The following is a 230,686-nucleotide window of genomic DNA, read 5'->3' as shown; positions in this document are numbered from 1 at the left end:
CGGAAAATCAATTACAGTTCCTATTGCCACAACTGAATTTGCCTCTAGTATCATTTTTTTTGCCAAAGAAACCATATTAGGACGAATCATAATAAGCTTAAAATGCTCCTCGATTGCTTCTTGGATAAATCCTTTGACAACCAAAGTATTTTCTTTTTCGCTGAGTCCCGCTTGTTCTGCCGTTTTTAAATAGGTAGAATCTAAATATTGCTTGATATTCATGCGCTTTGATTTCTTAATTAGAGTAGATTATCACGCACAAAAATACATTTTATATGCACATAAGTTTACTATAAAATTTCACTATTTTGTATTTTTAACGCTAGAACTGAAGTTTTTACATGCTTTTTAAAAAAAGACAAACTAAACTAAATAAACATTCGTGTTTCTGAATGCTATAAAATAAAAAAGTCCCACCAAAGTGGGACTCTATTTAAATTGAATTTTATGTGAATTTTGTTTTCAAATCAAATAAAATAATAACTGCTACTCCTAAAATTGCACCAGATAAATTTGCTAAAACATCAAATACATCTGCATGCCTGGTAGTGGTAAATAATTCTTGAGCTATTTCAATACCTATTCCAAAAAAAACAGAAAACAGCAAAGAAATTAGTATGGGTTTTAAACTGTTTATCGCATTTGTATATTTTTGAACAAACAAAAAACAAAGTATCGTTAAAACAAAATGAAAAAAGACATGCACTAATTTATCCAGATTTGAAACCTCTCCCAGCGGAACATTATTCAGCTGAATCAAACAAAAAAAAGCAATAACTCCAGCCCATAATAAAGCGGCCAAAAAATATATTTGTTTAGGCACCAATAAGTTCTTTGTAAGAATCACTAGATAATAAATCATCTACTTCTGCCATATTTGCAATTTTTATCTTGATCATCCATCCAGCTCCATAAGGATCAGAATTAACACTTTCAGGAGTACTTTCAAGAGCATCATTGAATGCAATAATTTCACCTGTTAATGGCAGGAACAAATCAGAAACAGTTTTAACTGCTTCCACTGTACCAAAAACCTCATCTTTGTCTAAAGTCTGGTCTAAAGTTTCAACTTCAACATATACGATATCTCCTAATTCTTTTTGTGCAAAATCAGTGATTCCTACAGTTGCAGTATCGCCATCAATACTAACCCATTCGTGATCTTTAGTGTACTTTAAATTTACTGGTATGTTCATATAAATTGTAATTGATAATTATTTATTGATAATTTAAATTTTATGCCACAAATGTAATAATCTTCTATTCAAAATTGTTCCCTTTTAGAAAAATTAATTCCCAAAATTATAACGAAGTGTGATTCCGGAACGAACATTTGTCAACGGAAAAGAAGTAGATATTACTGCTTTTGAAAAAGAGTGATCATAATAGAAAATAGCCGTTAGGTTTTTACTAAAAGCATAATCTGCTTTAACTGTCAAAGACCATATATTTTGTCCTCCAGCCAATTGATTGTTGTCATAATCTAAATATCTAACAATCGTTTGATTGTTTCTATAAGTCACATCTGCTTTTAAATTGATGTCACTTTTTATTATTCCTGTTGGATTATCTGCCAGTCTGGAAGAGAAAATTACGTCTTTGAAACGATAACCCAATCCTACCACATATTCTATTCCTTTAACTTCTGTCAACAAATTATTATCAAAACTCATGGATAATGCTCTGTCTTTTTTAATTTCGGCCAATACTTTTAAGGAACTTTTCAATTCAAAATCCATTCGCAACAACGGATTAAATTGTTCAACCAAGTTTATATTTGACATTATCGTTTGATTGAAAAAATTACCACTCGCATCCTTTCCTTCTGGATCTTTGTCGTATTCAAAATTTGATCTAAACGCATTTATCGTATAAGAAGCCCTGTAATTATGCTGCAAAGAGAAACGTTTGAAATTCTTTTTAAATAGTCCATAACGCATCAAACCATTGTATTTTATCGACCAGTTTGGAATTGGGAAACTTCTAAAAATCCCAAGAGAAACATCTGAAGCATTTCCGCCTGAGTAAGCTGCTAAAAACGCAGGCAACAATACTGCCTGATTGTTTTTTCCATAACCTATCGGAAATCCATCTGGGTCCAAATTACCCGGATTAGTAATGTCAATTCCTCGTTGTGTAGCTAATCGATTGGCTACCGTAAGTCTGTTCATTCTAAAATCATCAAATGCAACCGATGAATTTTCATCACTAGTCGAAAACGACGTTTTTATCAACACCGTAGAAATTGAAAAAATACCTGTATCATATGGAGATCTAGGGTTATAAACCCCGTCAATAACATCATACTGTTCCGAAGAATTTTCAGAATAAGCACGATCTAATGACAAATCAATTTTTAAATCCGGCAGCAAATCTACATTTGCGGTCGCTTTAAATAATTTATTGGTTACCTGAGAAAAATTTTGGTTAAAATCAGGATAGTTCGTTAACCAACCATTTTTGGCAGCTTCATATCTCACATCGTCTTGTGCTCCAAAAATAAATCCTAACGACGGTCTTGACGAACCTAGAAACCCTACACTTGGCGTATATCCAGGTAAAACCGTACCGCTGTTATAGGTATAATTCATTTGGATGTTTTTAATACTGGTTAAAACTCCAATAAAACCATCTACAAATTCATTATTTTTTGGTACTTGATTAGCATTTGTATTTACTATTTTTTCACCTGGTTTTGGAGCGGTTGTTTTAGGTTTTGGAACTGTTTTATTTGCATTTTTTGTTAGCCCTAAATATTTATACAACATATCCATATTTAAAGTTGCATTCAAATTATTTGAACTCGCATTTTGAACCGTATTCCCTAAATTATAACTGTTTCCATCAATTTCTATTTGAGACAATGCATTAGAAGTACGTTGCCAGCTATAGTCTCCAGTATAAGAATAATTAGCTTTGACAAAACTAAATAATGGAATTTTATTGATTGGAATTTCATAATTCACAACCAATTGCTGCATGTGCTGATTTGGATCTCCAATATCCCAATAACTATCCCAGATTGTAAAAGTTTCGATAGGTTCATTGTCTTCATTCAAATAATTTTTTACAATATTACTGGAAGAAGCCGTATAGTTTAATTTTAAAGATTTAGTCAAATTAAAATTAAATCCATATTGATAATTGAACGCAAAATTTCTTCGATACAAAGGATCTAACCCAATTCCTTCCACATCTACCTGTCTAAATTGCTGACGGTTGTATTGTCTGATGATATTGGTATTAAACGATATATTAGAAGGCAAATAATTAAAATTGAAATCGCTTAACAATTTCCAATAATTACTTTTTTTCATGAATTTTGTCTTCTTGAAAGGCTCTACTGATTTTGGTTTAAAAGTATAGGCATAGTCCACCGATGTATTTACCTGCTGGTCTACATAATCTTCAATTTCAAAATCATGTCTTTCCACTTCATTAAATGACTGAGAAAAAGTAAAATTCTCCGGGTCGTACACATGCTGTTTTTGTTCTGGGCTTCGGTCTTTTCTAACCCCAATGAAGTTTATACTTTTACGTTTTGTATAATCAATAGCTCTTTTTTCGATGTTGTCTTTTTCGTTCTGATCAGCTGTATTAGCAAGCAATTGTTTTAGCTTGATATCTTGATTAAAAGGATCATATTCCGGAGTTATGGTTTCTTCGCCAATAGCATAATTGAAAGGCAGATTAATTTGCCATTTTGGAGGCAATAATTTACCAAGATTCACATTAGTCACAATACTATATTGTTCTGTATCCTCACGGTTTCTTTCATTTGGTCCTTGTTCTAAAGTTCCAAAACCAATAGTACTCTTTTTACCTGAAGCAGAAACTGTAGCAAAATCAGCTAAATTTGTATCAACATTCAGTACAGCTGCCATCCCGCCTTGATTATCCATATCCGCTAAGCGCAGTTCATTAAACCAAACTTCTCCTTTGATATCATTTCGGGATTCGTTGTTTTTTAGACCAACCATCAGCGTTCGCACTAATCCAAAATTAGGATTCCCTTTTATACCCAATCGTAATCTATCACTTCCGTCACCTTCCGTATTTGCCGGATCATTATCCGGATAATAAATACCATCCAATGGCAATGTACTAGGATTAATACTCATTGCGAGAATTTTCAATTTTGTCAATAAAGCCAATGACAAATCAATCTCATTTTCTTCTGGCCAAACTTCCTCGGCGCTCAAAGGAGAACAATCTGTATTTGAAGCAGAAGTTGGACTCGTCACTTTTAAAGGAATTTCAATTTGATAGAAATTTTGAGTAAAGTCATTTCCAAAACGGATGAATCCAACCATTTGATTGTCTTGCAGCACAACTTCATTTGGCAATGATTCTGCGTGTAAAAACATTTTCAGTTTCTTGAATTGACGCATGTCTATACTTACATTTTTAAAAACTGCTCTGGAATCTTCTGGTTCTAATCCGTTTCCGGATACTCTCAATGCTAACGACTGCTCATTTTGATTGATAACTGTATTATTGTTGTATAATTGCTCCCTTTGCACTCCTGGAGGAACAATATAATTTATTGGACATCTCTCATTATTTTCTTGAACATTAACCGCTAAAACATCTAGATTAGTATCATCATCAGCAACATTAGTATCATTAAAATCAAGCGTATTGGTATAGCGTCTCCATTCTCCTCGCACCAAATCCAACGCACCAAAACGAACGGTTACTTCTTCACTAAAACCTGTCATAAACATTCTCATAAAACGAATCGATCTAAAATCAGAAATATTTCCTATCGTGTTTTCGGGTTGTGAAACCGGTATTTTAAACTGCAGCCATCTCGCATCAGTAGTTGAACCATCTGGCAAAGTCACTTGGGTATTTCTTATATCAGTAATATAATTTTCCCCTACATTCATGTTTGGCTGTACATCAATACTATATTCGTAATACGCACTAATTGTGTTCATGGTATTATCCCTGTTGATATCCTCTACATCAGGAACAGTTGTTGATCCTCTGTTTGGGTCACTAATATCAACTGCAGAGTTTCCATCAGTACCGTTATACATTTTATATCGGTCCAAAATCCCTCCGGAAGCATTCAAATAAAACGTATAATCATCTGCCGCAGGATCTAACTCTGAGGCAAAATTTGTATATACAGCTCCTTCATTGCCATTAGCCAAACCATCCAAACCAATATCTTGATTCGTTCTGTTTGCTACATTAGTGTCAAAAGCATAAATTAGTGATTGTGAAGCCGGAACATCTCCCCATAATGGCTGTGGATTTACCAATATCTGATCAGGCCCAAGTCCGTTTTCATATTGTTTTCTTCCATCTTTCAAAACATCTTCAGATATTTCACCTAAATTGAAATAAATTTTTCCCGTATTAGATTGTTGCACCTGACCGTTTCCTACATAAGGATCTAGTACCCAAAACTGAATATATTCAACATTTCCTTGTTCGAAATTAGTCGAATTTAATGATCGCATAATTCCTCCAAAATTATCTCTTGGATTTGTAGCCGAATTCAAACTGTTATTATACGGACCTCTATCAGAAGGATAATAACTTAAATCCAATGTATTTATAACCTGAGACTGTCCTTGTGCAATATCTGTCAAAGGATACAATTCCTCACTAAAAATTCTTCTGGTATTGTTGAAGGATAAATCTTGATTTGAAATTCCTGCTGGCTTTTGAGTATAAAAAATAGGATCAATAGAATACCAAGCTAGTTTGGCTCTTTTAAATCCATAACTCAAATCATTTGCATTCGCATTGAAATCATACGTGCTCATGGTATTTCTTTCCGGTGTTGATGACAGACTCCAAGCATACGGTGAACGCATATCAATAGTAGACTGTGAACCTTCAAAATCATCTACATAAATGGTAGACTCACCCTGAAACTGATCTGCTTTTGGAGTGTCAGGTTTCAAAAAAGCAATTTCTCCTCTTACAGAAAGATTAGATGGCACATCAGTATCTACATTTGGTAATTTATTGACCAATCGAGTCAAGAAAGGAACTTCGGTTGAAAAATTAGTATTGAAACCAAAAATAGTATTGTTAACTGATTCCTGACCAAAGCTTGATTTTTGAGTAAATGGTCTTTCTGTCATCTTAAGGAAAGTTCCCCCAATCAAGAAATTTTCCGAAATTTTATGTTCCACATTTACACCCATAAATCTTCTGGTTTGTAAACCAAAAACGGAATTATTTTCCAATGACACTTCGATAGGTGTATTAGAAGCTTGAAGTGACGGATCTAAAATTTGAACTCTTCCCAATTGATAATTTACACTATAATCAATTCCTTCAACTAAAACTCTACCTGCAGCAGTAACCACAACAGAACCTTGCGGCACATTTAAAGCACCAATAGGTATTCCGTCTCCACCAGATGATTTATATTTTCCTCTTAATAAAAATTTATTTTTATCGCTGTCCTGTAAAGCTCCAGATTGTGTGTTTCGGTACATACTGCGAAACACATATTTCTTTTGATTTTCATTATAAGAACCGGTATTGTTATAACTTTCTCCTCCAGTTGACAATTTCGAAAACAATAATTCTCCAAATGGTTCTTTAGTAGTAAAAATAATTCTTCCGTACTGGGCATCCATCGTTAAGCCGGGCATAAAATCAAAAAAACCATCACCTCCAGCTTGAGGATCATTGTTATAATTTAATTTATCCAAGTTAAATACTTTTAACAAAGGCGTTTCGGCAACTTCATTTTGAGGCAATGGATTCGGCGGAAAAGGACTTCCCGGAACTTCCGTAATATAATTTAAAGGAGATGGATCTGTGTAAAGAATATTAAATCTAAAATCTTCTTGTTTTACTTGATAAGCACCCGGAATCTGATAGATGTTTTTCATCATCAAGTTCCAAACAGGATTTTTAACATTGGTCAAATTACTTTTCAGCATTTTCAAAATCAAACTTTGAGAAATAATGGCTTGATTTGAAGGACTGTTTCCTGTAACTACTGTTGCATCAACTCCGTCATTACCAAATTCCCCCACTTGATACACTTGATCGCCAATTGTATATTGATAAGCAACTGCCAAAACCTCATCATTAGCCAATCTTTGTTGCAATGAAATATAACCTAATTGTGGGTTGTACGTATATTCATTTGGATTCAGCTTTCGAGCATTTTCTAATTTAGAATAATCCTGTCCTTCGCTTACAGTAACATTAAAACCTGAGTTTGAAGTTACAATTTCACGAATATTTGGATTCAATAAACCACCACCTGCTTGTATTAATTCAGGATTGTAGGCATTGTTTTTATTATCTGTTGGAGTATCCGGTCCTGCAATAAAAAAAGGAGGACTGGAAGGAATAGGATCCAAAACAACTACTTCATTATCCGTCAGACCATTTAATTGTCCTTCCCCTAAATCCTGAAGTGCAATAATATTTCTGAGGTTATTGTTAGTAGCGACTACCCTATTTTGTTTGTTGGTTACCCAAATTTCAAGTCGGGTAATTTGAACCCTACTGTCTATAAATGGATAATTTACTAATGATTTATCGTATCTGTTTCTAAAGTATTGGGATAAGAAAAAGTGCCTGTCATTATCATAATCCAATGCAAACATGTCAAAATCTTGAATTGTCCCTCCGCCTTGAGCGATTAAACTTTTCGTTTGTGATTTTTGCTCAGAAAAAACTCCTGTAATGGTCGTTTTTCCAAATTGCAATTGTGTTTTTACACCAAATAAACTTTGTGCGCCTCGAATCAAAGAACTGTTCAAAGGCATACTTACATTTCCTACTTCAATTTTTTGGATGATATCGTCTTCTGAGGGCGCATATTCCAACTTCATTAAGTTTTGAAAAGCAAATGTTGATTGCGTATCGTAGTTAGCGTTTACATTAAGTCTTGTCCCCACTTTTCCCATCAAACTCATACTTATCCTTTGATCAAAATCAAAAGAAAGATTGGACCTATTTCTAGGTGAAAAAGAGGGATTATCTTGTTTTGTATAACGCATTCCCAAATCCATTTCTATGGATCCGGTCGGTTTTACATCAATGGTATTACTTCCAAAAATAGATTCAAAAAGCCCTGATTTCACGTAATATCTTGGCAATAAATCTTTTTTTGCTTCTTCGCTGCCTTCTTTTTTTCCTTCAATAGCATCCACCTTTTTTTTGAAGTAATCGCGCATGGATTCTTTCAAAACCAATTTTTCGTATTCTTTTGGTGTCAATATAATAGGATAATTGATAGAGAATCCATCAACAGAATTTGTGTAAATATACCTGTCTGTTATAGGGTCATAGGTATAGGCTGAGAGAATACTCTTTGGGTTTTTCATCTGGACTTTTCCAATAGAAAATCCAGTTTTAACGGTATCCTGAGCTGCTTGATTTACTTGGGCTTGCGATGCAAAACCACAGAATAATACAAGCAAAAAAGTACAAATTTTATGCATACAACTCGTGTTACTTGAATACCTCTATAGGTTTTTTAAAGCTTTCTTGATGATTGATTCCACAGAAGCCTCTGGGTCTTCTTTGACAATCTTTTCTACCACTCTTTCTGAAGATTTTCGTAAAAACCCCAAAACTTCCAAAGCTGATAACGCCTCATCTCGATTTGTATTGCTTTGCGACATAGAAACTTCATCTAAATCATACAATTTTAATACTTTGTCTTTCAAATCCAGTATTACTCTTTGCGCTGTTTTGCTCCCTATCCCTTTTATAGATTGAATGGTTACCACATCACCAGATGCAATTGCATTCGTAATTTGTTTTGGGTCTAATGAAGAAAGCATTGTTCGTGCTATACTTGCCCCTATTCCGGAGACGGATAATAACATCTTGAAAATCTCTCTTTCTGACTTTTCCACAAAACCAAAAAGTGTATGCGCATCCTCTTTTATTTGAAGATGCGTATATACTTTTATAAAATCCGTATTTGGAAGCAAAGAATATGTATGTAAAGAAATATTTACATGATAACCAACTCCTCCACAATCAATAATTATATGCGTGGGCGATTTCTCTACTAATTTTCCTTGTAAATGTGCTATCATTAATTCTTAAATATAGCACCAAATATAATAAAATTAGCACATAATTTTATCATATTCATCAATTTAACTTCGCTTATAATTTATAGCTTATTAAACTAAATTAAATTTGCTTTTTTCTTTCCTTTTTCCTGCGCATCTATCACCGCAATTGCCGCCATGTTGACCATTTCCTCAACACTTGCACCTAATTGAAATATGTGAACTGGTTTTCCCATTCCTAACATGATAGGTCCTATTGAGTCTACTTTATTCAATTCTTTCAATAATTTATAGGTGATATTAGCTGATTCTAAATTAGGAAAAATCAAAGTGTTTACTTTCTTTCCTGCCAACTTAGAAAAAGGGAATTTTTCTTTTAACATTTCAGGATTCAATGCAAAATCTGCTTGAAGTTCACCATCAATAATCATATCAGGATGATTTTTATGCAAATAAGCTACCGCTTCTCTAACCTTTCCTGCGCTTTCATTTGTTGATGATCCAAAATTAGAAAATGATATCATTGCAATTACTGGCTCAACACCAAACATTTTAGCTGTTTTTGCAGTCATAATAGCAATTTTAGCTAAATCATCCGCAGATGGATTAATGTTTATTGCGGTATCCGATAAAAACATTGGCCCACGAGCCGTCATCATCATATTTGTAGTAGCCACAATTGAGGCTCCATGCGCTTTTTCAATAAGCTGTAACATTGGTTTCACCACAGATGGGTAACTTCTGGAATGTCCTGTAACTAAAGCATCTGCTTCCCCTTCATTGACCATCATTGCTGCAAAATAGTTTCTTTCGCGCATTAATTTTTGTGCGTCCAAAAAGGAAATACCGCGTCTTTGTCTGGAAGACCAATAGGTATTTGCAAACTTATTTCTACGCGCCTCCTCTTCTTTAATTTTAGGATCTATAATTTGAACATCGGCATCAAAACCAATTTCTTCTTTTAATTCTAAAATAATTTCTTTGTTCCCTAATAAAATTGGGAAACCGATACCTTCTTCCAATACAATTTGAGCTGCTTTAAGAACATCTAAATGATCTGCTTCAGCAAAAACAATTTTCTTAGGATCCATCTTAGCTCTGTTTGTAATCAAACGAACCATTTTATTATCATTCCCTAAACGGTCTAATAATTCTTCTTCGTATTTTTTCCAATCCGTAATAGGATTCAATGCCACACCAGAGTCCATAGCAGCTTTTGCAACAGCAGGCGCAACAATAGTTATTAATCGTGGATCAAATGGTTTTGGGATAATATATTCTCTTCCAAAGTTTAATTTTGTAGCTCCGTAAGCAATATTTACTTGTTCAGGCACTGATTCTTTAGTCAATAAAGCCAATGCTTTAACGGCTGCCATTTTCATGGCTTCATTTATCTTGGTTGCACGAACATCTAATGCGCCTCTAAAAATATAAGGGAATCCAAGAACGTTATTCACCTGATTAGGAAAATCAGAACGTCCTGTTGCCATAATAACATCTTTACGAGTTGCAATAGCCAAATTATAATCTATTTCCGGATCTGGGTTTGCCATCGCAAAAACGATAGGATTATCTGCCATTCCAAGTAACATTTGCGGAGACATAATTCCTCCTGTGGAAAGACCTAAAAAGATATCAGCACCAACTAATGCTTCTTCAAGACTCATTGGTTTAATATCTTTGGCATATTTTTGTTGTAAAAGAGACAAAGAAGGATTGTCTTTTGTCAAAACTCCTTTACTGTTAAACATTAATATATTCTCCACTTTTACTCCTAATAAAACGTACAAATCGGCACAAGCCAAAGCAGCAGAACCTGCTCCTGAAACGACCATTTTTACATCTTCTGCATTTTTATCTGCTAATTCTAATGCGTTCAACAATGCCGCCGATGATATGATGGCAGTACCGTGCTGATCATCGTGCATTACAGGAATATTCAACTCTTCGACCAATCGTCTTTCAATTTCGAAAGATTCTGGTGCTTTAATATCTTCCAGATTAATACCACCAAAAGTTGGTGCTATATTTTTAACCGTTTGAATGAATTCTTCAATATCTTTTGTTCCAATTTCGATGTCAAATACATCAATATCAGCAAAAATCTTAAACAACAATCCTTTCCCTTCCATTACTGGTTTTGATGCTTCGGGACCAATGTCACCCAATCCTAAAACTGCAGTTCCATTTGTGATTACGGCAACTAAATTTCCTTTTGCAGTATATTTATAAACGTTGTTTACATCTTTGGCAATTTCTAAACACGGCTCAGCTACACCAGGAGAATATGCCAAAGATAAATCTCTTTGTGTTGCATATTTCTTAGTGGGAACTACTTGAATTTTACCAGGAGTAGGCTTTGCGTGGTATAATAATGCTTCTCTTCTTTTGCTATTTTTGTCCATTGTTTTTAGATTTTATTCTAGCGTACAAAGATAGGGCTCTTGATTTAAAAAAAGAGGACTTTTCCCCCATTCTTTTGTATAAAAACAAGCGTATTTTGATTCCAAAAAAAAAGCTGCACTACCGGCAGCTTTTTATAATTATAACTTTTTTGATTCTTTTTATTGTGTAATATAAGAGTTTAAATGTTGAATGGTATCTTTTTGCATCTCGATTATGGCTTTTACAACGTCACTAATAGAGATAATCCCAATTACAATTTCATTTTCCAGAACTGGCAAATGTCGAACTCTTTTTGTACTCATTAATTCCATGCAGTACTCTAAATTATCCGATGGACTTACCGTTACCACATCTGTTTCCATGATTTCATGAACAAAGGCTTTCTTTGAAGATTTCGCTTTCAAAACAATTTTTCGAGCATAATCTCTTTCAGACAAAACCCCTTTGAGAACAGTATCTTCTATAATAAGAATTGCCCCGATGTTTTTTTCGCTCATCACTGTCAATGCTTCGTATACAGTGTTAGTGGAAAGTATGGAAAAAACTTCCTTTCCTTTAGTGCTTAAAATTTGATTAACTGTCATAATTGATTCATTTAGTGAATTATAAAGTTAAAAAAAATATACATTCAAATAACAAAAATATTTTTCAGTACTAAAATATGTCATCGGGAGAAATCAGTTCTCCTAATTTCTCTTTTAATTCCGCATTCAAAATTTGCAATCCATATTGATAGGACGCATTCACCCAGCCAAAACCTTCTTTTGCGATGTAATCAAATTCAGTCCCTACGTTTCCATATTCGGCAAAAACTTTATGTGAACTGATTTCCAAATCAAATTTTTCCGGAATCGTCCCATTATAATCGACCGCATTTCTGGTAATTAACCACAACCAACGGTAGACCATTTCTTGTGCTTTATCCAAATAATTGTACTTAATCAATCCTTCCCACAACAACATTTGGTGCGGTGCCCAACCAAATGGATAATCCCATTGTCGTTGAGGCGCTTCTTCTGGAGCATTAGCAATACTCGCCTTAGTACTTCCCGTAATTCCGCCTGTTTTCACAAATTGTGGCAAGGCTACCTCGACTAATTTTTTAGCCTGATTTTCATCACACAACCCAGCCCACAAAGGAAAAAATGTTGTTGCAGCTTCAAATGGAAATTGCTCATGGTTCACAAAATCATAATCGAAATACATGCTTGCTTTTTCGTTCCAGCACAATTCATTAATTTTATCTTTACGAAAAAGCGCTTTTTGCTCCCATTCTTCCGAAGTATGAGCTACACCACCAACTTGAAAACTGTTCCCGAAATAAGTAGCAATTAGATAAGCTACATCTTTTTCGTATTTATAAAGAAAACTGTTGACATCTACTGAATTCAAATTGGCGCACGTATTAATGAGTCGGTTAGTCGTGTCGTGTCCACTTTCTCTCATGCTTCGGTCGTGAACAAAATAGACATCCAGTTCAGCATCAACAAGCGTTCTCTGCAAATATTGTTTTTCGAATTCTCGAATAGGTAAATTATATTTTTTAGCATACGGTTCTAAAACATCATCAAAATGTCCCGGTTCCACCTCAAACGGCATTCCAATTCCATCAGCCTTATATCGATTTAAACCCGTTGGCATCAATCGGTTTCCTTGAACCATCCAAACCGTGTTGTATTCCAAAATAACCGTTTCCAAATGGCTTCTTAACCAGTCTAAACTTGGTATTTTCTTTTTGGCAATTTCTATTAGCAATGAGGAATACAACGGAGGTTGTGTTCTTGTCAAATAATAACTCCTATTCGCATTCAGAATTTTTCCGTAATGTATAATTTGGTATTTAAAATTTTCAGCAATCGCAATTGCTTTGTCTAATTGATTATCAATTAATAAGCCTACACCTATGAAATAACTGTCCCAACCATACATTTCGTTGAATCTTCCGCCAGGAACCACAAAGGGAACGCCTTGCAGACTGTATATTTTTTGTTCCAAAGCCAAAGCCAGAATTCCCGGTTTTTCATTTAAAGTTTCCAAATATTCCACCGAATAATTTTCTGGCAGAATTTCGACTTTAAAATTTGGCAATTGTTTTTCCAATTCCTGAAAATAAGTAACTCCCTGTTTGTCTTTGGCAGAAACATAGAGCGTAGCTACATCACTGGAGGTCTTTTCGTCTTCAATAATTTGTGTCAATCCTTTTTTATCAATAGTCCGAGTCAGTTCCTCCCAATAATCATCTTTGATTTTTCTTGAAATTCGTTGTACTGGATTCTCTTGAATGCGACTCAAATCAACTTCACCCATTCCTGAATTTGTGTCCTTAAGTTGGGCTAATTCCTGTAATAAATTTGACAAATGATACGTCCCGACAATCGCTTCCTGTTGTTTGGTAGTTTCGTCAACCAAAACAAATTTTTTAGGGCCATTATCATCTTTAGTGATTTTTTTGTCCTTATCTGTATCCTCTTGAAGCAATAGTTCCTGGAATACTTTGTCTATGTTCAGTAAGAATTTCATTGTTTAGCAGTAAGTTTTTTTAAAATAAAGAAAGAAACAAGCAATAACGACATTGGTATTAAAGTATAATAAAAGGCGTTTTCCGGCCCTTCGTTTTTAAATAAATAACCAATAACCCTGGAGCCCAAAGTTCCGCCAAGTGCAGAGAAAACTACAATTAAACCAGTCATCGAACTGTGCAGTTTTTTAGGCAAAGCACTTAAAACCACTGAATTTAAAAGCGGATAAATAGGCGCAATAAAAAGTCCTACCAATGGAAAAGCAAATCCTATTAAAGGAATATCGCCAAGCGAATTGATTTCTTTGACATCCAATCCAACCGTTTTAGGAAGTACAAAAACCACAATAAGCATAGCTGCTACAATACAAAAACTAAGTACCCAAATCCAATTGACTCTTTTAGTAATTACACCTGCTAAAAGACGTCCTACAGCTAATGAAATAGCCAAAATACTTGCCATCATAATGCTGATGTTCTCCGGTAGATGCAACACTTTACTATTGAAAGTAGGCAACCAAGACATAATTCCCTGCTCAATCATTACAAACAGGAACGCACTGATTACAAAAACTATGGTTAATAGTTTTGCAAATAATTTGAACATTTGTTTAAAGTCATCTGCTAAATCTACGCCCGGAATTTCGGTTTGATTTTCGAATTTGGTAAAAAATAAAAAACCAAAAGAGACTAACGAAATCGCAGCCAATAACCAATATACGTTCAACCAAGCATCTGGATCCGCATCTGAATTAAAAGCGGGAAACAAGAAATACGCTAATGCAATTCCTATCATAAACACACCTTCAATACTACTCATCAAACTATTGTGTTCCTGCTGATTCTCCGTTATTGTTCCAATAAGGGAATACACAGATACTTTTATCAATGCAAAAGAAACACCAACGGTAGCAAAAAGTAATTTGGCCGTTCCGAAAGAATTCCCAAAATACATACTAACGCAAGCCAGAGAAACCAAAGCCAAACCAATAAGCATAGCTCTCTTGTATCCTATTCTTGGCAAAAATGAAGCGATTAAAAACGAAACTATGGCGATGGGCAAATCCTTGAAAGCTTCCAGAACGCTGGCTTGCAATTCATCTACACCATAATTTTTTTGTGCCTTTAGTATCACAATTCCTACGCTGTTCAGCAGAATCGCAAATACAAAGTAATTGAGATACATGGCAATTTTAACCGTACTTTTTTTCATCTTTTACCTATTATTTGAGTTGAATTATTATTTGAATTTAAATTATAAATCGGTATTTAAATATTCTTGAATATCTATTCCTTCTGGCAATCTGCCAACATTCTGAAGTTTCAATACTGCTAATTTTTGTGCAATAGTTATCGTTTCTTCAAAGTTTTTATTTAATAATTGTGCGTATAAAAAACCCGTCCAAAAAGCATCTCCGGCTCCCGTTGTATCTTTGATATCTTCCACAGGCAATGCCTTTTGATGAAACATTCCATAATCAACATTCGACAAAACCACGCCGTCTTTTCCTTTTGTCAAGCAAATGGTTGAAGCTCCTAAACCATGAAAATATTCAAAAATAAAATCTTCGGTTTTTGCTTCTGCAAAAAGGCGGTAACAATCATCTTCGCTTAATTTCACTAATGGATTAGTCGACAGATACTCTTTCAAAACATGCTTCGCCTCTTCCCGGTTTGGCCAGATTCTCTCCGAAAAATTAATATCAATACTCGTTTGTAATCCTAACGCTTTGGCTCGTTTGGCACTTTCCACAATAGTTGTCCGAGCTGGATTTTTGCTTAAAGCAAAACAAGTCGTATGGAAAATTTTGGCGCTTTCCAGTAAATCATTTGGTATTTGACTTTCCTCAATTTGACAATCTGCTTCTCGATAAGGAATAAAATCAGGTGTACTGGTCGATTTAGAAACAAATATCACTGACGTCGGATGAGTTTCTGATTTTCTAATTTGCGATGTAATCACATGATTTGCCTTTAACTTCCTAACAATATATTCGCCTAAACCATCTTCCCCACAAGTGGCTACTAATACTGATTTCAGACCCAAACGCGTTGCATTTACGGCAACATTTGTTGGCGAACCTCCCAGAAAACGATGGTAATCTTTGGTTCTATTTATAGACGTATTCATTTCATGACCAATAAAATCAATCAACACTTCGCCAGCACATATTATGTCTATTGTCTTTTCCAATTAAACTAAAAATTTAAAATTTGTATGTAAACTTTGGTGTAACAGCACCGTTGCAGCACCACTCCATGCGCAAAAAGGAACGCCATTTGGGGCTTTGGTTTCACTGTTGAAATTTTCGTAGAAACTGAAATTTTCAATAGCGTTGGCTTCGTTTATTGCAGTTAAAAGCGCTGCTGCTTCCTTATTTTTCTCTTTCGAAAGCAAAGCCAATCCATAAAACCCATTGACCATGGACCAACTTCCTCCGTTATGAAACTCATTTGGGTAATTCCTAAACTCGTATTTGCAATTGTTTTTAAGCAAATTCCAGTCTAAATCGGTTTCTTTTATTGGTGGCCAAAAAGCTGGCAACAGCTGCAATTTCATTTCGTTTTTAAGTGCAATTGAATACTCTAAAATTGTATTTTGAAAACTTTCGGAACCAATGTTTAAATACAAAGCGAGCGAATTTGCAAAAGCATCAAACTGTGTTTTATATCCCGCCGGCGAAAATGAACACGGCATGTATTTTTGAATATTAACTTCATTATATGCTCGTTCGTGGTATTTCTCTCCAACAGAATTCGGAGTAAAATTAATTTCAAGTTGCTTTGTTATTGCAACAATTTTGGCAGCAATCAAATCGTCATGTGCAAAATGGTTGTAACTTTTTAAAGCCCAAATTCGGAGTAATTGATCGTACAAAACATAACCATCAGTGATGTATTCATCTGCCCAATTTCCTGATAATGGAACATATAAAAGCCCTTTATTGTTAAACTCCCAAGCCTCTAAAAGCGCAAAACACTTTTCAATTTCAGTATCGTATTTTGCAACGAAAGTGATATCTTTTGTATAATAAGCATATTGGCAAATTCCTATTACAAACCAAGTCACCGCATCTACTCTTCCTGCCAATCCGCCATAACTAACCTCAACTTGATCACCATTTGTCATCACATTTGATGGAATAGTCCCGTTTTGATGTTGATTATTGGCTAATGTTTCTAATGTTTTACGGAATGTTTCGATTAATTTTTCATCTCCCGAAGCCAAAGCCGCCAATCCACAAATCACACCATCCCGAGCCCACACTCTTTTATAGTTAGAAATGTTTTGGGCACTAGCTAAAAATCCTTCTGAAGAAGATACTTTCTCAAGCAACTCAATTGCTTTTCTATAATTTAAATCACTGTTCATATTATTCTATTGAAGCTTTTTTAGTTTTAATTAAAAGGGTACAAAAAGCACTGATTAGCAACAGAACACCTGCAAAAGTAATTGCTTGACGAGGATCATTATCTAAAAAGTTTTTTAAAATGTAACCAAACGACAAGTTTTGTATAATCATTGGGATAACAATCATCATATTTATAATTCCCATGTAAACTCCATAACGCTCTTTTGGAACAACAGCAACAACCATCAAATATGGAATCCCCATCATGCTTGCCCAAGCAATTCCGTATCCAATAATCACAGCAAAAAATACGTATTGGTTTTGGACTATTGGAAAGCATAAAAAAGAAACGGCTCCTAATAATAAGCACACAAAATGAATCATTTTTGCGCCGTGTTTTTTAGCTAATTTCGCCAAATAAAAAGCAACAGAAAATGTAACTATAAATCCAAAAGCACCTATTAATCCGTTCCACTCAACGGCTTTTTCATAGCCCATTACATTCTTTGGAGTTACATTCCATACGGACAATGCAATACTTTTTGAATTGTTTTGCCAATAACACATCATGGCATACCACTGAAACAAATAAACCAAAAACAGTTGCCACATCACTGTTGGCATTTCTAAAACTGCTTTATAAATATCAATAAAAGGAGAAAAAATCTGTAATGGTTCAGCTTTTAAAATTGCTATTTCTTCTGCAGTTGGTGGGATTTCTTTTGTTTTACTCATACTCCACCAGATGGAAGTTACAGAAAGTACCGCTCCTAGAAAGAAGGAGGCGTAAATCCAAGTAGGTAACGATCCTGTGTAGCCAACAAAAACAATTGGAAATAGAAATAGAGAAATATAGGCCAGAAACTGTCCGAAACCCGTAAAAAAACTTTGAGCCTGAAAACCTACGGGCTGTTGTTCTTCGTCTAATGTGTCAGCAATAAATGCGCGATACGGCTCCATAGCAGTGTTATTCCCAACATCTAGAATCCAAAGCAAACCAGCAGCCATCCACAATGAACTGCTAAATGGAAATAAAAATAAAGCGATACTACAAATTATAGCTCCAATAAAAAAGTAGGGTTTTCGTCTTCCCCATCTTGGATGCCACGTTTTATCACTCATCGCGCCAATAATAGGTTGAATCAATAAACCAGTTAAAGGTCCCGCAAGATTTAGTATGGGGATTTGATCTGGACTTGCATGTAAAAAATCATATATCGGATTTACGGCACTTTGTTGCAAGCCAAAGCTGTATTGAATACCAAAAAAACCAACATTCATATTGATTATTTGCCAAAAGCTCAATTTTACTTTTAAATTCATTCTAGGTGGTTAATTTGTTAATTTTTTCTAAAATTAATTTTAAAATTGCCAATTAAATACAGAATAAAAACAAAAACGTTTTCGGAAGACCCGAAAACGTTTTCGATAATTTAAATCACCTAAAAAATTCTTCTTTATTTTGAAGTAAAAGGAATAATTATTTTAGTTTCCCATTGTAACTCTTCTCCTCCATTAAAAGGATTGGACAAGAAATGTTCCAAAACTTTATTTTCCAATTTAAGATTGTGCTTTTTTGCATAATCCATTAAGGCAAACCAAGCTCTGTCTGAAGTCCTGAAATTGCCGTAATAAGTTGCTTTTAACCCTTTTATTACTGGTAAAGTTTTAAATTTTACAACATTATTTATAACACTATTTGTGGGCTTGTCTACTGGAAAACAATAATTAAAATCGATTGTTTCTTTATCAAGATCCCAATTTATAATTTCTAAGTAAGGTCGCCCTTTTATTTTTATTTTATTTTCAAATAAAAAACCAGTAATGATAGCATCGTTTGCGATCATAGTTTGCCCTTTTTCCTGTAAAATACTTTTCAGATTAATGTATGCTACAAATGTCTCTTCTGAAACACCTTCACCTTCAATTCTGACTTTAAAATTTTTTAAATGTTCGCCCAATCCTTTCTTGAAATCAGTTATTTTTCTGATTTGCTCCTGTTTGAACTTCGTATTAAAAAATGGCGCCGTTAGTTTATTATACAAGCTATGATTCAAATCCTTGATACCAACATTGATTTTTGTCACCGAATCATTTATATACGTAATGTCCCAATTATATTCCATTTGAACATCATCTTTTTTCATTTCTTGCTTGATGAAATCAAAATTTCTCTTTTCTAAAATTACATACCTTTCAGATTCCTTTAAAGCCTGAGCATTTGACCATTCCTGAATCCCTTGAAAAACAGTCCCTGTAGCTGCATTTACTTTAAACGAAATAGAATAATCTTCTTCCTTTATAAAGAGGTACCAAATTAAAAACAATGAAAATAAAACACTAAAACCAATTATAATTTTTTTCTAACAGTCATTATTTTTTAATCATCTTTAATTTATTATTGATATAACCTCCAATATTATTGCCTTGTGCAACACCATTTTCAATTGCTGCTCTGTAGTGAATCCCTCCGTAAAGCCTACTAATTGAAGCTTCTGCGGCAGCTTGTTTAAATGATTTAAAAGGTCTTTTAGGCAACCCAAAAGAAACTTCTGAATCATCGATATAACTAAAATTATCCCCAAAAATAGAGGTTAGAATAATTGCTGAACACGAAGAAACAACAGAATGTCCGCTTACATATTCCGGAAAAGGTGGTGTTTGTAATTGTGGTCTCCAGTTTTCATCTATATTTTGATTAATATACGTTTCAGGACGCACAACATTACTTCTGTACTTTTCTTCCCAGCAACTGATAAAACTCTCAAAAATTCCAATTGATGTTTTCGTGTAAGCAAAAACCGTAGTCTCAAAATCTGATTTAGATTTTTTTAAAGCTATTTTAGTAATGTTAATCCAGTGTGCGTCTGGTGTATTTTTCTTTTTTGCAAACATCATATGACCTTGTATTACGGTAGCATACGGATTACAATCCCAAAAGGAAGCTATAGCCGATTCTTCAGGAATTGGTTTGTTTGAATTTTTCTCCACTTCAACTAATTTTTCAGAAATTAAATTTCCTACATCATAAGTTTCTTTTGCATCTTTATAAAAAGCAGAATTTTTATCCGTAGAAAAAGGATAAGGTGCAATGGGTTTAAATTGTGATGCTGAATCCATAACCAAAGTCCTTATTTCTCCCCAATGCGGTTCAACACCATCCATATAAGATGGCGGAGTTGGCTGCCATCTTCCAGCTTGATCTGCATGAACTGAAAATTTAGAAAAAGTTCGAGTTTGCTTATAATTGTCTTTTCCCATCCACATTTTGATTCTGTCCACCACTTTTAAAGCGTATTCTTTAGACACATCAAATTCTTTTTGATTTTCGGAACCCCATTTTTCATACAAGCTATCTCTGTATTTTTCTAGAGCTTCCTCAGAAAAAATCAATTGTTTACTCACTTCAATATGGGCAATAAGCGCTGCTAAATTTTTATTCACTCCACTTTTCGGATCTAGTTTAGGAATAGAATCTAATCCTTTTAACTGACCTTGTAAGCTTTCATATTTAGTGTTGTTTTGAGCCATAATCTCATAAGCAGCAACATTTGGATAAACATAAATTCTACTGGCTACAGGAGGCGAAAATATATCATGGACCATAATTCCTGTTACCGTATCAACTGCAGCACAAAAATCATCTGTCGTCACTTTAATAGGAGTGTCTTTTTTACATGAAGTTAAAAAAAGCATTACAAGTCCTAAAAGATAAATTTTAGAGTTCATGTTATTCGGTTTAATTATTTTATTTGTCATTAAATTATTTTTTAGCTGAAGGCATTTCATACAATTCTGCTTTTTTATTATTGATAGTAATCAACATATATTTTTTTCCATTGAAATTAACAATATCCAAATGCCTAACTGCCTTTTGCGTCAAATCAATTCCTATTTGATTGCCTAAAAAGATGGTTTTTTCATTCTTGATCAAAGCTCCAGAAAATCCGTCAAACCTACTGTGATAAGGAGAGACTCCAAAATAATTTCCTGCTACAAAAACCTCCTCGTTCGCATCTGAATCAAAATTAGATTTCAGAAAACTTGTAATGGGTGCCACTTGCATTTTATTCAAAAAAGGAACAAAAGTAAACTTTCCTTTATCATTTCTCAAATAACCTGACTTCAGATTGTGAACTTCAAACAAAGTTCCTTTTTCCAACATTTTTGGATCAAAAATTTCAACTAATGCTTTACCCGCAAAGGATTTGTAACTGTTGAATTTCTTTTTTAACATCCCGCTGAACTGTTCTGCAAGTTCATCCAGACCTAATGTAGTATAATATTGTCCTTTCTTTTCTATTGCCACAATCGTTTCAAAAGATCCGTTAGTATCAAAATCATCATAATACATTTTCATTGGAAAATCCTGCGAAGCTTTGAATTTAGAATTCATTCCCCAGTTTCCTACCAAGTAATCTTCATCACCATCATGATCTATATCAAAAGGAAGTACTGATTGCCACAATCCATTATTTTTTTCCGGAAAAACTGTTGCTGTTACATCCGTGAATTTACCGTTTTTATTGGCAAAAAAAGTAGGCTTCATCCATTCGCCAACTACAATTAAATCTGTTTTTCCGTCTTTGTTAAAATCAGTAAAAACAGCATCTGTAACCATTCCGATTTTCTCAAAAGTCTTATTTTGAACAATAGTGAATATTCCTTTATTGTTGTTCAACAAATAGCAATCCGGCATGCTTCCAAATCTATTATTGATTGAATTGTTACCAACAAAAATATCTAAATCACCATCTTTATCATAATCAAAAGCCTTTACAACCGATGCATTTTGAGCCAGCTTAGGCAAAACTGCATTTAGGAACTGATTGTTTTTATTTAGATACAAACGGTCTTGCAAATTAGATGCATTTTCACCTCCACCGGAAGCTACATACAAATCATTTGTTTTATCATTATTGAAATCGCCTATGACAACTGAAGCATCTTCAAAAATAGAATCTTTTTCGATTTCAGCAAATCTCTTTTTAGAAAATCCGGAAGCATTTTGAAAATAAATCGATGCTTTTTTACCTTTGGAACCACCAAAGAAAATATCCTCTTTCCCATCTCCATTTAAATCTCCAACTGCTGTTGCTGCTCCACGATCAGAACGTTGATATGGAATTAATTTTTGAGACAAAATATCAATAAAATCATTTTCCTGATGTATAAAGTCGATTCCTAAACCCGTTTCCAGTTTTTTGAAAATTGGCAAAACACCCGGATGCAATTTTTTATAATCAAAAGCTTTTCTATTCTGATTGGCTTTTATGGTAAGCGTTTGACATGTTTTAACATTCTTTACTGTTTGATATGTTTTATCCGGCCAAATCACCACTAACGAATCTACCTTAGTTGTTTTTCCATAACCAAAATGGATAATTGGTTCTGATGAAGATTGAAATCCTCTGGTAGTCTGTAGTTCCTTAAATTGTTTTTTTTCTTTGGAATAAGAAATTACTTTGGCTCCAATCCCAAAAGTATTTTTTCCTGTAAACCGTAGTTTCAATTTTAAATAGTTTGATTTGGTATCCGTTTTATTTATATAAAGGGATGCAATTGCATTGGTATTATTGGTAATTACATCTAAATCTCCGTCATTATCAATATCTGCATAACCACTACCATTTGAAATTATAGAATCATTTTCTATCCAATCACTTGAACGGTTTTTAAACTGTAAATCAGCTGCACCTTGAAAAACATAGTTTGTCACATTTCCCTTTGGCATTCTCTTCAGCGCTTCTTTATCCAATAACTTTGTCGTACTGATTTTGTTTTTTATTTGATCATTTGAATAATATTTCACGTAATCTAAATCGTTCGGACGTTTTGGAATTCCGTTACTAATAAAAATATCTTGTTCTCCATCTTGATCATAATCACCAAATAAAGTACTCCAACTCCAATCAGTTGCTGCTACACCACTCAATAAAGCAGTTTCTGTAAAATGGCCTCCTGCTTGATTTAATTGCAACGTATTTCTGGAATACTGATAATGATAACCTAGTTTTTCGGTTCTCATTTTTATCATTTGAGTATTGTCATCACCCAATGAAGATTTCAACACCTTTTCGTCTTCTGGAAGCATGTCTAAGCTCAGAACATCTGGAAAGCCATCATGATTAACATCTGCAACATCAACTCCCATTGAAAAACGACTTGTGTGTCCAAAATATTGTTTTAAACTTTCCGTAAAAGTTCCATCACCATTATTTATATAGTAGTAATCATCTTCGTGAAAATCATTCCCCACATAAATATCTGGATAACCATCTAAGTTAAAATCAGAAACCGCCAATCCTAAACCGTAGCCATTGGCACCTCCAAAAATTCCTGCCAGCTCACTTACGTCAACAAATTTTCCATTATCATTGCGAAATAACTTATCCCCACATTCATAACTTCTTTTAGTCCTAATAGCAGCATTTCCGAAAGATAATTCAGAGTGAACGGCATGATTCAATAAATACATGTCTAAATCCCCATCCAAATCATAATCAAAAAATGCTGCTGAAGAACTGTAATTATCAAGATCTAATCCGTACTCTGCTGCACTTTCAGTAAATGTGTTGTCCTTGTTGTTGATGAATAATTCGTTTTGACCTTCAAAACCATTAATTCCAACAACTGCACAAACATAAATATCAAGATATCCATCTCCATTTACATCAGCCATAACAGTCCCGGCATTCCAGTCACTTTGACTTTCTACACCAGCTTTTACTGAAATATCTTCAAATTTATTTTTCCCTTTATTCAAATACAATTTATTTTTTCCTTGATTGGAAGTGAAATAAATATCTACCAAACCGTCATTATTGATATCGCCAAGGGAAACGCCTCCACCATTATAATAATAGAGGTAATCTAAAATGGAAATGTTTTTGGATTCTAATAATTGGTTATTGAATGTAATATTGCTTTCCTCTGAAGACAATTTCTCAAATAATTGCCCCTCTTTTTTGGAACAACCAATAAATAGCAATGAAGCCAGTCCTATTCTGAAAAAATTATTCATGGCGTCTAAATATTTTAGGGGTATTATCATTTACAACAGCTATAATTGAAACCGTTTTATTTTTATCTTTTATTATTTTAACCTGTTTTACTTCCCCTTTTATGAAGAAACCTGATTTATTATAAGGCAACCATGAAAAAGTTCCGTTTTTGCTTCCTAAAAGTATGCTGCCATAATTAGCATCCAATCTGGAGAATTGTGGTTTGAACTCGTATTGATTTCCACCCAAGATTAAATCCAAAATTCCATCATTATTAACATCCATAGTACTAATGGTGTTTACACAAGAAAACTGAACTTCTTTTGGAAGCGCTTTTATCTCAAACTTACCATTTCCTTTGTTGATTGCAATTACACTTTCTTGAATATTTACTGTCTTCTGAATCGAATTATCGACTACTTCTTTAGCAAATAATTCCTGAAATGTTTTCTTAGAATAATCCGCATAGCTTAAATTTTTCTTCTTAATCGAAGGAATCTGTTTGGCCAATTCCTGTTTTAGATTTATTGGTAAATCTCTACCTTCAATTGATCTGGTTGCTATTTGTTCAATGGTTCCATTATTATCAAAATCATTGGTAAACAATTTCATCGGATTTGCATTGGTTGCTTTGTAGTTTGTATTTGTTCCTTTATTACCTAAAATCAAATCTTTTTTACCGTCATTGTTCAAGTCAACACAACTAACAGCATTCCAAAAACCAAGATACCCAGTAAGATTAGATTTATATTCCACCAATCGGCGTCCATTATTTTTGAAAATCATTGGCGCTGTCCAATCCCCAACTAAAATTAAATCTTTTTTGGAATCGTTATCAATATCTTCCCAAATTGCATCGGTTATCATTCCAACCGAGTTAATTTTGAATGCTTTTTTATCGGTTACGTTTATAAAGTTTCCTTTTCCGTCGTTTTCCAATAATAAATGCTTAGGATCAATTCCATAAACACCAGGAACGCTTCGACTTCCTATAAATACGTCGGTATCGCCATCATTATCAAAATCGTTTGAAGCGATTACCGAAACATTATTGTTTGTTGTTGGTATATTCGTTTTGCTTTTCACAAAAACTCCTTTTCCGTTATTCAAATACAGACGGTTTTTATAATTTGCCTGATCCGCTTTTTCATTTCCACCGGAACCTACAAGTAAATCGATGTCTCCATCATTATCAGCATCAAAAAAACTGGCCGCAGTATCTTCAAAAATAGCATCTGCATCTAAATCCTTCTGATCAGTAACTGAATAATTACCATTCCCTTTATTTAAATATATTTTACCGGCTTGCCCTTTGGCTCCGCCAATAAAAACATCCTCATTCCCATCACCGTTAATATCAGCAACTGCTAATGACGGCCCTTCTTGAGAAAGCATTTTAGAGATTAAACCTTCATGATCAAAATCGACATAATTATTTTCTTTGTGTGCTAAAAATTGATTTTTCTTTTCAGCAAACAATGGTTTTGGCTTGTCATTTTTAGTAACATAATCTACTTTGGCATTTGTAATATTCAAATTTAAAGTACAATTATTGGCAATTTTTTTAATCGTCTCAGATTTACCATTTGGCCAAATCACTTGTAATGAATCAATTTTTTTAGTTCCAATACCAAAAGTCATTACATAATCAATAGACGATTGAAAACCTCTGGACGGAATCAACTCTTGCCTAAGAATTTCTTTACCAGAGAATAACTCAACAACACTCCCAACACCAAATTTGTTTTGATTATCTCCTTTTAGTTTTACTTTAACGTAATGATTTTTCTTATTTTTCTCGGAGTTATTTCGATATACGAAAGATTCCATATTGACATTATTGACAATCAAATCTAAATCACCATCATTATCTAAATCCCCGTAAGCAGCACCGTTAGAAAAACTTGGAGTATCTAATCCCCATTTCATAGCTTCATTGCTAAAGGTCAGGTTTTTGTTATTCTTGAAGGCGTAATTTGGTATCGGCGTGCTTGGCATTTTACTGATAATAGTCTGAATTTCTTCTTTTTTACCTGTAACCACCATTTTTTGCATAAACTCATTAGCAAAAAAATCAACAAAATCCTGATTGGTTAAATCGTTATAAATTCCGTTACAAACATAAATATCTTTGTAACCATCATTATCCATATCAAATAATAAAGCTCCCCAACTCCAATCGGTTTTGGCAACGCCTGCATGATTTGCTATTTCAAGAAATTGATTGTCGCCATTGTTTATTTGCAACGTATTTTGCATATATTGATAGTAGAAATCCAGATTTACTTTCCTTGTAAATAAATCATAGTTTTCAAAATTTGTAGTCGTTTTTAAGCGTTCGTCCGGTTCCGGTAACATATCCGTTACAAAAATATCGGCTTTCCCGTCATTGTTTACATCGGCCATGTCAGCTCCCATTGAAGATTGGCTGATGTGTGATGTCCATCCCTGAATTTGTTCGGTAAAGGTTCCGTTTTTATTATTTATGTATAAATAATCTCTTTCATAAAAATCATTCGAAATATAAATATCCGGATACAAATCTCCATTTACATCTCCTACCGTAACTCCAAGACCAAAGCCTATCAAACTACCATAAATTCCTGATTTCTCACTTACATCAACGAATTTTCCGTTGTCATTGCGCAACAACTTGTCACCGCCTCCTTTTAGAATTTCAGCGACATCCCAATCTTTATCCCTTAAGTCTCTTTTGTTAGAATAATTAAGACTGCTTACCGGTATAAAACTGTTATTTAGAATGTAAACATCTAAATCACCATCTTTATCATAATCAAAAAAAGCAGCATGCGTAGTAATTCCTGTGTCAGCTAGATTGTATTCGGCTGCTTTTTCAGTAAAAGTATTATTGCCGTTATTAATAAAAAGTTCGTTTTTTTGTTTATCACCCAAACTATTTCCTGCGTTACACACATAAATATCGAGTAAACCATCGGCATTCAAATCAACCATTACAACACCCGTCGACCAGGTTTTGGTTCCTTCAACACCCGCTTTTTTAGAAATATCCTCGAATTTAAAATTTCCTTTATTTAAGTACAGTTTGTTCGTTCCAAGATTTGAAGTAAAATATACATCGGAAAGACCATCGTTATTGATGTCTCCAATAGCTACACCGCCACCATTGTAAAAATTTCTGTATTTGAATATGTTCATGTCTGCGCCATTTTTAACTTCATTTAGAAAATTAATTCCGGTTTGTGAAGCATCTAACTTGGAGAATAAGGCGTCTTTATTTTCTGAATTTTCTTTGGAACAATTGGAAAAAAAGAGAATAATAAGTGGTAATAAGACAAAACGATTTGACATATTATATTGTAGAATTTAGTTAGGTAATTTCAGTTGATTAGAATTGCCTAATTTATATAATATTGATAATAAAAAAGAATAAAATAGATATAAAATAAAGAGGGTAATAAATACCCTCTTTATAACTAACTCAAAAAATAATTAATTGTAAACATTTTTTTAGTAACCTGGATTTTGTTTCAAATTTGCATTGAATAAAGCATCCGCTGGAATTGGGAATAACACATATCTATTATCAGACACATAAGGTTTCAACTCTCTAGCTTCCAAGAATTTTCCAAAACGAATCATATCATTTCTTCTCCATCCTTCATACCATAACTCTTTACCTCTTTCTGTGTATATAGCATCTAAAGTAGTTGGAACTGTACCTGCTACATTAGTTCTAGATACTAATTGAGCAAATTTTGTTAAGTCATTAACTCCAGTACCACCTCTTAGAATTGCTTCTGCTTTCATCAATAACGCATCTGAATAACGCATCAACGCATAATCATTTTCAGGAGTACCAACATTAGCTTCATCCGGAATGTATTTTTGACTTCTGATCCCTGCAGTTTCAAGTGTAGCACCTCCAGTAATCAATGTCAAGGCTGCAGTAAACACTAAAGGATTACCTTTTCTATCCTTTAAATTTACAGTACCAGCTGGTATGTTAGTGTATAATGCTCCACTCGCATCTTTATCTCTACCAAATTCATCACGGTTTTTACCATTTTTCATTTGACCTACTTGAAATCCAACATTATTACCAAAAGCGTCAATAATATATTGATCTGAATTTTTAATACGTCTATCATTAGGATTAAACTTATTGTAGTATTCAGCTACAGTTGCAAAACCATTCCAACCATCAGGTGTCTGTTGGTAATGCATACCCATTCTCCATCTTGATTGAATACCTCCACCTTGACCACCTCTAATATTTTTAGAAGAGAAAAGAATTTCTGGAGATGTATTATTTGTTGGTTTGAAATTATCCCAATAATCAGTTGCTAAAGAACTATTAATTGCATCTACATGAGTTACAACTTTAGTCATATCAGCAGGATCAAAAGTATAAGGTCCTGCAGCATCAGCAGCATTAAAAACCCCTTTGTTCAAGTATAATTTAGCCAATAAAAAGTGAGCTGCATCTACATTAACAATACTGGCATCGCCAGCAACACGAGCAGGCAAGCTTCCTATAATTGCTTCAAGTTCGCTAATAACAAAAGCTGTAGCTTCTTGTCTTGTCCAAACTTTAGGATCTGCTTCCAGAGAGCTACCAGCTTCTCTGTAAGGTGCCTGACCATATAAATCAATTACATTATAATAGTAAAACGCTCTCAAAAAACGAGCTTGAGATATTTGCGTAGCAGTACCATTTTCTATAACCAAGTTACAATTGTAAACTTGTGACAATAATGAGTTCCAAGCATTTCTAATCTCAATATTATCTGGTGCCCAAGTATGCGTATGTAATTGTCTCCATTTAGCATTATCATCCCAGTCACCACCTCTTGTAGGTCCAACTAATGCATCCGTAGACATTTCATCTAAGGCAAACATTTTATCTTGATCTTGAAAACCTCTTAATCCTTCATAAGCACTAACCAATAATGAAGCAGAATTAACTGTTGAACCTCCAGTACTGCTAATGACTACACCATCTAATACTTCCTCATCTAGATTAGTACAACTTACTCCTAGAATAATAGTACTAGTAAACAAGATGCTTTTTATAATATTTATTCTTTTCATTGTTTTTTTAATTAAAATGTTACGTTAAGTCCAACTGATACACTTTTATCTCTAGGATAAGATAAATACTCCATCCCCGCCGAAGGCACTCCGTTTAATGATTTATCAGTATCAACCTCTGGGTCAGATCCTGAATAACTAGTAATAATAAATAAATTAGATGCATTTACAAAGAAACGAGCCGATTTAATTCTAAATCTTTCTAAAGAATTTACAGTATAACCAAACGTTAGATTACCCATTCTCAAGAAATCTCCTTTTTCTAAATACTTAGTAGATGGAGAGTTCGGATCTCCTTGTGCTTGAGGAGAAGTTGCAGCTTCTAAAGTTGTATTTCTACCTCCTAGGAAAGCTCCTTTAAAGAAATAAGCATTTGTTGTGTTATTATAAATGTAGTGACCAAAAGCACCATAGAAAGAAGCACTTGCATCAAATCCTTTGTAAGCTACATTAGTAGTAAAACCAACATTAATTTTTGGCAAAGGTTGTTTGTCCAATAATTTTTTAGCTGCAGTTCCTAAACCTGTATCATTACCTGCTGCATCAGCATAAATTGAATTACCTGTTGCATCATATCCTCTCCACTCATACAAATAATAAGTATATGCTGGTTGATTGTTTGTAATTACCTGAGCATAAGCATCTGTTAACCCTTGACCATTCAATCCACCAGTAGAGATAAAACCAGCGAAGTTTTTAACTTCATTACTTAAGAATGATGCATTCCCTGAAACATCCCAAGTTAAATCTTCAGTGTCAATTACTTTATAGTTCAAAGATACCTCAACACCTTTATTGATTAAGTTTCCAGGTAAGTTTTTAAAACGTGGAGATGGTGGTCCAGGCTGAGTTGCAGCTGCCGGTACCGGGAAAATTAAATCCTTAGTATCTCTTTGGAAATAATCTAACGAACCTGTTAATCTATTATTGATCAATTCAAAATCAGCTCCTACACCATATGATTTAGTAGTTTCCCATTTCAAATCAGCGTTAGAGTTTGTATCAACATTTAAATTACCATTGTTACCATAAGAAGCTCTAGCAATTGCAGAGTTTGGCGCAAATTCCTGGTTTCCTGTGATACCATAATTCCCTCTAATTTTGAAGCTATTCAACAAACCTTCTTTATCTTCTATAACTTTGTAAGCTATACCTGCAGAAGGAAAATAATCGTATTTGTTATTAATTCCTAATTTTGTTGATCCATCAGATCTCAATGTAGCAGTAAGAATCAATTTTTTAAATAAAGTAGCATTTACTCTACCAAAATAAGATTGTAATTCCACTCTGTTTCTATAAGAAGATACTCTGTACTCATTTTGAAGACCTCCTTCAATGTTATCAATCAAATTAGTTTGGTTAACATCATATCCTTTACCACTTGCAAAATTTCCATCGGCAGTATAATCATAATAAGAATAACCAACTAACGCGTCTAAATTAAAGTTATCACCAAAATCATTATTATAATTCAACGTATGTTCAAACGTTTTATTAAACTTATTTTGATTATTGATAAAAGCTGTACCAAATTTAACTTCGCTTGAACCAGGAACTGTTGCTTGAAATGCCGCTCCTGAAATTTCCATAGTTGGCAACAACTGGCTTTTTCTGCTAGAAGTAGAACTCTCAACACCAAATAAGAATTGATATTTCAATTTACTATTGATTTTCCATGTAGTATTGATACTTCCTAATAATTTATTAGTATTCGTATAATCTGTATATGAATTTAATAATTGTACTGGATTTAAATAATCATCTCCTACTACATTGTATGAACCATTAGCATTATAAATTGGCAAAGTTGGGTTCCAATATAAAGCAGTACCAATTACGTTACCAATAAAACCTGCATTATTAGACAAAAGAGTCGCTTGATCTTTCAATGAAGCATAAATAATTCTTGACTCTACTTTTACAGCTCCTCCAAAAAAGTCGTTAGAGTTATAAAATGATGCGCTGTATTTGTCTAAACCTGTGTTTTTAACAATTCCATCTGTATTAGAAGCTCCAAAAGATATTCTTGTATTAGAATTTTCTGTAGTCTTACTAAAAGATAAATCATGATTCATTGAGAATCCACTTCTTAAAACTGCATCTTTCCAGTTGTAAGATCTTGATCCTTTATCATCTCCACCTGCTTCTGCAAATTGATCACCAGTCATTACATCCAGTTTACCTGACAATTTACTAAATTGAAATGAAGTACTATATGTTAATTGTGGTTCTTTAGATTTACCTTTTTTAGTAGTAATCACAATAACACCATTAGCTCCACGAGAACCATAGATAGCCGTAGATGAAGCATCTTTCAACACAGACATACTTTCGATATCATTTTGATTGATAAAGTTTAATGGGTTTCTTGCAGATGAAGTTCCTAATAAATCAGCTCCTCCACCAGAAACATTTCCACCATCCAAAGGCACACCATCAATAACGATTAATGGTCCGTTTCCTGAACGAATAGATGAGTTACCACGAACTCTAATAGCAACACCAGCACCTGGCTCACCACTAGATTGTGTAACTTGAACACCTGCAACTTTACCTCTCAATAATTGAGCAGGCGAAGGAGAAGATACATTATCAAAATCTTTTGCACCAATTTGATCAACTGCACCAGTTGCATCTTTCTTTCTAACTGAACCGTAGCCTATAACTACAACTTCTTTTAATTCAGCTGAGTCTTCTTTTAACACTACATTAACTGTGCTTTTTCCTGCTACATTTACCTCTTGAGTTTTAAGACCAATGTAACTAAAAACTAAAACTGCGTTTGAGCCAACATTCTTGATAGTAAATTTTCCATCGAAATCAGTTTGCGCTCCATTTGTTGTTCCTTTTACTAAGATAGAAGCCCCTGGAAGCGGACCGCTAGCATCAGATACAGTTCCAGACACATCTTGCGAATATGTCAAACTTGTACATAGCATCGTTAGAAACACCATCAAGCCTTTAATTAGACTATTTTTCATACGTAATAAATAAGTTGGTTAATAATTTGTTTTAATGGTTTGTTTTAAATATTAAGTTCAAACATAATTATAAATTTATGATAATATTAAGATTTTACTAAACTATAACGTTTTCGTTGTGCCGAAAACGTTTTCGATTTTAAAATTAATCCTTTAAAAAATTAATACTAAAATTATAATAAACATAAAAAAAAGGTACTAAAAAAATCATTCTTGTATTATTTTCGCTTTTACATCGAAAAATCATTGCGTTTTAATCAAAAAAAACGTCTATTAAGAAAGAACATTGCGAATTATTTAAAGCAATGTCATTTTTTGCTATAAATCAACAATCTGAATTTGGTTAAATAAATATACCTCAAAACATTTGGCTAAAAAAACCACATATGCTTTATTTCCCATTTCATAACCCTAAAAAAATAGTAATGTAACAAAAACACATAAAATTCATTAGATAAATACGTTTAGAGTTTAAGAACATTACTTGATTAAATCCCTAAAAAAAATAGAAATAAAAAAGCCACGAATACAGTAATTAAATCCATTACAAACAGATTGAATCATGTATTCGTGGCAAAAAAAACTTTAACTTAATTATTTGATAACAATTGTTTTATTGTCAACTCCAATACCAATAATCTTTAACGATTTCCATTGTTTGGGTAACAATCCTTTATTGTATTTCAATCCCATATCCGTTTGTTCCACTCCGCCAAAACCATAAATAACGGCTTGAAGCATTGCTCCTGCTCCCGTGGCAAAATATGGATTGTTACTATTTGCAGATTCCGAAAACACTCCAAAAGGCGGACGGCTATTTGGCAAATAGGATTTTACAAAATAACTATACGCTTTTTCTCTGTCTCCTAATCGTGAATACAAAACAGATAAAACTCCGGAAGCCATCGCTGGACCATCTTTTTTATCTATTTTCTCTGCATAGTATTCCAAATCTTTTTCAATTTGGGCTTTGTCTGTAATTATATGTAAAGGATACGCTAACAAATTCACATCGGCTTGTTTTATCATTTGTCCTTGATATCCTTTATAATTTTGAGTAATCCCATTCTCTCTATGAATAAGTAATTTCTCTGATACTGCCGCCCATTTTGGATTGATTGGCTCATTCAAAATTGTTGCCGCTTTAATCGTGTTTTTCAAAGACTCAATAGCTGATGCATTTGTAAAGGCATTATCATCTACGTGTTGGGCATATTCATCGGCACCAACTACATTTAAAATAGAATAACTTTCATCTTGATTTTTAACTACACGGCTTACCCAAAAATCTGCTGTTTCTTTCAGAACCGCCCATTCTTTTCTCAACCAAGATTTATCTTGTGTATAACTGTAGTAATTCCAAAATGCAATCGAAACATCCGCCGTGATGTGTTGCTCAAAAATCCCTGTCAATGCCCAAGTTGGAGTTGCTTCTTCTCCTGTATCATCAGATTCCCAAGGATACATTGCTCCTTTATATCCATAGATAAAAGCTTTTTGTTTTGCTTTTTGCAAACGGTCTGAACGATAATCTAAACATGATTTTGCCATATCAGGTTGTAAAGCCAATAGTGTTGGATACATCCAAAGTTCCGTGTCCCAAAAAATATGACCATTATATCCCTGCGATGATAATCCCATTGGAGCTACACTTTGCCTCGTTTCCGGGCGTATATATGAATACAAGTTGTACAACGCAAAACGTACCCGTTGTTGCGCATCAAGATCTCCTTCAATTTGAACATCACCGGTATTCCATAATTCAGCCCAAGCTTGTTTGTGACGGTTCAATAATTTATCAATTCCTTCCTGTAAAGCATATATTGGCTGTCTTTCGGATTCATTCAAAGGATCAGTAACATCTTTTGAAGTGCAAATTCCACCTGCAACTGCAAAACGGTATTTTTTACCCTTCATTAATTTTTTAGTAAAGCCAACTTCATTTCTGGTTTGTTTTAAGGTTTCACCTTGTCCGTCAAAAAGAAATGTTGTTGAGGCCGCAACCGTATATTTCCCCGTAAGCGTTTTAGCGACGGTACCAAAAACTGGCATTAAATATTGATTGTCTTTTAAAACACGAAACTGACTTTTAGCCCCTTTCAATTCATCAGGAACCACCATATAATTATTAGCGGTAATTTCGATATCCTTAATTGGAGTAATTTCGACAATTGCCATTGCTGAAAAAGGAACAGCTCTATTAGCCAAAATCGTATAATTGATAGTTGCTAAATCTTTAAATGAAAATGAAGTGGTACTTGTCCCTTCTTTCATAGAAACTACTTGACTCCAATTATCAATATTATCTGATTTGATTTCTTGATTGTTTATATTCAAATGCAGATTCAAAAACTCAATTCCTCGTACAATTCTGCTAATTCCATTTTCAGGACTACCATCATAAACTCCGTTCAGAATAATTTCTTTTGTTTTTAAAGGAGTATCATCCGTAACAATTCCTATTTGTCCATTTGCCATGGCTACGCCAAAATAATTTTCTCTGGAATTTGCCTGTAAATGCCATTCGTCTGATTTAGTTTGTCCAAAAACAATTGGACCTGTTAAAAGCAGGAAGACTAGACTCTTAAATGTTGAAATCATATTTATATTTTTTAATAATATTTTCAAACTTATATAATTTATTTCTTAAAAAATTGAATAGTTCCATATAGTACATTGAATCCAAATCGAAAACGTTTTCGACATATCGAAAACGTTTTTAATTAGACTATTTTGAATAATTAAAAAATAGAATTCTATTTTTATGAAGATAATATAATAATAAATTCTTTTTTTAATGAAGTTCGCAAATAACATCGCATCGATTTTCTTCTTATTTGGCAGCACATTATTCTTGTTTTCTTGTAAAAAAGAAGAAAGCAATGCAATTATTGCCATAACCTCTTCTGAAAAAATAAAAATTGATTCTTCAGAGAAATACAAAGAACCGTTTAGACCACAATTTCATTTTTCTCCAGAAAAAAAATGGATGAATGACCCAAACGGTATGGTGTACTATAAAGGTATTTATCATTTATTTTATCAATATTACCCAGATGATATTGTTTGGGGACCGATGCATTGGGGACATGCCACAAGTACCGATTTAATTCATTGGACCCACAAAAAAATTGCTTTATTTCCTGATAAACTAGGTATGATATTTTCAGGAAGTGCAGTGGTGGATCTAAATAATACCTCCGGTTTAGGAACTAAAGAAAACCCACCGATGATTGCGATTTTCACCTATCACGACATGGCAGGCGAAAAAGCGGGCAGAACGGATTATCAAACGCAAGGATTAGCTTATAGTCTAGATGAAGGCGAAACTTGGTTGAAATATGAAAAAAATCCTATTGTCAAAAATTCTGTTTTAAAGGATTTCAGGGACCCAAAAGTTTTTTGGAACAGCGAAACTAATCTTTGGAATATGGTATTAGTAGCCGGAGATCATGCTCAATTTTACACTTCAGAAAATTTAATTAATTGGAAATTCGAAAGTGAATTTGGTAAAAAAATAGGTGCTCATGGCGGTGTTTGGGAATGCCCAGATATTTTCAAATTAAAAGTTGCCAGTTCTAAAGAAGAAAAATGGGTTTTACTCATCAGTATCAATCCTGGCGCACCTAATGGTGGTTCCGGAACACAATATTTTGTAGGTGATTATGATGGAAAAAGTTTTAAAACTACCCAAAAAGACATTAAATGGATTGACAACGGCACCGATAATTATGCAGGAGTTACTTATAACAATACTCCAGATAACAAGAGAATATTTTTAGGCTGGATGAGCAATTGGCTATATGCCAGAAATACACCCACAAAAAACTGGAGAAGCGCCATGACACTGCCTCGAGAGCTTTCTTTGGTAAAAATAAACAATAGTTATGTTCTAAAAAATAGCCCTGTTGAGCCGTTCAAAAAACAGTTGGTTTCAGAGTTTTCAAAAGATTTGATGCTTATTAAACCACAGCAAAAAATCAATTTTACTTATGATAATTTCAACCAATCTGAAATAAAATTTAAAGCCGCTTCAAAAAATTTAAAACTGATTTTTTCTAACGAAGTAAATGATTCTTTGGTTTTGAATTATGATGCTGCACAAAAAACCTTTTCGATAGACAGACGCCATTCCGGAATAGTAAATTTCGAAGAAAACTTTGGAAAAGAAATCCATAAAACTGCAACGCCAAGTATCATTTCGGAAACCATTGACTACCAAATTATTCTAGATTGGTCCTCTATAGAAATTTTCCTAAATGAAGGAGTATATAGCTTTACTGAACAAATTTTCCCGAACAAACCGTATACAAAACTGAGCATCCAATCCGATGAAAAGCAAGAAATTAAAAACCTTACTGTCCATAGAATCAAAGGAATCTGGTAGCCATACAAATTATTTATAAAACCAAAACTATTAACCATAAATTATAAAAAATGAATAACGTTCGAAACTGGTCCCTTACTGTAGCTGTTGCGGGATTTTTATTTGGCTTTGATACCGTTGTAATATCTGGCGCCAATTTACCCATCAAAGAATTATGGCACACCACTCCATTATTTCACGGAATTTTTATCATGTCAATGGCTTTATGGGGAACCGTATTAGGCTCATTATTAGGAGGAATTCCATGTGATAAATGGGGTCGAAAGAAAACATTATTCTGGATTGGGATTCTATTTTTAGTATCGGCATTAGGTTCGGCATTTGCACAAGATCCTTACACGTTTTCATTTTTCCGTTTCATTGGCGGTATTGGTGTTGGAGCCTCATCCGTGGCAGCTCCTATTTACATTTCAGAAATTTCCACTCCACAAAACAGAGGTAAATTAGGAACCTTATTTCAATTTAATATTGTATTCGGTATCTTGATTGCTTTCTTTTCTAATTATTTATTCGAAGGTGTTGGAGGAGAAAATGACTGGCGCTGGATGATTGGTATTGTTGCGCTTCCTGCATTTATTTACAGTATAATCGTTTTACAAATTCCGGACAGTCCACGTTGGTTAATCTTGAAAAAAAGAGATGACGCAGCAGGGATAAAAGTCCTTGAAATGATTTACAGTAAAGAAGAGGCTTTAGAAAGTTTTCATGAAATCAAAAAAGATTTAAATGAGACTTCTGTAAAAGAATCTATCTTTTCAAAAAAATACAAACTGCCTATCATTTTAGCTTTTTTACTGGCTTTTTTCAATCAACTATCAGGAATTAATTTTATTCTGTACTATGCCCCAGAAATATTGGAAATGGCAGGATTAGGTTCAAAGGAATCCTTGATGAACTCCATCTTAATTGGAGTAACAAATTTAATTTTTACCATTGCCGGAATGCGATTAATAGATGTTTTAGGACGAAAACAACTTATGATTATAGGCTCTTTAGGTTACATTATAAGTTTAGGCATGGTTGCTCTTGCCTTTTACAATAATCTGGGTCCTATCATTTTGATGTCATCAATCATGTTATTTATAGCTTCTCATGCTATTGGACAGGGTGCTGTAATTTGGGTATTCATTTCAGAAATATTTCCAAATAATGTTAGAGCTAACGGACAATCTTTTGGGACAGGAATTCACTGGATTTTTGCTGCATTAATTACTTTGGCCGGACCAGTAGTCATTGACTTATTCAAAATAAATCCTTGGCCAATCTTTGCATTTTTTGCTTTTATGATGGTCTTACAATTGGTTTTTGTATTGTTTATGATGCCCGAAACCAAAGGTTTATCGTTAGAAGAATTAGAACACAAAATGGTTAATAATGAATAATTTCAAAGAAAAACTCAGCATCGTTTGTTTTGGAGAAGTATTATTTGATGTTTTTCCAACACACAGAAAAATTGGCGGCGCACCATTGAATGTCGCATTACGACTAGCATCACTTGGAGTGAATACGCATATAATCAGCCGAATTGGCAAAGATGCAATAGGCCAAGAATTAGTAGACTATGTTCGGGCAAATGGCGTGGATACTACTTCGATTCAAGTTGATGAAATTTTTCACACTGGAGAAGTAATTGTAAAATTAAATGAAAAGGGTTCTGCTTCATACACCATAAATTACCCGGTTGCTTGGGATAAAATTGTTTGTATTCCGGAAGACGAAATCATGGTCAAAAAAGCGGACGCACTTGTTTTTGGGAGTCTTGTATGTAGAGATTCCGTCTCACAAAGTTCACTTTTAGAAATAATAAACTATGCAAAATACGCTGTTTTCGATGTTAATTTGCGTGCTCCTTTTTACACCAAGGAAATCCTGATTAATTTAATGATGCAGTCTGATTTTATAAAATTCAATGATGATGAATTGTATGAAATAAGTGCTTTTATGAATTCCCCCTATCATTCATTGGAACAAAACATACTTTTTATTGCTGAACAAACAAACACAAAACACATTTGTGTAACCAAAGGAAGTCATGGCGCAGTTTTGTATTATAATGGAAAAATGTATTACAATAGTGGCTATAAAATTGATGTTGTTGATACTGTAGGCTCAGGAGATTCCTTTTTAGCTGGATTAATTTCTAAACTATTAAATAATGTGAATCCCCAAGAAGCGATTGATTTTGCTTGTGCTTTAGGCGCGATTGTAGCAAAAAACGAAGGCGCAAATCCAAAAATTTCCAGTAAAGAAATCAATGCTTTTATGAGTCCAATATAAAATCAACAAATCACACAGTGCTGGCATCAAAATACTTACAAACAAATACAGTAAAAAAACTATTAACACAAACAGCTATGAAACCTATTCTCTCATTATGCTTGTTTTCTGCTCTTACACTATTTTCTGCTGAGAGCACATCAGCTCAAAACAAGTTTGTAAAAACAAGTCAAAAAAATGATGCAAAATGGTGGAAAGAAGCTGTTGTGTACCAAGTATATCCCAGAAGCTTCAAAGACAGTGACGGCGATGGAGTTGGAGATTTAAAAGGAATCATTTCAAAATTAGATTATATAAAAAGCCTAGGAATCGATGCGGTTTGGCTTAATCCGATTTATACCTCTCCAAATGATGATAATGGGTATGACATCAGTGACTATAGACAAATCATGACAGATTTTGGGACTATGGAAGACTTTGATCTTTTGCTAAAAGGGATGCATGAACGCGGGATCAAACTCATCATGGATTTAGTGGTAAATCATAGCAGCGATGAGCACGAATGGTTCAAACAATCCAGAAATTCAAGAGACAATAAATACCGCGATTACTACCATTGGTGGCCAGCCGAAAAAGGAAAACCACCTTACCGATGGAGTTTTTTTGATGTGAATAGCGATGCCTGGAAATATGACGCACAAACTGACGCCTATTATTTGCATTATTTTTCCCAAAAGCAGCCCGATTTAAATTGGGAAAATCCAAAGCTAAGACAAGAAATATATGAAATGATGCGTTTTTGGTTAGACAAAGGGATTGATGGTTTTAGAATGGATGCTTTTCAGTTTGCTTCAAAAGATACTACATGGCCAGAATTACCAAAAGGATATGAGAAAAACATCATAAAATACTACGGAGTTGGCCCGCATCTACATGATTATTTACAGGAAATGAACCGCGAAGTTTTTAGTAAATATGATATTATGACCGTTGCCGAAGGTGCCGGAAGTACTCCAGAAGATGCAATGCTGTTTGTAGATCCTGACCGAAAAGAATTAAACATGGCCTATCATTTTGAAAGCGTTGACATTGGTAAGCACATCAATGACTTTGGTCTTGTTAAATACAAAGATATTTTTTCAAGGTATGATGAAACCTTTAAAGATAAAGGTTGGCTTTCGATTTTCCTGGCCAATCACGACCAACCCAGAATGGTAAGTAAATTTGGCAATGACACTCCTGAATTCAGAGAAATCTCTTCAAAGATGCTTTCTACATTTGTAATGACCATGCGCGGAACTCCCTATTATTATTATGGTGACGAATTAGGAATGACTAACATTCGCTTTGATTCTATAGAAGATTATCACGATGTGGATACCCGAAATAAATACATTGGATTAAAAAATAAAGGAGGCGATTTGAAAGCTTTTTTAGAAGGCCAAAAACAAACTTCAAGGGAAAATGGAAGAACACCTTTTCAATGGGATACAACTAAAAATGCAGGATTTACAACCGGAAAACCTTGGTTGAAAGTAAACCCAAATTATACGATAATAAATGCCGAAGCACAGGAAAAAGACCCAAATTCAACCTTAAACTATTTTAGAACATTAGTACAATTACGCAAAAAGGAACCTGCTTTTGTATATGGAAAATATACTCTGCTAGACAGAGAAAACCCTAATGTATTTGCATATATTAGAGAGTTAGAAGGTAAAAAAATATTGGTTTTATTGAATTTTTCCGAGAAAAAATCTGCTTTTAGCATAGGGGTTTCTACTAGTAAATCTAAAATTATTTTAGACAATTATACGGGGACTAAAAATTTTAAAAAGAATGTTTTACGTCCATTTGAAGCGGTAATAATTGAACTCAAATAAAAATTAAACACTTCAAAACTGCGTATAATTAACAAACTGTTTTTTGAAAATTGATTTACAACAAATAAATTGTAAATTCGTTTTCAAGAAGCAGTTTTTTTTGGCTTTTACAAATAGAGTATTGAACTATGAATAATCCCACTCTCAAAGAAATTGCCGCACAATTAGGGATTTCTATAACAACTGTTTCAAAGTCATTAAAAGGATACTCAGACGTAAGTGAAAAAACAAAAAAAGCGGTAATTGAACTTGCTCAAAAACTGCATTATACTCCAAACAGTTTTGCTGTAAACCTTAGAACAAAAGAATCAAAGACCATAGGATTGATAATCCCTACGCTTGTTCATGATTTTTTTTCAAATGTGATTAAAGGAATTCTTGAAGAGGCTGAGAAGAGGGATTACTTGGTTATTATTTTACAATCCAATGAAAAATTAGAGTTTGAAAAAAAACAAATCGATCTACTATTAAATAAAAGAGTTGACGGAATTTTAATGTCCTTGTCCAATGAAACTGGGGATTTTGAACATTTAAAATCGATTATTTCTCACAATACCCCACTGGTACTTTTTGATAAAATTGCCAAACTTGTTAAATGCTCAAAAGTAACTATTAATGATAAAAAAGCGGCTTATGATGCTGTTAGCTTTCTTATAAAAAAAGGGTACAAAAAAATAGCTCATTTTAGAGGTTCTTATTTACCCCAAAATGCTATTGATCGTTTTTTAGGATATAAAAAAGCACTCGAAGACAACGGTATTCCTTATGATTCTTCTCTTGTTTTTGTATGTGACAACAACACGGATTTTGAAGACGGTTATGAAAATGCTAAAAAAGTGATTGATGAACATCCTGAAATAGATGCAATTTTTGCCGTTACTGACTTAGTCGCCATTGGAATCATTAAATACTTCAATGAAACAGGGATTTCCATTCCGCAACGAATTGCAGTTTTAGGTTTCAGCAATTGGTTTATGTCAAGCGTTATATCACCAAAACTTTCAACAATCGACCAACCCGGTTTTGAAATTGGAAGAAAGTCTGCGTCGATTTTATTTGATGAAATCAATCTAAAAAAGAATAATTTACCAGTTCTTTTTCAGTCAATTGAATTAGAAACTAACATAATTGAAAGAGAATCTACATAAAAAAATTGAATCCTTCAATAAACAACCAACCCATGTTTATCTAATTTAACGAATCAATATTAATTTGTTTATTTTGATAAAAAAACTAGAAATAAGATAAAAATTAATATCTTGGTAAAGAATATTTTAAGTTAGAGTCAGTTTTTATAGGCATAAACTAAACACATGGAGACTTAAAATAAAGTCATTTCTAAAAATATTTTCCTAAAATTAAATACGTAGAAATTCGATTCATGAAAGATATTACTCTTAAAGAAATTGCAACAAAACTGGGAATTTCAATAACCACTGTTTCAAAAGCGCTGAAAAACTATCCGGATGTTAGTGAAAAAACTAAGAATGCGGTAATTGAACTTGCTCAAAAACTACATTATACCCCTAATAGTTTTGCTGTAAATTTAAGAACAAAAGAATCAAAAACCATTGGTTTAATTATCCCTGAAGTAGTACATCACTTTTTTTCAAATGTGGTAAATGCCATTATTAATGAAGCCGAAAAAAATGGATATCTCGTTATCATTTTACAGTCTAATGAAACGTTGGCTTTAGAAAAAAAACAAGTAGAACTCCTTATAAACAAGAGAGTAGATGGCATTATTATGTCACTATCTAATGAATCCAACAATGACGATCACATTAAAGAAATAATGAATAGAAATATTCCTTTTGTGATGTTTGACAAGATTGCCAAGCTTTCTAAATGCTCAAAAGTGGTAATTGACGACCAAAAAGCAGCCTTTAATGCGGTCCAACACTTAATTGATAATGGCTGCAAGAAAATCGCACATATTCGTGGCCCATTGAATCCTCAAAACGCGATAGACCGATACATCGGTTACAAAAAAGCGTTAGAAAAAAACAATATTCCTTTTGACAATAAATTAGTCTATACTTGTGAAACCGTAACTTTTGAAGAAGGGAGAGATTTTGCAAAGCAAATTATTAATGAGCATCCTGACATCGATGGTATTTTTGCAATTACAGATTTGGTTGCAGTAGGTACACTAGCCTATTTCAATGAAAATAAAATCAATGTACCTGAACAAGTAGCCGTAATTGGGTTTAGTAATTGGTTTATGTCACAAGTATTGACACCAAAATTAAGCACTGTCAATCAGCCGAGTCATGAAATGGGAATTGAATCTTTTAACTTATTGCTGGAAGAAATGAATTGTCATAAAGAAGGAATTCCTTTTACGCCAAGAACTGTTGAATTAGAAACTAACGTTATCGTTAGAGAATCTTCTATAAAATTCAAACAAATTGAATTGTAAGATACTGTTATTCTAAAAAATCAATATTTCTTTTTATTCCTTGAAACTTAGCTCTTTTTAGTGGCGAATTTTTAAATACAGCTTTAAATGTTTCTTCGGTAATTTCAATCCAATCCTTTTTTGACATGGAAAGTAATTCTGGATTTGGGTTAAATAGAGGTTCATTATGTGCTTTTGAAAACTTATTCCAAGGACAAACATCCTGACAAACATCACATCCAAAAGCCCAATCAGCAAACTTTCCTTTCATTTCTTGAGGAATATTATCTTTTAATTCAATCGTGAAATAAGAGATACACTTGCTGCCATCAACTACATAAGGCGCAACTATGGCCTCGGTAGGACAAGCGTCAATACAAGCGGTACAAGTGCCACAATGATCGGTTGTAGGATTGTCATACTCTAAATCTAAATCGATAATGAGTTCTGCAATAAAGTAAAAAGAGCCTACTTTTTGCGTCAATAAATTACTGTTTTTGCCTATCCAGCCTAAACCACTTTTGGCAGCCCAAGCTTTATCGAGTACTGGAGCAGAGTCTACAAAGGCACGACCGGAAACTTCTCCTAATGTTGATTGAATAGAAAATAAAAATTCTTTTAATTTTTCTTTAATTACAAAATGATAATCCTGCCCGTACGCATATTTTGAAATTTTATAAGAATCTGGATTTTGAAGTTGCTCAGGGTAATAATTAAGCAGCAAGGAAACTACACTTTTAGCATCATCAACCAGCAAAGTTGGATTTAGACGCTTGTCAAAATGGTTTTCCATATAGGACATTTGACCATTTCTGTTGTTCTTTAACCAGTTTTCTAAACGTGGTGCTTCTTGTTCTAAAAAGCCGGCTTTGGATATTCCACAAGATAAAAAGCCGAGACGCTGTGCTTCGGATTTGATAAATTGCGTATATGTAGCCTTGTGGTTGATGCTTATAAAAATAGAAGTTAATAAATGGATTCCCTAGCCCTGATAGCAGCGGCATCACCCGATTTAGAAAAACAAGGCTTTTTTAGCCGTAGTTTTTGTTAATCGGGAATATAGCGGATAGCAGGAAATAGCTCCTAAAAAATTAGAATAAACCTCCTTGAATGTTTGTATTTAATTTCCCTAAATGCTTGTAGGCTTTGTCCGTAACTTCCCTACCCCGCGGTGTTCGCATGATAAATCCTTCCTGAATCAGAAACGGCTCATAGACTTCCTCGATTGTTTCGCTGCTTTCGGATACGGCTGTCGCCAAAGTAGTTAAACCAACCGGTCCACCTTTGAATTTATCGATAATTGTGGTTAAAATTTTATTGTCCATTTCATCTAAGCCATGCGCATCAACATTAAGCGCTTTTAAGGCGTAACGTGCAATTTCTATATCAATTGTACCATTTCCTTTTATCTGTGCAAAATCACGCACTCGGCGCAACAGTGCGTTAGCAATACGAGGTGTTCCCCTGCTTCTACCTGCAATTTCAATGGCAGCCTCCATTGATATAGGCATTTTAAATATCGTAGCACTTCTTTCCACAATTGTGGTTAATAGCTCAGTTGTATAATATTGTAAACGGGAAGATATTCCAAAACGAGCTCTCATAGGAGCCGTCAATAAACCGGAACGCGTGGTGGCTCCAATCAATGTGAATGGGTTTAAATTGATTTGGACAGTTCTTGCATTTGGCCCTGATTCAATCATGATGTCAATTTTGAAATCCTCCATAGCAGAGTACAAATATTCTTCCACTATAGGGCTCAAACGATGAATTTCATCAATAAACAAAACATCTCTTTCTTCAAGATTAGTCAATAAACCAGCTAAATCCCCTGGCTTGTCTAAAACCGGACCAGATGTAATTTTGATTCCTACTTGAAGTTCATTAGCTAGAATATTAGCTAAAGTAGTTTTTCCTAAACCCGGTGGGCCATGAAACAGCGTGTGATCAAGCGCTTCATTTCGTTGGTTTGCAGCTTGCACAAAAACTTTTAGATTTTCTAATATTTGGTCTTGTCCTGCAAAATCATCAAAAGAAAGCGGTCTTAATTTTTTTTCAAGATCAAGTTCTTCGGAATTGTAACTGTTTGATGTTGGGTCTAAATTTTCATTCATGTAACAAAGATAGCAAAGCAATTTTGAATTATAAATTTTAAATTTTAAATGCTAAAAATTAAAAAGGTATCTGAACAAAAAGTACGACAAGAGAAACAAGAATAATAAACGCCACAAAAAAAGCCTCTACTTTCGCAGAGGCTTTTCTTTATATTTTAGTGATGTAAAACTTCTTCACCTTCTTTCATTGGAACGTTTTGAGGTACAAAATCCACATCGTGTGCTGGATTACTGTAGTCATAAGGCCAACGATATACGTGAGGGATTTCACCTGGCCAGTTACCGTGCATGTGTTCAACTGGTGCTGTCCATTCTAATGTATTCGATTTCCAAGGATTCATTACAGATTTTTTACCGTAGAAGATACTAACGAAAAAGTTATATAAGAAAACCAATTGAAAAACTCCACCAATTAATGCAAATGTTGTGATTAAAACGTTTACGTTTTGTAAATCATCAAATAATGGGAAGTTTGTGTTTGTATAGTAACGTCTTGGTAAACCAGCTAATCCGATAAAGTGCATTGGGAAGAAAACTCCATAAGCACAGATTGCAGTTACCCAAAAGTGTACATATCCAAGGTTCTTGTTTAACATTCTTCCGAACATTCTTGGGAACCAGTGGTAAATACCAGCAAACATTCCGTAAAGAGCAGAAATACCCATTACTAAGTGAAAGTGAGCTACAACAAAGTACGTATCATGAACATTAATATCAAGCGTACTGTCTCCAAGAATAATTCCCGTCAAACCACCTGTAATAAATGTAGAAACTAAACCAATTGAAAACAACATAGCAGGATTCAACTGTAAGTTACCTTTCCAAAGTGTTGTGATGTAATTAAACGCTTTTACAGCTGAAGGAATAGCAATCAATAATGTCGTAAACGTAAATACAGATCCTAAAAATGGATTCATACCTGAGATAAACATGTGGTGACCCCAAACAATTGTTGATAAGAAAGCAATTGCCAAAATTGACATAATCATCGCTCTGTAACCAAAAATTGGTTTACGTGAATTTGTTGCAATAACTTCCGAAGTAATACCCAAAGCAGGTAATAAAACGATATAAACTTCAGGGTGTCCTAAGAACCAAAACAAGTGCTCGAACAATACTGGTGAACCACCTTGATAATGCAATACTTCTCCAGCAATATAAATATCAGATAAGAAGAATGAAGTTCCAAAACTTCTATCGAAAATCAACAATAAAGCTGCAGATAAAAGAACAGGAAAAGAAACGATACCAATAATTGCTGTTACAAAGAAAGCCCAAATTGTAAGAGGCAATCTAGTCATAGTCATACCTTTGGTTCTTAAATTAATTACCGTTACAACGTAATTCAAAGAACCCATCAATGAAGATGCAATAAAGATAGCCATAGAAACCAACCATAAGGTCATCCCTAAACCTGAACCTGGGATAGCTTGTGGCAATGCGCTCAAAGGAGGATAAATTGTCCATCCTGAAGATGCTGGTCCTGCTTCAACAAAAAGTGAGCTAACCATGATTATACTAGACAAGAAGAACAACCAGTATGATATCATATTCATAAAACCTGATGCCATATCTCGTGCACCAATCTGAAGCGGTATCAATAAGTTACTAAAAGTACCACTTAAAGCGGCGGTTAATACAAAGAATACCATAATAGTTCCGTGTATAGTAACCAATGCCAAATAAATATCATTTGTCATTACTCCGTTTGGAGCAAATTTATCACCAAGTAAAATATTGAAAATTTTAAATGATTCTTCTGGCCATGCTAACTGCATTCTAAATAGCATAGACATTCCTACTCCAATAATTCCCATGATGATACCAGTAATTAGGTATTGTTTGGCAATCATTTTATGGTCAATACTAAAAATATATTTAGTAATAAAAGTGTCTTTATGGTGATGTTCGTGTTCGTGATCTATTGCGTGATCGTGACCTTCTGCTGACATATATGTTTACTTTAAATTTTTCTTATTAATTATTTCATGGTTACGGCAACCGCTGCAGTATCTTTTGCTTTTGTAGAATCTGTACCAGCTGCTCCATCAGTAGCAGCAGGTTCAGCCATTGCAGCTTTTACTTCACTTACAATTGTAGCTTTATCTTTCAACCATGCTTTATAGTCTTCCGGTGTGTCTACAATAATTTTCATTTGCATGTTATAATGTGATGCTCCACAAATTTTATTACAAAGCAATAAGTAATCAAATGTGTAAGGATCTAAAGCAGTTTCACCTTTAGCAACTAACTCTATACTTTTCTTAGATCTTAAAGCATTTATATTAGCTACTTTTTCTACCATAAATGGCAATTCTCTATACTCTGCAGTAGTGTATATTGGCTCAAAAGCAAATTGTGTAACCATACCAGGAACACAGTTCATCTGTGCTCTAAAGTGAGGCATGTATGCTGAGTGCAAAACATCTTGAGAACGCATTTTGAAAAGAATTTTTTTACCTTTAGGGATATGCAATTCTGTTACAACAATATCATCTTGTGCATATGGATCAGCTAAATCGACACCTACAGCATTTGCACCTTCAATAAATCTAACATTTGCTTTCCCTAATACATTATCTTGACCTGAATATCTAGCTTTCCAGTTGAACTGTTGTGCATACAATTCAATAACTATTGTATCCTCATCTTCATCAACAAACATAATATTTGTCCAAGCGAAAAGACCATAAAGAATCAATCCTGCTAAAACTACAGCTGGAATAACACTCCAAATAGCTTCTAACTTATTATTATCAGCAAAATAAAGTGCTTTTTGATCTTTTTTTCCTCTGTATTTGAAAGCAAAATAATGCAACAATACTTGAGTAATAGCCTGAACTATAAAAATAAGAACCCATGTAATATTCATTAAATTATCTACTTCACCACCATGTGCAGAAGCTGGCGTATGAAGAACAAGAGGTCCCCATTTAAACAATCCGTAAATTGAAAAAATATAAATGAAAGCCAAGAAACCAAACATCAAATAACCTTGAACGTTATTATCGTTATCTGTAGCTATTTCTGAACTATCTGAATTAGATCCAACTTGCGTCAGGTCGAATATTTTAGTCAATTGCCATAAAGCAACAGCTAATAAAACTAAAACTATGATTACCAACAAACTTGTCATCTGTTTTTTTCTTTAAATATTAATAATGAAAATGTTTACTTTCTTCTATGAAAGGATTTCTTTTTGCCAACAAAGGAGCTTTAGTTAACGCTGTGAAAACAACATAAATAAATAATCCTAAGAAGAAAAGAACGGATGCTATTTCAGGTATACCAATAAACCATCTGTCTCCTACAGTTCCCGGCATAATCATATTAAAGAAATCAATATAATGACCTGCTAGTATTACAATTCCTGCCATAACTAGTACCCAAGTAATTCTCTTGAAATCTGTATTAATTAATATTAATAAAGGGAATAAAAAATTCATCACTACAGCACCAAAGAATGGAAGATTATACAATTCAATTCTAGTGATAAAATATGTTACCTCTTCAGGAATATTTGCATACCATATCAACATGAATTGTGAGAACCATAAATATGTCCAGAATACACTTAATCCAAACATGAATTTTGCTAAATCGTGTATATGACTTGTATTTACATGCTCTAAATATCCTCTAGATTTTAGGTATAAAGTAACTAAAGCAATTGTAGTAATTCCACTAACAAAGAAGCTAGCAAATACATACCATCCAAATAATGTACTGAACCAATGCGGGTCAATAGACATTATCCAATCCCAAGACATTATAGATTCTGATACTATAAAGAAAACTAAAAACATTGCTGATATGTTGAAGTTTTTCTTGTAAAATGAGTTGTCATTTGATTCATCTTGAGCCAAACAGTTTTTTCTTGAAAAATATTGGTATAAACTCCAACCTGTCAAAAATATAGCCGCTCTAATGATCCAAAAAGGAAAGTTTAAATAACCTGTTTTATTAGCGATTAGTTTATCATGAGCTACAACTTCAGGGTCTAACCATATAAAAATATGATTAAAATGTAATCCACATAATATTAAAATAACAAAAAAGATAACAGAACCAACCGGTAAATAAGATGTTATACCCTGCATAACTCTAAATAATACTGGAGACCATCCAGCCTGAGCTACTTGTTGAATTGCATAAAAAACTAAAACTCCAAGAGAAACAAGCATAAAGAAAATACAAGCAACATATAAAGCAGACCAAGGTTTGTTTTGCAGTTGGTGTAACACATGATTCAAATGCTCAGTATGTTCTGCTTCTTCACTAACATCGTGACCTTCTTTTTTAACAGCTGCTTCAGCGTGAACTGGTTCAGCATGTGCTTCTTCAGAAACTTTAGTTGTATCACCTGTTGGAGCAACAGCTTCGTGAGATTCCTCGATTTTTTTCTCTTCGTTAGCTTCACTATGGGTAGCAGCAGCTTCATGGGAAGGTTCAGCAGCAGCAGCCCCTTCATGTTTAGCTTCACCATGACCACCATGACTTTCGGCCGCAAGAAGCTTTTCAACTTCTTGAATATCTTTAGGTGCAGTTAAAAAACCATATCCAATTCCTAAAAGACCTACAGCCATTAAGATGAAAGAAAAAGTTTTTAATTTACTTGAAAATGTATACATATCTATTACGATCAGTTTGTTCAACAATTATAATTCGCTTTTTAGTTTTAGAACATAGTCAGTAACTAACCAACGTTCATGGGCACTCAATTGGTTAGCATGCGAACCCATTGAATTTAAACCATAAGTTATAACATGAAAAATACTTCCTTCAGTGATAACTCTATCTTTATAACTAGGAACACCCAGAAATTTTTCTCTTTCTACAAGCTTTCCTTTTCCGTTACCAGAAGCACCATGGCAACTGATACAATATATTTCAAAAAGCTCTTTTCCTTTATCAGAGTCTCTGCTTAAAGAATCCAACGGAGATTTAAGATTTGCTTTTGCTAACTCATATCCTGCAGTAGAATTTTCATATTCAAAAGGTTCAAACCCTCTGTTAATAGTTCCTGCAGCTGGAAGTTGACCTTCTTTACCGTCTTTAAATGCATTTGATTCAGAATAAGTTTCATACCCTACTGATTCATACATATTTGGAAAATACTGATAGTTTGGTTCCGCATTATTATGGCAAGATGAAACTAAAATAGTTATGCCAAATAAAAGTGTTATTTTATATACGCTTTTCATATCTATAATTAATGCTTTTCTATTACTTTAACTTCTACAGCTCCCGTGCTTTGGAAAAAAGAAACTAATTCTTCTTCATTGTCATTTACAGCAACTTCCATTAAAAAATGGTCATCTGTAGTTCTTACATCCGGATTTTCTGCTTCTTTGAAAGGCCATAATTTACTTCTCATGTAAAAAGTAATAACCATTAAGTGAGCAGCAAAAAATACAGTAAGTTCAAACATGATTGGAACAAAAGCCGGCATGTTTTCAATATAACTAAAACTTGGTTTTCCACCAATATCTTGTGGCCAATCCTGAATCATGATATAATTCATCATAGCTGTTGCTACCGAGATTCCAACACATCCATAAAGAAAAGCACAAATAGCTAATCTTGTAGGTGCAATTCCCATAGCTTTATCCAAACCGTGAACCGGGAATGGAGTAAAAACTTCTTCAATATGATGATGAGCTGCTCTGGTTTTTTTAACCGCATCCATCAATATATCATCGTCATTATAAATGGCGTATATTACTTTATTACTCATGGTGTGAATCTTTATTTGCTTCTCTTTCTCTTTTGTAATTATCTCCAGTTCCTTTCAAAATTGTTTTTACCTCTGCTTGTGCAATTACAGGGAATGTTCTTGAATACAATAAGAACAATACAAAGAAGAAACCTATCGTTCCAATGAAAATTCCAATATCAACAAATGTAGGTGAAAACATTGTCCAAGAAGATGGTAAATAATCTCTGTGTAACGAAGTTACGATAATTACAAATCTCTCAAACCACATTCCAATATTTACAACTATCGAAATTATAAACGAGAACATGATACTTGTTCTTAATTTTTTGAACCACATAAATTGTGGAGAAAAAACATTACAAGTCATCATTGACCAATATGCCCACCAGTAAGGTCCGGTAGCTCTATTCAAGAAAGCATATTGCTCATATTCTACACCAGAATACCATGCAACAAATAGTTCCGTTATATAGGCAACCCCAACAATAGAACCTGTAATCATGATAACGATATTCATCAACTCAATGTGTTGAATCGTAATGTAAGCTTCTAAATTAGATACTTTTCTCATAATGATAAGCAAAGTATTTACCATTGCAAATCCTGAGAAAACCGCTCCAGCAACAAAGTACGGAGGGAAAATTGTAGTATGCCATCCAGGTATAACGGATGTAGCAAAGTCCATCGATACAATAGTATGCACTGAAAGTACAAGTGGAGTAGCTAATCCTGCAAGTACCAAAGATACTTCTTCAAAACGTTGCCAGTCTTTTGCTCTACCGCTCCATCCAAAACTTAATATAGAATACACTCTTTTATTAAAAGGAGTAATAGCTCTATCACGTAACATAGCAAAATCAGGTAATAAACCAGTCCACCAGAATACTAATGAAACCGAAAGATACGTTGAAATTGCAAATACGTCCCAAAGTAATGGCGAGTTAAAGTTTACCCAAAGAGAACCAAATTGATTCGGAATTGGTAAAACCCAATACGCTAACCATGGACGCCCCATGTGAATGATTGGAAATAAACCTGCTTGAATTACAGAGAAAATTGTCATTGCTTCTGCAGAACGGTTAATCGCCATTCTCCAACGTTGACGGAAAAGTAATAATACCGCCGAAATAAGTGTTCCTGCGTGACCAATACCAACCCACCAAACAAAGTTCGTGATATCCCAAGCCCATCCTACAGTTTTATTTAATCCCCATGTTCCAATACCTGTAGATACGGTGTAAATTATACAGCCAAGTCCCCAAAGGAAGGCTATTAATGCGATTGAAAATACAATCCACCAATGTTTGTTTGCTTTACCTTCAACAGGCGCAGCTACATCTACAGTTACATCGTGATAAGATTTATCACCTATAACTAAGGGTTTTCTAATGGTTGCTTCGTAGTGAGACGACATAATCCTTTATATTGATTCTTAATTAATTATTTTTTGTACTAGGTATTTCTAACTTTAACGTGGTAAATCACATTTGGTTTTGTTCCAACATGCTCCAATAAATGATACATTCTTTCGTCAGCAGCTAACTTAGTCACTTCCGCTTCTTTATCATTTACATCACCAAAAATCATTGCTCCAGTAGAACAAGCATTTGAACATGCAGTTTGGAATTCACCATCAACGATTGCTCTTCCTTCTCTTTTTGCTTTCAAAATAGTCGCTTGTGTCATTTGAATACACATTGAACATTTCTCCATAACTCCACGAGAACGAACATTAACGTCTGGATTCAATACCATACGTCCTAAATCGTCATTCATATGATAATCGAATTCACTGTTTTTGTTGTACAAGAACCAGTTAAAACGACGCACTTTATACGGACAGTTGTTAGCGCAATAACGCGTTCCAACACATCTGTTATAAGCCATATGGTTTTGACCTTGACGAGAGTGTGAAGTTGCAGCAACTGGACAAACCGTTTCACAAGGTGCATGATTACAATGTTGACACATTACAGGTTGAAAAGATACTTGTGGGTTATCACCCGCTTTTTCCATTTCATTAAATGTAGACAATGAACTTGATAAACCTGCAATATTTTCTTTTCTTTCGTTATCCCCTTCAAAAGTACTTTCAGAAGAATAATATCTGTCAATACGCAACCAATGCATATCACGACTTCTTCTAACTTCTGATTTTCCAACAACAGGAACGTTGTTTTCAGCATGACAAGCAATCACACAAGCACCACAACCGGTACAAGCATTCAAGTCAATAGAAAGATTAAAATGGTGACCCGTTGAACGATCAAATGAATCCCATAAATCTACTTTAGTTGCTTCAACTTCTTTGTGATCCAATGAAACCATTGGTTGTTCATTCCAAACGTGAGCATCTTTTGTATTGAAAATTTCTAAAGAAGTTTCTTTAATGATATCTCCTCTTCCCATTAATGTTTTCTGACCTTGAACACAAGCAAACTCATGTTCTCCTCCAGCTTTCGCCAATGTTACAGACTGTACATTATTAAAACCTTTATATAAAGAGTAGGCATTTAAACCCACCATCATTTCTTCTTTCAAAGCCGCTTTACGACCGTAACCTAATGCTAAACCGATAGTTCCAACAGCTTGTCCTGGTTGAACAATTACCGGAACATTTTCTAATTTAGCTCCATCAGCAGTAGTAATAGTAGCATAACTTCCGTTTAAACCACCATTTGCAACGATTTCATTAGAAAGTTCATATTTCTTAGCATCAGCATTCGAAACAGTAACATAATTATCCCAAGAAACTCTTGTAATTGGATCTGGAAACTCTTGCAACCAAGGGTTATTAGCTTGCTGTCCATCTCCCATACCTGTTTTGGTATACAAAACAAGCTCAAGTCCTTGAGAAGCTTTTGATTTTGCTAAAGCATTTGCAGCTGCGCTATAATCAGCAGAACCAGCAGACGCAGTTGGAACAACTCCAACATAAACACCATCATGTAACACTTTGTTCCAAGTAGAACCAGTTATTATAGTTGATGCATTAGCTTTAATATAATCGTAGAATGTACCTGTCAATCCATTTAAAGACAACAATACATCTTGAAATTGTTTTGTAACAAAAAGAGGACGAATAGCAGGCTGAGTAATTCCGTAAGTACCTTTTGTGATACTTACATCATTCCATGACTCTAAATAATGAGGAACAGCCGCTGCAATAGTACTTACTAAAGCAGTTTCATCTTCTTTTAAAGAAAACGCAACTGATGTTTTTACTTTTTTAAGTCCTTCAACGAAAGAAGCACTATCTGCTAAAGTATAAACCGGATTAACACCACTCATTACCAAAGTATGAACGCTTCCCGCTTTCATATCACTGATTAATTGAGCAACTTTTGCATCAGATCCTTTTCTGATTTGTCTTACTCCAGAAGTACTGAAAGCTTCACTTGCCAACACTTGGTTGATAGCTAAAACTAACAATTGAGCATTTTTATCTTGAATACCAGATACCAAAACTCCTTTTGAACCAGCAGCTTTCAATTGTTGAGCTGCTTTTGTAACTTCTGCTTTAAATTTATCTTCTAAACTTACAGCAACAGCAGAACCCGTTACAATATTATATATATGAACTAATGCTTGTTTTTGATTAGCAGTAGACATTGGTAAACGCTTATCAGCAGCAGCACCAGACAAAGTCATGTTTGCTTCTAATTGGAAATGACGAGACATCTTTCCTGCTTTAGGAATTCTACCTTTAGCATAACCTGAATCAAATCCTCCACCTTGCCAATCTCCAAGGAAATCAGCTCCTACAGAAACTATTAGCGAAGCTTTAGAAAAATCATAATCAACCAAAGCTCTTTCTCCATATACCGTTTCGAAAGCATCTAATGCTTCAGATTCAGATACAGCATCATAAACAACATGTTTAGCATTTGGATTTTTACCGATAAACTCAGCAATCAACTTTTCAGTTGACGGACTAGCCAATGTGTTTGTTAAAAGCACTACTTGACCACCTTTTGCAGCAGCATCAGCTATACTTGATTTAATTTTAGAATCAACAGCAGACCAAGTTGAATTTTTACCTTCAATTTTTGGCTCTTTCAAACGCATACTATCATATAAAGACAGAATAGACGCATGAACTCTTGCATTAGCACTAAACTTAGCTCCAGCAATAGTATTATTATCTATTTTAATAGGACGCCCTTCACGAGTTTTTACCAAAAGATTAGCAAAATCAAATCCATCAAAAACAGAAGTTGCATAATAATCAGCTACTCCAGGAATGATTTGTTCCGGCTGAAGTACATAAGGTATTGACTTGTTCACAGGACCTTCGCAAGCTGCAAGCGTAGCCGCTGCAGTACTAAAACCAACGTACTTTAAAAAATCACGACGTGATGTTGATGAAGATGACAAAGCGTCATTATTTCCTAAAAACTCGTCAGTAGGAATTTCTTCAACAAATTCGTTATTTCTAAGCGCCTCAACAATAGAACTATTTTTGTCTAGTTCTTCAACACTTTTCCAGTATTTTTTGTTTGATGACATATATAAATATTAAAATCTTAATAATTTGATTAATAGTGGCATTTACCACATTCTAAACCTCCCATTTGCGCCGCAGTCAATTTGTCTACACCGTATTTTTTAGAAAGTTCTTCATGAATTTTAGTATAATACTCATTGCCTTCCATTTTAACATCAGTTTTTCTGTGGCAATCAATACACCAACCCATTGTTAATGGAGCAAATTGTTTTTGAATTTCATACTCTTGAACCGGACCGTGACACGTTTGACATTCAATTCCGGCAACAGTTACGTGCTGAGAGTGATTGAAATAAACGAAGTCAGGTAAATTATGAATACGAACCCATTTTACAGGCTGCGTTTTTCCAGTATAACTTTGAGTTGTTTTATCCCAACCTACCGCAGTATATAATTTTTGGATTTGCTCATCATAGAATGCCTTGCTGTACTCTGGAGTAGCAGTAGTTTCAGCAACTTCAGCAATGTTCTTATGACAGTTCATACAAACATTCAAAGATGGAATTCCTGCATTTTTACTTACACGAGCTGCAGAGTGACAATACTTACAATTGATTTCATTATCACCAGCATGTATTTTATGCGAATAATGAATTGGTTGAATCGGAGCGTAATCCTGATCAACACCAACTTGCATTAAAAAACCATACACGAAATATCCACTCGCCAAAAGCAAGAATATTGATGTAACTAAAACCAAAAATTGATTTTTAGCAAATGCTTTCCAAATAGGAGTTGTTGGAGCTTTCGGAGCTACTTCAATACCGTTTGCTTTTGCTACTTTAGATAAAACTCTGTTTACCAAAAATAACATTACAACCAAAATAACCATAACAAGCGCCAAAGCACCTAATATAATATTGTTTGAAATACCACTATCTGCAGCTGGCTTACCAGGAACTTCAACTCCAGGAGCTGGAGCAGCAGCTTCAGCTTTAGGCTCTGAAGTATAAGCAATGATATTATCAATATCCGCATCTGATAATTGAGGAAAAGCAGACATTACAGCCTTATTGTTCTCTTCAAAAACTTTAACTGCCTGAGCATCGCCAGATTTAATTAAGTCTGAACTATTACGAACCCACTTATGAAGCCATGATGCATCATATTTAGCAGACACACCTCTAAGAGCAGGACCTGTAGCTTTAGCATCAAGTTTGTGACATGCCGCACAGTTTGCATTAAAAAGCTCTTTACCCTTTACCGGGTCTGCACTTTGCGAAGTAGCTGAAGCATCTAGAGCTGCAGCATCAGCCGCAGGTGTAGCTTCTTGAGCAAATGAAGTAAAGGAAATAGATAGCATCAAAGCTATGCTAAAAAATAATTTCCTTGAGATCGAATTATGGTTACCCACCTTTTTCATATAGTATAATGATTATCTACTAAAAATTGGCACAGTTTTTTCTAATTGAATTATAGAAACTGATCCTTTATTTAAAAACTTGGACAAAAATACGACTTAAGAACTATTCTCAAAACCTTAAAATAGTCTTAATTTCAATTTATATTAATTCTAAATAACATTTAGTATTTGCTATCAGTCATTAAATATTACTTTTGCACAAAAACAATCACATTATGAGAATTTTAGCCCTTAGAAAAGCATTTTTTATCTCTCTTACCTTATTTATTTCCTATAGTAATGCATATGCCCAAGACGGAAACATCAGGGTAAATCAAGACTCTAAATTTGAACAATTATTAAATGAAAAGAGAAAAACAAATGTTTCAAACACTGTAAATGACTATTATAAAATTCAAATTTTCAGTGGAGACAGCGAAAAAGCAAAAAAAACGTTAAATGATTTTAAGCAAGAATTCAGAGACATTGATGGAACTATTATTTTCTTTACGCCAAATTACAAAGTTTGGGTTGGGAATTTCAAAACACGAATTGAAGCAGAACGAAATCTCATCGAAATTAAAAAAAGCTACAGCAATGTACATTTAATAAAGCCTAATAAATAAAATTTATCTTTCTCCTAAATTCAATCTACCAAAAGAAATCTACAATAAGAAGCAAACAAAAAAGCAACCCATACAGGGTTGCTTTTTTGTTAAATAGTTGCCACAAGAAACACATTACAAAAGAACAAATCTTAGAAAGAAAATTACCAAAACACTTTAATAAAGAAAAAAACTCTTTTTACCACCGCCAACACTATCCGACTTGCGTTTTCAAGTAGAAAGCATTGAGGCAACAAACTGACTACCTCAATACTCAAACGCTACGTAGAATAAAAGAAACAAAAACTACTAACAATCCGAAATAATAATTCTAAAAAGCTAGGTAGACTTTATTTTGTTTGACCTACCATTACAATAGTTAGAGGATATTTGTTTGCACATTTATAATTTGGTCTTTAATATAGTTTTAAGATTATTCCAATAAATATTTCTTAAATTTAGTATGTTATTTTTTTTATAAAAAATTGATATTTAATTACTTATGAATATTTTAATTTCATTAAATTATAAATATTTATAAGTAAATCCCTAAAACCACATTATTGACAACCTGAATAATAGAAAAAAAGAAGTCTAATCACACATCTAAATCTTATTGCTATGAAAACGATTAATTTATATGGTCTTTTACTTTTTAGTGCAACACTACTTATAAATAGTGGCTGTACAGAAGATGACAACATCTACAATGTTACCCCCATAAATACACTTCCGACAACACAAAACATCAAATTAAATGTGTCTGCGGGAGATGACATACAAGTAATATTATCATCTGACTCTAAATTTTTAATTTTAAGCGGCTATTATATTGCCAGAGGAATACAAGGTGAAATTATCAATTTAAATAATGCAAAAATTCAATGGAAAAAAAAATCAGGTCCTTCTAGTTATAAATTAGAAAATCCTAATTCAATTAAAACAAAAGTAAGCAATCTCGAGAAAGGAATTTATGAATTTGAATTAACTGTTACTAATACTAATGGATTAACCGGTAAAGACACTGTAAGAGTTATTGTGGGTGAAATATCAGAAAACTCGAAGGAAATAATTTTTAAAGATAGAAAATGGATTTTCCCTTGGTATAGCACTATTGAAATAAAAGATTTCAATCTACTAATTCCTCAAAATAGTTTTAAAGTATATATTCAAAGGGAGAATAACTCGCAATGGGAAGAAGTAGCATCTATTTTAGAAAATGCAGGAATTAAGTATGAATATTTTGTAGAGACTAGGCCAGATGGTGGTGGCATGTATACTTATGGTAGTTTATATATTTTTTATTATGGAACGGATACCAACGATACGCCATCTGTAAAAATTGTGTACTGAAATAGATTTATAAGGTGAAGTACAAAATCAATATTCATCTTTTAAAAATGCACAAATTTACTATCATAAACATAAATAATATTCTCGCTAAATGAAAAAAATCCAATAATCAAAACCCAAAAATTAGCTACCTACTTAATAGAAAAAAAAGAACTGCATTCACACATTTAAATCTTAATATTATGAAACGGATTAATTTATACGGGCTTTTGATTTCCATTACAACATTACTTATTATTAGTGGATGTACCGAAGAAACTCTCTCTAATACTCCCTCTCCTGTAATTACAAAACCATCAAACTTATCGCCACTGAGCTATGCAGGCGGAGATATTCAAGTATTACTGCCCACAGATTTTTGCTGGCTATCCGGAGTTTACAATGCGCCCGAAAGCATTACAATTGAAAACGTACTTTGGAAAAAAATATCTGGACCTTCTTCCTACATTTTAGAAAATCCAAATGTACTCAGAACCAAGTTAAGCAAACTTGAAAAAGGGATTTATGAATTTGAATTAACAATCACGGACAACAAAGGATTAACAGGAAAAGACATAGTTAGAGTAACTGTTGGTGAAATGTCCGGAAACAATGATGAGATCATATTAAAAGATATGGCTTGGGTTTGCCCAATGGGATGTCATCTAGAAATTAAAAATATCTATAGCCGTTTACCAGCTGGCAACGTTTTTCGAATTTACATAAAAAGAGATAATTCAGCCAATTGGGAAGAGGTAATTCATGAATCATCTCAATTACCACAAGATGTGCAATACACTTATACACTTTATAATGGTAGTTTGTTCATTTTTACCTATAGCTCTTTAGAGGAAGTAGATACACCGAATATAAAAATTGTGTACTGAAATAGGTTTTTAAAGTGCCTTGTAAAGATAAATAATCACCCACAAACTAATCGGAAACATAGTTATACATATCATAAAAAAATTATAATTAAGCAAAAATATACTCCTATAGACCAATTTTAATTTACTTATTTTTCGATTTAAAAATAAAAAAATCCCGAATGAATCGGGATTTTAATTATAATATATTGAAATTTTATTTCAATTTCTTTTTAACAGCAACTTCATGGTACGATTCAATAACATCTCTTTCTTCGATGTCGTTGTATCCTTTTACTTGAATACCACAATCGTAACCTTTGGCTACTTCTTTCACATCGTCTTTGAAACGTTTCAGTGCTAAAAGCTCTCCTGTAAAGACAACTACACCTTCTCTAATAATTCTCATTTTAGCGCTTCGGACAATTTTACCATCCATAACCATACATCCTGCAATTGAACCCACTTTCGAGATTTTGAATATCTCTCTAATTTCAGCTGTACCCAGAATTTCTTCTTTCATCTCTGGAGCTAGCATTCCTTCCATTGCATCTTTCAAGTCATCGATAGCAGCGTAAATAATAGAGTAGTAACGGATATCGATTTCCTCTTTGTCAGCTAATTGTCTTGCATTTCCAGCAGGACGAACATTAAATCCAATAATAATTGCATCTGAAGCAGAAGCCAACATTACGTCAGTTTCAGTAATTGCTCCAACACCTTTATGGATAATATTAATTTGAATTTCTTCAGTAGATAATTTAGAGAACGAATCAGACAATGCTTCAACAGAACCATCAACATCTCCTTTAAGGATAATGTTCAATTCTTTAAATTGACCCAATGCAATTCTACGTCCAATTTCATCTAATGTAATATGACGTTGTGTACGTACGGATTGCTCACGCATTAATTGAGAACGTTTAGATGCAATTTGTTTTGCCTCTTTTTCGTCTTCAAAAATATTGAACTTATCACCCGCAGTTGCTGCTCCATCAAGACCTAGAACTGAAACCGGAGTCGAAGGACCCGCTACAGTAACTATATTCCCTCTTTCATCATGCATGGCTTTAATTTTACCATGATGCTTACCAGCTAACATATAATCTCCAATTTTCAAAGTTCCGTTTTGAACTAATATCGTAGAAACATATCCTTTTCCTTTGTCAAGGAAAGCCTCAACAACAGTTCCAGAAGCCGCTTTATTTGGATTTGCTTTCAAATCTAAAAGTTCTGCTTCTAACAATACTTTTTCTAATAATTCTTTTACACCTGTTCCTACTTTCGCAGAAATATCATGTGATTGAATTTTTCCACCCCAGTCTTCAACAAGTAAATTCATACCTGCTAATCTTTCTTTTACTTTTTCAGGATTAGCATTTGGCTTATCAATTTTATTGATAGCAAATATGATAGGAACTCCAGCTGCCTGAGCATGGCTAATTGCCTCTTTAGTTTGCGGCATGATGTCATCATCAGCTGCAATCACAATAATAGCAATATCTGTAACTTGAGCACCACGCGCACGCATCGCAGTAAACGCTTCGTGACCCGGTGTATCTAAGAATGCAATTTTTTGTCCGTTATCCAAAGTTACTCCGTAGGCACCAATATGCTGTGTAATTCCTCCAGACTCCCCTGCGATTACATTTTCTTTACGAATGTAATCCAGTAACGATGTCTTACCGTGATCGACGTGACCCATTACGGTTACAATTGGCGCTCTGAAAACTAAATCTTCTTCTCTGTCTTCAACAACTTGAATTGCTTCTTCGATGTCTACAGTGATAAATTCAACTTCATAACCAAATTCGTCAGCAACGATAGTCAACGTTTCTGCGTCAAGACGTTGGTTCATGGTAACCATGATTCCAAGTGACATACACGTACCAATAACTTTAGTAATTGGCACATCCATCATGATGGCAATTTCACCTACAGTAACAAACTCAGTAACCTTAATAGTTTTACTTCCTTCGTCAATAGCTCTTTGCTCATCATCAGATTTCTGACGGTGCGTATCTCTTTTATCTCTTCTATATTTAGCCGCTTTAGATTTACCACCTTTACCTTGCAGTTTCTCTAAAGTCTCTCTAATTTGATTTTTAACCTCTTCCTCAGTAGGCTCCACTTTTGCAACAATGGCAGGTCTGTTTCCTTTTACAAAACCAGGTCTTGCACTTCTGTTTGCATTGAATCCACCACCACCTGTATTAGGTGTAATCTTGTTAGGATTTGGCGCACCAGGAACTCCCGGTGTTGCAGGCGGTCTAGGAGCACCCGGTTTAGGAGCAATCCTTTTACGCTTGTTTTTATTTGCATTGGCTGCAGCCGAACCTGGAGCACCCGGTTTATTCGGAGTGATTTTCGGTTCTTCTTTTTTCTTTTTCGGTTTGTTGAATTGAGATAAATCAATTATCTGACCCGTTAAAGTAGTTCCCGATAGTTTTTGATATTGCGTAGTGATGGTTTCATCAACAGGAGCTTCATCAACTTTAACTGTCTCGGTTTTTGCAACCACTTTTGGTTCAGCAGGAACTTCTTTAGGAGTTTCTGTTTTAACCTCTTTTATCCCAACAATAGGTTTTACCTCTTTTTTGTCTGAAACAGGTTTCTCAGTTGACGGCTTTTCAGTTGACGGTTTCTCAGGTGAAACTTCTTTTGAGACAGCTTTTACTTCAGGTGCATTAGCTACTGGAGCTTCTGCTTTTTCAACAGCTTTTTCAGGCGCAACGATTGATGGTTTTTTTGGATTAAGATCAATCTTACCCACTTGAACCGGACCAGATATAATTGCTCTCGCTTTTATAACCTCTTGTTGTTTTACTCGCTCTTCCTCAATTTTACGTTTGTCTTCGATTTCTTTCTCTCGTTCTAAACGCAAAGCTTCTTTTTCTTTTCTTTTCTCTTCCCCTACTTCTTTAGAAGCCTCCTTATTCCCTTTGTCACCTGCAAACTGACCGCACAAGACATTGTATACATCATCAGAAATTTTTGCGTTTGGATTTGCTTCAATAGCAATCCCCTTATCTTTTAGATAATCCACAGCTCTTTCTAAAGAAATATTCAATTCCCTTAAAACTTTGTTTATTCTAATAATTCTCTCTTCAGACATAAAACCTTTTTATTATTACCTTTTTTGTTATTCCTCACTTTACTCCCAACCCGATACCTACCGAGCAAGAATTAATTGTAAAGTGGCATGTTTATCGTTGAAGACACATTGACTAACTGTCAAATTCTTCTTTCAATATTCTCATTACATCTAGAATCGTTTCCTCTTCCAGGTCTGTTCTTCTTACTAAATCTTCTACTTCTTGTTTTAAGATACTTTTTGCTGTATCCAAACCAATTTTTGCAAATTCTTCAATAACCCAGTCTTCAATTTCATCTGAAAACTCAGTCAATTCAACATCATCCTCATCAGCTGTAGCACCTGCAATATCACCTTCACGAATAACGTCTAGCTCATAACCAGTCAATAAACCCGCTAATTTAATGTTGTGTCCACCACGACCAATTGCTTTTGAAACTTCTTCAAGCTTCAAGAAAACTTCTGCTCTTTTTGTTTCTTCATTTATCTTAATAGAAGATACTTTTGCTGGACTTAATGCTCTCGTGATATACAACTGAATGTTACTTGTATAATTGATAACATCTATATTTTCGTTTCCTAATTCACGAACAATTCCGTGAATACGAGATCCTTTCATACCCACACAAGCCCCTACTGGATCAATTCTGTCATCATAAGAATCTACAGCTACTTTTGCTTTTTCACCAGGAATTCTTACTACTTTCTTAACCATGATTAAACCGTCAAATACTTCAGGAATTTCTTGTTCAAATAATTTTTCCAAAAACTTCTCAGAAGTTCTAGACATAATAATTTGAGGTTTATTTCCTTTTAATTCAACGCTTTCTATTATTCCTCTAACATTATCTCCCTTACGGAAAAAGTCAGAAGGTATTTGTTTTTCTTTTGGCAAAATAATCTCATTCCCTTCATCATCAACCAAAATTACGACTCTTGGACGCACATGGTGTACTTCAGCAGTATAGATATCACCTATTAAATCTTTAAATTGCTTGTAAAGATTAGTGTTATCATGTTCATGAATTTTAGAAATTAAATTCTGACGCAAAGCTAAAATTGCTCTTCTACCTAAATCAATTAATTTCACTTCTTCGGAAACTTCTTCACCAATTTCGAAATCAGGCTCAATTTTTCTAGCTTCAGTCAACGTAATTTCAAGATGATCAAAATCCAAGTCTTCATCAGCAACGATTACTCTTCTCTGCCATATCTCCATATCTCCTTTATCAGGATTTATAATGATATCAAAATTATCATCTGAACCGTATTTTTTCTTCAATGCATTTCTAAATACATCTTCCAAAATTGCCATAAGCGTTACACGATCAATAAGTTTATCGTCTTTAAACTCTGAGAATGAATCGATTAATGCTAAATTTTCCATGCGAATTCTTTAATTAAAATGTTACTGTAACAATTGCTTCTTTTATATCTACGTAAGGCAATTTAAGCTCTTTTTGAACTGTTTCTTTCCCTTTTCCTATTTTTTTAGGCTCTCTTGCTTTCCAAGACAAAATTACAAAATCATCATTAGCATCAACTAATTCTGCCTCAATAATTTCAGCCGAAGTCTTCACAATCAATGTTCGACCTATATTTTTCTTGTATTGTCTTATTAATTTCAATGGAGACCCAACTCCTACTGAAGCTACTTCTAAAGAGTAATCCTGTTCCTCTCTATCCAAATTACTATCTATGAATTTACTCACATCGATACAATCTTGAAGTGCCACTCCATTATCTCCGTCCAAAGTCACTATAACCTTGAAAGCATCCGTAATGATAAGGTCTATCAAAAAGATTGATGGCTTTTCTAACAAGCCTTCCGTCAACAACGTATTTACTTTTTCTTTAAATGTCATATTTTTATAAAAAGAGGGGACATTTAGTCCCCTCATTATCTAGATTTTAATAAATAACGGTGCAAATATAGTGTTTTTTTTTATAAACTAAAATAATCGATTGCTGTAAAATAATTTCTTATCTTTATAGGAGCATTAAAATAACAGTTTTTATCATAATTTAACACTTTATAGTTATGAAACGAATTTTAGTCCCTACCGATTTTTCTGAATATGCTGAAAACGCTTTAAAAGTAGCTGCCATAATTGCAAAAAAAAATAATTGTGAAATCTTTTTGTTACATTTATTAGAATTACCTAACCAAATGAACGACGCAATAACCGGCGGAAGCAGCATTCCTGAAGTAATGTTATTTATAAAAAAAGCAAACGAAACACTCCAAAAAATCAAGGAACAGCCCTACTTGAATGGAATTTCAGTAAATGCGTCTGTACAATTCGAAAGAGCTTTTAGCGGCATTTTATCTTTTAATAAAAAAAATGAAATTGATTTAATAGTGATGGGCTCGCACGGAACTTCCGGCATCGAAGAAGTACTCATTGGGTCCAACACCGAAAAAGTGGTTCGACTCTCAGAAATACCGGTACTGGTTATAAAAAAGGATATTCGAGACTTTAAATTCAACAACTTTGTATTTGCTTCTGATTTTTCAAAAGAGACTAAAAAACCTTTCAAAAAAATGATAGAATTTGCCAAAATATTTAATGCAAATTTATACTTAGTCACGATTTGCACACCCAATAGTTTTAAAACTACCAAAATGTCTGAGGAAATAATGAAAAATTTTATCGCCTCATTTGAAATCGAAAATTACTCCACTCACATTTACAATGACGTTAACATAGAAAACGGAATCATTAATTTTACCAATAGCATTGATGCCGATCTGATAGGCCTTTGCACACATGGAAGAACTGGATTTGCTCATTTTTTTAATGGAAGCATCAGTGAAGACTTGGTAAACCACACTGTCAAACCAGTGATAACTTTCAAGATTTAATCAATCCAGACGAAAATTAAACTCCAAAAACAATCTGTTCAATTCATTGCATAAAAAAACCCCTCAAGAATGAGGGGTTTTACGTTGGTCTACAAGGACTCGAACCTTGAAAGACTGCACCAAAAACAGTTGTGTTACCATTACACCATAGACCAGCATTGCTGCTAAGCGAGTGCAAATTTAAAATAAATTTTAGTTTGTACAAATTTATTTTGCCTTTTTATGAAAAAAAATTTGCTAAAAATTCAAAACAACTTGAAAAAATTACAAAAAACCTTTACACTCAATGTGTTATTGAAATGTAATACTTTTCCAGAAAATATTGTTAATGCTATCAAGGTTAAACAAAAAAACATTTTCTTTGTAACTCAAAATTAAATTAAATTTTAGTACATGGATAAAGCAGCATTCAATTTCAATAAATGGAATACAATTATTGGTTGGTTTACATTTGGAATAGCATTATTAACATACACTTTAACTGTTGAACCCACCATGAGTTTTTGGGATTGTGGCGAATACATTGCTACAGCAGCAAAACTTGAAGTAGGCCACCCTCCCGGAGCGCCATTATACCAAATGATTGGTGCGTTTTTCGCCATGTTTGCTTCAGATAACACAAAAATTGCCTTAATGGTAAACATGATGTCTGTATTTTCCAGTGCTTTTACTATTTTATTCTTATTTTGGTCTTCATCGATAATCTTGAAAAAATTAGTTTCTAGATTTTCAGACCCGAATAAAAACAATGACATTGTTATTCTTGGAAGTTCATTTGTAGGAGCCTTGGCCTATACTTTTTCAGATAGTTTTTGGTTCAATGCTGTAGAAGCCGAAGTATATGCTATGGCATCTTTATTCATTGCCTTATTATTTTGGTTGGGTTTACGCTGGGAACAAGACATGGACAAGCCTAGAGGAAATAAATGGCTGCTGATAATCTCTCTTGTTGTCGGGCTTTCTTTTGGAGTTCATTTCATGGCATTACTAACAATTCCCGCAATAGGTTTCCTTTATTTTTTCAAAAACTATAAAGTAGTTACCCTCAAAAATTTCATCATAGCAAATATTGTCGTTATCGCTATTTTATTATTTATTTTTAAATTACTTCTTCCTCTGACTATGGGATTCTTTGGTAAAACTGAAGTTTTCATGGTTAACAGCTTAGGATTACCTTTTAACTCAGGAACTATATTTGTAGCTTTAATCTTAATTGCTTTCTTTTACTTTGGACTAAAATATACCAAACAAAAAGGTTTCGCATTCTACAATACTATAATCCTTTGTATATTATTTATTTTAATTGGTTTCTCTACATGGATGATGTTACCCATCAGAGCAAATGCCAATACCGTAATCAACGAAAATAAGCCTTCGGATGCTGCCGAAGTTCTTGCCTACTACAATAGAGAACAATATGGTGTAAATCCTTTGTTTTACGGCCCTCAATACACAGAAGCGTTTGCTGGTTTAGACAAGGACAATCCTTATCTGGATAAAGCGCCCAATTACGAAAGAGATTATAAGACCGGAAAATATATTATTACAAATAATTTCAAAAATGCCGAGCAAAATTCAGACAACAATCAAAAAACTATTTTGCCAAGAATGTGGAGCGGTGAGCACATCGAAAACTACATGAATTTTACAAATCCGCCTCAATTCAGATTAAATCCTGATTATCCATATGAGGATGATTTAGCCAAATACGGTATCGATCCAAGTCAGTTGAGTGAAGAAGATTACAACAAAGCGATTGCTCAACTAAAAAACGAAACCGAAAAAATTGTTACCGAATTCAGACAAGCTTACGCTCAAAAACAAATTGACAACGAAGGTTATGTAACGTTCTTGAAAAGCTATGGTGATTATTTAATTGTAGAAAAACCTACAACTGCTGACAATTTAGGATTCATGGTTGAATACCAATTTGGTTATATGTATTGGAGATACTTGATGTGGAATTTTGTTGGAAGACAAAACGACATTCAAGGAAAATACGACTATCTGGATGGGAACTGGCTTAGTGGTATCTCATTTATAGATGAATTACACTTAGGAAGCCAAGACAATCTTCCTTCGGATGTATTGAACAATAAAGGTCGAAATGTGTATTTCTTTCTGCCGTTTATACTTGGCCTAATCGGTTTAATGTATCATGCCAATAAAGATTTAAAAAGTTTCTATGTATTACTCGCCTTATTCCTTTTTACCGGAATAGCACTAAAAATCTACTTGAACGAAAGGCCTTTCGAACCTAGAGAAAGAGATTATGCCTTAGTAGGTTCCTTTTATGTATTTGCCATTTGGATAGGCTTTGGTGTTTATGCATTATACGAAAGTGCCCAGAAATATTTAACCCCAAAACTGGCTGGTCCAATTATTATTGCAGCAAGTTTATTGGCAGCTCCAGTTCTTATGGCTTCTCAAAACTGGGATGATCACGATCGTTCTGGTAAATATACAGCTGTTGCAATGGCAAAAGCATATTTGGAATCATGCGACCCAGACGCCATTTTATTCACAATTGGTGATAATGATACGTTCCCTCTTTGGTACGCCCAAGAGATTGAAAAAGTGAGAACGGATATCAAAATTGTAAACACAAGCCTTTTCATGACTGATTGGTATATCGATCAGATGAAAACTAAAACATACGAATCAGATGCTCTTCCTATTTCATTTACACACGATGAATATGTAGGGGATAAACTGGATTATGTAGCTCACATTCCAAAAATTGAAAGCCGTTGGGACATAAAAGACTTTATCAATTTTATCAAAAATCCAAAATCAACTGTAGACATGCAAAACGGACAAACAATCCATTTTTATCCTACAAATAAGATTCGAATTCCTGTTGACAAAAATATAATCATAAAAAACAAAGTGGTTAATCCTAAGCACAATGATTCTATTGTTCCTTACATTGACTTGGATATAAAAGGAAATGCATTGTACAAAAACAGATTGATGATGCTTGATATTGTTGCTAATAACAATTGGAAAAGACCAATCTATTTTAGCGGTGGCGCATTTGACAACGAAGATTATATCTGGATGAAAGAGTATCTTCAATTAGAAGGAATGGTATACAAACTTGTTCCAATAAAAACCGCTTTGTCAAAAGATGCAAGTCCACTTGATATGGGGCAAATTGATTCTGATAAAATGTATGCTAAAGTTATGAAATGGGATTGGGGCAATGGCGAAAGTCCAAAAATTTACCATGATCCTGAAACTCGCAGAAATAGTATAACGTACAGAACCAACCTTTCCAGATTAATGAATCAATTAATTGTTGAAGGACAAAAAGATAAAGCAAAAAATATTATCGATTTGGCGATGACAAAAATGCCATTGGAATATTTTGACTATTACTCTTTAGTAGAACCTTTTGCTGGCGGATATTACAAAATTGATGAGAAATTAAAAGCACAACAATTGCTAAGCAAATTGATCTTAAAATACAGAGAAAACCTTAATTATTATGGCAATCTAAAATCTTCTGAGCAAACTAGTATTGCCATTCCTATCATCACAGATATTGAGCGATACAGAAGCCTTTTAAGCGTAATGAAAGAAAATGGTGATTTAGATTTCTACAACAAAAATAAAATTGTATTCAATACTTATATTAAAATGTTTGACCGCTTTGGACGCGAAAAAGAATAATTTTAAATAGAAAACTCTAATTAGAAAAGGTAGCGATATTGAAAAATGTCGCTATTTTTTTTAATTTTAAAACTAAAAAATGAAACTGTACTGGATAAAAACAAGTCGGATTATAAAAAAGATTTTCTCAAATTATACTTGGGATGTTTCCAATACGGGAAACATTAAGACAGTCTACCTCACATTTGACGATGGGCCTATTCCAGAAGTTACAGAATGGGTTTTGGATGAATTAAAAAAGCACGATGTAAAAGCTACTTTTTTTTGCATTGGAGATAATATTGATAAAAACACTGAAATATTCAAAAAGGTGATTAGCGAAGGTCATTCCATAGGAAACCACACTTTTAATCATTTGAACGGATGGAAAACATCAACCGAAGTTTACATTGAAAACACTAGACTATGCGAAGAAGCGATTCAAAAAAATAGTCCTTCTAATCTAAAATCTAAACTGTTTCGTCCACCATATGGCAAGATAAAAGCATCTCAATCTAGAAAAATCAGGAAACTGGGTTATAAAATAATTATGTGGGACGTCCTCAGTGCTGATTTTGACCAAAGTTTATCGCAAGAACAATGCTTAGAAAATGCAACATCAAATCTAAGACCAGGAAGTATTATTGTTTTCCACGACAGTATAAAAGCCTTTAAAAACTTAGAATACGTATTGCCTAAAACATTAGCTTATTTAAAAGAAAACAATTTTAATTGTGAGGTGTTGTAATGAAATGCGTTACAATTGTTCTTGAACAATACTAATAATAGTGTTCGCATCTAATTCTCCGGATTGTCTCCAAATCATTTGACCTTGTTTATAAATCATTAACGTAGGCAAGCCTTTAATGCGCAAAGCATCGGCTAATTCTTGATTTTTATCCACATCAATCTTTATGACTTTTGCTTTATCACCAAGAGCGGCTGCTACATCTCTAATTACAGGATGCATTGAAACTGAAGGCTCATTCCATTCTGTGTAAAAGTCTATTAACACAGGTACTTGAGCGTTTATAAGTTCTCCAAATTTTGACATAAAACCAAAAATTTAATTTTTTAAATTCACTAAAAAGAGATATTTATTTTACAAATGTAGCATTTTAAACGAATTATGCCACATTAACACCTTTTTTTAGTTCGATGACCGTTATTTCCGGCATGATTCCCACTCTGCCCGGATAGGCATGAAAACCAAAACCTCTATTTACATAAACGTATCGTCCGACGTTTTCATATAATCCCGCCCATTGTTTGTATACATATTGTGCCAAACTCCATTTAAAATAACCTGGTATTTCTATTCCAAACTGCATTCCGTGTGTATGCCCCGAAAGTGTAAGGTGGAAATTTTTCTCATGATGCTGCACTTCATGTTCCCAATGCGAAGGGTCATGACTCATCAAAATTTTAAAATCTTCTTTATTTACATGTTGGGAAGCTTTGTTGATATCGCCCGCTTTTTTGAAATTATGTCCCCAGTTTTCTACGCCAACTAATGCAATTTTCTCATCTCCTTTTTCAATAAAAGTATGTTCGTTTAGCATTAATTTAAAACCAATTTGTCCGTATAAATCTTTAATGGCTTTAAAATTATCTTCTTTTGCCGCCTCTGATGGCCAAGTTACATATTCTCCATAATCGTGATTTCCTAAAACTGAATATTTACCATATTCATGTTTTTTAATCCTGTTAAAGGTTTCTATCCACGGATGCATTTCTTTGGCATCAGTATTCACAATATCTCCGGTAAACAAAATCATATCTGAATTTTGCTCATTGACTAAATCTATTGCATAATTAATTTTCTCTGGATTATCAAAACTTCCACTGTGAACATCTGATATTTGAGTAATCGTAAAACCATCAAAAGCATCTGGTAAATCCGGGAAAAATATACGTTGCTTGATGACTTTATAATTGTATTTACCTATAGTCACCCCATATATTAAAGACAAAAAAGGGACCGCTGCTAATCCTAATCCTATTTGACTGACAAACTTTCTTCTTGAATTCAGAAAGTCTGTATTTTTATCATAATTGACAAAATAGTTAACAGTTCCGGCACCTAATCTAAAGATGTCTTCTCCCATTAATATCAATGTCAAAATTAATTTTGGAACATACACAATAAGCAACAAACCCATGATAACCATCATTTGTTTGGTCTGACCTACACTTCGGTCAAATTGCATCAAAGAATAAACAATATATACTAAAACTAATATGCTTATAATCTGAATTGAAAACAATATTGGCTTTGATTTTATTAAAGTTTTTAATACTTGAAAAGTATAAAGCTCAATAACAAGAAGGATTAAGCACAAGAATACGATACGAAAGATCATTTTAAAAAAATTTTTAACAAAATAACAAAACAATTAACCAAAATGGTTTTTTATTAATTAAAATTTAACTGTTGATTAAACTTAAAATAAGCTCCTGCAATTTGAGAATATGGAATACAAATAAAAACCGCATTATTTAGGTTGAAAATAATGCGGTTTTAGATTACGATAGCTTTTACTATTTTACAACTAAAGTCATATTTGGCGTTATGATACTATCATTATTATTAGTTGATGAATACCTTTGCGCAAAAACCTCTATATAATCAGAATTTGACAACTCGACTAATGCATTTAATGGTAATACTAAAATATCATTTACAGCTGCTCCACGACCATAGATCTTATACTGCGTAATAGGTGTACCATTCTTAGAAATATAAATTATATAAGTACCTATTGCTGGAACTTGAAACGAAATAGAACCCGTAACTTGGAAAAAACGTTTCTTTTTACCTAAATATATAAGTTTATTACTAACTCCCCCAGTAGAAAATCTAAATAAATTTGATGAGGAAGAGACACCCGCAACCTTTATAATAGAAGTTGGATTTGATCCAGAGAAACCCGTAGAAGCACCAGAACCTACAGCATAATCCACTGAAAACTCACCCACTGCCGATGCATCAATTTCAGTTGGAATTCCTGCACATCGTACACTCCAATTATTATCAAAATTATATCCTGAATAAACTGCAGGACTATACCCTTTTACATATCCAACAGTATTGCTACCGGTAAAAACAACAGTTTCCATAATTGCATCTCCAGTTATAATTGGATTAGAAGATACATCAAACCCAATTGCTGTGCCAGAAACCTCACTAAAACCTCCTTGTTTTTGCACTAAACTAAATGTCCCTTGTAACTTTTCATAAGTACCAGTATTGCTACCAAACCATGCTGCATTACTTATCAATAATTTACTAATAGTGTCATAAACAATACCAGTAGCATTGCCAACATACTGAACTATACTAACAAAAACTAATCCAAAACCAGTTATAGAACCTACACTAGAAGAACCTGCAATTACTGTATCTCTAATAATTATACTTTGTGTTGCTGCTCCAGATAAGTTAAAAACTTTCCCTCCTCCGGAAACCTGAATGGTAACATTTCTAATACTTCCTCCTGTTGCACCATCAAACAGATTTCCAGATGTTCTAACTAATTTATCCTCATTAGCATCCTGACCTGAAATATAGGCATTGTTTAAATCAATTGGTAAATCAAAAATTATGGTTCCATTTATTTCATAATAGGTGTTAACATCCAAAACATACTTTGTATTACTTCCCGCAGCCTTCTCTGCCGCCAAAACTGTCGCTAAAACATCTGTAGATTTTATACGTTTAAACTTTAATCTACCAGTTGTACCACTATTTATTACATTCCATGATGTTAAAGTTGAATTGTAATGATAAAAAGATTTCAAATCTGTATCATAAACCATTAAACCATCCGCAGGAGATGCAATAGCCGCTCTTTGCACAGTTGTCATTCTGGGCGTCAACATCCCTTGGGTTGTTGATGAAACATCCAATACGGAACTTGCATGTGGTGTAATCGTTCCTATGCCTACTTGGGCAAACACATTTGTTGTTATTATCATGAAAAATAACACACAGGCTTGTAATACCTTTTTTGAAAAATAATTTTTTTCCATAATATAACGAATTAAAGATTTAATATAAATAGCCTCACTGGGCTTAAAACTCTGTGTGTAAATTTACGTAAAACAACGTTTAAATACATAAATAATCGATTAAAAGCATTTTTTTATTAAATGTATATTTATATTCTTACAATTTAGTTATTTAAAAATAAATATGCGTAACAGATTAATAACAATTTTCTTTCAAATCATTATTCGCAATGTTTCTCGAAATAAAAAATTGATTACAAAATTTTCCAGTCGAAATTTTCAGAAAACAAAAAAAGAGGCACCTGTATCAATCATAAGAAATATTTCAAACCTTCACTCCTTTATCTCACAAGTTTTGTACTTTTGAAAACTTTACAAAATCACAATTATGTCACAACAAAAACGCCTTTTCCTTCTTGATGCCTACGCCTTAATCTTTAGAGGCTATTATGCTTTCATAAAAAACCCAAGAATCAACTCTAAAGGAATGGACACATCAGCCATTATGGGATTTATGAATTCCCTGATGGACGTAATAAAAAGAGAAAAACCAGACCATTTGGCCGTTGCTTTTGATAATGGCGGAAGTCAATTGAGAAATGATATATTTCCAGAATACAAAGCCCATCGTGACGCCACTCCCGAAGCTATTAAAATTGCTATACCTTATATCCAAGATTTACTGAAAGCCATGCATATTCCTATTATAGAAGTAAAAGGTTATGAAGCTGATGATTTAATTGGTACAATTGCTAAACAAGCCGAAAAACAGAACTACAAAGTCTTTATGGTTACTCCTGACAAGGATTTTGCACAACTCGTTTCTGAAAATATATTCATGTACAAACCCGCCCGAATGGGGAACGGAATAGAAATTTGGGGGATTCCGGAAGTTTTGGCAAAATTTGAAATTGAACGACCAGACCAAGTAATTGACTTTCTTGGAATGATGGGCGATGCTGCCGATAATATCCCCGGACTTCCTGGTGTAGGCGAAGTAACGGCTAAGAAGCTTTTGAAAGAATTTGGAACCATGGAAAATCTTTTAGCCAATACAGACAAGCTAAAAGGAAAAATGAAAGAAAACATTGAAGCCAATAAAGAAAAAGGATTATTATCCAAAACTTTGGCGACAATTTTACTGGATTGTCCCGTTATTTTTAACGAAACGGATTATGAATTATCAACTCCCGATGTCGAAAAAACAGATGCGCTTTTTAATGAATTAGAGTTCAGAAGAATGGCAGAGCAATTTGACGCCATATTCAAAAAAGGCGGAACTGCAACTACTAACAATAATCCTGTTGACGAAACCAAACTATACAAAAAACCACAACCAAAAAACGAAGAACAATTTGATCTTTTTGGAAGTGCCATTCAAGATGATTCTTCAGAAGAAACACGCCATCAGTACTACAATTCATTAGAAAACACTGCACATTCATACCAGATAATTCAAGGGGATTTAGGATTGCGATTGCTGTTGCAAAATTTGCAAAACCAATCTTCGGTGTGTTTTGATACTGAAACAACCAGTTTGGACGCTTTGCATGCGGAATTGGTCGGCATCTCATTCTCCTATGAGAAAGGAAAAGGATTCTATGTTCCGTTTCCGGAAAATCAAGAAGAAGCACAAACTTTAATTGAAAAATTCATTCCTTTTTTCGAAAATGAAAGCATTGAAAAAATTGGTCAGAATTTAAAATACGATTTAAAAATTCTTTCTAATTACAATGTTACCGTAAAAGGAAAATTATTCGACACCATGATTGCACATTATCTGATCAATCCGGATATGCGTCATAATATGGATATTTTGTCAGAAACGTATTTGAAATATTCCCCTCAATCCATAGAAACTTTAATTGGTAAAAAAGGGAAAAACCAAAAATCAATGCGTGACGTTGCATTGGAAGAAATAAAAGAATATGCCGTTGAAGATGCTGATGTAACCTTCCAACTTAAGGAAATATTCACATCGGAATTGGATAAAACCGGAACCAAAAAACTTTTTGAGGAAATCGAAATTCCATTAGTAAAAGTTCTGGCCGATATGGAAAAAGAAGGAATTCGTGTTGATGTAGATTTCTTGAAATCACTTTCAAAAACATTAGACGATGACATTAAAATATTAGAAGCAAACATTTTTGAAACTGCCGGAGAAAAATTTAATCTGGCTTCTCCAAAGCAATTAGGTGATGTTTTATTCGATAAATTAAAAATTGGAGGTGTAAAACAAAAGAAAACCAAAACTGGTCAATATGCAACCGGAGAGGAAATCTTGAGTTATTTGGCTGCCGAAAACCCAATTGTAAAAGACATTCTGGATTGGCGACAATTGGTAAAACTTCAAAACACCTATGTCGAGGCTTTGCCAAACCAAGTAGACAAAATCACGCAACGCATCCACACCGATTATATGCAAACCGTTGCCGCAACAGGTCGTTTGAGTTCAAATAATCCGAACTTGCAAAACATTCCTATTCGTACGGAACGAGGAAGACAGATTAGAAAAGCATTCGTGGCCCGAGATGAAAATTACACCTTGGTTTCTGCGGATTATTCCCAAATAGAATTGCGTGTAATTGCGGCATTGAGTGGTGAAGAAAACATGATTAAGGCATTCCAAAATCACGAAGACATTCACAAATCTACTGCTTCAAAAGTATTTAATGTTCCACTCGAAGAAGTAACTCGCGAGCAACGAAGTCATGCCAAAACAGTAAATTTTGGAATTATTTATGGTGTTTCGGCTTTTGGATTGAGCAATCAAACTTCATTATCCAGAAGTGAAAGTGCCGCTTTGATTGAAGCGTATTATAAAACGTATCCAAGATTGAAGTCCTATATTCAAGAACAAATAGATTTTGCAAGAGATAATGGTTATGTACAAACCATCTTGGGCCGTCGCCGTTATTTGAAAGATATTAATTCGCAAAACGCCATTGTTCGTGGTGGTGCAGAACGAAATGCGGTAAATGCACCAATTCAAGGAAGTGCTGCCGATATCATCAAAATTGCAATGATTAATATTCATGAAAAACTAACATCCGAAAATTGGAAAAGCAAAATGTTATTACAAGTTCATGATGAGCTTGTGTTTGACGTACACAATTCGGAACTCGAAAAAATCCAACCGATGATAAAACACGAAATGGAACACGCTTTCAAACTTGATGTTCCTTTGGATGTTGATTTAGGAGCTGGAAAAGATTGGTTGGAAGCACATTAAATATCTTCCATCATACTCATAAAAAAAATCTCTAATCGTTTTAAATGATTAGAGATTTTTTTTAATCTTATATTAAATGAGTTTCTACAATTTCCTTGTTGACTCTCTTTCTTTCAATTTTGTTTTGATTACGACCGTTTCATAAGGCAAATCTTCTTCTTTGGATTCTAACCTGTCAATAAGCAATTTAGCGGCCACCTCACCTATTTCGATTCCGTGCTGACTCACCGTTGTTAAACTTGGAGACAATCTTCTGGAAGCCAGAATACCATCGGCAAAACCAATGATAGAAATTTCTTCCGGTACTTTATATCCTTTTTTAAGCGCAATACGCAAAGCTGCTACTGAGTCATTTTCTTCGAGAGCAAAGATTCCATCAATTTTATTTTCAAAAACTTTTTCGATTTTATCCTTTAAATCATCTTCAGAATCCGTTCTTAAAATGATATCGTTGTTAACAGCAATATTATTGTTTTCCAATGCTTTTAAATATCCTTCGGCTCTTAATTTACCAACACTTAAGTTATCGATAGAGGACAACAAGGCAATATTCTTGCATCCTATATCAATTAAATGTTGTGTTGAATTTAAAGCGGAGTCAAAATCATCAACAATTACTTTGTCACAATCTACGCCTTCGGCAATACGATCAAACATAACAATTGGAGTTCCATCATTAATGATTGCGGAGAAATGGTCGTAATCCTGATTTTTTTGTGCTTCTTCAGAAACCGAAACAATAAATCCATCGATAGTTCCATTACTTAGCATTTCCAGCGTATGGGCTTCTTTTTCTGATGATTCGTTAGAGATACACATAATCACGTTGTATCCTTTTTCGTCGGCTATTTTTTCGATACCGCTGAATACTTTGGCAAAAAAAGAATTTAAAATATTTGGAATAATTACACCAATGGTTTTTGTCTTTCTATTTTTAAGGTTCAGACCAATAACATTGGGTTTGTAATTTTTAAGCTTAGCATATTCTTTAATTTTAACTTTCGTCTGCTCGCTAATCTCCGGGCTATCGTTCAACGCTTTAGAAACTGTAGAAACAGAAACATTCAGTTCTTTAGCGATTTGTTTTAAAGTTGCTTTAGCTTTCATAAGAGAGATTTTTGACGTAATTTATATAATAAAAACAGTGACAAGATATGAATAATTAGAATATTAACTGTTTAAGTGACAAAAATAGCCAATAAAATGTAAAATTTGCTTCCAAATATTAGAAATATACAATAAAATTAAATAAAAACAATAGCACCTCGAATTCAACTCACCCAGAAGTGAGAAACACAAATTCAATCTTAGAATATTATTTTAAATATACATTTGATTATCAGAGTAAAAACAAGAAAAAAATATTCATTTAAGGTATTTGTATTTAAAATAATTAATTGTACTTTTGCAACCCCTTTATTGGGGATGGAATGTTTAATTAAAAATATATTATGGACGCATTAAGCTACAAGACACAATCAGCAAGCAAAGCCACAGTTACAAAAGAGTGGATTGTTGTAGATGCTGATGGTCACAACTTAGGTCGTCTTGCTTCAAAAGTCGCTATGATTTTGAGAGGTAAGTACAAGCCAAGTTACACACCACACGTGGACTGCGGTGATAACGTAATCGTTATCAACTCAGAAAAAATTAACCTTACAGGTAACAAAATGGATGAAAAAACATACATCCGTCACACTGGTTACCCAGGAGGTCAAAGAACTTTAACTGCTAAAGTATTGCAATCAAAAAACCCTGCATTATTAGTAGAGAAAGCTGTAAGAGGGATGTTACCTAAAAATAAATTAGGTGCTGAACTTTTTAGAAATTTAAATGTTGTTGTAGGATCTGAGCACAAACAAGGCGCTCAAAAACCTAAAACAGTTAACCTTAACGATCTTAAGTAATGGGAGTTATTCACAAAATCGGTAGAAGAAAAACCGCTGTTGCACGTGTTTATGTTTCAGAAGGAACAGGAGTAATCACTGTAAACAAAAAAGCATTCGAAACGTACTTCCCAACTGCAACTTTACAGTACAAAGTATTACAACCTATGTCTATGACAGAAAATGTAAGCAACTTTGACGTAAAAGTTAACGTTTATGGTGGTGGTTCAACTGGTCAAGCAGAAGCTGTAAGAATGGCATTAGCACGCGTTATGTGTGAAGTAAATGCTGAAAACAGAGCTATCTTGAAACCAGAAGGTTTATTAACAAGAGATCCAAGAATGGTTGAACGTAAGAAATTCGGTCAGAAGAAAGCTCGTAAGAGATTCCAATTCTCTAAACGTTAATATTACCTGTCTTGTTCAAATGGGACAAGACATCGTTCATTTATTATTGAATTTAAAAAAACAGTTGTTGTTGCTCTCCTACTGAGGTAGGAAATAGTTTAGCATCTAAATGTATAAAGCCGAGAAATCGCCATTTATTCATTGCTAATCAACAGAACGTAAACTAGAACAAAATGGCAAACAAAGTAGAAGTAAAAGAATTACTAGAAGCAGGTGTTCACTTCGGACACATGACTAGAAAGTGGGATCCAAACATGGCTCCTTACATTTATATGGAGCGTAATGGTATTCACATTATCAATCTATATAAAACTGCAGCAAAAATTGAAGAAGCTAATGACGCTTTGAAAAAAATCGCTGCATCAGGTAGAAAAATATTATTCGTTGCTACCAAAAAACAAGCAAAAGACATCGTTGCTGAAAAAGCAAAAGCTGCAAACATGCCTTACATCACTGAAAGATGGCCTGGTGGAATGCTAACTAACTTCGTAACTATCCGTAAAGCTGTTAAAAAAATGGCTACTATTGATAAAATGAAGAAAGATGGTACATTCATGACTCTTTCTAAAAAAGAGCGTTTGCAAGTTGATCGTCTTCGTGCTAAATTAGAGAAAAACTTAGGTTCAATCGCTGACATGTCAAGACTACCAGCTGCATTGTTCGTAGTTGATATCAAAGCGGAACATATCGCAATAAAAGAAGCTCAAAAATTAAACATTCCAGTTTTTGCAATGGTTGATACAAATTCTGATCCTCGTGAAGTAGAATATGTAATTCCTGCAAATGATGATGCTTCTAAATCAATTGATAAAATTTTATCTTTAGTTACTGCTGCAATTGTTGAAGGACTTTCTGATAGAGGTTCTGACAAAGAAGCTGAAGCTACTGCTGAAGTTCTTGCTCCTGCTGCTGAAGCTGTAGAAGTAGCTCCTGCTGTAGAAGCTGCTGCTCCAACTGCAACTGCAACTGAAGAATAAATAAACATTTAATTCCAAGTTTTAAATTCCTCTCCAAAAAAAATTAGAAACCTAAAGTTGATAATTTAATAAAATTGGAAATTGGATTTAACACTTGGAATTTTTTACTTTTAACCTTAAAAAATAATACAATATGGCAACAATTACTGCTGCAGACGTAAATAAATTAAGAACAATCACTGGCGCAGGTATGATGGACTGCAAAAAAGCCTTGGTTGAAGCAGACGGAGATTTTGATTTAGCTATCGAAAACTTACGTAAAAAAGGACAAAAAGTAGCTGCAAACCGTTCAGATAGAGAATCTACTGAAGGTGCTGCAATTGCTGTTGTAAATGCTGACAAAACTGCTGGAGTTGTTATCACATTGAACTGTGAGACTGACTTCGTAGGGATGAATGAGAACTTTGTAAAAATGGCTACTGAAATGGCTAATTTAGCATTGAACTTCAATACTAAAGAAGAATTTTTAGCTGCTGACTTCAACGGAATTACTGTTGCTGATAAATTAATCGAGCAAACAGGAGTTATCGGTGAAAAATTAGAAATCAGAACTTTCGAAAAATTAGAAGGTGCTTTCATCGGATCTTACATCCACTCTGGAAACAAAATCGCTACTTTAGTTGCTCTATCTGCAAATGTTGAAGGTGCTGACGAAGTTTCAAGAAACGTATCTATGCAAGCAGCAGCTATGGCTCCTATTGCATTAAACGAAGAAGGTGTTGATGCTGAAACTATCGCTAAAGAAATCGAAATTGCTAAAGACATCCTACGTCAAGAAGGAAAAGCTGAAGCAATGTTAGACAATATCGCTAAAGGTAAACTAGCTCGTTTCTTTAAAGACAACACTTTAGTAAACCAAGATTACATCAAAGACAACAAATTAAGCGTTGCTGCTTATGTTAAATCTTTAGATAAAGATCTTATCGTTACAGGTTTCAAAAGAGCTGCTTTAGGATAATCATTCTAAAATCGTTTCAGAATTATAAATTTATTTACAATTCTGATTACAAATATAAAATCCCATTCGTTCACTCGAATGGGATTTTATATTTGTAATCAACTACTGTTTGTTTTATAAAACATAAATTTCAAATTAAAATACTAAATTTGAGTACTAATTATCATTTATGTTTAAAACCAAAAAAGAGCTCGTATTTGTTATACTCGCCGGAATCTTCATTACTAATGCTGTTACTGCCGAATTAATCGGTGGAAAACTGATACAAATAGGTCCGTTTGTAATGAGCATCGGGATTTTGCCTTGGCCCATAGTTTTCCTGACTACCGATTTAATCAATGAATATTTTGGAGAAAAAGGAGTAAAAAAATTGTCTTTAATAACAGCCGGTTTAATTGCTTACGCTTTTATCCTCTTATTTTTAGCCATAAACATTCCAGCAGCAAAAGGAATTAGCCCTGTAAATGATGACCAATTCTTTGCTGTTTTTGGGCAAAGTATGTGGATCATCGTTGGAAGTATCATTGCATTTCTAGTTTCACAATTGATTGATGTTACTATTTTTTGGTTTTTCAAAAACCGTACAGGAAATAATAAAATCTGGCTTAGAGCAACGGGTTCCACTATAATTTCTCAATTATTCGATTCTTTTATTGTCCTTGGAATTGCTTTTTGGTTGCCTGGAAAAATTAACTTTGATACTTTTATAACTTCCGCATTGACGGGTTATACATTCAAACTTGGAATTGCGGTTTTATTGACTCCGCTAATTTATTTGGGGCACTACATTATAAAAAAATATTTATCAGAAGAAATAGAATAAATCATGGAAGAAAAAACAAGATGTAAATGGTGTGTGGGTATTGATATTTACGAAAAATACCATGATGAAGAATGGGGTGTTCCTGTTTATGAAGATCAAAAATTATTTGAATTCCTAATCTTAGAAACTTTCCAAGCGGGACTAAGTTGGATTACAATCCTAAAAAAAAGAGAAAACTTCCAATTAGCTTTTGATGATTTTGACTATAAAAAAGTTTCGAATTATACTGAAGATAAGATCCAGGAATTACTTCAAGATGCAGGGATTATTCGCAATCAATTAAAAATTCGCGCAGCCGTTTCGAATGCCATTGCTTTTATGAAAGTACAAGAAGAATTTGGTAGTTTTTCAAAATACATTTGGAAATTTACCGATGGAAAACCTATTCAAAACAACCGACAATCCTTAAAAGAAGTTCCTGCAACAACGCCACTTTCGGATGAAATTAGTAAAGATTTGAAAAAACGTGGATTTAAATTCGTAGGCTCTACAGTAGTTTACGCTCACATGCAAGCCACTGGAATGGTCGATGATCACGTAGCAGATTGCTGGAAAAAAAGCTAGTAATCAGGTTGCAGTTTAAAGTACTAGAAATCGGAATCTGAAAATTATTTACTTTTCAAAATCTCTATAAATTCTTCTCTGTCAATTTCCCTGCAGCCCAAACTTTCAAGATGCGGATTATAAACTTGGCAATCCAACAGTTTGTAATTTTCTTTTTTTAATTGGTTTACCAAAGCAATGAAAGCCACTTTGGAAGCATTAGAGACTTTAGAAAACATACTTTCACCACAAAAAACATGACCCAAATCGATTCCATACAATCCACCAACCAAAACCTCATCTTGCCAGACTTCAACCGATTTTGCAATACCTAATTCGTTCAATTTACAATAGGCTTCAATCATATCATTCGTTATCCAAGTCCCATTTTGACCGTCTCTTTTTATGTTTTGACAGTTTGAAATTACGTCCCTGAAATTCTGATTAAAAGTAACCTTGAAACTATTTCGATTCAGAATGTTGCGCATACTCTTGGAAACAATCAATTCATCCAGAAACAAAACCATTCTGGGATTTGGCGACCACCATGTAATAGGTTCTCCATCTTCAAACCACGGAAAAATGCCACTTTTATAAGCAAGTTGCAATCGTTCCGGTGACAAATCTCCTCCAAGAGCAAGAATACCAGAAGAATTAGTCAGAGAAACTGGAGGAAAGAATAGTGCTGCAGTTAAATAATACATTCTTTATTAAAAAATAAAACCCGACAGTGTTTTAAATACCTGTCGGGTTTGTTTTTACTATATCAATAGAAATTCAAATGATTAAAAAGGTAAATCGTCTGCTTCTTCTTCGTTTAAGTTAGTTGCTGGTGCAAAAGCTTCTGCAGCCGGCATTGGAGGCATTTGTGCAGCAGAAGGAGCTTCAGCTTGCAATTTTCCAATTCTCCATCCTTGGATAGTATTAAAATAAACCGTTTCCCCTTGAGGATTTGTCCATTCTCTACCTCTTAAATTAATATCAATTTTCACAGGCTCACCTACTTGAAAACCGTTCAATAAGTCACATTTATCCTGAACAAACTGAACTAGAATATGTTGTGGATATTGCTCATCAGTAGTAACAACTACATCTCTTTTTTTGAAACCTCCAGATCCAACTTCTTTAGTTTGATCGATCATTTTAATTTTTCCTGTAACTTCCATCTTCTATGTTTTAATTGTTTTGCTCTATTTTTTTCTTTCTGCCAAAAGTACTTTCCATGCCGAAAACACGTCGTTAGCATTTAAATATTTTTTAGCTTCCATATGCACTTTTAACTCATCATCGGAGCTTAAAACTCCTTTTACCGCGAAATTTTGTTTTACAAATATAGTAACTTCTTCCTTTGTAGGCAAGGCTTCAATATTCCCTAAAATCCCTAAATCATTTCCATCAAAAACTGTACTTTCTTTTATAAAATCTGGAATCGCATCCACTCCAATTCCTAATGTGGATAATGGTTTTGGCACTTCAAAAAGACCTTGATTCGACCTGGAATACCAGTTGCCGCCTAATCTGGAAACTAAGTCAATTTTGTGTTGGTCAATCGCTCCGTTTTCGTCTAAAACAGATTCGTCAATATGAATGCGCACTACTTCACAAAGCACTAAATTTCCGGCTCCTCCTTCAGTTCCCAATGGAATAATCTGAGTGACTTTGCATTCAAATTGAACGGGGGATTCTTTTACCCTAAAAGGTTTTACCACCTCCGAAGCAATTGGAGTCAAGCCAGATTTTATAAACTCATCAACCCCATCTGCATATTCCGTACTGGCCAGAGACGTTTGCTGAACTATATTATAATTTACCACATTAATCACTACTTCACGAGTCGCTTCGGCATTGATTAAGGTGTGTTTTATCGAATTATCACGAATGCGTCTTGCAGGCGAAAATATCAGAATTGGAGGATTAGCACTGAACACATTGAAGAAACTAAAAGGCGATAGATTAGGATTCCCTTTAGCATCCATCGTACTGGCAAAAGCAATAGGTCGCGGTCCAACGGAACTTTGCAAATACCCTTGCAGTTTTGCTGTTTCAATACTTTTAGGATCAATAGTAATCATACGTTTTTAATTTATTGCTGAAAGATACAAAAGTAGACAAATGAATTAAGTTTAAGAAGCAGTAACCTCAAATTAGAATAAAATAAAGGATTGATTTTCTCAAAAAAAATTCTTTCTCCAAAACTAAAATACAAAAGCATTTATTTCGTTATATTTATACCACTAAATTATATTTATGCAGTTTTCTGAAAGAAGAAATACAACTCGTTGGGTTATTATTTTTGCATCCTTTTTAATCATTTCATTAATTCTCTGGAACACATATACTTTTTTTCAAATCTTCAAAAATGAAGAACGATTAAAAATGAACCTTTGGGCAAAAGCTCAAAAAACACTTAACAATGCCGGTGAAAATACCGATGTAGAACTCCCACTTCAAATTTTCAGCAACAATACCTCAATTCCTATTATAGTTACGGAGAATGACAGCATCATAAACACCGTAAACATTGACGATGCTATTCTGAAAAATAAGTCCAAAGCCCAGGATTTTTTATCCAAATTAAAAAGCGAAAATGAACCTATTGTCATTGAATATGTTCCGGGAAAATTTCAAAATCTGTATTATGGTAACTCTGCATTACTGAATAAATTAAAATATTATCCCGTTGCTTTGGTACTCATCATTGTGCTTTTTGGAGCGCTCGTTTACAATTTTTACAGAAGTACCAAAATGGCTACGCAAAATAAACTTTGGGCCGGAATGGCAAAAGAAACCGCACACCAGATAGGAACTCCGCTTTCTTCCTTGATTGGCTGGGTCGAACTCTTGAAATCCGAAAATGTTGACGAAAGCACCACTTTCGAAATTGAAAAAGACATTGAACGTTTACAAACCATAACAGATCGTTTCTCTAAAATAGGTTCAGAACCAAAATTAGAAAATAAAGACATCGTAGCAGAAACCTTTCAATCCTACGACTATTTACAATCCCGATTTTCGAAACAAATTGAATTTTCATTCAAGGCACCAAAATCACCTATCATTGTTTCTTTGAATCCTACTTTACACAGTTGGACCATTGAAAATCTTGTAAAAAATGCCATCGATGCCATGAAAGGAAAAGGGAAATTAGCACTTGAAATTGAACAAGAAGGTGATTCTGTAAAAATAAACGTTACCGATACTGGAAGCGGAATTCAAAAAAACCAATTCAAAAGCATCTTTGAACCAGGATTTACAACTAAAAAACGCGGTTGGGGATTGGGTCTCTCATTGACTAAAAGAATCGTTGAGGAATACCATAAAGGAACCATCAAAGTGTTGAATTCCGAGATTGGAAAAGGAACAACGATGCAAGTCAGTTTTAAAAAAAGCAATTTAGTTTAACTGAACACCAAACCAAGTAACTTTCGAAAACATTGTTTTTCTGACTATTTTAGACTTACTCAAATAATTTTTCACAAACAAGGAATGCTCTTCGGCTTGCGCCAAAGCTGCTCCAATCGATTTTTTAATCGATGCTACATTAGATGCGTTTTTGCTACCAACTGAACCCACGCTGTAAATATCGTTCTGACATTTCACCAGCTGTTCTCTTGGCGTTTCAATCATATCGCTAATTTCATCATCTGATAAAGCAGGCTTGAACTTATTGTTTCTGTAATAAATAAAATCATTCAATAGAACAACTGCCTGATTCATCTCATTCACAATGGAATTCAATTTCTCAATATTCGTATTATGTCTCAAATAAGTCAACTGCTGCTTTTTCCCTTCATAACGTTCCAGAATCATAGCATTTTTCAATCCATTTTTCTCTATTCTTTCTGCCGAATCAAATAATTGATCTGCTTCTGACAAGGCATTATATTTGATAATTTCTTTCTCAAAATCAAAGTATTTCTTGGTTTTGCTGATTTCAATTTTCCCTTCATAAAACTCACCATTGGTAATCGGATAATTGGAAAATTGCCATAAATAATCAAATGGAATGTGGGAAGCAATTATTTTAGTGGGTTCAGTCTTAAAATAATAGTTATTTATTTTTTTATAAAACCTCCCATTATTGACATAACCAGAACCCCAAGTTGGATCAAATACATACCACTTTTTATCAATTTTTGCGGCTATCCAAGCGTGAGCTAAATCACTTACTTTTCCGTTTTGCTTTGTATATCCATCGATTATATAGGATTGAATTCCTGTTTTTTGCGAAAGCTCATTAAAAACGACAGCATAATGAATACAAACACCTTTTTTGGTTCTTAACGTCCTTGCGATTTGTTCCTGTACCGTTTCATTGAAATTTACAACAAACATATTGGCAACATCATAACTTATATTTGATGTAGTCCAATAAAAAACAGCCCTGATTTTATCCGTTTCTGTTTTAAAATTAGCGTTGATATATTTGGCAATTGCATCGGCTGAAGTTGTTGAATTAGCAGGAATAACAGCCATTTTAGCATCAACCAAAGGATATCCGGCATTGACCTGTCCAAAACTCAGAAGTGAGAAAAAGAAAAAAAGTACTAAACAAATGTTTTTCATAGTATATAATGTAGTCTCAAAAAATTAAAAGGGGATAGGTTTTCACCTATCCCCTTTCTAAACTAAAATCATACCAATTTATTTTATTTACTAAAATATTACAAATTAGCTTTAATGCTTTCTGCCAAAGCTTCAAATTCATCTTTGGACAAGGATACTTTATTTTGAAAACGCATTTCATCCATTTCATTCAAGGGAATTAAATGAACGTGCGCATGGGGAACTTCAAGTCCTACAACTGCCATTCCGATTCTTTTGCACGGAACCGTTTTTTCAAGGGCAACTGCTATTTTTTTAGAGAATTGCATCAGTCCGATATACAAATCATCTTCCATCTCAAAAATCTTATTTATTTCTTGTTTTGGAATACAAAGGGTGTGTCCTTTTGCATTTGGATTTACATCCAAAAAAGACAAGAAATTTTCATCCTCTGCGATTTTGTAACATGGGATTTCTCCGTTTATAATTTTTGTAAATATACTTGACATTGTTGAATTGGTTAATTGTTGAATCGGCTAAACCTTTAACTATTTAATCACGAGATATTTCTAAAATTTCAAATTTCAACACTCCGTTTGGAACAGTGATTTCTGCCACTTCTCCTACTGATTTCCCCAACAAACCTTTCCCAATAGGCGAGGTTACTGATATTTTTCCAGTTTTCAAATCGGCTTCACTTTCAGCTACCAGTGTGTATTTCATTTCCATTCCATTGGTTTGGTTTTTGATTTTCACATTAGACAAAACCAATACCTTAGAAACATCAAGATGTGTTTCATCTATTAATCTGGCATTAGAGTGTACTTCTTCCAGTTTAGCAATACGCATTTCCAGCATTCCTTGCGCTTCTTTAGCAGCATCATATTCGGCATTCTCAGAAAGGTCGCCTTTATCTCTTGCTTCAGCTATATCTGCAGATGCTTTTGGACGCATTACGCTTTTTAAATAATCTAATTCTTCTCTTAATTTCTTTAACCCTTCTGCGGTGTAATACGATACTGTACTCATAACTTCATCATTTATATAAATAGAAAAAATCCCATCAGGACGGGATTTCTTTCCACAAAGATACTATTATTATTTTTTCGTCTATAAATATATGTTAATCATATATAATTCAAAGTTAAATAAATTAAATTTGTTTCACTAATACTTTGACACTATTTTAAAATGAAAAAATACCTGCTGCTTTCCGTTATAATTCCTTTCTTTTTCTCGTGTAGTGATTCAGGTTTTGACAATACAAATCCATATATCCCTAATTATACTTTTACGGTAGATATTAATATGAATTTGCCTGCGTATTCAAATCTTAAATATGCGAGCAATGCTATTTATTATGCTGGAGTAGGCGCACGTGGTATTATTGTTTTTAATACCGGCAGCGGTTACAATGCTTTTGATGCGGCTTGTCCTAATCAAGCAATAAGTTCCTGTTCTACCATGACCATAGATGGGATAAATGCCGTTTGTGGATGTGACAGTAAAGAGTACAGTTTATTTACCGGACAGGGAACTTTACAATATCCTATGAAACAATATCGTGTTCAAGTAAACGGAACTTCTCTTCGAGTTTATAATTAAACAAAAAATCCTGACAGGTAAACCATCAGGATTTTTCTCATTATAACTAAAACAATATTCTAAAACTTCAAAGTCAATCCGGCAAGGAAATTAATTCCCGCTTGTGGATAATAATACGGGTATACATCATACATGTATCCGTTAGAAACATATTTTTTGTCTAAAAAGTTATTGACTAAACCAGTCACAATAATCGATTTAAAAACTGATTTTGGTTTAAACTCATACGCAACGTTCAAGTCATTCACAAAGTAGTCTGCCAACTTTGCAGCCGGTAATTCAATGTTATTCATGTATTGTTCCCCAACGAATTTTTGCATCCATGAAATGTGAAGATTTTCCACTGGTGTATAGACCAAAATATTTCCCGCAATAATCGATGGTGAATACGCGATATCAGTAGTGCCATAATTCTGTCCTTCTACCGCTAAATCAGTATTTTTATTAGCACTCAAGGTAAAATTAGGACGGATAATCAATTGATTTGTCAACGCTATTGTAGCGTCTACTTCCAATCCTAAACGGTAGCTTTTTTCGCTATTGGAACGTATCGGAGCGCCTACATCATCCAGATTTCCAGTTAAAATCAATTGATCTTTATAGGCCATATAATACACATTCGAATTGAATTGTACTTTCTCTGCAACATATCTCCAACCCAATTCAAAGTCATTCAATTTTTCTGACTTTACGTTTCCGCCTTCATAATCGGTTCTGTTTGGTTCCCTGTTCGCTCTGGCATAGGAAAAATACAAGGCATTATTAGCATTGATGTCATACGTCAACCCAGTCTTTGGATTAAAAAAATTAAATGTATCATCTACTACATCTGCCTGAACCCCGTTGGCTTTATAATTAACCGTACGATATTGTAAATCTCCAAATAAACTTAATTGCGTTGTGATTTGGTAATTGGCTTTGGCAAAAATAGTTCCATCCGTTTTGACAGCATAATCGTCATAATAACGATCTCCTAATTCGCTCTGCGAAGCAAATCGTGCCCAAATAACTTCCCCGAAATGGCTGCCTTCATATTTATTCCATCCGCCACCAAAAATCACATCCAATTTATCTTTCTTGTAATTCGCAGAAAATGTAGTTCCGTAGAAATCATTATCCAACCATTTTTGACGAATCAAATCAGTTGTTGTCACGGCACCAACTGGCTGTAATCCATAATTGGTTAAATCAGCGTCTTCTTTGTAATTTTCATAGAATCCTTTTCCTTTGGTGTAATGCAACGCAAAATTAGTACTCCAGTTTTCTGATATTTTTTCGTTCCAATGCAATTGAGAGTGATCTTGTTGGTAATTATCGGTTTCATTGTCATAAAAACGAGCATTTCCTTGTTCATCCGTAAAAGCTCCTGCTGAATTAAACGTGCGATCATTGTTCAATGTTTCGCCGTCAATTCCGTTCCAAGACTGATACGTTTTCTCTTTTCCTCCAAAAACCAAGGCTTTTATCAACGTAGTTTTCCCTACATATGTCCCTTGAAGAAAATAAGATTTCAAATCAGATGCGCCACGATCCACATAACCATCTGAATTTAAAGCTGACAAACGACCCGCGATTTCAAAATGATCGTTCATTAGACCTGTACTGAATTTTACTGTATGTTTTCTGGTATTGAAACTTCCAAAAGAGTTGGAGATTTCTCCTGTACTTTCTTTGGCAAAATTATCCGTAAGCATATTTAAACTGGCACCAAAAGCTCCTGCTCCATTAGTTGAAGTTCCTACGCCGCGCTGCAACTGCAAACTCTCCACTGAAGATGCAAAATCAGGCATATTTACCCAATACGTCCCATGACTTTCAGAATCATTGTAAGGAATTCCGTTGATAGTAACATTCACTCTTGTTGCATCACTACCACGGACGCGAATTCCGGTATATCCAACTCCATTTCCCGCATCAGAAGTGGTCACAACTGAAGGCAGATAATTCATCAGAATAGGAATATCCTGTCCTAAATTTCGGAATTTGATTTCCTTTTTGTCCAAATTGCTAAAACTGACTGGTGTTTTTGTGGTCACACGAACTGCCGAAACCAAAACTTCATCAAGTTGGTTTACTTTCGTTGTGTCTTTGACTTGTGAGAAAGAGATAAAAGTTGCAAGAAAAAAGACCGAAGACATATAATATGTCAGATTCTTGGACTTTGAGACTTTGAGACTTTGAGACTTTGTAACTGTAATAAAAGTATTCATCCGTAAAAAGATTACGAATAAAAGGGGGAATTATTCTTTTGTTAAATTAAAAAATGATTGTTTCCTATGACAAATAAAGTAGTGTGCACGCTATTTGTTTGTCATTTTTTCCCTTGACAACATTACTTGTCCAGGTTCTTTGGGTATAATCTCAGCTCGTTATTTAGAGCACCCCTTTGAGACAGCGCAAAACTAATTATAAATTGTGAATTATAAATTATGAATTGGAATAAATTTTAAAAATCAGGTTTTCTGCGTGTCTTTTTAATTTCAGAAATGTTCTTTTTGTCCTTTATTCGCTTTCTAATAAACGACTTAGGGATTTTAGTAGGTTTACGTTCTTTAGGAATAAGCAACGCATTTTTTATAAGTTCCAAAAATCGTTTGATTACAATTTCCTTGTTTCTAAACTGACTTCGATCTTCATCACAATTCAAGATTAAAACAGAATCAGTTGTTAACCTTGAAGACAATTTGGTTTCGACCAAAAGTTTTTCTTCTTCGGTTAAAGCCTGAGAATTTTTCAAATCAAAAGTCAGTACCACTTTTGAAGAAACTTTATTTACGTTCTGGCCACCGGCTCCACTGCTCCGGACGGCTTTAAAACTTAACTCAGCTATAATTTTTTCGTTTTCCATTGATGTTGTCCCGAAACTTCGGAAATGTTTCAGTAAAATTATTACGGCTGATGTGCTGGTTTTAATAAATCATTTACTGTTTTTACCGGATTAAAAGTAATCAAAGGCACTTGAACAAATACCGTCATCCATTTTGCCATGGCACCATTCCATAAACCAGGTAATTCATACGATTTAATAGCTCTTCCAAAAGTAGTTTTCTCTACTACAAAGCCACTATTATGATCCACAAACTGAGTCAGGTCGAACTTCTCCTTTTTATAATTTTTAATTCCGCAAACTAAATCTACCGGGTTAAAATGTGTAGATGCATTCAGGATTCCCCTCTGATTATCATCTGATAAATCTACTTGAGAACTCTCAACAATTTGTAAAGTAATAGAACCTTTTTCATCTTTTACCCAAAAAGGGCCACCACCGGTTTCACCTTCATTTTTTACCATTCCACAAACTCTCATAGGCCTGTTTAAAATAGTTCTAATTTCGATTATTTTATTTTCAAAACTAAGTTCGTAAAAACTGTTTGAGACTCTAATATTTAGTTTTTCTTGCAAAAAAAGTAAAATTTCTTCACTTTCTTCTTGCTGAATTTCTGCAGCATCAATTGCATGTAAATACTTAAATACCTGCTGTTGCAATTCTATTAAAATTCCTGCCAATGCTTTTTTATACAAAGCAATTTTTTCAATATTATTTTGGATAACATTATCAATATTTTTTATAAAAATAATATCAGCATCAAGATTATTTAAGTTTTCTATCAAAGCTCCATGTCCACCCGGCCTAAAAAACAACTTGCCATTTTCATCTCTGAAGGGATTATTTTCAAAATCCACAGTAAGGGTATCCGTGCTCTCATTTTGACAAGAGTAACTAACATGTATAGCTATCCCTGACTTTTTTTCTAATTTGCCTTTAATAGCATTAATCGTTGTTTTAAACTGAGCCAAATGAGATTCTGACACTGTAAAATGCAAGTTTGAATTTGAATTTGAATTTGCATAATGAACACACTCATTAAGATGTTCTTCCACCGGTGTATAAATATGGTTTAGATATTTATGAAAAGGTAGTACACCTTTAGGCTTACCGGCAAAATTGAAGTAATCAGGAGCCAAAAGTAATTTTATAAAATAATAATTTTTATAATCTCGATGAAGAAACTCAAAGTCAATAAATTCCTCTCTTAGTTTTTTATCAACTGCCTTGAAAAATGGAAACTTCTCTAAACCCACTATAAAAACAGGAAGTTCTGTTTCTTTTTTTCTATTTACATAAGCATTAATGGTTTCATTTTCGACATCAAAATCTTTTAGAAAAGTAAGCAGAAATTTAAACATTCTAGTGGCTGCTCCTGATGCAGGGACAAATTTCTCCAGTTTTAAACTAGATTTATTTTCATCAAAATAATCTGCTTTTAGTCGAAAATCATTTTCTGATAATTTTAAAATACCATTAAATAAAGTTGCTGGTCCAACCAGATTACTTTTTTCAATTCCATTTCTGAAAAAACTAAGCTGTTGCTGAATATTTTTTAATGGAACACCTTTTTCATAAATTTGAACAAAATCAAGAGAAGAAAGTCCCATCTCTTTGGCTTTTGTCAAATCATTAATAATAGCAACTGCTTTCTTCAGTCTTAATTTTTTATCTCCTGAAAGAATGACAAATGGTTTCTTATTATCAATCAAGGATTGTTTGAAAATTGCAAATACCGACTCTCTTTCTTCCGGACGGTCTCTTAAATCATCTTTTTCCCAAGGAACATCAATATCCGTAAGAAAAAACAAGTCGTACTCATGTTCGCGAGCCGCTTGATCTAATAATGGATCACAATAATCATAATACACTTCGGAAAAAACTTTGGTTACCAATAAATTAGTATCACAAAAAAGGTAGTTATTAGCAATTAAAGCACTTTCATTTTCTAATTTAGTTTGCCCAAAAGCAATAGGAAGCATGTCGTCAATATCACAAATCTGTTGATTTACATCCCATTTTTCTTGAAGGTATTCTCGTGCATATTCAGGAACCCATTCTGTTTTATAATATTCAGCGAGTTGTTTTGCTAATGTGGTTTTTCCAGTACTTTCCGGACCAAATAGAGCAATTTTAATTATTTTTGTAGCTCCGTTTGAGAGCTGTCTGAGATTTTCTTCCATTCTAAATAGCCAAAAATGGCAACTATTGTAAATACTATGTATTGAAAACTTGTAAAAGTAAATCCTTTTGAAAAATATAATGGAATTGAAATTACATCTCCAATAATCCAAAATACCCAATTTTCTACTTTTCTTTTGGCCATGAGCCACATTCCTACAAAGAAAATTCCTGTGATAAATGTATCTACATAAGCATACCAAGTGGTGAATTTTCCGAAATAATGATATACCGAAACCACAAAAGCGACCGTAAATATAAAAAGAATTATCGCAATTCGTTTTTCAGAACTCGATATTTTTGAAATTGGGAACTCAACTGTATCATCTTTTTTTCTGGTCCAATGGTACCAACCATAAATACTCATCACAAAATAGTATCCATTGATCATCATATCGCCCCATAAAGTCCATTTCCAAAGCAAGTAAACATAAATAGATGTACTTACTAATCCCGTTGGAAAAACTAAAATATTGTCTTTTTTAGCATACCAAACACTTAACAAACCAAAAACGACCGCTACAATTTCTAAAACTATATCTAAGGTTGGATAATCTGCGTATTGAGAAAAAAGGTATTCTATCATTGCAAAAATTAAATTATTGATTAAAAAAATTCATGTCGTTTTCAAAGGCTGTTCCTATAATTACTAAATCGGCACCGGCATGATAGGCGTTTTGAATTCCCTGCAAATCTACAATTCCGCCACCAACAAGTAACGGGATTTCAATATTTTGAGCAACTAATGCAATCATTTCTAGAGGGACTGCTTGTTTTGCACCACTTCCCGCTTCCAGATAAATCAACTTATTGCCTAACATTTCGCCCGCTTGAGCGGTTGCCAATGCTAAATCCAGATTATTTCTATCTAAAGGCGTTGTATTACTAACCCGCTCCACGGCGGTTTCATTTCCACTTTCAATTAAAATATAGCCCGTCGAGATTATTTCAAGTTGGGTTTGTTTTAAAACGGGTGCCGCTTTTACTTGGTGCTCAATTAGAAAATCTGGATTGCGACCAGAGATTAAAGACAAAAACAAAATCGCATCGGCTTTATCTGAAATCTGGGATGGGTTTCCAGGAAAAAGAACAATTGGTAAATTGCAGTTTTGTTTGATTTTCACAATTAATTCATCTAAAATATTATTTTCGACCTGGCTTCCGCCAATAAAAATATGGCTTGCTGGCGAAAGGTTTATTTTTGAAATTAAAATAGATAAATTCTCCAAAACTACTTTATCAGGATCAAGAAGAATGGCGAGTAATTTTGTATTCTCGCTTTTTGCTTTTAAAATGTCTTTATAAATATTTGTCATACTTTTTACCGCTAATTCGCAAATTGCGGTTTGTTTTTAATTTTCGAAAGCATAAACCAACGTAAAATCCTCTATTTCTTCAAAATGAATGTTGAAATCCTTAACCAAATTATTAAAATGAAGTTTCGCAACAGTTTGTTTAACGTTAATACGAAACTCCTCAACACTTATGTGGTCTTTAAAACTAATACCTTTTTCATTTCTTATTTTAAAAATGGCTTCTTTGGCGCCCCAAATAACCGTTAATTTCCTGATGTATTCTTCACTGTCCATATCCAAAAATTGAAATTCTGAATCACAGAATTTATCAGCAATTCGAGTAATTTTGTCTCTTTGCAATTCAATATCGATTCCTACGGTTTCGCCACTGATAATAATTGCCGAAAAATTATGTGAATGTGTTATGGAAATATGTTTCTCTCCTTGTAAATGCGGCTTACCGAATTCGTCATAATACAAATCTAAATCGGTGTGTCCCGTCTCCTGCAATAACTTGCGAACACTAAGAAAAGCACGTTGGTGCATTTCAGATTTCATTCCGTCAAGCCGAATGCGATTGCTGTCGTTTAACACCACTTCTTCTAATAATTCCGCATAGGATTCGGTTACTTTCCAAACGAGGATTTGGGTACTGGTCCCGACGCTTCGGGAGATATGTTTCGTTTTGTAAAGTGGCATCGTATTATGGTCTTGGTTTTTTAGCCCCGGTAGTAGCGGCATCCTTTTTTTACGCTTTTTTGCGTGGAAAAAGATATAGCGAATAACGGGAAATAGCTCCAGAAACTGAAACAAGTTCAGCATGAAGAAATTATTTAGTTAATGTTCAAAAGATTAGCGAATTAAACAATTCATAAATCTTTTAGAAAACAGTTAAATTCTAAAGTTATTACGTAAATTTGCAAAAAAATTTTACAATTACAAATATACTATAAATGAGTACTACAACTATGCCTTTTGTGGCTTTCAAAGTTAAAGACATTTCTCTAGCGGCTTGGGGAAGAAAAGAAATTGAACTAGCTGAAGCTGAAATGCCAGGTTTAATGGCCCTTCGTGCGGAATACAAAAACGAACAACCACTTGCTGGTGCTCGTATTGCAGGATGTTTGCACATGACAATCCAAACTGCGGTTTTGATTGAAACTTTAATTGCTCTTGGTGCTGAAGTGACTTGGAGTTCTTGTAACATTTTCTCTACTCAAGATCAAGCTGCTGCTGCTATTGCTGCTGCAGGAATTCAAGTTTATGCTTGGAAAGGTTTGAACGAGGAAGATTTTGACTGGTGTATTGAGCAAACTTTATTCTTTGGTGAAGACAGAAAACCATTGAACATGATTCTTGATGACGGTGGAGATTTGACCAATATGGTTATTGACCGTTACCCGGAATTGGTTTCTGGAATCAAAGGATTATCTGAGGAAACTACAACAGGTGTTCACAGATTGTACGAAAGAGTAAAAGCGGGAACATTGCCAATGCCTGCTATCAATGTAAATGACTCAGTTACTAAATCGAAATTTGATAACAAATACGGTTGTAAAGAATCTGCAGTTGATGCTGTTCGTCGTGCAACTGATATTATGCTTGCTGCAAAAAGAGTAATCGTTTGTGGTTACGGTGACGTAGGTAAAGGAACTGCTGCTTCTTTTAGAGGTGCTGGTTCTATTGTTACGGTTACTGAAATTGACCCAATTTGTGCTTTACAAGCTGCAATGGACGGTTTTGAAGTAAAAAAATTAGATACCGTTATCGCGACTGCTGATATTATCATTACTACTACTGGAAATAAAGATATCGTTTTGGGTTCTCATTTCGAAAAAATGAAAGACAAAACTATCGTTTGTAACATTGGACATTTTGATAACGAAATTGATATGGCTTGGTTGAACGAAAACCACGGTGATTCAAAAATCGAAATCAAACCTCAAGTTGACAAATATACTATTGCCGGAAATGACATCATCATTTTGGCTGAAGGTCGTTTAGTAAACCTTGGTTGCGCTACAGGTCACCCAAGTTTTGTAATGAGTAACTCATTTACTAACCAAACTTTAGCTCAAATCGAATTATGGAAAAACAGCGCGGCATACAACAATGACGTGTACATGTTACCAAAACACCTTGACGAAAAAGTAGCAATGTTGCACTTAGCTAAATTAGGTGTTGAATTAGAAACGTTACGTGTTGATCAGGCTGATTATATTGGTGTTCCAGTTGAAGGTCCATTCAAACCAGAATATTACAGATACTAGTCTGAAATTAGATTTTTAGATTATTGGATTTTTAAAACCCTTGTATTCCCGATTTCGGAAGCAAGGGTTTTTGTTTTACCAAATAACATCTCTTATAGATTACAGAACTAGTCAACAAGCGCCAATGTTCTATTGGTCAATTCATTCTTATATTTCACTAAATCATCAATATGTTCTAGAATATATTCATTGTTTTCAATGCTGATTTTCATTTTACCATTATTGAATCCAAGTTTACAGATTACTTTTTTAGAACTATCATCAATACTTATATTGAAGAAACTTTTGAAATCTTTATATGAAATTCTTTCATTTGGAATTTTTTTATTTTGGATTAATAAAGTTCTAATTATGTGGTATGCTTGTATTTCAAGTTCTGTAGTAATAACGCCTTGTGAATTTGAATTAGATTCTTCAATTACTTTTTTATCGTACAAACATTTTAGTAAAGATGAATTAATTAGGTTTATCATTTTACCCTGAGTTTCTTCGTTAAACTTTGTTTTGAATAACATATTTCTGTGTATAATCTTCAGAAGGTCTTTTGATGGCGCTAGCAATTCTTTAAATAGGGAATCTTCAAAACTTTCAGCAAAAACAATTTCTTGGGCTGACTCAACGATTTCTTTTATTTTAATAAATCGTTTATCAAATTTTAATAATCCTTCAATATCATTTTCAGTATAACTACTTAAATTGAATAAAAAGAAAGGTTTATTATCAATGATATTTGGTTCAACAACATCAGAATAAAACCTGTATTCAACCCCATTTGTTAATATTGCAATCTTTGAATTCTTGGTGTTATTAAAATAGCCATTCAATTGTCCCGCTTCTTTGTCTGTTAACTTGCTATTTTGTTTTTTTGCTTCAATCAGAATAGTATCTTTTTTATTTAATACAATTGCATAATCAATTTTTTGACTTACCCTGTCACCGAAATCAGCATTATATTCTGGTATTAAATCAGTTGACACATAATTAAGCATAAAGAAAAATGGTTCAATTAAAAACTTTCTAGTTTGTGCTTCATTAGAACTTATTTCAATTGCTTCGGTTAATTTAAAATTATCGAGCATTTTTTTTAACTGACTAATAGCTTGTTTTGGTATTACAGTTGTTGTCATATAAATTTGGTTATTTAGTTTAATTAGCCAACTTCCATCAGTTGCTCTTTAGGGTAAGTTTTAATCAAATATAGGTTTTTATTTATATTTAAAATAAAACAAGTAAGAAATAAAATACAAGATTAAAAAAGAAAATTTGAGACTTCGGAATCGATGGAAAACAAAAAACCCGTCTCGTTTTTCAAACGAGACGGGTTTTTATAATAATTGAGAAAATCAATTATGCTTCAACTTCGAATGGAAGTATAGAAACATAAGATTTGTTATCTCTTTTCTTTTGGAAGAAAACAACTCCATCTACTCTTGCGTGTAGTGTGTGATCTTTACTAATGTAAACGTTTGCACCTGGATTATGTTTTGAACCTCTTTGTCTTACGATGATGTTCCCAGCAATAGCAGCTTGACCACCAAATATCTTAACGCCTAAACGTTTTGATTCTGATTCTCTACCATTCTTAGAACTACCGACACCTTTCTTGTGAGCCATGACGTATTAGTTTTATATTTGTTAATAAATTAATTAAACAGTTTTACCACCGTTTAATTCATCTTGTAATTTTTTTAATTCATCCATTTTACCATCTGCAGCTAATTGTGCTTGTTGAGCCCAAGTAGTTGGATCTAAATGAGATAATTTAGATTCTGATGCTTCTAAAATTGCTTTTACCGCATCAGCACTTGTTTTTGCTAATTTAGAAAAGGTAGTAATCCCAGCTTCAACTAACGCTTCTGCTGCTTTAGGACCAACTCCTTCAATTATTTTCAAATCATCAGCTTTTTTTGCTGCTTTTGGAGCTTTTACTTCAGCTACTTTTTCAGCTTTTGGAGCTGCTTTTTTTGTACCTGATGCAGAAATACGTTCAATTACAATTTGAGTAAGATACTGTCTGTGACCGTTTCTTTTTTTGTATCCTTTTCTTCTTTTCTTTTTGAAAACGATAACTTTATCTCCTTTTAAGTGTTGTAACACTTTAGCTTCTACTGAAGCACCTTCTATAGCTGGGGCGCCTAAAGTGATAGTTCCGTTATCATCTAATAAAAGAACTTTGTCAAAAGAAACTTTTGAACCTTCTTCATTAGTCAAACGGTGAACATAAACCTTTAAGTCTTTGCTTACTTTGAACTGTTGCCCTGCTATCTCTACGATTGCATACATACTGAATTGTTTTAATAATTTTTAAGGTTGCAAATATACAATTAAATATTTAACCTGCAATTAGTAAAACAAAAAATATTTACTGCACCTAACACCCTGATTTATTATACTTTTGACGCTATTTGATAAAAAACTCAAATGAACAGTTGTTAAAGTTTTATTCAGTAGTATTTTTGGTGTAACAATACCCCTTTTTCAGTTACTTATAAAGAATACAAAATTATTAATCCAATATGAAAAAATCAATAATGGCCTTAAGTACAGCACTCATGCTTGGTGGAGTAGCTTCGGCTCAAAAAGTAGTTTTCGAAGAATACAATTTAGATAATGGTATGCATGTCATTTTGCATAACGATCCTTCTGCGCCTGTAGTTGTCACTTCAGTGATGTATCATGTGGGCTCTAAGGATGAAAAACCGGACCGAACAGGTTTTGCCCATTTCTTTGAACATTTATTATTTGAAGGAACTGAAAACATTAAACGTGGCGAATGGATGAAAATTGTAAGTTCAAATGGAGGGACAAACAATGCGAACACTTCGGATGACAGAACCTATTACTATGAAGTATTTCCTTCTAATAATTTAGAATTAGCCCTTTGGATGGAATCCGAAAGATTAATGCATCCTGTAATCAATCAAATTGGGGTTGACACCCAAAATGAAGTTGTAAAAGAAGAGAAAAGAACCAGTTTTGACAATCGCCCTTATGGAAATATCCTTACGGTTGTAAAAGAAAACATGTTCAAGAAACATCCGTATCGTTGGAACACTATTGGTTCAATGAAAGATTTAGACGCTGCAACCTTAGAAGAATTTCAGGCATTCAATAAAAAATTCTACATTCCAAACAACGCAGTTTTAGTCGTTGCCGGTGATTTCGAAAAAAATAAGGCTAAAGAATGGATTCAGAAATATTTTGGACCAATAAAAAAAGGAACTGCTGTAACAAAACAAACTTTTGTTGAAGAACCAATTACTCAAACTATAAAAGCAACATATCAGGATGCTAACATCCAGATTCCAATGTTAGTTGCTTCATATAGAACACCGTCAATGAAAACTAGAGACGCCAGAGTTTTGGATTTCATTTCTTCTTATTTAAGTGATGGAAAAAGTTCTAAATTGTATAAAAAAATCGTTGACGAGAAAAAAATGGCATTGCAAATAGGTGCCGTAGGTTTTAGTCAGGAAGATTACGGAATGTACATTTTGTATGGTTTGCCAATGGGAACAAATACTGCTACTGATCTCTTAAAAGAAATTGACGAAGAAATTGTAAAAATTCAAACGGAACTAATTTCGGAGAAAGATTTTCAAAAACTACAAAATAAGTTTGACAATAATTTTGTGAATGCCAATTCAAATGTAGAGGGAATTGCTGAAAATTTAGCAACCTATTATATGCTTTACGGCGATATCAATTTAATCAACACCGAAATAGAGCTTTTACATTCTATCACTCGTGAGGAAATTAGAGACGTAGCAAAAAAATATTTGAATCCAAACCAAAGATTGCTTTTGGATTATATTCCTTCTACAGAACAGGCTAAAAACTAAGACATTCTAAATCATGAAAAAAACAAATATATTATTATTCATTTTGTTGGTAACAGGAATTATGCAGGCACAAGATCGCACACAACCAAAACCTGGAGCTTCGCCAGTAGTAAACATCAAAAAACCACAAACTTTTGTTATGCCAAATGGTTTGAAGGTTATGATTGTTGAAAATCACAAGCTGCCAAAAGTTAGCTTCAGTCTTTCATTAGACAATGCTCCTTATGCCGAAGGCAATATAAAAGGAGTTGATGACTTAACAAGTAGCATGATAGGAAACGGAAGTAAAAAATTAGCAAAAGATGCTTTCAATGAAGAGATTGATTTTCTGGGAGCTGATCTTAATTTTAATTCTCAAGGCGCTTACGCAAGCACTCTTTCTAAATATTCTAAACGAATTTTAGAATTGATGGCCGAAGGAGCTTTACATCCAAATTTCACTCAAGAAGAATTCGACAAAGAGAAAGCGAAATTACTGGAAGGACTTAAATCCCAGGAAAAAAGTGTCCCAGCAATTGCAAACAGAGTTGTTGACGCGCTTGCTTTTGGAAAGAACCACCCTTCTGGAGAATACATGACCGAAGAAACGATTAAAAACGTAACTCTTGCAGACATCCAAGCCAATTACACTAATTATTTTGTTCCCGAAAACGCTTACTTGGTAATTATTGGAGACATTAAATACAAAGAAGTAAAACCAATTGTAGAGAAACTATTCGGGTCATGGCAAAAAAGAAGCACACCAAAACTAACGTACGCAGCACCGGAAAATGTCCCGTTCACTCAAATCAATTTTGTTGATGTTCCCAATGCAGTACAATCGGAGATTTCATTAGTGAATACAGTGAATTTAAAAATGAGTGATCCTGATTTCTTTCCTGCAGTAATTGCGACTTCCATTCTTGGTGGTGATTTCAACAGTTACCTTAATATGAATTTAAGAGAACAACACGCATGGACCTACGGTGCCAGTTCTGTAATAGGAAGCGGAAAATACGTGACTAAATTAAGATCGACTTCGGCGGTAAGAAACGTAGTTACAGATAGTGCAGTGGTTGAATTTATCAAAGAAATCAAAAAAATACGTACCGAAAAAGTAAGCGAAGAATTACTGAGTGACACTAAAGCCGGCTACATAGGAAGATTTGTTATGCAGGTAGAAAAACCGCAATCAATTGCACGATATGCCTTGAATATTGAGACGGAAGATCTTCCAAAAGATTTTTATGAAAACTACATCAAAACGATCAATGCAGTAACTGCTGATGATGTACTTCGTGCAGCCAACAAATATTTCCTTTTAGACAATAAACGAATCATTATTGCCGGAAAAGGATCGGAAGTAATTCCTGCTTTGGAAAAACTAAAAATTCCAATGTTTTATTTTGACAAATACGGTAATCCATTGGAAAAACCAGTTTTCAAAAAAGACATTCCTGCTGGCGTAACTGCGAAAAGCGTTATTGATAATTACATCAAAGCTATTGGTGGTGAAAAAGCAGTTTCTGCTGTAAAAACGATTGTAATGAACGGAACAACTACTATTCCACAAGCACCTTCTCCTTTAAGTTTTACTTCTAAGATAGATGCAAAAGGAAAATTAATGGTTGAATTAGCGATGGGAACCATGAGCCTGATGAAACAAGTGGTAAATGAAAAAGGAGCTTACGTAATGCAACAAGGGCAACGCCAAAATACCGAAGGAACGATGCTTACTGACATGAAAGCTAGCGCAACTACTTTTCAAGAATTATTGCTTTCTAAAAAAGAAGGATTGGTATTGGGCGGTATTGAAACAATCAACGGAAAAGAGGCTTATGCTGTAAAAAATGGAAAAACAACATTCTATTATGATGTGACTTCTGGATTAAAACTGGCTGAATCTAAAGTAATAGAACAAGGTGGTCAAACCATAACGCAAACTACAAATTATGGAGATTACAAGGATGTAAAAGGAGTTAAGATTCCTTTTAACATCATTCAAAATGTAGGATTTGAATTGGACATTAAAATGTCTGATGTAAAAATCAACGAAGGTGTTTCAGATGCTGATTTTCAATAATTAAAACTTGAATTAGTGAATAAAGGCTGTCTTTTTAGGCAGCCTTTATTGTTTTTATACTATTTCTAAATCTATTTTTTAGCAGACAAATACACTCCGATTAAAATAATAAAAGCACCAAAAAACTGAACTGGTGTAAGCATTTCATTGTCTAATAATCCCCAGCAAAAAGCAACAACAGGAATCAAATACGTTACTGAAGTAGCAAAAACAGGTGAAGACATTTGGATGAGTTTAAAGAACAGAATATTTGCAATTCCAGTTCCTACAACCCCAAGAATCATTATAAACAAAACTGACTCCTGCACTTTCACATCATGTACCACTTCAAAGAAACCAGAGAAAAACAAGATGATGAATGCCGGAAAAAACAACACCATAAAATTACCGGTAGTAATACTCAACGGACTCAAATCATGTAAATATTTCTTGATTAAATTCACGTTGACAGCATAACATATTGAAGCTATTAAAACCAAAATAGCATAATAATAGTTTTGTTCCGGATGATGAATCGCACCATTCAAAATCAACAAAGCACTTCCTATTAAACCTATTAGAATTCCAAAAATCTGATTTCTTTTGAATTGTAATCCAAAAACCAAAGCCCCTAAAATCAATGTATTCAATGGAGTCAGAGAATTCAAAATAGAACTCACGGAACTATCGATTTCGGTTTGGGCAATAGCAAACAGATAAGCCGGTATAAATGTCCCAAACATAGAAGTCAAGGCGATGTATTTCCATTTGGGCAACGGGATTTTGGGCAAACTTTTAAATCCTATCAACAATAAAAAAACAGCTGCAAAAATAATTCGCAACGAACCTAATTGTAAAGCCGTCAAACCGATTAATCCTTTTTTTATTAATATAAATGAACTTCCCCAAACTAAGGCAAGAACCATCAAGTACACCCATTTTAACTGCTTCAATTCCATAAAGATAATTTTGCCCCAAAATTGTAATTATTTTATGAATTAGTCCTTCTTTTTTTAATTAATTTTGCAGTTCAGAAACATGCTTTTAATCTTTAAAATTTACATCATAATGAATTTCAAAAAATCAATCGTAACTCTAGTGCTTACAAGTGTTTTATTTGTAGGTTGTAAAGAGAAATCAACAGAAATAGTTTCAAAAGAAACTGTAGAAACAACTGCTCCAAAAGTTAAAAAAGAAATTGCAGCGGCTAATCTTCAAACAGCGAGTTTCTCTGTAGAAGGAATGACATGCGCTGTAGGTTGTGCCAAAACGATTCAAGAAGATTTAACCGGATTGGATGGCGTTCAAAAAGCAACGGTAGATTTTGACACAAAATTAGCCACCGTAACTTTTGACAAAACGGTTCAAACTCCAGAAAAATTGACTAAAGTTGTCGAAGCCGCTGCTGACGGTAAAACATACAAAGTATCGGATATAAAGTCGTAATTCAGACTTTCAAGTTATATAAAAAAAGCATTCGTTACTGGCGAATGCTTTTTTTATGAAATATTATTTCCACTTCAAGGTTTCCATCAGTCGTTGCATGTCATTTTTAATGTAACTCGCCGCTGGCATAATGGAATCATAATTAGGTTTTGCATAGAAATAAACAGAACCTGTTACGAAATGTTTAGTACTGTCTGTAGCGTAAAACTGGGAATTAGTTGCCGCATTTCCTTCTACCTGATAAAACATCCCATAGACTTTTTTGTCTGAATTCAAATACGGCTGTTCTAATATATCATCCGCTTTTATCACGTGTTTATAAGTCAATGTTTGCGCATCACGCAACAGTTCATTAATATTTTTCGCCACTGGTTTATAGGTAAGATAAATAGTCGCTTTCATTTTTGGATACGTAATCGTAAAACCACAATCAGCCTCTTTTTTGATAATGGCATCTGAATTCATTTCGAAAGCAAAAGGACATTCGTTTTCAAAATTTACATATTTGGCTTCCGGATAATCCAATCGCAAATAGCTTGATGGTTTTGGTAAGACATCATCTTTACAACTAAAACTCAAGAATGAGACTGCAATTATTGCCGAAAAAGTGATTATTTTTTTTAACATTTTTACTTATTCAATTGTTACTTTTATTTGTTTCACCCTTTTTTGATCCACAGCTTCTACTGTAAACAGACAATTTTCGAATGAAATTTTTTGATTTTTTTTTGGAAAATTTCCCAAAATCTCAAGAATAAAGCCAGCCAGCGTTTCAGCTTCTCCTTTTTTGATTTCGAATAATTCCTCGTCTACATCAATTATTCTGTAAAAATCCTTGAGGTTTATTTTTCCTTCAAAGAGGTAATTTCTATCATCAATTTGGGAGAAATTAATATTCTCATCATCAAATTCATCGCTGATATCCCCTACTATTTCTTCAATCACATCTTCAAGCGACACTAATCCTGACGTTCCACCATATTCATCGACTACAATTGCAAGATGGCTTTTCATACTCTGGAAATCTTTCAGCAAATTGTCCAGTTTTTTATTTTCAGGAACAAAGAAAGGTTCCCGCAACAATAATTTCCAGTCAAATTCATTCGTATTAATATGTGGCAGCAAATCTTTGACATACAAAACGCCCTCTATCTGGTCTATATTGTCTCGATACACGGGAATTCTGGAATATCCTTTTTCTATGATTTTAGGACAAATAACGACAAAAGATTCGTCTATTTCTAAAGCAAAAATATCGATTCGGGGACTCATCACTTGTCTTGTATCGGTATTTCCAAAGCTTACAATACCTTCTAAAATTTTTTGCTCTTCGGTAGAAGTTTCATCCGAAGCGGTTAATTCCAATGCCTGAGACAATTGATCGACAGAGAAATTTGTTTTTTGCTTTCCTAATTTATTGTGCAAATAAATCGTGGCTGCGCGCATGGGCAAACTTATTGGCGAAAGCAATTTGTCCAAAAAAGCAATTGGATAGACAATCAGTTTAGCAAATTTTGTATTGTTTCTGCTGGCATATACTTTTGGCAAGACCTGACCGAATAATAAAATTAAAAAGGCCGCGGTCACTACTTCCAGAATAAATTTTAAAAGTGGTGCTGTTACTCCGGAAAAAATTGTTTTTCCAACAAACGAAAACAATAACACTATGGAAATATTAATGAAATTATTAGCAACAAGAAGTGTCGCTACCAGTTTTTTTGGTTTTTCTAAAAGTTCCGAAATAATTTTGCCTTTGGAGTTATTTTCTTGTACCGTTTCATCGATGTCTTTTTGTGACAACGAAAACAAGGCTACTTCAGCGCCTGAGATTAATGCTGAACAAAACAGCAAAATGGCAATTCCTGTAAAGCCAAATACTACATTAGCATCAATAGCGTAAGAAAAAAATAAACTGGGCTCTGGGTCCAAACTAGTTAAGATTAATTAAACAATCAAAATGGCAAGTCATTAATAGGCAAGACATTATTTTCCGAGTCAAAATTAGTGTTTTTCGAGACATCAGCTACAGGAATTTGTTTGTTGTTTTCACTGTCTTTTTTTGTGGAAAGAAAAGTGAATTCGGTTACCTGAATTTCGGTGGTGTGTTTTGTACTTCCATCCTCTGATTGCCATTGACGGGACTTTATGCGCCCTTCCACATATATTTTATCTCCTTTAGAAAGGTATTTTTCACAAAGTTCAGCCGCTTTATTGCGTACTACCAAATTATGCCACTCAGTAGAAGTGATTTTTTCATTGGTGGTTTTGTTGATATACACTTCGTTTGTTGCCAACTGAAATCTTCCGATACAATTGCCTCCGTCGAAATAATGCATTTTGACATCATCACCAAGAAAACCGATAAGCATAACTTTATTTAATGTTCCGTTCATTGTAGGATTTGGTATTTCTATCAAAGATACATTTTTTTAGAAATAGTTTAAAAAAATCATTTTCTAATTATATTATGAAAAATATAAAAAATAGGAATTTTCATATTTTTTTTTATATTTGTAAGGCTTTATACTGTAAAACAATTTTATAACCATTAAAACTATTATTATGAAAAAACATTATTTTTAGCAGCTATTATTTTAGTAACGCTAAGCTCTTTTGCAACAAAAGAAAACACAGTAAATAAATTTGAAGAAGAAATAAAATTAGTTAGATGGAACTACCAATGTAATGATGGAACTGGTCATACAGGATCATTCCTTGCATCATCAACAACTTCGCAGGAAGACGCACTAGTTATAGCAACAAAAATTTGTTCAGATAGAAAAACTGAAGGTTTAGAACCTTAATGAATTTTAAAACGAAGATATAAAGCCTTCATAAATTTTTAAAACAGTATAAAGCATTTTTTAATATTAAATAATTCAAAATGAAAATAAAGATTCTTTTTTCTCTGCTTTTTTTTACCACTATTGTTTTTTCACAAAACAAAGGATTAGTATATTATGGTTACATAGAAGCCTTACTTGATGGCAATGCAAAAGGGGCTGATAGCAATGCTTATCTTGTTTTCAATAAAGAACAGTCTTATTATGTCACGGCCAAAGATAGTTTAGAAAAAACGGCTAAAATTAACTCAATGACTGTTTACAAAAAAAATTACGAAGGAAAAAGGGAATATACGGGTAAACGAAGTGCCCAAGGAGATCAGGTAGTCTATAATATAAAAGCAAATACCATGTGGTCGAATTTATATTTTGACAAACAAATTTACGTTAAGGATGAAGCCACTAAACTAAATTGGAAACTAAGTACAGAGTCAAAAAAAATTGGTAATTTTTTATGCAAAAAAGCAACTACTTTTTTTAGAGGTCGTAACTATACCGCGTGGTATACCTCTAAGATTGCAATACCTTTTGGACCATGGAAATTGCATGGATTACCTGGACTAATTTTAGAAGCCTACGACACGGAAAAAAATGTTTATTGGTATTTCAAGAGCGCTGAATACCCATCAAATACTAAAGAAAATGTAAACTCCATCAGGAAAGCAAAAGGAGGAAAACCCATACAATTTGTAAATCAGACAGCCTTCAATAAATTTCGTTTAGACAGACAGGAAGAAGCCATTGATGTAAATAGAATGAATCAAAAAAACTTTAAAGGAGTAATTTTTATTGATCCAAAATTATCCGAATTATTTGTAGAATTTGAATAAATGAAAAAAATAATTTTACTGTTCCTTATTTTACCAATTTACTGTTTTTCTCAACAAATAAAAATAAACGGGACTATTTTAGACAACAACAACAGAGGCCTTGAAAATGCTTCTATTGTTGTTTTTGATACGTCTGAAAATATTTTAGGTTTTAAATACAGCGATGAAAAAGGAATCGTTAATTTAAGCCTTGAAAAAGGGACATTAGAATCCATTAGGATTGAAATTACAAATTTAGGCTTTGTAAAAAAAGAACTAAAATTTGATTTGAAAACAGATAAATCATTTACGTTTACTATTTCTATGCAGGAAGACGTAGAAACATTAAAAGAAGTCATCATTCAATCAGATCAGAAAATCCGAATAAATCAGGATACTACATTCATAAAAGTAGATAAATTTTTAAATAAGACAGAACAAACCTTGGAAGATGTTCTGAAAAAATTACCTGGAATAAAAGTGGAAGTTGATGGTAGTATTAAAGCTCATGGTAAAGCAATAGACAAATTACTTATTGATGGCGATGACCTTTTTGATAAAAATTACAAAATATTATCAAAAAACCTGGATGCAAAAGTTCTAGATGAAGTACAAATTTTAGACAATTTCGAAGAAAATCCAATTTTGAAAAACCTATCAAATTCCGACAAAGTAGCCTTAAACATTAAGTTTAAAAAAGGGTATTCAAATATCTGGTTTGGAAACACTTCTTTAGGTCTTGGAACCAAGAATAGATCCAAACAAAGTCTAAACTTAGGACTGTTGAGAAAAAAAATAAAATTTTTTTATTTTGGTGATTACAACAATATTGGCGAAAAATCAACAAACTTAATTACTGGTAATCAAGAGTCTATAGATTTTTCTGATTTCAACGGGAGAATAGAAAAAAAGACAAAAATGCTATTTAAAATCAATAGCAACGAAAACACACAATTTAACACCACTCAAAGTTTATTTAACAAAGCACTTTTAAACTCAATAAGCGTAAGTTCAAAAATAACTGATAAAATTAAACTTAGAGCTGTTGGGTATTATTTAAACGACAAACAAAATCAAAATTCCAGTGCTTTAACGGAATACAATATTGACCCAAATCCGATTATTTTTTCTGAAAGCAATACCTACAGAAATACTAAAACATTAGCGTCGACAGAACTAGAATTAAAGCTTTTAGCAACTAAAAAAAGCTATTTCACAAATTATTTTTCTTATCAAAATAACCCTGAAAAAGTGTTTGATGATTTAGTATTTAATCAGAACATAATCAATCAAGATTTAAAAAATAAAAATGAATCTTTTTATAATCATCTTCAAAACACATATTCAATAGCCGAAAATAAAATATTAACCAATTATTTTTATTTTGGAAATAATAAAATAAACCAGAATGCAACTATAAAATCTGATTTATTGAACAATTACCTTGACAACGATTTAAATCAAAACGTGTTACAAGAAGTAAATAACAAACTCACTTATTTTGGATACAAAACGACTTTGATTATAAAGAAAAACCATTTAGAGAGTAACTCTACTTTAACCTTGGAAAGCAATAAAGAGAGGCTTAAAAGCATTTTAAAGAATCCCGAAAATTTTGAATTCTTGAATAATAATACGATTTTCAGTCAAAAAATTATCAGCTTAAACCAAAATGTAAAATATTTTATCAGCAAACAAATTCAATTTTCATCAAATATTAATATTTCAAAAAACAGCATTAATGACCAAGATTTCTTTTTATTAAATCCTAGTTTAAAACTTGAATTTTCACTAAAAAGAATAGGTCGATTAGGATTTAGCTTTGATTATAACTCTAAATTACCTGAGAATAATATATTGTCCCCAAACAATCAACTTAATTCATACAGAAGCTTTTTAAAAGGCGAACAAGAAATTCAAAAAATGTACGGAAAAGTTTTTTCAGTAAACTATTCATTGTTCAATACTCCAAAAAGATATTCTATAGAAGCTTCATTACTCTATTTTAATACAACGTTAGACTATAACATAGAAAGCACCATTGACCAAAATTTCACTCAATCCAATTACTTCATAGCAAGAGGAGGCGAGAACACAATGAGCAACTTTGGTTTAACAAATTACTTTAGAAAGTTAAAATTGGCAACAAAAATCGAATCAAATCAAAATTGGTCAAACAATCCAATAAAAATCAATTCTAATACGACGGAGATCATAAAAAACTATTATAGTAGCTATAAAATATCAGGGACTACATTTTTTAAAAAATTTATTAATTTCGATTTTGGATATAATTATAATTTTTTCCAATCCAATTACAAATCAAATATTTCAAAAAACAAAACTTCTGATTATTTTGTAAACATTAATCATACATTTAAAGGAATTTGGATAGCAGAATTAAAATACAATTTTTATAATTTAGATTCAAAAGACTATACTTTTATAAATGCATCATTATCATACCTTCCTAGAGAAAGTCATTTTTCATATTCCATAATATTGAATAATCTAGCCAATGAAAATACATATTCAACACAGTCAATTAGCTCCTATTCCTATTTCAAAACTACAATAGATTTAGTGCCTCGATATTTTTTATTCACAACAAAATACCGTTTTTAAAATCGATTATTTTCAATAAAATTATGAATCACAATTGGGAAAGGAAAAGTTCTCAAAGTTTCCCCATCAATTCCGTTTTCAATTGTCCCTTTTACAGATACTTTCCAAAACTTGATATGTAAATGTTGGTGTGACAATTTATGAATGATACTTTTTTCATTGTATTCTAACATACTTATAATTTCATATTGGCCGCTAAAATCAGTTTGCATCTGAGCAGCAACACAATCAAAATCTTCTTCTTTTTCTGTTTCTATCAAAGGGAACTCATATAAGTTGTGCCAAATTCCTTTAGCCGTTCTTTTCTGGATAATTGTATTCCCTGTTTCATCTTCCAAAACCAAATAATTAAAGTATCGGCTTCTAACTTTTAGTTTCTTGGATTTTACAGGCAATTGATCGACTTTGTTTTTTTGCAAGGCGGCGCAACTTTCGTTGAAAATACAAATGCCGCAATTCGGACTTTTAGGAACGCATTGCAATGCACCAAACTCCATGATGGCTTGATTGAACGTTGCCGGATTAGCTTCGCTCAGTTCGGCTCCGCCTCGAGTGTCTTTTGGCATCAGTTCGAAAGCCAAAGCAGCGAATTCTTTTTTGGCGGAAGCCTGAGCAATATCCGTATCCATGTCGAAATAACGAGACAAAACCCGGAACACATTTCCATCAACAACCGGAACGGCTTCATTATAGGAGAAAGAAGCAATTGCCGCCGCGGTATATTCTCCTACTCCTTTTAATTTCAATAAGTCATTATAAGTTCCCGGAAAAACTCCCGATAAATCAAAAGCGATATGCTGTGCTGTTTTATGTAAGTTTCGAGCTCTGGAATAATATCCTAATCCCTGCCAAAGTTTCAAAACTTGTTCTTCATTGGCTTTCGCCAAATCAAAAACGGTAGGAAAAGCGGTTGTAAAAGATAAAAAATAAGGCATTCCTTGTGCAACACGCGTCTGTTGTAACATGATTTCAGAGAGCCAAATAGGGTATGGATTAGTGGTATTCCTCCATGGTAAATCGCGTTTATTTTGTAAATACCATTGTATTAGCAAGTTAGAAAAAATCATGTTTTAATTATTTGTTAGCAAAAGTAAAAGTTTATGTGATTAAAATTTAATGAATTAGCTTGAATAATTGTTTTTTAAATTCCTATATTTGCAAACTCAAAAAAATAGTACAACATTATAAATAGGAAAGAAAATGACGAAAGCAGATATCGTAGCAAAAATTTCAGAAAAATTAGGTCTTGAAAAAGGAGATGTACAGGCAACTGTAGAGACTTTTATGAATGAAGTAAAAAATTCATTAGAAACTGGAGACAATGTTTATTTAAGAGGTTTTGGAAGTTTTATAGTGAAGACTAGAGCTGAGAAAACAGGAAGAAATATTTCCAAGAATACAACAATAAAAATTCCTGCACACAACATTCCTGCATTCAAACCTGCAAAAGTATTTGTAGAAGGAGTGAAAACAAATAACGAAGCAAAATAACAATATTAATTAATCATAAAATCTACAAGATATGCCAAGTGGTAAAAAAAGAAAGAGACATAAGGTAGCAACGCACAAACGCAAGAAAAGAGCGAGAGCTAACCGTCACAAAAAGAAAAAGTAGTTTTAAACTACTTTTTTCTTTTTAAACGTTCATTGAAATTGAGAATTAGTAATCAGTATTCAGTTTTTAGTATTCAGTTAACTGCGTACTTACCACTGCAAACTGCCAGCTAATTTTCCCCGGGTTCAATACCTGTTAAAATATTGTTTAATCCATTTGTTCGCCTTGGCGAATAGATAAAAAATTTACAGTGTGAATAAAGAATTAATCATTAGATCTAGTTCTGAAGCCGTAGATTTTGCCTTATTAAAAGATGGAAAACTAATTGAATTACACAAAGAAGAAGAAAAAAGCAACTTCCAGGTTGGTGATATTTTTATTGCCAAAATCAGGAAACCAGTTGCCGGATTGAACGCTGCTTTTGTAAATGTAGGCTTCGAAAAAGATGCCTTTTTACATTATCACGATTTAGGTCCTAACTTATCTTCCCAACTGAAATTCATAAAACTTGTAAGCGCAGGTAAATTAAAAGATTTCTCCCTAAAAACCTTTCAGTTTGAAAAAGAAATAGATAAAGATGGTACTATCACTGATATATTAAGTGCCAATCAATCTGTTTTAGTACAAGTCGTCAAAGAACCTATATCTACAAAAGGACCAAGAATTAGCGCTGAGCTTTCTCTTGCCGGAAGATTTATAGTTTTGGTTCCGTTTTCTGACCGCGTTTCTATTTCACAAAAAATAGAAGACAAAAAAGAAAAAGAACGCTTGAAACGATTAGTACAATCCATCAAACCAAAAGGATTTGGTGTTATTGTTCGCACAGTAGCCGAAGGCAAAAATACAGCCGAATTAGAAAAAGATTTGCAGAACCTGCTCAGCAGATGGACTGCAATGTGTAAAAAATTACCAACTGCTCATCATCCGTCCAAAGTATTAGGAGAACTCAACAGAGCCTCTTCCATATTAAGAGATGTATTTAATGATACCTTCAGCGGTATTCAGATTGATGATGAAGAGTTGTACAACCAAACAAAGGATTATTTGCAAGAAATTGCACCTTCAAAACAATCAATTGTTAAGTTTTATCAATCAAAAGACACACCTATTTTTGAGAAATACAACATAGAGAGACAAATCAAAACTTCTTTTGGAAAAACAGTATCCATGAGTAAAGGAGCTTATCTTATTATCGAACACACTGAAGCTTTGCACGTTATAGACGTAAACAGCGGAAACCGTTCTAATAAAGCCACCAACCAGGAAGATACCGCCATGGAAGTCAATATGATTGCAGCTGCCGAAATCGCAAGACAATTACGTCTTCGTGATATGGGCGGAATCATCGTAGTTGATTTTATCGATATGTCAAATCCTGAAAATCGTAAAGTTTTGTTCGATTTCTTGAAAGAAGAAATGAGCGACGATAAAGCGAAACATAAGATCTTACCTCCGAGCAAATTTGGATTAGTTCAAATTACAAGACAAAGAGTAAGACCAGAAGTAAACATTAAAACTAGAGAAGAAGATCCAAACAATGAAAATGCGGAGATTGAAGCTCCAATATTAATCATTGATAAAATTGCTTCTGATTTAGAAAGAATTTTAAAAACCCACAAAGACGTTGTGCTTAATGTACATCCATTTGTGGCTGCATACCTCAGTAAAGGTTTTCCATCATTACGTTCAAAATGGTTTCTTGAACATAAAAAGTGGGTGAAAATCATACCTCGTGACGCTTACACGTATTTAGAATATCATTTCTACGATAAAAAAGAAAATGTTATTATAGAATAGATTCTGAAATAAATTCAGAATAAAAAACCGCCTTTCGTGAGATTGGCGGTTTTTTTATGTCTTTTTATTACTGATAAAACCGTAAATTTAAACAGCTTGCAGTTTCAAAGCACTTCTCTTTATTTGGAGAAATATAAAAGTAATTAGAACTCCTACTATAGACATGCCAACACCAACTAAGTTGGGAGACGCATAACTAAATCCAAACACCAAAGGCAATCCGCCAAGAAAAGCCCCTAAAGCATTTCCTATATTAAATGCGGCTTGTATCGCAGCCGAAGCAATCATTTCTGCACCTACAGCCGTCTGAATCATAAGCACCTGTATTGGAGCCACAACCGCAAAAGAAATACAACCCGTAGAAAACACTAATGCCAGAGTCATATACTGGTTTGAAGAAAAGAAATACACTAATAATAAATCCAAGGCCATTATAAAAAGCAACATTACAATTGTTTTTGCAGGAGAAAATCTATCTGCTAATTTTCCTCCGATAAAATTTCCAAAAACCATTCCTAAACCAGCTAGGATTAAGATATAAGGCACATCTCCAGCTGAAAATTTAGAAATATCTGTGAGTAACGGAGCAATATAACTAATCCAGCAAAATAACCCCCCAAAACCAAAAGCAGTAATTGAAATGATTAGCCAGGCTTCTGTTTTTTTGAAAAACTGTAACTGACTTTTAATTGTTTCTTTGGCGCCAGCTTTTAGATTTGGCATCCAAAAATAAAGAGATACAAAAGTTAAAACCCCAACAATTGCAATTATTATAAACGTATAACGCCACGTATAATGATGCCCAATATAGGTTCCTATTGGCACTCCCGCAAGGTTTGCAATTGTCAATCCCGAAAACATGATAGAGATAGCCTGCGCTTCTTTTCCTTTGTCAGCCAGACTGCTGGCAACAACAGCTCCAACTCCAAAAAAGGCACCGTGAGGCAATCCAGAAAGCAATCTTGTAGCGAATAAAAATTCATAATTGGGCGCAATAATCGAAAGCGCATTGAAAAAGGCCAGCATAGCTGCCAAAATCAAAAGTATTTTTTTAGGAGGGTAATTTCTCGCAATGATGACCAATAAGGGCGCGCCAATTACAACTCCTAAAGCATAGGCAGAAATTAAATGTCCGGCTACCGGTATTGAAATCTTTAAATCTGATGCAATGTCGGGCAATAAACCCATCATCACAAATTCAGTTATTCCTATAGTTAAACCGCCCAATGAGAGCGCGATGAGACTTTTCTTCATTTTGTTTTATAAAAATATTAATATGAGTGTTTTGAAATCGATTGTTTTTTCATCGGACAAATTTATTTATAACAAATTCAAACAAGTTGTATATTTGCAATATAAAATTGTAATTATACGCTATGCCTAAATTAAATCAATTTGAAACATTAGTTATTGATGAATTCGAAGAAGACAAATTTCACCTTCCCAATCACAGTCATACCTATTATGAAATCATCTACATAGTAAAAGGAAACGGGATTCATCATCTGAACAATAATTTATTATCCTATAAAACGGGAGATTTATTTGTGATTTCACCTGACGATGAGCACTATTTTGACATTAAAAAAAGTACGCGTTTTGTCTTTATAAAATTTACCGACAATTATTTTAATTCCAATAAAAAGCTATCCTGTGATGAATTTCTGTTGAACACACCGGAAAATTTTATGAGGGATAAATCACTAAAAGAAAATGTCTTAAAACTAGATGAACCTTGCAAGACCATTTTAAAAAATACGATAGAAAACATTACTGCTTACAATAGCAAAACGAATGTTTCTTCATCGCCAATTGTTTTTTACCAAGTTTTGTCAATTTTCGGATTAATAAAGGAAACGATGCGCTGTATGAATATGCAAATTACAGGAACTGGTATTGATAACGAGCAAATCATATCTTATATTCATCAAAACATTTATAATCCAAAACTGGTTCAAATAAAATCAATTTCGACACATTTTAATATAGCCACTACCTACTTCGGCACGTATTTTAAACGAAGCTTTTCAATAACTTATAGAGATTACATTAACAACCTACGAACCAAATTAATCGAAAAAAGATTTTTCAACAACCAAGTGCCCATCAAACAAATTGCCTATGAATTTGGCTTTACAGATGAAAGCCATCTGTCTAATTATTTTAAAAAACAAAAAAACATGAAACCCAGCGATTTTAAGAAGCTGTAGTTTTTTCTAATTTAGGATTGTTTTTATTTTCTTCTTTCCACAAAAAATCGCTTCATCAACTCCGAAGCCTCATTTGCCAAAATTCCAGAAACAACAGTAGTTTTAGGATGCAATTGTGTTCCCATTTTTACAAAACCTCGATTTTCATCGCTGGCACCAAAAACAATTTTAGAAATCTGACTCCAATACAAAGCACCAGCGCACATCTGGCAAGGTTCCAGTGTGACATAAAGCGTGCACCCAATTAAATATTTACCTCCAAGAAAATTAGCTGCTGCAGTAATAGCCTGCATTTCGGCATGAGCCGTAACATCAACCAGCATTTCAGTAAGATTATGACCTCTGGCAATCACTTTATTATCAATTACAACAATAGCTCCAACAGGAATTTCGCCTTTTTCGAAAGCCATTTCGGCTTCCTGCAAAGCTTTTTTCATAAAATATTCGTCGGTGAAAGGATTTATCATAGCTACAAAAATAAGAATTCAATTCGTACATTTGCTTTATGTCAGATAATTTACTTTCAAACATCAATAACCCAACCGATTTAAGACTGCTTGATGAAGCACAACTTCCTCAGGTTGCTCAGGAATTACGTGATTTCATTATCGATATTGTGGCTGTAAAGGAAGGCCATCTTGGCGCCAGTCTTGGCGTTATAGAATTGACTATTGCTTTGCATTATGTGTTTGACACGCCAAATGATTTATTGATTTGGGATGTAGGTCATCAAGCCTACGGACATAAAATACTGACAGAAAGAAGAGAAAGTTTTCATACTAACAGACAATTGGGCGGTATTTCAGGTTTCCCAAAAAGAAGTGAGAGTATTTACGATGCTTTTGGCGTAGGCCACTCCTCTACTTCCATTTCGGCAGCTTTAGGAATGGCAATTGCTTCTAATTTGAAAGGCGATTTCAATAAACAACACATTGCGGTGATTGGAGATGCTTCTATCGCATCAGGAATGGCTTTTGAAGGATTAAATCACGCCGGAGTTACCGATGCTAATTTATTGGTTATTCTTAATGATAATGCTATTGGAATTGACCCAAGTGTAGGTGCTTTGAAACAATACCTCACTGCCGTAAAAGCAGGGAAAAATCCGAGGCAAAACAACATGATTAAATCTTTGAATTTTAATTATTCAGGTCCAATAGACGGTCATGATATTTTTGCTGTTATCAAAGAATTGAAACGTTTACAAAAAACCAAAGGACCAAAATTCCTTCATATCATTACCACCAAAGGAAAAGGACTGCAACAAGCCGAAGAAAATCAGGTAAAATATCATGCCCCCGGAAAATTTGACGCTGCAACAGGAGAAATTCACATCAAATCCGAAGAAAATCTACCTCCAAAATATCAGGATGTTTTTGGCTTGACCGTATTGGATTTAGCCATAAAAAATGAAAAAATTATAGGAATTACACCTGCAATGCCATCTGGAAGCTCGTTGAAATTTATGATGGAGGCTTTTCCAAAACGTGCTTTTGATGTAGGAATCGCCGAGCAACACGCTGTGACTTTAGCAGCCGGAATGGCAACTCAAGGAATGGTCGTTTTTTGTAACATTTACTCCACTTTTTTACAAAGAGGATACGATCAGGTGATTCACGATGTGGCTTTACAAAATCTGCCAGTGATTTTTTGTTTGGATAGAGCCGGTTTAGTGGGAGAAGACGGCGCAACGCATCACGGTGTTTTCGATTTGGCTTATTTACGTTGCATTCCTAATATGATTGTTTATGCGCCTCGCAACGAAATAGCATTACAAAATATTTTATACACCGCACAATTGGGATTAGATCATCCTATCGCTATCCGTTATCCAAGAGGACGCGGTGTTATTGCCGATTGGCAGACGCAACATCTTGGAACGTACAAAAAAATAGAAATTGGAAAAAGTGCTTGTATAAAAAAAGGTTCAAAAGTAGCCGTTTTATCCAATGGAACTATTGGCAATAATGTCACTTTGGCTATAGCCAAAATAAAGCATCCAGAAACCATTGCTCATTACGACTTTCCATTTGTTAAACCATTAGACGAAAATGCATTACACACCATTTTTACAGAATTCGCAACAATCATTACTATAGAAGATGGTGCCGTAAAAGGAGGTTTTGGAAGTGCAATTCTCGAGTTCGTCTCAGAGCATAATTATACCTCAAAAATAACGACTCTTGGCATTCCAGATGCGTTTATTGAACATGGAACTGTAGCTGAATTACAACAATATTGCAAAATTGACGTTAAAAGTCTTGAAATACTTTTTTCGAGTTATTAAAATAATTATTTTGCAACCTTAAACACAACTAGTCCAAAATGAAATTATTAACCTACACACTCCTTGTACTTACCTTTACAATCTCATTTAATAGTTTCTCCCAAGAAATAAGAATCACACCGTTATCTGACACACTTAGGCCTATAACGACGCTTTCTACAGCAAACAAACCGTTGAAAGTAGCATTTAAAATACAAACTCTGACGTATTATCTTCCATTATCCCATTGGAGTAAAAAAAACAGTTTAGGTTTTGACATCTCTGAAGTAGCCTTTGTCAACTGGAGTGCAGGGGGAACAAGTTCGATTTCAGGATTGTTTAAAGGAAAATTCCATAGAGTTTACGCCAGGAGCAATTACAACTGGTCGAATGAACTAATAGTTAAATACGGTTTGAATAAACAAGACGGAATCGACATACGAAAAACAGAAGATGCGATACAATTAAACTCCACATTTGGCTATAGAAAAGACACTCTTTCTAACTGGTATCATTCGGCTAAATTCAATTTTAACACGCAATTCACGAATGGTTATGCGTATCCAAATACTGAAAAAGCTATCTCAAAACCTTTTGCTCCAGCTTATATTTTTATGGGTGTAGGTGCTGAAAATATTGATAAGGATAAAAAAAGAACATTTTATATCTCGCCATTTACATTTAAAACAACCTTAGTTTTAGATCAAAGATTGGCAGATCAAGGTGCTTTTGGTGTTGCCAAGGCTACCTATGACCTGGAAGGAAATCTACTCACCGAAGGAGAAAGATCAAAAATGGAACTTGGTTTTTTAATAACCAATAAATACAAAAAAGAAATCTTCAAAAATATCAATCTGGAAAATCGTCTAAGCTTATATTCTGATTATGTAAATCGTTTTGGAAACATAGATGTAGATTGTGACTTTCTAGTAGAACTAGTGGTGAATCAATATGTAAAAGCCAATATTGGAGCACATGTTATCTATGACGATGACATCAAATCTAAAAGAGAAATTGCTGGAATACAAGTAACTGAAGGTCCAAAAACTCAGGTCCGCCAAGCGATTGGTGTTGGGATTGAATATATTTTTTAAAAATTAATTCTTCTTTCTACCATTAATAGTTTCAAATAATTCGAGCGCATTCCCATCTGTCAAAAGCGACACATAATGGCAAATATGGAGTAATCTACCATATAGATTCTCTTTTTCTAAATGGTGTTTCTCAGGCAACATTTTCATGATTAAGGAATCATAGTTGGACGCATTTCCGTTGAATTTATTATTGAAAGCCGTTATGAATTTATCTAACAAGGTTTGTATAATTTGGTACCCGACAATTTCTTTCTCGATGACTTCACGGCTTTGGTAAATGTTTTTAACGCTGATTTTAATGATATCATCCATCTGCGCTTTATACTTACTTTTATCCATGATGGCAAACGGGAATTTACCATCCATAATTAATGCTTCATTTTCGATAAAAACTTTCACAGCATCATTAATTAAACTACCAATTGCCAAAGCACGCAAATAACTGATTCTATCTTCTTTGGTTTCTAAAGTCTTGTATTTAGAGGTGTCAATACTGTCTTTTACCAATTTTATCAAATATTCTAAAGCAAAATCTTCAGAAACTAATCCTAAATTAATACCGTCTTCAAAATCAATAATGGTGTAACAAATATCATCCGCAGCTTCGACTAAATATGCCAAAGGATGTCTTTCGAAACCTATATTATCTCCGGATTTATTTGGAATCAAACCCATATCAGAAGCCACATCTTGAAAAAAAGCTTTTTCGGTTTGAAAGAAACCGTATTTTTTATCGGCTATGTCTTTAGTTGGTTTTTTAGGCAAGCTTTCTTTTGGATACTTCATAAAAGCACCAAGAGTCGCATAGGAAATTCGAAGTCCGCCTTCAATTCCGGGGCGACTAGCCGTCAGTACTGAAAACCCATTGGCATTCCCTTCAAAATCAATTAAATCCTGCCATTCTTTTGCGGTAAGCTGATCTTTGTATTGCTGTCCTTTTCCAATCGAAAAATATTCTCCAATAGCTTTTTCACCAGAATGTCCAAAAGGTGGATTTCCAATATCATGTGCCAAGGATGCCGCGGCAACAATAGCCCCAAAATCATTCATATGATATCCGTGAACTTCTTTTAAGTGTGGATATTTTTCGATGATTTTTTTACCGACTAATCGTCCTAAAGAACGCCCTACAACCGAAACTTCTAAACTGTGTGTCAATCTGGTATGTACAAAATCAGTTTTTGATAAAGGAATAACCTGTGTTTTATCCTGTAAACTTCTAAAAGCGGAGGAGAAGATAATACGGTCATAGTCAACTTCAAAACCCAAACGGGTATCGTCTTGTTCTACACGCAATCTTTTGCCTTTGTCGCCTTGTCGTCTTAGTGATAAAAGTTGTTCCCAGTTCATGATTTTATTTTTGGTATTTACAAGGAGCGAATATAAAGAAAAGGATGTGTTTAAAAACAAAAAAGCAGCCTAAAATGACTGCAATTTTTATCTTTTCTACTTTCTTACTCCCCAGAAAACAATTTCTTTTTTTCTACAAATTCATGCTTTTTCACCACATACGTAACGGACAATGTATCATGCCATCCTTTCTCAGTCATTAAAAAAGAAAAAGGCTCTAAAGGAATTAATCTGGAGACTGTTCGTATAATAATGCTTTTCATATTGGGTTTTGAACCGTCGTTTTTTACAACTAGTGTTTTTGTAAAATATTTAGCGAAGGTTCTGGAGAAATACATTTCGGTAATTGAGTAATAAAAAAACAGGATAACAAGTCCAAAAAAGAAGCTTTCAATTAGGCTTAATGATGTAACCCAATTCGACGCAGCATAACTATGAGTCAAATCTCCTATTATAATGATGGTGGTGCCAATGGTGATTTCAATGATATAAATAATCAATACATCGATAATGAAATTAAGGAAACGTTGGCTTTTGGAAGCTAATAAATCATCTGTAACAGTAAATTTTTTATTTTCCATAGTAGTTCGTATAAAAAATGATTACTTATAATGATAACTATCTCAAATATAGTGAATTATTTACAAATTTCAGAAGTAATTTCCTGATATTTTAGCCACTAATTACAGTGGAAATCCTTTTTATTTTTAAATAAAAAATAAAAATATTGTAACGAAAGCGGGACACGAGCGAAGCGAACTGACGAAGTAAATAGCTCCAAAAAAAGCAGTTATCATTACAATAACTGCTTTTGTATTAAAACCTCTTGTTGACATCAACAATATGATTTGTATAAGATTGCTTCGTTCCTCGTAATGACTTAAGAACCACACATTTCACATTCGTCTGGACCGGCATTTTTAGATAATTCAATCATTGCTCTGTATTCTTCGGCAGTCATTTCTACTGCTTCAGCGACAACAGGAACAGCGATTGGTTGTTCTTTCACTTCAATTGGATCTGCTTTTTTATCATTGTTCAATGTAAATTTAATTGCATCCACCGCAGCTTTTGTTCTTAAATAATACATTCCCGTTTTCAGTCCGGATTGCCAAGCATAGAAATGCATCGATGTCAATTTAGAATAATTGGCATTTTGCATGAATAAGTTCAACGATTGTGATTGATCCACAAAATAACCACGTTGACGTGACATATCGATAATGTCTTTCATGGACATTTCCCAAACAGTTTTGTACAATTCTTTCAAGTCTTGCGGAATATCAAGCGCTTGAACTGAACCGTTATTTCGCATTAATTCTTGTTTCAAGGTTTCGTTCCACAAACCGCGTTCTACTAAATCGTGTAACAAGTGTTTGTTTACCACAATAAACTCACCCGAAAGTACTCTTCTGGTGTAAATATTAGAAGTATATGGTTCGAATGCTTCGTTGTTACCTAAAATTTGAGAAGTCGAAGCCGTAGGCATTGGCGCTACTAATAATGAGTTTCTAACACCATGCTTCATCACTTCTTTTCGCAAGGAAGCCCAATCCCAACGACCAGATAATTCCTCATCTTTCATTCCCCACAAATTGAACTGAAATTCTCCTTGTGACATTGGTGAACCTTCAAAAGTAGAATACGGCCCTTCTTCTTTGGCCATTTCCATAGAAGCGGTAACAGCTGCAAAATATAAAGTTTCAAAAATATCCTGGTTCATTTTTTTTGCTTCGTCACTCGTAAACGGCAAACGCAACATAATAAAAGCATCGGCTAGCCCTTGTACTCCAAGACCAACTGGCCTGTGACGCATATTTGAGTTTTCAGCTTCTTTTACCGGATAATAATTTCTGTCAATAACTTTATTCAAGTTTCTGGTTACACGTTTGGTAACGGTGAACAACAAATCGTGATTGAATTTTTTGTTTTCCACAAACATTGGCAACGAAAGTGAAGCCAGGTTACAAACCGCGATTTCATCTTTAGAAGTATATTCCATAATCTCCGTACACAAATTCGAAGAACGAATTGTACCTAGATTTTTTTGGTTTGATTTTCTGTTGGCAGCATCTTTGTACAACATGTAAGGTGTTCCAGTTTCGATTTGCGATTCCAGAATTTTCTCCCACAATTCATGCGCTTTGATGGTTTTTCTACCTTTTCCGGCTTTTTCGTAATCCGTGTACATTTTTTCAAAATCGTCTCCATAAACGTCATACAATCCAGGACATTCATTAGGACACATTAACGTCCAATAACTGTCTTCTTGTACTCTTTTCATAAACAAATCTGAAGTCCACATTGCAAAGAATAAATCTCTTGCACGCATTTCTTCTTTTCCAGTATTCTTTTTCAAGTCTAGGAATTCAAAGATATCCGCATGCCAAGTTTCGATATAAATAGCAAAACTTCCTTTACGTTTTCCTCCTCCTTGATCTACATAACGCGCTGTATCATTGAAAACACGCAACATAGGAACAATTCCGTTAGACGTTCCGTTAGTACCACGAATATAAGAGCCTGTTGCTCTTACATTGTGAATAGAAAGTCCAATTCCACCTGCTGATTGCGAGATTTTAGCCGTTTGTTTCAACGTGTCATAAATCCCATCAATACTATCGTCTTGCATCGCCAAAAGGAAGCAAGAGGACATTTGAGGTTTTGGAGTTCCGGCATTAAATAAAGTTGGCGTTGCATGTGTAAAGAACTTTTTCGACATTAAGTCGTAGGTTTCTATTACTGATTTCAAATCGTCTAAGTGAATCCCAACAGACACACGCATCAACATGTGTTGCGGACGCTCTACGATTTTACCGTTTATTTTTAGCAAATACGATCTTTCCAAGGTTTTAAAACCAAAATAATCGTAGTTGAAATCTCTATTGTATATAATATGCGAGTCTAAAAACTCCGCATTGTCCATAATCACTTTATGTACTTCCTCAGAAAGCAACGGAGCATATTGACCGTTTCTTGGGTTTACATAATTAAACATATCATTCATCGTTTCCGAGAATGATTTTTTTGTATTCGAATGTAAATTTGAGATTGCAATACGAGCTGCTAATTGTGCATAATCCGGATGCGCAATAGTCATCGAAGCCGCAGTTTCGGCAGCAAGATTATCCAATTCAGATGTCGAAACACCATCATAAAGTCCTTCAATTACGCGCATTGCCACTTTCACAGCATCAACCAAATCATTCAAACCATAACATAATTTTTTAATTCTGTCAGTGATTTTGTCGAACATTACAGGCTCTTTGTGCCCATCTCTTTTAACTACATACATACGCTTAATTGTTTTAAAAAACAGAAAATCCCTTTCCCGTTTTTGAGTATTTGTTTCATTTTTTTGGGAAGCTAATCCCGCTGTCATTCCAATCTTTCTAGTCCTGAAAAAAGTTCAGGACTAGAAAGGATATTCCCTTCCATCGGGGCTAAAACAGCCCGTGATGCGATAACGACTTTCTAAAAATCAGCGTCAAAACTAATTTTCTGAGCATCTTCATCGGTATTCATAACACCTGCTTTTTGATATTCGGCAACTTTCTTTTCAAAGAAGTTTGTTTTCCCTTGAAGCGAAATCATGTCCATAAAATCAAAAGGATTTGAAGTGTTGTATTCTCTCTCGCAACCTAATTCAACTAATAATCTGTCCGCAACAAATTCTAAATATTGTGTCATTAACGCTGCATTCATTCCTATTAAACTCACAGGAAGGGATTCAGTAATAAATTCTCTTTCAATATTCAAAGCATCCACAATAATACTTCTGATTCTTTCTTTTGGAACTTTATTTACTAAATGGTGGTTGTGCAAGTGTACTGCAAAATCACAGTGCACTCCTTCGTCGCGAGAAATCAATTCGTTAGAAAACGTCAATCCTGGCATTAATCCACGTTTTTTCAACCAATAAATAGAACAAAATGCTCCCGAAAAGAAGATTCCTTCCACAGCTGCAAAAGCAATTAGTCGCTCAGCAAATGAATCAGATTCAATCCATTTCAAAGCCCAATCCGCTTTTTTCTTAATCGCAGGAAAAACTTCTAAAGCATTGAACAATTCATCTTTCTCCGCTTCGTCTTTCACATAGGTATCAATCAATAATGAATACGTTTCACTGTGAATGTTTTCCATCATGATTTGAAAACCGTAAAAGAATTTTGCTTCAGCATATTGCACTTCGTTCACAAAATTTTCAGCTAAATTCTCATTTACAATTCCGTCAGAAGCAGCAAAAAAAGCAAGAATGTGTTTTACAAAATAACGTTCCTCATCAGAAAGTTTGTTATTCCAGTCATTTAAATCTTGTGACAAATCGATTTCTTCAGCAGTCCAGAAACTAGCTTCCATACTTTTATAAAATTCCCAAATATCATGGTGTTTAATTGGAAAAATCACGAAACGATTTTTATTTTCTTGTAAAATTGGTTCAAGTTGTGCCATTATAGTAGTTTGTTTTTTTGAGATTTTAACGAAATTTTATGCTTTCTGTGGATTACAAAGATTGTGAAATATTGCCGAAATTAAAAGTCAAACTTATTCACAATCGGCCATAGTTTTTAACAAACGAAAAAAATTGAGGCATTTTTCATGTGGATTTTAAACGCTTAAAAATCAGTATTTTAAAATTTAAAAAAAGAGTTGAAGCACCGTAAAATATAGGATTTTAAAAACAGCAAACAAGAAAATTTGCATTTATTTTAGATTTATTTTTTGAGTTCCTGTGCGACAATCTCAAGCTCCGCATACCAGTCTTCACCAAACTTTCTAACCAAAGCTTCTTTGACAAATTTATACACTGGCACTTCAAGTTCCTGACCTAAGGAACAGGCCGGATCACAAATATCCCATTTGTCATAATTAACGGCAGCAAACTCCGTGAAATCCTTCACACGAATAGGATATAAATGACAAGAAACAGGTTTTTTCCAGTCAATCACACCTTGATTATACGCTTGCTCGATACCGCACAAAGCCGTTTTACCGTCAAACATTACGTAAGCACAATCTTTATTATCAATCAGTGGCGTTTCAAGATCACCATCAGTTCCTTTTGTCCAAGTTCCTTGCGCTTCAATAGCCGCAATTCCTTGTTTACGTAAAAATGGTTTTACTTTGGGATAGATTTCTTCTAATATCTTAGTTTCCTCAACGCTCAATGGAGCTCCCGCATCGCCATCAACACAACAAGCCCCTTTACAGGCTGACAAATTGCAAACAAAATCTTTTTCGAGTATGTCTTCTGAGACGATGGTTTTTCCTAATTGAAACATTATTTTGGGGTACTGAGATTATAAAGCGCAAAGGTAGTCAAAGTAAATTGTAATTTTTTAGATAAAAACCAACTTTAACTTTTCGGAAAACCAACGAAACAACTGACTCTTTGAACACCCTAACAAACTAACATTAAACAATATAGAATTAAAACAAACAAGAAATCAATTGAAAACCAGTATATAAAAAAATGAATCAGAATTGTTGTAATAAAATTTAATTTTAATCAAAAATCTACCGAAAAGTTTAACTTTGCAAACAAAAAAATTATGTTTGAAATCGATTTTAGAGAAATAATTACGGTTGGAATGGTCCTTTTTGCCGTAATTGATATCGTGGGAACCATTCCTATTATTGTTGATTTAAGATCAAAACATGGACACATAGAATCTGAAAAAGCTTCAATAGTAGCTGGTATAATCATGATTGTTTTCCTTTTTGTGGGGGAAGAATTATTGAATTTAATTGGGATTGATGTAAACTCTTTTGCGGTTGCAGGTTCATTTGTATTATTCTTTTTAGCATTAGAAATGATTTTAGGGATTCGGATTTATCGCGATGAAGAAGCGAGTTCAGCATCTATTGTTCCTTTGGCGTTTCCTTTGATAGCCGGAGCCGGAACAATGACTACTTTACTATCTTTACGTTCCCAGTTTTCTACTATAAATATTGTTATCGCAATAATTTTGAATATTATTCTGGTATATATCGTTTTGAAATCATCGTCTAAAATTGAAAAAATACTAGGAGAAAATGGGCTTGGCGTCATTCGAAAGACTTTTGGCGTTGTACTTCTTGCGATTGCTGTTAAATTATTCGCTGCGAATGTTAAAGGTTTGTTCGTCTAAAATAAATTTTCATAAATTTACCCCCTAAGATAATTTTAAAAGATAATCTGATTTTAAGCTGACATGTGTTTCTAAAATAAAAAATCTGTTTCTTTTATATCAAAAACAAAAACGTATTATGAAAATTTTCACTAACATCTTGGTGTTTTTAGCAATAGCGCTAATCATATTTAATGTTACTTTGTTGGATTTTAGAAATCCATTTCAAGGAGATAGCGTAGTTGCTTTTATTGGAATTGCCGCTTCTTTCTGTGCCGTTTTGATTCTTCTGATTTTTAAAATGGCAAAAAAGATTGAAGAGAAATCAAATGACCAACTGTAATAATGTTTGATGTTCTCATCGTTGGCGGTGGCGTTTCTGGAATTTCATGCGCACTCGTTTTGGGTTCTGCAAAAAACAAATCATTTGTCAGTGACAAAAGAATTGGCATTTTCACCCATCAAAAAACATCATCTCTTCAAGAAGCCCTGTTTAATAATGCTTACGGAATCCCTCCAGGGAAATTAGGTTCTGAATTATTAGAGGAAAGCACCGAACATCTTTCGAAAGCGTATCCCCATATCACTCAAATTCCAGGGGAAAAAGTACTTAAAATTGAAGGACAATTTCCTGAATTTACAGTCATCACAAACAAGAATTCCTACCAAACAAAAACAATTGTCATAGGCATAGGATCCGCAAATTCTTTTGCAATAGATGGATTGATGCATTATGTGGAACCCCATCAAAAATCCCTTCCCGAAAAACAACGAATTCAACTCAAGAACAGCGACCACAAAGTGGCTGAAGGAATTTATGCCATAGGAACTTTAGCGGGTTGGAGAAGCCAACTGGCCATTGCTGCCGGTAGTGGCGCTGCCGTTGCAACGGATATTCTTACGTTATGGAATGATGGCGTACAGACTCATGCACACGACAGTATCAGGTAAATAGATTTTCATTCTGGAAAATCTCAAGAAAAATAGTGGTAGGTTTACATTTTCAATATACTTTTTATGTTATCACTATTATTGGGCTTGACCAGGCTAATTGTTTTTATAGTATTCGTTTCCTTTTTTTCGATTCTTTTCTATTTGACGAGTTTCTTTTGCAGCGAAGAAATTAATTCCAAAAGAGCACTTCATCTACGCGATTTTTTAATTCGGGTGTCCAATCACATTTTAGGTATTCGCACCATTATTTATGGAGAAAAACCCACGATACAAGGACTGATTGTAGCCAATCACCGTTCTTATTTCGACCCAATTGTTATTGTAAATCAAATGCATGCTTTTCCTGTAGGGAAGAAAGAAGTTGCGTCATGGCCTATGATTGGCTATATCTGTAAAATATCGGGTGTTTTATTTGTAGATAGAAAATGCCAAAAGAGCAGACAAGAAACTGCCGAAAATATTCGTGAAGTTCTGGCCAAAGGATATTCTATCATTAATTTTCCGGAAGGTACTACCGATGTTTTGCCAACGACTGTAGATTTCAATTATGGCTCGTTTGTGATGGCCACGAAGATTAAATCTGCCGTTATTCCTATTGCCATTGATTATAAAGAAAAAACGGATGCTTTTGTTGGAGACGACACTTTCATTCCGCATTTTTTAAAGTGCTTTGGAAAATGGACTACTGAAATTAAAATGACTTTTTTTCCTCCTATTTATTCTGAAGATGCAACCTATTTATTAAACACGTCTAAGAAAATGATAGACGATGAACTCATTCGGTACAGGAAAGATTGGGACAATGAAAATTAGTTATTTTTAAACAATATTTCTCTTCACAATTACTTCTTGGAAATTGCCTTAATCATTGCATCTTCTTTCAATACTATCTCATAATAATAGCTTTCCCCATACAATTGTCGGGCAAATTCAGCAGCCAAGTATCTTTTTACCAATGACTTGCTTTTCCCAAAATTCAAATCCAATCCGTTTTCGAAAATAAATTTTTGAAACGAATTAAAATACAAATCCGTTTCATTCATTTTAGTTTTGAATTGTTCAAAGTTAATTCCTTTAAAAGCACTTCGATTTTTATCTAATTGTTCGAAAACAAAATTGCCCACGATTCCGGATTGCAATAAATAAGCCGTACTTTCATTTCCATGCTCTACTTCTAGCGGTACAAAAACGTCAGGGACAATTCCGCCGCCACCGTATACAATTTTACCTTTTTTAGTTTTGAATTTTAAAGTATCCGAAACTTTTATACTGTCTTTTTCATACAATTCTCCATTTCCAAAACGAGCTTCTGATTCTTTAAAATACGCCTCATTTCCTTTCGAATATGGTTTTTGAATCGAGCGACCCGTAGGCGTGTAATATCTGGCAATAGTCAATCGAACGGCCGAACCATCGGCAAAATCCATTTCACGTTGCACCAATCCTTTTCCAAAAGAACGACGCCCCACAATAGTTCCTCTGTCATTATCCTGAATGGCGCCCGCTAGAATCTCACTGGCAGAAGCGCTGTTTTCATTGATTAAAACAAATACATTTCCGTTTTCGAAACTCCCTTTTTTGGTTGCAAATGTCTTGTCTATATTCCCATTTTTATTTTTGGTAAAAACAATAAGTTGCTTGTCTGTCAATAATTCATCGGCAATAGCAATGGCTTCTTCCATATAACCGCCACCATTATCGCGAACATCAATTACAAGTGATTTTGCACCTTGCTGTTTCAGTTTAGTTAAACCCGCCATAAACTCTCTGTAAGTAGTTTCGGCAAATCTATTTATTTTTATATAACCGGTTTTATCACTCAAAAGTAAAGCGGCATCGACACTTTTTAGAGGAATAACATCCCGTTTTATTTTTACTTTAAGTTTTTTACCTTCCGATTTTCTGTATATAGTAAGCTCAATATCAGAACCTACTGTTCCTTTTAATTTAGAATACAAACTGTCACTTGGTAATTTTCGACCAAATAATTTTGTTTTATCAGCATACAAAATTCGGTCGCCAGCCTTTATTCCAGCTTTTGCCGAAGGGCCATTTTCAACCGGTCTTATAACTGCAACTGAATCATTATACATATAGAAATTCACGCCTATTCCTACGAAATTACCTTTCATGCTTTCTACCACTTCCAGCTGATCGCTTGGCGGAATATAAACTGAATGTGGATCGAGTTGCGCCAGAATATTATCTACGGTAAGATTTACAATAGAATCCGTGTTGATATCATCGACATATTCATTGTCAATAAAATCAATCAGTTTATTGAGTTTGCTCCTGGAATTATTTCTGTCTGAAAAATCAGCTGCGTTAGGAAAATTCAACATTCCGCCCAGCACAACACCCAAAGCAAGTGTTGAGAAAATAAGAATGGGCAAATATTTTACGTTATATTTCATACGAAGACAATAATTATTCTTCTAATACTGGGATGTGTTCTACTTCTACTCCTGCTTTTATAAGGAACTGGATTCCTGAATCATCGCGATATCCATTATGATACACTACTCTTTTTATTCCGGATTGATGAATCAATTTGCTGCACTCTTTACATGGCGAAAGCGTAATATACAAGGTTGCGCCTTCACACGATTGTGTAGATCGTGCCACTTTCAGAATCGCATTTGCTTCGGCATGTAAAACATCCCAACGCGTTAGTCCTTCATCATCTTCACAACAATTTTCAAAACCAGTTGGAGTTCCGTTATAACCATCAGAGATTATCATTCTATCTCGCACAATAATCGCACCAACTTGTTTGCGTTTACAATAGGACAGCAAACTCCATTCTTTGGCAATTCTAAGATACGCTTTATCGTATTTATTTAATTTTTTTTCGTTCATTTTTTATCTAATCCAGATTTCACTTTCAACAATCAATGGTATCACTACCCCAATAATAAATGCCGACATCACTAAGGTCCAATCGCGTTTCGAGAATCTAAAAACGGCTTGAACAATATACGACAAAATCAAAACCACAAAAACCACTACAATCTGGGCCGCTTCTATTCCTAATGCAAATTCTGACAACGGCAATATTTTAGAGGTGGCATCACCTCCAAGAATCGATTTGAAATAATTTGAAAAGCCCAATCCATGAATTATCCCAAAGAAAAGTGTGATGAAAAACACCAAATTTATACTTTCTTTTTTGCTTGATTTTCCCGCCGTAAAAAGATTAAACAATGCCGTTATTAATATCGTTATTGGAATTAATAATTCGACAACATTCACTTTAATCGCAATTATACCAAAAACGGAAAGCAATAAAGCCATCGTGTGCCCAATGGTAAAAAGCGTCACCAAAAGCACAATTCGCTTCCAATCCTTAAAAGAGAAAGGAATTGCTAATGCTATTAAAAATAAAACATGATCATAAGCATGAATATCTAAAACGTGTTTTAATCCTATTTGAAAGTAAATCCAAAATTCTGACATAGGTAATTTATTAGGTTGATAAAGGGGTTGTAAACTTACGATTAATTTTGAAAATGATTGATTTGATTATTTAAATAAATGCAATTCAAAAGAGATCAAATTCAAAGAAAAAATATAAAAAAATTAAAATCATTAATTTAAAAATAGATTTATCTTTGTAAGATAAAAAAACAATAATTATGTCATTTTCAGATTTATTTGATAGCGAATTCAAACAAAGAAATAAAGGTCATTTTTCAGCTATTGTTCGTGTAGCACTTGCTGACGATAAGTTTGCTCCGGAAGAAAAACTATTTTTAGACAAACTGGCTGTTCGATTAGAAATTTCTCAAGCAGAATATGAAGAAATTTTAGAAAACCCACTAAAATATCCTATAAACCCTCCTTATTTACATGAGCAAAGACTGGAGCGTTTGTTTGATTTAGCAAGAATGGTTCACGTTGATCATCAGTTAGGTGACACACAAGAATTATTATTAAGAAAAATTGGAGTAGCACTAGGCTTTAATGCTGAAAATGTAGATTATATTATACATAAAGCACTTAAATTAGTAGATAGAAAAGTAGATTTAGATACTTTCCTTTTCGAAATGCAAAACATGAACAAGTAATTGTAAAGTATAAAAAAAGCTCCCAGAAATCTGGGAGCTTTTTTTATTAAACCTATATTTTAGTATTTGCTTAATTTCGCTTTATGCATAAATTCTTCCGCTTTTTCTACCATGTTATAGCTTCCGCAAAAGAACGGCACCCTTTCATGTAATTCTGTTGGTTCAATTTCCATGATTCTATTAAATCCGTCTGAAGCTTTTCCTCCGGCTTGTTCAGCAATAAAAGCTAACGGATTGCATTCGTAAAGCAAACGTAATTTCCCTTTTGGTGCTTTGGAACTTGTAGGATACAAATAAATTCCGCCTTTAATCATATTTCTATGAATATCAGAAACCAGACTTCCTATATATCTTGAAGTATACGGTCTGTCTCCTTCTTCTAACTGGCAATATTTTATATAATCTTTTACTCCTTGCGGAAAATGAACATAATTCCCTTCGTTGATGGAATAAATATGACCGTCTGTTGGGAATTGCATTTTTGGATGCGATAAATAAAAAGTTCCAATGGCCGGATTCAATGTAAATCCGTTTACTCCATGTCCCGTAGTGTAAACCAACATCGTCGATGTTCCGTAAATAACATAACCTGCCGCAACCTGATTGATTCCCGGCTGTAAAAAATCTTCTATGGTAACTGGAGTTCCTATTGGAGTAACTCTTCTATAAACCGAAAATATAGTCCCTACGGAAACATTTACATCAATATTTGATGAGCCGTCAAGCGGATCCATTAAAACCACATATTTGTTATTATGGCTGTTGTCACTTCCTTCTACGGTGATAAAATCATCATTCTCTTCAGAGGCAATACCACAAACAATTTCACGATTGATTAAAGTTTGAATGAAAATTTCATTGGCATAAACGTCGAGTTTTTGCTGATCTTCACCTTGTATGTTTTGTTCTCCGGCAGCCCCAACAATATCAACTAATCCTGCTTTGTTTACTTTATAATTGACTACTTTGGCAGCCAATCGGATGGAGTTAATGATTCGGGATAATTCGCCTGACGAATATTGAAAAGCATTTTGGTTTTCAATGATAAATTCTCCTAGTGTTTTGTTGCGTTCTTCCATTACGAAATCGATGTAGTTATTTTGAAGTCACAAATATCGTTTTTTTTGTGAAAACAATTTGAATACTATTTATTTACTTTGACAGTATTGTATATTTGCTGAATAAAACACAAAATTAGTACGTAAAAATGCTATTTTATTGCATTTTTGAATCATTAAAATAAAAATTTATGAATATTAGAAAAGGAAAACCTGAAGACATGCAGGCTGTTTTAGGCCTTATTCAAGAATTAGCTGATTTTGAAAAGGAGCCGGATGCAGTTCTTGTAACTGTTGACGATTTAGTTCGTGATGGTTTTGGTGCTGTTCCTCTATTTCATGTTTTTGTTGCCGAAGTTGATGACGAAATCGTTGGTATTGCTTTGTGGTATTACCGCTATTCTACCTGGAAAGGAAAAATAATTCATCTGGAAGATTTAGTAGTAAAAGATAAAATGAGAGGCACAGGATTAGGTTATGCTTTGTATTCTGAAATTATAAAACAGGGTAAAAGAGATAATGTTCGAAGAATTGACTGGCATGTTCTGGACTGGAACGCTCCTGCTATTGAATTTTACGAAAAATCAGGTGCAAAAGTGTTAAAAGATTGGTATGTAGTGCAAATGGATGAAATAGGAATCAACCATTTTGTAGAGAATAAATTGAAATAAAGTATAAAGAACAATTTTTGTTTAAAAGTATGAGAGTATTCAAATTTGGAGGAGCTTCTGTAAAAGATGCCGCAGGAATTAAAAACGTATATGACGTTTTACAAAAAGTGGGTTACGAAGATGTATTGTTAGTTGTTTCTGCAATGGGAAAAACGACGAATGCATTGGAAATTGTCATAAAAAACTATTTCGACAAATCGGCTGAGTTGAATTCATCAGTCCAAGAAGTAAAAAAATACCACAATCAAATTTTGATGGATTTATTTGAAGATGACAAAAACGAAGTTTTTGCTGCTGTAAATACTCAATTTGCTGATTTAGAATATTTCTTGACACATAATAAATCTCCTAATTATAATTTTGTTTACGACCAAATTGTAAGTTATGGCGAATTAATTTCGACAACTATTCTTAGTCATTTCATGAATTTCATGGAAATAAAAACGCAATGGCTGGATGTTCGTAATTTCATAAAAACAGACGCAAATTACAGAGATGCGGAAGTAGATTGGGAATTGACACAGAAAAACATTGCCAAGAACGTAAAACGAAAAATCTTAAATATTACACAAGGGTTCTTAGGTTCTGATGAGAATAATTTCACCACTACTCTAGGTCGTGAAGGTTCAGATTATACTGCTGCAATTTTTGCCTATTGCCTAAATGCCGAAAGCGTAACCATCTGGAAAGATGTTCCCGGAGTAATGAATGCCGACCCAAGATATTTTGAAAACGCAAGTTTATTAAATCAAATTTCGTATCGCGAAGCCATTGAATTAGCTTTTTACGGTGCAACGGTTATTCACCCAAAAACGCTGCAACCATTACAAAAAAAGGAAATCCCTTTGTATGTAAAATCATTTATAAACCCATTATTAAAAGGGACAAGTGTTTCTAAAGGTGTCGATTTAGAACCGTATTTACCTTGTTTTATTGTCAAAAGAAACCAACTTTTAATTTCTCTTTCATCAATAGATTTCTCTTTCATCATGGAAGAAAACATCAGTGAGATTTTTGCGTTGTTTCACCAATTCAAAATAAAAGTAAACTTAATTCAGAATTCTGCCATTAGTTTCTCTGTATGTGTGGAAGATAAATTTGATAATTTTAAAGCGCTGAATGCCATTTTATCTAAAAAATTCAAAGTTGAATTTGACGAAAATGTAACCTTATATACGATCCGACATTTCAATGACAAGGCAGCACAAACTGTCGAAGAAAATAAAGTAGTTTTATTGAAACAAGTCAGCCGTGAAACCATGCAAGTGATCACTAAAGAAGTTTAAAACTGTTTCAGCAATATTAAAATGGGAATCGAAATTTAATTTTGGTTCCCATTTTTTTGTTATTCCAAAGCATAAAATCAAGCACTCTAAACCAGAATATGTCGATTTGTCTATTCATCAATTTTCTGATTGGCACATTTTCTAATTATCGAATTATAAATACTACTTTTGGTACTTTCGAGTTATAGTATTTATGTTGAAAAAATTACTTTTTTGGATTGTAATAGGCTGTTTTTCTGGGCTCCATGCTCAGGAAATTAATTCGCTGTACAAAACCAAAAAAATCCTTCCTTCCCGCGACACTATTTACATTGAAAAAGAAAGTATTAATTCCAGTTTTTTCAAATTGCTTGACGCCAATGGCAAACTTATCGATAGTACTTTATTTAAAATAAATTTCAAAAAGGGAACTTTGATTTTAAAGGAAAACAGTTCTTTTTCCTCCGATTCACTTACAGTACAGTATCTTAAATTCCCTGAAATACTAACCCAGGAATACCGCATTTACGATCCCAGCAGGGTCGTCAGCAATGAAGCAGGTAATGGAAATTTATATAAAATTGAAGCGAAAAACCTAAAGAAAAACGTGCCTTTTGACGGCTTGAATACTTCCGGAAGCATTACCCGTGGCATTACTATAGGAAACAATCAAAATGCTGTTTTGAATTCTAATTTAGATTTACAAATTACTGGTAAAATTTCCGAAAAAGTAAGTTTAAGAGCTTCCATTCAAGACAGTAATATTCCATTGCAGGATGGCGGCTATTCTCAAAAACTGGATCAGTTTGATAATGTTTTCATGGAATTATTCAGTGACCAATGGAACATTCGAGCAGGAGATATTTTTCTAGAAAACAAGAAAACCCAATTCTTGAATTTTAACAAAAAAGTACAGGGACTGTCGACTAATTTCAACTTTGGAACCGAAGAAAACAAAACGAATGTATTTGCATCAGCGGCATTAGTTCGAGGGCAATATGCCAAAAGTAATTTTGTGGGACAGGAAGGCAATCAAGGACCTTACAAATTAAAGGGACAAAATGGAGAATTGTATGTTCTGGTGGTTTCGGGCTCAGAGCGGGTTTATGTAAATGGTGTTTTACTGAAACGAGGCGAAAACAATGATTATACGATAGATTACAATGCCGGTGAAATTGTATTTACGCCACTTTTTACAATCACTTCCGAAATGCGAATTGCCATAGAATATCAATATTCCGACAGGAATTACACCCGTTTTGTAACCTATGCCGGTGCCACGCATGAAAATGAAAAATGGAGTTTTGGAGGCTATTTATATTCGGAAAACGACTTGAAAAATCAGCCGCTACAACAAAATTTATCACAAGAACAAGCCCAGATATTAGTCAATTCAGGAGACAATCCTGATTTAATGACAGCACCTTCTGCCTATGCTGATTCCTATTCCGAAAACAAAGTACTGTATCGAAAAACGATAGTTAATGCCATTGAAATTTTTGAATATTCAAATGATGCTCAACAGGAATTATTCAACGTCCGTTTCACTTTAGTCGGAACCAATAATGGGAATTATATCGTGACAAATTCGGCTACCATTACTCGGGTTTATGAATATATTGAACCCATAAACGGTATTCCTCAAGGAAATTATGAACCCATAATTCAGCTCATTGCACCAACAAAAATTCAAGTTGCCACCTTTTTAGGAAAATACAAACCCAGCGAAAAAACGGCTGTGGATTTTGAAATTGGCCTGAGTAACAATGATCAAAATTTATTTTCATCCATTGATGACCGCAATAATCAAGGCTTAGCAGGAAAAATCAATGCCAAGCAAAGGCTTTTTTCTAGAAAATGGCAGGTTGATGCTTTTGCCAATTATCAATTTATACAGAAAGATTTCAGATCCGTGGAACGACTGTACAATATAGAATTTGACAGAGACTGGAATTTAGGAACCGCTGCCATTGGAAATCAAAGTTTATTGGTTTCCGGTTTGCAATTGGACTTAAATCCAGAACCAAAATCTACTACTAAAGGACTGTTGTTGTATCAGTTTGAAAAACTGGATTTCTCTGAAAATTTTTCGGGTAGCAGACATATTTTAAATGGTTTGTTTCGAATAAAAAAATGGACTTTTCAAAACCAAGGCAGTTTCCTGAAAAGTGATGGCAGTGTTTTATCGTCGAAATTTTTACGAAACCAATCTCAAATGCGTTTTCATTTCGATAAAAATTGGGTTGGCTCCAGCTTGCGTTTAGAAGACAATCAAGAAAAAGACAAAGCAACAAATCAGTTTTCGGCTCTAAGCCAAAAATTTACGGAGTATGGTTTTTTTACCGGTCGTGGCGACAGCACAAAAGTTTTTGTAGAATTGGGCTATTTAAGAAGAACCAATGACAGCCTTCAATCCCAAAGTGTCGGGGGGCTGCTGCAGCGGGTAAATTCCTCCCAGACTTTCATGTTAAAATCTAAATTGATACAAACCAACAGAAGTGATTTATCTATTTATGCCAATTATAGAATCTTGGATTTTGTGGATGCAACGAGAAAAAGAGAACCTACATTAAATTCCAGAATAGTGTACACGGATCGTTTTTTCAATCAATTAATCCAAAGCACAACCATTTATGAAACGAATTCAGGAACCATTCCGCAACAGGAATTTACGTATCTGGAAGTTTCCGCAGGTCAGGGCGTTTATACCTGGAATGATTATAACGGCAATGGAATTCAGGAATTACAGGAGTTTGAAGTCGCTCCGTTTATCGATCAGGCAAAATTCATCAGAGTGTTTTTGCCCAATCGGATTTATATAAAAACACATCAAAATAAGTTCTCACAATCCGTGACCTTAAACCCGAATCAATGGCAAAATGAAAAAGGATTAAAAAAATTACTTTCCTATTTCTATAATCAAACCGCATTTATAATTGACCGAAAAACGAGAAGTGACGGGGCTAATTTTGAATTAAACCCGTTTAGCGGTTCTAATGAAAATGTCCTCGGATTGAATTCCAGCTTGAGAAATAGCTTGTTCTACAATCGGGGAAAGCAAAACCATTCGGTTACCTATTCTTATCTTCAGAATAAAACGAAAAACTTGTTATCGATAGGTTCACAAGAAGCCACCAACAGTTCGCATCAATTGCAGTATGGACATTTATACCAAAAAAGTTGGCTGTTCGGTTTTTTTGCCAAAACAATCCAGACAACTATTCAATCCGAGAATTTCCCAGAAAAAAATTATGACATAAACGGATATCAATTGGCACCAAAAATCAGTTATTTATTTTCTAAAAATACCAGCTGGGATCTCTTTTATGAATTGCAAATCAAAGAAAACCAAATTGGAGTTTTCGAAACGTTGTTACAAAACCGCTTTGGAACTTCCTTTTCCTACGCCAGCGATAAAAAAATAACGCTGAATGGAGAAGTCTCTTTTTACCAAAATAAATTTGAAGGAAATGAATTTTCTTCGGTTGGATTTCAAATGCTGGAAGGATTACAAACTGGACAGAACCTCACTTGGAGATTGCTTTTACAAAAAAACATCACACAGTTTTTAGACATTAATTTCAATTATCAAGGGCGAAAAAGCGAATCAAGCCAAACCATTCATACTGGAAATGTTCAATTGAGAGCTTATTTTTAATGCTGGAATTTGGAATAATTTCATTGATTGAATTTATAAACTATGATTATTTTTTATTATTTTTATTATATAAAATTTAAAATCAAATTATTATGAAAAAATTACTGTTGTTATGTTTTGTAATTATTTTGTCAGCAAACTTGCAAGCACAAGAAACTGCAGCCGAAAAGAAAGCAGCAAAAGCTAAAACTGAAAAATTGGCTAAAGCCAAAAAAGAAAAAGCGGAAGCGGCTAAAGATAAAGCGGCTATAGCCAAAGAAAAAGCAGCCACGGCTAAAAAAACAGCTAAGGACAAAGCAGAAGCTGCCAAAGACAAAGCAACTACAGCTAAAGAAAAAACAACAAAAGACAAAGCCGAAACTGCAAAAGATAAAGCTGCTACTTCTAAAAAAATAGCAAAAGACAAAGCGGAAGCTGCCAAAGACAAAGCGACTACAGCTAAAGAAAAAGCGGAAACTGCTAAAGACAAAGTAGTCAAAGATAAAGCTGAAACCGCAAAAGATAAAGCTGCCATAGCTAAAGAAAAAGCAACAGCATCTAAAAAGACAGCTACAAAAAAAGCAGAAACTGCCAAAGATAAAGCAGCGACGGCTAAAACTGCGATAAAAGAAAAAGCTACAAGCAGCAAATCAGTAAAAAAAATCAAGGAAACCAATGAAAAAGCACCTAAAGTAGCCGACAAAATAACAGGTGAGTACAATGGTAAAAAAGTATATACTGGTCCTCGTGGCGGAAAATATTACATTAACTCAAACGGAAATAAAACCTACATACAAGAATAATCTTTTTATAGAAAATATATTGGAAAGGCTGTCTGTAAAAGATAGCCTTTCTTTATTTTAGTCTAAAAAAAGGAGAAAAACAATCTGAAATACTATTCAATAATTGGATAATTTAATAGTTTAGTAATATTTTGCAAATACAAAAAAGGGCTTAACTTATGTATCTTTCAACTATAAAAAACATTTGATACAATTAGAAATGGATATAAAAACCGCCCCTAAAACTATTTTGATTGCGCCTTTAAACTGGGGTTTAGGTCATGCCACCCGTTGCATTCCAATTATTAGAGCTTTACAAGAGAACAACTATATTCCCATAATTGCCTCTGATGGTATTGCTCTTGAATTACTCCGAAAAGAGTTTCCCAACGTACAAACTTTGGAACTCCCATCCTATCAAATTGAATATGCTAAAAATGGTGCCAATTTTAAATGGAAACTAATAAAGAATGGCCCAAAAATGATTAGAGCCATTCTGGAAGAAAAAAAAATAATTCAAAATTGGATTGAAAAACATGCAATAGACGGCATTATTTCAGACAACAGATTAGGTGTTTTCAGCAAAAAAGTACCCTCTGTATTTATTACCCATCAATTGAATGTGATGACTGGAAATACCACTTGGATAACCAGTAAAATTCATCAATCAATTATAAAAAAATATACGGAATGCTGGGTTCCCGATCTATCCGGAACTCCAAATTTAACCGGCAAACTAGGTCATGTTGACAATCCAAATCTCAAAACAAAATACATTGGTCCTTTGAGCAGACTCCAAAAGAAATTGTTACCAAAAAAATATGATTTACTGGTAATTCTCTCTGGTCCTGAACCTCAACGTGGCATGTTAGAAAAACATTTAAAAGAAGAAATTGTTAACTACAGTGGTAATGCAATTTTCATTGAGGGAAATATAGAAAAGGAGCAAAAAACAAGAATAATTGGAAATGTCACCTATTACAACTTCATGAATTCAACTGAACTGGAGCAGGCTTTTAACGAAAGTGAAATGGTTCTTTGCCGTTCGGGTTATACTACAATCATGGATTTAGCGCAACTGAGAAAAAAAGCTTTTTTTATTCCAACACCAGGGCAATATGAACAAGAATATTTAGCCAAAAAATTGAAGAAAGAAGGTCTGGTTCCTTATGCAACACAAGATGATTTTAGAATGGAAAATATTCTAGAGATTGAGGAATATAAAGGATTGCCTCGATTAGACTCTAAAATTGAATGGGCAAATTTGTTCCAAGTTTTTCAAAAATAATGAACCTTTGATACATAAAAATAAAAAAACCGATTCTTATGAATCGGTTTTTTATAAATATTATTAATCGTAGGTTTTATGTTGTTTTCTTACTTGTTTTTGTTTTTTCAAGTGTAAAAGAAAATTCAGAACCCACGCCATACGTACTGTCTACATAAATTTTCTCATCATGCGCTTCAATAATATGTTTTACAATAGATAAACCTAAACCTGAACCGCCTTCGGTTCTTGCTCCGCTCTTATCAACTCTGTAAAAACGCTCAAAAAGTCTTGGGATATTTTTTTTCTCTATTCCTTCTCCGTTATCCGTGATTCGAACAATGACTTTTTCATCTGTCAAATCTTCAATACTTACCTCGGTAGAACCTTTTACTTTTCCGTATTTGATTGAGTTTACAACAAGATTCATCACTACTTGTTGTATTTTTTCCTGATCCCCAACCACCATGACCGGTTTGTTGTATTTCATGTCAAACATCAACAGGATATCTTTCTTGGAAGCTTTCATTTCGAGCAAATCAAAGACATTTTGAACTAATTTCACAATGTCAAATTCGGCAATTTCCAAGTTCAAATCTCCAATTTCCAGTTTAGAAATCATGTCTAAATCTTGTACGATATAAATCAATCGTTCTACTCCTTTTTCGGCGCGTTCTAAATATTTTTTTCGGATTGTTTTATCGCTCATTGCTCCGTCGAGCAAGGTTGACAAATATCCTTGAACCATAAAAAGTGGCGTTTTGAGCTCATGAGAAACATTCCCAAGAAACTCTCTTCTATATTCTTCACGAACTTTTAAAGTTTCGATTTCTAACTTTTTATCGGTGGCAAACTTTTTCACTTCGCGTGTAAGCGTCGCCATATCAGTTGTAATGGGCTGGTTTCTAAAAGTACTTGACTCTAATAAAGAAACGTCATCGTATATTTTTTTAACTTTTTTATAGATAAATCGCTCTACTCGATACTGTATGACAAGAAATGAAAATGCAGCAATCGCAATGGCAAAAATCAAACAAAAGCGATACGAGAAAGTGAAAAATAAATACGTGAGGAAACCAACTAATCCTGTAGAAAAAAGAGTGATGTAAAGCGCTGACTTTACGGCAAAACGATATGTTTTTTTAAAATTTATTGTCATTTACACTTCAAACTTATAGCCTACTCCTTTTATTGTTTTAAACAATTCTTCTCCTATTTTCTCTCTTAGTTTTCTGATGTGAACATCAATTGTTCTTCCACCAACAACTACTTCATTTCCCCAGACTTTGTCGAGAATCTCGTCACGTTTGAATACTTTTCCAGGTTTTGAAGCAAGCAGGTAGAATAATTCAAACTCTTTTCTAGGCAATGCAATTTCAATATTATCCTTAACGATTTTATATTCTTCGCGATTTATTTCTATTCCGCCTACATTAAGTGTTTCGCTGTTTTGCTCCTTTTCTTTTAATCGGCGTAATAGTGCTTTTACTTTACTGACTAATAATTTAGGTTTAATAGGCTTTGTGATGTAATCATCTGCACCGGCATCAAAACCTGCAACTTGAGAATAGTCTTCACTTCTGGCTGTCAAAAAAGTGATGATTACATTACTGAGTTCAGGAATCTTTCTAATGTTTTCGCAAGCTTCCATTCCATCCATTTCCGGCATCATTACATCCATTATAATAAGGTCTGGCATTTCTTTTTTAGCTTTCGCTATTGCCTCTCTACCATTTGCTGCCGTAACGATTTGATACCCCTCTTGAGAGAGGTTATACCCTACTATTTCCAGGATATCCGGTTCATCATCTACTAATAAAATCTTCGTGTTTTTCTTCTTCATAAAGCGCCAAAAATTGTTTTTGAATTGTAAATGTAATAATAAATGGGATATTCAAATGGTGTTAACCATAATTTAATATTGGGGTGATTTTAGGACCCAAAACAAAACATAACCATAACAAGCCAGTAACTTACATTTTACATTTCAGGCGTTACTTTGCAAAAAAATTAAAACCAAATGAAATTCAAGTTACTATTTTTCACGTTATTAATAACAGTTATTTCTTTTTCACAGAATAAAGGAACGATTTCTGGAATCTTAACAGACAAAGATGCTAATAATCAGTCTTTACCTTTTGCTAACGTTCTTATTAAAGGAACAAATATAGGAACTAATACTGATATTGATGGTAAATATACCATAACTATACTACCTGGAAGCTATACTTTACAACTTAGTTTTGTAGGGTATGAATCTGTAGAAATTCCTGTGACAGTGGTTGCTGATGAAACAGTAACTATTAACAGAGCACTAGGTTCTGGTAGCTATACCCTGAAAGATGTTGTTGTAAGAAACACAGCAAGCAGAGAAAAGGAAACAGCTCTTTTATTAGACCAAAAACAAGCGGTCGTAATTAAACAAAGTATCGGTGCCCAAGAAATGGCTCGTAAAGGAGTTAGCGATGTTGAGGAAGGTTTGACAAAAATTACCGGAATCACTAAAGTTGACGGAAGAGGTTTATTCATCAGAGGATTAGAAGACCGTTACAATAACTTATTGATAAACGACTTACAATCACCATCAAACAGTCCTTTCAAAAAAATTATTCCATTAGATTTATTTCCTACTGATGTTGTGGGAGTATTAAATATCTACAAAACTTTCAATACTAACATTTCTGGAGATTTTGCCGGAGCAACCGTTAATATCGAAACACCTCAACCAAAAAATATCACTAAATTGAATATTGGTTTTGGATATACGACTAACAATAATCTTCAAGACTTTTTACTTTCTGATGATGCAAATTCTACAAAGGGAACTTTAGGACTGATTGGTAATGACAGAGCGCTTCCTGGTATTTTTGGATCAGTTCCAAGTGGACAAAAACTTTCTCCTGCTGAATACGAAAATGGATTTGGTAAAAAATCATGGGATGTTAACAATACAAAAAGTCCTTTGAATTCTAGTATTGGATTTTTACATGCACAAAAATTCAATCTTAAAAACGAAAGAAACATTAGCTACATCATGTCTTTCAACTTTGACAACAAATACTCTTATAGAGAAGGTGTTGACAGAACTTTCAATCTTGGACAAGGGAACTACGACAATAATTTATACAATACGCAATACAGCTACCAAACTACTTTTTCTGGTTTAGCAGGATTGAAGTACAAGACAGATCGTTTTAATTTAAGCTTCAATACGTTCTTGATTAAAGCGACTGAAAGCAAAATTCAAGACCAAGTAGGTTACACAAACAGTTTGGCAAATCAGACAAACAACCTTATTAGATTAAATCAATACGAAGAATCTAACTATTGGAACTCACAATTGTACGGTGATTATAAATTAACCGAAGACGGAAAACACAGCATAAAAGCTGGAGGTTCTTATGTGAAAACTTCTTTTCAACAACCTGACAGAAAATTTATCACTGGTGTAAAAGTAAGTGATAGCCAAATAAATATGTCTTATGGTGGTAATAACTTGAACCGTCAATTTCTTGATGTAAAAGGAAACTTCTATTACTCTTCACTTTTAGAATATAATTTAAAATTTGGAGACAAGGAAGATTCTAATAAATTATCTATTGGATACAACAGTTCGCTGAACGACATGGAATCTTCTTACCGTTTCTTCTCAGGAAGAAGAAATTTGGAGAAAAACTATACTGCTGATTTAAGTACTATAAGCCAAAACATCAACGAAGATATCAACAACGGAATTGTTTATGTTCAGGAAGAATCTAACGGAGATTATAAAGTAAAATTGAATCAGTTTGTTAATGCAGGTTACTTCAATTTGTTCATGAATCTTGGAGAAAAATGGGATTTGAATGCTGGTATTAGAGGTGAAAGTTCAACTCGTACCATAAAATACAGACAACAAGGTGATCCTTTTGGAAGCGCTTACCGCAAAAAGACAGATGACAAACTTGATATCTTACCATCTATAAATGCGAAACGTATTTTGAATGAAAACAGTAATTTGAGAGTATCATTGGCAAAAACAATAACTCGTCCAGTTGCGATGGAGTTGTTACCAATAAATTACATCAATGCCGATGGAACTTCAGAAAGTGGAAACCCAGATTTGAAAGACAGTGAAAACTATAATGTTGATTTCAAATATGAATTGTTTCCTAACAATAAAGAATTATTTGCTGTAGGAGTATTTGGAAAAATGATTAACGATCCTATTGAAAGAGTTTTCAAACCAACTGCAAATAGCGGTGGACAAATCACAACTTTCAAAAATTCAGAGCAAGCGGTTATTTATGGTGCCGAAATAGAAATGCTTTTCCAATTGAGCAGAATCAGCAAATCTCTTTCTAATTTCTCTTTAGGTTTCAATACGTCATTGATGAGTACTGATGTTAAAATTGACATTAAGAAACAAGGGAATGAATTAGAAAACAGTACAAATCGTAAGCTGCAAGGTGCTTCAAACTGGTTAATCAATTCTGATTTAAAGTATGACTTCATCCTTAATAAAGATTGGAAAAACTCTATGACCTTAGTATATAATGTTTATGGAGATCGTATTTTCGCTGTAGGTTCTTCAGGAATTGATCATATCTACGAGAAATCTTTCAGTAAATTAGATTTTGTTTGGACTAACTCAATTTCAAAAAGTATCGAACTTAAATTTGGAGTAGACAACATCTTAAATCCAAGTTATAAAAAAGAGTTGGGAAGCAAAAGCACTTTAAACATTACTGAAGACTCGCTAATTTTAAGAGAATTCAAAAAAGGTGTCGGGTTCTCCTTTAACATAGGATACACGTTTTAAAAACAACAAAAAAAAAGAGCTTTAACAGCTCTTTTTTTGTTTACATAAGTAACATAAACTTTACATCAAATTCATTGTTATATAATACTTTAATAACAATTACATAACTAAATTTCAGAAGCTCGGAAGTACTTTTGAAATAAATAATTAACAAAAAAACTTATAATTTTAAAATCATTAAAAATGAAAAAATTAGTATTCAGTCTTGCATTATTGAGCTTGGTTTTTACAAGTTGTACTTCAAGTGATGACGATGTAGTAACAACTCCACCAACTGCAACGGGTGAAATCACAGGAGATATCACAGCAACAAAAACCTACACAAAAGGTGTTTATACTATTAAAGGTACAGTAAGAGTAAAAAGCGATGTTACATTAACTTTTGAAGCTGGTTCAGTAATTACTGCTGATGTAGCTGACGGTACAGATGCTTTATTAGTAGAAAAAGGCGGAAAATTAAATATTTCAGGAACTGCAGCAGAACCTGTTGTATTTACTGAAAAATCTAAAACTGCAGGTTCTTGGGGAGGTATAATCATGTTTGGTGATGCTCCTATCGTTTCTGCAAAAGCAGCTGACGGAAGTGCTATTACAACTGCAACTTCTGAAGACGGAACAAATATTGTTTATGGTGGTACAAATGCTGCTCATAATGGTGGTTCTTTGAAATATGTACGAGTAGAATATGCAGGTAAAAAAATCCTTGACGGAAATTCTGAGATGAATGGTTTCTCATTCTATTCAGTAGGTTCTGGAACAGTATTAGAAAATCTTGTTGCTTACAAAGGAGCTGATGACGGTTTTGAATTTTACGGAGGAACTGTAAGTGCTAAAAACCTTATTTCTTACGGAAACACAGATGATTCTTTTGACTGGCAAGATGGATGGCAAGGTCAAGCAAACACTAACTGGTATGCTTATCAAACTGGAGCTGGAAATTTTGGAATGGAAATCGAAGCAAAAAGTGTGAACAATACTTTCTTCCCAAAAGTATCTAACATTACTTTAAGAAGAGCTGCCGGTACAGCAACTGAAGCAGGTAACCCACTTGAAATAGATGCAATCCAATTCAAAAAAGAAGGAAATGGAGAATATTCTAATGTAGTAATTTCAGGATACACAAATACTGCAGTTTCAGGAACTACAACAGTAAATGCGGTTGCCGTTAGAATACAAGATGCTGCTACAAACACGAATCAAGTTCTTACTGGTAAAATAAAAATGTTAAATGTAAAAATTTCAGACACTAATACAGCTCAATGGGGCGCTGGTGCAGCTTTTACAGTTTCATTCTTACCTGCAAACTTCACAACAAGCACAACAGCATCTGGAGCAGTATTGACTCCTGGAGCATGGGCTATTGTAGATGGTGTTAATTTACTATCGAATTTATAAAAAACACCCGCATATATTTATATCAAACATCCTGAGTTTTCAGGATGTTTTTTTTTGGTACGCTTTTTGAATTATTTTTTGTATATTTACTATTCAATCTAATCCGATGGCAAAAAACTACTTTTATACTACCCTTTTATTGGTTTTTTTATTTTCTATGAGCACTAATGCTCAGGAAACTAAGCAACAACCAAAAACACAAGAAACCGCCGTTATCGAAGGTTTAAACTTGTACCCGAACCCTGTGAGTAATGGAAAAGTCTACATTACTTCAAAAAATGACTTAGATAAAGAAATCATTATCTTTGATGTTTTAGGAAAAAAAGTGCTTCAAACAATGCTTAGTTCCAGAGAGCTTAATGTCTCTAATCTAACTTCCGGTGTTTACATCATAAAGATTAATGAAAAAGAGGCATCTGCGACCAGAAAACTAATTATAAGATAATACGTCAACATTTAAATACAAAAGCTCCAATTCCTATTGGGGCTTTTTTTATACAGAATTCTAATATAAGAGATTCCAAAAACAGACTATTGCACTTTTGTAAATGAGCTTCCCTTAAAATTTTTGATTACTTTTGCAAAAAAAATTCTTGATTACATCCTCCGATATATTTGCTATTTCCAGTCAAAAACAGTTTGAGAAAATCGCCTTGAAAGTGTTTCGTTTCCAATACGAAAACAACTTGGTCTATCAAGAATTTTGCAATTTTTTAAAAACAGATCCTCATAAAGTAAAATCATTACAGCAGATTCCCTTTTTACCGATTCAGTTCTTTAAGAGTCATGAAGTAGTTTCCAATACCAATCCAATTCAGGAAACCTTTACCAGCAGCGGAACAACCGGAATGATTACCAGCAAACATCTGGTTACTGATGTTACCTTATATGAAGAAAGCTACCGCAAAGGATTTTCAGAATTCTATGGCAATATCGAAGATTATGTCGTTTTAGCCTTGCTTCCATCCTATCTAGAACGAGAAGGTTCTTCCTTAATTTACATGGTCAAGGATTTAATTGAACTGTCCAATCATCCTGATAGTGGTTTTTACCTGCACAATCATGACGAACTGATTGCCAAACTCATAGCTTTAGACCAAGCCGGTCAAAATGTCATTCTGATTGGTGTTACTTTTGCTTTATTGGATTTAATAGAAAAACACCAGTTTCAACTGCAGCATACCATAATCATGGAAACCGGCGGTATGAAAGGCAAACGCAAAGAAATGATTCGCGAAGAATTACACGAACAATTGTGCAAAGGATTTGGTGTTTCTGCCATACATTCTGAATATGGAATGACCGAATTGCTTTCGCAAGCCTATTCTTTAGGAAACGGCGTATTTGAATGCCCTTCCTGGATACAAATCCTTGTTCGCGACACTGAAGATGCTTTAACCTATATTCAAGACGGAAAAACAGGCGGAATCAACGTTATTGATTTGGCCAACATTAATTCTTGTTCGTTTATTGCTACGCAGGATTTGGGCAAAAAAAATCCCAACAACTCTTTCGAGGTATTGGGACGTTTTGATAATTCTGATATTAGAGGTTGTAACTTGATGGTTATTTAAAGTTTATTTGGTAATTTGTTGATTCGGTTAACCAAATCAACGAATAAACAAATAAGCTATTACACCACTCTCACCACAAAATAATTTTTCTTTCCACTTTGCAACAATACAAATTGATTATTGATTAAATCTTTTGTTGAAAGCACAAAATCCTCAGCAACTTTTTCTTTATTTACTGAAATAGAATTAGCTGTCAAAGCGCGTCTTGCTTCTCCATTGGATTTCATAAAACCTGTTTTTTCATTCAAAACAGTAACGATATCAATTCCTGCTTCGATTTCGGTTCTGCTGATTTCCGCTTGAGGAACACCATCAAAAACATCTAAGAAAGTTGCTTCACCCAATTGTTTCAAATCATCTGAAGTCGAATTCCCAAACAAAATATTTGATGCTTTTATCGCATTTTCTAAATCTTCTTTTGAATGAACAAAAACCGTAAGCTCTTCGGCCAATTTTCTTTGTAAAGCTCTTAAATGTGGGGCCGTTTTATGCTCTTCTATTAACGCATCTATTGTTGCCGCATCTAAGAAAGTAAAAATCTTAATGTATTTTTCTGCATCAACATCGGTCGTATTCAACCAAAACTGGTAAAATTTATAAACCGAAGTTTTATCAGCAGTCAACCAAACATTTCCTCCTTCAGATTTTCCAAATTTAGAACCATCCGCTTTTGTTATCAAAGGACAAGTCATCGCGTATGCTTTAGCCTCTTCACCTACATTCATACGACGAACTAATTCAGTTCCTGTTGTAATATTTCCCCATTGGTCAGAACCTCCCATTTGCAACAAACAATTGTATTCTTTGTGCAAATGGTAAAAATCATACCCTTGAATTAATTGGTACGTAAACTCAGTAAAAGACATTCCTTCGCCTTCACCAGACAATCTTTTCTTTACAGAATCTTTGGCCATCATATAATTCACGGTGATTCGTTTACCCACATCACGAGCAAAATTAATGAATGACAAATTCTTCATCCAATCGTAATTATTTACCAAAACTGGCGCATTTATTTCATTCGAATTAAAATCTAAAAAACGAGATAAAACACTTTTTATTCCCTCTACATTATGATTCAAAGTCGCTTCATCCAAGAGATTTCTCTCATCCGATTTCCCAGATGGATCACCAATCATTCCTGTAGCTCCACCAACCAATGCGATAGGCTTATGTCCAAAATTTTTCAAGTGGACCAAAAGAATTATAGGCACTAAGCTTCCAATATGTAAGGAATCCGATGTTGGATCAAATCCTATATAAGTCGTTGTCATTTCTTTTAGAAGTTGCTCTTCAGTTCCAGGCATAATGTCGTAAACTAGACCGCGCCATTGTAATTCGGAAATAATATTTTTCATTTTATAAAAATCAATTTTCACAAAGATAGCTTTAATTGCATAATTTGAAAATCTATCGGTCTAAAAATCGAACAATCTAATTATCTTTACAAAATGATTTTAGTCACAGGAGGAACCGGTTTAGTAGGCGCACATTTATTACTTCATTTAATTGAATCCCAAAGTATCGGGAGTGAAAAAGTACGCGCTATTTATCGAAGTATCGCTTCGATGGAGAAAACTAAGTCCCTATTCGCTACCTATAAAAAGGAATCGTTGTTCGACCAAATTGAATGGATTCCCGCAGATATTACCGAAGTTCCTTCATTAGAAATCGCTTTTCAAAATATTGACACCGTGTATCATTGTGCCGCTTTGATTTCTTTTGACCCAAAAGATGAAGATGCATTGCGAAAAACAAACATTGAAGGCACCGCGAATATTGTGAATTTCTGCATTGCTTATGAAATAAAAAAACTGTGTTTTGTAAGTTCTATTGCTACTTTGGGCGATTTACTGCCTCATGAAAAATTCATCACGGAAGAAACCGAATGGAATCCAGAAAAACCACATAATGATTATGCCATTTCTAAATATGGTGCCGAAATGGAAATTTGGCGTGGGCAACAAGAAGGTTTAGATGTAATAATTATAAATCCAGGCGTTATTCTTGGTCCCGGTTTTAGAGAGCAAGGAAGTGGACAACTTTTTACGAAAGTAAAAAACGGATTAAAATTTTACACACTGGGTTCAACAGGATTTGTTGCCGTTACTGATGTTATTCGGATAGCGCATCAATTAATGCAAAGCGAAATTAAAAATGAACGCTTCACCTTGATTGCCGAAAATAGTATTTTCCGTGACATTCTGAATTCTATGGCTGATGCATTGGGTGTTAAAAAACCTGAAATTCACGCAAAACCCTTTTTTATGGAAATGCTTTGGAGATTGGATTGGTTTGTTTCGAATGTGTTGCAACAAAAGAGAAAACTGTCTCAAACAACTGCTAAAGCTTCGTACTCGACAACCATATTTTCGAACCAAAAGATTAAAAATACCTTGAAAACTGATTTTATAAATATTCACCAATACATCAAAGAAATCTCTAATCTATAAGTTCTTTTCTTAGTCTAATTTTGTAGTATCTCTGCTGATTGCAACTTGTTTTTGCTTTTTGTCAACAATGGGATTCTTTTTCTTTTTTTTCAATTTGACCAAAGAATCCACACTCTTTGTATTTGCTTCCAATCGCTTTCTGATTTGTTCAAACATGCTCTTGTATTCATTATAATCAGAGGCATAATAAACATTGCTTTTAGCAAATTGAACACTGTCAATTTTATATTTTTTAAAAATATAGTCTCTCGAATTTATTTTAAAGGTATCCAAAGACGCCGGATTCTGATTTCTTATGGCTTCCAAAATAGATAAATCATACATAATATCCACCATAACGTCTTTCTCTATAAGTCGTTCCGGCTTGTTCACCACTTCTTCTTTACAGCTTACAAACAGTGTTACAATCGTTAAAAATGTTATGATTTTTCTCATTTATGAAATTTTATCTATCAAATAATAAACGTTTTCCTGCACGAATATCTTTTACTTTAAAAGCGGTATAAACCAATTGCCCGTTTACAAAAGTATGAGTAATTCTGGATTTAAAAGTAAACCCTTCAAATGGAGACCAACCACATTTAGCCAAAATATTTTCTTTTTTTACACTCCAAGGCAAACCTGAATTTACAATTACCAAATCCGCATAGTAGCCTTCTTTGATAAAACCACGTTTTTCTATTTTGAAAATTTTCGCTGGATTGTGGCACATCTTCTCCACAATTTTTTCAATGCTTATTTTTCCTTGGTGGTGCGCTTCAAACATAGCCACAACAGCATGTTGCACTAATGGTCCACCGGAAGGCGCATTCAAATACGATTGTTTTTTTTCTTCTAAAGTATGTGGCGCGTGATCCGTAGCCACGACATCAATTCTATCATCCAGTAATGCTTCCCAAAGTGCTTTTCTGTCATTCGCCGTTTTTACAGCTGGATTCCATTTTATAAGATTGCCTTTAGTAGCATAATCATCATTGGTAAACCATAAATGATGCACGCAAACTTCGGCAGTGATTTTCTTATCTTCCAAAGGAATTTTGTTTGTAAACAAATCCATTTCTTTGGCGGTCGAAAGATGAAAAATATGCAAGCGAGCCCCTGTTTTTTTAGCCAGCGCAACCGCTTTGGAAGACGAAATATAACACGCTTCCTCGCTTCGGATAAGGTGATGAACCGTAACGGGAACGTCCTCTCCAAACTCTGCTTTGTATTTCTCTAAATTATTTTTGATAGTAGCTTCATCTTCACAATGTACCGCAATAAGCATGGGTGTACTCGAAAATATTTTCTCTAAAGTAGCTTCATTATCCACCAACATATTCCCTGTTGAGGAACCTAAAAATATTTTTATTCCGGCAACATTCTTTGGATTTGTTTTTAAAACTTCTTCCAAGTTATCGTTGGTTGCGCCCATCATAAAAGAATAATTCGCATACGATTTTTCGGCAGCCAACTCGTATTTTTGCTCTAATATTTCTTGGGTAACCGCATTAGGAACCGTATTCGGTTGTTCGATATATGAAGTAATTCCTCCTGCAACGGCCGCTCTGGATTCTGATTCGATGTCTCCTTTGTGTGTCAGCCCTGGTTCTCTAAAATGCACTTGATCATCAATTGCACCTGGAATCAAATAATTCCCTTCGGCATCAATGATTTTACATTGAGAGGATTTTGCACTAATACTTTCTGAAATCTCAACAATTAAGTCATTTTCAATTAATACATCGCCCTCAAAAATCACCCCTTCATTTACTATTTTGGCATTCTTAATTAAAACCCTGTTCATCCTGTCTTTTTCTTATAATGTGTTGACTAATCTTTTTAATCTAAGTGCAATAACTCCAAAAACGGCTTCAATAATTATCGAATTACTCATTTTGGATTGCCCTTTTGTTCTATCGGTAAAAATGATGGGAACCTCAGCAATTTGAAATTTTTTACAATACGTTCTGTATTTCATTTCAATTTGAAAAGCATATCCAACAAATTTTATTTTATCTAAATTAATCTCTTCGAGCACTCTTCTTTTGTAACAAACAAAACCTGCTGTGGCATCATGGATTTTCATTCCGGTAATCATTCGTACATAAACTGATGCAAAATAGGACATCAATACACGGCTCAACGGCCAGTTTACCACATTTACTCCGGTAACATAACGCGAACCAATCGCTAAATCAGCATCGCCAAAATGACACGCATTGTATAATTTCTCTAAATCATTTGGATTATGGGAGAAATCAGCGTCCATTTCAAAAATAAAATCATATTGATGCGCTAATGCCCACCTAAATCCATGAACATAAGCCGTTCCCAGACCCGATTTTTTTTCTCTTTTTTCCAAAAACAATTTCCCTCCAAATTCAGACTGAAGTAAAACAACCTTATCAGCAGTATGATCCGGTGAATTATCATCAATAATAAGAACATGAAAAGATTTATGCTGCGAAAACACCGATCGAATAATGCTTTCTATATTTTCAATTTCGTTATAGGTAGGAATTATAACAATACAATCATTCATATTTTTGACTAATTTCACCGCAAAAGTAAACTTTTTATGCCATTTCATCCTTAATAAAATTATAATAAAAAGAATGATATAAAAATTAGTAATTTTGCAGCGTTATGATCGAAAATATACTTCATCCAAGAATAACTGAGAGCAAAGACTGGGCAACCGTGCTTTTTGTTCTGTCATTTGCTATTATTGCTGTTACAAAATCTGTTTTCGAAAACAGATTTGGTGATTTTGCCAATTTAATTTTTTCCAATAAATACAACAAAGTGTACAGAGACAGCAGCCACCTAAAAAGCGGTTTTACCATCTCCTTGTTTTTTGTCCAAGTCATTTCACTTGCTTTCTTTATCCAAATTTCACTAAGTTATTTTGGCCATGCTTCAAAGACAGATTGGATCCTTTACATTCAAATTTTTACTTTCCTAACTTTCTTTGTTTTATCTAAATATTTGATTGAGAAAATAATAGCCACATCCTTCAATATTGAAGAATTTATGGAGCAGTTTAACCTCCAAAAGGTGACTTATAGAACCTATATTGGACTAATCATACTGCCGTTGAATATTATTTTGTTTTATTACGACTCATTTTCAAGAAATATTCCATTGCTAATTATTACTATAATATTGATAATGAATATTTTAACTTATTTGATTTCAATAAAAAATTATCAAAATATAATATTCGGTAAGTTGTTTTATTTTATTTTATATCTTTGCGCTCTTGAAATAGCACCCTATTATTTTATGTATTATTGGTTTACAAAAGGGAGTGCTTAGAAACCGTTAAATATGAAAGTGAAAACAATTTTGGTGTCACAGCCTGAGCCTAAAGTGGAGAATTCCCCTTACTTTGAACTTCAACAAAAGCATAAAGTAAAAATTGATTTCAGACCTTTTATTCATGTAGAAGGAGTTAATGCAAAAGAGATTAGACTTCAAAAAATCGATCTTAATCATTACACCGCAATTATTTTAACGAGTAAAAATGCCGTAGATCATTTTTTCAGAGTGGCTGATGAAATGCGTTATAAAGTTCCAGAAGGATTAAAATATTTCTGCCAATCAGAAGCTATTGCTTTTTACCTGCAAAAATACGTAGTGTATAGAAAACGTAAAATCTACGTTGGACCAAAAGATTTTGCTGATTTATCTCCGCTGATAAAAAAATACAAAGACGAAAAATTCTTATTGCCTGCTTCAGACCAACTAAATGCCGATGCGCCAATAACGCTGAACGCACTAAAAGTAGACTGGACTCCAGCTGTTTTTTACAGAACGGTAATGAGTGATTTATCTGATTTAGCCGATGTATATTATGATGTTTTGGCTTTCTTTAGCCCAACCGGAATAAAATCATTGTTTATGAATTTCCCAGATTTCGAACAAAACAATACTCGAATTGCAGTTTTTGGAAGCACTACTCAAAAAGAAGCGTTGGATCATGGATTAAGAGTAGATATTCTTGCACCAACACCAGCAACACCTTCTATGACAATGGCTTTGGAAAAATACATTATTGAAGCTAATAAAGGAAAATAAAAAATTACTTTTCAAAATAAAATCAAAAAGCCATTCGCAATCCGAATGGCTTTTTTTATGGCAAAATTATAAAAACAACTTCGTGTGCTTTTTACTAATCGTTTTTTACTTAAATTTGGTTTTCAATTCAAACTAAATTTCACATTTTAGTTTAAAACAACAACTCATGAAAATCAATTCCCTAATAGTAGAAATTGACGGTATCGATAAAGAGATTTTACGCGACCTGATGGAAGATGCCCGAAAACCAATTCTTCAAATCGCCAATAAAATAGGAATTTCAGGAGCGGCAATTCACCAACGTTTGCGAAAACTGGAGCAATCCGGAGTTATTTCGGGATCAAAGTTTACGGTAAACAATAAAATTCTAGGTTATAACACAATGGCTTTTGTTGGAATCTATTTGGACAAAGCCGCCCGAAATCCAGAAGCCGTAAGGGATTTAAAGAAAATACCTGAAGTATTGGAATGCCATTACACTACGGGAAACTGGTCGATTCTAATCAAAATTATTTGTCGCGATAACGAACATTTAATGCATTTACTCAACACCAAAATCCAAGCGATAGAAGGCGTTTCCAGAACAGAAACCTTCATTTCTTTAGACCAACAAATCGATAGGCAGATACAACTATAGATTGTTAGAAGGTTAGAAGGTTAGATTTATATGAACACAAAAAAGCCGTTTATACTACAAACGGCTTTTTTCTAATTATCTAAAAATCTAACAATCTAATTATTTAGTCTCTTCTACTTCCTCCCATATAAATGGAAACGTAATACAACAGCGTTGCGATAGATCCCAAAGCAGCTACGACATACGTTCTGGCAGCCCATTTCAAGGAATCTTTGGCTCCAGCCTGTTCTTGTTGCGTCAGCATTCTTTTGTTTTCTAACCAAGCCAATGCACGATTACTTGCATCATATTCGACCGGCAAAGTAACAATCGAAAATAAAGTGGTTGCCGCAAAAATGATAATCCCTACCAATAATAATTGTGGAAAAGTCTTCATCATCAAGATTCCGGCAAGCAAAATCCATTGCATGTACGTTGACGCCACATTTACCACTGGTACTAATTTAGAACGCATCGTCAGCCATTGATATCCTACAGCATGTTGTACGGCGTGACCACATTCGTGCGCAGCAACAGCAGCCGCAGCGGCATTGCGCTGGTTGTAAACCGCTTCACTTAGATTCACGGTTTTATCTACCGGATTGTAATGATCCGTCAAACGTCCTGGCGTAGAGATAACTCTCACATCACGAATTCCATTATCGGCAAGCATTTTCTCGGCTATTTCAGCGCCTGACATTCCGTTTTGTAATTGTAATTTAGAATAATGTTCAAATTTGCTTTTTAGTCTTGAACTAACTAACCAGCTGAAAAGCATAATTGCTCCGGCAAGAATCAAATAACCCATTCCCATATTTTTGTTTTTTAATTGTATTGTTAAAGTTATAAAAGAATCATCAAAATCTGAACCATTTTTTTACAATGTCAATTTGGCATTCTTGAAATGAAACACTGATCACACCGATTAAACTGATTGGCACGGATTTTAATAAATTTTAAAAAAAAATCCAAATCCCAAAAATGATTTTGGAATTTGGATTTTAGAATATTTGTAAATTCGGTTTTACCCCACCAAATTAATAATTTTTCCTGGAACAATAATCACCTTGTTTGGTGTTTTTCCTTCTAATTGTTTGATAGTTCTTTCATCTTTCATTACAATTTCCTCGATTTGTTCCTTGGTTAAATCCAAAGGTAAAACCATTGTGAAACGCATTTTTCCGTTGAAAGAAACCGGATATTCTTTGCTGCTTTCTACCAAATGTGCAGGTTCGAATATTGGAAAAGCTACTGTCGCAATGGAACCTGTATTTCCTAATAACGACCATAATTCTTCGGCGATATGTGGCGCGTAAGGAGAAATTACAATAGCTAATGGTTCCAAAATTGCACGAGAATGACAGTTTTGAGTAGACAATTCATTCACACAAATCATAAACTGAGAAACCGATGTATTGAAAGAGAAACCTTCAATATCTTCCGCCACTTTTTTGATGGTTTTGTGCAATGATTTCAAGTTGTCTTTGGTTGGTTCGTCATTGGTAACGATCAAACCATTATCATCAAAATACAAACGACACAGTTTTTTCAAGAAACCAAAAACTCCAGAAATTCCTGCCGTATTCCAAGGTTTCGCTTGTTCCAATGGCCCTAAGAACATTTCATACAAACGCAACGTATCCGCACCGTATTCGTTACAAATATCATCCGGCGTTACGACATTGTATTTGGATTTCGACATTTTTTCGATTTCTCGACCTACAATGTATTTCCCGTTTTCTTCAGTTATAAAGACAGCATCAGCATAATCCTCTCTCCAGTTTTTGAATCTTTCGACATCCAATTCGTCAGAAGAATTAACCATGGAAACATCAACGTGTATTTTTGAGATGTTAAATTCAATTCCATGAATAATATCTTTAAGTTCTTCAAATTTAAACGCTAAAGATTTTTTTATTTCAGGAAAATATGAAGAAAAGTTATTTTCACCACCTTTAAAGAAAACATCCGATAAAGGATTTTTACTTATAAATTGATGAGAAACATATATTCTATTTTTAAAAGTATTTATAAAATCTTCAATCCTCTTAATTTGATTAGCATCAAATGTGACTCCTCCAATTAAATTACCAATACCATCATTATAATTAGTTAAATTTAATCTATAAACAAACGCACTCATTCCTAAAATCATTCCCTGATTAATCAGTTTTTTGAATGGTTCTTCGGTTGGCGCAAAACCTTTGTCTTTTAGGAATTTGTTCCAAAAACGAGAATACAATAAATGTCCGGTTGCGTGTTCGCTTCCGCCAATGTATAAATCCACGCTTTCCCAATACGCAAGTGCGTCTTTGCTTGCAAATTCATTCTCATTGTGTGCATCCATATAACGCATCCAATACCAAGAACTTCCCGCCCAACCTGGCATCGTGTTCAATTCTAATGGGAAAATCGTCACATTATCTACTAACTGAGTACTAACCACTGAACACTGAACACTGTCCCAAGCCCAAACCGTAGCATTTCCTAAAGGCGGCAAACCTTCTTCGGTTGGTAAATATTTCTCTACTTCCGGCAAGATGATTGGCAAATGTTGCGCATCAATCATTTGCGGCAAACCATTCACATAATACACAGGAAAAGGTTCTCCCCAATAACGCTGGCGAGAGAAAACGGCATCACGCAAACGGTAATTCGTTTTTCCTTTTCCTTGGTTTAATTTCTCTAATTCGGTAATTACTTTTTGAGTTCCTTTTTTATAATCTAATCCATTTAGAAAATCAGAATCTACCAATTGGAAACCTTCTTTGGCTCCAAAAGCAGCTTCAGATATATCTTTATCAAAAATGTTTTTAATGGCTGACATACCTTGTTGACCTTTGAAGAAATTCGCAAAAGCATAATCTCTTTCGTCACCACAAGGAACCGCCATAACTGCGCCTGTTCCGTAACCCGCCAAAACATAATCCCCAATCCAAACCGGAATTGGCTCTTTCGTAAACGGATGTTCCGCATACGCTCCCGTAAACACACCCGAAATGGTTTTTACATCAGCCATACGTTCTCTTTCGGAACGTTTTGACGTTTTTTCTATATAAGCATCTACTTCTGCTTTTTGTTCTGCAGTTGTAATTTGAGAAACTAATTCGTGTTCCGGAGCCAATGTCATAAACGTAACTCCAAAAATGGTATCGGGACGCGTTGTGAAAACCGCAATTTTAGCTTCTGAATTCTGAACATTGAATTCCACCGTTGCTCCAACGGATTTTCCAATCCAGTTTCTTTGACTTTCTTTGATACTTTCACTCCAATCGATATCGTTTAATCCTTGTAACAAACGTTCTGCATAAGCCGAAATCCGCATGCTCCATTGCGTCATTTTTTTACGAACAACCGTAAAACCACCACGCTCAGAAACACCATTTACGATTTCATCATTCGCCAAAACGGTTCCTAATCCAGGACACCAGTTCACCTCAGTCTCGGCTAAATAAGTCAATCTGTATTGCAGCAAAATTTTCTCCTGCTGTTCTTTTGCGAAAGCGTTCCATTCATTTGCTGAAAAAGCTTCTATATTTTCATCGCAAACCGCATTGACATTAGCATTTCCTTCTGTTGAAAAAATGGAAACCAAAGTCGAAATATCTTCGGCTTTATCGCTGTTTTTATTGTACCAAGAATTGAATAATTGGATAAAAATCCATTGGGTATGTTTGTAATAATCGGGATTTGAAGTACGCACTTCTCTACTCCAATCAAAAGAAAATCCAATTTTGTCCAATTGCTTTCTATAACCGGCAATTTTATTTCCTTCTTTATCTGTTCCACCGTCAATATTTACCGAAGTAGTATCTTCAGGACGTTGCCCTGTTTGAATGGCGTATTGTTCCGCAGGCAATCCAAAACTGTCATAGCCCATTGGGTGCAACACATTAAAACCTTGGTGCCTTTTGTATCTTGAATACACATCAGAGGCGATATATCCCAGCGGATGTCCTACGTGTAATCCCGCTCCAGATGGATAAGGAAACATATCAAGTACGTAATATTTAGGTTTTTCTGAGTTATTTTCGGCTTTAAACGTTGCGTTGTCTAACCAATATTTCTGCCATTTGGCCTCTATTTCGTTCGGATTGTATTTCATTCCTTTTTTTATTATTTTTTTAATGGAGTCATGCTGTCGCACACTCAAGTCATATTGTTAGATTCAAAGTAACTCGGTTACTAAGTTGCTGTATTATATTTGGAGAAATGATTATTTCAAGGTGCCAAATTTACGTTTATTGTACGAAAGTTGAAACTTTGAGCGTTATTAACTTTAAATAAAGAAATTCTTTATTATTTTTACCCAATAATTTCAGTAAACTATGAGTTCTTCCTTTGATAAATTTCAAAAACGCAGATTAATTTCCTCTTATTTTTCAGTAGTGCTAAGTGTATTCTTAGTTTTATTTTTATTGGGTGTATTGGGTCTTTTTATCATAAATTCTAAAAAACTGGCTGACGATTTCAAAGAAAATATTGCCATGACCGTTTTTTTCAAGAACGAAGCGAATGACAGTATTTTAAAGGCTTTTGGAACTGAATTAAAATCGAGCCGTTTTGCAAAATCATACGATTATGTAACTAAAGAAGCTGCCGCAAAACAACATACGGATATTATTGGAGAAGATTTCATGGAATTTCTTGGTGAAAATCCACTTCAAAACTCTTACGATATTCACCTGAAAGCCGATTATGTAATCAAGGACAGTATTGCAAAAATAGAAACCCGCTTGCGCAAAAATGCTATGGTTTCGGATATTGTGTATGACAAGCAATTAGTGAATCTAGTAAATGACAACATCAAAAAAGTAAGTATGTGGATTCTTGTAATCAGCGGATTCTTGGCCGTGATTGCTGTATTGTTAATTAATAGTTCATTGCGTTTATCGATACACTCCAACCGATTTATCATTAAAACCATGCAAATGGTAGGCGCAACCAAAGCTTTTATCAGAAAACCATTTGTGGTAAGAAGTATAAAACTGGGAATGATTGGCGCAGGACTTGCAATTATTGCATTAATTGGCGTTTTGATTTACGTTCAAACTAATTTTCCAAATCTTGGCATACTTGACGATAAAGCTTTAATTGCATTGGTATTATTAGCTGTTTTAGGAATTGGAATATTGATTACCTGGTTAAGCACGTATTTTGCAACACAACGTTTCTTGAATTTAAGAACGGACGACCTTTATTAATTGAAGATAAAAAAAAGCATTATCATTCAGCATTTTTAGATGCTGAAATAAATTCAGCATCAATGAAAAATAACGAACAGCAACCAGAATTTCTTTTTGACAAAATAAATTATAAAATTCTATTACTTGGAATTGGAGTAATTGCCTTAGGATTTATTCTAATGGCTGGCGGAGGAAGTGATGACCCAAATGTTTTCAATGAAGACATCTTCAATTTCAGAAGAATTCGATTGGCGCCAACTACCGTTTTAATCGGTTTTGGAATTACCGTTTATGCCATCCTTAAGAATCCAAAAAAATAGTAAACAGTGACTAGTAATAAGTTGCAGTATAAAGCAAACTATATCAACTGAACACTAAAAACTGAACACCGATCACTATATAATGAATACATTACAAGCATTTTTAATTGCTGTTATCGAAGGATTAACAGAATACCTTCCTGTTTCTTCAACAGCTCACATGGTTTTTCTAAGTTCATATTTTGGAATCCAAGAAGATGATTTTGTGAAACTATTCCAGGTTTCGATTCAATTTGGAGCCATTCTGGCTGTTGTCGCTTTGTATTGGAAGAAATTTTTCGATTTCTCTTCAAAAAGTGTTGCCATCAATTTTTATATAAAACTTATTTGCGCCGTAATTCCAGCTTTGGTTTTAGGGAAATTATTCGATGATAAAATCGAAGCGGTTCTTGGAGACCCTATTCCTATTGCGATTGTATTAATTTTAGGCGGAATCATTTTATTATTTATAGACAGTCGTTTTCAAAGTCCAACGGTTCTTCAGGAAGAGGACATTACCATTAAAAAAGCAGTAACTATTGGTTTTTGGCAATGTTTAGCGATGATGCCCGGAACAAGTCGTTCTGCTGCTTCCATAATTGGCGGCATGCAACAAGGGTTAACGCGTCACGCTGCAGCAGAATTCTCCTTCTTTTTAGCGGTTCCAACGATGATGGCAGTAACATGCTACTCTGTATTCTTGAAAACCTACGAAACGTCACAAATGAAAGGCTACGAATTAATTTTAAAGTCAAACGAAAACATTCAATTGTTCTTAATAGGAAATGTTGTTGCTTTTATTGTTGCCGTTATTGCCATTAAATTCTTCATTGAAATCATCAAAAAATACGGTTTCAAACCTTGGGGATGGTACCGAATAATAGTAGGTGTTTTTTTATTGATCTACTTTTCATACTTAAAATAATTCCCATTGAAGACAGCCGAAGATTTCCAAAACGGACAAATTTTACTCATTGACAAACCCTTGAATTGGACTTCTTTTCAGGCGGTAAATAAAATGAAATGGGCTTTAATCAGTAAAGTTAATCTTCCAAAAAAATTCAAGATTGGTCATGCTGGAACTTTGGATCCTTTGGCAAGCGGATTATTGTTAGTTTGTACCGGAAAATTCACCAAAAGAATCACCGAGCTTCAAGGTCAAGCCAAAGAATATACAGGAACGTTCTATATTGGAGCCACAACGCCTTCCTATGATTTAGAAACCGAAATCGACCAAACTTTCCCAACAGAACATATTGACGAAGCTTTAATTCAAGAAACCGTAAAACAATTTTTAGGAGAAATAGACCAGAAACCACCCATTTTTTCGGCTATAAAAAAAGATGGCGTACGCTTATACGAACATGCTCGCGCTGGAGAAACAATAGAAATTGCGAGTAGAAAAACAACCATTCACGAATTTGAAATCACTCGAATTGCACTTCCGGAAATAGATTTCAGAGTCGTTTGCAGCAAAGGAACTTACATTCGTTCCCTGGCTTTTGATTTTGGAAAAGCCATGAATTCAGGTTCTCATTTAACCGTTTTGCGCCGAACAAAAATTGGAGATTATAATGTGGCCGATGCAATGGACGTTACTTTATTTGAGGATAGTCTTACTTCAGAATAATACCAAAAGCAAAAACACATGACAAATCCAATATTAAAATTGAATTTGCGATGTGTTTTTTCTAAAGTTAAAGTAGTTTTAATCCATACTCTTTTGTCTAGGCTCACGCCGATTGTTTAATAATTAGTTGCTTTTTTACCCCCAAATAGTAAATGTGACAAATAATCATAAAACTTTTCAAATCGATTTTTCATGATGATGTTTTTTAAGTTGTGAAACAATATTTAAACACCATTAAAAAAGTAAATTAACAATAGACCTGGTTGGCAGTCACCAATTTACAAATTTTTTTTCGATACACAAAAAAATTAACAAAAAATAAACTTAATTATTTTACCCCAATAAATACTGAACCTCAGGTGACTTTGCATTGAAAATTTTACTTCAAAACAATGATTTCTTGCTCTATACTAAAGCATTTTTCGGCAATTATAATGCATCCAAAGTTATGAATATTGCCGCTTTTTAAAATTCTATTGTTCCAAATCAAGCATCAAGTTAACCAACTCATTTTGGGTACTGATTCCTTTATCATGCAAATACCACAATTGCAAGTTGGTTTTTGCCGTTTCATCAATAACCCCAAATTCTTTTTTATAATCAGTAATTAAATTGGTTGCGCCTATGGGCCTTGGGCCCCACTTTCCAAGAACACTTCCTGTTGCTTTCTCTACGACAATCACTATTGGAATTGATTTCTTTTTATTGGTCAAAAACAACTTCATCAACTCCTCATTTTCATCACGCAGAACAATCTTCAATTCTATTTTACCGGAATCGATTGCCATTTTATTGATAATTGGCAGGAGTTGGGCAGCATCACCACACCAACCTTCGGAAATTACTAACCAAATATATTCGTTTTTTAAGCTCTTTAATTTCAGACTATTTTCATCGGTAATTTTCATCGTTTTGTCCAAACGATTCATTCGGGTTTCATTCAACTCACTGTAATGGGTTAAATTTTCCGATTGTTCATTACCTGTTGATTTTCCTTCAAGTAATAAATCTGAAACTAGCTTTCTATACTCCGCATAAGAGTGACTATTAAACAACGCTTTAGCTACTGGAATTTTCATAATGAATTATTTGTTTTTACAAAGTTACCATAAAATTGGAGCATAAATATGACATATGTCACTTTCAATTCCACAAAAAGAGTAATTTTATCACAAATAAAAAAGATGGATTTAAAAACAAAATCGATAGGATTAGTACTTTCCGGTGGAGGTTCTAAAGGTATAGCCCATGCTGGTGTGATTAAATTTTTAGAAGAGAAAAACATTCGTCCGTCTCAAATGGCAGGAACAAGCGCAGGCTCAATTGTTGGTGCCATGTATGCTTGGGGAAAAACTCCCGAAGAAATTCTGGAATTTTTCAAATCGATATACCTTTTTCACTGGAAGCATTTAACGTTCAAAAAAGCCGGATTAATTGATTCTGAATCCTTCAAATCCTATTTTCACAGTATTTTTAAGGATGCTACATTAGGTGATTTGAAAATCCCGATTCAAATCACGGCTACTGATATGGTTCGTGGAAAATTAAAAATATTTGGCCCGGAAACAAAGATCATCGATGCCATTTTAGCTTCTTCTGCATTTCCCGGGATTTTGTCTCCGTATGAAATTAAAGGAAAAATATACAGTGACGGCGGGATATTGAATCATTTTCCCACTGATATTTTACAAGGACAATGCGACACATTAATAGGTGTTTATGTGAGTCCGATTCAAAAAATTGAAGCCAAAGATTTAAGTTCAATCAAAGCAGTAACTACACGAGCCTTTGATATCCTTTCGGCAAATTCAAATCTGCATAAATTCAATATTTGTGATTGGGTTATTGAACCAAAGGATTTGTGTCTTTACAGCACCTTTGAAACCAATAAAGTGAAGATGAATGCTGTTTTCAACATTGGCTACGAAGCCGCCAAAAAATCGTACGAAAAACTTAATTTATAAAATTTCAGCAACATTATTTTAAAAAAAAAGAATATTCTATATTTGCACCAATCAACTCAACACACACATGAAATACAAAAGAATTCTTCTAAAACTAAGTGGAGAAGCTTTAATGGGCGACTTACAATACGGAATTGACCCAAAAAGATTAGCTGAATATGCCGATGAGATCAAGCAAATTCATGAAAAAGGAGTAGAAATAGCCATTGTAATAGGTGGTGGAAATATTTTTAGAGGAGTTGCCGGAGCGAGCGCAGGAATGGACAGAGTGCAAGGTGATTATATGGGAATGCTGGCTACAATTATCAACGGAATGGCTCTACAAGGCGCACTGGAAGATAAAGGGATGCTTACCCGCTTACAAACTGCCTTAAAAATTGAAGCGATTGCTGAGCCATATATCAAGAGAAGAGCAGTACGTCACCTTGAAAAAGGAAGAATTGTGATTTTTGGAGCTGGAACTGGAAACCCATATTTTACAACTGATACAGCTGCCGTTTTGCGTGGAGTGGAAATCAATGCCGATGTAATCCTAAAAGGAACCCGTGTTGATGGTATCTATGATTCTGATCCGGAGAAAAATGCTTCAGCAGTGAAATTTGATCATATTACTTTTGAAGATGTCCTTAAAAAAGGATTGAATGTAATGGACACGACTGCATTTACATTAAGCCAAGAAAACAAATTACCAATCGTAGTTTTCGACATGAACAAAGTAGGAAACTTATTGAAAATCTGCGATGGAGAAAATATAGGAACCGTAGTAAATATATAAATAGACAAATTAGATTGTTAGACTTTTAGATTGTCAGACAGTCTAAAGATCTAAAAATCTAAAAATCCAAAGATCTAAATTATGACTGAAGAAATTGAATTTATATTAGATAGTACTAAAGAATCTATGACAGGTTCTATTGCGCATTTAGAAAAAGAATTTTTGAATATTCGTGCAGGAAAAGCATCTCCCGCAATGTTAGGAAGTGTTTTTGTGGATTATTACGGATCTGCGACACCGCTTTCTCAAGTATCAAAAATTAGTGTTCCTGATGCCAGAACAATCACATTGCAACCTTTTGAAAAAAATATGCTGCAAGTAATTGAAAAAGCAATTATGGTGGCAAACATTGGTTTTAATCCAATGAATAACGGTGATGTAATTATCATTAGCGTTCCCGCACTAACTGAGGAAAGAAGACGCGATCTTGCCAAACAAGCCAAAGTGGAAGCTGAAGATGCTAAAGTTGGAATTCGAAATGCTCGTAAAGATGCGAATACAGATATCAAAAAATTAGAAAAAGAAGGAACTTCCGAGGACATTTGTAAAAGTGCCGAAGAAGAAGTTCAAAACTTAACCAATAGTTATATCCGTAAAATTGATGAACTTTTAGTGGTGAAAGAAGCTGAAATTATGAAGGTGTAAAACCATCTCTACTTATATCAAAACCGTCTTGTTGATTTACGAGACGGTTTTTTTATGCTTAAATATCACTAAAAATGGGTATTGTGGCTTGTGAAATATTTCCTATTTTTATGAAATATAAACGAACTAAACATTTTATGAAAACAAACAAACAAACAAACAAACGTTTGAATTAAAGCGGAAAGTCCATGTCCTTTTTATTGGGTTAGTCCTATGCTTTTTGCAATCCTGCACTACGGAAGAGGTAGTACTTGAACGTGAAGCAAATAAAAAAAACTATATTACTTCTGAGAAAGTGAGTATAGAAAATGTACTTTCGGTACTTAAGAACCCTGCAATACTTAGCCGAACGGAAACTTTCAAAACCAGCACCCCAGAAGGCATCACCCAGAAAAGCGGTGAAAAACCAAATGTATATTTCACTAAAATAGTAAAAGGTAATGAATATACCACTTATCTCTTGTTACTAAACAATTACTCTACTAAAAATCCTTATTTCATGTATTATGTGATAACACAAGACGCCACTACTGAAAAAGTAGGATACTTAAAATACATCCCTGATACTGCCATACCTTTCATTGACATAAACACCTTTTCAGGAAAAATCCAGATACTGGACCTCAAAAAAAATATTAGAACAGAAAGTAGCTTTCTAAACGGCCAACCTAAAAAACAAGCTAATACTGTAACAGCAAAAACAGCAGAAAATTGTACTATAAAAGTAATGTACATAGCACATTATTGTACTAACGGAGGCGATCACAGTCTCGGGGAATCATGTGGCGGGAATTTAATTAACGACGCATACAATGAATATACCTCAATAAGCGAAATTTGTACCTCTAGCGGATACGACAACAGCGCACCAGTACCAAATGAATTAATGAATCTTTCAAATGGTATTGGAGGTGGTGGTGCTAATGTTGATATTGCACTACTTGAGTTTGAGCAATACCTTGACCTAAATCAACAAAACTGGTGGAATAGCAGCAGGAATTCTGATAAAAAAGCTGAAATAAGTAATTTTTTAATTGCATATCCTGATGAAATAGAATTTGCTAGAGAGATGCTATTACAAATGATTGATGATCCATCATTAAAGCTTGATGTAGAATCATCTTTTAAGTCACCATTTAATATTGATAAATCATCAATAAAAGATGTTACCGAAGAGGATAAAAAGTTTAATTCAGTATATAAATCTTTAACTGATTCCCCCGCATTTAAAAACTTATTTTTAGCTTTATTTGATAATAACAACAAGCGATTCAATGTGAAATTTGAAATCATTGAAAATCTAGATAACATCACAAGGAAAATAGATGGATTTACAACGCCTCCAGTACTTGAAGGCAGACCAACTCTGATTCAAATTAACAAACAAATATTGACCTCTACGGGATTAAGGCCTATGACAAATATTGAAATTGCTAAAACCATATTACACGAGTGTATACATGCTTATTTAGCAATCAAAGGCAAATATCCTGATGCTGGCGGCAGCACTATACCAGGTATAGAAAACATGACATTTGCAGAGGTATTGAAAGCCACAAGACCTGGCACTGGCGCTCAACACGATTTTATGTACAAAAACATGGTGCCAACTATGCAAAAAATTCTTGCTGAAATTAGAGATTCAGTTACTTCTAGTACGACAAGAGCAACTGTAGAATCTATAAGGCTACAACCTAATTTTTACTCTAACCCAATAAAAACAACACTTTGGAATTGGAATGATTATTTCTATTATCTAAGTTTAAACGGTCTGCAAGATACCGAAGCTTTTAAAATAAGCTTTCCTGCTAATACCGATCAATTTGAATTACTTCTTGAATACAACTTTTTTGGCCACAAACACCTTAAAAATTAATTATGAAAGTCACATTATTATTCTTCTATTTATTTGTAAATTTATTACAAGCGCAAGAAATTGCAGAAGTCAGAAAACTAGATACGATATATATACTGTTTAAAGCAGACAAAAATCAAACAAAATATTTTGAAAATGAATGTATCACATGCCGAGGATACTATTTTTTGCAGGGTTTTTTTCTACAAAAAGACACTTTGGGAATTTTTACGTATGATAAGGATTTTAACAGAATCTATAGGCCTGCTAATGACCGATATGAAAAGAAGTCTTTTTTAAAAAAGCATAAAAAAGAAATTATCGATATTAATTTTTTTCTAAAATTAGAAAAAAATATGGAGGAATTCGGGGAGTGGTCCAAACCTCAAATTTACTACATTATTGACATGGCTGATTTCAGAAAAAATAAGATTAAATTAACCGAGGTTAATTCTTTAGTGTATGTAATGGAATAAATTATTAAAAATGTACCTTTTGACAAGAGCTTCATGCAAGCTCTTGCTGGGTATATAAAAATTGCCCCCGCTAGCGCTAGCGTCCCCTGCTGGCGCGAGCGTCCCGCTCGTGATAATTCTTAATGAATAATAGTATTGAGGTTTGTGCTAGTATTTAGCTTTCTTTTGAAGTATGTTTCGGTATAAATTGTGTTGACGAGTGGGACGCTCGCGCCAGCTTGGGGACATTTGTAAAAGTGCCGAAGAAGAAGTTAAAAACTTAACTAATACGTTTATTCGTAAAATTGATGAACTTTTAGTGGTGAAAGAAGCTGAAATCATGAAGGTGTAATTCCTTTTCAAATTATATTAAAAATCCGCCTCGTTAGTTTTGCGAGACGGATTTTTTTATTGTTATTTTTGCGATACCAAAACGAGATTATACCCGTTTTGCAGTAAACCCTATTTATGAAGCAATTGTGTTTGTTCTTCTTTTTTTTAACGCTTTCGCTACAGGCGCAATTTCAGGTAAATGGAATTGTGAAAGAATCTAACACCAACAAACCGTTGCCGTTTGCCACCATTACTACAAATAATGGCCTAAATACCATCTCTGATGTAGATGGAAAGTTTAGTATCGCAACAGCAATTCCCTTTACAGCTTTTGATATTTCTTATATTGGTTTCACCAAGGCTAGGATTGCCATTGAAAAAAACAAAAATTATTATGTGGTTGTTCTTTCCCAAAAAACGGATAATTTGAATGAAGTGAGAATTTCAAATGAAAACCCGGCTTTGGCAATTATCAGGAAGACAATCAAAAATAAGAATAACAATAATCCACAGAAAAAGCTCCGCAGTTTTGAATTTAAATCCTACAATAAACTCATTGTAACCGCAAATCCTGACTCTATTGACGGAAGAATCGATTCTGTTTTTGTCCAAAAATCTATTGGGAAACAATTCTCAAAAATTGACTCTTCCGATTATAAATTTAAAGACGTCATACGCCAACAGCATCTTTTTCAAACCGAAAAAGTGTCACAATATCAATTTGCCAATAGTACATTAAAAGAAACGATATTAGGTACCAAAATGGCTGGTTTCAAGCAACCTGTTTATGAAATCATTGCTTTCAATTTACAGTCATTCTCTATTTACGATTCCAGTTACGAACTTTTTGAAACCAAATACAACAGTCCTATTGCCAATGATGCGCTAAACGATTACAACTATAAACTCTTGGATTCACTTATCATTGACGGCAGAAACACCTATATGATTTACTTCAAAAACAAGAAAAAAAGAAAAGCATCAGGACTGGAAGGTGTACTTTATATTGACCAAAATAATTTTGCTGTTGCCAAAGCGGTAATGCGCATAAAAGGCGTTCTTGACATTAGCGGAATTCATGATTTCAAGTACATTCCCAATGAAAAATTATGGTTTCCAACAGACAAAACGTTTAAAATTGTAAAGGGCAAGAATGATGACGATATAAAAATTCTTGGCGGAACGATTCAATTTGATGGCGATGTAGAACAAGATTTTAAAGAAAGAAAAAAGGTTGCTTCAGATTTTACTTATTTGCTTTCGCACACGAATAATTTTGAAATTCAATATAACATTCCGATACAAATTAAAAAATCGGCGATTTACATCGAAATCAAAGACGATGCAATTAACAAACCAGAACATTTTTGGAACACTTACAGAAAAGACAGCTTAGACAGTCGAAGCCAAAAAACGTATTTGGCATTGGACAGTATTTCTTCCAAAAAACGAATTGAAAGCCGCATCCGTTTTGGTCGAAAAATCATCAACGGATATTTACCAATAGGAAAATTCGATTTAGACTTACGTAAATTATTCAGTTATAATAATTACGAAGGATTCAGATTGGGAATTGGCGGAGTCACCAATGAACAATTTTCAAAAAAATTCAGAATCGAAGGCTACACCGCTTATGGAACTAAGGATGGGAATTTCAAATACAATTTGGGAATGGCGACTCGGGTTGGCAAATTTTCCAATTCCTGGATTGGCGTTTCCTATACCGATGATGTTCGGGAAATTGCAAGCACCGTGTTTACAATTGATAAAAAAGCGTTCAAAATCTATGATCCAAGACCGATAAACATCAGTACATTTTACAATTATGTGAGTTGGAAAACATTTATAGAAACCAAAATTATTCCGAAAACAGAAAGTTTCTGGGAACTTTCCCGTGCCGCAATAGAACCAAAATTCAATTATATATTCAACCTAAACGAGAAATTATACTCGAGTTATGTAATGACAACCGCAATGGTTTCTTTACGATGGAATCCATTCAGCGATTACATGCAAACGCCTACGGGACGAATTGAAGTAGAAAAACGTTTCCCGAAATTCACTTTTCAATACACACAATCCCTGCCTAAGGTTATGCAAAATGATTTTGAATTCAGCAAATTTGATTTCAAAACAGAGTATGAAAAGAAATATTTAAACGGGCAAAAAACAAGTCTACTTTTCGAAGCCGGTTATGCTCTTGGTGATGTACCGCTGACACATTTATACAATACGTCTCCTAATAATATTACCAAAGAAACCATCATGCAGAGAATCACTTTTGCAGGAAAAAACAGTTTTGAAACCATGTTTTTCAATGAATTTTTCTCCAGTGAATACGCTTATTTTCAATTCAAACATGGTTTTAGCCGCGTAACATTATTCAAAAAAGTAAAACCTTCCTTAGTTCTTGTTTCCAGAATGGCTTGGGGAAATTTACGCAAACCGGAACAACATGTCGGATTGGATTACAAAACCTTGGACAAAGGTTATTTCGAATCTGGAATAGAGTTAAACCAAATTTATAATGGCTTGGGATTAGGCGGATTTTACCGATACGGTCCAAACCAGCTGAGTAAATTTCAAGATAATATTGCGGTAAAAATAAGTTTCGTCCTTAATCTGGGACTTTAATGGCTCGAAACAAATTTCAAACCAATAATAGAACTGATCAAAGTGGTAATGAAAAATATTCGCCAGAAATCGGCCGGTTCTTTAAATACAAAAATTCCAACAAGAACTGTTCCTACTGCCCCAATTCCTGTCCAAACCGCATAAGCCGTTCCAATAGGCAATGTTTGTGTGGCTTTGTAAAGCAACACCATACTTATTGTCAAACATATTAAGAATCCGCCCAACCATAATGTTGATGTCGTTCCTGAACTTTCTTTGGCTTTGCCCAAACAAGTCGCGAAACCTACTTCAAAAAGACCGCCGATAATCAATAAAATCCAGTTCATGTTAATGCTTTATAATTAATACCGAAGGAACGCCGCTCAACCAAGTACTTCTGGAATCAACGAGTTCTTTCCAGCTTTCAAGACTGATTAACATTAAATCCTGTTGATCCAAAAATTCCTTTTTAATTATTTTATTGGTTATCAAACTAATATTGTTTGGATGTTTTTGTTCCAAAGAATCTATAGCGCTGTTCATCACAAAATTAGTTGTAAGATGCCCATTTACATCTAACAGAATAATTTTAGAATTGTTGTTGTAAATTAATTTTTGCACATAATCAATCAAAAAAGAATCCTCAGGGCTGAAAATTGGAATAAAAACATGGTTTACTTGCTGTAAATCTTTATCGATCAAAATCCCTATTGGCATCTTGGTTTTAGAAATAATCTGTCTGGTTCTTTCGTCAAAAGGGGAATTTTCAAACAACCCTTCTTTTCCGGTGAACTTATCAATCAATCGATCCGGATTGATTATTCTTGTGGTAAAACCAATTACTTTTCCAAGAATGGTTCCTTCAAATATTGATTTTCCCAAACCTATCAGCAGTAAATCATAATCCCCTTGATTGGCAACATCGGCAATCTCGGTTTCAATATCCATCGTTGCTTTAAAAATGGTGGTAATATCCTGTTTAAGTAGGTGAGATTCTTCAACAATAGGGTAAAAACTATTTTTTTCTTTGTCTTCCATGTTAAAAGTATGCACCTCATCACTTAAAGATAGATGCATCACGGTAATACTGGAAGTGTTTTTTTGCCTTTTTATTAAACTATTGGCCAATCGCAACAAGGATTTTCCTTTTTCGTTGTTCCCGAATGAAATTAAAATTCGATATTTATTATGGTTTGTTTGTTCAATAATTTCAACACCATCTTTAGTTTTAAAAATATAATTGATTAAATCCAAAGCAGGTCCCGTCATAAAAGTAGTAACCAAAGCCATGATTACCATCATTGTAAACACTTCGGGAGTTAAAACTTTAAGTTCTAAACCGATGTTTAAAACAATCAATTCCATCAGTCCTCTGGTGTTCATCAAGGCGCCAATAGTCAAACTGTCTCGCCAATTCTGTCCTACGAATTTGGCTGCTAAAGCACTTCCTAAAAATTTTCCCACTACGGCTACCAAAATAATAAAACCGGTAACTTTCCATAAGTAAGGATCATTAATAAGGCCAATTTCTGTTTTCAAACCCGTGAAAACAAAAAACAAAGGCAGTAAAAGTATCAACGCAACATCCTCTACTTTTTCTATGAATATCGTTCTGAATTTTGGAACATCCGGCATAATAGCTCCCGCCATAAACGCTCCAAAAAGTGCATGAATCCCAATAACTTCAGTAGCATAGGACGAAAGAATCAGTACCAGGAAAAAGATAGCTACAACCGGTTTGATTATAGTGTCTTTTGAACCATACAAATCCCCAATTCTTTTCAAAAATGGTTTTACAATAAAAATCATGGCAACAACATAAAGTACTGCCAACATAATAATGTATAATGAACTGACGAAAGTTCCCGCTTTTACAATAGCAATTACCACGGCCAGAATACACCAAGCGGTAATATCATCGGCAGCGGCGCACGTAATGACAATAGCTCCTAATTTTGTTTTATGAATTCCTCGTTCCTGAACAATTCTTGCTAAAACCGGGAAAGCAGTAATACTCAAGGCTATTCCCATAAACAAACTGAAAGCAAGGAATTTCACTCCTTCGGGAGCAAATCGATTGTAAACAAAATAAGCCAATCCAATCCCAAGTGCAAAAGGGATAACGATACTGGCATGACTGATTACCACCGCTTCATTAGCTTTGTTTTTCAGCACTTTCAAATCGAGTTCCATTCCTATGACGAACATAAAAAGTATCAATCCTATCTGACTCAAAAATTTTAAATTTCCTAAGGATTCAGCCGGGAATAATGCCCCGGAAAATTCAGGAAAATACAATCCCAATAAGGACGGTCCAAGAACAATTCCCGCAATAATCTCCCCGATTACTGATGGTTGTCCAATTTTCTTGAAAATCCAACCAAAAACTCGGGCAACAAGTATTATCGTTATAATTTGTGCCAAAAGGATGGCTAAAGGATCCTGAAAATTATGTTGCATAGAAGCTATAAAATCACCCCAAGAACCGTTTCCGCTTTCAGGCGTTACAATAACTTCACTTGCTTCTAATTTTTTTCCTTTACTAATAATCCAATACATTAATGCAGTGAAACCACCTGTTACACCTAAATAAAACAATGTATTTTTATAATTCTTCATATCCATTTTTATGTATTCATGCTCAACTCTAAAAAAACAAAGATGAGAAATTCAAATGTATAATTTATATCCCACAAAATTATTTAATTGTAAAATAAAAAACCGGCATAATCAGTCCCATACAACAACAAAAAGTTTTAGTTAAAACAAATGATTTATAGCGGTTTTGACTACCTTTACCGCCGTTAAATATGAATTATGATTAAGTGGTTTAGTTTAGGATTTTGGGAATTAATAGCCCGAATTGTCCTTAGAAATAGAATTTTGATGTTATCCATTATTGTAGCGATAACAGCTCTTTTAGCAATGCAATGGAAGAATATCCACTTCACCTTTACCGAAGCCAATTTATTACCGGATGACAATATTGTAAACATTCAGTACAATGCCTTTTTAAATAAATTTGGTGAAGAAGGAAATCTAGTCATCATAGGTGTAAAAGACAATGCCATATTTACCCCAAAAGCTTATGCTTCCTGGAGTAAACTGATGAATACCCTGAAAGGAGACCAAGCGGTAGATTTAGTAATTTCATTAAATGACTTAAAGAAATTACAAAAAAATGATTCGTTGGCAACCTTTGAATTGGTTCCTTTTGTGGACCAAAGCAAAACCGTTGATCCAGCCTATCTTCAAAAAATAAGGAAAGAACTTTTCAATGATTTACCGTTTTACGAAGGATTGCTTTTCAACAAAAGATCGGGAAGCATACGTTCAGCCGTTTACATGGATAAAAAAATTGTAAACACGGCGGCCCGAAAAGATTTTGTTCTTGATAAATTAGTTCCTGCAGTCGAAACATTCGAAAAAGAAACCGGAATCGACCTGCGTGTTTCGGGAATGCCTTACATCCGAACGCTGAATGCAAAAACCATTACAGATGAAATAAGCATCTTCATTGGCGCCTCATTATTAGTCACTTCATTGCTTTTCTTCTTCTTTTTTAGAAGTTTTAGAGCCACCTTAATATCAATGGTAATTGTTATTATCGGCGTGATGTGGTCCTTTGGATTTTTAGGATTATTGAATTACGAAATCACGGTTTTAACGGCTTTAGTTCCTTCATTAATCATCGTAATCGGAATTCCGAATTGTATTTTCCTGACCAATAAATACCATCAGGAATACAAAGTTCACCACAATAAAGCCAAAGCCTTACAGCGTGTTACTACCAAAGTGGGAATGGCAACACTAATGACAAATCTTACCACAGCTATTGGTTTTGCTACGTTTGTCGCTTCAAATAATCAATTGTTATTAGAATTTGGGGTGGTGACTTCCATCAATATTATGGCACTTTTCTTTTTGTGTATCATTGTTATCCCTATTTTTCACAGTTATATTCCAGCGCCAAAAGAGCGCCACATTGAGCATTTAGACCGAAATTATGTTAAGGTTTTCATGGATTGGATTCTGAGAAACGTAAAATACAATCGCTTTTCGATTTACGTCGTTGCAATTCTACTTTTAGTAATTAGTATTATCGGAATCTATGAAATGCGTATTTCCGGCAGTTTGATTGAAGACATGCCTAAAAAAGAAGCCTTTTTTGAAGATATTGTTTTCTTCGAAAAAGAATTTGATGGTGTTATGCCGCTGGAAATCATGATTGACACCAAACGTAAAAAAGGAGTCATGAGATTGTCTACGCTGAGGCGAATGGAAGAACTCGAGGAAACCATTGACGAAATCCCGGAACTATCAAAACCCATTTCCATTGTCAATTTGGTTAAATATTCCAAGCAAGCATACTACAACGGAAATCCGGAATATTATGAATTGCCGACGTCACAGGAACAGTCGTTTATTTTGTCATATGCTAAAAATGCCACAAAAAACTCGAAAGACAATCTGATGAAAAGTTATGTGGATTCTACTGGACAATTTGCCCGAATCACAACTTTTATGCGCGATGAAAACGGCGATAATATTGCCAAAATTGAAGCTGAAATTCGTAAAAAAGCAGATAAGCTTTTTCCACCAAGTCAATACAACGTTAGCATTACCGGAAAAGCATTGGTTTTCCAAAAAGGAACCGGTTACCTGCTGGATAATTTGCTTTCCTCTTTGGTTTTTGCCTTTTTCCTAACCTCACTTTTGGTGGCGTTTATGTTCCGTTCGTTCAAAATGGTACTGGTTTCTATTATCCCGAATTTATTGCCGTTGTTGCTAACGGCAGGAATTATGGGCTTTCTGGATATTCCGCTGAAACCATCAACGATTTTGGTTTTCGGGATTGCGTTTGGACTTTCGGTAGATGATACGATTCGATTTTTGGCGCAATACCGCGAGGAATTAAAGAAAAACAACTGGAAAATCCGCAAGTCTGTTTACGCCACATTTACAGATGCCGGTTTGAGCATGTTTTATACTTCTATCGTGTTATTTTTCGGGTTTTCGGTATTTATGTTGTCCAGTTTTGGAGGAACAATTGCTCTTGGCGGATTGATTTCGTTGACATTATTGTTCGGAATGCTGTCGAATTTGATGTTATTGCCGGCTTTGGTATTGACGTTGAATAAAACATTGGCAAACGAACAGGAATTCATCGAACCAAAAATTGACATCATCGAACATACCGATGAGGAGATTGACAATTTCGAAAAAAATAAATAAGAAAATTAGACGCTGTTTACTTCGTTCGTTCCCGCTTTACACTACAATCTTTTTCAATCCTGTCAGGGTTCAAAACCCTGACAGAATTAGTTGTAAAGTAGATATAAAATAAGACATAAAAACAGCTTTTTTTATGATCTGGGTTTATTAAGTCCTCGATCGTAAAGGACAATGCTGCCTGCAACAGATACATTTAAACTTTTTTCGGATTTGAATTTTACGAGGTAATGACATTTGGCAATGGCTGCTTTTGATAGTCCGTTATCCTCAGCGCCCAATAGATATACGCATCGTCTTGGATGTTCAAAAGTTTCTAAATCAGTTGCGTTTTCATCTAATTCGACACCTACTAATCGGGCACCTTTTGGCAAGTTTTTATAAAAGTCTTCGAACGACTCATAATGAAAATAAGGAATTGACTTTACAGCATTGTGCGTATCGCAAGCCTGTTTAGCGTAGCGATTGCCTATGGTAAATATATAACTTGCCCCTAAGTTTTGTGCCGTACGCCATAATACACCCAAGTTCTCAGGAGTTTTACCGTTTTGAATTCCAATACCAAAATACTCTGTTACAAAATTGTCGTTCATAGGGCAAAAATACAAACTGTTACTAGGTTTGTCAAGTTTTTAAAATATTTATGCAGCTTGTAGTTGGGGAAGCATCTACTTTTACTTAAAAAACCCAAAATTGACATCGAACCAAGCGATACCGAAATTGACGCTTTGACGAAAGAGTAAATTGTCTAATCCAATTTGTCAGGGTTACATTTTTATTACACTAAAATTGAAAATTCCGTCTAGTAAGGCGGGATTTTTTTATGTTTTAAAAACAAAATATTACAAATTTCTTCAAAATGTTCTATTTGCTAAATCTTCTATTAATTGCGATTACTACATCATTCAACCAATTACTTTTATTATCTTTTATTTCATCCTCATCTATTAAAAATTCTGAAAGATCATTTTTTCTACATTGTAAATTAACAAAGTTGGTGTCCCAACTAGAAACAGGAGAATAATTAATCAAAAAAATAATGTATAGATAAAAACCCAAAACACGAAAAAAAATTGACACCTTTATAAAAGCTCTAATTGTTTGATGTTTTTTGTTTTCTTTAATTGCTTTTCGAACAAAATAAAACAGCTGAATTACAAAAAACAATATAAGAACACTAGACACAAATTTTGTATTATACCTGTCTTCAAAACTTAACGAAAAGAAAACTACAGCAAATAAAGCTACTACATTTGAAACTATTACATTAACTATAACAAAATAGCTCGCCCATTTTACATCTATTTCAAATTTTTCCAAAGTCAGTTTTATTTTTAATATCCGCAAATATAGCTAAAAACTCACATAAATGATTCTAGAGAATATTTTCAACATTACCTAGCTTGATTATTGTGCCTAAAAAACTTGCATGAGTAATAAATCCGTTTAAAAAATATAATTCCACTATTCCCTAGCCCCGATAATAGCGACATCCTTTTACTTTTTCCTTTAAAAAGTAAAAGATATAGCGAATAGCGGGAAATAGCTCCTGATTACCCTATTTCTTACAATGACTTTTCAAACAAATCATTTATATTTGCAGTTCAGTCACGAGACAATTTTTAATATCAATTATATACATAAAATGAGACATACAAAAGTTAAAGACTTACTAAACAGCACAACAACGCTTCATGAAGTGAATGCAAAAGGATGGGTGAGAACTTTTAGAAACAATCAATTTATTGCCTTAAACGATGGTTCAACCATTGATAATATACAATGTGTTGTCGATTTTGAGAACACGCCAGACGAAACCTTGAAGAGAATTACAACTGGAGCTGCGATTTCAGTAACAGGAACTTTGGTAGAAAGTAAAGGTGCCGGACAAAAATTTGAAATTCAGGTAGCTAAACTAGAAATCCTTGGAGATTCAGATGCAGAGAAATTCCCGATACAACCAAAAAATAAACCGAGCTTGGATTTCTTGCGTGAAAATGCGCATTTAAGAGTTCGTACCAATATGTTTGGAGCAATTATGAGAGTACGTTCGGTATTGTCGTATGCGGTTCACAGTTATTTTCAAGAGAAAGGTTTTGTGTATGTGAATACGCCAATCATCACGGGTTCGGATGCTGAAGGTGCTGGTGAAATGTTTAAAGTTACCGCTTTGCCATTTGACGGAACGCCAAGAACAGAAGACGGAAAAGTGAATTACAAAGAAGATTTCTTTGGGAAAGAAACGAACCTTACGGTTTCGGGACAATTAGAAGGAGAAACTTTCGCCATGGCTTTGGGTCAGATTTATACTTTTGGGCCAACCTTTAGAGCGGAAAACTCGAATACTTCGCGCCACCTTGCGGAATTTTGGATGATTGAGCCAGAAGTGGCTTTCAATGATTTGAATGACAACATGGATTTGGCCGAAGATTTTATTCAGTATGTAATCAAATATACGATGGACAAATGTCCGGAAGATTTGAAATTCTTAGAAACGCGATTATTGGACGAAGAGAAATCAAAACCAGTTGCTGAAAGAAGCGAAATGGCTTTGCTTGACAAATTAAACTTTGTTTTGGAAAACAATTTCAAGCGTGTTTCATACACCGAAGCAATTGATATTTTAAGAGATTGTACGCCAAATAAAAAGAAAAAATTCAACTATATCATTAACGAATGGGGTGCTGATTTACAATCAGAACACGAACGTTATTTGGTGGAGAAACACTTTAAATGTCCAGTAATCTTGTTTGATTACCCGGCAAATATCAAAGCATTTTACATGCGTTTGAACGAAGACGGAAAAACGGTTCGTGCGATGGATATCCTTTTCCCAGGAATTGGAGAAATCGTGGGAGGATCTCAAAGAGAAGAGCGTTTTGATGTTTTGGTTGAAAAAATGAAAGCCTTAGGAATTGATGAAGAAGAATTGTGGTGGTATCTTGATACTCGACGATTCGGTTCAGCGGTTCACTCAGGATTTGGACTTGGATTCGAAAGATTGGTATTATTTGTAACAGGAATGACAAACATTCGTGACGTAATTCCTTTCCCTAGAACACCAATGAATGCGGAATTCTAAAAAGGTTTATTCGGTTAATCGTTTATTTGTTTAACCGATCATCCCGAATAAACGATTAAACAAATAAACGATTAAACTTAATGCTAAAGCAATTTCTAAATTTAAAATTATCACAGAAATTATCTCCTCAACAAATTCAGTTGATGAAGTTAATTCAATTGCCTACGCAAGCTTTCGAACAACGTTTATTGGAAGAAATGAACGAGAATCCAGCTTTGGAAGCCGGAAAAGAAGAAGATGAGTATGAAAAGGACGAGTTCGAAAACGAAGATTATGACGATTATGATGATTCGGAATCAGATAGAATTGAAGCCGAAGACATCAACATTGACGAATATTTAAGCAACGACGAAACTCCAGATTATAAAACACAGGCCAACAATTACAGTGACGACGATGAAGATCGCGAAACGCCTTTTGCTGCGCCAGTAAGTTTTCATCAGGATTTAATCAATCAGTTGAATACTTTTATCCTGAATGATGAAGAGCGGGAAATTGCCGAATTTCTGGTAGGAAGTATTGATGACATGGGCTATATCCGCAGAAGCGTTCCAGATATGGTAGACGACATGGCGTTTACACAAGGCATTTACACCGATGAAAAAATGGTGGAGAAAATGCTGCAGGTGATTCATGAACTGGAACCATCCGGTGTGGGAGCGCGTGATTTGCAAGAATGTTTATTGTTGCAATTGAAACACAAAACACCAACGGAATACGTAGAGCTAGCCACTGATATTATCGAAAATCAGTTTGATGCGTTTACCAAAAAACATTACGACAAGCTGTTACAAAAATACAATGTTTCGAATGAGCAACTTAAAAAAGCGATTCACGAAATAGAAAAACTGAATCCAAAACCAGGCGGGTCGTTTACCGGAAACAACAAAGTAACGGAAAATGTAGTTCCTGATTTTGCCATCAGAATTGTGGACGGCGAACTGGAACTTACCTTAAACGGGCGAAATGCTCCTTCCCTGCACGTTTCCAAAGATTATCAGGAAATGATGCAAACCTATAAGGATTCCAGAGATAAATCAGCGCAGCAAAAAGATGCGGTGCAGTTTATCAAACAAAAACTGGATTCGGCTAAATGGTTTATCGATGCGATTCGCCAACGTCAGGAAACACTTTATGTAACCATGAATGCGATTATGCATTATCAGGAAGAATATTTTCTGGATGGTGATGAAACCAAGTTGAAACCGATGATTCTGAAAGACATTGCCGATATGGTGGGTCTTGATATTTCGACAATTTCACGTGTTGCGAACAGCAAATATGTAGAAACGCCTTATGGCACGAAACTGATTAAAGAATTCTTCTCGGAAGCGATGAAAAATGACCAAGGTGAAGATGTTTCGACATTGGAAATCAAAAAAATTCTCCAGAACACTATTGAGGAAGAAGACAAGAAAAAACCACTTCCAGACGATCAACTAGCCGAAATTCTTAAAGAAAAAGGCTATCCAATCGCGAGAAGAACCATTGCAAAATACAGGGAACAACTCGATATTCCGGTAGCGAGAATGAGGAAGAAAATGTAAGAATGTTGATTTTAGAATGCTGATTAACGATTTAAGATTTAGTGTTGCTAAAAAATGATTTTATAAAAAGACAAACCCTTTCGGAGTTCTAAACTCTGAAAGGGTTTTTAATTTTCAAAACTTTAATATTTCAATCCTGTCTCAGCTCCCTTTCCTTCGGAGAGTCCCGAAGCGTCGGGAGAGGAGAGGATTTCTATTTTTTCTCCTGATCCTTCTTCATCGCATGATAATAAGCGGCACGGCTTAACGGCTCGTATTCTTCGGTTTCGCCTAACATGACCAGTTTATCATTGTCAGTTTTTCGGAAACTGTAATTCGCCAAATTTCCGGTGCGGGTACACACGGCATGTACTTTGGTAACATATTCGGCAGTTGCCATTAATGCGGGCATCGGACCAAAAGGATTTCCTTTGAAATCCATATCTAATCCGGCAACAATTACTCGTATTCCCTGATTGGCCAAATCATTACAAATTTTGACAATTTCGTCATCAAAAAATTGTGCTTCGTCAATTCCTACGACATCACAACCTTGCGCCAAAATAGCAATATTTGCGGCAGCAGGAACGGGCGTAGAACGGATTTCATTGGCATCGTGCGATACGACCATTTCATCATCATAGCGCGTATCGATTGCCGGTTTGAAAATTTCTACTTTTTGCTTGGCAAACTGCGCTCTTTTCAAACGACGGATCAATTCCTCGGTTTTACCCGAAAACATGGAGCCACAAATGACTTCGATCCAACCAAATTGTTCTTTATGATTTACTGTATTTTCGAGAAACATTTTGTATTTTTCTGACTTAAAAAATGAATAGTTTTTATTACTTTGTAATGGATAAAACCGACTTAAAAATTTTATACTTTTACGTCGTTTCAAAAGTATAACATTTTTATTGAATCGGAGATTCGCGAGCTCTTATTTAAAAAATAAAATCATGCGAGCAAAGGTTCCTTCTTCCTTATGCTAAATAAAAATAGGAAGATATTTATTAAAAAGACCCGCCTAACACACTATAATTTCAAAAGTTATGAAAAAAAAATTGGAAGCCGATTTAATCAGCATTGCACACAGAATATTACAATTAAAAAATAAATCTGACATCAATCAATTATATCTGGAAACGCAGAAATTATATGAAAAACTTTCTGTCTTACGATTTGTAGACGAGCACTTTAGTGAGGCGAAACCAACTATTGGCGCTGCTGAAATAGAGCAGAAAATTGAATCCATTTTTGATAAAACAGAATCGGTTCAACCGGAAGCTAAAGCAGTAATCGAAGAAACTGTTGTCGAAGAAATTGCTGAAACGCCTTTGGAACAAGCAACAACAACTGCTGATGAATCTGAATCTGAAACAAATATTGTGGAAGAAGAAACTGTTGAAGTTCCTTTGGAAGAGACAATTTCTAATGAAGAAGTAACTCCGGAAGAAGAAAAAGAAGAAGCCATTATTGAGGAAGAAATAGTTGTGGAGGAAAAAGAAACTTCAGCACCTGAAACGACAGCGTTCACTCCGGCTTTTGAATTATCTCAAGAGGAGGAAGTAGAAACGGAAGTGGAAGCTCCAAAGAAAATGGAACCGGTACAAATTTCTTTCGAAGATTTATTGGGCGGAAATTACCATGACACCCAGTTTGTAAAAGTGCAACAAATTGAAAATATTCCCACTGCAGTAGTAATCGAAACTCCAAAAGAAATCGTTGCGGAGGAAGAAAAAGTATTACCTGTCAAAGAAGAAGCTGTTGAACCAAAAACAGTTTCGCTGAACGAAAAATTAGCCAAAGGAATCAACATCGATTTGAATGATCGCATTGCTTTTATAAAACACCTTTTTGGAAACAGCAGCGAAGATTACAACCGCGTTTTAAATCAATTAATCACGTTTGATACGTTCTACGAAACCAGAGATTTTATTCAGGAAATGGTAAAACCGGACTACAATAACTGGGAAGGAAAACAAGAATATGAGGAACGTTTTATGGATATTATAGAGAAGAAATTCTTGTAAACTTCCTTAAACTTTCTGAATATACATTTGAACAAATACAGATTTTCTATAGAATTTGTATTTAATTATTTTATCTATGTCAAAATTATACATCGTTCCTACGCCTATCGGCAATCTCGAAGATATGACTTTTCGAGCGATTCGGATTCTTAAGGAAGTCGATTTGATTCTCGCCGAAGACACGCGTACGAGCGGAAAATTGTTGAAGCATTTCGAGATTGGCACACACATGTACAGCCATCACATGCACAACGAACACAAAACCATCGAGAATTTAATTTCGAGATTGAAAGCCGGAGAAAATATCGCCTTGATATCCGATGCGGGAACGCCTGCCATTTCGGATCCGGGTTTTTTATTGACTCGCGCTTGCGTTGAAAACGGAATTGACGTAGAATGTTTGCCTGGTGCAACAGCATTTGTTCCGGCATTAGTCAACAGCGGCTTACCTAATGACAAATTTGTTTTCGAAGGATTTTTGCCTGACAAAAAAGGACGTCAAACCCGATATTTAGCATTAGCGGAAGAAACAAGAACGATGATTTTATATGTTTCTCCCCATAAATTAGTGAAAACTTTAGCGGAATTCATCACCTATTTTGGCGAAGACCGTCAAATATCGGTTTCCAGAGAATTATCCAAACTGCACGAAGAAAATGTTCGCGGAACAGTTAAAGAAGTGGTCGCTCATTTTGATAAAATAGCGCCAAGAGGAGAAATTGTCGTCGTAGTCAGCGGAAAAACAATCACTAAAGAACCTAAAAAAAGTAAATTTTCGGAAGAAGAATAACCTATAAAAACACCATGAATTTAGAATCCTTTTTAGAGAAATTAAAGCAGACACCAGAATCCATCGCTTTTGCAGAAACCATTGCAACAATTGAAGAAAACTACGACTTTACTCCAACGGCATTTGAGAACGGTTTGCAACACAATGCAGCTGGAGAAAATTCAGGTTCCTGTAAACTATTTGCTTTCGCCGAAATTCAAAACCTATCAGAAGCAGAAACATTAGCTTGTTTTGGAGCATATTATTACGAAGATGTTTTAAAAAATCCAAACGGAACTGATCATCAAAACATTCGCAATTTCATGAAAACCGGTTGGGATGGAATCGCATTTTACGGTAGTGCTTTAGTATTGAAATAAAAAAGTTAAAACGCTAATTCGTAAATTAAATCGACAGACATAATTAACGGAATTAGCGGTAGTTACTTTTTCGAATTCCTAATTTTTATAATCCCAAACCAATATGCGTTGGACCCTTAAATCAAAACCTTCCGAAGATACCGTGAAAAATTTGGCGAAAGCTTTGAATGTGGAGGATTTTGTGGCCACTTTATTAGTGCAACGCGGCATCGAAACTTTTGAAGATGCCAAACGGTTTTTTCGCCCAAGTTTAGAAGATTTGCATGATCCATATTTGATGAAAGATATGGAAAAAGCCGTCGCCCGAATCGAAAAAGCAATTGAAAACGAGGAAAATATTCTTGTTTTTGGCGATTATGATGTAGATGGAACCACCGCAGTTTCACTCGTTTCTTCCTATTTAAAAACCTATTATCCAAACGTGGCGACCTACATTCCCGATCGTTATGACGAAGGTTATGGAATATCTTTTAAGGGAATTGACTTTGCTGATGACAATGGATTTTCACTCATCATTGCTTTAGATTGCGGTATAAAGTCTATCGATCATGTGGCTTACGCCAAAGAGCGAAACATCGATTTTATCATTTGTGATCACCACAGACCGGGAGATTTTTTACCTGAAGCCGTTGCCGTTCTCGACCCAAAACGAGACGATTGCACTTATCCTTATGATGAATTATGCGGTTGCGGAATAGGCTTCAAGTTGATTCAGGCATTGGGGAAAAATAGAAACCAGACAATCGATGATTTGATTCCGTATCTGGATTTAGTTTCGGTTGCAATTGCTGCTGATATCGTCCCGATGACCGGAGAGAATCGAGTGTTGGCTTATTTTGGATTGCAAGTCATCAATTCTGACCCAAGACCAGGAATCAAAGCCATCATTCACCAAATAAAAAAACAAACCTTAGATATTACCGATGTTGTTTTCATCATCGCACCCAGAATAAACGCTGCCGGACGCATCAAACACGGGAATCATGCAGTGGAATTATTAACCGAATTTGATTTTGAGCAAGCCCAACAATTTGCTTCAGAAATCGAGGCGTATAATTCGGAGCGAAAAGATTTAGACAAATTAATCACCAAAGAAGCGTTAAAACAAATTGAGGAAAACAATGAAAAAGAGCGTTTTACTTCCGTAGTTTTTCAAGAAGATTGGCACAAAGGAGTGATTGGAATTGTCGCTTCAAGATTGATTGAAACCTATTATCGTCCGACACTTGTTTTTACCAAAAGCGGGGACAAATATGCTGCTTCGGCACGTTCCGTAAAAGGATTTGATGTCTATAATGCACTCGAAGCCTGTACCGAACATTTGGAACAATTTGGTGGTCACATGTATGCTGCGGGAATGACGTTGAAGGAAGAAAACTATCAAATCTTCAAAGATGCTTTCGAAAAAGAAGTCGAAAGAACCATTCATCCGGATATGTTGACTCCAGAAATTGCGGTTGATGCCGAAATTGATTTTGTGGATATTACCCCAAAATTAATTAGAATCCTGAAACAATTTGAACCGTACGGCCCACAAAATATGACTCCAATTTTCCTGACCAAAAACATCAAAGATACCGGTTATGGAAAACCGCTTGGACAAGAAGACGAACATTTAAAACTTTTTGTTAAACAATCCCGAAGCCTCGGGACCGAAGGCATCGCTGCAATTGGTTTTAATTTGGGAAACAAAATCGAACTGACTACCCATCAAAAACCTTTTCAAGCCGTGTATTGCATTGATGAAAACGAATGGAAAGGTAAATTAAGTTTGCAATTGCGATTGCGAGATATTAAACAATGATTCTGTTGCTATGAAAAAAAATGACCCATACTCGGCCCTGCGCTATAAAGAATTCAACATTTTTTTATTATTGCGTTTTGCCATGGTTTTTGGCTGGTCGATGCAGTTTATCGTGATTGAATGGGAAGTATACAGTTTGACCAAAAATCCGTTATCGTTAGGAATCATTGGATTAATGGAAGTCATTCCAGCTATTTCGATGGCATTATTTGCCGGACACATTGTTGATCAAAAGGAGAAAAAAGGATTGCTTTTCAAATGCATTTTAGGGTTTTCAATCATTAGTTTGGGCTTGTTTTTATTTACGTGGCCACCGTTTATCAAAGATTTTTCTACCCAAACTATTTTATACTCCATTTACTTTTTCGTGTTTCTAGGAGGATTGGTCCGTGCTTTTCTTGGCCCGACGATATTTTCTCTTTTGGCATTGATTGTTCCTAAAAAAATATATCCCAATGCTGCCACATGGAGCAGTTCCGTATGGCAAATAAGTTCGGTTTTAGGACCTGCAGTAGCCGGTTTTTCCATCAATTGGATTGGCGTTCACTGGTCAATGTCCATCGTTTTGGGATGTTCACTTTTTGCGTTAATCGCTTTAACCCAAATTGCAACGAAGCCTATTTTGAATCCAAAAATTGGGGAACCTATTATGGAAAGTTTGAAAGAAGGTGTAAAATTTGTTTTCAACAATAAGACGATTTTAGGCGCTTTATCATTGGATATGATTGCCGTTCTTTTTGGTGGAGCCGTTGCTTTGTTACCCATTTTTGCACAAGATATTTTAAAAGTGGGACCGCAGGGATTTGGTGTTTTGAGAGCCGCTCCTGCTGTTGGAGCTTTTTTAATGCTGATAATCTCCGCTTATATTCCTTTTACTAAAAATGCGGGTATGAAACTGCTGTCGGCAATTTTTGCGTTTGGGATTTGTATTATCGTTTTTGGACTTTCGTCGATTTTTTGGTTATCAGTTATTGCTTTATTTTTAAGCGGTGTTTTCGACGGAATTTCGGTGGTGATACGCCAAACTATTTTGCAATTGAAAACTCCCGATCATATGCGAGGCCGAGTTGCCGCTGTAAATTCTATATTTGTAGGTTCCTCTAATGAATTAGGTGCTTTTGAAAGCGGATTAACTGCAAAGCTGATGGGAACTGTTAGCGCAGTGGTCTTTGGCGGCAGCATGACACTGATAACCGTATTTCTAACCGGAGCCGTATCGCCTACTTTTAGAAAACTGGACTTACAAAAAGATATTGAAGAACACGAAAAGAGCGAGTAATAAATAGATTTTTTAGAAAAAAACACTTCCTATAGCCCGTCGGTAAAATAATCTCAGGATTACATACCGACTTTTTTTTATGTCTTTTTTATGTTTTATTATTTAGAATAAATATAAATAATACTTATATTTGTTTCAAACTGATGACAGATGCAAGAAATAAAACAAATATATCATAACAATTTAGGTACTTCTTTTTACTGGAGAAAGGATAATGGCATTGTATTGGACAAAGTCCAACTGGTTTTTAGAGAAATGGGTTTTTATTTTACCCAACAGGAACTGCAACTATTTAAGCGCTGTATTGAGGACAGCTATTCCCAAAATAAATGTTGCGAGGATTGTGAACTGAAAAACAAATGTCACAAATTTTTACTAAAAACGCCTTGTTCCCAAATTGATTTAGCTGTTTCCATGGAAGAATTAGATGCCGTAAAAGACTTGGTGGAAGGGACTTTGTTTAAAATAAATCTGGATGAATATTTGTATGGAGAGGGAATGAATTGAGGCTTAATACTTTTTAATCTCAAAATTCTCGCCATCAAAAACGCCATAGGTAAAATACGTAATCCAGTCACCAAGATTGACGTATTCGGCATTATCACCTACAGTTACTTTCATAGGCAAATGGCGGTGTCCGAAAATAAGGTAATTGTAGTGCTTGGTTTCCAGTTTCCTTTTGGAATACAAAATCAGCCATTCGTTGTCTTCGCCAAGAAAAGTGACATCCTCATCGCCAGAAATCAATTTGTTTTTTACGGAAAGGTATTGCGCCAGTTTTACGCCAATATCCGGATGAAGCCATCTAAAAAGCCATTTGAAAAACGGATTTGTAAATATCTTTTTCATGCGTTTGTATCCTAAATCTCCGGGACCTTTTCCGTCTCCGTGGCCAATAAGGAATGTTTTATCTCCAAAAGTATATTCTTGATTGTCATGAAACACGGGAATATTCAGTTCTTTCTGAAAATAATCCTCCATCCATAAATCATGGTTCCCTACGAAAAAATAAATAGGGATTCCGCTGTCTCGGATTTCGGCGAGTTTGCCTAAAATACGAATAAATCCTTTTGGAACTACGGTTTTGTATTCGAACCAAAAATCAAATAAATCGCCCAATAGAAAGATAGCTTCGGCATCGCCTTTTACCTCATCGAGCCAAGCCACAAATTTTTGTTCTCTCGGAAAACTCAATTCAGGTGTTGGTGCGCCAAAATGCTGGTCGGAGGCGAAATATATTTTTTTGTTATTGGGTAATTGCATGAAGTTACAGTATGGATTTCATATTATCACTGGCAAACCATTCTGCAAAAGAAGATTCGGTTTCTTGTAATTTCAAAGAGAAAAGAGTGATTCCTTCCGGTAATCGGCTGATGATTCTTTGAGAAAAATCGACTACCATATTTTCGCTTGTTGGTTGGTAATCTACCAAAATAACGTGGTGTCCTCGGCTCATTAATTCATTTGCCAATTCTATATGCGGAGTCGTTCCGTTGAAAACAGTTGCATGGTCAAATTGATCTACAATTTCTTCTTTTACAATTTTCTTTAAATCCGTAAAGTCAATCACCATTCCAAATTTTACATTGGAACGATCCGTAATTGGAGTTCCAATTACCGTTACTGACAATTTATAACTATGTCCGTGAACATTTTTACATTTCCCGTCATAACCGTATAAAGCATGTCCGGTTTCGAAACTAAATTGTTTTGTAATTCTGATATTGCTCATCGGAGTTTAATTTTGATGCAAATTTAGCAAATTGATATGAGAAATGAGATGTAAATGTAGGGCAAACGATTTTAAGGAATTATTACACGAAGTTTTACAAAGAATCATAAAAAATATAATAATTAAACCATTAAGAAATTAAGAAAAATTAAGTTAAGATCTTGATGAAACTTAATTTCTTAATGGTAAACAAAACGAAAATTAGTCAAAAAAATATTCGGATTCCACTGAGACCTAGCCCTGATAGGAGTGAAAATCCTTTTGTTACCCTGTCAGGGTTTCGAACCCTGACAGGGTAACAAAAGATTGCAACGGATAGCAGGAAATAGCTCCTTAAATATCCCGAAGCGTCGGGACAGAATAAATCCTGAAAAAATTACTTTTTGAATTGGGACAACGCTTTTCTGGTAAAATCAGACAATACCAATTTTCCTGAAATCGCGGCGCGTTCCAGCAACAATGTATCCCAATGTTGCGTTCCTTCCCACAAAACTTTTTTCATTTCCAGCAAAGCTTCGGGATTATAACTGGATAATTTAGCGCTGAAATCAGCTATTGCGGCATCCAGTTCTTCGACGGTTTCAAAAGTATTGGCGTACAATCCTTTGGCTGCAGCCCAATCAGCGGTTTTCCATTCGTGGGCTGCAAGCGTCATTTCGGCCATTGCCGTCTTTCCGATTTTCTTGGAAACTACAGGTTCTATTACAAAGGGACCAATTCCGATTGCCAATTCTGATAGTTTTATTGATGCATTTTTTGTGGCCAAAGTATAATCACAAGCGGACGCAATTCCTACGCCGCCACCAACTGCTTTTCCGTGAACGCGGCCCACAATAAGCTTGGAACACGAACGCATCGCATTGATTAAATGCGCAAATCCAGAGAAAAACTGGGTTCCTGCGGCTTCATCAGAAACGGCCAAAAGTTCATCAAAAGAAGCGCCTGCACAAAAAGCTCCCGAGCCTTCACTTTCTATAACAATCACCGAAACGGCTGGATTTGTGCTTAAAATAGCGAACTCATTTGTTAAACGATTCAATAATTCTCTTGGAAAAGAATTGCTCGAAGGATGACCAAATGAAACGGTTGCGATTTTATTTTCGATTGTTGTGAAGAGCGAACCTGTTGGGTTTTCTGATACCATAGCGGGGATTTTGATGTAAAGTTAAAAAAAGTAAAGGAGGATTTGGCTTTTTTTCAAATAGAATAGATTTGTATTTTGAAATTTGCTTTTTGGAAAATTTATATGTTATATTTGCGAACACGTTTGGGGGATTAGCTCATTTGGCTAGAGTGCTTGCCTGGCAGGCAAGAGGTGACCGGTTCGAATCCGGTATTCTCCACCAGTAAAATCAAGCCTTACAGAGATGTGAGGCTTTTTTATTTTAAATCCTATGTTTTATACTTATATCATTTTCTCTAAAACTTTAGACAAATATTACACTGGTTCCTGTGAAAATATTGAAAATAGACTTAATGACCATTTAAATAGCAGAAGTACTTACACAAAAGTGGCTAAAGATTGGATAATGGTTTATTTTGAAAGTTTTGATTCACGCTCATTGGCTGTACAAAGAGAAATGGAAATCAAAAAGAAGAAAAGTAGAAAATATATTGAATTTTTAATATCAAAAGAATCATCTGAATAGAGTGTCCCGAAAGCATTCGGGAAGGTGATCGGTTCGAATCCGATATTCTCCACAAAACAAAACCGTAAAATCTTTTAATTAAGAGTTTACGGTTTTTTATTTTTAGAAATTGTTTGATTACTTTTTAAGACTGCTACAAACTATTTAGAATAATCTATTTTCCCTACTTGTCGCATCACACGTACAATTTTAGCTTTTCGTCTGTTGATATAAGAAGAAGAACTGGTTGCCGAATATTTTCTTGGATTGGGTAATATTGCGGCTATTCCTGCTGCTTGCATCGGCGTGAGACTGGAAGCTCCTTTTCTATACCAATGTTCTGCGGCTGCTTGTGCTCCATAAACACCATTTCCCATTTCGATACTATTCAAGTACACTTCCATGATGCGTTCTTTTCCCCAAATGATTTCAATTAAAACAGTGAAATACGCTTCGAGTCCTTTTCTCAAATAACTTCGCCCTTGCCAAAGAAATACATTTTTGGCTGTTTGTTGCGATATAGTGCTTCCTCCTTTAATTCTTCGACCTCTTTCATTGCTTTTATATGCTTTTTGCATCGCGACAAAATCAAAACCATTGTGTTTCAGGAACGTTCCATCTTCACTGGCAATTACGGCTTTTTGAAGATTCATGGAGATATTTTCAATTGGTTCCCAGTCGTGACTGAAAAAAACTTCTTTTCCAGCTGTTTTGTTTTCAATCGCGCGAATCACCATTAAAGGCGTAAACGGAACCGGAACAAATTTAAATAGTACCACAAAAAACAAAGAGAGTCCAAAGAACCATAGCAATGCTTTGAATAAAAAACGAGTTATTTTGCTCATAAGAGAGGTAGGTTCTTTTTTAACGGGTTGTCTTGATTTTTTTGGTGTTATTTTCGTTGCCATTATACTAAATCTGCTAATTCTGTTCCAATTAAACTTCCTATTGCTACTCCCATTCCGCCCAATCGTACACCACAATAGACATTATCAGATAATTGTGAAACAATGGGACTTTTGCTGTTACCAATACCCATGATGCCGCTCCAACGGTGTGCAATTTGGAAATCCTGATTAGGCAAAATTACTTCTTTTAATAATTGTTCCAATTTTTTTTGGACGATTTCTGTTTGTCCAAATTCGGTTGTGTTCTCCGTCTCAAAATCCAGGTTTCTTCCACCACCCAATAATATTCTGTCGCCAATATTCCTGAAATAGTAATACCCTCTATCCAAGTGAAAAGTTCCTTTTATATCTAAGTTTTTAATGGGTTCCGTGATTAAAACTTGCGCTCTGGCCGGCTTAACAGCTCCAGTTGTCAATGTATTTGCAAAACCGTTAGTCGCAAACAATATTTTTTTGGTACTAAAACTGAAATCACCAAGTGCCACTTCTACTCCATTTCCCTTATCGAAATAAGAAGTAACGGTTTGTTGGTTTAGAATTAAAATATTTTTAGAAACTGCTTCTTTCAACAAGGCCTGCATCATATTTCCGGTATCTATCTGTGCTTCAAAAGGATTGAAAACCAAATATTCCTGTATCCCGTAGAACCCAAAACGGTCTACTTCCTTGGCAAAAACATCCGCTTTAAAAAGTGGTCTTAAAATTTCATTGATGAAGGGCAATTTCCCAACACACTCACTGTAACAACTTTCGTCGTCTTTTAAAAACAACTCATAACCACCATATGGTTTGAAATCTATGGTGTCGTCACCGAGTCTTTTTCGCAATAATTGTAAACCTTTCCAACGTTTTTGGATTAGATGAATCACTTCTTCCTCTGAATGGGATTTTAAATCATCTATAATTTCTGAAAGGCTTCCAAAACAGGCAAAGCCAGCATTTTTCGTACTCGCTCCCTGCGGTAACATTCCTTTTTCCAACACTAGAATTTTGCTTTCGGGGAATCTTTCGCGCAAGCGTAATGCAGCATGCAAGCCCACAATACCGCTTCCTACGATGGTATAATCTACATCAGTAAACCAGTTTTTTAATTCCCAATAGCTCAAATCCATGTTCAATTTTTTTCATAAAAATAATAATTTTTTGGATTTATTCTGAATTTATTTCAGGAGCTAATCCCGCTATCCGTTATAAATAAATTCACTGAACTCCAATTAAAATAAACATTAAATGACGTAATCAGGGCTAAAAAGCAAGTGTTAAAAACGAAAAAACATCAAATTAAATTGGCTAATTTTATAGCTTGAAAAATCAATTATTAAAATGAAAAAAATACTGCTTATACCCTTATTAATGATGAGTTTAAATGCTATAGCACAAAATGTAATGACTCCAGAACTACTTTGGAAACTAGGAAGAGTAACTCCTTTAGGTATTTCCAAAGATGGAAAAAATATAGTTTATAAAGTCGCAACTCCTTCTGTTCAAGAAAACAAATCGGAAACAAAATTCTACATTTTACCCGTAAATGGTGGAAATCCAACCGAAGTAAAAGAGACTAAAGATCTATTAAAAGACAAGAACATTTCTCCAGACGGGAAATATATCGTTTACAATGAAGAAGTAAAAATCGAAAAAGTTCACGGAAAAGATTTTTATCCGGAACTGGAAAAATCGGACGTTCAAATCTATGACGGCTTGAATTATCGACATTGGGACACTTGGAACGAAGGCAAATACAACCATGTTTTTTACAAAGAAAACAAAGAAGGCGCAACGGGAATTGACATTCTGAAAGGCGAAAATTTCGACAGCCCACAAAAACCTTTTGGTGGAGATGAAGATTACATTTGGTCACCAGACAGCAAAAGCATTCTTTACGTAAGTAAGAAAAAAGCAGGAACGGATTATGCTGTTTCTACCAACACCAATATTTTCGAATACAATCTGGAAACTGGAAAAACTAGCAATAGAACCGAAGAAAATCTAGGATATGATACAGCTCTACAATTTTCTCCTACAGGAAATTTGACTTGGTTACAAATGAAACGAGACGGTTATGAAGCCGATAAAAACGACCTCATTGTTAGTTTCAAAGGAATGAAAATGAACTTAACGGCAAATTGGGACGGTACTGTCGATCATTTTATCTGGAGTAGTGACGGAAAAAAAGTCTTTTTTGTTGCGCCAATAGACGGAACAAAACAGTTATTTGAAGTTAATTTTCCGGCTCTGACCAATCCCGAAGCTTCGGGAGCAATCAAAGTTCGCCAAATCACCACTGGAGAATTTGATGTCAATGATTTAGTTGGTTTTTCTGGTGACAACATTATTGTAACGAGAACCGACATGAATCATGCGGCGGAAATTTATTCGTATAATTTAAAGAAAAGCACTTGGAAACAATTGTCCAATGTCAATACAGCTACCTATAATTCTTTGGCGTTAAGCAAAACAGAAAGACGATATGTAACGACTACGGATGGTAAAAAAATGTTAGTTTGGGTGGTACTTCCGCCTAATTTTGACGCCACAAAAAAATATCCAACACTTTTGTATTGTCAAGGTGGGCCACAGTCTCCATTGACACAATTTTATTCTTACCGATGGAATTTACAGTTGATGGCTGCCAATGGGTATATTGTTGTTGCTCCAAACCGTCGCGGTATGCAAGGTCATGGCGTGGAATGGAATGAGCAAATCAGTAAAGACTGGGGAGGACAAGTAATTAATGATTACCTATCGGCAATTGATGATGTGGCGAAGGAAAAATATGTTGATGCAACACGTTTAGGATGTGTTGGCGCCAGTTACGGTGGGTATTCTGTTTTCTATTTAGCCGGAATCCACAACAACCGATTCAAAACTTTTATTGCCCATGACGGTATTTTTAATACCCAAAGTATGTATGGAACTACTGAAGAAGTTTTCTTTACCAACTGGGATTTTGGCGGTGCGTATTGGGAAAAAGATAATGCTGTTGCGCAAAAAGCTTACACAACATTCAATCCAATGACGCTGGTAGAAAAATGGAATACACCTATTTTAATTATTCAAGGCGGAAAAGATTTTCGTGTACCAACTGGACAAGGACAAGAAGCTTTTCAAGCGGCACAATTGCGAGGAGTAAAAAGTAGATTCTTGTATTTCCCAGAAGAAAATCATTGGGTATTAAAACCTCAGAATGCTCAGGTTTGGCAAAGTGAATTTTTCAAATGGTTGAAAGAAACTTTGTAGATTTATATATCGATGAAAAACAAAAAACCTCACTTTTCAGTGAGGTTTTTTTATATTTTGAATATTTTACTATTCCGGATCGTTCATTTTGAAAGTATCCATAAATGCAGTTGTGTACTCTCCTGCTATGTAACGAGGATCGTCCATCAATTGTCTATGAAACGGAATTGTCGTTTTTATTCCTTCGATTACAAATTCATCCAATGCTCTTCTCATTTTACTAATGGCTTCCTCACGAGATTGAGCAGTAGTAATAAGTTTTGCAATCATTGAATCGTAATTTGGCGGAATAGTATACCCTGAATACACGTGAGTATCTAAACGAACTCCATGTCCACCTGGCATGTGTAATGTTGTGATTTTCCCCGGAGACGGACGGAAATCATTATAAGGATCTTCTGCATTAATTCTGCATTCGATCGCGTGTAATTGTGGCAAGTAATTTTTACCCGAAATAGGTATTCCAGCAGCAACCATAATTTGCTCACGAATCAAGTCATAATCAATAACCTGCTCTGTAATTGGGTGCTCCACTTGAATACGGGTATTCATTTCCATAAAGTAGAAATTACGGTGTTTGTCCACCAAAAATTCTACTGTTCCAGCACCTTCGTATTTAATGTATTCGGCTGCTTTTACAGCTGCTTCACCCATTTTTGCACGCAACTCATCTGTCATAAATGGAGATGGAGTCTCTTCGGTTAATTTTTGATGACGTCTTTGAACGGAACAATCTCTTTCAGAAAGATGACAGGCTTTTCCGTAAGAATCACCTACTACTTGAATTTCAATGTGGCGTGGCTCTTCGATTAATTTCTCAAGATACATTCCGTCATTTCCAAAAGCTGCCGCAGATTCCTGACGTGCACCTTCCCAAGCTTTCAACAATTCATCTTCTTTCCAAACGGCTCTCATTCCTTTTCCACCACCACCAGCAGTTGCTTTAAGCATTACTGGGTAGCCAAAATCTCTTGATAATTGTAAGGCTTGCTCATACGATTCTAAAATTCCCACTGAACCTGGAACACAAGGAACACCTGCTTCAATCATCGTAGCTTTTGCGGAAGCTTTATCTCCCATTCTATCAATCATCTCAGGAGAAGCTCCAATGAATTTGATACCATGCTCTTGACAAATTTTAGAAAATTTAGAATTTTCAGAAAGGAATCCGTATCCTGGGTGTATTGCATCTGCATTTGTAATTTCGGCAGCGGCAATAATATTTGACATTTTTAAATAGGACAAGTTGCTTGGAGGTGGTCCAATACAAACCGCTTCATCAGCAAACTTTACATGTAGACTTTCGGCATCTGCAGTAGAATAAACGGCTACTGTTTTTATACCCATTTCCTTGCATGTTCTAATTACGCGTAACGCAATTTCCCCTCTATTGGCAATCAATATTTTTTTAAACATCTTTATTTGAAATTTTAAATGTTGAATTTTAAATTTTAAATTACTTCAAATAACGAAAACTCATCATTCAAAATTTATAATTTATAATTTATAATTTCTTATGATGGATCTACTAAGAATAACGGTTGGTCAAATTCTACTGGAGACATATCGTCAACCAATATTTTTACAATTTTACCAGAAACTTCAGATTCAATTTCATTAAATAATTTCATGGCTTCAATTACACAAAGTACGTCACCTTTAGAAATTGTTTTACCTACTTCAACAAACATTGGTTTATCTGGAGATGGTTTTCTGTAAAAAGTTCCAATAATTGGAGATTTTATGGTGATATAATGCGCATTTTCTACTACTGGAACTTCTGGAGCTGCTGCAACCGGAGCAATTTGTTGCGGTGCTGCTGCTTGTGGAAGTGTAGCTTGAGCTGGCATTTGTTGAACATACGTGGTCTCAGTTACATTCCCTTCTAAAGTTGTTCTGATGGTAATTTTTACATCATCCATCTCTAATTTAACTTCTGCAACTCCTGAATTTGCTACAAACTTGATTAGATTTTGAATTTCTTTTAAATCCATAATTATTTGTTTTTAGTTTAAATTTATTTTTTATCGTATGCCCATTTTAGATATATAGATCCCCAAGTGAATCCACCTCCAAAAGCAGCCAAAATTATCGTATCTCCTTTTTTGAATAAATGTTCAAAATCATTAAGGACTAATGGTAAAGTCGCAGAAGTTGTGTTTCCGTATTTTTCAATATTCATCAGCACTTTAGAATCTTCTAAATTCATTCTATTTGCTGTTGCATCGATAATACGTTTATTGGCTTGATGAGGAACTAACCAATCAACATTTTCATTGGTTAAATTATTTCTTTTCAGAATTAATTCACTTGAATCAGCCATGTTAGTTACAGCATATTTAAATACTGTTTTTCCGTCTTGAATAATATTGTGTTTATTATCTCTTACCGTTTCGTAAGAGGCAGGAAGTAGAGAACCACCGGCATCAATTTTCAAAAAATCTCTTCCGATTCCATCACTGCGTAAGTATTCGTCTTGCAATCCTAATCCTTCATAATTAGGTTCAAACAATACTGCTCCAGCTCCGTCTCCAAAAATGATACAAGTTGATCTATCTGTATAATCTACGATAGAAGACATTTTATCAGCACCAATTAATAGCACTTTCTTGTATCTTCCGGACTGTATGTAAGCTGCTGCAGTTGACATCCCAAATAAGAAACTGGAACATGCAGCTTGCAAATCATATGCAAAAGCATTTAAAGCTCCTATTTCGGTTGCTACATATACACCTGTTGAAGCAACTGGCATATCTGGCGTTGCAGTTGCCATTATCAACAAGTCTATTTCTAGAGGGTCGATATTGGCTTTAGCTAATAAATCTTGTGCAGCTTTTATTGCTAAAAAAGAAGTTCCTTTACCCTCTTCTTTGAGGATTCTTCTTTCCTTTATTCCTGTACGAGAGGTTATCCACTCGTCATTGGTGTCAACCATGGTCTCAAGAGCTTTGTTAGTTAAAACAAAGTCTGGAACATAGGCTCCAACAGCGGTTATTGCGGCTGTAATTGTATTCATTGTATGCGATTATTTTTTGTCAAATGTTGCCATTTGAAAAATTTTTAAAAGACTTGAAAATTACAAAAAAAATTCCATTCTCATTTGATTTGGAACTTCTTATTTAATGAAAATTATAAACAACAAAAAAACTCTCACGATGTGAGAGTTCGAATATCATTTACAAAAATGTATTAAGCAACAGCTACAGATTTATCTATAACAACTTGCCCTCTGTAATACATTTTACCTTCGTGCCAGTAAGCTCTATGGTATAAATGCGCTTCTCCTGTAATAGGACAAGTAGCAATCTGTGCTACAGTAGCTTTGTAATGTGTTCTTCTTTTATCTCTTCTTGTTTTGGAGATTTTTCTCTTAGGATGCGCCATTTTACTATATTATTTATCCGTTAATAGTTGCTTTAATTTGTCCCAACGCGGGTCAATATTTTCTTCTTGTTTATTCTCTTTTTTTTCTTCTTTTACTATCAGTTCATTAAGTTTAGTCAAAGCTTCGGTTTTTAAACTTCCATCTTTAACTCCTGGATGAACTCGTCTTAGAGGCACTGACAACACTATCATTTCATAGATATATTGTGCAATATCTACTTCAAACTCTCCATGAGGTAAAATCAACAATTCTTCATTGTCATTATTATATTCCTCGCCAAAACGAACTATTAATTTCATTTTGCCTTTAACCGGTAAGTCAAAATCTTCGCTTGTCAAATCACAAGGTACATTTACGACTCCTTTATGCTTAAAACTTAACTCTAACAGCGTACTTTTTTTCTCTAAAACTACATTTACTTTGATATTTGAATCTTGATATTCATTATAATCAAAGATTTCAAAGAACGAATTATTTATTTGATACTCAAAATGATGTTTTCCTAGCTTTAATCCTATAAAAGGTATTAAAAAATCTTTTGTCTTCTTCATTTCAACAACAATTTGACCCTAAACTTCGGGAGTGCAAAGATATAAAATTATTGCAAATCTAATAATGTTATTCACTTTTTTTTGTTCACAACTGTTTTTCTTTTGTTTTCAATGGCTTCACACTGATTTCGGCATATTGATTTCTCGAATGATAAATATCAATTGCAAGATATACAGCCTCTTTGAATGAGTTAAAATCAGCCACTCCTTTTCCAGCAATATCGTATGCAGTACCATGATCCGGCGAGGTTCTTATTTTATTCAAACCCGCAGTATAATTCACGCCATTACCAAAAGATAATGTTTTAAAAGGAATTAATCCTTGATCGTGATAGGCCGCTATAATAGCATCATACTTCTCATATTGACTACTTCCAAAAAAACCATCCGCAGCAAAAGGACCAAAAACCAAGGTTCCTTTGTCAAATATCTTTTTCAATGTTGGCTTTATAACCAAATCATCTTCGGTACCAATAACACCTCCATCACCACAATGCGGATTCAATCCCAAAACAGCTATCTTAGGCTTATTAATACTAAAATCCTGTATCAATGATTGCTTTACCGTTTCGATTTTTCTTTTAATCAATTCTTCCGTAAGATGAGAAGCCACTTCACTTAACGGAATATGATCCGTCAAGAGCCCTACTCTTAAATTATCCTGAACCATCAACATAAGTGCATTTCCCTCAAGCTCTTGGTCTAAATAATCCGTATGCCCAGGAAATTTAAAATCCTCTGACTGGATATTATACTTATTTATAGGCGCAGTAACCAATACATCTACAAGACCATCCTTTAAAGCTTTGGTAGCCGCAACAAATGATTTTATAGCATATTCACCTGCCTTAGGATCATTTACTCCAAGATTCAAATCAACTCCTTCTCTCCAAACATTTAAAACATTAATCTTTCCAGGAACAATTTGATCCAGTTTATCAATTCCATGTAATAAAGAAGCCGATTGAAAACTTTTCTTTACAAAAGACAACAACTTAACATTAGCAAAGATAACAGGAGTACACAACTCTAACATACGAGAATCCTCGAATGTTTTTAAAACAACTTCGCTTCCAATACCGTTTAAATCTCCTATAGAAATCCCAACGATTATATTTTCTGCTTTTTTCATCATGACCTAACGTTATTTATTGCTAATTTTGAAGTGCAAATTTAGTAAAATAAAACAAGAAATGTTTACAGGAATCATAGAAACCCTTGGCACCATCCAAGAAATAAAAAAAGAGAACAGTAATGTTCACATAACGATGAATTCATCGATTACGAGCGAACTACAAATTGACCAAAGCGTTGCTCATAACGGAATTTGCCTTACTGTTGTCGCTATCAATGATACTTTCTATACCGTGACCGCCATAGACGAAACGATAAAAAAAACAAATCTAGCGGATTGGAAAGTTGGAGACAGCGTTAACTTAGAAAGAGCAATGAAACTTGGCGACAGACTTGACGGACACATTGTTCAAGGACACGTAGACCAAACGGGAACCTGCACTACTGCAGAACAAACCGATGGTAGCTGGCTTTACACCTTTGAATACGACGAAAAATTAAACAACATTACCATCGAAAAAGGTTCAATTACCGTAAATGGTGTAAGCTTAACCGTGGTGAATTCTAAAAAAAATGAATTTAGCGTAGCCATAATCCCTTACACGTATGAGCACACTAATTTCAAAACCTTTGAAGTTGGCACAAAAATAAATCTTGAATTCGATGTAATTGGCAAATACGTTTCCAGACTATACGCTAACAAATAACTCGTAACCATACTAAAAACAAAAACCCCAATTTAAATTGGGGTTTTTGTTTTTAATATATTGGTGTAAATGATATAAATTCCAAATAATAATGAAATTGCAATTATTATAACACTATTTTCATCAATAGACAATCCAGGTGGTGGTGGCGGTTTTTTAGCCGTCGGCGCAGGAGGACCAGAACCTCCAGGGCCAGCAAAAACATCCATAATCCCAAAAAGGAAAATGATTAAAAAATAAAATTTGTTTGACTCAATTTTCATCGGCTTCAAAAATAGTAAATTTACTGAAATAAAAAAATCTATAAAATCACAAATAAGAAAGTCTTATCCCTAACATCATAACAAAGATACGTGTTTTAGTCCAACTTGGTTTTTAGTAAAAAAGAAAACCCTTTAAAACAAATGTTTTAAAGGGTTTTGTGGTCCCACCTGGGCTCGAACCAGGGACCACCTGATTATGAGTCAGGTGCTCTAACCAGCTGAGCTATAGGACCGGTTAAGAGTGTGCAATATTACTACTATTTTTCATTTGCTCCAAATATTTTTGACTTAGATTTTAATATAGTTCAATTATTAACTTATTTCAAACAGAAACCAACTGAATATTAGAATACTACTCATTTATATGGACTTAAATTATTTTATTTCCTGACACAATTCAATCAAAACACCATTAGTGCTTTTTGGGTGCAAAAATGCAACTAACTTATTATCAGCTCCTTTTTTAGGAATTTCATTCAAGACTACAAACCCTTCCTTTTTCAAACGCGCTATTTCTGAAACAATATCTTCAACATCAAAAGCAATATGATGAATCCCTTCTCCTTTTTTTTCTATAAACTTGGCAATGGGACTTTCTGGATTGGTTGCAGCAAGGAGTTCAATTTTATTGGGTCCGTTCATAAAAAAAGAAGTTGTCACCCCTTCGGTTTCTACATCTTCAAATTTATAAGCCGGAGCACCGAAGAGCTTTTCGAAAACTAAATTTGATACTTCTAAATCTTTAACAGCAATCCCTATATGTTCTATTTTTCTCATTATTTATACTATCAATTCAACGTTGGTTTTAAATTTAAGCAGTAAGCCAGCCGTAACAAAACTTATTTGATGTAAAATTAAACATTAAAAACAAAAAAAGGGAAGCATTCTAAAAAGTAAGCGGAATTAAATCGCTCATAATAATTCTATAAAAAATTTCGATTGCATGAATTATAATTGTTATTTTGTAGATTCTAATTATGATTTGATATGTTGAAAAACAATTTAAAATACTCCTTCTTTTTATTGCTTTTAATTATTGTTGGATGCGCAAAAAGAGGCTCCATCACTGGCGGTTTGAAAGATACCATTGCCCCTGTTTTAAAAGTAAGTTTTCCTGAAAATTTCAACAAAAATTTCAAAGGAAACGAGATCAAACTAGTTTTTGACGAGAACATTAAACTCAAAAATCTTAACAAGCAATTGATTATTTCACCACCAATGAAATACGAACCGTCAATTCTGCCTACCACTCCAAGCAAAATGATTACTATAAAAATCAAAGATACATTACACCCTAATACCACTTACAGCTTTAATTTTGGCCAAAGTATCGCTGACAATAACGAAGGAAATCCGTTAAATCAATTCAAATATGTGTTTTCAACTGGCGATTATATTGACTCTTTAAGCCTTGGCGGAACTGTAAAAAGCGCTTATGATAAAGAAGTAGAATCATTCGTTTCGGTTATGCTTTATGACGTGAATGATACTTTTAAAGATTCAGTAGTCTATAATGAGAACCCAAGATATGTGACCAATACTTTAGACAGCTTGAAGACCTTTCGTTTTGAGAATCTAAAAGCCGGAAAGTATCTTCTTGTGGCTATGAAAGACTACAACAGCAACAACAAATACAATCCAAAAACGGATAAAATTGGATTCAGCAAAGCGTTTATCACTATTCCAAACGACACCCTTTACGAGTTAGAATTATTCAAGGAAATATTGCCTTTCAAAACGTTCAAACCAACTCAAGCATCTGGAAACAGATTGTTTTTAGGATATGAAGGCGTTGTAAATTCTGCTGCTGCCCGACCAAAATTAATCTTAAAAAACAACACGGAAGTCCTTTCCAATATCATTACTAAATTACCAAAAAAGGATTCCCTTCAAGTTTGGTACAAACCCATCAAAGTAGATTCGCTAAATTTGGCTGTAGCCAAAGACAAATACGAAGCCAATTTCACCTTTAAAATAAAAGACCAGAAAAAAGACACTTTGAGTATTTCTGCCTTACAAATCGGGAACTTAAAATCCCGAGAGCGTTTTACTTTAGAAAGCTCAACTCCATTAATTCGCATTGAGAATTCTAAAATAAATTTAATCAATAATGCAAAAACCGCAGTGCCTTTTACCACTGAATATGACGAATTTAATCAAAAATTGTATTTTGACTTTAAAAAGGAACCCTCAGAAAATTACACTTTTGAAATTTTGCCTGGAGCGTTAACTGATTTTTTCGAAAAATCGAATGATACGTTGACCTATAAACTAAATACGAGAAACAACTCCGATTATGGAAATCTAACAGTGGTATTGGAAAATGTAAAACAATTTCCTGTCATTGTAGAACTGACGAATCTAAAAGGCGATGTTTTAGCGACTGAATACAGCGAAAAAAACACCACATTAGAATTTAATTTAATCGAACCTGCGCTTTATACATTACGTGCTATTTATGACACCAATAAAAATAAGGAATGGGATTCCGGTAATTTTTTAGAAAAACGCCAAGCCGAAGAAGTGATTTATTTTTCCAAGGAAATTGATGTTCGTGCTAATTGGGATGTAAATCAAGTTTTTGATTTGAGCATTCCTTACATTCCTGAACCTAAAAAGAAAACAGACAAGAAAACCGATAAGCGAAACTAAAATTACCTGTTTTTTATTTCAAAAGCATCTCTGTCGTTCAAAAAACCTAATTTTTGTCTAGTTTCCAGCATTTTTTCTTTGTCTAAAACCACTGAAAATAAACCTTCAGATTCTTCTGGTGCCAAGACATAGTTTCCAAGAAAATCGACTGCTTGCGAGTGACCAATATATTCATAATCATTCGCATCAGTTCCTATTCTATTCACACCAATCGCATAACTCATGTTCTCTATCGCTCGGGCTTTCAATAAAGCATCCCAAGCATTCGTTCTGATTTTTGGCCAACTTGCCACATAAATCAACACGTCATAATCCTCTGAATTTCTTGAAAAAGCAGGAAATCGTAAATCATAACAAATCAATGGGCAAATTTTCCAACCCAAATAATCCACCACTATTTTTTGGTCCCCACTTGTATAGACTTTGTCTTCGCCAGCCAAAGTAAACAAATGCCTTTTATCATAAAATTGCATTTCTCCGGAAGGAAATACAAACACTAATCGATTGTAGAAATTTCCGTTTTCCACTATAACTAAGCTTCCTGTAATGGCACAGTTTCTGGCTTTCGCCAATCCTTTAAGCCAAGTTATTGTTTCCCCTTCCATTGTTTCAGCTACATTTTCAGGACTCATTGTAAAACCGCTCGTAAACATTTCCGGTAATACAATTAAATCAACTGCCGAAGCAATTTCATTTATTTTGGTCTCAAAATAATCGCGATTTAACTTTGGATTCTCCCAAATTAAAGGAGCTTGGATAAGGATGACTTGCATTGTTTTATTTTTTATAAAAATAAGAAATATCACAATACCATAAGTTCATTATATTAGCAAAAAACAACTTTATGAAAAAAATACTTCTTGTCTGCTCACTGTTATGTTCTATTCTGATTTTTGGACAAGAAAAATCAGGAGCTAAACAATTTTGGGAAAATTTACAAAAACAATGCGGCAAATCATTTGAAGGTGAAGTAAAAGAAGGCGCTGCCAATGACACTTTTCGAGATAAAAAACTAATAATGCACATTCGCAATTGTGACGAAAACACGATTCGGATTCCGTTTTTTGTAGGAGAGGATAAATCCAGAACTTGGGTATTATCATACAAAAATGACCGTATTCAATTGAAACACGACCACCGCCACGAAGATGGTTCCGAGGATAAAGTCACACAATACGGCGGAACAACTTCTAATTCTGGTTCATCTACACTTCAGTTTTTCCCCGCAGATCAACAAACTTGTGATTTAATCCCAAATGCCGCTGCAAATGTCTGGTGGATTACTTTAGACGAAACTTCTTTTACTTATAACCTAAGACGTATCGGTTCAGACCGATTGTTTACCGTAAAATTTGACATTACAAAAACAGTTCCAACACCTTCCGCACCTTGGGGATGGAAAGACTAAAAAAATGCTGAAACCTAACATTTAGTCATAAAAAAACGCATTCAACTTAATGAATGCGTTTTTTTTTTTAATCTTTCGGCCTTAGAGTTTGGACCTTAAGACTAGCTTATTATCCTTTCAAACTTGCTGACATATACTCTCTGTTCATACGAGCAATATTTTCAAGAGAAATTCCTTTTGGACATTCTACTTCACAAGCTCCAGTATTGGTACAGTTACCAAAACCTTCGGCATCCATTTGACTAACCATATTTAAAACCCTGTCGGTAGCTTCAATTCGTCCTTGTGGTAATAAAGCATATTGAGATACTTTTGCAGCAACAAATAACATTGCCGATGAGTTTTTACAACTCGCTACACAAGCTCCACAACCGATACAAGCAGCTGAATCAAAAGCAGTATCAGCATCTTTCTTGTTAATTGGAATTGTGTTTGCATCAATTGTATTTCCAGATGTATTTACAGATATAAATCCTCCCGCATGTTGAATTCTGTCAAAAGAACTTCTGTCAACAACTAAATCTTTAATTACAGGAAAAGCTTTAGCTCTGAATGGCTCGATAAAAATAGTATCACCATCCTTGAACATTCTCATGTGCAATTGACACGTTGTAACACCTCTGTCCGGTCCGTGAGCTTCACCATTGATGTACAAAGAACACATTCCGCAAATTCCTTCGCGACAATCGTGATCAAATGCAACTGGCTCATCCCCTTTCATGATTAGTTCGTCATTCAAAATGTCAAGCATTTCAAGAAACGACATGTCTGGTTCAATATGATCTATCGGATATTCAACTATTTTTCCTTCTGCAGCGGCATTTTTCTGACGCCATATTTTTAATGTAAGTTTCATATTTTTAGTTTGAAAATCATAAAGTCGAAAGTCGAAAGTCGATTGACATTGAGCCATTTGACTTTTAGACGTTAGACAATAGACTATTATTTATAACTTCTTTGAACTAATTTCACGTTATCAAATACCAACGGCTCTTTATGCAAAACAGCTTCACTTGGTTTTCCTGTGTATTCCCATGCTGCCACGTAAGCGAAATTTTCATCGTCACGTTGCGCTTCACCTTCTTCGGTTTGGTATTCTTCACGGAAATGTCCTCCACAAGATTCGTTACGATGTAAGGCATCTTTAGCGAACAATTCACCCAATTCAAGGAAATCGGCAACACGAGTCGCTTTTTCCAATTCTTGATTGAAACCTTTATCCGTTCCAGGAACTTTAACATCTTTGTAAAACTCTTCACGTAAAGCAGCAATTTCTACAATTGCTTCATTAAGTCCTTTTTCATTACGAGCCATTCCAACTTTGTCCCACATAATTTTTCCTAATTTCTTATGAAAATAGTCAACTGAATGTGTTCCGTTATTGTTCATGAATTTATCAATCTGGTCTTTAACCGCTTTCTCAGCAGCTACGAACTCAGGTAAATCTGTAGAAATTGTTCCCATTTTAATATCTGGAGCTAAATAATCACCTATTGTATAAGGCAATACAAAATAGCCATCAGCTAAACCTTGCATCAAAGCCGAAGCTCCTAAACGGTTAGCTCCGTGATCTGAGAAGTTTGATTCCCCAATAGAGAAACAACCCGGAATTGTAGTTTGTAAGTTATAATCAACCCAAGTACCTCCCATTGTATAATGTACCGCAGGGTAAATCATCATTGGAGAAGTATAAGGATCCTCATCTACAATTTTATAATACATTTGGAACAAGTTCCCGTATTTACTTTTTACAAGTTCAGTACCTAATTTAGTTACTAATTTAGTGTCCTTAGTATCCAATCCTTTTACATAAGCTTGCTCATTTCCGTAACGTTGAATAGCTGCGGCAAAATCCAAATAAACTGCTTCTCCTGTTTTGTTTACTCCAAAACCAGCATCACATCTTTCTTTGGCAGCACGAGAAGCTACATCACGAGGCACTAAGTTACCAAAAGCAGGATACCTTCTTTCTAAGAAATAATCTCTTTCCGCTTCTGATAAATCGGTTGCTTTTTTCTTTCCTTCACGAATAGCTTGCGCATCTTCTAATTTTGCAGGAACCCAGATACGCCCATCATTACGCAATGATTCTGACATTAATGTCAATTTCGATTGGTGTTCTCCAGAGACTGGAATACAAGTTGGGTGAATTTGTGTGTAGCAAGGATTTGCGAAGAAAGCCCCTTTTTTGTGGATTTTCCAAGCTGCAGTAGCATTAGATCCCATTGCATTGGTTGACAAGAAGAAAACGTTTCCGTATCCTCCAGAAGCAATAACAACAGCATGAGCAGAGTGTCTTTCTATTTCTCCGGTAACTAAGTTACGAGCGATAATTCCTCTTGCTTTTCCGTTTACGACTACTAAATCCAACATTTCGTGACGGTTGTACATTTTTACTTTTCCACGACCTATTTGACGGTTCATTGCTGAGTAAGCACCCAAAAGCAATTGTTGGCCTGTTTGTCCCTGTGCATAAAAAGTACGAGAAACCAAAGTTCCTCCAAAAGAACGATTGTCTAACAATCCTCCATATTCACGAGCCAATGGAACACCTTGTGCCACACATTGGTCAATAATATTAGACGAAACTTCAGCCAAACGGTGTACGTTAGCCTCACGAGCACGGTAATCTCCACCTTTTACAGTATCATAAAACAATCTGTGAACAGAGTCTCCGTCTCCTTTATAATTTTTTGCAGCGTTAATTCCCCCTTGTGCAGCAATTGAGTGTGCACGACGTGGTGAATCTTGAAAGCAAAAAGCTTTTACGTTATATCCTAATTCTGCTAAAGTTGCAGCAGCAGAACCTCCAGCAAGACCTGTACCAACTATAATTACATCTAAATTACGTTTGTTAGCAGGGTTTACTAAATTAATATGATCTTTATAATTTGTCCATTTGTCCGCAATTGGACCATTCGGAATTTTTGAATCTAATGCCATTATAATTGAATATTAATGATTGAAATGATGAAAAAGCGCAATAAAAATAAATCCGAAAGGAACCACATAAGCAAATCCTAATCCGAAATTTTTCAATCCTTTAGAATATTTATTATTAAATCCTACTGATTGAAAAGAAGAACTAAATCCATGGTTTAAGTGTACCGCTAACAATACAAAAGACAAGATATACAATCCTGTACGAACTGGACTTTCAAATTTGGCCACTAGCTCATGAAAATACCTTGTTTCATCCAATGGACTAACATCTACATATTTGTACACCATTTCAGGAACCCAAAAATCGTAAAAATGCAATGCCAAAAATGCTAAAATAACTGAACCGGAAATAATCATGTTTCTTGATGCCCAAGAAGAATTTGCCGCTCCGTTGTTCTTTGCATATGCAATTGGTCTGGCACTTCTGTTTTTGAAATCCAAAACAAAACCCATGATAAAGTGAAAAACCACTCCTACAATCAAAATAGGTTGTATTACGAATTGAACTAATGGATTATTTCCCATAAAATGAGAAATCGAATTAAAAGTATCGGAACTAAAAACCGATGTCATATTGATAAAAAAATGCTGTGCTAGAAACAACATCAAAAAAAGTCCTGAAAGTGCCATAGCTACTTTTTTTGCTATTGACGATTTCAATAATGCAGATTTTGCCATAAGATTTATATAATTTGTTTTAAAAAATTCTACAAAAATAAAGCAATTAGACAGTAACTACAACCTTTTCGCTGTTATTTATAATGATTTTAAAGTGTTTTACACAAAATATCAAGAAATCCTTAAATATCAAACATAAATCCAAAAACAGCCCGAAAAACAGTTAAACAAAAAAGAAAAAAATCTTAAATAATACGCCACGAAATTGACCGAAAACCAGTCCTCAAACAGCTCGAAATTACTAATTCAATAATTTTTATTGTTCTTTATTTCCAAATCAATAAAAACACCCAGCACGATGATTTTATGTCCCTAAAATAATTGTATCGAGACAATGCGTTTTTAACTTTACACGTTAAAAATTGAAGAATGAAAACAGGAATTGACGCCATCTCTTTTGATGTTGCAAAAATACATTTACCTATAAACACTTTGGCAAAAGCCAGAAATATCGAACCCGAAAAACTAGAAAAAGGACTGGGTTTAATCAAAATGACATTGCCGGACACACATCAAGATACAGTTGTTTTTGGCGCCAATGCATTAACAAAATTAATCTCAGACAACAACATCAACCTCAATGAAATCACCCGAATTTATATAGGAACAGAAAGCGCTATTGACAGCTCAAAACCAATAAGCTCATTTTTGATTGCATTGATGGAACAAAAATTTGGAGAAGACACTTTATCAGAATGCGATGTGGTTGATTTTACATTTGCCTGTATTGGCGGAGTTGATGCCATGCAAAACTGTATTGATTTTATACAATTGAATCCAACAAAAAAAGCAATTGTTGTCACAACTGATTTTGCAAAATACGATTTAAACTCTACCGGAGAATACACGCAAGGCGCCGGAGCTTTGGCAATGTTGATTACTGCAAATCCAAGAATCATTGCTTTCGAAAACAATTGGGCAACCAGCACAAAAGGAGTTTTTGACTTTTTCAAACCGTACCGAACGATTTCGAAAACAGCAATTACTGGAAATTCAACTAACGAACCATGGTTTGAAAACTTAGAAAGTGAAGTTGAAATTCACAAAGACCAACCTGTTTTTGACGGACAATATTCGAATCAATGTTACATGGACAGAACCAGAGATGCGTATTTTTCATTCAAAAAATTAAAAAACACCACCGAAACTGTTTACGATTCCTGGAAAAGCATCGTCATGCATTTGCCTTATGCTTTTCAGGGACGCCGAATGCTATCTGAAATATATGCTTTGGACGCATCCAATACAATTGTTTCCGGTGATGAAGACGCATCAGAATACCAAAATAAACTAAAAGAAATTAGTAAATCAGAAGCCTACAAGGAATTTGTAAACGAAAAATTAATGCCCGCAGAAATTGCTTCTTCATTAATTGGAAATTTATACACAGGTTCTATTTTCATGGGATTACTATCAACTTTGGCTCATTTTTACGATACTGAAAAAGAAATAAGCGGCAGTAAATTTGGCTTTCTGGCCTACGGAAGTGGTTCAAAATCGAAAGTTTTTGAAGGAACGATTCAACCGGACTGGAAATTAGCAATTGCTGGTGTCAATCTTTTTGAAACAATAGAAAAAAGCTTCGAAATTGATTTTGACACCTACAACAAACTACATAAAAAGGAGCAAAAAACCAGCATTCAAACGCCTAAAAACGAATGGACTTTGGACCGAATTGAAAATGAAATTCCAAATTTAATTGGCGCTCGTTATTACAAATGGGTTGATTAATTTTTACTTAAACAAAAAAGCACCGATAATTCATAGTTGAACTTTCGGTGCTTTTTTATTTAAATACAGAATATGTTTAACTGAATTTTGTCATGTATTGCTGCACAATTAAATCTGTGTTTTCATTGCGCATTTTTTGTTCTAAATGAATTGGAGGTGAAGCTCTTTCCAAACAATTTTTAACAGCACAAGTTTCGCAGGTAACCCCAACAACCTGTCTCTTGATCGAATCACTTTCGATAAACTTGAATTTTTTCTTCATTCCCGGTGTAATCAATATCCCTACCGAAATACTACGAATACAATCTATTTTAAACGGATCCGGCGTTGCCGATGAAAAAACAAGATATTCATTTTTACTATTTTCATAACTGGAAATTTGCGCATCAAAAAAATGATTTTTCTTTTGCCTCAAAGACTCCTCAATAGTACGTATAGAAACCCATCTTCGGCAGTAATGTTCATTCATTTCATTCGCATGCGGTTCCTGCTGATTGGTAATGTGTAATTCCTTTTTTATTTGATACGTATCCGTTCCTATCTGATGAGACAATCGCAGGAAAAAGAGATTCTTCAACTGAAAATCTTTTGGTAAAATATTAGTCAATCTTTGATAGAACGATTCAGGCGAAACATTAAATCCGCTCATCAAAGCAATCATTTCCTGAGGCTTCGGGTCAGTTTTTGACAAAAATAAATTCAGTTCGTCTATCAGTTTTTGCCTTGGAATAAGCAACGCTCCGGCAAAATAGGAAGCATAAAAATTATTCAGGACTTGGTCAAAATTATCAAACTTAATCCAACTGAACGTATATAACCTTTCGGTAATCTCAAGGTAATTATACGCAATTTCTTTAGCTAGAATAAATGCCTTTTGAGGCTCGTCAATATCTAATGAAAGCAATAGCGTCTTGCTTTTTGGTACAAATATCGATCTCAAATCCCCCAATTGTTCTTGCTCAGAAAAAACGAGTTCTTTTATCGTATACCCGTATTCCTCAATTAATATCGCTGTGAGTTCTTCAATCGAAATCTTGGTGTCAATATTTACATGAAACGCTTTGGAAAACTGCAACACTCTCTGCTCTAAATCTTCAAAATAGTTTGTATGCGCTTCTTGATACGAACGCAACGAAGCCAAAAAGAAACTCTCTCTTGTCAAATTATAATGTTGCGCAATCTCAATAATCGTGCTGATAAACGCATTGACTTTTGCAGGAGCATTGGCAATAATATCGATAAGATCATTTTCCTGAATCCCGAAAATCTCCAGAGGAATCTCTTTTAGAATACCAGATTTCAGGATTTCTCCAATAGGTGCCAAATTATTATCCAGTTTCAACGAAACCATATTGTCATAAGAAACATCCAGTTTTTCAGACAACAGAATGATTTTATCCGTTTTAGGATATTTTTTTCCTTTTTCTATTTCGTTCAAATACGATTTTGAAAGGTCTGTGATTTTTGCCAAACCAAATAATGACAGATTCTTATTGGTACGAGCCTGCTTCAGTTTTAATCCAAAAATTAACTTGATATAATCCTTTTCTATGTTCATATCTCAAAGATATACTAAAAAAATATTTTCGCCAAAAAAAATATTTTTCATTTTTAGCGTACGTTCGCTTGTTTTGTAAAAAACTTTTTGTAACATTGTCGTGTAAAACATTTTAACCATGAAAGATATTATTGAAACAACCGAAAAATCGTTACAGTTTTCACCTGAAACGAAAGAGCATTATCCAGCAATTTTGACGGATAACGCTATTGATTTAATAACGGAATTGCATCACAGATTCAATGACAAAAGACTTTTGCTATTAGCCGAAAGAAAAAATCAACAGCATTTATTTGATGCAGGAGCGTTACCAACATTTCCTTCTGAAACAAAAAGCATCAGAGAAAGTAATTGGGAAGCTGCAAAAACTCCAGAGGATTTATTAGACCGAAGAGTCGAAATAACCGGACCGGTCGATAGAAAAATGGTTATCAATGCATTGAATTCAGGAGCAAAAACGTTCATGGCTGATTTTGAAGACAGCACTTCTCCTACTTGGAGCAACTTAATGACAGGCCAGCAAAACCTGAAAGATGCGGTGAATAAAACCATCACTCTTCAAGACACTGTGAAAAATAAAAAATACAGTCTGAACAACGAAACTGCCGTATTGATTGTTCGACCAAGAGGCTTGCATTTACCTGAGAAAAATATTTTGATTGATGGAGAACAAGCTTCAGGTTCCTTAATTGACTTTGGTTTGTATGCTTTTCACAATCACAAACAACTTATTGAGGATGGAACGGCACCGTATTTTTACATTCCAAAACTGGAACATTATCTGGAAGCAAGATGGTGGAATGAAGTTTTCGAATTCACGCAGGAATATTTAGGCGTGAAAAACGGAACATTCAAAGCCACGGTTTTAATCGAAACCATAACTGCCAGTTTTCAATTGGACGAAATCATTTTTGAATTGAAAGATCATATTGTTGGTCTTAATTGCGGACGATGGGATTACATCTTTTCATACATCAAGAAACTAAGAAAAAATCCGGCTTTCCTAGTTCCAAACAGAGATCAAGTAACGATGACTTCGCCATTTATGAGTGCGTATTCCCAATTGGTTATTCAAAGATGTCATAAACGAAATATTCATGCAATTGGCGGAATGGCAGCACAAATTCCAATAAAAAACAACGAAGAAGCCAACAAAATAGCTTTCGACAAAGTAATTGCCGATAAAGAACGGGAGGTTAAAAATGGTCATGACGGCACTTGGGTCGCACATCCGGATTTGGTTTCGCTCGCCATGACGGTATTCGATAAAAACATGCCGACCAAAAATCAGATTCATGTAAAAAGAGAAGACGTACACGTTACCGAAAGTGATTTGCTGGAAACTCCAAAAGGAACAATTACAGAGGAAGGCGTTCGAAAAAACATCAGCATTTCAGTTTTATATATCGCTTCATGGCTCAACGGACAAGGCGCTGCCGCATTACACAATTTAATGGAAGACGCTGCTACTGCTGAGATTTCAAGATCACAATTGTGGCAATGGCTACAAAACGGAGTGGTATTGGACAATAAAAAAGTATTAAATACAAATTACTATCATCGATTAGCGATGGAAGAGTTTGAAAAAATCAGAAAACTCGTTGGAGACGAAAATCATGAAAAACAAAAATACAGACTGGCGGAACAATTATTAGACATTCTGGTCGTAAACGACAATTTTATCGAATTTTTGACAATTCCAGGATACAAATACATTTAAAAAATCAATTGCAATACCTATTAACAAACAACCAAAAAAAAGAAAAATGAAAACTACAGAAACAAGAATTCAAGAATTAGTTACCGACTGGATTACGAACCCAAGATGGAATGGCATTGAGCGACCTTACACTGCTGAAGAAGTGGTAAAATTGCAAGGTTCTTATCAAATAGAACACAGTGTAGCCAGAATTGGAGCGAATAACTTATGGAACAAACTAAATTCTCAGGATTTTGTAGCCGGACTTGGCGCACTTACCGGAAACCAAGCGATTCAAGAAGTAGAAGCAGGATTAGACGCTATTTATTTGAGCGGTTGGCAAGTTGCCGCTGACGCAAATGTAGCCGGCGAAATGTATCCTGACCAATCTTTATATCCTGCTAACAGTGTTCCATTGGTAGTAAAACGAATAAATAATGCCCTTTTGAGAGCAGACCAAATACAAGTAGTAAACGGAACAACCGATAAAAAACAATACTTAGTTCCTATTGTTGCTGATGCCGAAGCCGGTTTTGGAGGAAACCTTAATGCTTTCGAATTAATGAAATCGATGATTGAAGCGGGGGCTGCCGGAGTTCACTTTGAAGACCAATTGAGTTCTGCTAAAAAATGTGGACACTTAGGCGGGAAAGTTTTGGTTCCTACACAAGAAGCCATCAACAAATTGATTGCAGCACGTTTAGCAGCTGACGTAATGGGAACGCCAACGTTGATTGTTGCTCGTACAGATGCTGATGCGGCTAACTTATTAACTAGCGATATTGACCCTAGAGATGCTAAATTCATCACGGGTGAAAAAACTGGAGAAGGTTTTTTCTATGTAAATTGTGGTGTGGAGCAAGGAATTGACAGAGGATTGAGTTATGCGCCTTATGCTGATTTAATTTGGATGGAAACCAGCAACCCGGATCTTGATTACGCAAGAAAATTTGCCGAAGGAATTCACGCAAAATTCCCAGGAAAAATGTTGGCTTACAATTGTTCGCCATCTTTCAACTGGGCTGCAAAATTATCCGTTGCTGAAATGGAAACGTTCCGCGAAGATCTTGCCGCAATGGGATACAAATTCCAATTCATCACATTGGCCGGATTCCACGCGTTGAACACTAGCATGTTCGAATTGTCTAAAGCATACAAAGAAAGAGGAATGGCAGGTTATTCTGAATTGCAGGAAAGAGAATTTGCTTTACAAAAACACGGTTTCAAAGCCGTAAAACACCAAGGTTTCGTAGGGACATCCTATTTTGATGCAGTACAAAATACCGTAACAATAGGAAAATCTTCTACTACTGCGATGAAAGATTCTACAGAAGTAGCTCAATTTTAGAAAAACTGCAACCATAAAAAAACACGATTTCATCTGAAATCGTGTTTTTTGTTTTTAAAATAAAAGGACCGTTTATTTTGATTCTATAATTTCAAGATCAGTAACCACTTTCTCTTTTCCTTTTTGAATACTTATTTTATTGATTGAAATTGGAAGGTAATATTTACCGTTTTTGGCTGCTTCCAATTTTAGTTTTTTGTCTTTATTTTTCCAATTATCTGCTGCCGTTTTAGTCATTGAAAGATCATAAATGTGTTTATTCAGTCCTTTTACAGCTTTTACCTTCTGAGAATAAACCACTTCTTTCAAGCTGTTTTCAATTTGCAAAAGCACTTCTGCATTTTCATTCGAATAAAACCAAACCTCTGCTTTTGGTTCTGAAGCCTTAGCCCAAGAACTCCAACTGTTGCCCCATTCTCTTGATTTTTTTATCTTTTTAAGCTCAAAAACATGAAGATTTTCCGCTATTACTTTATCATTCAATTGTTCCACTTGTTCCAAATTAACTTTGTACACTGAACGACCGTGAGTTCCCACCACTAAATCTTTTGCTTTCTTTTGAATCACTGCATCGTGAACGGCCACGTTTGGAATTCCACTAGAAAAATCATCCCAGCTTGTTCCTTTGTTTAACGAAACATACAATCCGTTGTCCGTTCCCACGTACAAAACATTCTCGTTGACATTATCTTCCACAATTACATTCACTGGACTTGCAGGCAGATTATTGGCTATATTTTTCCAGGTTTGCCCAAAATCATCTGACACATACACATAACTGGTGAAATCATCATTTCGATATCCGTTTAAAGTCGCATACACTCTTTCTTTCTTGTGTGCCGAAGCCACTACTCTGGAAACCCATCGGTTTTGAGGTAAATCTCCCGAAATTTTATTCCAAGTCGCACCGCCGTCTTTCGAAACATGAATCAATCCATCATCACTTCCCGTGTAGAGCAAACCAAACTGCAATTGACTTTCGCTGATGGCGGCGATTGTTCCAAAAGCTACATTTCCTTCTTTAGCTCCTTGCGTCAAATCAGGCGAAATAGCAGTCCAAGTTTGTCCTTGATTCATCGAACGGTGCAAGAAATTAGATCCCATGTATAAAATATCTTGGTTGTGCGAAGACAATAAAATAGGCGTTTGCCAATTGAATCGAAATGGTTTTTCGTCCTTTTTTGGCTTTGGAGAAATATAATCACGTTTGTTTTTTGCACGATCAATTCTGTAATAATTTCCAAATTGGAAACCTGTGTAAACAATACTTGGATTTCTTTTGTCAATTTGAGTTTGCATTCCGTCTCCACCCATCAAATTTTCGTATGGATATTTTCCGGTTTGGTACCATTCTGATGAATATTTATAAGTACTTGGCCCAACCCAAACGCCATTATCCTGCATCCCACCATAGATATTATACGGTTCTTGCTCATCTACATTCACTGCATAAAACTGACTTACGGAATGTGAATTACTTTTCACCCAATGTGCTCCATCATCATACGAAATGTTCAAACCACCGTCATTTCCATTAATTAAATGCCCAGATTTATTTGGATTCACCCAAACCACGTGATGATCCGCGTGAACATTCTCTTCGCTTATGGAGGTGAATGTTTTCCCGCCATCAGTTGATTTTATAATGGGTACACCTGACAAATAAATTTTATTCACATCGTTTGGATCAACAGATATAACACTGAAATAATACCCGTACGAATAAAAGAAATCATCAATAAAATCTTGGTGTGTCTTTGTCCAATTTTTTCCTCCGTCACCTGATTTGTATACTTCGGCACCAATAACTTCTGTTTCGGCCAAACTATTTATTGCGTCCAGAACTACTTTTGCAGCTTCGTTTGGTTGCAAATACCCGTTTTCAACCCAATGCTTGATATTTTCGGCTCTGTATTTTTCGGTCAATCCGTAATTCTTTAAAATAGAATTCAGACTTTTATTTGGTAATTTCAAGAATTCGTCTCCCGGCATTGAAAACGCAATCGGTAACGAATTGCTTTTTTTGGATTGCAACGGTCTTTTGAATTGGTTATCTAAAATGGCATATACATTTGCATCATCATACACCGCTAAACCAATACGGCCAACGCCTTCGCCAACAGGAAATCCACTTTCAGCATTCGTGTAAAGTTTCCAAGTCAATCCAGCATCCTCACTTTTATAAATTCCTGAAGTGGCGCCACTCCCAATAAAATCCCAAGCTTTTCTATCTTTGCTCCAAGAAGCCGCAAATTGAACCTTGAAGTTTTTTGGCGAAACAGCCACATCAATAATCCCGGTTTCATCGTCGATATAAAGGGTTTTACTCCACGTTTTTCCGCCATTAGTCGTTTTATAAATTCCTCGTTCTTCATTTTTAGAATACAAATGACCCACTGCACCCACAACAACTTCATCTGGATTTGATGGATTGATAAGGATTCTGCTGATGTGATGGCTGTCGTACAAGCCCATATTTTGCCAAGTCTTTCCTTTATCTTCGGATTTCAAAATTCCAATTCCGGCATAAGAGGATCGGGACGAATTCACCTCACCAGTTCCTACCCAAATTGTTCCTCGTTTCCAGTCTACCGCGATATCACCCACATTTTGCGTAGGCGCCGCATCCATAACTGGCGAAAAACTCATCCCATTATTATTCGTGTACCAAAGTCCACCTGAAGCATAACCCACATAAAATTCGGTTGGATTTTCCGGATTTACATCCACATCCACCACTCTACCGCTCATCACCGTTGGACCTACATTTTCAAAAGCAACATTCTGAAAAAGCGATTGATTTTCCATTTGTTTTTTGGCTTCCAATGATTGCTGAATCGCTTCCGCAGAAACTTGTCCCCAAGAGACACTTTGGACTATGAAGGCAGAAAAGAGTACTATTTTTTTCATAAAAACTGATTTGAATTGGAAAATTAATCATAAAAATAGTTATCTGAAAATTTTATAGTGTAATTAACATCCGTTTCTCTCAAAGTTAGTATTTTTGAATATTCAATGTATAAAAACGAATTGTTATGAAATGAGCACAGAAAAAAATGGTATAAAAAACCAATTTTAGCTTTATGCGAATTCCATTTGACAAATAAAAAACAATAAAAATCAACAAATGAAATATCATCAAATTGACCGAGATTTATTTATAAAAAATAGAGAAAAATTCATGGCTCAGATGAAGCCAAAAAGCGTTGCCATCTTCAATTCTAATGATATTTATCCCGTTTCTGCCGATAGTACTTTGCCATTTGCACAACACCGCGATATCTTTTATTTAAGCGGAGTAGATCAGGAAGAAAGTATTTTATTGCTTTTCCCCGATGCGCCATACGAGCACCAAAGAGAAATGGTTTTCTTAAAAGAAACCAGCGAACACATTGCAATTTGGGAAGGTGAAAAACTGACTAAAGAGCGTGCTTTTGAAGTAACAGGAATCAGAACCGTACATTGGTTACAGGATTTCGAAAAAGTTTTATTCGAAATGATGACGCACGCTGAAACAATTTACATCAATACAAACGAGCATTACCGTGCCACTGTAGAAACTGAAACGCGTGAAGCCCGTTTTGTAAAATGGTGGAAAGAGAAATATCCGGCACATACTGTCGCAAAAAGTAATCCGATATTGCAACGTCTTCGCTCTGTAAAAGAAACCGAAGAATTGGACTTAATCCAAAAAGCCTGTAATATTACGGAACTTGGTTTTAGAAGATTATTGTCTTTCGTGAAACCAAACGTGACCGAATACGAAATCGAAGCCGAGCTGATTCACGAATTCATTCGCAACCGTTCCAGAGGTTTTGCTTACACGCCAATTATCGCTTCCGGAAACAATGCCAATGTGTTGCACTACATCGAAAATAACCAACAATGCAAAGCTGGCGATTTGATTTTACTGGATGTTGCAGCTGAATATGCTAATTATTCCAGTGATATGACGCGTACCATTCCGGTTTCAGGAAAGTACACCAAAAGACAAAAAGAAGTGTACAATGCCGTTTTAAATGTAAAAAACGAAGCGACCAAAATGCTGACTACAGGAACACTTTGGAAACAATACCATATCGAAGTGGGGAAATTAATGACTTCAGAACTACTAGGTTTAGGTCTTATTGACAAAGCCGATGTGCAAAACGAAAACCCGGAATGGCCCGCTTATAAAAAATATTTCATGCACGGAACTTCCCACCACATGGGATTGGACACGCACGATTACGGAATCTTGACCGAGCCAATGCAAGCCAATATGGTGTTCACCGTAGAGCCTGGAATTTACATTCCTGCCGAAGGTTTCGGAATCCGTCTGGAGGACAACATTATCGTTCAGGAAAGCGGTGAACCATTCAACATGATGCGCAACATCCCAATTGAAGTGGACGAAATCGAAGAATTAATGAACAGTTAATTCCTTAAATACATACAACTAAATCGGTTTACAGCAATGTGAACCGATTTTTTTTTGGGCGCAACCCAGCTTCCGTAAACTCCAGCTGCGTCGGGCTATCCGCTATAAGTCCTCGTCTCGTCCAAAAAGACAAGACTGTGGGCTTTCCGCTATTATCCCTTGCGCGCTACAACGAGAAAATCTATAATTCCAAAACACGAATTCCAAAATTCATGGTAAAACTGTAACTTTATAATCACCCTTCCGACTTATTTAAAACAACAACTATTTTTTAAAACATATTCAATATGTAATTTGAATCAAAAAGAAATTAAGAAAAATTAAGCTCTGATTCTTAATGAAACTTAATTTCTTAATGGTAAAAACTTTTAAATAAAAACTTAAAACACAGAAATCATGCAAGCACACGAAATAGACTACCACATTTACGGCGAGGAAATGCAATATGTGGAAATAGAATTAGACCCACAGGAAATAGTAATTGCCGAAGCGGGAAGTTTTATGATGATGGACAATAATATCCAAATGGAAACCATTTTTGGAGATGGTTCCGGACAGGAAAACGGACTGTTCGGCAAACTTTTAAGTGCCGGAAAAAGAGTTTTAACCGGTGAAAGTCTTTTTATGACGGCGTTCATCAATCAAAACAATACCAAAAGCAAAGTTTCCTTTGCATCGCCTTATCCAGGAAAAATAATCCCAATTGACTTAACACAATTTGGCGGTAAATTCATTTGCCAGAAAGATTCCTTCCTTTGTGCTGCCAAAGGCGTTTCTGTGGGAATTGAATTCTCTAAAAAACTCGGTCGCGGATTGTTTGGTGGCGAAGGTTTTATCATGCAAAAAATAGAAGGCGACGGAATGGCGTTTGTACATACCGGCGGAACATTGGCCAAAAAAGAATTAGCCGCAGGCGAAATCCTAAAAGTGGATACTGGTTGTATCGTAGGTTTTACCAAAGATGTTGATTATGATATTGAGTTTATTGGCGGAATCAAGAATTCTATTTTTGGAGGCGAAGGTTTGTTTTACGCCACGCTTCGCGGACCGGGAACAGTTTATGTACAATCTTTGCCTTTCAGCCGACTAGCCGACAGAATCATCGCATCTGCTCCAAGAGCCGGCGGGAACAGTCGCGACGAAGGCAGTTTGTTAGGCGGATTAGGAAGTTTGCTCGATGGAGATAAACGATTTTAAATAATTAAAATGGCTTTCAGAAATGGAGGCCGTTTTATTTTAAGGGAAGTTGAATTTGTGGTAAATGTTGACAAAGTGTTTTGTTTACAATCTTTTCTCTCATTAATTTCTTCTTGTTAAAATGTCTTGATATATTTTGAATTATTTCAGTGTAGTTATCAGTTCCATTCTCTTTTTGATGGTAAAAAACCTTTATTGATCTGCAATTATTATGTTCAAAAATAGTGTTTAATAAGGTTCTATCTGATAATCCACAAGAATGTCCAATTATGAAAACCTGAAATTTATCATTATCAATATATCGTAACAAATCATTATAATTTGAATTTTGAAGATATTGAAAAGATTTAAAATTCTTTAAATACTCATTATTATTCAAATTTTCAATCGACTTATATTCATCATCCATTTCATCCCCAAAACCAAAATTGATTTTATTTTCTGAAACATTTCCTAAACTTCCGTGAATAAAATTCATCCTTGTTTCTATTTTATCATCTTTACCTAATAATTCACGATAAATACTTGTAATTGGAGTATAATTAAAATTTAAAAAATACAAATTATTTACCAATTCTTCTTTTCGTTCTTTTTCAAAATGTTCTTTTATTTCATTAACATCATCAATACTTATAAATTCCTTTAAAATATTTTCTTCATTACTTAATAAAGAAATAGGCTTTAGAAAATTGTAAATTTTCAGCCAATTAGTATTTGGATTTTTTGTGAAATCTAAATTATATTTATTCACTACTTCATCCACTAAATATTTTTCAAGTAGAATTTTTACTTCTTCAAATTCTTTATTCAGTCTAGAAACATCCCAAGGATAATTATATTTAGATAAGCCTCCTTTAACACTTTCCTTTAAAATACAATAATAAGTATTTTCAATATCAACCCAATTTTCTACCATAGCAACATCACTTAAATAGAGGAAAAATTTATTCTTAAATTCTTTAATACAGTATTTTTTATTTCTTTCAGCAAACTGCTTTAACGTTTTATAACACTTAACATCTTTATAAAATTCGTTACGACCTTCAATTCCTATACTTACCATATTTAATTTTAATGAAAAAAGATTGTCCTCATAATTATCCTTATTTTCAAAAACTTGTATGACATTTCTCCAATAATCATTCATAAAATCTTTATAAGAAGTCGGCAATCCATGAGCCAAATCAAATCCGTTTCCAATAATCACAAGTCTGTTCATATTTATAAATGCTTTTCTCAAATATACTATTTTTAATACAAGTGCATTCATGAATTGCTTACATGACCTTATATTTCTTAAATGGTTAAAAAAATAAAATGTTACTTTTGTAGACTAAATTTTCATTTTGAAACAAATTCTCTTTAAAAATACCAACATCTCCTATTCCGATACCGGGAAAGGAACCGCTATTGTCTTACTTCATGGTTTCTTGGAAAACAAAGGCATGTGGGATTTTTATATTCCGGAGTTTGCTAAAAAAAACCGCGTTATCACGATTGATTTATTGGGACATGGAGAAACGGAATGTTTGAGTTACGTTCAAACGATGGAAGATAATGCCGATGCGGTTCACGCCGTTTTATCGGAATTACGCATCCGGAAAGCCATTTTTGTCGGACATTCTATGGGTGGTTATGTGGCTTTGGCTTTCGCCGAATTATATCCTGACACCATAAAAGGATTGGTTTTATTAAACTCGACCGCTAGAGCCGACAGCGAGGAACGAAAAACAAATCGGGATCGAGCTATTAAAGCGGTAAAACAATCTTTTATGAATTTTGTTTCACTTTCTATTGCAAACTTATTCAGTGAATCCAACAGAGAACGACTTTCATCCGAAATTGAAAGCGTAAAAAAAGAAGCTTTAAAAACACCGCTTCAAGGAATCGTTGCGTCACTGGAAGGAATGAAAATACGACAAGATCGGGAAGTGTTGTTGCATCTTACACCCTATCCTAAATTATTAATTCTTGGAGAAAAAGATCCTGTTTTAAATTACGAAGAAACCAAAGAACAGATAGAAAACACTGCAGTAAAACTGGTGACTTTTCCGGACGGACACATGAGTCATATTGAAAACCAGGACCAATTATTGATTGTATTGTTGGCTTTTTTCAAAAGCATCTAAATCATTCCTGATTTCAAATACCCTTTTTCAACCAATTCGCTTTTGTCTTTCAAGTGGTGCATTTTTCCTTCTTTCATCAACGCTAGTTTTGTGGAAACCTTAATCACATTTTCATAATTATGATCCGTGATAATAATACCTTTTACACTGGACATTTCTGTAATTAATTCATTTATTTTTTCAATCATTATGGGCGATAAACCATTGTAAGGCTCGTCCAACAAAACAAATTTTGACGCATTATTCAGGATTAATTTAATCACTAAATACCGTAATTCTCCGCCGGATAAATGTTTTATTTTTTTATCTAACATCGATTGAATCATTTCATCAGCATAGAAATCCTGTAATTTCTCTTTGGCAATCGACAATAAGATTGTCTTTTTTATCGAAAATGAATTTGGAATAAAATTATCTTGAGGCAAATAACTAATTTCATTTAGTAAATCTCTAGTTTTTGATTTCACGACGCCATCAACTCGAACAAATTTAAAATCGGCAGTTACAATTCCGAAAATGATTTTCAACAAAGTAGATTTTCCGGAACCATTTCTTCCTAAAACACCAATGATATCAGCCGTTTCGCATTTCAAATACACATCGGAAACTATGATTTTTCCATCATATTGTTTTTGAACACTGTCTACTTCTAAAATATTTTTAGTCATACGAGTTTGATTACTAAATTAATGACTAAAATCAGCATCAACGAAAAAACAAAATTCATTAGAAAACCATAGATGAATAAATGCAGTTTTGAGATTCCGTTGTTGTAATAAAACAGGTATTCATTTTTAGCATTCACTTCTTTTATCAAAATACTGATGAAGAAACCAAAAATAATAAGCACGTATTTGAAGGTTTCAAACCCTCCAAAAACCCATGCCAAAACACTTATTGACACGTTTATCGTCAATGTACTTTTGTAAAACTCAAAGATGTTGGCTAATTTTCTGATTGGGAACTCTGTTTAAATTATTTTCTCTTCAAAAGGAATATTCTCGTCTAAAATTTCGCTCAATAAAAGAACCATTTGCTCTAAATAATTACTCAAAATTTCTTCATTTATAATCGAATTTATTTCTTTGTCTTCTTTAAAATTAAACGGAAGAAAACCTGCCTTTAAATTCTTAAAAGAAATAATTCCTGCTTCAATTGGCTTTCCTTTTGCCTCATGTTCATACATATAAGCATACGCGAGCACCTGAATGATTTTATCGCTTTTAATGTCTTCGGTTAATCCTTTCCAAGATTTCAATGTGACACTTGCTTTTTCTACTTTTCCTGTTTTATAATCAATGATTCGAATAATTCCGTTGCGCTCTTCAATTCGGTCCACATTTCCTTTTATCAATACCGGAAAAGGCAAATTAGGATGATGTAATGGTCGCTCGAAAGTTTGTTCTAACGCTAGAATTTTTATTGCATCTCCGTTCTTTATACTTTCCAGTTCTACTTTTAAGAAATTCGAAACATTTCGTTTAGCAACTTCAAACGCCAATAAATTTCGACCTTTTTTGATTTCGCCTTCTTTATACACCAATTTGAATTGCTTCAAAACCTCAGCGTCAATTTGTTTGAAACAATTTAAAATATCACTTTCCGAAATAAATTTGCCAATGAAAGGTTCATACAAAACTTTCAAAGTTTCGTGGATAATGGTTCCCAACGTATTCAAGGCAATATTTTCCTCGACTTCTTCGACTTCGCTGATGCGTAAAATCTTCTGGAAATAAAACTGAATTGGATTCCGGATATAACTCGTCAATGCCGATGGAGAAAACCCTTTTTCTGCAATTTCTTTCAATCGCAACATTACACTTTCCGATTTTGGAATCACCATCGGTTGATATGCTGTTTCGGGTAAAACAGCATTATAAATTTCGTGTGTCAATGTATGATTTTTTTGCTTTTCGACTTCGAGTTGGGTTATGAATCGACTTTTTTCACCCGCATCCAAACCTTCACTTTCAGTATTATACAGTAAATAAATATTTTTGGCACGTTGCAACAAATGATAAAAATGATAGGTATAAATGGCATCTTTTTCCTTGAAAGTTGGCAACCCCAATTCACGTTTCACATCATACGGAATAAACGAATTTTGTGATTTTCCCGCCGGAAATTTCCCTTCATTCATTGAAGTTACAATAACGGTGTCAAAATCCAAAACACGGCTTTCTAAGACTCCCATAATTTGCAAACCATTCAAAGGTTCTCCTTCAAAAGAAACTTCGGCTAAATCAATTACTTGTTTGTAAATGGCATAAAGCGTTTCTATTTTATCGATATGTTCGTGCTTGGAATAGTAATTAATCAGTTTATTGATGACTTTGAAAATGGCAAAAACAAAAGCCTTTGTGATTTTTTCTTCTTCGTTGTCGTTACTTAAATTTTCTTTTATGGTTTGCAATAATTTAGAAATAGTCTCTAATACCGGAATCGAACCATTTTCCCATTTTTGGAATAACAAGAGAAACAACTCGCTTGGAATTACATTCAATTCCATCAATTTATGATGCGTAATAAAAGTATAATTATTTTGATTGATAGTATGGACAAGCGCGCTGGCTTTCGCATACGGCTCCACCAAAGGATGCGTCAAAATATCCAATACATCTTTGTAATATAAGACATAGCTTTTAGCATTTCTGGACAACGCATTCGTGTGCATTTTGAATAATTTGGCGATCAAAATCTGGGCTGGATTGTTCTTGCTTGAATACCCCATCGTGATATTCAAAGCTCCAACGCTTGACGGTAACGAATATAAAAGCGGCACCAGAAGATTTTCCTCGCCTAAAACCACAGCCACTTTATCCAACTTCCCGTTGGGATTTTTATTAATGACATTCTCAATAATACTTCCGGCTATTTTGGCCTGACCAATTGTTTTTGGCGTTCCAATAACCTGTATGTTTTTAGTCTGCGAAAAATCATTTACAATCCATTCAAACGGATGTAGTTTATAATGTTTCCAACTTTCTTTGAAACGTCGCACAAACAGCCCTGCATCGTGATACGGATCATTGAGAAATGTTTGATCTACGTCCCAATATATTTTGGCCTGATCAGAAGCGATAAGGTGCTGGATTATTTTTTCTTCGGCTGCATTTAATGCATTAAAACCGGCAAACAGGAATTGTTTACCTTGTAACGAATTCGAAAAATGATTTAGATTATTAACTGCTTCACGATAAATCAAGCCTTGATATCCAATTCCTTTGTTTAGCAAATGTGTATAAAGTGATTGATAATAATTGGGTAGTAATTTCCAAAAATCGATATATTTCTCTAATAATACCGTTTTATTTTCGACTTCAATTCCCCATTTTTTAATATCCTCGATATCTTTCAAATACGAAAGAACATGTGATGGTTCTAATAAATAGCGGTCAATTTCATTAAAATCTTGTAACAGCGTTTTTGCCCAATTGGCAAACAATTCAAACGTTTGTTGGTTTGCTTTATCGGTAATGGATAAGTAGACTTCATAGAATTCAAATAATAGTTCAATGGGATCTATGGTGCGAATACCTGCAATATTTTGAACAAAATCTTCAATACTTATAATTTCGGGAGAAAGTATATTTGTGGTAACCTGATTTTTTAGCGCTTCAATCAGGAATATTTTGGCTCGTTTGTTTGGTAAAACAACAATTGTATTGGAAAGATTGCCTGAGTAATTTTCAATTAAAACTGCGGCTATTTTATCTAAAAAAGAAGTATTTGTCATTCTATAAAAATAAAAAAACGCCTCGATAAATCGAGGCGTTTTCCATAAATATTTTAGAAAGAAATTATTCTTTAATCAAAGATATTTCAACTCTTCTGTTCATTGCTTTTCCTTTTGCAGTTTTGTTAGTTGCAATTGGTTTAGTTTCACCAAAACCTGTAGATCTAAGTCTATCAGCAGCAATTCCGTTTTCAATTAAATAATTTTTAACTGCAGCAGCTCTGTTCTCAGATAAAGTTTGGTTAAGTTCATTACTACCATCACTATCACAGTGACCTTCGATCATGAATCTTGAATAAGGATATTCTTTTAAGATTGAAGTGATTGATTGTAAAACTGTGTAAGTTCCTTTTTGGAAAGTAGCTTTACCAGAATCAAACAAGATAATTTTACCATAGTTATTTAAAGTTTTCATAACTTCTTCAGAAACTTCTGGACAACCTTGATTAGCAACAGTACCTCTTACGTCTGGACATTTATCATCTTTGTCTAAAACACCATCTCCATCAGTATCTGGCCAAGGACAACCTGCGTTTTCTTTAGGACCTGCAACAGTTGGACATTTGTCATCTTTATCAGCTACTCCGTCTCCGTCAGTATCAGGACAACCTTTCAATGCAGCTAAACCAGCAACTTCTGGACAAGCATCATCTTTATCAGCAATTCCATCTCCATCAGTATCAGGACATCCGTTCAATGCAGCTAAACCAGCAACTTCTGGACAAGCATCAGCACTGTCTTGAATTCCATCTCCATCAGTATCAGGACATCCGTTGAATTCTTTTAAACCAGCAACTTCTGGACAAGCATCATCTTTGTCATAAATTCCATCTCCATCTGTATCTTTACCTCCGAATTTGAAGATAAGACCAGCTGAATGTTGAAAATGTGATGGAGCATCTGGAACACCAGCTGCATCTTCTCTATCACCAAAAGATTTTTTATATTTTGTAGCAAGTTCTAAACCAACATTTTCAGTAAACCAAAAAGTTAAACCAGCACCTGGATTTAAAGTTCCGAAACTACTATCCCCAAAGAAAGTATAACCTCCACCAACAGATAGAGACGGATCAATAACTTTAGAACTAATCAAATTCATGAAACTATATTTAATAGTTGCATCAACACCGTAATACATTAAGTCTCCAGGATTAGTCACCACATATCCACGAGAATCATGACCTACTGCAGTTGGAGCAAATCTCACAAATTTGTCAATTTTATTCACAGATCCAGAAAGTCCAAAAGAGAAATTATCTCCTACGTATCTAGATACAGTTAAATAAGACACAGAAGGAAGGATGTTCCAGTTGTCTTTAATTGCGAATGGTTGAGAGAAATGTTGATCTAGCCAATTATGTCCTCCACCAGCACTAGTTTTAGTGTCAACGGCATTAACTCCAAAAGAGAGTGCCCATGGATTGTTACTGTCTTGTGCTTGAGAACTTAATCCCATCACCATCATTACAGCAACTAAAAGTTTGTTAAGATGTTTCATACTTAATTTTTTTAATTACAATTTAGTTAATTATAAACAAAAGTAATGCGTAAATTTTTAACTACAAAACTAAATGTTAAAAAAAAACCATAAAAACTGTCAAAAGTGGAAATTATATAACTTCAAATCAAAATTCTATAACATTTAGCATTCTACCAACTTCAACAAAAGCACTGATAGCCTTATCTAGGTGTAATTTTGTGTGTGCTGCAGATAACTGTACTCTAATTCTCGCTTTATCTTTAGGAACTACTGGAAAAAAGAAACCAATAACGTAAATCCCTTTTTTCAAAAGCTCCTCTGCCATTTTTTGTGACAATTTTGCATCATATAGCATAACCGGAACTATAGCAGAGTCCCCATCAATAATATCAAAACCAGCTTTTTTCATTCCTTCTTTGAAATAGTTAGTATTCGATTCCAATCTATCACGCAATGAAGTATCCTTTTCTAATAATTCAAAAACTTTAATAGAAGCTCCAACAATTGCTGGCGCCAAAGAATTAGAAAACAAATACGGTCTGGAACGTTGACGCAATATTTCGATAATTTCTTTTTTGGCAGTCGTATAACCACCCATAGCGCCACCAAGTGCTTTGCCTAATGTTCCGGTAATAATATCTACTCTACCCATTACACCTTTTGCCTCGAGCGTTCCTTTTCCGGTTGCACCAATGAATCCGGCAGCATGACATTCATCTACCATAACCATCGCATCGTATTTATCTGCTAAATCACAGATTTTATCCAAAGGAGCTACGACACCATCCATAGAGAAAACACCATCTGTTACAATCAACTTGAAACGAGTTCCTGCATCAGTAGCCTTTATTAATTGTTGCTCCAAATCTTCCATATTGCTATTTTCATAACGATATCGAGCAGCTTTACACAAACGAACACCATCTATGATAGAAGCATGATTCAAACTATCTGAAATTATCGCATCGTTTTCCCCTAATAAAGGTTCGAAAACTCCGCCGTTAGCATCAAAAGCTGCCGCGTAAAGAATAGTATCTTCAGTACCATAAAATTCAGAAATCTTTCTTTCCAATGTTTTGTGAATATCCTGAGTTCCGCATATAAAACGCACCGATGACATTCCGAAACCATGTGTATCCAAAGCATCTTTTGCAGCCTGAATTACTTCTGGATGTGATGACAATCCAAGATAATTATTAGCACAAAAATTCAGAACAGTTTCTCCTGTAGAAATAGTGATTTCTGCTCCTTGAGGCGAAGTGATAATTCTTTCTTTTTTGAAAATTCCATTATCTTCAATAGTTTGTAATTCTGCTTGAAGATGTTCTTTTATTTTTCCGTACATTAGTTAGTGTTTATTAATTCGTTTTATGTTTATAAATATCTCAAGCTACAAATTTACTACATCGATTTCTTTTCCTATATATATAAGTGCTTTTTTTATCACTTTATATCCCATTAACTCAATTGCTGTTTGATAATTTTCCAATTGCTGTTGGTATTTCACATTATGTGTTCCTGTTTTATAATCCAGCAATAACACTTCTTTGTTTTTTGTTAAAACCATTCGGTCCGGTTTAATGGTTTTACCTTCTTTTTGAATAATAGTTTGTTCATTCAAAACTTCATTTCCTTCGGCAAAACAAATTCCTAATTCACTGTGATTGACAATTTCTTGAATCGTATTAAAAACTATTTCTTTTTGAGCAAAAGTGATCAATCCATTTTCAATAGACTTTGTAATTGCCAAATCAACATCATTTTTCGTTTTGACAAAAGATAAAATCTCATGAATCACATTTCCGTATTCTATAGCTTCCTGCTGATGCGTTCCCCACATTAATGCTTCTCGTTGCGCAATTTTTATATTCTTTGGATTCAGAATTTCAGAAACCAAAGGAATCGTTTTTGAAGTGTCGATGTGTTGTTTTACTGAAGATAATTTCGCTGGATTTCCAAATTCATATTCCAATTTATTTTCATCAAACCCAACTTTATTATCCAAATAATTAATAAAAAAACTACACATATTATTTTTTGGAATTTCTCCTTTACTGGATAAATTCATATTCGAAATCACATATAATTGCTCCTCAGCTCTTGTCAAAGCAACGTATAAAACATTGATGTTATCTAATAATTCTTCCTGCTTTTTTTGATTATAAACCTCCGCAGCTTCGACTCCAAATCCTTCCACCGCTTTACTATTGTCAATCAATACTTTTGGCAAACCAAAATCTTGTTCCTCCGCGTTGAGCCATAATTTATCTTTTGGCTTTAGACTATAATCTTCTTCTGCAAAAGGAAAAATAACAACCGGAAATTCCAATCCTTTCGATTTATGAATCGTCATAATCCGAACTGCATTAGTACCTTCTGGAGACGGAATACTGAATTTCTCCGCATTTTTATCCCAGAAATTCAAGAAATCCGAAATTCCTGCTTGATTGCGAATATCTCGCTCCAGAACAATATCCAGGAAATATTGAACGTAGGCATTACTAATTTTTGGGTTCAGGAACTTTGTTATTATTGTCTCCACCGCTTCATACAATGATTTTTTTCTAATGTTTTGAAACGAAAGCGAAACATCGAAACTCATCAACCAATTTTCGAAATCAGCTTCTTGAAACAACGCCATTCCTTGAGCGATAAAATCATGAATAGGTAATTTATCCTGACTGTTCTGCGCTAAATATTGAAGAAAATTTGCTTTGGATTCCAAATCAGAACTGTTTTTCAGGTATTTCAATAAATGAATAATCAATCGAACTTCGGTGGCATTTTGAATCATCAAAGTTTCCGATGACAAAAGTGGAATCCGTTGCTCGGTCAAATAATTCGCAATCGCAATTCCTTGACTTCGT

General features: G+C 34.3%; 187 protein-coding genes, 3 tRNA genes and 1 pseudogene (2 of these 191 only partly in view). 82 read left to right on the top strand and 109 right to left on the bottom strand.

Going from position 1 to position 230,686, the window contains the following annotated elements; translation table 11 throughout:
* The 19 genes from deoC to CLV00_RS06130 form a co-directional block, all read right to left on the bottom strand.
* A protein-coding gene (gene deoC, locus CLV00_RS06220) for a deoxyribose-phosphate aldolase (RefSeq protein ID WP_099714317.1) crosses the window boundary here: on the bottom strand, nucleotides 1-222 show its start. Its footprint begins 522 nt before the window's first position; only the first 222 of its 744 coding nucleotides appear in the window; the start codon lies at nucleotides 220-222; its stop codon lies off the left edge, out of view.
* A 223-nt stretch (nucleotides 223-445) separates the two neighbouring features.
* Nucleotides 446-823, bottom strand: coding sequence for a VanZ family protein (locus tag CLV00_RS06215; protein WP_099716256.1), 378 nt, complete (start codon nucleotides 821-823; stop codon nucleotides 446-448).
* A complete protein-coding gene (gcvH, locus tag CLV00_RS06210; RefSeq protein ID WP_099714316.1) occupies nucleotides 816-1,196 on the bottom strand; it encodes a glycine cleavage system protein GcvH in 381 nt (126 codons plus the stop codon). The genes CLV00_RS06215 and gcvH overlap by 8 nt, the downstream gene beginning before the upstream one ends.
* A gap of 93 nt (nucleotides 1,197-1,289) precedes the next feature.
* On the bottom strand, nucleotides 1,290-8,438 hold the full coding sequence (sprA, locus tag CLV00_RS06205) for a cell surface protein SprA (RefSeq protein ID WP_099714315.1): 7,149 nt from the start codon (nucleotides 8,436-8,438) through the stop codon (nucleotides 1,290-1,292).
* 24 nt (nucleotides 8,439-8,462) lie between these two features.
* Complete coding sequence (ruvA, locus tag CLV00_RS06200; RefSeq protein WP_099714314.1) at nucleotides 8,463-9,044, bottom strand: Holliday junction branch migration protein RuvA; 582 nt, start codon at nucleotides 9,042-9,044, stop codon at nucleotides 8,463-8,465.
* Between the two features lie 95 nt (nucleotides 9,045-9,139).
* Nucleotides 9,140-11,428 (bottom strand): NADP-dependent malic enzyme, encoded by a 2,289-nt coding sequence (locus CLV00_RS06195; protein ID WP_099714313.1) that lies wholly within the window; start codon nucleotides 11,426-11,428, stop codon nucleotides 9,140-9,142.
* A 159-nt stretch (nucleotides 11,429-11,587) separates the two neighbouring features.
* A complete protein-coding gene (locus tag CLV00_RS06190) occupies nucleotides 11,588-12,013 on the bottom strand; it encodes a CBS domain-containing protein (protein ID WP_099714312.1) in 426 nt (141 codons plus the stop codon).
* Between the two features lie 70 nt (nucleotides 12,014-12,083).
* Nucleotides 12,084-13,949 carry a trehalase family glycosidase gene (locus CLV00_RS06185; protein WP_099714311.1) on the bottom strand — a complete coding sequence of 622 codons (1,866 nt, stop codon included), beginning with the start codon at nucleotides 13,947-13,949 and terminating at the stop codon, nucleotides 12,084-12,086.
* Nucleotides 13,946-15,160, bottom strand: a complete 1,215-nt coding sequence (locus tag CLV00_RS06180; protein WP_099714310.1) for a sugar MFS transporter — start codon at nucleotides 15,158-15,160, stop codon at nucleotides 13,946-13,948. The genes CLV00_RS06185 and CLV00_RS06180 overlap by 4 nt, the downstream gene beginning before the upstream one ends.
* Before the next feature lie 42 nt (nucleotides 15,161-15,202).
* Nucleotides 15,203-16,141, bottom strand: a complete 939-nt coding sequence (locus CLV00_RS06175; RefSeq protein ID WP_099714309.1) for a carbohydrate kinase family protein — start codon at nucleotides 16,139-16,141, stop codon at nucleotides 15,203-15,205.
* Nucleotides 16,142-17,320, bottom strand: a complete 1,179-nt coding sequence (locus CLV00_RS06170; RefSeq protein ID WP_099714308.1) for a glycoside hydrolase 100 family protein — start codon at nucleotides 17,318-17,320, stop codon at nucleotides 16,142-16,144.
* Nucleotide 17,321: 1 nt separating this feature from the next.
* The gene (locus CLV00_RS06165; protein WP_099714307.1) at nucleotides 17,322-18,623 is read right to left on the bottom strand and encodes an MFS transporter; all 1,302 of its coding nucleotides are present in this window, start codon (nucleotides 18,621-18,623) and stop codon (nucleotides 17,322-17,324) included.
* A gap of 134 nt (nucleotides 18,624-18,757) precedes the next feature.
* The gene (locus tag CLV00_RS06160) at nucleotides 18,758-19,627 is read right to left on the bottom strand and encodes a hypothetical protein (RefSeq protein WP_233206862.1); all 870 of its coding nucleotides are present in this window, start codon (nucleotides 19,625-19,627) and stop codon (nucleotides 18,758-18,760) included.
* 46 nt (nucleotides 19,628-19,673) lie between these two features.
* The gene (locus CLV00_RS06155) at nucleotides 19,674-21,029 is read right to left on the bottom strand and encodes a vanadium-dependent haloperoxidase (RefSeq protein ID WP_099716255.1); all 1,356 of its coding nucleotides are present in this window, start codon (nucleotides 21,027-21,029) and stop codon (nucleotides 19,674-19,676) included.
* 34 nt (nucleotides 21,030-21,063) lie between these two features.
* On the bottom strand, nucleotides 21,064-24,324 hold the full coding sequence (locus CLV00_RS06150) for a VCBS repeat-containing protein (protein ID WP_099714305.1): 3,261 nt from the start codon (nucleotides 24,322-24,324) through the stop codon (nucleotides 21,064-21,066).
* On the bottom strand, nucleotides 24,317-27,634 hold the full coding sequence (locus tag CLV00_RS06145) for a VCBS repeat-containing protein (RefSeq protein WP_099714304.1): 3,318 nt from the start codon (nucleotides 27,632-27,634) through the stop codon (nucleotides 24,317-24,319). The genes CLV00_RS06150 and CLV00_RS06145 overlap by 8 nt, the downstream gene beginning before the upstream one ends.
* 159 nt (nucleotides 27,635-27,793) lie before the next feature.
* Nucleotides 27,794-29,377, bottom strand: coding sequence for a RagB/SusD family nutrient uptake outer membrane protein (locus tag CLV00_RS06140; protein ID WP_099714303.1), 1,584 nt, complete (start codon nucleotides 29,375-29,377; stop codon nucleotides 27,794-27,796).
* An 11-nt stretch (nucleotides 29,378-29,388) separates the two neighbouring features.
* Nucleotides 29,389-32,358: a SusC/RagA family TonB-linked outer membrane protein gene (locus tag CLV00_RS06135; RefSeq protein WP_233206861.1), complete on the bottom strand. Its 2,970-nt coding sequence runs from the start codon at nucleotides 32,356-32,358 to the stop codon at nucleotides 29,389-29,391.
* A 594-nt stretch (nucleotides 32,359-32,952) separates the two neighbouring features.
* Nucleotides 32,953-34,959 carry a glycoside hydrolase family 65 protein gene (locus CLV00_RS06130; RefSeq protein ID WP_099714301.1) on the bottom strand — a complete coding sequence of 669 codons (2,007 nt, stop codon included), beginning with the start codon at nucleotides 34,957-34,959 and terminating at the stop codon, nucleotides 32,953-32,955.
* A 196-nt stretch (nucleotides 34,960-35,155) separates the two neighbouring features.
* On the opposite strand from CLV00_RS06130, the gene CLV00_RS06125 reads away from it, so the two are divergent.
* The 6 genes from CLV00_RS06125 to CLV00_RS06100 all read left to right on the top strand — a co-directional run bounded on the left by CLV00_RS06125 (nucleotide 35,156) and on the right by CLV00_RS06100 (nucleotide 43,267).
* Nucleotides 35,156-36,745 (top strand): glycoside hydrolase family 32 protein, encoded by a 1,590-nt coding sequence (locus CLV00_RS06125; RefSeq protein ID WP_099714300.1) that lies wholly within the window; start codon nucleotides 35,156-35,158, stop codon nucleotides 36,743-36,745.
* Nucleotides 36,746-36,795: 50 nt separating this feature from the next.
* Nucleotides 36,796-38,127, top strand: a complete 1,332-nt coding sequence (locus CLV00_RS06120) for a sugar porter family MFS transporter (RefSeq protein ID WP_099714299.1) — start codon at nucleotides 36,796-36,798, stop codon at nucleotides 38,125-38,127.
* Nucleotides 38,120-39,022: a carbohydrate kinase gene (locus tag CLV00_RS06115; protein ID WP_099714298.1), complete on the top strand. Its 903-nt coding sequence runs from the start codon at nucleotides 38,120-38,122 to the stop codon at nucleotides 39,020-39,022. The genes CLV00_RS06120 and CLV00_RS06115 overlap by 8 nt, the downstream gene beginning before the upstream one ends.
* A 77-nt stretch (nucleotides 39,023-39,099) precedes the next feature.
* Entirely contained in the window at nucleotides 39,100-40,845 is a 1,746-nt protein-coding gene (locus tag CLV00_RS06110; RefSeq protein WP_099716254.1) for an alpha-glucosidase, read from the top strand.
* 128 nt (nucleotides 40,846-40,973) lie between these two features.
* Nucleotides 40,974-41,993, top strand: a complete 1,020-nt coding sequence (locus CLV00_RS06105) for a LacI family DNA-binding transcriptional regulator (RefSeq protein WP_099714297.1) — start codon at nucleotides 40,974-40,976, stop codon at nucleotides 41,991-41,993.
* Between the two features lie 233 nt (nucleotides 41,994-42,226).
* A complete protein-coding gene (locus CLV00_RS06100; RefSeq protein WP_099714296.1) occupies nucleotides 42,227-43,267 on the top strand; it encodes a LacI family DNA-binding transcriptional regulator in 1,041 nt (346 codons plus the stop codon).
* A 7-nt stretch (nucleotides 43,268-43,274) separates the two neighbouring features.
* Here CLV00_RS06100 and queG read toward each other — a convergent pair whose 3' ends face one another.
* From queG to CLV00_RS06050, 10 genes are all read right to left on the bottom strand, one after another.
* Nucleotides 43,275-44,195 (bottom strand): tRNA epoxyqueuosine(34) reductase QueG, encoded by a 921-nt coding sequence (gene queG / locus CLV00_RS06095; RefSeq protein WP_099714295.1) that lies wholly within the window; start codon nucleotides 44,193-44,195, stop codon nucleotides 43,275-43,277.
* A 142-nt stretch (nucleotides 44,196-44,337) separates the two neighbouring features.
* Nucleotides 44,338-45,360, bottom strand: coding sequence for a Holliday junction branch migration DNA helicase RuvB (ruvB, locus tag CLV00_RS06090; RefSeq protein ID WP_099714294.1), 1,023 nt, complete (start codon nucleotides 45,358-45,360; stop codon nucleotides 44,338-44,340).
* A gap of 155 nt (nucleotides 45,361-45,515) precedes the next feature.
* Complete coding sequence (locus CLV00_RS06085; protein WP_099714293.1) at nucleotides 45,516-47,312, bottom strand: cbb3-type cytochrome c oxidase subunit I; 1,797 nt, start codon at nucleotides 47,310-47,312, stop codon at nucleotides 45,516-45,518.
* Nucleotides 47,313-47,341: 29 nt separating this feature from the next.
* Nucleotides 47,342-48,496, bottom strand: a complete 1,155-nt coding sequence (locus tag CLV00_RS06080; RefSeq protein WP_099714292.1) for a cytochrome c oxidase subunit II — start codon at nucleotides 48,494-48,496, stop codon at nucleotides 47,342-47,344.
* A gap of 19 nt (nucleotides 48,497-48,515) precedes the next feature.
* Nucleotides 48,516-49,991: a quinol:cytochrome C oxidoreductase gene (locus CLV00_RS06075; RefSeq protein WP_099714291.1), complete on the bottom strand. Its 1,476-nt coding sequence runs from the start codon at nucleotides 49,989-49,991 to the stop codon at nucleotides 48,516-48,518.
* A 27-nt stretch (nucleotides 49,992-50,018) separates the two neighbouring features.
* Entirely contained in the window at nucleotides 50,019-50,564 is a 546-nt protein-coding gene (locus CLV00_RS06070) for a cytochrome c (protein ID WP_099714290.1), read from the bottom strand.
* Between the two features lie 8 nt (nucleotides 50,565-50,572).
* Nucleotides 50,573-51,097, bottom strand: coding sequence for a DUF3341 domain-containing protein (locus tag CLV00_RS06065; RefSeq protein WP_099714289.1), 525 nt, complete (start codon nucleotides 51,095-51,097; stop codon nucleotides 50,573-50,575).
* On the bottom strand, nucleotides 51,090-52,493 hold the full coding sequence (gene nrfD, locus CLV00_RS06060) for an NrfD/PsrC family molybdoenzyme membrane anchor subunit (protein ID WP_099714288.1): 1,404 nt from the start codon (nucleotides 52,491-52,493) through the stop codon (nucleotides 51,090-51,092). Before nrfD ends, CLV00_RS06065 begins: the two co-directional genes overlap by 8 nt.
* Nucleotides 52,494-52,531: 38 nt before the next feature.
* On the bottom strand, nucleotides 52,532-55,588 hold the full coding sequence (locus tag CLV00_RS06055) for a TAT-variant-translocated molybdopterin oxidoreductase (RefSeq protein ID WP_099714287.1): 3,057 nt from the start codon (nucleotides 55,586-55,588) through the stop codon (nucleotides 52,532-52,534).
* Between the two features lie 29 nt (nucleotides 55,589-55,617).
* Complete coding sequence (locus CLV00_RS06050) at nucleotides 55,618-56,949, bottom strand: c-type cytochrome (protein WP_099714286.1); 1,332 nt, start codon at nucleotides 56,947-56,949, stop codon at nucleotides 55,618-55,620.
* Nucleotides 56,950-57,164: 215 nt separating this feature from the next.
* Here CLV00_RS06050 and CLV00_RS06045 point away from each other — a divergent pair, with 215 nt between their 5' ends.
* The 3 genes from CLV00_RS06045 (at nucleotide 57,165) to CLV00_RS06035 (ending at nucleotide 59,752) form a co-directional block, all read left to right on the top strand.
* Nucleotides 57,165-57,554, top strand: a complete 390-nt coding sequence (locus CLV00_RS06045; RefSeq protein WP_099714285.1) for an SPOR domain-containing protein — start codon at nucleotides 57,165-57,167, stop codon at nucleotides 57,552-57,554.
* A 600-nt stretch (nucleotides 57,555-58,154) separates the two neighbouring features.
* Nucleotides 58,155-58,886: a hypothetical protein gene (locus CLV00_RS06040; RefSeq protein ID WP_099714284.1), complete on the top strand. Its 732-nt coding sequence runs from the start codon at nucleotides 58,155-58,157 to the stop codon at nucleotides 58,884-58,886.
* 182 nt (nucleotides 58,887-59,068) lie between these two features.
* The gene (locus tag CLV00_RS06035) at nucleotides 59,069-59,752 is read left to right on the top strand and encodes a hypothetical protein (RefSeq protein WP_099714283.1); all 684 of its coding nucleotides are present in this window, start codon (nucleotides 59,069-59,071) and stop codon (nucleotides 59,750-59,752) included.
* Between the two features lie 196 nt (nucleotides 59,753-59,948).
* Here the strand turns inward: CLV00_RS06035 and infB are convergent, their stop codons facing one another.
* From infB to rimP, 3 genes are all read right to left on the bottom strand, one after another.
* Nucleotides 59,949-62,846 carry a translation initiation factor IF-2 gene (gene infB, locus CLV00_RS06030; RefSeq protein WP_099714282.1) on the bottom strand — a complete coding sequence of 966 codons (2,898 nt, stop codon included), beginning with the start codon at nucleotides 62,844-62,846 and terminating at the stop codon, nucleotides 59,949-59,951.
* Nucleotides 62,847-62,958: 112 nt separating this feature from the next.
* Entirely contained in the window at nucleotides 62,959-64,212 is a 1,254-nt protein-coding gene (gene nusA / locus CLV00_RS06025) for a transcription termination factor NusA (protein ID WP_099714281.1), read from the bottom strand.
* Nucleotides 64,213-64,225: 13 nt separating this feature from the next.
* Nucleotides 64,226-64,690 carry a ribosome assembly cofactor RimP gene (gene rimP, locus CLV00_RS06020; RefSeq protein ID WP_099714280.1) on the bottom strand — a complete coding sequence of 155 codons (465 nt, stop codon included), beginning with the start codon at nucleotides 64,688-64,690 and terminating at the stop codon, nucleotides 64,226-64,228.
* Nucleotides 64,691-64,866: 176 nt separating this feature from the next.
* Between rimP and CLV00_RS06015 the strand changes: the two genes are divergently transcribed.
* Nucleotides 64,867-65,691, top strand: coding sequence for a universal stress protein (locus tag CLV00_RS06015; protein WP_099714279.1), 825 nt, complete (start codon nucleotides 64,867-64,869; stop codon nucleotides 65,689-65,691).
* Nucleotides 65,692-65,775: 84 nt separating this feature from the next.
* Here the strand turns inward: CLV00_RS06015 and CLV00_RS06010 are convergent.
* Nucleotides 65,776-65,846 (bottom strand) — tRNA-Gln (locus CLV00_RS06010).
* A gap of 238 nt (nucleotides 65,847-66,084) precedes the next feature.
* On the opposite strand from CLV00_RS06010, the gene CLV00_RS06005 reads away from it, so the two are divergent.
* Nucleotides 66,085-69,366: a DUF2723 domain-containing protein gene (locus CLV00_RS06005; protein ID WP_099714278.1), complete on the top strand. Its 3,282-nt coding sequence runs from the start codon at nucleotides 66,085-66,087 to the stop codon at nucleotides 69,364-69,366.
* Nucleotides 69,367-69,445: 79 nt separating this feature from the next.
* Complete coding sequence (locus tag CLV00_RS06000; protein ID WP_099714277.1) at nucleotides 69,446-70,093, top strand: polysaccharide deacetylase family protein; 648 nt, start codon at nucleotides 69,446-69,448, stop codon at nucleotides 70,091-70,093.
* Nucleotides 70,094-70,102: 9 nt separating this feature from the next.
* Here the strand turns inward: CLV00_RS06000 and CLV00_RS05995 are convergent, their stop codons facing one another.
* From CLV00_RS05995 to CLV00_RS05985, 3 genes are all read right to left on the bottom strand, one after another.
* A complete protein-coding gene (locus tag CLV00_RS05995; protein ID WP_099714276.1) occupies nucleotides 70,103-70,399 on the bottom strand; it encodes a co-chaperone YbbN in 297 nt (98 codons plus the stop codon).
* A gap of 73 nt (nucleotides 70,400-70,472) precedes the next feature.
* On the bottom strand, nucleotides 70,473-71,708 hold the full coding sequence (locus tag CLV00_RS05990; RefSeq protein WP_099714275.1) for a metallophosphoesterase: 1,236 nt from the start codon (nucleotides 71,706-71,708) through the stop codon (nucleotides 70,473-70,475).
* Between the two features lie 178 nt (nucleotides 71,709-71,886).
* Nucleotides 71,887-73,377: a hypothetical protein gene (locus CLV00_RS05985; protein ID WP_099714274.1), complete on the bottom strand. Its 1,491-nt coding sequence runs from the start codon at nucleotides 73,375-73,377 to the stop codon at nucleotides 71,887-71,889.
* 367 nt (nucleotides 73,378-73,744) lie between these two features.
* On the opposite strand from CLV00_RS05985, the gene polA reads away from it, so the two are divergent.
* Nucleotides 73,745-76,588, top strand: coding sequence for a DNA polymerase I (polA, locus tag CLV00_RS05980; RefSeq protein ID WP_099714273.1), 2,844 nt, complete (start codon nucleotides 73,745-73,747; stop codon nucleotides 76,586-76,588).
* A gap of 84 nt (nucleotides 76,589-76,672) precedes the next feature.
* Here polA and CLV00_RS05975 read toward each other — a convergent pair whose 3' ends face one another.
* Complete coding sequence (locus CLV00_RS05975; protein WP_099714272.1) at nucleotides 76,673-77,695, bottom strand: LacI family DNA-binding transcriptional regulator; 1,023 nt, start codon at nucleotides 77,693-77,695, stop codon at nucleotides 76,673-76,675.
* A 344-nt stretch (nucleotides 77,696-78,039) separates the two neighbouring features.
* Here CLV00_RS05975 and rplM point away from each other — a divergent pair, with 344 nt between their 5' ends.
* From rplM to CLV00_RS05945, 6 genes are all read left to right on the top strand, one after another.
* A complete protein-coding gene (rplM, locus tag CLV00_RS05970) occupies nucleotides 78,040-78,495 on the top strand; it encodes a 50S ribosomal protein L13 (RefSeq protein ID WP_099714271.1) in 456 nt (151 codons plus the stop codon).
* Entirely contained in the window at nucleotides 78,495-78,881 is a 387-nt protein-coding gene (gene rpsI, locus CLV00_RS05965; protein ID WP_066080508.1) for a 30S ribosomal protein S9, read from the top strand. The genes rplM and rpsI overlap by 1 nt, the downstream gene beginning before the upstream one ends.
* 173 nt (nucleotides 78,882-79,054) lie before the next feature.
* A complete protein-coding gene (gene rpsB / locus CLV00_RS05960; RefSeq protein WP_099714270.1) occupies nucleotides 79,055-79,858 on the top strand; it encodes a 30S ribosomal protein S2 in 804 nt (267 codons plus the stop codon).
* Nucleotides 79,859-79,991: 133 nt separating this feature from the next.
* On the top strand, nucleotides 79,992-80,816 hold the full coding sequence (tsf, locus tag CLV00_RS05955; protein WP_099714269.1) for a translation elongation factor Ts: 825 nt from the start codon (nucleotides 79,992-79,994) through the stop codon (nucleotides 80,814-80,816).
* Between the two features lie 169 nt (nucleotides 80,817-80,985).
* Entirely contained in the window at nucleotides 80,986-81,639 is a 654-nt protein-coding gene (locus tag CLV00_RS05950) for a queuosine precursor transporter (RefSeq protein WP_099714268.1), read from the top strand.
* A 3-nt stretch (nucleotides 81,640-81,642) separates the two neighbouring features.
* The gene (locus tag CLV00_RS05945) at nucleotides 81,643-82,203 is read left to right on the top strand and encodes a DNA-3-methyladenine glycosylase I (protein ID WP_099714267.1); all 561 of its coding nucleotides are present in this window, start codon (nucleotides 81,643-81,645) and stop codon (nucleotides 82,201-82,203) included.
* A 44-nt stretch (nucleotides 82,204-82,247) separates the two neighbouring features.
* Here CLV00_RS05945 and aat read toward each other — a convergent pair whose 3' ends face one another.
* From aat to CLV00_RS05930, 3 genes are all read right to left on the bottom strand, one after another.
* Nucleotides 82,248-82,886 carry a leucyl/phenylalanyl-tRNA--protein transferase gene (gene aat, locus CLV00_RS05940; RefSeq protein WP_099714266.1) on the bottom strand — a complete coding sequence of 213 codons (639 nt, stop codon included), beginning with the start codon at nucleotides 82,884-82,886 and terminating at the stop codon, nucleotides 82,248-82,250.
* Nucleotides 82,887-82,967: 81 nt separating this feature from the next.
* Nucleotides 82,968-83,348, bottom strand: coding sequence for a DUF3127 domain-containing protein (locus tag CLV00_RS05935; protein WP_099714265.1), 381 nt, complete (start codon nucleotides 83,346-83,348; stop codon nucleotides 82,968-82,970).
* Nucleotides 83,349-83,372: 24 nt separating this feature from the next.
* Nucleotides 83,373-84,254 carry a flavin reductase family protein gene (locus tag CLV00_RS05930; RefSeq protein ID WP_099714264.1) on the bottom strand — a complete coding sequence of 294 codons (882 nt, stop codon included), beginning with the start codon at nucleotides 84,252-84,254 and terminating at the stop codon, nucleotides 83,373-83,375.
* Nucleotides 84,255-84,429: 175 nt separating this feature from the next.
* Here CLV00_RS05930 and CLV00_RS05925 point away from each other — a divergent pair, with 175 nt between their 5' ends.
* Nucleotides 84,430-85,584, top strand: a complete 1,155-nt coding sequence (locus CLV00_RS05925; RefSeq protein WP_099714263.1) for a PAS domain-containing sensor histidine kinase — start codon at nucleotides 84,430-84,432, stop codon at nucleotides 85,582-85,584.
* On the opposite strand, the gene CLV00_RS05920 is transcribed toward CLV00_RS05925, so the two are convergent.
* The 3 genes from CLV00_RS05920 to greA all read right to left on the bottom strand — a co-directional run bounded on the left by CLV00_RS05920 (nucleotide 85,576) and on the right by greA (nucleotide 87,756).
* Nucleotides 85,576-86,748, bottom strand: a complete 1,173-nt coding sequence (locus CLV00_RS05920) for a transglutaminase domain-containing protein (protein ID WP_099714262.1) — start codon at nucleotides 86,746-86,748, stop codon at nucleotides 85,576-85,578. The genes CLV00_RS05925 and CLV00_RS05920 overlap by 9 nt on opposite strands.
* Before the next feature lie 98 nt (nucleotides 86,749-86,846).
* The gene (locus CLV00_RS05915) at nucleotides 86,847-87,236 is read right to left on the bottom strand and encodes an HIT family protein (RefSeq protein WP_099714261.1); all 390 of its coding nucleotides are present in this window, start codon (nucleotides 87,234-87,236) and stop codon (nucleotides 86,847-86,849) included.
* A 43-nt stretch (nucleotides 87,237-87,279) separates the two neighbouring features.
* Entirely contained in the window at nucleotides 87,280-87,756 is a 477-nt protein-coding gene (gene greA / locus CLV00_RS05910) for a transcription elongation factor GreA (RefSeq protein WP_091165910.1), read from the bottom strand.
* A gap of 162 nt (nucleotides 87,757-87,918) precedes the next feature.
* On the opposite strand from greA, the gene CLV00_RS05905 reads away from it, so the two are divergent.
* A complete protein-coding gene (locus CLV00_RS05905) occupies nucleotides 87,919-88,332 on the top strand; it encodes a hypothetical protein (RefSeq protein WP_099714260.1) in 414 nt (137 codons plus the stop codon).
* Between the two features lie 59 nt (nucleotides 88,333-88,391).
* On the opposite strand, the gene CLV00_RS05900 is transcribed toward CLV00_RS05905, so the two are convergent.
* The 6 genes from CLV00_RS05900 to CLV00_RS05875 all read right to left on the bottom strand — a co-directional run bounded on the left by CLV00_RS05900 (nucleotide 88,392) and on the right by CLV00_RS05875 (nucleotide 95,334).
* Entirely contained in the window at nucleotides 88,392-90,542 is a 2,151-nt protein-coding gene (locus CLV00_RS05900) for a TonB-dependent receptor (RefSeq protein ID WP_099714259.1), read from the bottom strand.
* 236 nt (nucleotides 90,543-90,778) lie between these two features.
* Nucleotides 90,779-91,180, bottom strand: a complete 402-nt coding sequence (gene arfB, locus CLV00_RS05895; protein WP_099714258.1) for an alternative ribosome rescue aminoacyl-tRNA hydrolase ArfB — start codon at nucleotides 91,178-91,180, stop codon at nucleotides 90,779-90,781.
* Nucleotides 91,181-91,221: 41 nt separating this feature from the next.
* Complete coding sequence (locus CLV00_RS05890; protein ID WP_099714257.1) at nucleotides 91,222-93,342, bottom strand: DUF4301 family protein; 2,121 nt, start codon at nucleotides 93,340-93,342, stop codon at nucleotides 91,222-91,224.
* The gene (gene pnuC, locus CLV00_RS05885) at nucleotides 93,297-93,926 is read right to left on the bottom strand and encodes a nicotinamide riboside transporter PnuC (RefSeq protein WP_099714256.1); all 630 of its coding nucleotides are present in this window, start codon (nucleotides 93,924-93,926) and stop codon (nucleotides 93,297-93,299) included. The genes CLV00_RS05890 and pnuC overlap by 46 nt, the downstream gene beginning before the upstream one ends.
* Nucleotides 93,927-93,939: 13 nt before the next feature.
* Nucleotides 93,940-94,656, bottom strand: a complete 717-nt coding sequence (locus CLV00_RS05880; RefSeq protein WP_099714255.1) for a geranylgeranylglyceryl/heptaprenylglyceryl phosphate synthase — start codon at nucleotides 94,654-94,656, stop codon at nucleotides 93,940-93,942.
* Between the two features lie 36 nt (nucleotides 94,657-94,692).
* The gene (locus tag CLV00_RS05875; protein ID WP_099716253.1) at nucleotides 94,693-95,334 is read right to left on the bottom strand and encodes a 4'-phosphopantetheinyl transferase superfamily protein; all 642 of its coding nucleotides are present in this window, start codon (nucleotides 95,332-95,334) and stop codon (nucleotides 94,693-94,695) included.
* 254 nt (nucleotides 95,335-95,588) lie between these two features.
* On the opposite strand from CLV00_RS05875, the gene ahcY reads away from it, so the two are divergent.
* A complete protein-coding gene (gene ahcY / locus CLV00_RS05870; RefSeq protein WP_099714254.1) occupies nucleotides 95,589-96,905 on the top strand; it encodes an adenosylhomocysteinase in 1,317 nt (438 codons plus the stop codon).
* Between the two features lie 107 nt (nucleotides 96,906-97,012).
* On the opposite strand, the gene CLV00_RS05865 is transcribed toward ahcY, so the two are convergent.
* The 3 genes from CLV00_RS05865 to rplU form a co-directional block, all read right to left on the bottom strand.
* Nucleotides 97,013-98,032: a type I restriction enzyme HsdR N-terminal domain-containing protein gene (locus CLV00_RS05865; protein ID WP_099714253.1), complete on the bottom strand. Its 1,020-nt coding sequence runs from the start codon at nucleotides 98,030-98,032 to the stop codon at nucleotides 97,013-97,015.
* Nucleotides 98,033-98,252: 220 nt separating this feature from the next.
* Nucleotides 98,253-98,519 carry a 50S ribosomal protein L27 gene (gene rpmA / locus CLV00_RS05860; RefSeq protein ID WP_086453627.1) on the bottom strand — a complete coding sequence of 89 codons (267 nt, stop codon included), beginning with the start codon at nucleotides 98,517-98,519 and terminating at the stop codon, nucleotides 98,253-98,255.
* Between the two features lie 33 nt (nucleotides 98,520-98,552).
* Complete coding sequence (rplU, locus tag CLV00_RS05855) at nucleotides 98,553-99,188, bottom strand: 50S ribosomal protein L21 (RefSeq protein ID WP_099714252.1); 636 nt, start codon at nucleotides 99,186-99,188, stop codon at nucleotides 98,553-98,555.
* Nucleotides 99,189-99,421: 233 nt separating this feature from the next.
* On the opposite strand from rplU, the gene CLV00_RS05850 reads away from it, so the two are divergent.
* Both CLV00_RS05850 and CLV00_RS05845 read left to right on the top strand, forming a co-directional pair.
* Complete coding sequence (locus CLV00_RS05850) at nucleotides 99,422-100,747, top strand: pitrilysin family protein (protein WP_099714251.1); 1,326 nt, start codon at nucleotides 99,422-99,424, stop codon at nucleotides 100,745-100,747.
* Between the two features lie 13 nt (nucleotides 100,748-100,760).
* Complete coding sequence (locus CLV00_RS05845) at nucleotides 100,761-102,809, top strand: pitrilysin family protein (RefSeq protein WP_233206859.1); 2,049 nt, start codon at nucleotides 100,761-100,763, stop codon at nucleotides 102,807-102,809.
* A 71-nt stretch (nucleotides 102,810-102,880) separates the two neighbouring features.
* Here the strand turns inward: CLV00_RS05845 and CLV00_RS05840 are convergent, their stop codons facing one another.
* On the bottom strand, nucleotides 102,881-103,747 hold the full coding sequence (locus tag CLV00_RS05840; RefSeq protein WP_099714250.1) for a DMT family transporter: 867 nt from the start codon (nucleotides 103,745-103,747) through the stop codon (nucleotides 102,881-102,883).
* Nucleotides 103,748-103,856: 109 nt separating this feature from the next.
* Here CLV00_RS05840 and CLV00_RS05835 point away from each other — a divergent pair, with 109 nt between their 5' ends.
* Complete coding sequence (locus CLV00_RS05835) at nucleotides 103,857-104,234, top strand: heavy-metal-associated domain-containing protein (RefSeq protein WP_099716251.1); 378 nt, start codon at nucleotides 103,857-103,859, stop codon at nucleotides 104,232-104,234.
* 63 nt (nucleotides 104,235-104,297) lie between these two features.
* On the opposite strand, the gene gldD is transcribed toward CLV00_RS05835, so the two are convergent.
* The 3 genes from gldD to CLV00_RS05820 are packed head-to-tail and all read right to left on the bottom strand — an operon-like array spanning nucleotide 104,298 to nucleotide 106,627.
* Nucleotides 104,298-104,861: a gliding motility lipoprotein GldD gene (gldD, locus tag CLV00_RS05830; RefSeq protein WP_099714249.1), complete on the bottom strand. Its 564-nt coding sequence runs from the start codon at nucleotides 104,859-104,861 to the stop codon at nucleotides 104,298-104,300.
* A gap of 6 nt (nucleotides 104,862-104,867) precedes the next feature.
* Nucleotides 104,868-106,163: a gliding motility-associated protein GldE gene (locus CLV00_RS05825; protein ID WP_099714248.1), complete on the bottom strand. Its 1,296-nt coding sequence runs from the start codon at nucleotides 106,161-106,163 to the stop codon at nucleotides 104,868-104,870.
* 23 nt (nucleotides 106,164-106,186) lie between these two features.
* Nucleotides 106,187-106,627, bottom strand: coding sequence for a single-stranded DNA-binding protein (locus tag CLV00_RS05820; RefSeq protein WP_099714247.1), 441 nt, complete (start codon nucleotides 106,625-106,627; stop codon nucleotides 106,187-106,189).
* 491 nt (nucleotides 106,628-107,118) lie between these two features.
* Here CLV00_RS05820 and CLV00_RS05815 point away from each other — a divergent pair, with 491 nt between their 5' ends.
* Together CLV00_RS05815 and CLV00_RS05810 are read left to right on the top strand one after the other, a co-directional pair.
* Nucleotides 107,119-107,907 carry a GLPGLI family protein gene (locus tag CLV00_RS05815; RefSeq protein WP_099714246.1) on the top strand — a complete coding sequence of 263 codons (789 nt, stop codon included), beginning with the start codon at nucleotides 107,119-107,121 and terminating at the stop codon, nucleotides 107,905-107,907.
* The gene (locus tag CLV00_RS05810) at nucleotides 107,908-110,511 is read left to right on the top strand and encodes a hypothetical protein (RefSeq protein ID WP_099714245.1); all 2,604 of its coding nucleotides are present in this window, start codon (nucleotides 107,908-107,910) and stop codon (nucleotides 110,509-110,511) included.
* Here the strand turns inward: CLV00_RS05810 and mutY are convergent.
* Nucleotides 110,508-111,578 (bottom strand): A/G-specific adenine glycosylase, encoded by a 1,071-nt coding sequence (mutY, locus tag CLV00_RS05805; RefSeq protein ID WP_099714244.1) that lies wholly within the window; start codon nucleotides 111,576-111,578, stop codon nucleotides 110,508-110,510. The genes CLV00_RS05810 and mutY overlap by 4 nt on opposite strands.
* Nucleotides 111,579-111,711: 133 nt before the next feature.
* Between mutY and CLV00_RS05800 the strand changes: the two genes are divergently transcribed.
* Both CLV00_RS05800 and CLV00_RS05795 read left to right on the top strand, forming a co-directional pair.
* Nucleotides 111,712-112,002, top strand: coding sequence for an HU family DNA-binding protein (locus CLV00_RS05800; protein ID WP_066080765.1), 291 nt, complete (start codon nucleotides 111,712-111,714; stop codon nucleotides 112,000-112,002).
* 316 nt (nucleotides 112,003-112,318) lie between these two features.
* Nucleotides 112,319-113,863 carry a ribonuclease E/G gene (locus tag CLV00_RS05795; protein ID WP_099714243.1) on the top strand — a complete coding sequence of 515 codons (1,545 nt, stop codon included), beginning with the start codon at nucleotides 112,319-112,321 and terminating at the stop codon, nucleotides 113,861-113,863.
* 87 nt (nucleotides 113,864-113,950) lie between these two features.
* On the opposite strand, the gene CLV00_RS05790 is transcribed toward CLV00_RS05795, so the two are convergent.
* Nucleotides 113,951-115,117, bottom strand: a complete 1,167-nt coding sequence (locus tag CLV00_RS05790) for an MFS transporter (RefSeq protein WP_099714242.1) — start codon at nucleotides 115,115-115,117, stop codon at nucleotides 113,951-113,953.
* Between the two features lie 122 nt (nucleotides 115,118-115,239).
* Here CLV00_RS05790 and CLV00_RS05785 point away from each other — a divergent pair, with 122 nt between their 5' ends.
* Entirely contained in the window at nucleotides 115,240-116,073 is an 834-nt protein-coding gene (locus CLV00_RS05785) for an AraC family transcriptional regulator (RefSeq protein ID WP_099714241.1), read from the top strand.
* A gap of 23 nt (nucleotides 116,074-116,096) precedes the next feature.
* On the opposite strand, the gene CLV00_RS05780 is transcribed toward CLV00_RS05785, so the two are convergent.
* The gene (locus CLV00_RS05780) at nucleotides 116,097-116,540 is read right to left on the bottom strand and encodes a nucleoside deaminase (protein WP_099714240.1); all 444 of its coding nucleotides are present in this window, start codon (nucleotides 116,538-116,540) and stop codon (nucleotides 116,097-116,099) included.
* A gap of 38 nt (nucleotides 116,541-116,578) precedes the next feature.
* On the opposite strand from CLV00_RS05780, the gene CLV00_RS05775 reads away from it, so the two are divergent.
* Complete coding sequence (locus CLV00_RS05775) at nucleotides 116,579-118,360, top strand: 1-deoxy-D-xylulose-5-phosphate synthase (RefSeq protein ID WP_099714239.1); 1,782 nt, start codon at nucleotides 116,579-116,581, stop codon at nucleotides 118,358-118,360.
* Nucleotides 118,361-118,398: 38 nt separating this feature from the next.
* The gene (locus tag CLV00_RS05770) at nucleotides 118,399-119,433 is read left to right on the top strand and encodes a DUF3078 domain-containing protein (RefSeq protein WP_099714238.1); all 1,035 of its coding nucleotides are present in this window, start codon (nucleotides 118,399-118,401) and stop codon (nucleotides 119,431-119,433) included.
* Between the two features lie 3 nt (nucleotides 119,434-119,436).
* Here CLV00_RS05770 and CLV00_RS05765 read toward each other — a convergent pair whose 3' ends face one another.
* From CLV00_RS05765 to CLV00_RS05745, 5 genes are all read right to left on the bottom strand, one after another.
* Entirely contained in the window at nucleotides 119,437-120,783 is a 1,347-nt protein-coding gene (locus CLV00_RS05765) for a deoxyguanosinetriphosphate triphosphohydrolase (protein WP_099714237.1), read from the bottom strand.
* A gap of 104 nt (nucleotides 120,784-120,887) precedes the next feature.
* On the bottom strand, nucleotides 120,888-121,364 hold the full coding sequence (locus tag CLV00_RS05760) for an RDD family protein (RefSeq protein WP_099714236.1): 477 nt from the start codon (nucleotides 121,362-121,364) through the stop codon (nucleotides 120,888-120,890).
* A 299-nt stretch (nucleotides 121,365-121,663) separates the two neighbouring features.
* Complete coding sequence (locus CLV00_RS05755) at nucleotides 121,664-124,078, bottom strand: ribonucleoside-diphosphate reductase subunit alpha (protein WP_099716250.1); 2,415 nt, start codon at nucleotides 124,076-124,078, stop codon at nucleotides 121,664-121,666.
* 179 nt (nucleotides 124,079-124,257) lie between these two features.
* Complete coding sequence (locus tag CLV00_RS05750) at nucleotides 124,258-125,235, bottom strand: ribonucleotide-diphosphate reductase subunit beta (RefSeq protein ID WP_099714235.1); 978 nt, start codon at nucleotides 125,233-125,235, stop codon at nucleotides 124,258-124,260.
* A 263-nt stretch (nucleotides 125,236-125,498) separates the two neighbouring features.
* Nucleotides 125,499-126,065 carry a DUF3109 family protein gene (locus tag CLV00_RS05745; protein ID WP_099714234.1) on the bottom strand — a complete coding sequence of 189 codons (567 nt, stop codon included), beginning with the start codon at nucleotides 126,063-126,065 and terminating at the stop codon, nucleotides 125,499-125,501.
* 270 nt (nucleotides 126,066-126,335) lie between these two features.
* On the opposite strand from CLV00_RS05745, the gene CLV00_RS05740 reads away from it, so the two are divergent.
* The 4 genes from CLV00_RS05740 to CLV00_RS05725 all read left to right on the top strand — a co-directional run bounded on the left by CLV00_RS05740 (nucleotide 126,336) and on the right by CLV00_RS05725 (nucleotide 128,660).
* Nucleotides 126,336-126,914, top strand: coding sequence for a MarC family protein (locus CLV00_RS05740; RefSeq protein WP_099714233.1), 579 nt, complete (start codon nucleotides 126,336-126,338; stop codon nucleotides 126,912-126,914).
* A gap of 118 nt (nucleotides 126,915-127,032) precedes the next feature.
* Entirely contained in the window at nucleotides 127,033-127,236 is a 204-nt protein-coding gene (locus CLV00_RS05735) for a hypothetical protein (protein WP_099714232.1), read from the top strand.
* Nucleotides 127,237-127,238: 2 nt separating this feature from the next.
* Nucleotides 127,239-127,844: an FAD-dependent oxidoreductase gene (locus tag CLV00_RS05730; RefSeq protein WP_099714231.1), complete on the top strand. Its 606-nt coding sequence runs from the start codon at nucleotides 127,239-127,241 to the stop codon at nucleotides 127,842-127,844.
* Nucleotides 127,845-127,910: 66 nt separating this feature from the next.
* Nucleotides 127,911-128,660: a 1-acyl-sn-glycerol-3-phosphate acyltransferase gene (locus CLV00_RS05725; RefSeq protein WP_099714230.1), complete on the top strand. Its 750-nt coding sequence runs from the start codon at nucleotides 127,911-127,913 to the stop codon at nucleotides 128,658-128,660.
* Nucleotides 128,661-128,689: 29 nt separating this feature from the next.
* On the opposite strand, the gene CLV00_RS05720 is transcribed toward CLV00_RS05725, so the two are convergent.
* Genes CLV00_RS05720 through CLV00_RS05710 form a run of 3 tightly spaced genes read right to left on the bottom strand, consistent with a single transcriptional unit; the run spans nucleotide 128,690 to nucleotide 131,303 of the window.
* Nucleotides 128,690-130,261: a S41 family peptidase gene (locus CLV00_RS05720; RefSeq protein WP_099714229.1), complete on the bottom strand. Its 1,572-nt coding sequence runs from the start codon at nucleotides 130,259-130,261 to the stop codon at nucleotides 128,690-128,692.
* Between the two features lie 13 nt (nucleotides 130,262-130,274).
* Complete coding sequence (locus CLV00_RS05715; protein ID WP_099714228.1) at nucleotides 130,275-130,706, bottom strand: dCMP deaminase family protein; 432 nt, start codon at nucleotides 130,704-130,706, stop codon at nucleotides 130,275-130,277.
* Nucleotides 130,707-130,709: 3 nt separating this feature from the next.
* Complete coding sequence (locus CLV00_RS05710) at nucleotides 130,710-131,303, bottom strand: HupE/UreJ family protein (RefSeq protein WP_099714227.1); 594 nt, start codon at nucleotides 131,301-131,303, stop codon at nucleotides 130,710-130,712.
* A gap of 179 nt (nucleotides 131,304-131,482) precedes the next feature.
* Between CLV00_RS05710 and CLV00_RS05705 the strand changes: the two genes are divergently transcribed.
* Nucleotides 131,483-131,914: a TerB family tellurite resistance protein gene (locus tag CLV00_RS05705; RefSeq protein WP_099714226.1), complete on the top strand. Its 432-nt coding sequence runs from the start codon at nucleotides 131,483-131,485 to the stop codon at nucleotides 131,912-131,914.
* Between the two features lie 59 nt (nucleotides 131,915-131,973).
* On the opposite strand, the gene fbp is transcribed toward CLV00_RS05705, so the two are convergent.
* On the bottom strand, nucleotides 131,974-132,993 hold the full coding sequence (gene fbp / locus CLV00_RS05700; RefSeq protein ID WP_099714225.1) for a class 1 fructose-bisphosphatase: 1,020 nt from the start codon (nucleotides 132,991-132,993) through the stop codon (nucleotides 131,974-131,976).
* A gap of 170 nt (nucleotides 132,994-133,163) precedes the next feature.
* On the opposite strand from fbp, the gene CLV00_RS05695 reads away from it, so the two are divergent.
* The 5 genes from CLV00_RS05695 to CLV00_RS05675 all read left to right on the top strand — a co-directional run bounded on the left by CLV00_RS05695 (nucleotide 133,164) and on the right by CLV00_RS05675 (nucleotide 140,615).
* On the top strand, nucleotides 133,164-133,643 hold the full coding sequence (locus CLV00_RS05695; protein ID WP_099714224.1) for a GNAT family N-acetyltransferase: 480 nt from the start codon (nucleotides 133,164-133,166) through the stop codon (nucleotides 133,641-133,643).
* A gap of 29 nt (nucleotides 133,644-133,672) precedes the next feature.
* Entirely contained in the window at nucleotides 133,673-134,929 is a 1,257-nt protein-coding gene (locus CLV00_RS05690; RefSeq protein ID WP_099714223.1) for an aspartate kinase, read from the top strand.
* A 193-nt stretch (nucleotides 134,930-135,122) separates the two neighbouring features.
* Nucleotides 135,123-138,566: a hypothetical protein gene (locus tag CLV00_RS05685; RefSeq protein WP_099714222.1), complete on the top strand. Its 3,444-nt coding sequence runs from the start codon at nucleotides 135,123-135,125 to the stop codon at nucleotides 138,564-138,566.
* 92 nt (nucleotides 138,567-138,658) lie between these two features.
* A complete protein-coding gene (locus tag CLV00_RS05680; protein WP_099714221.1) occupies nucleotides 138,659-139,348 on the top strand; it encodes a hypothetical protein in 690 nt (229 codons plus the stop codon).
* Between the two features lie 199 nt (nucleotides 139,349-139,547).
* The gene (locus CLV00_RS05675; protein WP_099714220.1) at nucleotides 139,548-140,615 is read left to right on the top strand and encodes a glycosyltransferase; all 1,068 of its coding nucleotides are present in this window, start codon (nucleotides 139,548-139,550) and stop codon (nucleotides 140,613-140,615) included.
* A 76-nt stretch (nucleotides 140,616-140,691) separates the two neighbouring features.
* On the opposite strand, the gene CLV00_RS05670 is transcribed toward CLV00_RS05675, so the two are convergent.
* Together CLV00_RS05670 and CLV00_RS05665 are read right to left on the bottom strand one after the other, a co-directional pair.
* Nucleotides 140,692-141,753, bottom strand: coding sequence for a cell wall metabolism sensor histidine kinase WalK (locus CLV00_RS05670; protein ID WP_099714219.1), 1,062 nt, complete (start codon nucleotides 141,751-141,753; stop codon nucleotides 140,692-140,694).
* Nucleotides 141,754-142,437 (bottom strand): response regulator transcription factor, encoded by a 684-nt coding sequence (locus tag CLV00_RS05665; RefSeq protein WP_099714218.1) that lies wholly within the window; start codon nucleotides 142,435-142,437, stop codon nucleotides 141,754-141,756.
* A 177-nt stretch (nucleotides 142,438-142,614) separates the two neighbouring features.
* Here CLV00_RS05665 and CLV00_RS05660 point away from each other — a divergent pair, with 177 nt between their 5' ends.
* From CLV00_RS05660 to CLV00_RS05645, 4 genes are all read left to right on the top strand, one after another.
* A complete protein-coding gene (locus CLV00_RS05660; RefSeq protein WP_099714217.1) occupies nucleotides 142,615-145,395 on the top strand; it encodes a TonB-dependent receptor in 2,781 nt (926 codons plus the stop codon).
* 183 nt (nucleotides 145,396-145,578) lie between these two features.
* Nucleotides 145,579-146,790 carry a hypothetical protein gene (locus CLV00_RS05655; RefSeq protein ID WP_099714216.1) on the top strand — a complete coding sequence of 404 codons (1,212 nt, stop codon included), beginning with the start codon at nucleotides 145,579-145,581 and terminating at the stop codon, nucleotides 146,788-146,790.
* Nucleotides 146,791-146,896: 106 nt separating this feature from the next.
* Nucleotides 146,897-147,235 carry a T9SS type A sorting domain-containing protein gene (locus tag CLV00_RS05650; RefSeq protein ID WP_099714215.1) on the top strand — a complete coding sequence of 113 codons (339 nt, stop codon included), beginning with the start codon at nucleotides 146,897-146,899 and terminating at the stop codon, nucleotides 147,233-147,235.
* Nucleotides 147,236-147,383: 148 nt separating this feature from the next.
* Nucleotides 147,384-148,364 (top strand): acyl transferase, encoded by a 981-nt coding sequence (locus tag CLV00_RS05645; RefSeq protein WP_099716249.1) that lies wholly within the window; start codon nucleotides 147,384-147,386, stop codon nucleotides 148,362-148,364.
* A gap of 59 nt (nucleotides 148,365-148,423) precedes the next feature.
* On the opposite strand, the gene tyrS is transcribed toward CLV00_RS05645, so the two are convergent.
* Nucleotides 148,424-149,722, bottom strand: coding sequence for a tyrosine--tRNA ligase (tyrS, locus tag CLV00_RS05640; protein ID WP_099714214.1), 1,299 nt, complete (start codon nucleotides 149,720-149,722; stop codon nucleotides 148,424-148,426).
* 93 nt (nucleotides 149,723-149,815) lie between these two features.
* Here tyrS and CLV00_RS05635 point away from each other — a divergent pair, with 93 nt between their 5' ends.
* Nucleotides 149,816-150,817, top strand: coding sequence for an NAD-dependent epimerase/dehydratase family protein (locus tag CLV00_RS05635; protein ID WP_099714213.1), 1,002 nt, complete (start codon nucleotides 149,816-149,818; stop codon nucleotides 150,815-150,817).
* A 9-nt stretch (nucleotides 150,818-150,826) separates the two neighbouring features.
* Here the strand turns inward: CLV00_RS05635 and CLV00_RS05630 are convergent, their stop codons facing one another.
* From CLV00_RS05630 to CLV00_RS05620, 3 genes are read right to left on the bottom strand one after another with little or no spacing between them, the layout of a single operon-like run.
* Nucleotides 150,827-151,252 (bottom strand): DUF4296 domain-containing protein, encoded by a 426-nt coding sequence (locus tag CLV00_RS05630; protein ID WP_099714212.1) that lies wholly within the window; start codon nucleotides 151,250-151,252, stop codon nucleotides 150,827-150,829.
* A 10-nt stretch (nucleotides 151,253-151,262) separates the two neighbouring features.
* Nucleotides 151,263-152,603 carry a dihydroorotase gene (locus tag CLV00_RS05625; RefSeq protein ID WP_099714211.1) on the bottom strand — a complete coding sequence of 447 codons (1,341 nt, stop codon included), beginning with the start codon at nucleotides 152,601-152,603 and terminating at the stop codon, nucleotides 151,263-151,265.
* A 12-nt stretch (nucleotides 152,604-152,615) separates the two neighbouring features.
* Nucleotides 152,616-153,341 carry a polyprenol monophosphomannose synthase gene (locus tag CLV00_RS05620; RefSeq protein ID WP_099716248.1) on the bottom strand — a complete coding sequence of 242 codons (726 nt, stop codon included), beginning with the start codon at nucleotides 153,339-153,341 and terminating at the stop codon, nucleotides 152,616-152,618.
* A 104-nt stretch (nucleotides 153,342-153,445) separates the two neighbouring features.
* Between CLV00_RS05620 and CLV00_RS05615 the strand changes: the two genes are divergently transcribed.
* The 3 genes from CLV00_RS05615 (at nucleotide 153,446) to CLV00_RS05605 (ending at nucleotide 155,516) form a co-directional block, all read left to right on the top strand.
* The gene (locus CLV00_RS05615) at nucleotides 153,446-154,117 is read left to right on the top strand and encodes a DUF4271 domain-containing protein (protein ID WP_099714210.1); all 672 of its coding nucleotides are present in this window, start codon (nucleotides 153,446-153,448) and stop codon (nucleotides 154,115-154,117) included.
* Between the two features lie 12 nt (nucleotides 154,118-154,129).
* Nucleotides 154,130-154,879: a uroporphyrinogen-III synthase gene (locus CLV00_RS05610; protein ID WP_099714209.1), complete on the top strand. Its 750-nt coding sequence runs from the start codon at nucleotides 154,130-154,132 to the stop codon at nucleotides 154,877-154,879.
* 166 nt (nucleotides 154,880-155,045) lie between these two features.
* Nucleotides 155,046-155,516, top strand: coding sequence for an Lrp/AsnC ligand binding domain-containing protein (locus CLV00_RS05605; protein WP_099714208.1), 471 nt, complete (start codon nucleotides 155,046-155,048; stop codon nucleotides 155,514-155,516).
* A 103-nt stretch (nucleotides 155,517-155,619) separates the two neighbouring features.
* Here CLV00_RS05605 and CLV00_RS05600 read toward each other — a convergent pair whose 3' ends face one another.
* Nucleotides 155,620-156,309, bottom strand: a complete 690-nt coding sequence (locus tag CLV00_RS05600) for a zinc metallopeptidase (protein WP_196852946.1) — start codon at nucleotides 156,307-156,309, stop codon at nucleotides 155,620-155,622.
* Nucleotides 156,310-156,519: 210 nt separating this feature from the next.
* Nucleotides 156,520-159,600 carry a leucine--tRNA ligase gene (locus CLV00_RS05595; protein ID WP_099716246.1) on the bottom strand — a complete coding sequence of 1,027 codons (3,081 nt, stop codon included), beginning with the start codon at nucleotides 159,598-159,600 and terminating at the stop codon, nucleotides 156,520-156,522.
* Between the two features lie 223 nt (nucleotides 159,601-159,823).
* Between CLV00_RS05595 and CLV00_RS05590 the strand changes: the two genes are divergently transcribed.
* From CLV00_RS05590 to truB, 4 genes are all read left to right on the top strand, one after another.
* Entirely contained in the window at nucleotides 159,824-160,699 is an 876-nt protein-coding gene (locus tag CLV00_RS05590) for an ABC transporter permease (RefSeq protein ID WP_099714207.1), read from the top strand.
* Nucleotides 160,700-160,761: 62 nt separating this feature from the next.
* A complete protein-coding gene (locus CLV00_RS05585) occupies nucleotides 160,762-161,001 on the top strand; it encodes a DUF3098 domain-containing protein (RefSeq protein WP_099714206.1) in 240 nt (79 codons plus the stop codon).
* Nucleotides 161,002-161,083: 82 nt separating this feature from the next.
* Complete coding sequence (locus CLV00_RS05580; RefSeq protein ID WP_099714205.1) at nucleotides 161,084-161,905, top strand: undecaprenyl-diphosphate phosphatase; 822 nt, start codon at nucleotides 161,084-161,086, stop codon at nucleotides 161,903-161,905.
* A 6-nt stretch (nucleotides 161,906-161,911) separates the two neighbouring features.
* Nucleotides 161,912-162,610, top strand: a complete 699-nt coding sequence (gene truB / locus CLV00_RS05575) for a tRNA pseudouridine(55) synthase TruB (RefSeq protein WP_099714204.1) — start codon at nucleotides 161,912-161,914, stop codon at nucleotides 162,608-162,610.
* 473 nt (nucleotides 162,611-163,083) lie between these two features.
* Here truB and CLV00_RS05570 read toward each other — a convergent pair whose 3' ends face one another.
* A complete protein-coding gene (locus CLV00_RS05570) occupies nucleotides 163,084-163,689 on the bottom strand; it encodes a thioredoxin family protein (protein ID WP_099714203.1) in 606 nt (201 codons plus the stop codon).
* 105 nt (nucleotides 163,690-163,794) lie between these two features.
* On the opposite strand from CLV00_RS05570, the gene CLV00_RS05565 reads away from it, so the two are divergent.
* From CLV00_RS05565 to CLV00_RS05535, 7 genes and pseudogenes are all read left to right on the top strand, one after another.
* The gene (locus CLV00_RS05565; protein ID WP_099716245.1) at nucleotides 163,795-164,574 is read left to right on the top strand and encodes a patatin-like phospholipase family protein; all 780 of its coding nucleotides are present in this window, start codon (nucleotides 163,795-163,797) and stop codon (nucleotides 164,572-164,574) included.
* 67 nt (nucleotides 164,575-164,641) lie between these two features.
* Complete coding sequence (gene pyrH / locus CLV00_RS05560; RefSeq protein ID WP_099714202.1) at nucleotides 164,642-165,349, top strand: UMP kinase; 708 nt, start codon at nucleotides 164,642-164,644, stop codon at nucleotides 165,347-165,349.
* 81 nt (nucleotides 165,350-165,430) lie between these two features.
* Nucleotides 165,431-165,994 carry a ribosome recycling factor gene (frr, locus tag CLV00_RS05555; RefSeq protein WP_099714201.1) on the top strand — a complete coding sequence of 188 codons (564 nt, stop codon included), beginning with the start codon at nucleotides 165,431-165,433 and terminating at the stop codon, nucleotides 165,992-165,994.
* Between the two features lie 220 nt (nucleotides 165,995-166,214).
* Entirely contained in the window at nucleotides 166,215-167,870 is a 1,656-nt protein-coding gene (locus CLV00_RS05550) for a hypothetical protein (protein ID WP_099714200.1), read from the top strand.
* Nucleotides 167,871-167,872: 2 nt separating this feature from the next.
* Nucleotides 167,873-168,325, top strand: a complete 453-nt coding sequence (locus CLV00_RS05545) for a hypothetical protein (RefSeq protein ID WP_099714199.1) — start codon at nucleotides 167,873-167,875, stop codon at nucleotides 168,323-168,325.
* 223 nt (nucleotides 168,326-168,548) lie between these two features.
* Nucleotides 168,549-168,656, top strand: a pseudogene (locus tag CLV00_RS16545) (ribosome recycling factor); the annotation flags it as partial.
* Nucleotides 168,657-168,772: 116 nt separating this feature from the next.
* Nucleotides 168,773-171,271, top strand: a complete 2,499-nt coding sequence (locus CLV00_RS05535; RefSeq protein ID WP_099714198.1) for a DUF5686 family protein — start codon at nucleotides 168,773-168,775, stop codon at nucleotides 171,269-171,271.
* Here CLV00_RS05535 and CLV00_RS05530 read toward each other — a convergent pair.
* Both CLV00_RS05530 and CLV00_RS05525 read right to left on the bottom strand, forming a co-directional pair.
* Nucleotides 171,268-171,597 carry a multidrug efflux SMR transporter gene (locus tag CLV00_RS05530; RefSeq protein WP_099714197.1) on the bottom strand — a complete coding sequence of 110 codons (330 nt, stop codon included), beginning with the start codon at nucleotides 171,595-171,597 and terminating at the stop codon, nucleotides 171,268-171,270. The genes CLV00_RS05535 and CLV00_RS05530 overlap by 4 nt on opposite strands.
* A gap of 1 nt (nucleotide 171,598) precedes the next feature.
* Nucleotides 171,599-173,869 carry a cation:proton antiporter gene (locus CLV00_RS05525; RefSeq protein WP_099716244.1) on the bottom strand — a complete coding sequence of 757 codons (2,271 nt, stop codon included), beginning with the start codon at nucleotides 173,867-173,869 and terminating at the stop codon, nucleotides 171,599-171,601.
* A gap of 198 nt (nucleotides 173,870-174,067) precedes the next feature.
* On the opposite strand from CLV00_RS05525, the gene CLV00_RS05520 reads away from it, so the two are divergent.
* Nucleotides 174,068-176,485: an RND family transporter gene (locus tag CLV00_RS05520; RefSeq protein WP_099714196.1), complete on the top strand. Its 2,418-nt coding sequence runs from the start codon at nucleotides 174,068-174,070 to the stop codon at nucleotides 176,483-176,485.
* Between the two features lie 131 nt (nucleotides 176,486-176,616).
* Here the strand turns inward: CLV00_RS05520 and CLV00_RS05515 are convergent, their stop codons facing one another.
* Both CLV00_RS05515 and CLV00_RS05510 read right to left on the bottom strand, forming a co-directional pair.
* Nucleotides 176,617-177,075 (bottom strand): RNA methyltransferase, encoded by a 459-nt coding sequence (locus CLV00_RS05515; RefSeq protein ID WP_091166166.1) that lies wholly within the window; start codon nucleotides 177,073-177,075, stop codon nucleotides 176,617-176,619.
* Nucleotides 177,076-177,346: 271 nt separating this feature from the next.
* The gene (locus CLV00_RS05510) at nucleotides 177,347-177,802 is read right to left on the bottom strand and encodes a hypothetical protein (protein ID WP_099714195.1); all 456 of its coding nucleotides are present in this window, start codon (nucleotides 177,800-177,802) and stop codon (nucleotides 177,347-177,349) included.
* A 325-nt stretch (nucleotides 177,803-178,127) separates the two neighbouring features.
* Between CLV00_RS05510 and asnS the strand changes: the two genes are divergently transcribed.
* Nucleotides 178,128-179,564, top strand: coding sequence for an asparagine--tRNA ligase (gene asnS / locus CLV00_RS05505; protein ID WP_099714194.1), 1,437 nt, complete (start codon nucleotides 178,128-178,130; stop codon nucleotides 179,562-179,564).
* 80 nt (nucleotides 179,565-179,644) lie between these two features.
* Nucleotides 179,645-181,111 carry an RNA polymerase factor sigma-54 gene (gene rpoN / locus CLV00_RS05500; RefSeq protein WP_099714193.1) on the top strand — a complete coding sequence of 489 codons (1,467 nt, stop codon included), beginning with the start codon at nucleotides 179,645-179,647 and terminating at the stop codon, nucleotides 181,109-181,111.
* A gap of 193 nt (nucleotides 181,112-181,304) precedes the next feature.
* Here the strand turns inward: rpoN and CLV00_RS05495 are convergent, their stop codons facing one another.
* Nucleotides 181,305-181,898: a thymidine kinase gene (locus tag CLV00_RS05495; RefSeq protein WP_099714192.1), complete on the bottom strand. Its 594-nt coding sequence runs from the start codon at nucleotides 181,896-181,898 to the stop codon at nucleotides 181,305-181,307.
* A gap of 244 nt (nucleotides 181,899-182,142) precedes the next feature.
* On the opposite strand from CLV00_RS05495, the gene CLV00_RS05490 reads away from it, so the two are divergent.
* From CLV00_RS05490 to CLV00_RS05465, 6 genes are all read left to right on the top strand, one after another.
* Nucleotides 182,143-183,123: a hypothetical protein gene (locus tag CLV00_RS05490; protein WP_099714191.1), complete on the top strand. Its 981-nt coding sequence runs from the start codon at nucleotides 182,143-182,145 to the stop codon at nucleotides 183,121-183,123.
* Nucleotides 183,124-183,199: 76 nt separating this feature from the next.
* Nucleotides 183,200-183,913, top strand: coding sequence for a 16S rRNA (cytidine(1402)-2'-O)-methyltransferase (rsmI, locus tag CLV00_RS05485; RefSeq protein WP_099714190.1), 714 nt, complete (start codon nucleotides 183,200-183,202; stop codon nucleotides 183,911-183,913).
* Nucleotides 183,914-183,927: 14 nt separating this feature from the next.
* Nucleotides 183,928-184,272, top strand: a complete 345-nt coding sequence (locus CLV00_RS05480; protein ID WP_099714189.1) for a HopJ type III effector protein — start codon at nucleotides 183,928-183,930, stop codon at nucleotides 184,270-184,272.
* Nucleotides 184,273-184,375: 103 nt separating this feature from the next.
* Nucleotides 184,376-186,076: a single-stranded-DNA-specific exonuclease RecJ gene (gene recJ / locus CLV00_RS05475; protein WP_099714188.1), complete on the top strand. Its 1,701-nt coding sequence runs from the start codon at nucleotides 184,376-184,378 to the stop codon at nucleotides 186,074-186,076.
* A gap of 10 nt (nucleotides 186,077-186,086) precedes the next feature.
* Entirely contained in the window at nucleotides 186,087-187,355 is a 1,269-nt protein-coding gene (locus CLV00_RS05470) for an MFS transporter (protein WP_099714187.1), read from the top strand.
* A gap of 150 nt (nucleotides 187,356-187,505) precedes the next feature.
* Complete coding sequence (locus CLV00_RS05465) at nucleotides 187,506-187,862, top strand: hypothetical protein (RefSeq protein WP_099714186.1); 357 nt, start codon at nucleotides 187,506-187,508, stop codon at nucleotides 187,860-187,862.
* Between the two features lie 3 nt (nucleotides 187,863-187,865).
* On the opposite strand, the gene CLV00_RS05460 is transcribed toward CLV00_RS05465, so the two are convergent.
* The 3 genes from CLV00_RS05460 to CLV00_RS05450 form a co-directional block, all read right to left on the bottom strand.
* Entirely contained in the window at nucleotides 187,866-188,618 is a 753-nt protein-coding gene (locus CLV00_RS05460; protein ID WP_099714185.1) for a UDP-2,3-diacylglucosamine diphosphatase, read from the bottom strand.
* 4 nt (nucleotides 188,619-188,622) lie between these two features.
* Nucleotides 188,623-189,087 carry a 6-carboxytetrahydropterin synthase gene (locus CLV00_RS05455; RefSeq protein ID WP_099714184.1) on the bottom strand — a complete coding sequence of 155 codons (465 nt, stop codon included), beginning with the start codon at nucleotides 189,085-189,087 and terminating at the stop codon, nucleotides 188,623-188,625.
* Between the two features lie 376 nt (nucleotides 189,088-189,463).
* Nucleotides 189,464-190,231: an enoyl-CoA hydratase/isomerase family protein gene (locus CLV00_RS05450; RefSeq protein ID WP_099714183.1), complete on the bottom strand. Its 768-nt coding sequence runs from the start codon at nucleotides 190,229-190,231 to the stop codon at nucleotides 189,464-189,466.
* Nucleotides 190,232-190,356: 125 nt separating this feature from the next.
* Here CLV00_RS05450 and CLV00_RS05445 point away from each other — a divergent pair.
* Together CLV00_RS05445 and CLV00_RS05440 are read left to right on the top strand one after the other, a co-directional pair.
* Nucleotides 190,357-190,433 (top strand) — tRNA-Ala (locus CLV00_RS05445).
* A 48-nt stretch (nucleotides 190,434-190,481) separates the two neighbouring features.
* On the top strand, nucleotides 190,482-190,736 hold the full coding sequence (locus tag CLV00_RS05440; RefSeq protein ID WP_099714182.1) for a GIY-YIG nuclease family protein: 255 nt from the start codon (nucleotides 190,482-190,484) through the stop codon (nucleotides 190,734-190,736).
* A 140-nt stretch (nucleotides 190,737-190,876) separates the two neighbouring features.
* Here the strand turns inward: CLV00_RS05440 and mtgA are convergent, their stop codons facing one another.
* Both mtgA and CLV00_RS05430 read right to left on the bottom strand, forming a co-directional pair.
* Entirely contained in the window at nucleotides 190,877-191,623 is a 747-nt protein-coding gene (gene mtgA / locus CLV00_RS05435) for a monofunctional biosynthetic peptidoglycan transglycosylase (protein ID WP_099714181.1), read from the bottom strand.
* A complete protein-coding gene (locus tag CLV00_RS05430; protein ID WP_099714180.1) occupies nucleotides 191,623-192,735 on the bottom strand; it encodes an FAD-binding oxidoreductase in 1,113 nt (370 codons plus the stop codon). Before CLV00_RS05430 ends, mtgA begins: the two co-directional genes overlap by 1 nt.
* 211 nt (nucleotides 192,736-192,946) lie before the next feature.
* Here CLV00_RS05430 and CLV00_RS05425 point away from each other — a divergent pair, with 211 nt between their 5' ends.
* Nucleotides 192,947-194,860: a S9 family peptidase gene (locus tag CLV00_RS05425; protein ID WP_099714179.1), complete on the top strand. Its 1,914-nt coding sequence runs from the start codon at nucleotides 192,947-192,949 to the stop codon at nucleotides 194,858-194,860.
* Between the two features lie 69 nt (nucleotides 194,861-194,929).
* Here CLV00_RS05425 and accC read toward each other — a convergent pair whose 3' ends face one another.
* The 6 genes from accC to pdxA form a co-directional block, all read right to left on the bottom strand.
* Nucleotides 194,930-196,276, bottom strand: a complete 1,347-nt coding sequence (gene accC / locus CLV00_RS05420; protein WP_099714178.1) for an acetyl-CoA carboxylase biotin carboxylase subunit — start codon at nucleotides 196,274-196,276, stop codon at nucleotides 194,930-194,932.
* A 98-nt stretch (nucleotides 196,277-196,374) separates the two neighbouring features.
* Nucleotides 196,375-196,854, bottom strand: a complete 480-nt coding sequence (gene accB / locus CLV00_RS05415) for an acetyl-CoA carboxylase biotin carboxyl carrier protein (RefSeq protein WP_099714177.1) — start codon at nucleotides 196,852-196,854, stop codon at nucleotides 196,375-196,377.
* A 23-nt stretch (nucleotides 196,855-196,877) separates the two neighbouring features.
* Nucleotides 196,878-197,876: a beta-ketoacyl-ACP synthase III gene (locus tag CLV00_RS05410; RefSeq protein WP_099714176.1), complete on the bottom strand. Its 999-nt coding sequence runs from the start codon at nucleotides 197,874-197,876 to the stop codon at nucleotides 196,878-196,880.
* A 173-nt stretch (nucleotides 197,877-198,049) separates the two neighbouring features.
* Nucleotides 198,050-198,244 carry a 50S ribosomal protein L32 gene (gene rpmF / locus CLV00_RS05405; protein ID WP_007137315.1) on the bottom strand — a complete coding sequence of 65 codons (195 nt, stop codon included), beginning with the start codon at nucleotides 198,242-198,244 and terminating at the stop codon, nucleotides 198,050-198,052.
* 9 nt (nucleotides 198,245-198,253) lie between these two features.
* Complete coding sequence (locus tag CLV00_RS05400; RefSeq protein WP_099714175.1) at nucleotides 198,254-198,796, bottom strand: DUF177 domain-containing protein; 543 nt, start codon at nucleotides 198,794-198,796, stop codon at nucleotides 198,254-198,256.
* 85 nt (nucleotides 198,797-198,881) lie between these two features.
* Nucleotides 198,882-199,931: a 4-hydroxythreonine-4-phosphate dehydrogenase PdxA gene (pdxA, locus tag CLV00_RS05395; protein ID WP_099714174.1), complete on the bottom strand. Its 1,050-nt coding sequence runs from the start codon at nucleotides 199,929-199,931 to the stop codon at nucleotides 198,882-198,884.
* 58 nt (nucleotides 199,932-199,989) lie between these two features.
* On the opposite strand from pdxA, the gene CLV00_RS05390 reads away from it, so the two are divergent.
* Nucleotides 199,990-200,577, top strand: a complete 588-nt coding sequence (locus CLV00_RS05390) for a riboflavin synthase (protein WP_099714173.1) — start codon at nucleotides 199,990-199,992, stop codon at nucleotides 200,575-200,577.
* A gap of 32 nt (nucleotides 200,578-200,609) precedes the next feature.
* On the opposite strand, the gene CLV00_RS05385 is transcribed toward CLV00_RS05390, so the two are convergent.
* The 3 genes from CLV00_RS05385 to mce form a co-directional block, all read right to left on the bottom strand.
* Nucleotides 200,610-200,840, bottom strand: a complete 231-nt coding sequence (locus CLV00_RS05385) for a hypothetical protein (protein ID WP_099714172.1) — start codon at nucleotides 200,838-200,840, stop codon at nucleotides 200,610-200,612.
* A 159-nt stretch (nucleotides 200,841-200,999) separates the two neighbouring features.
* A tRNA-Ile gene (locus tag CLV00_RS05380) sits at nucleotides 201,000-201,073 on the bottom strand.
* Between the two features lie 142 nt (nucleotides 201,074-201,215).
* Nucleotides 201,216-201,617 carry a methylmalonyl-CoA epimerase gene (gene mce / locus CLV00_RS05375; protein WP_099714171.1) on the bottom strand — a complete coding sequence of 134 codons (402 nt, stop codon included), beginning with the start codon at nucleotides 201,615-201,617 and terminating at the stop codon, nucleotides 201,216-201,218.
* Between the two features lie 210 nt (nucleotides 201,618-201,827).
* Here mce and CLV00_RS05370 point away from each other — a divergent pair, with 210 nt between their 5' ends.
* Nucleotides 201,828-203,492, top strand: coding sequence for an Ig-like domain-containing protein (locus CLV00_RS05370; protein WP_099714170.1), 1,665 nt, complete (start codon nucleotides 201,828-201,830; stop codon nucleotides 203,490-203,492).
* A gap of 2 nt (nucleotides 203,493-203,494) precedes the next feature.
* On the opposite strand, the gene CLV00_RS05365 is transcribed toward CLV00_RS05370, so the two are convergent.
* The gene (locus CLV00_RS05365; RefSeq protein ID WP_099714169.1) at nucleotides 203,495-204,265 is read right to left on the bottom strand and encodes a nitrilase family protein; all 771 of its coding nucleotides are present in this window, start codon (nucleotides 204,263-204,265) and stop codon (nucleotides 203,495-203,497) included.
* A gap of 71 nt (nucleotides 204,266-204,336) precedes the next feature.
* Here CLV00_RS05365 and CLV00_RS05360 point away from each other — a divergent pair, with 71 nt between their 5' ends.
* The gene (locus CLV00_RS05360) at nucleotides 204,337-204,900 is read left to right on the top strand and encodes a hypothetical protein (RefSeq protein WP_099714168.1); all 564 of its coding nucleotides are present in this window, start codon (nucleotides 204,337-204,339) and stop codon (nucleotides 204,898-204,900) included.
* A gap of 109 nt (nucleotides 204,901-205,009) precedes the next feature.
* On the opposite strand, the gene CLV00_RS05355 is transcribed toward CLV00_RS05360, so the two are convergent.
* The 3 genes from CLV00_RS05355 to CLV00_RS05345 form a co-directional block, all read right to left on the bottom strand.
* Nucleotides 205,010-205,756 (bottom strand): succinate dehydrogenase/fumarate reductase iron-sulfur subunit, encoded by a 747-nt coding sequence (locus tag CLV00_RS05355; RefSeq protein WP_099714167.1) that lies wholly within the window; start codon nucleotides 205,754-205,756, stop codon nucleotides 205,010-205,012.
* Between the two features lie 86 nt (nucleotides 205,757-205,842).
* The gene (locus CLV00_RS05350; RefSeq protein ID WP_099714166.1) at nucleotides 205,843-207,843 is read right to left on the bottom strand and encodes a fumarate reductase/succinate dehydrogenase flavoprotein subunit; all 2,001 of its coding nucleotides are present in this window, start codon (nucleotides 207,841-207,843) and stop codon (nucleotides 205,843-205,845) included.
* 12 nt (nucleotides 207,844-207,855) lie between these two features.
* Complete coding sequence (locus CLV00_RS05345; RefSeq protein WP_099714165.1) at nucleotides 207,856-208,521, bottom strand: succinate dehydrogenase cytochrome b subunit; 666 nt, start codon at nucleotides 208,519-208,521, stop codon at nucleotides 207,856-207,858.
* Between the two features lie 369 nt (nucleotides 208,522-208,890).
* Here CLV00_RS05345 and CLV00_RS05340 point away from each other — a divergent pair, with 369 nt between their 5' ends.
* Nucleotides 208,891-210,252, top strand: a complete 1,362-nt coding sequence (locus tag CLV00_RS05340; RefSeq protein ID WP_099714164.1) for a hydroxymethylglutaryl-CoA synthase family protein — start codon at nucleotides 208,891-208,893, stop codon at nucleotides 210,250-210,252.
* Between the two features lie 76 nt (nucleotides 210,253-210,328).
* Here the strand turns inward: CLV00_RS05340 and CLV00_RS05335 are convergent, their stop codons facing one another.
* Nucleotides 210,329-211,810, bottom strand: a complete 1,482-nt coding sequence (locus tag CLV00_RS05335; RefSeq protein WP_099714163.1) for a helix-turn-helix domain-containing protein — start codon at nucleotides 211,808-211,810, stop codon at nucleotides 210,329-210,331.
* A gap of 118 nt (nucleotides 211,811-211,928) precedes the next feature.
* Between CLV00_RS05335 and aceB the strand changes: the two genes are divergently transcribed.
* Both aceB and aceA read left to right on the top strand, forming a co-directional pair.
* On the top strand, nucleotides 211,929-213,530 hold the full coding sequence (gene aceB / locus CLV00_RS05330; RefSeq protein WP_099714162.1) for a malate synthase A: 1,602 nt from the start codon (nucleotides 211,929-211,931) through the stop codon (nucleotides 213,528-213,530).
* Between the two features lie 46 nt (nucleotides 213,531-213,576).
* The gene (gene aceA / locus CLV00_RS05325; protein WP_099714161.1) at nucleotides 213,577-214,857 is read left to right on the top strand and encodes an isocitrate lyase; all 1,281 of its coding nucleotides are present in this window, start codon (nucleotides 213,577-213,579) and stop codon (nucleotides 214,855-214,857) included.
* 72 nt (nucleotides 214,858-214,929) lie between these two features.
* On the opposite strand, the gene CLV00_RS05320 is transcribed toward aceA, so the two are convergent.
* Nucleotides 214,930-217,767, bottom strand: a complete 2,838-nt coding sequence (locus tag CLV00_RS05320; protein WP_099714160.1) for a glycosyl hydrolase — start codon at nucleotides 217,765-217,767, stop codon at nucleotides 214,930-214,932.
* A 217-nt stretch (nucleotides 217,768-217,984) separates the two neighbouring features.
* On the opposite strand from CLV00_RS05320, the gene CLV00_RS05315 reads away from it, so the two are divergent.
* Both CLV00_RS05315 and CLV00_RS05310 read left to right on the top strand, forming a co-directional pair.
* Nucleotides 217,985-219,277 carry an aminopeptidase P family protein gene (locus CLV00_RS05315; protein WP_099714159.1) on the top strand — a complete coding sequence of 431 codons (1,293 nt, stop codon included), beginning with the start codon at nucleotides 217,985-217,987 and terminating at the stop codon, nucleotides 219,275-219,277.
* Between the two features lie 396 nt (nucleotides 219,278-219,673).
* Nucleotides 219,674-220,474: a TIGR00266 family protein gene (locus CLV00_RS05310; RefSeq protein WP_099714158.1), complete on the top strand. Its 801-nt coding sequence runs from the start codon at nucleotides 219,674-219,676 to the stop codon at nucleotides 220,472-220,474.
* Nucleotides 220,475-220,508: 34 nt separating this feature from the next.
* Here the strand turns inward: CLV00_RS05310 and CLV00_RS05305 are convergent, their stop codons facing one another.
* Nucleotides 220,509-221,714: an AbiH family protein gene (locus CLV00_RS05305; RefSeq protein ID WP_158234586.1), complete on the bottom strand. Its 1,206-nt coding sequence runs from the start codon at nucleotides 221,712-221,714 to the stop codon at nucleotides 220,509-220,511.
* Between the two features lie 106 nt (nucleotides 221,715-221,820).
* Here CLV00_RS05305 and CLV00_RS05300 point away from each other — a divergent pair, with 106 nt between their 5' ends.
* The gene (locus CLV00_RS05300; RefSeq protein ID WP_099714156.1) at nucleotides 221,821-222,603 is read left to right on the top strand and encodes an alpha/beta fold hydrolase; all 783 of its coding nucleotides are present in this window, start codon (nucleotides 221,821-221,823) and stop codon (nucleotides 222,601-222,603) included.
* Here CLV00_RS05300 and CLV00_RS05295 read toward each other — a convergent pair.
* The 6 genes from CLV00_RS05295 to CLV00_RS05270 form a co-directional block, all read right to left on the bottom strand.
* A complete protein-coding gene (locus CLV00_RS05295) occupies nucleotides 222,600-223,271 on the bottom strand; it encodes an ATP-binding cassette domain-containing protein (RefSeq protein ID WP_099714155.1) in 672 nt (223 codons plus the stop codon). The genes CLV00_RS05300 and CLV00_RS05295 overlap by 4 nt on opposite strands.
* Nucleotides 223,268-223,507 carry a hypothetical protein gene (locus CLV00_RS05290; protein WP_099714154.1) on the bottom strand — a complete coding sequence of 80 codons (240 nt, stop codon included), beginning with the start codon at nucleotides 223,505-223,507 and terminating at the stop codon, nucleotides 223,268-223,270. Before CLV00_RS05290 ends, CLV00_RS05295 begins: the two co-directional genes overlap by 4 nt.
* Nucleotides 223,508-223,573: 66 nt before the next feature.
* Nucleotides 223,574-226,339 (bottom strand): PD-(D/E)XK nuclease family protein, encoded by a 2,766-nt coding sequence (locus tag CLV00_RS05285; RefSeq protein ID WP_099714153.1) that lies wholly within the window; start codon nucleotides 226,337-226,339, stop codon nucleotides 223,574-223,576.
* Between the two features lie 64 nt (nucleotides 226,340-226,403).
* The gene (locus CLV00_RS05280; protein ID WP_099714152.1) at nucleotides 226,404-227,837 is read right to left on the bottom strand and encodes an OmpA family protein; all 1,434 of its coding nucleotides are present in this window, start codon (nucleotides 227,835-227,837) and stop codon (nucleotides 226,404-226,406) included.
* 127 nt (nucleotides 227,838-227,964) lie between these two features.
* Complete coding sequence (gene kbl / locus CLV00_RS05275; RefSeq protein ID WP_099714151.1) at nucleotides 227,965-229,164, bottom strand: glycine C-acetyltransferase; 1,200 nt, start codon at nucleotides 229,162-229,164, stop codon at nucleotides 227,965-227,967.
* Between the two features lie 45 nt (nucleotides 229,165-229,209).
* Nucleotides 229,210-230,686, bottom strand: partial view of an exodeoxyribonuclease V subunit beta gene (locus CLV00_RS05270; protein ID WP_099714150.1) — the final stretch only. 1,715 nt of this gene lie beyond the right edge of the window; only the last 1,477 of its 3,192 coding nucleotides appear in the window; its start codon lies off the right edge, out of view; the stop codon is at nucleotides 229,210-229,212.

This window comes from Flavobacterium sp. 11 (assembly GCF_002754315.1).
GTDB lineage: Bacteria > Bacteroidota > Bacteroidia > Flavobacteriales > Flavobacteriaceae > Flavobacterium > Flavobacterium algoritolerans.
Note: the sequence above shows the minus strand (reverse complement) of the source record. Positions and strands in the feature narration are given on the sequence as shown.

What these genes read in the sequence shown, in the direction of transcription:
- gcvH (WP_099714316.1), bottom strand. Translation starts at nt 1,196, where the DNA reads ATGAACATACCAGTAAATTTAAAGTACACTAAAGATCACGAATGGGTT.
- sprA (WP_099714315.1), bottom strand. Translation starts at nt 8,438, where the DNA reads ATGCATAAAATTTGTACTTTTTTGCTTGTATTATTCTGTGGTTTTGCA.
- ruvA (WP_099714314.1), bottom strand. Translation starts at nt 9,044, where the DNA reads ATGATAGCACATTTACAAGGAAAATTAGTAGAGAAATCGCCCACGCAT.
- CLV00_RS06195 (WP_099714313.1), bottom strand. Translation starts at nt 11,428, where the DNA reads ATGGACAAAAATAGCAAAAGAAGAGAAGCATTATTATACCACGCAAAG.
- CLV00_RS06190 (WP_099714312.1), bottom strand. Translation starts at nt 12,013, where the DNA reads ATGACAGTTAATCAAATTTTAAGCACTAAAGGAAAGGAAGTTTTTTCC.
- CLV00_RS06185 (WP_099714311.1), bottom strand. Translation starts at nt 13,949, where the DNA reads ATGAAATTCTTACTGAACATAGACAAAGTATTCCAGGAACTATTGCTT.
- CLV00_RS06180 (WP_099714310.1), bottom strand. Translation starts at nt 15,160, where the DNA reads ATGAAAAAAAGTACGGTTAAAATTGCCATGTATCTCAATTACTTTGTA.
- CLV00_RS06170 (WP_099714308.1), bottom strand. Translation starts at nt 17,320, where the DNA reads ATGAACAGTGATTTAAATTATAGAAAAGCAATTGAGTTGCTTGAGAAA.
- CLV00_RS06165 (WP_099714307.1), bottom strand. Translation starts at nt 18,623, where the DNA reads ATGAATTTAAAAGTAAAATTGAGCTTTTGGCAAATAATCAATATGAAT.
- CLV00_RS06155 (WP_099716255.1), bottom strand. Translation starts at nt 21,029, where the DNA reads ATGAACTCTAAAATTTATCTTTTAGGACTTGTAATGCTTTTTTTAACT.
- CLV00_RS06150 (WP_099714305.1), bottom strand. Translation starts at nt 24,324, where the DNA reads ATGAATAATTTTTTCAGAATAGGACTGGCTTCATTGCTATTTATTGGT.
- CLV00_RS06145 (WP_099714304.1), bottom strand. Translation starts at nt 27,634, where the DNA reads ATGTCAAATCGTTTTGTCTTATTACCACTTATTATTCTCTTTTTTTCC.
- CLV00_RS06140 (WP_099714303.1), bottom strand. Translation starts at nt 29,377, where the DNA reads ATGAAAAGAATAAATATTATAAAAAGCATCTTGTTTACTAGTACTATT.
- CLV00_RS06135 (WP_233206861.1), bottom strand. Translation starts at nt 32,358, where the DNA reads ATGAAAAATAGTCTAATTAAAGGCTTGATGGTGTTTCTAACGATGCTA.
- CLV00_RS06130 (WP_099714301.1), bottom strand. Translation starts at nt 34,959, where the DNA reads ATGATTTCAACATTTAAGAGTCTAGTCTTCCTGCTTTTAACAGGTCCA.
- CLV00_RS06125 (WP_099714300.1), top strand. Translation starts at nt 35,156, where the DNA reads ATGAAGTTCGCAAATAACATCGCATCGATTTTCTTCTTATTTGGCAGC.
- CLV00_RS06120 (WP_099714299.1), top strand. Translation starts at nt 36,796, where the DNA reads ATGAATAACGTTCGAAACTGGTCCCTTACTGTAGCTGTTGCGGGATTT.
- CLV00_RS06115 (WP_099714298.1), top strand. Translation starts at nt 38,120, where the DNA reads ATGAATAATTTCAAAGAAAAACTCAGCATCGTTTGTTTTGGAGAAGTA.
- CLV00_RS06110 (WP_099716254.1), top strand. Translation starts at nt 39,100, where the DNA reads ATGAAACCTATTCTCTCATTATGCTTGTTTTCTGCTCTTACACTATTT.
- CLV00_RS06105 (WP_099714297.1), top strand. Translation starts at nt 40,974, where the DNA reads ATGAATAATCCCACTCTCAAAGAAATTGCCGCACAATTAGGGATTTCT.
- CLV00_RS06100 (WP_099714296.1), top strand. Translation starts at nt 42,227, where the DNA reads ATGAAAGATATTACTCTTAAAGAAATTGCAACAAAACTGGGAATTTCA.
- ruvB (WP_099714294.1), bottom strand. Translation starts at nt 45,360, where the DNA reads ATGAATGAAAATTTAGACCCAACATCAAACAGTTACAATTCCGAAGAA.
- CLV00_RS06085 (WP_099714293.1), bottom strand. Translation starts at nt 47,312, where the DNA reads ATGTCAGCAGAAGGTCACGATCACGCAATAGATCACGAACACGAACAT.
- CLV00_RS06080 (WP_099714292.1), bottom strand. Translation starts at nt 48,496, where the DNA reads ATGACAAGTTTGTTGGTAATCATAGTTTTAGTTTTATTAGCTGTTGCT.
- CLV00_RS06075 (WP_099714291.1), bottom strand. Translation starts at nt 49,991, where the DNA reads ATGTATACATTTTCAAGTAAATTAAAAACTTTTTCTTTCATCTTAATG.
- CLV00_RS06070 (WP_099714290.1), bottom strand. Translation starts at nt 50,564, where the DNA reads ATGAAAAGCGTATATAAAATAACACTTTTATTTGGCATAACTATTTTA.
- CLV00_RS06065 (WP_099714289.1), bottom strand. Translation starts at nt 51,097, where the DNA reads ATGAGTAATAAAGTAATATACGCCATTTATAATGACGATGATATATTG.
- nrfD (WP_099714288.1), bottom strand. Translation starts at nt 52,493, where the DNA reads ATGTCGTCTCACTACGAAGCAACCATTAGAAAACCCTTAGTTATAGGT.
- CLV00_RS06055 (WP_099714287.1), bottom strand. Translation starts at nt 55,588, where the DNA reads ATGTCATCAAACAAAAAATACTGGAAAAGTGTTGAAGAACTAGACAAA.
- CLV00_RS06050 (WP_099714286.1), bottom strand. Translation starts at nt 56,949, where the DNA reads ATGAAAAAGGTGGGTAACCATAATTCGATCTCAAGGAAATTATTTTTT.
- CLV00_RS06045 (WP_099714285.1), top strand. Translation starts at nt 57,165, where the DNA reads ATGAGAATTTTAGCCCTTAGAAAAGCATTTTTTATCTCTCTTACCTTA.
- CLV00_RS06040 (WP_099714284.1), top strand. Translation starts at nt 58,155, where the DNA reads ATGAAAACGATTAATTTATATGGTCTTTTACTTTTTAGTGCAACACTA.
- CLV00_RS06035 (WP_099714283.1), top strand. Translation starts at nt 59,069, where the DNA reads ATGAAACGGATTAATTTATACGGGCTTTTGATTTCCATTACAACATTA.
- infB (WP_099714282.1), bottom strand. Translation starts at nt 62,846, where the DNA reads ATGTCTGAAGAGAGAATTATTAGAATAAACAAAGTTTTAAGGGAATTG.
- nusA (WP_099714281.1), bottom strand. Translation starts at nt 64,212, where the DNA reads ATGGAAAATTTAGCATTAATCGATTCATTCTCAGAGTTTAAAGACGAT.
- rimP (WP_099714280.1), bottom strand. Translation starts at nt 64,690, where the DNA reads ATGACATTTAAAGAAAAAGTAAATACGTTGTTGACGGAAGGCTTGTTA.
- CLV00_RS06015 (WP_099714279.1), top strand. Translation starts at nt 64,867, where the DNA reads ATGAAACGAATTTTAGTCCCTACCGATTTTTCTGAATATGCTGAAAAC.
- CLV00_RS06005 (WP_099714278.1), top strand. Translation starts at nt 66,085, where the DNA reads ATGGATAAAGCAGCATTCAATTTCAATAAATGGAATACAATTATTGGT.
- CLV00_RS06000 (WP_099714277.1), top strand. Translation starts at nt 69,446, where the DNA reads ATGAAACTGTACTGGATAAAAACAAGTCGGATTATAAAAAAGATTTTC.
- CLV00_RS05995 (WP_099714276.1), bottom strand. Translation starts at nt 70,399, where the DNA reads ATGTCAAAATTTGGAGAACTTATAAACGCTCAAGTACCTGTGTTAATA.
- CLV00_RS05990 (WP_099714275.1), bottom strand. Translation starts at nt 71,708, where the DNA reads ATGATCTTTCGTATCGTATTCTTGTGCTTAATCCTTCTTGTTATTGAG.
- CLV00_RS05985 (WP_099714274.1), bottom strand. Translation starts at nt 73,377, where the DNA reads ATGGAAAAAAATTATTTTTCAAAAAAGGTATTACAAGCCTGTGTGTTA.
- polA (WP_099714273.1), top strand. Translation starts at nt 73,745, where the DNA reads ATGTCACAACAAAAACGCCTTTTCCTTCTTGATGCCTACGCCTTAATC.
- CLV00_RS05975 (WP_099714272.1), bottom strand. Translation starts at nt 77,695, where the DNA reads ATGAAAGCTAAAGCAACTTTAAAACAAATCGCTAAAGAACTGAATGTT.
- rplM (WP_099714271.1), top strand. Translation starts at nt 78,040, where the DNA reads ATGGACGCATTAAGCTACAAGACACAATCAGCAAGCAAAGCCACAGTT.
- rpsI (WP_066080508.1), top strand. Translation starts at nt 78,495, where the DNA reads ATGGGAGTTATTCACAAAATCGGTAGAAGAAAAACCGCTGTTGCACGT.
- rpsB (WP_099714270.1), top strand. Translation starts at nt 79,055, where the DNA reads ATGGCAAACAAAGTAGAAGTAAAAGAATTACTAGAAGCAGGTGTTCAC.
- tsf (WP_099714269.1), top strand. Translation starts at nt 79,992, where the DNA reads ATGGCAACAATTACTGCTGCAGACGTAAATAAATTAAGAACAATCACT.
- CLV00_RS05950 (WP_099714268.1), top strand. Translation starts at nt 80,986, where the DNA reads ATGTTTAAAACCAAAAAAGAGCTCGTATTTGTTATACTCGCCGGAATC.
- CLV00_RS05945 (WP_099714267.1), top strand. Translation starts at nt 81,643, where the DNA reads ATGGAAGAAAAAACAAGATGTAAATGGTGTGTGGGTATTGATATTTAC.
- aat (WP_099714266.1), bottom strand. Translation starts at nt 82,886, where the DNA reads ATGTATTATTTAACTGCAGCACTATTCTTTCCTCCAGTTTCTCTGACT.
- CLV00_RS05935 (WP_099714265.1), bottom strand. Translation starts at nt 83,348, where the DNA reads ATGGAAGTTACAGGAAAAATTAAAATGATCGATCAAACTAAAGAAGTT.
- CLV00_RS05930 (WP_099714264.1), bottom strand. Translation starts at nt 84,254, where the DNA reads ATGATTACTATTGATCCTAAAAGTATTGAAACAGCAAAACTGCAAGGG.
- CLV00_RS05925 (WP_099714263.1), top strand. Translation starts at nt 84,430, where the DNA reads ATGCAGTTTTCTGAAAGAAGAAATACAACTCGTTGGGTTATTATTTTT.
- CLV00_RS05920 (WP_099714262.1), bottom strand. Translation starts at nt 86,748, where the DNA reads ATGAAAAACATTTGTTTAGTACTTTTTTTCTTTTTCTCACTTCTGAGT.
- CLV00_RS05915 (WP_099714261.1), bottom strand. Translation starts at nt 87,236, where the DNA reads ATGTCAAGTATATTTACAAAAATTATAAACGGAGAAATCCCATGTTAC.
- greA (WP_091165910.1), bottom strand. Translation starts at nt 87,756, where the DNA reads ATGAGTACAGTATCGTATTACACCGCAGAAGGGTTAAAGAAATTAAGA.
- CLV00_RS05905 (WP_099714260.1), top strand. Translation starts at nt 87,919, where the DNA reads ATGAAAAAATACCTGCTGCTTTCCGTTATAATTCCTTTCTTTTTCTCG.
- CLV00_RS05900 (WP_099714259.1), bottom strand. Translation starts at nt 90,542, where the DNA reads ATGAATACTTTTATTACAGTTACAAAGTCTCAAAGTCTCAAAGTCTCA.
- arfB (WP_099714258.1), bottom strand. Translation starts at nt 91,180, where the DNA reads ATGGAAAACGAAAAAATTATAGCTGAGTTAAGTTTTAAAGCCGTCCGG.
- CLV00_RS05890 (WP_099714257.1), bottom strand. Translation starts at nt 93,342, where the DNA reads ATGGAAGAAAATCTCAGACAGCTCTCAAACGGAGCTACAAAAATAATT.
- pnuC (WP_099714256.1), bottom strand. Translation starts at nt 93,926, where the DNA reads ATGATAGAATACCTTTTTTCTCAATACGCAGATTATCCAACCTTAGAT.
- CLV00_RS05880 (WP_099714255.1), bottom strand. Translation starts at nt 94,656, where the DNA reads ATGACAAATATTTATAAAGACATTTTAAAAGCAAAAAGCGAGAATACA.
- CLV00_RS05875 (WP_099716253.1), bottom strand. Translation starts at nt 95,334, where the DNA reads ATGCCACTTTACAAAACGAAACATATCTCCCGAAGCGTCGGGACCAGT.
- ahcY (WP_099714254.1), top strand. Translation starts at nt 95,589, where the DNA reads ATGAGTACTACAACTATGCCTTTTGTGGCTTTCAAAGTTAAAGACATT.
- CLV00_RS05865 (WP_099714253.1), bottom strand. Translation starts at nt 98,032, where the DNA reads ATGACAACAACTGTAATACCAAAACAAGCTATTAGTCAGTTAAAAAAA.
- rpmA (WP_086453627.1), bottom strand. Translation starts at nt 98,519, where the DNA reads ATGGCTCACAAGAAAGGTGTCGGTAGTTCTAAGAATGGTAGAGAATCA.
- rplU (WP_099714252.1), bottom strand. Translation starts at nt 99,188, where the DNA reads ATGTATGCAATCGTAGAGATAGCAGGGCAACAGTTCAAAGTAAGCAAA.
- CLV00_RS05850 (WP_099714251.1), top strand. Translation starts at nt 99,422, where the DNA reads ATGAAAAAATCAATAATGGCCTTAAGTACAGCACTCATGCTTGGTGGA.
- CLV00_RS05845 (WP_233206859.1), top strand. Translation starts at nt 100,761, where the DNA reads ATGAAAAAAACAAATATATTATTATTCATTTTGTTGGTAACAGGAATT.
- CLV00_RS05840 (WP_099714250.1), bottom strand. Translation starts at nt 103,747, where the DNA reads ATGGAATTGAAGCAGTTAAAATGGGTGTACTTGATGGTTCTTGCCTTA.
- CLV00_RS05835 (WP_099716251.1), top strand. Translation starts at nt 103,857, where the DNA reads ATGAATTTCAAAAAATCAATCGTAACTCTAGTGCTTACAAGTGTTTTA.
- gldD (WP_099714249.1), bottom strand. Translation starts at nt 104,861, where the DNA reads ATGTTAAAAAAAATAATCACTTTTTCGGCAATAATTGCAGTCTCATTC.
- CLV00_RS05820 (WP_099714247.1), bottom strand. Translation starts at nt 106,627, where the DNA reads ATGAACGGAACATTAAATAAAGTTATGCTTATCGGTTTTCTTGGTGAT.
- CLV00_RS05815 (WP_099714246.1), top strand. Translation starts at nt 107,119, where the DNA reads ATGAAAATAAAGATTCTTTTTTCTCTGCTTTTTTTTACCACTATTGTT.
- CLV00_RS05810 (WP_099714245.1), top strand. Translation starts at nt 107,908, where the DNA reads ATGAAAAAAATAATTTTACTGTTCCTTATTTTACCAATTTACTGTTTT.
- mutY (WP_099714244.1), bottom strand. Translation starts at nt 111,578, where the DNA reads ATGATTTTTTCTAACTTGCTAATACAATGGTATTTACAAAATAAACGC.
- CLV00_RS05800 (WP_066080765.1), top strand. Translation starts at nt 111,712, where the DNA reads ATGACGAAAGCAGATATCGTAGCAAAAATTTCAGAAAAATTAGGTCTT.
- CLV00_RS05790 (WP_099714242.1), bottom strand. Translation starts at nt 115,117, where the DNA reads ATGAAGAAAAGTCTCATCGCGCTCTCATTGGGCGGTTTAACTATAGGA.
- CLV00_RS05785 (WP_099714241.1), top strand. Translation starts at nt 115,240, where the DNA reads ATGCCTAAATTAAATCAATTTGAAACATTAGTTATTGATGAATTCGAA.
- CLV00_RS05780 (WP_099714240.1), bottom strand. Translation starts at nt 116,540, where the DNA reads ATGATAAATCCTTTCACCGACGAATATTTTATGAAAAAAGCTTTGCAG.
- CLV00_RS05775 (WP_099714239.1), top strand. Translation starts at nt 116,579, where the DNA reads ATGTCAGATAATTTACTTTCAAACATCAATAACCCAACCGATTTAAGA.
- CLV00_RS05770 (WP_099714238.1), top strand. Translation starts at nt 118,399, where the DNA reads ATGAAATTATTAACCTACACACTCCTTGTACTTACCTTTACAATCTCA.
- CLV00_RS05765 (WP_099714237.1), bottom strand. Translation starts at nt 120,783, where the DNA reads ATGAACTGGGAACAACTTTTATCACTAAGACGACAAGGCGACAAAGGC.
- CLV00_RS05760 (WP_099714236.1), bottom strand. Translation starts at nt 121,364, where the DNA reads ATGGAAAATAAAAAATTTACTGTTACAGATGATTTATTAGCTTCCAAA.
- CLV00_RS05755 (WP_099716250.1), bottom strand. Translation starts at nt 124,078, where the DNA reads ATGTATGTAGTTAAAAGAGATGGGCACAAAGAGCCTGTAATGTTCGAC.
- CLV00_RS05750 (WP_099714235.1), bottom strand. Translation starts at nt 125,235, where the DNA reads ATGGCACAACTTGAACCAATTTTACAAGAAAATAAAAATCGTTTCGTG.
- CLV00_RS05745 (WP_099714234.1), bottom strand. Translation starts at nt 126,065, where the DNA reads ATGTTTCAATTAGGAAAAACCATCGTCTCAGAAGACATACTCGAAAAA.
- CLV00_RS05740 (WP_099714233.1), top strand. Translation starts at nt 126,336, where the DNA reads ATGTTTGAAATCGATTTTAGAGAAATAATTACGGTTGGAATGGTCCTT.
- CLV00_RS05735 (WP_099714232.1), top strand. Translation starts at nt 127,033, where the DNA reads ATGAAAATTTTCACTAACATCTTGGTGTTTTTAGCAATAGCGCTAATC.
- CLV00_RS05730 (WP_099714231.1), top strand. Translation starts at nt 127,239, where the DNA reads ATGTTTGATGTTCTCATCGTTGGCGGTGGCGTTTCTGGAATTTCATGC.
- CLV00_RS05725 (WP_099714230.1), top strand. Translation starts at nt 127,911, where the DNA reads ATGTTATCACTATTATTGGGCTTGACCAGGCTAATTGTTTTTATAGTA.
- CLV00_RS05720 (WP_099714229.1), bottom strand. Translation starts at nt 130,261, where the DNA reads ATGAAATATAACGTAAAATATTTGCCCATTCTTATTTTCTCAACACTT.
- CLV00_RS05715 (WP_099714228.1), bottom strand. Translation starts at nt 130,706, where the DNA reads ATGAACGAAAAAAAATTAAATAAATACGATAAAGCGTATCTTAGAATT.
- CLV00_RS05710 (WP_099714227.1), bottom strand. Translation starts at nt 131,303, where the DNA reads ATGTCAGAATTTTGGATTTACTTTCAAATAGGATTAAAACACGTTTTA.
- CLV00_RS05705 (WP_099714226.1), top strand. Translation starts at nt 131,483, where the DNA reads ATGTCATTTTCAGATTTATTTGATAGCGAATTCAAACAAAGAAATAAA.
- fbp (WP_099714225.1), bottom strand. Translation starts at nt 132,993, where the DNA reads ATGGAAGAACGCAACAAAACACTAGGAGAATTTATCATTGAAAACCAA.
- CLV00_RS05695 (WP_099714224.1), top strand. Translation starts at nt 133,164, where the DNA reads ATGAATATTAGAAAAGGAAAACCTGAAGACATGCAGGCTGTTTTAGGC.
- CLV00_RS05690 (WP_099714223.1), top strand. Translation starts at nt 133,673, where the DNA reads ATGAGAGTATTCAAATTTGGAGGAGCTTCTGTAAAAGATGCCGCAGGA.
- CLV00_RS05685 (WP_099714222.1), top strand. Translation starts at nt 135,123, where the DNA reads ATGTTGAAAAAATTACTTTTTTGGATTGTAATAGGCTGTTTTTCTGGG.
- CLV00_RS05680 (WP_099714221.1), top strand. Translation starts at nt 138,659, where the DNA reads ATGAAAAAATTACTGTTGTTATGTTTTGTAATTATTTTGTCAGCAAAC.
- CLV00_RS05675 (WP_099714220.1), top strand. Translation starts at nt 139,548, where the DNA reads ATGGATATAAAAACCGCCCCTAAAACTATTTTGATTGCGCCTTTAAAC.
- CLV00_RS05670 (WP_099714219.1), bottom strand. Translation starts at nt 141,753, where the DNA reads ATGACAATAAATTTTAAAAAAACATATCGTTTTGCCGTAAAGTCAGCG.
- CLV00_RS05665 (WP_099714218.1), bottom strand. Translation starts at nt 142,437, where the DNA reads ATGAAGAAGAAAAACACGAAGATTTTATTAGTAGATGATGAACCGGAT.
- CLV00_RS05660 (WP_099714217.1), top strand. Translation starts at nt 142,615, where the DNA reads ATGAAATTCAAGTTACTATTTTTCACGTTATTAATAACAGTTATTTCT.
- CLV00_RS05655 (WP_099714216.1), top strand. Translation starts at nt 145,579, where the DNA reads ATGAAAAAATTAGTATTCAGTCTTGCATTATTGAGCTTGGTTTTTACA.
- CLV00_RS05650 (WP_099714215.1), top strand. Translation starts at nt 146,897, where the DNA reads ATGGCAAAAAACTACTTTTATACTACCCTTTTATTGGTTTTTTTATTT.
- tyrS (WP_099714214.1), bottom strand. Translation starts at nt 149,722, where the DNA reads ATGAAAAATATTATTTCCGAATTACAATGGCGCGGTCTAGTTTACGAC.
- CLV00_RS05635 (WP_099714213.1), top strand. Translation starts at nt 149,816, where the DNA reads ATGATTTTAGTCACAGGAGGAACCGGTTTAGTAGGCGCACATTTATTA.
- CLV00_RS05630 (WP_099714212.1), bottom strand. Translation starts at nt 151,252, where the DNA reads ATGAGAAAAATCATAACATTTTTAACGATTGTAACACTGTTTGTAAGC.
- CLV00_RS05625 (WP_099714211.1), bottom strand. Translation starts at nt 152,603, where the DNA reads ATGAACAGGGTTTTAATTAAGAATGCCAAAATAGTAAATGAAGGGGTG.
- CLV00_RS05620 (WP_099716248.1), bottom strand. Translation starts at nt 153,341, where the DNA reads ATGAATGATTGTATTGTTATAATTCCTACCTATAACGAAATTGAAAAT.
- CLV00_RS05615 (WP_099714210.1), top strand. Translation starts at nt 153,446, where the DNA reads ATGATCGAAAATATACTTCATCCAAGAATAACTGAGAGCAAAGACTGG.
- CLV00_RS05610 (WP_099714209.1), top strand. Translation starts at nt 154,130, where the DNA reads ATGAAAGTGAAAACAATTTTGGTGTCACAGCCTGAGCCTAAAGTGGAG.
- CLV00_RS05605 (WP_099714208.1), top strand. Translation starts at nt 155,046, where the DNA reads ATGAAAATCAATTCCCTAATAGTAGAAATTGACGGTATCGATAAAGAG.
- CLV00_RS05600 (WP_196852946.1), bottom strand. Translation starts at nt 156,309, where the DNA reads ATGGGAATGGGTTATTTGATTCTTGCCGGAGCAATTATGCTTTTCAGC.
- CLV00_RS05595 (WP_099716246.1), bottom strand. Translation starts at nt 159,600, where the DNA reads ATGAAATACAATCCGAACGAAATAGAGGCCAAATGGCAGAAATATTGG.
- CLV00_RS05590 (WP_099714207.1), top strand. Translation starts at nt 159,824, where the DNA reads ATGAGTTCTTCCTTTGATAAATTTCAAAAACGCAGATTAATTTCCTCT.
- CLV00_RS05585 (WP_099714206.1), top strand. Translation starts at nt 160,762, where the DNA reads ATGAAAAATAACGAACAGCAACCAGAATTTCTTTTTGACAAAATAAAT.
- CLV00_RS05580 (WP_099714205.1), top strand. Translation starts at nt 161,084, where the DNA reads ATGAATACATTACAAGCATTTTTAATTGCTGTTATCGAAGGATTAACA.
- CLV00_RS05570 (WP_099714203.1), bottom strand. Translation starts at nt 163,689, where the DNA reads ATGAAAATTCCAGTAGCTAAAGCGTTGTTTAATAGTCACTCTTATGCG.
- CLV00_RS05565 (WP_099716245.1), top strand. Translation starts at nt 163,795, where the DNA reads ATGGATTTAAAAACAAAATCGATAGGATTAGTACTTTCCGGTGGAGGT.
- pyrH (WP_099714202.1), top strand. Translation starts at nt 164,642, where the DNA reads ATGAAATACAAAAGAATTCTTCTAAAACTAAGTGGAGAAGCTTTAATG.
- frr (WP_099714201.1), top strand. Translation starts at nt 165,431, where the DNA reads ATGACTGAAGAAATTGAATTTATATTAGATAGTACTAAAGAATCTATG.
- CLV00_RS05545 (WP_099714199.1), top strand. Translation starts at nt 167,873, where the DNA reads ATGAAAGTCACATTATTATTCTTCTATTTATTTGTAAATTTATTACAA.
- CLV00_RS05535 (WP_099714198.1), top strand. Translation starts at nt 168,773, where the DNA reads ATGAAGCAATTGTGTTTGTTCTTCTTTTTTTTAACGCTTTCGCTACAG.
- CLV00_RS05530 (WP_099714197.1), bottom strand. Translation starts at nt 171,597, where the DNA reads ATGAACTGGATTTTATTGATTATCGGCGGTCTTTTTGAAGTAGGTTTC.
- CLV00_RS05525 (WP_099716244.1), bottom strand. Translation starts at nt 173,869, where the DNA reads ATGAAGAATTATAAAAATACATTGTTTTATTTAGGTGTAACAGGTGGT.
- CLV00_RS05520 (WP_099714196.1), top strand. Translation starts at nt 174,068, where the DNA reads ATGATTAAGTGGTTTAGTTTAGGATTTTGGGAATTAATAGCCCGAATT.
- CLV00_RS05515 (WP_091166166.1), bottom strand. Translation starts at nt 177,075, where the DNA reads ATGAACGACAATTTTGTAACAGAGTATTTTGGTATTGGAATTCAAAAC.
- asnS (WP_099714194.1), top strand. Translation starts at nt 178,128, where the DNA reads ATGAGACATACAAAAGTTAAAGACTTACTAAACAGCACAACAACGCTT.
- rpoN (WP_099714193.1), top strand. Translation starts at nt 179,645, where the DNA reads ATGCTAAAGCAATTTCTAAATTTAAAATTATCACAGAAATTATCTCCT.
- CLV00_RS05495 (WP_099714192.1), bottom strand. Translation starts at nt 181,898, where the DNA reads ATGTTTCTCGAAAATACAGTAAATCATAAAGAACAATTTGGTTGGATC.
- CLV00_RS05490 (WP_099714191.1), top strand. Translation starts at nt 182,143, where the DNA reads ATGAAAAAAAAATTGGAAGCCGATTTAATCAGCATTGCACACAGAATA.
- rsmI (WP_099714190.1), top strand. Translation starts at nt 183,200, where the DNA reads ATGTCAAAATTATACATCGTTCCTACGCCTATCGGCAATCTCGAAGAT.
- CLV00_RS05480 (WP_099714189.1), top strand. Translation starts at nt 183,928, where the DNA reads ATGAATTTAGAATCCTTTTTAGAGAAATTAAAGCAGACACCAGAATCC.
- recJ (WP_099714188.1), top strand. Translation starts at nt 184,376, where the DNA reads ATGCGTTGGACCCTTAAATCAAAACCTTCCGAAGATACCGTGAAAAAT.
- CLV00_RS05470 (WP_099714187.1), top strand. Translation starts at nt 186,087, where the DNA reads ATGAAAAAAAATGACCCATACTCGGCCCTGCGCTATAAAGAATTCAAC.
- CLV00_RS05465 (WP_099714186.1), top strand. Translation starts at nt 187,506, where the DNA reads ATGCAAGAAATAAAACAAATATATCATAACAATTTAGGTACTTCTTTT.
- CLV00_RS05460 (WP_099714185.1), bottom strand. Translation starts at nt 188,618, where the DNA reads ATGCAATTACCCAATAACAAAAAAATATATTTCGCCTCCGACCAGCAT.
- CLV00_RS05455 (WP_099714184.1), bottom strand. Translation starts at nt 189,087, where the DNA reads ATGAGCAATATCAGAATTACAAAACAATTTAGTTTCGAAACCGGACAT.
- CLV00_RS05450 (WP_099714183.1), bottom strand. Translation starts at nt 190,231, where the DNA reads ATGGTATCAGAAAACCCAACAGGTTCGCTCTTCACAACAATCGAAAAT.
- CLV00_RS05440 (WP_099714182.1), top strand. Translation starts at nt 190,482, where the DNA reads ATGTTTTATACTTATATCATTTTCTCTAAAACTTTAGACAAATATTAC.
- mtgA (WP_099714181.1), bottom strand. Translation starts at nt 191,623, where the DNA reads ATGGCAACGAAAATAACACCAAAAAAATCAAGACAACCCGTTAAAAAA.
- CLV00_RS05430 (WP_099714180.1), bottom strand. Translation starts at nt 192,735, where the DNA reads ATGGATTTGAGCTATTGGGAATTAAAAAACTGGTTTACTGATGTAGAT.
- CLV00_RS05425 (WP_099714179.1), top strand. Translation starts at nt 192,947, where the DNA reads ATGAAAAAAATACTGCTTATACCCTTATTAATGATGAGTTTAAATGCT.
- accC (WP_099714178.1), bottom strand. Translation starts at nt 196,276, where the DNA reads ATGTTTAAAAAAATATTGATTGCCAATAGAGGGGAAATTGCGTTACGC.
- accB (WP_099714177.1), bottom strand. Translation starts at nt 196,854, where the DNA reads ATGGATTTAAAAGAAATTCAAAATCTAATCAAGTTTGTAGCAAATTCA.
- CLV00_RS05410 (WP_099714176.1), bottom strand. Translation starts at nt 197,876, where the DNA reads ATGAATACAATTACAGCCGCAATAACCGCTGTTGGAGCCTATGTTCCA.
- rpmF (WP_007137315.1), bottom strand. Translation starts at nt 198,244, where the DNA reads ATGGCGCATCCTAAGAGAAAAATCTCCAAAACAAGAAGAGATAAAAGA.
- CLV00_RS05400 (WP_099714175.1), bottom strand. Translation starts at nt 198,796, where the DNA reads ATGAAGAAGACAAAAGATTTTTTAATACCTTTTATAGGATTAAAGCTA.
- pdxA (WP_099714174.1), bottom strand. Translation starts at nt 199,931, where the DNA reads ATGATGAAAAAAGCAGAAAATATAATCGTTGGGATTTCTATAGGAGAT.
- CLV00_RS05390 (WP_099714173.1), top strand. Translation starts at nt 199,990, where the DNA reads ATGTTTACAGGAATCATAGAAACCCTTGGCACCATCCAAGAAATAAAA.
- CLV00_RS05385 (WP_099714172.1), bottom strand. Translation starts at nt 200,840, where the DNA reads ATGAAAATTGAGTCAAACAAATTTTATTTTTTAATCATTTTCCTTTTT.
- mce (WP_099714171.1), bottom strand. Translation starts at nt 201,617, where the DNA reads ATGAGAAAAATAGAACATATAGGGATTGCTGTTAAAGATTTAGAAGTA.
- CLV00_RS05370 (WP_099714170.1), top strand. Translation starts at nt 201,828, where the DNA reads ATGTTGAAAAACAATTTAAAATACTCCTTCTTTTTATTGCTTTTAATT.
- CLV00_RS05365 (WP_099714169.1), bottom strand. Translation starts at nt 204,265, where the DNA reads ATGCAAGTCATCCTTATCCAAGCTCCTTTAATTTGGGAGAATCCAAAG.
- CLV00_RS05360 (WP_099714168.1), top strand. Translation starts at nt 204,337, where the DNA reads ATGAAAAAAATACTTCTTGTCTGCTCACTGTTATGTTCTATTCTGATT.
- CLV00_RS05355 (WP_099714167.1), bottom strand. Translation starts at nt 205,756, where the DNA reads ATGAAACTTACATTAAAAATATGGCGTCAGAAAAATGCCGCTGCAGAA.
- CLV00_RS05350 (WP_099714166.1), bottom strand. Translation starts at nt 207,843, where the DNA reads ATGGCATTAGATTCAAAAATTCCGAATGGTCCAATTGCGGACAAATGG.
- CLV00_RS05345 (WP_099714165.1), bottom strand. Translation starts at nt 208,521, where the DNA reads ATGGCAAAATCTGCATTATTGAAATCGTCAATAGCAAAAAAAGTAGCT.
- CLV00_RS05340 (WP_099714164.1), top strand. Translation starts at nt 208,891, where the DNA reads ATGAAAACAGGAATTGACGCCATCTCTTTTGATGTTGCAAAAATACAT.
- CLV00_RS05335 (WP_099714163.1), bottom strand. Translation starts at nt 211,810, where the DNA reads ATGAACATAGAAAAGGATTATATCAAGTTAATTTTTGGATTAAAACTG.
- aceB (WP_099714162.1), top strand. Translation starts at nt 211,929, where the DNA reads ATGAAAGATATTATTGAAACAACCGAAAAATCGTTACAGTTTTCACCT.
- aceA (WP_099714161.1), top strand. Translation starts at nt 213,577, where the DNA reads ATGAAAACTACAGAAACAAGAATTCAAGAATTAGTTACCGACTGGATT.
- CLV00_RS05320 (WP_099714160.1), bottom strand. Translation starts at nt 217,767, where the DNA reads ATGAAAAAAATAGTACTCTTTTCTGCCTTCATAGTCCAAAGTGTCTCT.
- CLV00_RS05315 (WP_099714159.1), top strand. Translation starts at nt 217,985, where the DNA reads ATGAAATATCATCAAATTGACCGAGATTTATTTATAAAAAATAGAGAA.
- CLV00_RS05310 (WP_099714158.1), top strand. Translation starts at nt 219,674, where the DNA reads ATGCAAGCACACGAAATAGACTACCACATTTACGGCGAGGAAATGCAA.
- CLV00_RS05295 (WP_099714155.1), bottom strand. Translation starts at nt 223,271, where the DNA reads ATGACTAAAAATATTTTAGAAGTAGACAGTGTTCAAAAACAATATGAT.
- CLV00_RS05285 (WP_099714153.1), bottom strand. Translation starts at nt 226,339, where the DNA reads ATGACAAATACTTCTTTTTTAGATAAAATAGCCGCAGTTTTAATTGAA.
- CLV00_RS05280 (WP_099714152.1), bottom strand. Translation starts at nt 227,837, where the DNA reads ATGAAACATCTTAACAAACTTTTAGTTGCTGTAATGATGGTGATGGGA.
- kbl (WP_099714151.1), bottom strand. Translation starts at nt 229,164, where the DNA reads ATGTACGGAAAAATAAAAGAACATCTTCAAGCAGAATTACAAACTATT.